At 66.7% G+C, this 224,900-nt stretch carries 209 protein-coding genes, 1 pseudogene and 1 riboswitch (2 of these 211 running past the window's edge); of the genes and pseudogenes, 110 read left to right on the forward strand and 100 right to left on the reverse strand.

The features are described from left to right. Together IB236_RS05705 and IB236_RS05710 are read right to left on the reverse strand one after the other, a co-directional pair. A protein-coding gene (locus tag IB236_RS05705; RefSeq protein ID WP_192419357.1) for a cytochrome c biogenesis CcdA family protein crosses the window boundary here: on the reverse strand, positions 1-574 show its 5' portion. Its footprint begins 149 nt before the window's first position; 574 of the gene's 723 nt are visible here — the first part of the coding sequence; it begins with the start codon at positions 572-574; the stop codon falls past the left edge of the window. After that, a complete protein-coding gene (locus IB236_RS05710; RefSeq protein WP_192419359.1) occupies positions 571-1,083 on the reverse strand; it encodes a DUF2147 domain-containing protein in 513 nt (170 codons plus the stop codon). The genes IB236_RS05705 and IB236_RS05710 overlap by 4 nt, the downstream gene beginning before the upstream one ends. A gap of 179 nt (positions 1,084-1,262) precedes the next feature. Here IB236_RS05710 and IB236_RS05715 point away from each other — a divergent pair, with 179 nt between their 5' ends. The 3 genes from IB236_RS05715 to IB236_RS05725 all read left to right on the forward strand — a co-directional run bounded on the left by IB236_RS05715 (position 1,263) and on the right by IB236_RS05725 (position 4,211). Continuing rightward, complete coding sequence (locus tag IB236_RS05715) at positions 1,263-2,021, forward strand: response regulator (RefSeq protein ID WP_192419366.1); 759 nt, start codon at positions 1,263-1,265, stop codon at positions 2,019-2,021. Next, the gene (locus IB236_RS05720; protein WP_192419367.1) at positions 2,018-3,337 is read left to right on the forward strand and encodes a HAMP domain-containing sensor histidine kinase; all 1,320 of its coding nucleotides are present in this window, start codon (positions 2,018-2,020) and stop codon (positions 3,335-3,337) included. The genes IB236_RS05715 and IB236_RS05720 overlap by 4 nt, the downstream gene beginning before the upstream one ends. Before the next feature lie 61 nt (positions 3,338-3,398). Beyond that, complete coding sequence (locus tag IB236_RS05725) at positions 3,399-4,211, forward strand: DUF72 domain-containing protein (protein WP_370539891.1); 813 nt, start codon at positions 3,399-3,401, stop codon at positions 4,209-4,211. Here the strand turns inward: IB236_RS05725 and IB236_RS05730 are convergent. Continuing rightward, complete coding sequence (locus IB236_RS05730) at positions 4,189-4,491, reverse strand: acylphosphatase (RefSeq protein ID WP_056056841.1); 303 nt, start codon at positions 4,489-4,491, stop codon at positions 4,189-4,191. The two genes, IB236_RS05725 and IB236_RS05730, sit on opposite strands and share 23 nt — an antisense overlap. A 70-nt stretch (positions 4,492-4,561) precedes the next feature. Between IB236_RS05730 and IB236_RS05735 the strand changes: the two genes are divergently transcribed. The 3 genes from IB236_RS05735 (at position 4,562) to IB236_RS05745 (ending at position 6,584) form a co-directional block, all read left to right on the forward strand. Further along, entirely contained in the window at positions 4,562-4,807 is a 246-nt protein-coding gene (locus tag IB236_RS05735; RefSeq protein ID WP_116748437.1) for an ATP-binding protein, read from the forward strand. Between the two features lie 101 nt (positions 4,808-4,908). Beyond that, positions 4,909-5,058, forward strand: a complete 150-nt coding sequence (locus tag IB236_RS05740; RefSeq protein ID WP_156358827.1) for a hypothetical protein — start codon at positions 4,909-4,911, stop codon at positions 5,056-5,058. Between the two features lie 122 nt (positions 5,059-5,180). Continuing rightward, positions 5,181-6,584 (forward strand): homoserine dehydrogenase, encoded by a 1,404-nt coding sequence (locus tag IB236_RS05745; RefSeq protein WP_192419368.1) that lies wholly within the window; start codon positions 5,181-5,183, stop codon positions 6,582-6,584. A gap of 118 nt (positions 6,585-6,702) precedes the next feature. On the opposite strand, the gene IB236_RS05750 is transcribed toward IB236_RS05745, so the two are convergent. Beyond that, positions 6,703-7,338 (reverse strand): FMN-binding negative transcriptional regulator, encoded by a 636-nt coding sequence (locus tag IB236_RS05750; RefSeq protein WP_192419369.1) that lies wholly within the window; start codon positions 7,336-7,338, stop codon positions 6,703-6,705. 1 nt (position 7,339) lies between these two features. Then, positions 7,340-7,819, reverse strand: coding sequence for an OsmC family protein (locus IB236_RS05755; protein ID WP_192419370.1), 480 nt, complete (start codon positions 7,817-7,819; stop codon positions 7,340-7,342). A gap of 97 nt (positions 7,820-7,916) precedes the next feature. Here IB236_RS05755 and IB236_RS05760 point away from each other — a divergent pair, with 97 nt between their 5' ends. Then, entirely contained in the window at positions 7,917-9,368 is a 1,452-nt protein-coding gene (locus IB236_RS05760) for a PLP-dependent aminotransferase family protein (protein ID WP_192419371.1), read from the forward strand. A gap of 16 nt (positions 9,369-9,384) precedes the next feature. Here IB236_RS05760 and IB236_RS05765 read toward each other — a convergent pair whose 3' ends face one another. Beyond that, positions 9,385-10,494 (reverse strand): MBL fold metallo-hydrolase, encoded by a 1,110-nt coding sequence (locus tag IB236_RS05765; RefSeq protein ID WP_192419373.1) that lies wholly within the window; start codon positions 10,492-10,494, stop codon positions 9,385-9,387. Between the two features lie 152 nt (positions 10,495-10,646). On the opposite strand from IB236_RS05765, the pseudogene IB236_RS05770 reads away from it, so the two are divergent. The 4 genes and pseudogenes from IB236_RS05770 to IB236_RS05785 all read left to right on the forward strand — a co-directional run. Further along, positions 10,647-11,261 (forward strand): annotated as a pseudogene (locus IB236_RS05770) (TetR/AcrR family transcriptional regulator); the annotation flags it as partial. A 210-nt stretch (positions 11,262-11,471) separates the two neighbouring features. Then, entirely contained in the window at positions 11,472-12,050 is a 579-nt protein-coding gene (locus IB236_RS05775) for a gamma carbonic anhydrase family protein (RefSeq protein ID WP_056056860.1), read from the forward strand. A gap of 130 nt (positions 12,051-12,180) precedes the next feature. After that, the gene (locus IB236_RS05780) at positions 12,181-14,049 is read left to right on the forward strand and encodes a radical SAM protein (protein ID WP_192419776.1); all 1,869 of its coding nucleotides are present in this window, start codon (positions 12,181-12,183) and stop codon (positions 14,047-14,049) included. 86 nt (positions 14,050-14,135) lie between these two features. Continuing rightward, positions 14,136-14,822, forward strand: coding sequence for an HAD family phosphatase (locus IB236_RS05785; protein WP_192419377.1), 687 nt, complete (start codon positions 14,136-14,138; stop codon positions 14,820-14,822). Between the two features lie 71 nt (positions 14,823-14,893). Here the strand turns inward: IB236_RS05785 and IB236_RS05790 are convergent, their stop codons facing one another. Continuing rightward, entirely contained in the window at positions 14,894-15,193 is a 300-nt protein-coding gene (locus tag IB236_RS05790) for a hypothetical protein (RefSeq protein ID WP_192419379.1), read from the reverse strand. Between the two features lie 163 nt (positions 15,194-15,356). On the opposite strand from IB236_RS05790, the gene dinG reads away from it, so the two are divergent. The 5 genes from dinG to IB236_RS05815 all read left to right on the forward strand — a co-directional run bounded on the left by dinG (position 15,357) and on the right by IB236_RS05815 (position 20,649). Further along, the gene (gene dinG, locus IB236_RS05795) at positions 15,357-17,519 is read left to right on the forward strand and encodes an ATP-dependent DNA helicase DinG (protein ID WP_192419381.1); all 2,163 of its coding nucleotides are present in this window, start codon (positions 15,357-15,359) and stop codon (positions 17,517-17,519) included. A gap of 62 nt (positions 17,520-17,581) precedes the next feature. Then, positions 17,582-17,938, forward strand: a complete 357-nt coding sequence (locus IB236_RS05800; RefSeq protein WP_056743179.1) for a zinc ribbon domain-containing protein YjdM — start codon at positions 17,582-17,584, stop codon at positions 17,936-17,938. Positions 17,939-18,086: 148 nt separating this feature from the next. Further along, complete coding sequence (locus IB236_RS05805; RefSeq protein ID WP_099731664.1) at positions 18,087-18,590, forward strand: pyridoxamine 5'-phosphate oxidase family protein; 504 nt, start codon at positions 18,087-18,089, stop codon at positions 18,588-18,590. 297 nt (positions 18,591-18,887) lie between these two features. Continuing rightward, positions 18,888-19,313: a hypothetical protein gene (locus IB236_RS05810; protein ID WP_056742556.1), complete on the forward strand. Its 426-nt coding sequence runs from the start codon at positions 18,888-18,890 to the stop codon at positions 19,311-19,313. A 58-nt stretch (positions 19,314-19,371) separates the two neighbouring features. Beyond that, positions 19,372-20,649 carry a PHB depolymerase family esterase gene (locus IB236_RS05815; RefSeq protein WP_192419383.1) on the forward strand — a complete coding sequence of 426 codons (1,278 nt, stop codon included), beginning with the start codon at positions 19,372-19,374 and terminating at the stop codon, positions 20,647-20,649. A 33-nt stretch (positions 20,650-20,682) separates the two neighbouring features. Here the strand turns inward: IB236_RS05815 and IB236_RS05820 are convergent, their stop codons facing one another. Both IB236_RS05820 and IB236_RS05825 read right to left on the reverse strand, forming a co-directional pair. Continuing rightward, positions 20,683-21,714, reverse strand: a complete 1,032-nt coding sequence (locus IB236_RS05820) for a M28 family peptidase (RefSeq protein WP_056742552.1) — start codon at positions 21,712-21,714, stop codon at positions 20,683-20,685. Positions 21,715-21,773: 59 nt separating this feature from the next. Further along, entirely contained in the window at positions 21,774-23,195 is a 1,422-nt protein-coding gene (locus tag IB236_RS05825; protein WP_056742550.1) for a serine hydrolase, read from the reverse strand. Positions 23,196-23,352: 157 nt separating this feature from the next. Between IB236_RS05825 and IB236_RS05830 the strand changes: the two genes are divergently transcribed. The 4 genes from IB236_RS05830 to IB236_RS05845 all read left to right on the forward strand — a co-directional run bounded on the left by IB236_RS05830 (position 23,353) and on the right by IB236_RS05845 (position 25,663). Beyond that, positions 23,353-23,964: a PolC-type DNA polymerase III gene (locus IB236_RS05830; RefSeq protein WP_056742547.1), complete on the forward strand. Its 612-nt coding sequence runs from the start codon at positions 23,353-23,355 to the stop codon at positions 23,962-23,964. Positions 23,965-24,245: 281 nt separating this feature from the next. Beyond that, the gene (locus IB236_RS05835; RefSeq protein ID WP_056742546.1) at positions 24,246-24,827 is read left to right on the forward strand and encodes an NnrU family protein; all 582 of its coding nucleotides are present in this window, start codon (positions 24,246-24,248) and stop codon (positions 24,825-24,827) included. Positions 24,828-24,905: 78 nt separating this feature from the next. Then, complete coding sequence (locus IB236_RS05840; RefSeq protein WP_056742544.1) at positions 24,906-25,169, forward strand: DUF3297 family protein; 264 nt, start codon at positions 24,906-24,908, stop codon at positions 25,167-25,169. Further along, the gene (locus tag IB236_RS05845; protein ID WP_082564842.1) at positions 25,166-25,663 is read left to right on the forward strand and encodes a ribonuclease HI family protein; all 498 of its coding nucleotides are present in this window, start codon (positions 25,166-25,168) and stop codon (positions 25,661-25,663) included. The genes IB236_RS05840 and IB236_RS05845 overlap by 4 nt, the downstream gene beginning before the upstream one ends. Positions 25,664-25,685: 22 nt before the next feature. Here the strand turns inward: IB236_RS05845 and IB236_RS05850 are convergent, their stop codons facing one another. The 5 genes from IB236_RS05850 to IB236_RS05870 all read right to left on the reverse strand — a co-directional run bounded on the left by IB236_RS05850 (position 25,686) and on the right by IB236_RS05870 (position 29,063). Then, positions 25,686-26,213, reverse strand: a complete 528-nt coding sequence (locus tag IB236_RS05850; RefSeq protein ID WP_056742542.1) for a GFA family protein — start codon at positions 26,211-26,213, stop codon at positions 25,686-25,688. A 48-nt stretch (positions 26,214-26,261) separates the two neighbouring features. Continuing rightward, positions 26,262-27,554 carry an RNA polymerase sigma factor gene (locus IB236_RS05855; RefSeq protein WP_192419384.1) on the reverse strand — a complete coding sequence of 431 codons (1,293 nt, stop codon included), beginning with the start codon at positions 27,552-27,554 and terminating at the stop codon, positions 26,262-26,264. A gap of 46 nt (positions 27,555-27,600) precedes the next feature. Then, on the reverse strand, positions 27,601-28,008 hold the full coding sequence (locus IB236_RS05860) for a VOC family protein (RefSeq protein ID WP_192419386.1): 408 nt from the start codon (positions 28,006-28,008) through the stop codon (positions 27,601-27,603). Between the two features lie 75 nt (positions 28,009-28,083). Next, entirely contained in the window at positions 28,084-28,620 is a 537-nt protein-coding gene (locus IB236_RS05865) for an SRPBCC family protein (protein WP_192419388.1), read from the reverse strand. A 26-nt stretch (positions 28,621-28,646) separates the two neighbouring features. Beyond that, the gene (locus tag IB236_RS05870; RefSeq protein WP_192419390.1) at positions 28,647-29,063 is read right to left on the reverse strand and encodes a YciI family protein; all 417 of its coding nucleotides are present in this window, start codon (positions 29,061-29,063) and stop codon (positions 28,647-28,649) included. 409 nt (positions 29,064-29,472) lie between these two features. Between IB236_RS05870 and IB236_RS05875 the strand changes: the two genes are divergently transcribed. The 3 genes from IB236_RS05875 to IB236_RS05885 are packed head-to-tail and all read left to right on the forward strand — an operon-like array spanning position 29,473 to position 33,887. Then, positions 29,473-31,425 carry a TonB-dependent siderophore receptor gene (locus IB236_RS05875; protein WP_225580983.1) on the forward strand — a complete coding sequence of 651 codons (1,953 nt, stop codon included), beginning with the start codon at positions 29,473-29,475 and terminating at the stop codon, positions 31,423-31,425. Between the two features lie 3 nt (positions 31,426-31,428). Further along, complete coding sequence (locus IB236_RS05880; protein ID WP_056742536.1) at positions 31,429-31,977, forward strand: YfiR family protein; 549 nt, start codon at positions 31,429-31,431, stop codon at positions 31,975-31,977. Continuing rightward, the gene (locus IB236_RS05885; RefSeq protein WP_192419392.1) at positions 31,974-33,887 is read left to right on the forward strand and encodes an EAL domain-containing protein; all 1,914 of its coding nucleotides are present in this window, start codon (positions 31,974-31,976) and stop codon (positions 33,885-33,887) included. Before IB236_RS05880 ends, IB236_RS05885 begins: the two co-directional genes overlap by 4 nt. Position 33,888: 1 nt before the next feature. Here IB236_RS05885 and IB236_RS05890 read toward each other — a convergent pair whose 3' ends face one another. Then, positions 33,889-34,254: a YciI family protein gene (locus tag IB236_RS05890; RefSeq protein ID WP_056056900.1), complete on the reverse strand. Its 366-nt coding sequence runs from the start codon at positions 34,252-34,254 to the stop codon at positions 33,889-33,891. Between the two features lie 440 nt (positions 34,255-34,694). Here IB236_RS05890 and leuA point away from each other — a divergent pair, with 440 nt between their 5' ends. The 4 genes from leuA (at position 34,695) to IB236_RS05910 (ending at position 38,800) form a co-directional block, all read left to right on the forward strand. After that, entirely contained in the window at positions 34,695-36,395 is a 1,701-nt protein-coding gene (gene leuA, locus IB236_RS05895; protein ID WP_192419394.1) for a 2-isopropylmalate synthase, read from the forward strand. Positions 36,396-36,406: 11 nt separating this feature from the next. Further along, positions 36,407-36,910: a GNAT family N-acetyltransferase gene (locus IB236_RS05900; protein ID WP_192419396.1), complete on the forward strand. Its 504-nt coding sequence runs from the start codon at positions 36,407-36,409 to the stop codon at positions 36,908-36,910. A gap of 122 nt (positions 36,911-37,032) precedes the next feature. Continuing rightward, a complete protein-coding gene (locus tag IB236_RS05905; protein ID WP_192419398.1) occupies positions 37,033-37,539 on the forward strand; it encodes a C40 family peptidase in 507 nt (168 codons plus the stop codon). Positions 37,540-37,699: 160 nt separating this feature from the next. Further along, positions 37,700-38,800: a 3-deoxy-7-phosphoheptulonate synthase gene (locus IB236_RS05910; protein WP_192419400.1), complete on the forward strand. Its 1,101-nt coding sequence runs from the start codon at positions 37,700-37,702 to the stop codon at positions 38,798-38,800. Positions 38,801-38,853: 53 nt separating this feature from the next. Here the strand turns inward: IB236_RS05910 and IB236_RS05915 are convergent, their stop codons facing one another. Beyond that, the gene (locus tag IB236_RS05915; protein ID WP_192419780.1) at positions 38,854-39,285 is read right to left on the reverse strand and encodes a PaaI family thioesterase; all 432 of its coding nucleotides are present in this window, start codon (positions 39,283-39,285) and stop codon (positions 38,854-38,856) included. Positions 39,286-39,390: 105 nt separating this feature from the next. After that, entirely contained in the window at positions 39,391-39,846 is a 456-nt protein-coding gene (locus IB236_RS05920; protein ID WP_192419402.1) for a MerR family DNA-binding transcriptional regulator, read from the reverse strand. Positions 39,847-40,156: 310 nt separating this feature from the next. On the opposite strand from IB236_RS05920, the gene IB236_RS05925 reads away from it, so the two are divergent. Beyond that, complete coding sequence (locus tag IB236_RS05925) at positions 40,157-45,049, forward strand: EAL domain-containing protein (protein ID WP_192419404.1); 4,893 nt, start codon at positions 40,157-40,159, stop codon at positions 45,047-45,049. Positions 45,050-46,285: 1,236 nt separating this feature from the next. On the opposite strand, the gene IB236_RS05930 is transcribed toward IB236_RS05925, so the two are convergent. Further along, positions 46,286-46,858, reverse strand: coding sequence for a Spy/CpxP family protein refolding chaperone (locus tag IB236_RS05930; protein WP_056742512.1), 573 nt, complete (start codon positions 46,856-46,858; stop codon positions 46,286-46,288). 334 nt (positions 46,859-47,192) lie between these two features. On the opposite strand from IB236_RS05930, the gene IB236_RS05935 reads away from it, so the two are divergent. Next, positions 47,193-48,248 (forward strand): recombination-associated protein RdgC, encoded by a 1,056-nt coding sequence (locus IB236_RS05935; RefSeq protein WP_056742511.1) that lies wholly within the window; start codon positions 47,193-47,195, stop codon positions 48,246-48,248. A 71-nt stretch (positions 48,249-48,319) separates the two neighbouring features. Then, positions 48,320-49,327, forward strand: a complete 1,008-nt coding sequence (locus IB236_RS05940) for an acyltransferase (RefSeq protein WP_082564841.1) — start codon at positions 48,320-48,322, stop codon at positions 49,325-49,327. 55 nt (positions 49,328-49,382) lie between these two features. On the opposite strand, the gene IB236_RS05945 is transcribed toward IB236_RS05940, so the two are convergent. From IB236_RS05945 to IB236_RS05990, 10 genes are all read right to left on the reverse strand, one after another. Further along, positions 49,383-51,239, reverse strand: a complete 1,857-nt coding sequence (locus tag IB236_RS05945; RefSeq protein WP_056742506.1) for a beta-galactosidase — start codon at positions 51,237-51,239, stop codon at positions 49,383-49,385. A 187-nt stretch (positions 51,240-51,426) separates the two neighbouring features. Next, positions 51,427-52,170, reverse strand: a complete 744-nt coding sequence (locus tag IB236_RS05950) for a gamma-glutamylcyclotransferase (RefSeq protein WP_146870423.1) — start codon at positions 52,168-52,170, stop codon at positions 51,427-51,429. A gap of 32 nt (positions 52,171-52,202) precedes the next feature. Beyond that, positions 52,203-52,976, reverse strand: coding sequence for a pirin family protein (locus IB236_RS05955; RefSeq protein ID WP_192419406.1), 774 nt, complete (start codon positions 52,974-52,976; stop codon positions 52,203-52,205). 164 nt (positions 52,977-53,140) lie between these two features. Further along, positions 53,141-53,974: an enoyl-CoA hydratase/isomerase family protein gene (locus IB236_RS05960; protein WP_225580984.1), complete on the reverse strand. Its 834-nt coding sequence runs from the start codon at positions 53,972-53,974 to the stop codon at positions 53,141-53,143. A gap of 86 nt (positions 53,975-54,060) precedes the next feature. Beyond that, on the reverse strand, positions 54,061-55,863 hold the full coding sequence (locus IB236_RS05965; protein WP_192419408.1) for a long-chain fatty acid--CoA ligase: 1,803 nt from the start codon (positions 55,861-55,863) through the stop codon (positions 54,061-54,063). Continuing rightward, positions 55,860-56,678, reverse strand: coding sequence for an ABC transporter ATP-binding protein (locus IB236_RS05970; protein WP_056742497.1), 819 nt, complete (start codon positions 56,676-56,678; stop codon positions 55,860-55,862). Before IB236_RS05970 ends, IB236_RS05965 begins: the two co-directional genes overlap by 4 nt. A 13-nt stretch (positions 56,679-56,691) precedes the next feature. Further along, the gene (locus IB236_RS05975; protein WP_192419410.1) at positions 56,692-57,873 is read right to left on the reverse strand and encodes an ABC transporter substrate-binding protein; all 1,182 of its coding nucleotides are present in this window, start codon (positions 57,871-57,873) and stop codon (positions 56,692-56,694) included. Positions 57,874-58,158: 285 nt separating this feature from the next. Continuing rightward, positions 58,159-59,196 carry a branched-chain amino acid ABC transporter permease gene (locus tag IB236_RS05980; protein ID WP_192419412.1) on the reverse strand — a complete coding sequence of 346 codons (1,038 nt, stop codon included), beginning with the start codon at positions 59,194-59,196 and terminating at the stop codon, positions 58,159-58,161. A gap of 176 nt (positions 59,197-59,372) precedes the next feature. After that, a complete protein-coding gene (locus tag IB236_RS05985) occupies positions 59,373-60,263 on the reverse strand; it encodes a branched-chain amino acid ABC transporter permease (protein WP_056056932.1) in 891 nt (296 codons plus the stop codon). Further along, complete coding sequence (locus IB236_RS05990) at positions 60,260-61,102, reverse strand: ABC transporter ATP-binding protein (protein ID WP_108500294.1); 843 nt, start codon at positions 61,100-61,102, stop codon at positions 60,260-60,262. The genes IB236_RS05985 and IB236_RS05990 overlap by 4 nt, the downstream gene beginning before the upstream one ends. Positions 61,103-61,257: 155 nt before the next feature. On the opposite strand from IB236_RS05990, the gene IB236_RS05995 reads away from it, so the two are divergent. Next, positions 61,258-62,115: a TetR/AcrR family transcriptional regulator gene (locus tag IB236_RS05995; RefSeq protein WP_225580985.1), complete on the forward strand. Its 858-nt coding sequence runs from the start codon at positions 61,258-61,260 to the stop codon at positions 62,113-62,115. Between the two features lie 65 nt (positions 62,116-62,180). On the opposite strand, the gene cueR is transcribed toward IB236_RS05995, so the two are convergent. Together cueR and IB236_RS06005 are read right to left on the reverse strand one after the other, a co-directional pair. Continuing rightward, positions 62,181-62,699, reverse strand: coding sequence for a Cu(I)-responsive transcriptional regulator (gene cueR, locus IB236_RS06000; RefSeq protein WP_370539885.1), 519 nt, complete (start codon positions 62,697-62,699; stop codon positions 62,181-62,183). Between the two features lie 36 nt (positions 62,700-62,735). Beyond that, on the reverse strand, positions 62,736-62,942 hold the full coding sequence (locus IB236_RS06005) for a heavy-metal-associated domain-containing protein (RefSeq protein ID WP_192419414.1): 207 nt from the start codon (positions 62,940-62,942) through the stop codon (positions 62,736-62,738). A gap of 436 nt (positions 62,943-63,378) precedes the next feature. Here IB236_RS06005 and IB236_RS06010 point away from each other — a divergent pair, with 436 nt between their 5' ends. The 3 genes from IB236_RS06010 to IB236_RS06020 all read left to right on the forward strand — a co-directional run bounded on the left by IB236_RS06010 (position 63,379) and on the right by IB236_RS06020 (position 68,168). Continuing rightward, positions 63,379-65,640, forward strand: coding sequence for a cation-translocating P-type ATPase (locus IB236_RS06010; RefSeq protein ID WP_192419416.1), 2,262 nt, complete (start codon positions 63,379-63,381; stop codon positions 65,638-65,640). 118 nt (positions 65,641-65,758) lie between these two features. Beyond that, on the forward strand, positions 65,759-67,426 hold the full coding sequence (locus IB236_RS06015) for a methyl-accepting chemotaxis protein (RefSeq protein ID WP_192419418.1): 1,668 nt from the start codon (positions 65,759-65,761) through the stop codon (positions 67,424-67,426). Positions 67,427-67,580: 154 nt separating this feature from the next. Continuing rightward, complete coding sequence (locus tag IB236_RS06020) at positions 67,581-68,168, forward strand: hemerythrin domain-containing protein (RefSeq protein ID WP_056056944.1); 588 nt, start codon at positions 67,581-67,583, stop codon at positions 68,166-68,168. A gap of 104 nt (positions 68,169-68,272) precedes the next feature. Here the strand turns inward: IB236_RS06020 and IB236_RS06025 are convergent, their stop codons facing one another. Next, entirely contained in the window at positions 68,273-69,376 is a 1,104-nt protein-coding gene (locus IB236_RS06025) for an alkene reductase (RefSeq protein ID WP_192419420.1), read from the reverse strand. 439 nt (positions 69,377-69,815) lie between these two features. On the opposite strand from IB236_RS06025, the gene IB236_RS06030 reads away from it, so the two are divergent. Further along, positions 69,816-71,042: a YbfB/YjiJ family MFS transporter gene (locus IB236_RS06030; protein ID WP_146870401.1), complete on the forward strand. Its 1,227-nt coding sequence runs from the start codon at positions 69,816-69,818 to the stop codon at positions 71,040-71,042. Positions 71,043-71,207: 165 nt separating this feature from the next. On the opposite strand, the gene gstA is transcribed toward IB236_RS06030, so the two are convergent. From gstA to IB236_RS06075, 9 genes are all read right to left on the reverse strand, one after another. Continuing rightward, positions 71,208-71,816: a glutathione transferase GstA gene (gstA, locus tag IB236_RS06035; protein WP_056056950.1), complete on the reverse strand. Its 609-nt coding sequence runs from the start codon at positions 71,814-71,816 to the stop codon at positions 71,208-71,210. Positions 71,817-71,932: 116 nt separating this feature from the next. Then, positions 71,933-72,706 carry a class II aldolase/adducin family protein gene (locus tag IB236_RS06040; protein WP_056742476.1) on the reverse strand — a complete coding sequence of 258 codons (774 nt, stop codon included), beginning with the start codon at positions 72,704-72,706 and terminating at the stop codon, positions 71,933-71,935. Positions 72,707-72,876: 170 nt separating this feature from the next. Then, positions 72,877-73,593, reverse strand: coding sequence for an Ig domain-containing protein (locus IB236_RS06045; protein ID WP_225580986.1), 717 nt, complete (start codon positions 73,591-73,593; stop codon positions 72,877-72,879). Continuing rightward, a complete protein-coding gene (locus IB236_RS06050) occupies positions 73,593-75,290 on the reverse strand; it encodes a tail fiber domain-containing protein (protein WP_192419422.1) in 1,698 nt (565 codons plus the stop codon). Before IB236_RS06050 ends, IB236_RS06045 begins: the two co-directional genes overlap by 1 nt. A 14-nt stretch (positions 75,291-75,304) precedes the next feature. Beyond that, entirely contained in the window at positions 75,305-76,885 is a 1,581-nt protein-coding gene (locus tag IB236_RS06055) for a tail fiber domain-containing protein (RefSeq protein WP_146870396.1), read from the reverse strand. Positions 76,886-77,132: 247 nt separating this feature from the next. Then, positions 77,133-77,588, reverse strand: a complete 456-nt coding sequence (locus IB236_RS06060; RefSeq protein ID WP_056742467.1) for a carboxymuconolactone decarboxylase family protein — start codon at positions 77,586-77,588, stop codon at positions 77,133-77,135. 224 nt (positions 77,589-77,812) lie between these two features. Beyond that, positions 77,813-78,691: an RNA polymerase sigma-70 factor gene (locus tag IB236_RS06065; protein WP_146870394.1), complete on the reverse strand. Its 879-nt coding sequence runs from the start codon at positions 78,689-78,691 to the stop codon at positions 77,813-77,815. Between the two features lie 177 nt (positions 78,692-78,868). Continuing rightward, positions 78,869-79,135, reverse strand: coding sequence for a YkgJ family cysteine cluster protein (locus tag IB236_RS06070; protein WP_056742462.1), 267 nt, complete (start codon positions 79,133-79,135; stop codon positions 78,869-78,871). A 12-nt stretch (positions 79,136-79,147) separates the two neighbouring features. Next, positions 79,148-79,744, reverse strand: coding sequence for an NADPH-dependent FMN reductase (locus IB236_RS06075; protein ID WP_056743165.1), 597 nt, complete (start codon positions 79,742-79,744; stop codon positions 79,148-79,150). 327 nt (positions 79,745-80,071) lie between these two features. Between IB236_RS06075 and mnmG the strand changes: the two genes are divergently transcribed. The 15 genes from mnmG (at position 80,072) to IB236_RS06150 (ending at position 93,929) form a co-directional block, all read left to right on the forward strand. Further along, entirely contained in the window at positions 80,072-82,057 is a 1,986-nt protein-coding gene (gene mnmG / locus IB236_RS06080) for a tRNA uridine-5-carboxymethylaminomethyl(34) synthesis enzyme MnmG (RefSeq protein WP_192419424.1), read from the forward strand. 2 nt (positions 82,058-82,059) lie between these two features. Beyond that, positions 82,060-82,737 carry a 16S rRNA (guanine(527)-N(7))-methyltransferase RsmG gene (gene rsmG / locus IB236_RS06085; RefSeq protein WP_370539892.1) on the forward strand — a complete coding sequence of 226 codons (678 nt, stop codon included), beginning with the start codon at positions 82,060-82,062 and terminating at the stop codon, positions 82,735-82,737. A gap of 117 nt (positions 82,738-82,854) precedes the next feature. Beyond that, on the forward strand, positions 82,855-83,469 hold the full coding sequence (locus IB236_RS06090; protein WP_056742455.1) for a LysE family transporter: 615 nt from the start codon (positions 82,855-82,857) through the stop codon (positions 83,467-83,469). Between the two features lie 24 nt (positions 83,470-83,493). Beyond that, positions 83,494-84,306 (forward strand): ParA family protein, encoded by an 813-nt coding sequence (locus IB236_RS06095; protein ID WP_056742454.1) that lies wholly within the window; start codon positions 83,494-83,496, stop codon positions 84,304-84,306. 34 nt (positions 84,307-84,340) lie between these two features. Beyond that, positions 84,341-84,883: an alpha/beta hydrolase gene (locus tag IB236_RS06100; RefSeq protein ID WP_146870387.1), complete on the forward strand. Its 543-nt coding sequence runs from the start codon at positions 84,341-84,343 to the stop codon at positions 84,881-84,883. Positions 84,884-84,948: 65 nt separating this feature from the next. Further along, a complete protein-coding gene (locus IB236_RS06105) occupies positions 84,949-85,155 on the forward strand; it encodes a hypothetical protein (RefSeq protein ID WP_225580987.1) in 207 nt (68 codons plus the stop codon). Between the two features lie 25 nt (positions 85,156-85,180). After that, positions 85,181-85,477, forward strand: a complete 297-nt coding sequence (locus tag IB236_RS06110; RefSeq protein WP_056056978.1) for a cupin domain-containing protein — start codon at positions 85,181-85,183, stop codon at positions 85,475-85,477. A 42-nt stretch (positions 85,478-85,519) separates the two neighbouring features. Next, positions 85,520-86,437: a ParB/RepB/Spo0J family partition protein gene (locus IB236_RS06115; RefSeq protein WP_146870383.1), complete on the forward strand. Its 918-nt coding sequence runs from the start codon at positions 85,520-85,522 to the stop codon at positions 86,435-86,437. Between the two features lie 237 nt (positions 86,438-86,674). Beyond that, the gene (locus tag IB236_RS06120) at positions 86,675-88,030 is read left to right on the forward strand and encodes a hypothetical protein (protein ID WP_146870382.1); all 1,356 of its coding nucleotides are present in this window, start codon (positions 86,675-86,677) and stop codon (positions 88,028-88,030) included. A gap of 10 nt (positions 88,031-88,040) precedes the next feature. Next, positions 88,041-88,784, forward strand: coding sequence for a class I SAM-dependent methyltransferase (locus tag IB236_RS06125; protein WP_192419426.1), 744 nt, complete (start codon positions 88,041-88,043; stop codon positions 88,782-88,784). A gap of 333 nt (positions 88,785-89,117) precedes the next feature. After that, positions 89,118-90,656, forward strand: a complete 1,539-nt coding sequence (locus tag IB236_RS06130) for a COG3014 family protein (protein ID WP_192419428.1) — start codon at positions 89,118-89,120, stop codon at positions 90,654-90,656. Positions 90,657-90,691: 35 nt separating this feature from the next. Then, positions 90,692-91,099, forward strand: coding sequence for a YcfL family protein (locus tag IB236_RS06135; protein WP_192419430.1), 408 nt, complete (start codon positions 90,692-90,694; stop codon positions 91,097-91,099). Between the two features lie 42 nt (positions 91,100-91,141). Beyond that, on the forward strand, positions 91,142-91,759 hold the full coding sequence (gene lpoB, locus IB236_RS06140) for a penicillin-binding protein activator LpoB (protein WP_225580988.1): 618 nt from the start codon (positions 91,142-91,144) through the stop codon (positions 91,757-91,759). A 20-nt stretch (positions 91,760-91,779) separates the two neighbouring features. After that, positions 91,780-92,742: a hypothetical protein gene (locus tag IB236_RS06145; RefSeq protein WP_056056992.1), complete on the forward strand. Its 963-nt coding sequence runs from the start codon at positions 91,780-91,782 to the stop codon at positions 92,740-92,742. Between the two features lie 116 nt (positions 92,743-92,858). Further along, a complete protein-coding gene (locus IB236_RS06150) occupies positions 92,859-93,929 on the forward strand; it encodes an alpha/beta hydrolase (RefSeq protein ID WP_192419432.1) in 1,071 nt (356 codons plus the stop codon). 62 nt (positions 93,930-93,991) lie between these two features. Here the strand turns inward: IB236_RS06150 and IB236_RS06155 are convergent, their stop codons facing one another. The 3 genes from IB236_RS06155 to IB236_RS06165 form a co-directional block, all read right to left on the reverse strand. Next, positions 93,992-95,398 (reverse strand): hypothetical protein, encoded by a 1,407-nt coding sequence (locus tag IB236_RS06155; RefSeq protein WP_056742434.1) that lies wholly within the window; start codon positions 95,396-95,398, stop codon positions 93,992-93,994. Positions 95,399-95,510: 112 nt separating this feature from the next. Next, positions 95,511-96,149: a flavin reductase family protein gene (locus IB236_RS06160; RefSeq protein ID WP_146870376.1), complete on the reverse strand. Its 639-nt coding sequence runs from the start codon at positions 96,147-96,149 to the stop codon at positions 95,511-95,513. A 239-nt stretch (positions 96,150-96,388) separates the two neighbouring features. Then, on the reverse strand, positions 96,389-97,336 hold the full coding sequence (locus tag IB236_RS06165; RefSeq protein WP_192419434.1) for a helix-turn-helix domain-containing protein: 948 nt from the start codon (positions 97,334-97,336) through the stop codon (positions 96,389-96,391). Positions 97,337-97,401: 65 nt separating this feature from the next. On the opposite strand from IB236_RS06165, the gene IB236_RS06170 reads away from it, so the two are divergent. The 3 genes from IB236_RS06170 to IB236_RS06180 all read left to right on the forward strand — a co-directional run bounded on the left by IB236_RS06170 (position 97,402) and on the right by IB236_RS06180 (position 100,906). Further along, positions 97,402-98,679 (forward strand): MFS transporter, encoded by a 1,278-nt coding sequence (locus IB236_RS06170; RefSeq protein WP_146870374.1) that lies wholly within the window; start codon positions 97,402-97,404, stop codon positions 98,677-98,679. Positions 98,680-98,823: 144 nt separating this feature from the next. Continuing rightward, on the forward strand, positions 98,824-99,336 hold the full coding sequence (locus tag IB236_RS06175) for a DUF1993 family protein (protein WP_146870372.1): 513 nt from the start codon (positions 98,824-98,826) through the stop codon (positions 99,334-99,336). A gap of 178 nt (positions 99,337-99,514) precedes the next feature. Further along, positions 99,515-100,906, forward strand: coding sequence for a hypothetical protein (locus tag IB236_RS06180; protein ID WP_192419436.1), 1,392 nt, complete (start codon positions 99,515-99,517; stop codon positions 100,904-100,906). A gap of 108 nt (positions 100,907-101,014) precedes the next feature. On the opposite strand, the gene IB236_RS06185 is transcribed toward IB236_RS06180, so the two are convergent. The 5 genes from IB236_RS06185 to IB236_RS06205 all read right to left on the reverse strand — a co-directional run bounded on the left by IB236_RS06185 (position 101,015) and on the right by IB236_RS06205 (position 109,706). Beyond that, entirely contained in the window at positions 101,015-103,252 is a 2,238-nt protein-coding gene (locus IB236_RS06185; protein ID WP_121941539.1) for an NADP-dependent isocitrate dehydrogenase, read from the reverse strand. Positions 103,253-103,493: 241 nt separating this feature from the next. Continuing rightward, positions 103,494-104,231 (reverse strand): ligase-associated DNA damage response endonuclease PdeM, encoded by a 738-nt coding sequence (gene pdeM / locus IB236_RS06190; RefSeq protein WP_192419445.1) that lies wholly within the window; start codon positions 104,229-104,231, stop codon positions 103,494-103,496. Between the two features lie 5 nt (positions 104,232-104,236). Further along, entirely contained in the window at positions 104,237-106,951 is a 2,715-nt protein-coding gene (locus tag IB236_RS06195) for a ligase-associated DNA damage response DEXH box helicase (protein ID WP_192419447.1), read from the reverse strand. Then, entirely contained in the window at positions 106,948-108,645 is a 1,698-nt protein-coding gene (locus tag IB236_RS06200) for an ATP-dependent DNA ligase (protein WP_192419449.1), read from the reverse strand. The genes IB236_RS06195 and IB236_RS06200 overlap by 4 nt, the downstream gene beginning before the upstream one ends. Continuing rightward, a complete protein-coding gene (locus IB236_RS06205; RefSeq protein ID WP_146870363.1) occupies positions 108,642-109,706 on the reverse strand; it encodes a ligase-associated DNA damage response exonuclease in 1,065 nt (354 codons plus the stop codon). The genes IB236_RS06200 and IB236_RS06205 overlap by 4 nt, the downstream gene beginning before the upstream one ends. Positions 109,707-110,023: 317 nt before the next feature. Between IB236_RS06205 and IB236_RS06210 the strand changes: the two genes are divergently transcribed. Together IB236_RS06210 and IB236_RS06215 are read left to right on the forward strand one after the other, a co-directional pair. After that, on the forward strand, positions 110,024-110,563 hold the full coding sequence (locus IB236_RS06210) for a BON domain-containing protein (RefSeq protein WP_192419451.1): 540 nt from the start codon (positions 110,024-110,026) through the stop codon (positions 110,561-110,563). Between the two features lie 169 nt (positions 110,564-110,732). Beyond that, positions 110,733-112,322, forward strand: coding sequence for an ABC transporter substrate-binding protein (locus IB236_RS06215; RefSeq protein ID WP_192419453.1), 1,590 nt, complete (start codon positions 110,733-110,735; stop codon positions 112,320-112,322). Positions 112,323-112,446: 124 nt separating this feature from the next. Here IB236_RS06215 and IB236_RS06220 read toward each other — a convergent pair whose 3' ends face one another. After that, the gene (locus IB236_RS06220) at positions 112,447-112,770 is read right to left on the reverse strand and encodes a YnfA family protein (protein WP_108497312.1); all 324 of its coding nucleotides are present in this window, start codon (positions 112,768-112,770) and stop codon (positions 112,447-112,449) included. Further along, positions 112,767-113,495 carry a helix-turn-helix transcriptional regulator gene (locus IB236_RS06225; protein WP_192419457.1) on the reverse strand — a complete coding sequence of 243 codons (729 nt, stop codon included), beginning with the start codon at positions 113,493-113,495 and terminating at the stop codon, positions 112,767-112,769. The genes IB236_RS06220 and IB236_RS06225 overlap by 4 nt, the downstream gene beginning before the upstream one ends. Before the next feature lie 79 nt (positions 113,496-113,574). Here IB236_RS06225 and IB236_RS06230 point away from each other — a divergent pair, with 79 nt between their 5' ends. Continuing rightward, entirely contained in the window at positions 113,575-113,901 is a 327-nt protein-coding gene (locus IB236_RS06230; RefSeq protein ID WP_192419458.1) for an NIPSNAP family protein, read from the forward strand. Positions 113,902-114,093: 192 nt separating this feature from the next. On the opposite strand, the gene IB236_RS06235 is transcribed toward IB236_RS06230, so the two are convergent. The 3 genes from IB236_RS06235 to IB236_RS06245 all read right to left on the reverse strand — a co-directional run bounded on the left by IB236_RS06235 (position 114,094) and on the right by IB236_RS06245 (position 117,354). Beyond that, on the reverse strand, positions 114,094-114,630 hold the full coding sequence (locus IB236_RS06235; protein ID WP_192419460.1) for a hypothetical protein: 537 nt from the start codon (positions 114,628-114,630) through the stop codon (positions 114,094-114,096). A gap of 405 nt (positions 114,631-115,035) precedes the next feature. Beyond that, positions 115,036-115,887, reverse strand: a complete 852-nt coding sequence (locus IB236_RS06240; protein WP_225580989.1) for a class I SAM-dependent methyltransferase — start codon at positions 115,885-115,887, stop codon at positions 115,036-115,038. Positions 115,888-115,929: 42 nt separating this feature from the next. Then, positions 115,930-117,354 (reverse strand): FAD-binding oxidoreductase, encoded by a 1,425-nt coding sequence (locus IB236_RS06245; RefSeq protein WP_146870353.1) that lies wholly within the window; start codon positions 117,352-117,354, stop codon positions 115,930-115,932. Between the two features lie 170 nt (positions 117,355-117,524). Here IB236_RS06245 and IB236_RS06250 point away from each other — a divergent pair, with 170 nt between their 5' ends. The 10 genes from IB236_RS06250 to IB236_RS06295 all read left to right on the forward strand — a co-directional run bounded on the left by IB236_RS06250 (position 117,525) and on the right by IB236_RS06295 (position 126,000). Then, positions 117,525-118,217, forward strand: coding sequence for a TetR/AcrR family transcriptional regulator (locus tag IB236_RS06250; protein ID WP_146870352.1), 693 nt, complete (start codon positions 117,525-117,527; stop codon positions 118,215-118,217). Between the two features lie 95 nt (positions 118,218-118,312). After that, positions 118,313-119,311 carry a tripartite tricarboxylate transporter substrate binding protein gene (locus tag IB236_RS06255; RefSeq protein WP_192419462.1) on the forward strand — a complete coding sequence of 333 codons (999 nt, stop codon included), beginning with the start codon at positions 118,313-118,315 and terminating at the stop codon, positions 119,309-119,311. Continuing rightward, positions 119,308-120,816: a carboxylesterase/lipase family protein gene (locus IB236_RS06260; RefSeq protein ID WP_192419464.1), complete on the forward strand. Its 1,509-nt coding sequence runs from the start codon at positions 119,308-119,310 to the stop codon at positions 120,814-120,816. Before IB236_RS06255 ends, IB236_RS06260 begins: the two co-directional genes overlap by 4 nt. A gap of 108 nt (positions 120,817-120,924) precedes the next feature. Continuing rightward, positions 120,925-121,497 carry a hypothetical protein gene (locus IB236_RS06265; RefSeq protein WP_116748512.1) on the forward strand — a complete coding sequence of 191 codons (573 nt, stop codon included), beginning with the start codon at positions 120,925-120,927 and terminating at the stop codon, positions 121,495-121,497. Beyond that, on the forward strand, positions 121,469-121,933 hold the full coding sequence (locus IB236_RS06270) for a DUF2752 domain-containing protein (protein ID WP_146870346.1): 465 nt from the start codon (positions 121,469-121,471) through the stop codon (positions 121,931-121,933). Before IB236_RS06265 ends, IB236_RS06270 begins: the two co-directional genes overlap by 29 nt. A 265-nt stretch (positions 121,934-122,198) precedes the next feature. Next, complete coding sequence (locus IB236_RS06275) at positions 122,199-122,993, forward strand: GntR family transcriptional regulator (RefSeq protein WP_192419466.1); 795 nt, start codon at positions 122,199-122,201, stop codon at positions 122,991-122,993. Beyond that, positions 122,990-123,811: a transporter substrate-binding domain-containing protein gene (locus IB236_RS06280; RefSeq protein WP_056057032.1), complete on the forward strand. Its 822-nt coding sequence runs from the start codon at positions 122,990-122,992 to the stop codon at positions 123,809-123,811. The genes IB236_RS06275 and IB236_RS06280 overlap by 4 nt, the downstream gene beginning before the upstream one ends. 68 nt (positions 123,812-123,879) lie before the next feature. Further along, positions 123,880-124,554, forward strand: a complete 675-nt coding sequence (locus tag IB236_RS06285; protein WP_146870343.1) for an amino acid ABC transporter permease — start codon at positions 123,880-123,882, stop codon at positions 124,552-124,554. A gap of 5 nt (positions 124,555-124,559) precedes the next feature. Beyond that, on the forward strand, positions 124,560-125,213 hold the full coding sequence (locus IB236_RS06290; RefSeq protein ID WP_056057035.1) for an amino acid ABC transporter permease: 654 nt from the start codon (positions 124,560-124,562) through the stop codon (positions 125,211-125,213). Next, positions 125,197-126,000 (forward strand): amino acid ABC transporter ATP-binding protein, encoded by an 804-nt coding sequence (locus IB236_RS06295; protein WP_146870341.1) that lies wholly within the window; start codon positions 125,197-125,199, stop codon positions 125,998-126,000. The genes IB236_RS06290 and IB236_RS06295 overlap by 17 nt, the downstream gene beginning before the upstream one ends. A gap of 135 nt (positions 126,001-126,135) precedes the next feature. On the opposite strand, the gene IB236_RS06300 is transcribed toward IB236_RS06295, so the two are convergent. Then, positions 126,136-126,477 (reverse strand): calcium-binding protein, encoded by a 342-nt coding sequence (locus IB236_RS06300; RefSeq protein ID WP_056743146.1) that lies wholly within the window; start codon positions 126,475-126,477, stop codon positions 126,136-126,138. A gap of 316 nt (positions 126,478-126,793) precedes the next feature. Here IB236_RS06300 and IB236_RS06305 point away from each other — a divergent pair, with 316 nt between their 5' ends. After that, complete coding sequence (locus IB236_RS06305; protein ID WP_056057040.1) at positions 126,794-127,234, forward strand: hypothetical protein; 441 nt, start codon at positions 126,794-126,796, stop codon at positions 127,232-127,234. A gap of 261 nt (positions 127,235-127,495) precedes the next feature. After that, complete coding sequence (locus IB236_RS06310) at positions 127,496-128,065, forward strand: cob(I)yrinic acid a,c-diamide adenosyltransferase (RefSeq protein WP_056742386.1); 570 nt, start codon at positions 127,496-127,498, stop codon at positions 128,063-128,065. Positions 128,066-128,263: 198 nt separating this feature from the next. Here the strand turns inward: IB236_RS06310 and IB236_RS06315 are convergent, their stop codons facing one another. The 4 genes from IB236_RS06315 to IB236_RS06330 form a co-directional block, all read right to left on the reverse strand. Continuing rightward, complete coding sequence (locus tag IB236_RS06315; RefSeq protein WP_015011965.1) at positions 128,264-128,686, reverse strand: hotdog fold thioesterase; 423 nt, start codon at positions 128,684-128,686, stop codon at positions 128,264-128,266. 86 nt (positions 128,687-128,772) lie between these two features. After that, positions 128,773-129,924, reverse strand: coding sequence for an ABC transporter substrate-binding protein (locus IB236_RS06320; RefSeq protein ID WP_192419468.1), 1,152 nt, complete (start codon positions 129,922-129,924; stop codon positions 128,773-128,775). A gap of 202 nt (positions 129,925-130,126) precedes the next feature. Then, entirely contained in the window at positions 130,127-131,668 is a 1,542-nt protein-coding gene (locus IB236_RS06325) for an acetyl-CoA hydrolase/transferase family protein (protein WP_192419470.1), read from the reverse strand. A gap of 142 nt (positions 131,669-131,810) precedes the next feature. Beyond that, a complete protein-coding gene (locus IB236_RS06330) occupies positions 131,811-133,100 on the reverse strand; it encodes a solute carrier family 23 protein (protein WP_056742381.1) in 1,290 nt (429 codons plus the stop codon). Between the two features lie 131 nt (positions 133,101-133,231). On the opposite strand from IB236_RS06330, the gene IB236_RS06335 reads away from it, so the two are divergent. Together IB236_RS06335 and IB236_RS06340 are read left to right on the forward strand one after the other, a co-directional pair. Then, on the forward strand, positions 133,232-133,978 hold the full coding sequence (locus IB236_RS06335; protein WP_192419472.1) for a zf-TFIIB domain-containing protein: 747 nt from the start codon (positions 133,232-133,234) through the stop codon (positions 133,976-133,978). Positions 133,979-134,175: 197 nt separating this feature from the next. Next, a complete protein-coding gene (locus tag IB236_RS06340) occupies positions 134,176-135,090 on the forward strand; it encodes a class I SAM-dependent methyltransferase (RefSeq protein ID WP_370539886.1) in 915 nt (304 codons plus the stop codon). A gap of 100 nt (positions 135,091-135,190) precedes the next feature. On the opposite strand, the gene ubiM is transcribed toward IB236_RS06340, so the two are convergent. The 4 genes from ubiM to IB236_RS06360 all read right to left on the reverse strand — a co-directional run bounded on the left by ubiM (position 135,191) and on the right by IB236_RS06360 (position 139,018). Beyond that, a complete protein-coding gene (gene ubiM / locus IB236_RS06345) occupies positions 135,191-136,477 on the reverse strand; it encodes a 5-demethoxyubiquinol-8 5-hydroxylase UbiM (protein ID WP_192419482.1) in 1,287 nt (428 codons plus the stop codon). 179 nt (positions 136,478-136,656) lie between these two features. Then, positions 136,657-137,094, reverse strand: a complete 438-nt coding sequence (locus tag IB236_RS06350; RefSeq protein WP_192419484.1) for a hypothetical protein — start codon at positions 137,092-137,094, stop codon at positions 136,657-136,659. A 167-nt stretch (positions 137,095-137,261) separates the two neighbouring features. Next, positions 137,262-138,158 (reverse strand): alpha/beta fold hydrolase, encoded by an 897-nt coding sequence (locus IB236_RS06355; protein ID WP_192419486.1) that lies wholly within the window; start codon positions 138,156-138,158, stop codon positions 137,262-137,264. A gap of 248 nt (positions 138,159-138,406) precedes the next feature. Continuing rightward, positions 138,407-139,018: a TetR/AcrR family transcriptional regulator gene (locus IB236_RS06360; RefSeq protein WP_056057057.1), complete on the reverse strand. Its 612-nt coding sequence runs from the start codon at positions 139,016-139,018 to the stop codon at positions 138,407-138,409. 106 nt (positions 139,019-139,124) lie between these two features. On the opposite strand from IB236_RS06360, the gene IB236_RS06365 reads away from it, so the two are divergent. After that, positions 139,125-141,197 carry an acetoacetate--CoA ligase gene (locus IB236_RS06365; protein ID WP_192419488.1) on the forward strand — a complete coding sequence of 691 codons (2,073 nt, stop codon included), beginning with the start codon at positions 139,125-139,127 and terminating at the stop codon, positions 141,195-141,197. A gap of 88 nt (positions 141,198-141,285) precedes the next feature. Here IB236_RS06365 and IB236_RS06370 read toward each other — a convergent pair whose 3' ends face one another. Beyond that, the gene (locus IB236_RS06370) at positions 141,286-142,287 is read right to left on the reverse strand and encodes a tripartite tricarboxylate transporter substrate binding protein (protein WP_056742365.1); all 1,002 of its coding nucleotides are present in this window, start codon (positions 142,285-142,287) and stop codon (positions 141,286-141,288) included. 90 nt (positions 142,288-142,377) lie between these two features. Further along, the gene (locus IB236_RS06375) at positions 142,378-144,330 is read right to left on the reverse strand and encodes an acyl-CoA synthetase (protein ID WP_056743141.1); all 1,953 of its coding nucleotides are present in this window, start codon (positions 144,328-144,330) and stop codon (positions 142,378-142,380) included. 272 nt (positions 144,331-144,602) lie between these two features. On the opposite strand from IB236_RS06375, the gene pssA reads away from it, so the two are divergent. Both pssA and IB236_RS06385 read left to right on the forward strand, forming a co-directional pair. Next, entirely contained in the window at positions 144,603-145,229 is a 627-nt protein-coding gene (pssA, locus tag IB236_RS06380) for a CDP-diacylglycerol--serine O-phosphatidyltransferase (RefSeq protein WP_056057700.1), read from the forward strand. 42 nt (positions 145,230-145,271) lie between these two features. Next, positions 145,272-146,114 (forward strand): PhzF family phenazine biosynthesis protein, encoded by an 843-nt coding sequence (locus IB236_RS06385; RefSeq protein ID WP_192419490.1) that lies wholly within the window; start codon positions 145,272-145,274, stop codon positions 146,112-146,114. A 117-nt stretch (positions 146,115-146,231) separates the two neighbouring features. On the opposite strand, the gene IB236_RS06390 is transcribed toward IB236_RS06385, so the two are convergent. Further along, positions 146,232-147,113, reverse strand: a complete 882-nt coding sequence (locus IB236_RS06390) for a LysR substrate-binding domain-containing protein (RefSeq protein ID WP_192419791.1) — start codon at positions 147,111-147,113, stop codon at positions 146,232-146,234. A gap of 66 nt (positions 147,114-147,179) precedes the next feature. Here IB236_RS06390 and IB236_RS06395 point away from each other — a divergent pair, with 66 nt between their 5' ends. Further along, a complete protein-coding gene (locus IB236_RS06395) occupies positions 147,180-148,322 on the forward strand; it encodes an MFS transporter (protein ID WP_370539893.1) in 1,143 nt (380 codons plus the stop codon). 59 nt (positions 148,323-148,381) lie between these two features. After that, entirely contained in the window at positions 148,382-148,894 is a 513-nt protein-coding gene (locus IB236_RS06400) for a hypothetical protein (protein ID WP_192419494.1), read from the forward strand. A gap of 102 nt (positions 148,895-148,996) precedes the next feature. Here the strand turns inward: IB236_RS06400 and IB236_RS06405 are convergent, their stop codons facing one another. From IB236_RS06405 to IB236_RS24460, 3 genes are all read right to left on the reverse strand, one after another. Then, positions 148,997-149,920, reverse strand: coding sequence for a DMT family transporter (locus IB236_RS06405; protein WP_192419497.1), 924 nt, complete (start codon positions 149,918-149,920; stop codon positions 148,997-148,999). A 26-nt stretch (positions 149,921-149,946) separates the two neighbouring features. Then, a complete protein-coding gene (locus IB236_RS06410) occupies positions 149,947-151,467 on the reverse strand; it encodes a hypothetical protein (RefSeq protein WP_192419499.1) in 1,521 nt (506 codons plus the stop codon). A gap of 197 nt (positions 151,468-151,664) precedes the next feature. Beyond that, a complete protein-coding gene (locus IB236_RS24460; RefSeq protein WP_255505344.1) occupies positions 151,665-151,793 on the reverse strand; it encodes a hypothetical protein in 129 nt (42 codons plus the stop codon). A 245-nt stretch (positions 151,794-152,038) separates the two neighbouring features. On the opposite strand from IB236_RS24460, the gene minC reads away from it, so the two are divergent. The 4 genes from minC (at position 152,039) to yccS (ending at position 156,304) form a co-directional block, all read left to right on the forward strand. Then, the gene (minC, locus tag IB236_RS06415) at positions 152,039-152,803 is read left to right on the forward strand and encodes a septum site-determining protein MinC (protein WP_056057065.1); all 765 of its coding nucleotides are present in this window, start codon (positions 152,039-152,041) and stop codon (positions 152,801-152,803) included. 47 nt (positions 152,804-152,850) lie between these two features. Continuing rightward, complete coding sequence (minD, locus tag IB236_RS06420; RefSeq protein ID WP_056057067.1) at positions 152,851-153,666, forward strand: septum site-determining protein MinD; 816 nt, start codon at positions 152,851-152,853, stop codon at positions 153,664-153,666. A 2-nt stretch (positions 153,667-153,668) separates the two neighbouring features. After that, the gene (minE, locus tag IB236_RS06425; protein ID WP_015011987.1) at positions 153,669-153,935 is read left to right on the forward strand and encodes a cell division topological specificity factor MinE; all 267 of its coding nucleotides are present in this window, start codon (positions 153,669-153,671) and stop codon (positions 153,933-153,935) included. A 170-nt stretch (positions 153,936-154,105) separates the two neighbouring features. Next, entirely contained in the window at positions 154,106-156,304 is a 2,199-nt protein-coding gene (yccS, locus tag IB236_RS06430) for a YccS family putative transporter (RefSeq protein ID WP_192419501.1), read from the forward strand. 40 nt (positions 156,305-156,344) lie between these two features. Here the strand turns inward: yccS and IB236_RS06435 are convergent, their stop codons facing one another. Together IB236_RS06435 and IB236_RS06440 are read right to left on the reverse strand one after the other, a co-directional pair. Further along, on the reverse strand, positions 156,345-156,935 hold the full coding sequence (locus tag IB236_RS06435; protein ID WP_192419502.1) for an MOSC domain-containing protein: 591 nt from the start codon (positions 156,933-156,935) through the stop codon (positions 156,345-156,347). After that, on the reverse strand, positions 156,932-157,453 hold the full coding sequence (locus IB236_RS06440; RefSeq protein WP_015011990.1) for a flavin reductase family protein: 522 nt from the start codon (positions 157,451-157,453) through the stop codon (positions 156,932-156,934). The genes IB236_RS06435 and IB236_RS06440 overlap by 4 nt, the downstream gene beginning before the upstream one ends. Positions 157,454-157,557: 104 nt before the next feature. Here IB236_RS06440 and IB236_RS06445 point away from each other — a divergent pair, with 104 nt between their 5' ends. Together IB236_RS06445 and IB236_RS06450 are read left to right on the forward strand one after the other, a co-directional pair. After that, positions 157,558-158,349: an alpha/beta fold hydrolase gene (locus tag IB236_RS06445; RefSeq protein ID WP_192419504.1), complete on the forward strand. Its 792-nt coding sequence runs from the start codon at positions 157,558-157,560 to the stop codon at positions 158,347-158,349. 61 nt (positions 158,350-158,410) lie between these two features. Further along, on the forward strand, positions 158,411-159,169 hold the full coding sequence (locus IB236_RS06450) for a YdcF family protein (protein ID WP_192419506.1): 759 nt from the start codon (positions 158,411-158,413) through the stop codon (positions 159,167-159,169). Between the two features lie 45 nt (positions 159,170-159,214). Here the strand turns inward: IB236_RS06450 and IB236_RS06455 are convergent, their stop codons facing one another. Together IB236_RS06455 and IB236_RS06460 are read right to left on the reverse strand one after the other, a co-directional pair. Further along, entirely contained in the window at positions 159,215-159,790 is a 576-nt protein-coding gene (locus tag IB236_RS06455) for an NAD(P)H-dependent oxidoreductase (RefSeq protein WP_192419508.1), read from the reverse strand. Positions 159,791-159,838: 48 nt separating this feature from the next. After that, positions 159,839-161,176, reverse strand: a complete 1,338-nt coding sequence (locus IB236_RS06460; RefSeq protein WP_192419510.1) for a D-amino acid dehydrogenase — start codon at positions 161,174-161,176, stop codon at positions 159,839-159,841. A gap of 176 nt (positions 161,177-161,352) precedes the next feature. On the opposite strand from IB236_RS06460, the gene IB236_RS06465 reads away from it, so the two are divergent. Further along, on the forward strand, positions 161,353-162,264 hold the full coding sequence (locus IB236_RS06465; protein ID WP_056057711.1) for a LysR family transcriptional regulator ArgP: 912 nt from the start codon (positions 161,353-161,355) through the stop codon (positions 162,262-162,264). A gap of 116 nt (positions 162,265-162,380) precedes the next feature. Then, positions 162,381-163,004 (forward strand): TetR/AcrR family transcriptional regulator, encoded by a 624-nt coding sequence (locus tag IB236_RS06470; protein ID WP_082564834.1) that lies wholly within the window; start codon positions 162,381-162,383, stop codon positions 163,002-163,004. 101 nt (positions 163,005-163,105) lie between these two features. On the opposite strand, the gene IB236_RS06475 is transcribed toward IB236_RS06470, so the two are convergent. The 5 genes from IB236_RS06475 to IB236_RS06495 all read right to left on the reverse strand — a co-directional run bounded on the left by IB236_RS06475 (position 163,106) and on the right by IB236_RS06495 (position 167,118). Continuing rightward, on the reverse strand, positions 163,106-164,044 hold the full coding sequence (locus tag IB236_RS06475) for a fasciclin domain-containing protein (RefSeq protein WP_056742346.1): 939 nt from the start codon (positions 164,042-164,044) through the stop codon (positions 163,106-163,108). Positions 164,045-164,099: 55 nt separating this feature from the next. After that, positions 164,100-164,555, reverse strand: a complete 456-nt coding sequence (locus tag IB236_RS06480; protein WP_056057084.1) for a fasciclin domain-containing protein — start codon at positions 164,553-164,555, stop codon at positions 164,100-164,102. A 191-nt stretch (positions 164,556-164,746) separates the two neighbouring features. Further along, positions 164,747-165,169, reverse strand: coding sequence for a universal stress protein (locus tag IB236_RS06485; protein ID WP_015011999.1), 423 nt, complete (start codon positions 165,167-165,169; stop codon positions 164,747-164,749). 113 nt (positions 165,170-165,282) lie between these two features. Further along, a complete protein-coding gene (locus IB236_RS06490) occupies positions 165,283-166,128 on the reverse strand; it encodes a metallophosphoesterase (protein WP_056742343.1) in 846 nt (281 codons plus the stop codon). Between the two features lie 12 nt (positions 166,129-166,140). Further along, positions 166,141-167,118 (reverse strand): LysR family transcriptional regulator, encoded by a 978-nt coding sequence (locus tag IB236_RS06495; RefSeq protein WP_056742341.1) that lies wholly within the window; start codon positions 167,116-167,118, stop codon positions 166,141-166,143. Between the two features lie 137 nt (positions 167,119-167,255). Here IB236_RS06495 and IB236_RS06500 point away from each other — a divergent pair, with 137 nt between their 5' ends. Beyond that, on the forward strand, positions 167,256-167,696 hold the full coding sequence (locus IB236_RS06500) for a hypothetical protein (protein WP_056057089.1): 441 nt from the start codon (positions 167,256-167,258) through the stop codon (positions 167,694-167,696). A 186-nt stretch (positions 167,697-167,882) separates the two neighbouring features. On the opposite strand, the gene IB236_RS06505 is transcribed toward IB236_RS06500, so the two are convergent. From IB236_RS06505 to norR, 5 genes are all read right to left on the reverse strand, one after another. Next, on the reverse strand, positions 167,883-169,754 hold the full coding sequence (locus IB236_RS06505) for a phosphoenolpyruvate carboxykinase (GTP) (RefSeq protein WP_192419512.1): 1,872 nt from the start codon (positions 169,752-169,754) through the stop codon (positions 167,883-167,885). Positions 169,755-170,059: 305 nt separating this feature from the next. After that, on the reverse strand, positions 170,060-170,767 hold the full coding sequence (queC, locus tag IB236_RS06510) for a 7-cyano-7-deazaguanine synthase QueC (RefSeq protein WP_116748539.1): 708 nt from the start codon (positions 170,765-170,767) through the stop codon (positions 170,060-170,062). Between the two features lie 92 nt (positions 170,768-170,859). Continuing rightward, complete coding sequence (locus IB236_RS06515) at positions 170,860-171,006, reverse strand: hypothetical protein (protein ID WP_165836532.1); 147 nt, start codon at positions 171,004-171,006, stop codon at positions 170,860-170,862. A 74-nt stretch (positions 171,007-171,080) separates the two neighbouring features. Beyond that, the gene (locus tag IB236_RS06520) at positions 171,081-172,280 is read right to left on the reverse strand and encodes a threonine ammonia-lyase (protein ID WP_192419519.1); all 1,200 of its coding nucleotides are present in this window, start codon (positions 172,278-172,280) and stop codon (positions 171,081-171,083) included. Between the two features lie 121 nt (positions 172,281-172,401). Beyond that, complete coding sequence (gene norR / locus IB236_RS06525; protein WP_192419521.1) at positions 172,402-173,979, reverse strand: nitric oxide reductase transcriptional regulator NorR; 1,578 nt, start codon at positions 173,977-173,979, stop codon at positions 172,402-172,404. 238 nt (positions 173,980-174,217) lie between these two features. Here norR and IB236_RS06530 point away from each other — a divergent pair, with 238 nt between their 5' ends. From IB236_RS06530 to IB236_RS06550, 5 genes are all read left to right on the forward strand, one after another. After that, positions 174,218-176,503, forward strand: a complete 2,286-nt coding sequence (locus IB236_RS06530) for a nitric-oxide reductase large subunit (protein WP_192419523.1) — start codon at positions 174,218-174,220, stop codon at positions 176,501-176,503. 77 nt (positions 176,504-176,580) lie between these two features. Further along, complete coding sequence (locus tag IB236_RS06535) at positions 176,581-177,009, forward strand: hemerythrin domain-containing protein (RefSeq protein WP_192419525.1); 429 nt, start codon at positions 176,581-176,583, stop codon at positions 177,007-177,009. A gap of 295 nt (positions 177,010-177,304) precedes the next feature. Beyond that, positions 177,305-179,323 carry a ribonucleoside triphosphate reductase gene (locus tag IB236_RS06540; RefSeq protein ID WP_192419527.1) on the forward strand — a complete coding sequence of 673 codons (2,019 nt, stop codon included), beginning with the start codon at positions 177,305-177,307 and terminating at the stop codon, positions 179,321-179,323. Positions 179,324-179,510: 187 nt separating this feature from the next. Further along, a complete protein-coding gene (nrdD, locus tag IB236_RS06545; RefSeq protein ID WP_146870292.1) occupies positions 179,511-179,711 on the forward strand; it encodes an anaerobic ribonucleoside-triphosphate reductase in 201 nt (66 codons plus the stop codon). Continuing rightward, positions 179,689-180,354 (forward strand): anaerobic ribonucleoside-triphosphate reductase activating protein, encoded by a 666-nt coding sequence (locus tag IB236_RS06550; protein ID WP_192419535.1) that lies wholly within the window; start codon positions 179,689-179,691, stop codon positions 180,352-180,354. The genes nrdD and IB236_RS06550 overlap by 23 nt, the downstream gene beginning before the upstream one ends. A 32-nt stretch (positions 180,355-180,386) precedes the next feature. Here IB236_RS06550 and IB236_RS06555 read toward each other — a convergent pair whose 3' ends face one another. Both IB236_RS06555 and recQ read right to left on the reverse strand, forming a co-directional pair. Next, the gene (locus IB236_RS06555; protein ID WP_225580990.1) at positions 180,387-180,770 is read right to left on the reverse strand and encodes a DoxX family protein; all 384 of its coding nucleotides are present in this window, start codon (positions 180,768-180,770) and stop codon (positions 180,387-180,389) included. 344 nt (positions 180,771-181,114) lie between these two features. Then, positions 181,115-182,974 carry a DNA helicase RecQ gene (recQ, locus tag IB236_RS06560; protein ID WP_192419793.1) on the reverse strand — a complete coding sequence of 620 codons (1,860 nt, stop codon included), beginning with the start codon at positions 182,972-182,974 and terminating at the stop codon, positions 181,115-181,117. A 185-nt stretch (positions 182,975-183,159) separates the two neighbouring features. Between recQ and IB236_RS06565 the strand changes: the two genes are divergently transcribed. The 5 genes from IB236_RS06565 (at position 183,160) to IB236_RS06585 (ending at position 188,567) form a co-directional block, all read left to right on the forward strand. Beyond that, positions 183,160-184,224: a homocysteine S-methyltransferase family protein gene (locus IB236_RS06565; protein WP_056057104.1), complete on the forward strand. Its 1,065-nt coding sequence runs from the start codon at positions 183,160-183,162 to the stop codon at positions 184,222-184,224. Positions 184,225-184,401: 177 nt separating this feature from the next. Then, positions 184,402-185,352, forward strand: coding sequence for a tRNA 2-thiocytidine(32) synthetase TtcA (ttcA, locus tag IB236_RS06570; protein WP_192419539.1), 951 nt, complete (start codon positions 184,402-184,404; stop codon positions 185,350-185,352). Positions 185,353-185,386: 34 nt separating this feature from the next. Then, positions 185,387-186,826, forward strand: coding sequence for a tRNA 5-hydroxyuridine modification protein YegQ (gene yegQ, locus IB236_RS06575; RefSeq protein ID WP_192419541.1), 1,440 nt, complete (start codon positions 185,387-185,389; stop codon positions 186,824-186,826). A 21-nt stretch (positions 186,827-186,847) separates the two neighbouring features. Further along, complete coding sequence (locus IB236_RS06580; protein WP_225580991.1) at positions 186,848-188,224, forward strand: SH3 domain-containing protein; 1,377 nt, start codon at positions 186,848-186,850, stop codon at positions 188,222-188,224. 43 nt (positions 188,225-188,267) lie between these two features. Further along, positions 188,268-188,567 (forward strand): hypothetical protein, encoded by a 300-nt coding sequence (locus IB236_RS06585; protein ID WP_192419543.1) that lies wholly within the window; start codon positions 188,268-188,270, stop codon positions 188,565-188,567. A 66-nt stretch (positions 188,568-188,633) separates the two neighbouring features. Here the strand turns inward: IB236_RS06585 and IB236_RS06590 are convergent, their stop codons facing one another. Then, on the reverse strand, positions 188,634-189,278 hold the full coding sequence (locus tag IB236_RS06590; RefSeq protein ID WP_192419545.1) for a hypothetical protein: 645 nt from the start codon (positions 189,276-189,278) through the stop codon (positions 188,634-188,636). Positions 189,279-189,485: 207 nt separating this feature from the next. Here IB236_RS06590 and IB236_RS06595 point away from each other — a divergent pair, with 207 nt between their 5' ends. Then, a complete protein-coding gene (locus tag IB236_RS06595; protein ID WP_192419546.1) occupies positions 189,486-190,661 on the forward strand; it encodes a hypothetical protein in 1,176 nt (391 codons plus the stop codon). 19 nt (positions 190,662-190,680) lie between these two features. Here IB236_RS06595 and IB236_RS06600 read toward each other — a convergent pair whose 3' ends face one another. The 3 genes from IB236_RS06600 to IB236_RS06610 all read right to left on the reverse strand — a co-directional run bounded on the left by IB236_RS06600 (position 190,681) and on the right by IB236_RS06610 (position 195,498). Next, the gene (locus IB236_RS06600) at positions 190,681-192,198 is read right to left on the reverse strand and encodes an MFS transporter (RefSeq protein ID WP_192419548.1); all 1,518 of its coding nucleotides are present in this window, start codon (positions 192,196-192,198) and stop codon (positions 190,681-190,683) included. A gap of 8 nt (positions 192,199-192,206) precedes the next feature. Continuing rightward, the gene (locus tag IB236_RS06605; RefSeq protein ID WP_192419550.1) at positions 192,207-193,895 is read right to left on the reverse strand and encodes an AMP-binding protein; all 1,689 of its coding nucleotides are present in this window, start codon (positions 193,893-193,895) and stop codon (positions 192,207-192,209) included. A 295-nt stretch (positions 193,896-194,190) separates the two neighbouring features. Next, on the reverse strand, positions 194,191-195,498 hold the full coding sequence (locus IB236_RS06610) for a Glu/Leu/Phe/Val dehydrogenase (RefSeq protein WP_056057120.1): 1,308 nt from the start codon (positions 195,496-195,498) through the stop codon (positions 194,191-194,193). Between the two features lie 294 nt (positions 195,499-195,792). On the opposite strand from IB236_RS06610, the gene IB236_RS06615 reads away from it, so the two are divergent. After that, positions 195,793-196,545 (forward strand): hypothetical protein, encoded by a 753-nt coding sequence (locus IB236_RS06615; protein ID WP_192419552.1) that lies wholly within the window; start codon positions 195,793-195,795, stop codon positions 196,543-196,545. Positions 196,546-196,602: 57 nt separating this feature from the next. Here IB236_RS06615 and IB236_RS06620 read toward each other — a convergent pair whose 3' ends face one another. After that, entirely contained in the window at positions 196,603-197,514 is a 912-nt protein-coding gene (locus IB236_RS06620) for a PPK2 family polyphosphate kinase (RefSeq protein ID WP_099731571.1), read from the reverse strand. A gap of 315 nt (positions 197,515-197,829) precedes the next feature. Then, positions 197,830-198,819, reverse strand: coding sequence for a GlxA family transcriptional regulator (locus IB236_RS06625; protein ID WP_192419554.1), 990 nt, complete (start codon positions 198,817-198,819; stop codon positions 197,830-197,832). 98 nt (positions 198,820-198,917) lie between these two features. Between IB236_RS06625 and IB236_RS06630 the strand changes: the two genes are divergently transcribed. Then, positions 198,918-199,754 (forward strand): MBL fold metallo-hydrolase, encoded by an 837-nt coding sequence (locus tag IB236_RS06630; protein ID WP_192419556.1) that lies wholly within the window; start codon positions 198,918-198,920, stop codon positions 199,752-199,754. Between the two features lie 33 nt (positions 199,755-199,787). On the opposite strand, the gene IB236_RS06635 is transcribed toward IB236_RS06630, so the two are convergent. Continuing rightward, entirely contained in the window at positions 199,788-200,729 is a 942-nt protein-coding gene (locus IB236_RS06635) for a LysR family transcriptional regulator (protein WP_192419558.1), read from the reverse strand. Positions 200,730-200,803: 74 nt separating this feature from the next. On the opposite strand from IB236_RS06635, the gene IB236_RS06640 reads away from it, so the two are divergent. The 4 genes from IB236_RS06640 to metH all read left to right on the forward strand — a co-directional run bounded on the left by IB236_RS06640 (position 200,804) and on the right by metH (position 206,993). Further along, on the forward strand, positions 200,804-201,259 hold the full coding sequence (locus IB236_RS06640; protein WP_099732264.1) for a PACE efflux transporter: 456 nt from the start codon (positions 200,804-200,806) through the stop codon (positions 201,257-201,259). Between the two features lie 306 nt (positions 201,260-201,565). Then, positions 201,566-202,267 (forward strand): hypothetical protein, encoded by a 702-nt coding sequence (locus IB236_RS06645; protein WP_192419560.1) that lies wholly within the window; start codon positions 201,566-201,568, stop codon positions 202,265-202,267. A gap of 105 nt (positions 202,268-202,372) precedes the next feature. Then, positions 202,373-204,088, forward strand: a complete 1,716-nt coding sequence (locus IB236_RS06650; protein ID WP_192419562.1) for a DUF11 domain-containing protein — start codon at positions 202,373-202,375, stop codon at positions 204,086-204,088. 29 nt (positions 204,089-204,117) lie between these two features. Then, a riboswitch (S-adenosyl-L-homocysteine riboswitch) is annotated at positions 204,118-204,228 on the forward strand. Positions 204,229-204,254: 26 nt separating this feature from the next. Beyond that, the gene (gene metH, locus IB236_RS06655) at positions 204,255-206,993 is read left to right on the forward strand and encodes a methionine synthase (RefSeq protein ID WP_225580992.1); all 2,739 of its coding nucleotides are present in this window, start codon (positions 204,255-204,257) and stop codon (positions 206,991-206,993) included. Positions 206,994-207,065: 72 nt separating this feature from the next. Here metH and IB236_RS06660 read toward each other — a convergent pair whose 3' ends face one another. Then, on the reverse strand, positions 207,066-207,467 hold the full coding sequence (locus tag IB236_RS06660; RefSeq protein ID WP_192419564.1) for a RidA family protein: 402 nt from the start codon (positions 207,465-207,467) through the stop codon (positions 207,066-207,068). A gap of 158 nt (positions 207,468-207,625) precedes the next feature. Between IB236_RS06660 and IB236_RS06665 the strand changes: the two genes are divergently transcribed. Next, positions 207,626-208,573: a LysR family transcriptional regulator gene (locus tag IB236_RS06665; RefSeq protein WP_192419566.1), complete on the forward strand. Its 948-nt coding sequence runs from the start codon at positions 207,626-207,628 to the stop codon at positions 208,571-208,573. Positions 208,574-208,785: 212 nt separating this feature from the next. Continuing rightward, positions 208,786-209,970, forward strand: a complete 1,185-nt coding sequence (locus tag IB236_RS06670; RefSeq protein ID WP_192419802.1) for a GGDEF domain-containing protein — start codon at positions 208,786-208,788, stop codon at positions 209,968-209,970. A 29-nt stretch (positions 209,971-209,999) separates the two neighbouring features. Here IB236_RS06670 and IB236_RS06675 read toward each other — a convergent pair whose 3' ends face one another. The 4 genes from IB236_RS06675 to IB236_RS06690 all read right to left on the reverse strand — a co-directional run bounded on the left by IB236_RS06675 (position 210,000) and on the right by IB236_RS06690 (position 214,639). Next, positions 210,000-210,554, reverse strand: a complete 555-nt coding sequence (locus tag IB236_RS06675; RefSeq protein WP_192419568.1) for a shikimate kinase — start codon at positions 210,552-210,554, stop codon at positions 210,000-210,002. 198 nt (positions 210,555-210,752) lie between these two features. Then, entirely contained in the window at positions 210,753-211,913 is a 1,161-nt protein-coding gene (locus IB236_RS06680) for a serine hydrolase (RefSeq protein WP_192419570.1), read from the reverse strand. A gap of 105 nt (positions 211,914-212,018) precedes the next feature. Beyond that, positions 212,019-213,719 carry a long-chain fatty acid--CoA ligase gene (locus IB236_RS06685; RefSeq protein ID WP_192419572.1) on the reverse strand — a complete coding sequence of 567 codons (1,701 nt, stop codon included), beginning with the start codon at positions 213,717-213,719 and terminating at the stop codon, positions 212,019-212,021. A gap of 146 nt (positions 213,720-213,865) precedes the next feature. After that, on the reverse strand, positions 213,866-214,639 hold the full coding sequence (locus tag IB236_RS06690) for an SDR family oxidoreductase (protein WP_056742279.1): 774 nt from the start codon (positions 214,637-214,639) through the stop codon (positions 213,866-213,868). Positions 214,640-214,939: 300 nt separating this feature from the next. Between IB236_RS06690 and IB236_RS06695 the strand changes: the two genes are divergently transcribed. Together IB236_RS06695 and IB236_RS06700 are read left to right on the forward strand one after the other, a co-directional pair. Continuing rightward, the gene (locus IB236_RS06695) at positions 214,940-215,944 is read left to right on the forward strand and encodes a YihY/virulence factor BrkB family protein (RefSeq protein WP_192419574.1); all 1,005 of its coding nucleotides are present in this window, start codon (positions 214,940-214,942) and stop codon (positions 215,942-215,944) included. 316 nt (positions 215,945-216,260) lie between these two features. Next, a complete protein-coding gene (locus IB236_RS06700; RefSeq protein ID WP_192419581.1) occupies positions 216,261-217,052 on the forward strand; it encodes a glycine zipper 2TM domain-containing protein in 792 nt (263 codons plus the stop codon). Positions 217,053-217,142: 90 nt separating this feature from the next. Here IB236_RS06700 and IB236_RS06705 read toward each other — a convergent pair whose 3' ends face one another. The 4 genes from IB236_RS06705 to fdxA all read right to left on the reverse strand — a co-directional run bounded on the left by IB236_RS06705 (position 217,143) and on the right by fdxA (position 220,338). Next, positions 217,143-218,330: an amidohydrolase family protein gene (locus tag IB236_RS06705; protein ID WP_192419587.1), complete on the reverse strand. Its 1,188-nt coding sequence runs from the start codon at positions 218,328-218,330 to the stop codon at positions 217,143-217,145. 68 nt (positions 218,331-218,398) lie between these two features. Further along, positions 218,399-219,115, reverse strand: a complete 717-nt coding sequence (locus IB236_RS06710; protein WP_056742275.1) for a TetR/AcrR family transcriptional regulator — start codon at positions 219,113-219,115, stop codon at positions 218,399-218,401. Between the two features lie 50 nt (positions 219,116-219,165). Then, a complete protein-coding gene (locus tag IB236_RS06715) occupies positions 219,166-219,942 on the reverse strand; it encodes a ferredoxin--NADP reductase (RefSeq protein ID WP_056742273.1) in 777 nt (258 codons plus the stop codon). Positions 219,943-220,008: 66 nt separating this feature from the next. Next, positions 220,009-220,338: a ferredoxin FdxA gene (gene fdxA / locus IB236_RS06720; RefSeq protein WP_056057161.1), complete on the reverse strand. Its 330-nt coding sequence runs from the start codon at positions 220,336-220,338 to the stop codon at positions 220,009-220,011. Positions 220,339-220,513: 175 nt separating this feature from the next. Between fdxA and IB236_RS06725 the strand changes: the two genes are divergently transcribed. The 5 genes from IB236_RS06725 to IB236_RS06745 all read left to right on the forward strand — a co-directional run. Further along, complete coding sequence (locus IB236_RS06725) at positions 220,514-222,133, forward strand: 6-hydroxynicotinate reductase (protein WP_192419588.1); 1,620 nt, start codon at positions 220,514-220,516, stop codon at positions 222,131-222,133. A gap of 152 nt (positions 222,134-222,285) precedes the next feature. Then, complete coding sequence (locus tag IB236_RS06730; protein ID WP_192419589.1) at positions 222,286-223,206, forward strand: UPF0280 family protein; 921 nt, start codon at positions 222,286-222,288, stop codon at positions 223,204-223,206. Between the two features lie 21 nt (positions 223,207-223,227). Beyond that, positions 223,228-223,869, forward strand: coding sequence for an amino acid synthesis family protein (locus tag IB236_RS06735; protein WP_110960508.1), 642 nt, complete (start codon positions 223,228-223,230; stop codon positions 223,867-223,869). A gap of 55 nt (positions 223,870-223,924) precedes the next feature. Further along, positions 223,925-224,509: an amino acid synthesis family protein gene (locus IB236_RS06740; RefSeq protein ID WP_063461058.1), complete on the forward strand. Its 585-nt coding sequence runs from the start codon at positions 223,925-223,927 to the stop codon at positions 224,507-224,509. Positions 224,510-224,589: 80 nt separating this feature from the next. Next, positions 224,590-224,900, forward strand: partial view of an ABC transporter substrate-binding protein gene (locus tag IB236_RS06745; RefSeq protein WP_015012054.1) — the 5' end (the start) only. 901 nt of this gene lie beyond the right edge of the window; 311 of the gene's 1,212 nt are visible here — the first part of the coding sequence; the start codon lies at positions 224,590-224,592; its stop codon lies beyond the right edge, outside the window.

Raw genomic sequence — 224,900 nt, forward strand, 5'->3', positions numbered from 1 at the left:
CATGGGTGGCCGCGGCCTGGCCGCCGTAGGCAATGGCCAGCATGGGCAGTGCTGCGCCCGTGGAATACGCGAGCAGCAGTACGGCGGTGCCCACCCCCGGTGGCTCGGTAGCGATGAGGGTGAGGATGGAGGCGAGCACCGGCCCGGCGCAGGGTGTCCAGACCGCGCCCAGGCTCAGGCCGAGCAGCAGTCCGCCCCAGTTGCCGCCCCCGCTGCCCATGCCCAGGCTGGCCATGCGGTTGAGCACGCCGCCCGCATGTTGGCTGAGCCACTGGAACGGCCGGGGCCACACCGTGAGCACGCCAAACACCAGCAGCATCACGGCGGCAAACCGGCGCAGGCCTTCCTGAGACACACCCAGCACCTGCGTAAAGCTGCTGAACAGCAGTGCCACGGCCGCGAACGACAGCGCAAAGCCCAGGGCAATGAACAGTGGGCGTGTGCGCCGCGCTGAGTCGGCGCCGCTCACCGAGGCCCCCAGCACCACTGGCAGCATGGGCAACACGCAGGGCGCCCCCACCGTGAGCATGCCGGCGGCCACGGCCAGCCATGGCGAGGTGGTGGCCATGGTCATTGCCCGCTCCCCTGCTCGGCCGCCGGACGGCGCCACACCTGGGTTTTGCCGAACAGCGGAATGCCCACATATGCGTGCACCAGCAGTTGTTCCGGCTCGGCCGGCGTCAGGTTGACGCGGTACGTCTTGGCGTTCTCGCGGTTGTAGATTTCGCCCTGGTACTCGCTGCTGCCGCCCTCCGCCGGGCGCAGGCCCGACAGCAGGGTCATGCCCAGCGCAGGCCGCGCGTCGGCCGCCGCCATGTCGGCGCCCGGCGCGCTCATGGAGCGGTTGGCCAGCACGCGCACCACCTTGCCACACAGGGCGTTGCCGCCAGCGGGGTTGCAAGGGGAGATGTTCACTTCCAGATTGCCGCTCTCGGTGATCCAGCGACCCAGGGGCGCTTTGGGGTGGGCGGTGCCCGGCGCTGGTGCCACAGCGGCTGGCGGCGCTGCCACAGCCTCTTGCGCGCTGACTGCCTGCGCCAGGCACAGGGTCAGCAGGGCGGTCGCCGCGATGGATGGTTTCATGGCAAGGTCCTCGTGAAGTTCAGGAAGACCGCATTGAAGCCAGCGCAGGTATCGGCGATTTGTCTGGCCAGGGGCTTTTGGTATGCGCGCTTGTCGGTGCACCGGGCAGACAAGTTGAGATACATATCTGCCCACCCAGCCCATACCGCTGCACCACCAAAGCCCGGACAATGGCCGCCATGACGACGCCCGCTCCCGACCACATCCTGATCGTCGATGACGACGCCGGCATCCGCGAACTGGCTGCCGAGTACTTGCAGCGCCAGGGCCTGCAGGTGAGCGTGGCCGCCGACGGGCGGCAAATGCGCGAGGTACTGGCAACGCAGCGCATCGACCTGCTGGTGCTGGACCTGATGCTGCCGGGCACCGACGGCATCGCACTGTGCCGTGAGCTGCGCAGCCCTGGCGCGCCGCCGCTGCCCATCATCATGCTCACCGCACGCAGCGACGAGGCGGACCGCATCCTGGGCCTGGAGCTGGGTGCGGACGACTACCTGACCAAACCCTTCGCCGCGCGCGAGCTGCTGGCACGCATCCACGCGGTGCTGCGGCGCACGCGCATGCTGCCGCCCAATCTGGCCAAGGCCGAGCCCGCGCGCCACCTCACGTTTGGCGACTGGCGGCTGGACACCACCGCACGCCACCTGCTCGATGCCACGGGCGCAGTGGCGGCGCTGTCGGGCGCCGAATACCGTCTGCTGCGTGTGCTGCTGGACCACCCGCAGCGCATCCTCACACGCGACCAGCTGCTGCAGCTCACACAGGGGCGCGATGCCGACGTGTTCGACCGCTCCATCGACCTGCTGGTGAGCCGTGTGCGCCAGCGGCTGGGCGATGGCGCGCGCGGCTCGCGCTACATCAAGACGGTGCGCAACGAGGGCTATGTGTTCTGCGCCGATGTGCAAACTGCGGCAGCTGCCGCAGGAGCTGCACCATGACGTCGCGCTGGTGGCCACGCTCTTTGTTCGGGCGCATTCTGCTGGTGATGGCACTGGGCCTGGCGTTGGCGCATGCGCTGACGTTTGTGCTGGCGTTCACCGAGCGCAGCATGACCATGCGGCGGGCCATGGTGTCGTATTTCGCCAGCGACGTGGCCAGCTCGGTCGCCATGCTGGAACGCCTGCCTGCCACCGAGCGCGCACAGTGGGTGGACCGGCTGGCGCGCCGCAACTACCGCTTTGCACTGGCCGAACCCCTGGACGCACCTGCCGACCCGTCCCAGCTGGCCCGCCTCGTTGCCAGCGCTGTGGCGGCCACTCTGCCCACTGACCGCCCGGTGCAGGTGATCGACCCCCATGTGCCGGGCATCGAGCTGCGGCTGCAACTGCGCCTGGCCGACGGTACGCCCCTGGCCGTGGACATGGACGAGCCCCGGCTGCAGATATCGCCCTGGGTGCTGGGCGCGCTGGCACTGCAGCTGGCGCTGCTGGTGGGCCTGTGCGCGTGGGCCGTGCGTGCAGCCACGCGGCCCCTGAGCACGCTGGCCGATGCGGCCGATGCGCTGGGCGCCGACCGCCCCACCGTGCCGCTGGCTGAAGACGGCCCGCGCGAAGTGGTGCGCGCCGCCGTTGCCTTCAACCATATGCAGCAGCGCATCCAGGCGCATCTTCAGGAACGCATGCAAATCCTGGCCGCCGTCTCGCACGACCTGCAAACACCCATCACCCGGCTGCGCCTGCGCGCGGATCTGCTGGACGACACCACGCTGCGCGACAAGCTGCACGTCGACCTGGCCGAGATGCAGTCGCTGGTGGAAGAGGGCATTGCCTACGCGCGCTCATCGCAGGCCGTGCGCGAGCCCGCGCAGCGCGTGGACCTGCGCGCGCTGGTGGAGAGCATTGCGCGCGACTACGCCGATGCCGGCCTGCCGGTACAAGTGCTGCAGGCAGTGGATGTGACCTGCGACACCCGCCCCCAGGCCCTGCGCCGCCTGCTGTGCAACCTGGTGGACAACGCGCTCAAGTTTGCGGGTGCCGCCGAGCTGACGCTGGAGGCAGAAAGGCCAGGCCAGTGCCTGGTGCGCGTCATCGATCATGGGCCTGGCATCCCCCCGGCGGACCTCGCCGCCGTGCTGCAGCCCTATGTGCGGCTGGAAGATTCGCGCAACCGGGGCACCGGTGGCACCGGTCTGGGCCTGGCCATTGCCAGCGAGCTGGCCAAGGCCCTGGGCGGCCGCCTGGTGCTGGGGCCACGCGCGGACGGCGCGCAGGGGCTGGAGGCGCGGGTAGAGCTGCCAGAAGCGCTCCCGGCATAGGCATGCGCACCAGCGCCGCTGCTACAGTGGCCGCTCCGTGGACTCTCAAAAGGGCAACGCCGTGGACACACCTGTCAGCACCCCGCAGAGCGAGATCAGCGCCAGCAACCCACGCATCCGCGTCGGCATCGGCGGCTGGACCTTCGAGCCCTGGCGCGGCAGCTTCTACCCCGCAGGGCTGGCGCACAGCAAGGAGCTGCAATACGCCAGCCGACAGCTCACCGCGATTGAGGTCAACGGCACCTACTACAGCACCTTCAAACCACCCACCTTTGCCAAATGGCGCGATGAAACGCCCGAAGGCTTTGTGTTCTCACTCAAGGCCAACCGCTTTACCACGCACCGGCGCGTGCTGGTCGAGGCGGGCGATTCGATCGCGCGGTTTGTCGACAGTGGCATCTCGGAACTGAAGGACAAGCTCGGGCCCATCGTGTGGCAGTTCATGCCTACCAAGGTCTTTGAGCCGGGCGACTTCGAGGCCTTTCTGGCCCTGCTGCCGCAGCAGGTGGATGGCCTGCAGCTGCGCCACGCGCTGGATGTGCGCCACCCGAGTTTTGCGACGCCAGCGTTTGTGGCGCTGGCGCGCCGGTATGGCTGCGTGCCTGTGTACACCGACTCCGACCGATTTCCGGCCATCGCGGATGCAGAGGCCGACTTTGCCTACCTGCGGCTGATGCGTGGCCAGGCCGATGTGCCCACGGGCTACACCGCCGATGCCATTGCGCAGTGGGCACAGGGCGTGCGCACCTGGACCAGCGGCGACCGGCCACGCGATGTGTTTGTGTACTTCATCAACGGCGCCAAAGAGCGGGCGCCGGCAGGGGCGATGGAGTTGCTCAGGCAGCTGGGCGCTACACCGTCTCGCGCTGCGTGAAGCCCTGCGGGGCCTCGCCGCCATCGGGCACATTGCCTACCACCACGCGGTCCACCCGCGCATGTGCTGGCCCCTGGTGCGCCCAGTCGATCAGCGCCAGCACGGCGGGTTCCGGGCCCCAGGCGCAGGCCTCCACGCGGCCATCCTCGCGGTTGCGCACCCAGCCCGTCACGCCCAGTCGATTGGCGGCCTGCGCCATGGACCAGCGGTAGCCCACGCCCTGCACCTGGCCGGTGATCAACAGATGGCGGGTGATGGTGGAGTGGGGTTCTGCGTTCATGGGGGGCACTGTAGCGCGCTCCTTGTGGGGAGCCCGCTCCAGGGGCACACTGCCAGCACCACCGCACCCCATGACCACCACAACCCCCAAGGCCCTGCCCACCATCGACCCCCAGCGCTGCACCGGCTGCGGCTGGTGCATTGCGGTGTGCCCGCCGCATGTGCTGTCGCTGCAGGTGTTAGGCACGGGGCCCTGGGGCCCCAAGTGCTCCACCCTGCACGATGCGCCCGGCTGCACCGGGTGCGCGCTGTGTGCGGTGCGCTGCCCGTTCGATGCGATCCGCATGGTGCGGGTGGCGGCCACCCAGGCCCGGTGAGGCCGTTGCGCCACAGGCTCACACAAGCGCACACAAATGCGCATAAGCGCGTACAGGCAGGTTGACAGGCCCCGGCCTGCATCCGGTACACTGCGCCCTTCATGTCGTTCACCTCTCTCCCCATCACCACCGCACGCGCCGCTGCCTTCCAAGGCATGGGCATGATGCCGCCCGCACTCACGCGGGCCAATGGTGAACAGCGGGCACTGGGTGCACGAATGATTACCACCATTACCACCGCGGCCACCTGAGCACGCGCAGGTGGCCGTTTCGGCAGCCACCTGGTGATCGCTCTCTTCTCCCCCAAGACGAATGCACGAAACCCAGCTCTGGCAGCTGGGTTTTTTTGTTTGTTCGTTAGCCGGAGAAGTCCATGTACCGCGATCCCGTCCAGTCCCTCGAAGCCCCGTTGTTGCCGTCGTCCGCCACGGCCATGCGCCCCCTGCGCGTGGGCATGATTGGCATTGGCACCGTGGGCGCAGGCACCTTCCGCGTGCTGGCGCGCAACCAGGCGCTGATTGCGGGCCGTGCGGGCCGCGGCATCAAGCTGGTGGTGGTCTGCGCCCGTAGCCTGGCCCGCGCCATGAGCGTGGTGGGCAAGGACGTGGCGCTGACCAACGACCCCATGCAGGTCGCCACCCACCCCGACGTGGATGTGCTGGTGGAGGCCGCGGGCGGCACCGGCCCCGCACGCGACTGGGTGCTGGCCGCCATCCGTGCGGGCAAGCATGTGGTCACGGCCAACAAGGCGCTGCTGGCCGAGCATGGCAACGAGATCTTTGCCGCAGCACGCCAGCACGGCGTGGCCGTGGCGTACGAAGGCGCGGTGGCGGTCAGCATCCCCATCGTGAAGGCGCTGCGAGAGGGCCTCACGGCCAACCGCATCGAGTGGGTGGCGGGCATCATCAACGGCACCACCAACTTCATCCTGAGCAAGATGCGCGACGAGGGTGTGGGCTTTGCCGAAGCGCTTTCGCAAGCCCAGGCGCTGGGCTACGCCGAGGCCGACCCGACGTTCGACATCGAAGGCATGGACGCGGCGCACAAGATCTCGCTGCTGGCGGCCAATGCGTTTGGCATGCCGGTGCGGTTTGCCGATGCGCAGGTGGAGGGCATCACCGCACTGCAGGGCCTGGACGTGGCCTGCGCCGAGCAACTGGGCTTTCGCATCAAGCTGCTGGGCGTGGCCAAGCGGCGCAAGGAGGGTGACTCGGAAGGCAATGTGGAGGGGGTGGAGCTGCGCGTGCAGCCCGCGCTGGTGCCCGCCACGCATTTGCTGGCGCATGTGAACGGGTCGATGAACGTCGTGATGGTCAAGGGCGATGCGTCGGGCGTGACGATGTACTACGGCGCGGGTGCGGGGTCGGAGCAGACCGCGTCGGCCGTGATTGCGGACCTGGTGGATGTGGCGCGGCTCGATGGCACCCATGCGGCGCAGCGCGTGCCGCACCTGGGCTTCCACCCCCAGGCCGTGGACGAGCAACTGGCAGTACTGCCCCGCGCGGCCGTGCACACCCGCCACTACCTCCGCGTGCCGGTGCACAGCGCGCAGCAGATCGAGGCCGTGGGCGCCTGGCTGGCTGCGCAGCACGTGCCCGTGCTGCAGGTGGCACTGGCGCATGACAAGGCCTTGCCCCCCGGCAGCAGCCCCCAGGTGCTGGTGCTGACCGATGCCGTGGCGCAGTCCACGGTGGACCTGGCCGTGTTTGCACTGGCGGCGCACCCTGCGGTGGCGGGGCCGGTGGTCACGCTGCGGGTGGAGACGCTGGAAGGGTGAAGTGCTCCTGAAAACGTGTTATCACGAGGTTTTGGCGCCAAAACGGGCGGTAGCGGTAGCGCTAGTGCATCATGCCTGGGATGCTATCAATTTTGATAGTCCCTTCCGGTCGCAGCCATCACGCCATCAACCGGCCCAGCACCAGCGCGGCCATGTCCTCGGCCGCGCTGGTGCCTTCCGCCATCAGGCCCTGCACCACGCCGGCGCGGTCGGTATCGGTGCGGTTCTGGCTCACCTTCCAGATGCCCTCCCAGCGCTCCACCGCCAGCTCGATGCCCACGATGGCGCGCAGCAGCTTGTCGATGTAGTCGGGCGGCGCGTCGTCGATGCGCCAGGGGTCGGGGCGGTGGGCCTCGTGCTGCTCGCTCAGGGTGTGCAGGATGCCGCGCAGGCGTGTGGGGTCGTCAAACGCGCTCAAAGCGCCGTGGGCGTGCACGGTGGCGTAGTTCCAGGTGGGCACCTGCTTGCCGTCCAGGGCTTTCGATGGATACCACGAGGGCGACACATAGGCCTGCGGGCCGTGGAACACCGCCACCGCCTGCTGGGGCAACAGCGGCCACAGCGCGTTGGCGCGCGCCACATGGCCGATGAGCGTGCCCTGCGGGCCGCGCGCCGGGTCCAGGTACAGCGGGATGTGATTGACGTGTTGCGCGCCTTCGTGCGCAATGACCAGCGTGGCCAAAGGCTGGGCACGTACCAGGGCTTGCTGGGCAGCGGCATCGGCCACCTGAAACTGCCGGTTGGGGTTGGCCATGTCAGCCCCCTTCCACTTCAAGCACCGGGGCGCAGTCGATCTGCGTCTTGACCGAGTTGGCCAGAAAACACGATGTGTGGGCGCGGTGGTGCAGGTCGTCCAGCTGGGCAGCGCTGGGCGCGTGCGCCGCGTCAAAGCGCGTGACGGGCCTCAGCTGCACATGGGTGACCACCAGCTGGCCCTCTGCGTTCTTGGCCATGGTGCCCACGGCCGCGTCGGCATAGTGGTTGAGCCGGTAGCCCGCGCGGCTGGCGAAGTCCATGAACCACAGCATGTGGCAGCTCGACAGCGCGGCGACATAGGCTTCTTCCGGGTCCACCGCCGCCGCGTCGGAGTACGGCAGCGGCACCACATGGGGCGACGACGACGCGGCCACGGTGGCGCCGCCGTCAAACTGCCACGTGTGGGCACGGTGGTAGCGCTTGTCCAGAAAGTCGTCGGTGCCACGGGACCAGGTGATGGTGGCGGTGTGCTCGGCCATGGGGTGCTTTCAAGAGGATCGGACCCGTTAGGGGGCCCGGGTTTCTACAATGGCTCTTCAGTTTATGAGTACATTCCCATATTGAAAGGGCCAATTTGTGCCCAGCCCCGGAGCCAATCGAACCACCGCCACCCTGCGCCAGCAGGTGTATGCGCAACTGCGCCGCGCCATCGAGCAGGGCAGCCTGCGCGCAGGCACCCGCCTGCCGCCCTCGCGCGAGCATGCGGCCAGCCTGGGCGTGTCGCGCAACACCGTGCTGTGGGCCGTGCAGCGCCTGCAGGCCGAGGGTTATGTGGAAGCACGCGTGGGCGACGGCACCTATGTGTCGCAGGCCGTGGCCGCCACATTGCCTGCCCCGCAAGGCCTGGTGGCGCCGCCCCGGGGCCTGTCGCGCCGGGGGCAGCTGATAGCCGACACGGCGGCGCGCTGGCGCCCGCCCCTGGCGGCGGCCAAGGCGTTTCGCATTGGCGCGCCCGAAGTCGCCACCTTTCCGTTTGCGCTGTGGGACCGCCTGATACGCCAGGCCAGTTCAGGCCAGCGCAGCCACCGCGCGCAGTACCTGGACCCGGCTGGCGACCCCGACCTGCGCCAGGCCGTGGCGCAATGGCTGTGGGCTTCGCGCGGCATCCGCTGCGATGCGGCGCAGGTGGTGGTGTGCTCGGGCTCGCAGCAGGGCATTGACCTGATTGCGCGGCTGCTGCTGGACGTGGGCGACGAGGTGCTGGTGGAAGACCCCGGCTACCCCGGCATCCGCGCCAGCCTGCTGGGCCACGGCGCGCTGGCGCGGCCGGTGGACATGGATGGAGACGGCCTGCGCATCGACACCGCTGCGGCGCAATGGCCGAACGCGCGCATGGCCGTCGTCACACCCACGCACCAGTTCCCCACCGGCGTGTGCATGGGCCTGGCGCGACGGCAGGCGCTGCTGAAGTGGGCGCGCACGCACGACGCCTGGGTGGTTGAGGACGACTACGACGGGGAGTTCCAGTACGGCAAGAACGATGGCAAGGCCCAGCGCGTGCCCGCCCTGTGCAGCCTGCCGGGCTCGGAGCGCGTGCTGTACGTGGGCACCTTCAGCAAGACGCTGCACCCCGGCCTGCGCCTGGGCTTTGTGGTGGTGCCGCCCGCGCTGGTGGAGGCCTTTGCCATGGCCCGCGCCATCACCGACCGGCATGCACCGGGCGACACCCAGGCGGTGCTGGCACGTTTCATTGCCGAAGGCCACCTGCTGCGCCACCTGCGGCAGATGCGCGAGCTGTACCTGCAGCGGCAGCACACGCTGCGCACCGCACTGGCCGAGGCCAGCAACGGCGCCTGGCAACTGGCCACCAGCGATCGCGGCATGCAGCTGCTGCACGAGGTGGCACCCGGCACCGACGACGAAACCCTGAGCCGCCAGGCGCTGGCGGCGGGCGTGATGCTGGCGCCGCTGTCGCGCTATGCGATGCAGTCGGCGCGCCGGGGCTGGCTGCTGGGCTATGCGGGGTTTGACGATGCAGAGATCCGCGCGGCCGCTCGCGTGGTGGGCGGCCTCGTGCGTCAGCGGTGATGCGGGCGCTGGTGCTTCACCACGCGCCGGGCTGCGGGGCCAGGGCCGTGCCAAGGCCCTCCGTCTGAACCACAGCCTGCGGCTCCACCTTGCGCCACCAGTGCGTGGACAGCGCGGGCGCGCGGATGTCCAGCCGCTCGCCCATGATGGGCGCCACCAGCGGCACCTGCGCTGCCGCCGCGAGCGCGGTGATGCGCTCGAACGGCTCCACCCACGGGTGCAGCGACAGGTCGAACGTGCCGTTGTGGATGGGGAACAGATGGCGCCCCTTCACGTCCAGATGGGCCTGCAGGCTCTCCTCGGGGTGCATGTGGATGTCGGGCCAGTCGGCGTTGTAGGCGCCCGTTTCGATCAGCGTCAGATCGAACGGTCCGAACCGCTCACCAATGGCCTTGAAGCCGTCGAAGTAGCCCGTGTCGCCACTGAAGAAGACGCGGACTTGGTCAGCGCCTTGACCCGCGATCAGCACCCACGAGGCCCACAGCGTGCTGTTGCCGTCCGATAGGCCCCGGCCCGAGAAATGCTGCGCAGGCGTGGCCACCAGCTGCAGCCCGCCGATGGTGGTGCCCTGCCACCAGTCAAACTGCTGCACCTTGGCCGCAGGCACGCCCCAGCCGATGAGCCGGTCGCCCACGCCCAGCGGCGTGATGAAGTGCTCCACCTTGGGCGCGAGTTTCTGGATGGCAGCGTAGTCCAGGTGGTCGTAGTGGTCGTGCGACAGGATCACGCCGGTGATGGGCGGCAGCTCGTCAATCGTGATGGGCGGCGCGTGAAAGCGCTTGGGGCCCAGGAACTGGAACGGCGAGGCGCGCTCGGAAAACACCGGGTCGGTCAGCCAGAACTGGCCGTTGATCTTGAAGAGCAGGGTGGAGTGCCCCAGCCGCCACAGGCTCAGGTCGGGCGCGGCCAGCAGGTCTGACCGCATCACGGCGTACACCGGCACGGGCTGGCGCGGCACCGAGTCGTAGGGCTTGCCGGTGGCAAAGCGCCACATCACCTGCAGCGTCTTGAGGGCGCCCAGCGCATGGCGGGGTGCCACGTTGCGAAACTTGCCACCCGCAAACTGCGGCGACTGTTCATAGGCGGCCACCGGCTGGGCGGCGCGGGAAAAGAGGCTGTAGGCCATGGCGATCAGTACAACGAAGGCGACACAAAGTGCCGGGAGCAGACGGCGGCGGCGGGCGATGGAGAGTGACACCGGATCTGCGACATAGAAATTACACTGCACAGTGTAGTTCACTTTTTATAAAAGTAAACTACCCGGTGTAAAATTTGCGCATGATCGCCTCTCAGCCCACCCCTCGCCTGACCGACCGCAAGCGCGATGCCATCGTGCAGGCCGCCATCGGCGAGTTCCGCGAACACGGCTTCAACGGCACCAGCATGGACCGCGTGGCCGCAGCGGCGGATGTGTCCAAACGCACGGTGTACAACCACTTCCCAAGCAAGGAAGAACTGTTCGAAGCCATCCTGCTGCTGATGTGGGAGCGCAGCCAGTCACCCGACGAACTGGCCTACACCCCCACGCGCCCGCTGCGCGACCAGCTGCTGGAGCTGCTGGCGCAAAAGATGCGCCTGCTCAACGACGCGAGCTTCATCGACCTGAGCCGCGTGGCCATGGCCGACATGATGCACACCCCCGAGCGCGCGCGCGGCATCACCGCCAAGCTCTCGGCCAAGGAAGAGGGCCTGCCGCGCTGGTTGCGCGCGGCCCAGCAGGATGGCCGCCTGCGCGCCACCATGGATGTGCCCTATGCCGCGCAGCAACTGCAGGGCATGGTCAAGGCATTTGCGTTCTGGCCCCAGCTGGCCATGGGCCAGCCACCCTTGAGCGCCGCACAGCAAGCGCAAGTAGTGGGAGATGCGGTGGACATGTTTCTGGGGTTCTACGCCGCGCCCACCCATGAGGCCAAGGCCCCCGTAAAAAAAACCCAGGCTGGAAGCACGGGCAAGGCAGCGGCAGCCCCTGTTGCCACCTCTGCGAAACCTGCCCCTCGCCGCGCCCCAGCGCGCTGACCCACGCCACCACCCTGGCCAGCAAACCGGCGTGAGGTGCGATTTGCACTACGCTCGCCCGTTCTTTCCACGCAGCCTGACACCAAGATGCCCCTCGCTCCCTACCTCGACACCGCCCCGGTCCTGGACACCGGCGTTTTCATCCACGACTCTGCCCAGGTCATCGGCGACGTCACGCTGGGCCGCGACAGCTCGGTGTGGTGCAACGCCGTGCTGCGCGGCGATGTGAACCGCATCACCGTGGGCGTGTGCAGCAACGTGCAAGACCTGACCATGGGCCATGTGTCGCACCGCAACGCCAGCAAGCCCGAAGGCTCGCCGCTGGTCATCGGCGACTACGTCACGGTGGGCCATTCGGTGATCCTGCACGGCTGCCGCATCGGCAACGAATGCCTCATCGGCATGGGCTCCATCGTGATGGATGACGCCATCATCGAAGACCGCGTGATGCTGGGCGCAGGCAGCCTGGTCTCGCCCGGCAAGGTGCTGGAGAGCGGGTACCTCTACATCGGCCGCCCTGCGGTGCGCCAGCGCGCGCTCACCGATGCAGAGATTGCGTACCTGAAATATTCAGCCGAGCACTATGTGCGGGTGAAGAACAACTATCTGGAGGGCACATACCACGCGGCTGCGGCGCCCCCGGCGCCCCCCGCCCACCAGGGATAAAGCCGGGCCGGGATAATCGGGGGTTCCACGACCCCTGCGGCGGCACCGCATCGCCCCATTGCCTGTTTCCACCATGTCTGCCGTCGCCCCAGCCTCACCCGCCCAGCGCGTCCTCTCCGTCATCCCCCCGATGACGCAGCTGAACACGCCCTACCCCTCCACCGCCTACCTCACGGGCTTTCTGCGTTCGCGGGGGGTGACGGCGTTCCAGGAAGACCTGGCATTGGCGCTGGTGCTGCGCCTGCTCTCGCCCGAAGGGCTGCGCGCGGTGGCGGCCCAGGTGGATGCGCTGCCCGCCAAAAAGCAGAGCCCCGCCGTGCAAAGTTTTGCGGCGCAAAAGGACCGCTACCTCGCCACCATCGGCCCCGCCATTGCCTTCTTGCAAGGCCGCGACAGCACGCTGGCGCACCGCATCGTGGGACGGAACTACCTGCCCGAGGGCCCGCGCTTTGCCACGCTGGATGTGTATGTGGATGACGAAGGCGGCGACCCGCTGGGCTGGGCCTTTGGCGCGCTCGGCCTGACGGACAAGGCCAAGCACCTGGCCACGCTGTACCTGAACGACCTGGCCGATGTGCTGCGCGACGCGGTGGACGAGCGCTTTGAGTTTGTGCGCTATGCCGAATCGCTGGCGGGCAGCCAGCCCACGTTTGACCCGCTGGCCCAAGCACTCGCTGCGCCGCCCACGCTGGTGGACGAGTTGCTGGAGCAGCTCACGCACGAAGCGATTGCCAAGCACCAGCCCAGCGTGGTGCTGCTGTCCGTGCCGTTCCCGGGGTCCGTGTATGCGGCGTTCCGCATTGCCCAGGCCATCAAGGCGCGGCACCCGCACATCGCCACCGTGCTGGGCGGCGGCTTTGTGAACACCGAGCTGCGCGAACTGGCCGACCCGCGTGTGTTCGACTTCTTTGATTACGTAACGCTGGACGCGGGCGAACGCCCATTGCTGGCGCTGCTGGAACACCTGCGCGGCGAGCGCGGCCGCCAGCGCTTGGTGCGCACCTTCGTGCGCGGTGACGATGGAGCGGTGCAGTACATCAACATGATGGAAGCCGACATCGCCTTTGCCGAGGTGGGAACACCCACCTGGGATGGCCTGCCGCTGGACCGGTATCTATCGCTCCTGGACATGCTCAACCCCATGCACCGCCTGTGGAGCGACGGGCGCTGGAACAAGCTCACCGTGGCGCATGGCTGCTACTGGAAGAAGTGCAGCTTTTGCGACGTGAGCCTGGACTACATCAGCCGCTACGAAGGCGCCAGCGCCGCCGTGCTGGCCGACCGCATCGAGCAGATCGTGCGCGAGACGGGGCAAACCGGCTTTCACTTTGTGGACGAGGCGGCGCCGCCCAAGGCGCTCAAGGCCCTGGCTACCGAGCTGATTGCGCGCAACGCAGGCATCAGCTGGTGGGGCAATGTGCGGTTTGAAAAAACCTTCACCCCCGACCTGGCCGAGCTGCTGGCCGACAGCGGCTGCATTGCGATCTCGGGCGGGCTCGAAGTCGCGTCAGACCGGCTGCTCACGCTGATGAAAAAAGGCGTGTCGGTGGACCAGGTGGCGCGCGTGACCCGGGCCTTCACCGACGCGGGCATCCTGGTGCATGCGTACCTGATGTACGGCTTTCCCACCCAGACGGTGCAGGACACGGTGGACGCGCTCGAATACGTGCGCCAGTTGTTCGCCAACGGCTGCATCCAGAGCGGGTTCTTCCACCGCTTTGCCTGCACCGTGCACTCGCCCGTCGGCAAAAACCCCGAGGAATACGGCGTCACGCTGGCACCGCTGCCGCCCGGCGACTTCGCCAAGAACGACGTGGCCTTCATCGACCCCACGGGCGTCGACCACGACGCGCTGGGCGGCGCGCTCAAGAAGGCCATCTACAACTACATGCACGGCATCGGTCTGGAAGAAGACGTACGCACGTGGTTCCCGTTCAAGGTGCCCAAGACGACGGTGCGGCGCGACCGGATCGAGCGCGCGCTGCGCGAGCGGGGGTAAGCGTTGGCGGTGCGAATAACTGAATGAAATTACCTGCTAACGCTTATTTATTAGGCGCTAGAAGCTATCAATAGCAGAGCATTTGCATGCCCCTGACTCTCCGCCAGTTTCGCTTCACAGCCGCCATCTTCGACATGGACGGACTGCTGGTGGATTCCGAGCGTGTGACCCAGCGCGCATGGATCGACGCCGCACAGGCGCGGGGCATCGCGCTGGAAGAGGTCGACTACCTGCAGGTGGTAGGGCGTGCGTCTGCCGACTCTGATGCGATGCTCACGAAGTTACTGGGTGGGCCCGGTGTCTTTGAGCTGGTGCGGGCCGATGTGGCCGCGCGGCTATCGGACGGCGGGCCAGCGCCGCTGTTCCCCCTCAAACCCGGCGCCGCATCGCTGCTGCAGGCGCTGCGGCAAGCGGGAGTGCCCTGTGCGGTGGCCTCGTCCTCGCGGCGCGACGAGATCGAACACCGCCTGGCCAGGGTAGGCGTGCTGCAGCACTTTCACGCCTGGGCCGGTGGTAACGAGGTGCCGCGCGGCAAACCCGACCCGGCCCTGTATCTGCTGGCGGCAGCGCGCCTGGGTGTGGACCCGATCCAGTGCCTTGCGTTTGAAGACAGCGAAAACGGTGCGCGCGCGGCGCAAGCAGCCGGGGTGGCCGTGGTGATCGTGCCAGACCTCAAACGGCCGGGCGCCGAGGTGGTGGAGCGCAGCTACGGCGTGCTGGAGTCGCTGGTGCTGGCACACGACCATCTCCCACACTGGTTTCCAGCCCCGTAGACGGCAGAAAACGAGCCCATCGACCGCCTTGCTCGTCGGCAAATCGCAATCAGCCACCAAATTCAGAGCAATTACTGTTTCTGCTTCTGGTAAGCCTTGTCGGCCGGTGGCCCCCGATCGGTGTCTTGCAACCCACGCTGCACATCACGGTAGGCCTGCTCGATTTGCGCGTCGGGCTTGCCATGGGTCATGTCCACCGACTCGTCACGCTCGTGGGGCAGCTTGGGCTTTTCTTCCTTCGCGGGAGACTGCCCCGCCTTCAGCGGTCCCTGCGTGTCGGGGCCGGGGGCCTGGCGTTTGGTGGTGTCGACGGAAGGTTCTGGGCCGGTGGGGGCGGGGGTGGGTTCGTCGGGGTTGGTGTTGCGGGGCATGGGGTCTCCTGGATGGGGACCGCAACGGGTCCCGTCCTGTGGATCGTAAAAACGCCCCCCTCGTCGCCGTGTAGGCCCAGAGGCCATCTAACCGACGGGCGATGGAGACGGCGCACACACGCCCTTGGCGTGGCGGGCCCCCCAAGCCATGCGACACTACTGTATGTCTCAACAGGTGTGGGCCGCACAGGCCCTTGAATCTTTCGATGCGGTGGTGTCGGCCACCGAGGGTTTTCGCAGCCGCGCTGGCCAGCGGCTGATGGCGCAGCAGGTAGCACGCACGTTCAGCAGCGCCACTCTGGGCAAGGTGGATGAAGAAAGTGGCGAGGCGGCGCCCAAGCGCTCCATTGCCGTCATCCAGGCGGGCACGGGTGTGGGCAAGTCGCTGGCGTACTGCGCACCCGCCATTGCGCTGGCGCTGTCGCGCGGCACGCGGGTGCTGATCTCCACCGCCACGGTGGCGTTGCAAGAACAGCTGGTCAACAAGGACCTGCCCGCGCTGGCCGCACTGCTGCCCCAGCCCTTCAAGTTTGCGCTGGCCAAGGGGCGCGGGCGCTATGTGTGCAAGCTCAAGCTCGACCGCCTGGCGGGCACGGGCGAGGCGGAGGAAGAGGGCGAAGACGACCTGTTTGCCGAGGAGGAAGCGGCCGCCCGCGCCAAGCGCCCCCGGCACGAAACCGAGGCGCGCATCCAGTTCTATTCGACGATGGCGCAAACCTTGTCGAAAGGCGCCTGGGATGGTGACCGCGACAGCCTGGACACGCCGCCCGAGCCCGAGGTGTGGAGCCCCGTGGCAGCCGAGGGCGCATCGTGCACCGGCAAACACTGCCCGGCTTTCAGCCAGTGCACCTACTACGACAAGCGCAAAGAGCTGGTGGGTGCGCAGGTGATCGTGGCCAACCACGATTTGCTGCTTTCATCGCTGGGCGCGCGCGTGTTGCCCGAGCTGGACAACTGCCTCCTGGTGCTGGACGAAGCCCACCACCTGCCCGCCACGGCGCTCGACCAGTTTGCTTGCAGCATGGACCTGTCGCGCATCACCTGGATCGAGCGGCTGTCGAGTCGGGGCCTGCGCATTGGTGCGCTGCTGGAGGTCGAAGAGATTGCCGACATCCCCAAACACTCGGCCCAGCTGCGGCAGACGCTGCAGGACCTGGCGCGCATCGTGATGGATGTGTACGGCGCCCAGCTCAAGAGCCAGCCCAGCGCCTGGGGCCCGGCGCGTGTGCGCGTGCCACGGGGCGAGCTGCCTGAACAGTTGATTGCCCCGCTGGGCCTGCTGGCCGCCAGTGCCGAGGGCTTTCTCGATGCCCTGCGCGCCATCAGCAAAGCCCTGCGCGCCGAGATGCGCGACAAGCCCGACGAGGCCAAACGCCTGTCCACGCTGTACGCTCAGATCGGCATGCTGGCCCCACGCCTGGAAGAGCTGCACGCCACGGCCCAGTTGCTGCTGCAGGACGCGCCCGAAGGCGCGGTGCCGGCAGCCAAATGGTTCACGCTGGAGGTGGATGGCGACTTCATCGTGGTCAAGGCGCATGCCAGCCCCATCCTGCCTGGCACCACGCTGCGCAACCACCTGTGGAGCGCGGTGCGCGGTGCGGTGCTGACATCGGCCACGCTCACCAGCTGCGGGCACTTTGACTTTTTTCTGCGCGAGGCGGGCCTGCATGGCGACGAGGCCACCACCACGCTGGAGGTGCCCAGCCCCTTCAACTACGCTGCGCAAGGCACGCTGATTGCCGCCGAAACCCGCGCCGACCCCAAGAACGCCGCGCAGTTCACCACCGAGATGGTCGATGCGCTGCTGCACGACATTGCCCGCGTGGAATACGGCGCACTGGTGTTGTTCACCTCGCGCGAGCAGATGCGCCAGGCCGTGGATGCATTGCCCACCGCCATGCGCAGCGTGGTGCTGGTGCAGAACGCGCTGCCGCGCACACAGCTGCTGCGCCGCCACCGCGAGCGGGTGGAGAACGGCGAGCCCTCGGTCATCTTCGGCATGCAGTCGTTTGGCGAGGGGCTGGATTTGCCCGGGCGGCTGTGCGAATCGGTCTTCATCACCAAGCTGCCCTTTGCCCCGCCCGACGACCCCGTGGGCGAGGCCCGCGCCGAATGGCTGCGCGCCGTGGGGCGCGACCCCTTCAGCGAGCTGGTGGTGCCCGCCACCGCCATCCGCCTGGCGCAATGGGTGGGCCGCGCGATCCGCACCGAAGAAGACATGGCGCATGTGTACTGCTACGACAAGCGCCTGACGCGCACGAGCTACGGCCAGCGGCTGCTCAAAGGGCTGCCGCCGTTTGCGCTGGAGCAACGCGCGCCGCTGTGAAGCGGCGACACTTTGCGCACCCATTTCACAACCACTACAACAACGACAGAGAGGACCCCACCATGCCCCACACCGTTCCCGCCTGCCCCCAGTGCGGCCAGGAGAACACCTACCCGGATGGCAGCAACTATGTGTGCCCCGACTGCGCCTTTGAATGGCCGCAGGTGGCCGATGCAGCGGACGCCGACGCCGATGCAGGCGACGGCATCGTCCGGGATGCCAACGGCAACCCGCTGGCCGACGGCGACGCGGTGATCCTGGTGAAAGACCTCAAGGTCAAGGGTTCGTCGTCCACGCTCAAGAAGGGCACCAAGATCAAGAGCATCCGCCTGGTGGATGGTGCCGATGGCCACAACGTGGACTGCAAGACGGACCTGGGCAGCATGCTGCTGAAGTCGGAGTTCTTGAAGAAGGCCTGATGGAGGAGGGCGGCGCCCCTGTGTCAGACAACCGCCCACAGGCATCGGCGTTCCCCGCCGACGCCCTGGCCGCCCCATGGTGCCTAGAGTCAATCGATTGCAGTGCCCGCACTCTTCGATTGATTCCCTACCGCCTGCTGGAGGCCCCATGCACCCCAACTCCCCCGCCCACGACACCTTGTGGAAGCTCATCAAGGACATCCGTTTTGGCATGCTCACGCACCGCACGTCCACAGGCATGCTGCACGCGCACCCGCTCACCACGCAAAACCGGCAGCTCGATGAACAGGCCGAGCTCTACTTCTTCATCTCCCAGTCGGGCGAGCTGTACGAACGCCTTTTGACCGATGGCGAGGTGAATGTGTCGTACGCCGACCCGGGCGAGGACCGCTATGTGTCCGTGTCAGGCCAGGCGCGTTTTGTGGACGACCGCGCGCTCAAGGAAGCCCTGTGGTCGCCCATGGCCAAGGCGTGGTTCCCTGGCGGAGCGACCGACCCGGACCTGGCACTGCTGGTGGTGCGCGTTCGCCACGCCGAATACTGGAACGTGGACGAGAGCAAGATGGTGCAACTGTTCCAGATGGCCAAGGCGGCCTTCACTGGCGAGCCGCCGCGCAGCCTGGGTGAACACAAGGAACTCACGCTGTTCTGAGCGCCTGTGGACGATCCCTCGGGATCGGCCTGCAGGGTGTGAGTTCAGCGCCGTTCACCAGGACGGTGCAGCATCTGCACCGCCATCCTGCAGGTCCCCGGGGCAAATTTCAGGCAAAACCAGGCGCTAGCGCTACGGAAACATGGCTTGTTTGCTACTATTTTGGCAGTGAACGCATGCAGTACCTCCTGGGGCCCGTAGGCCCCATTCTTTTTGGGCAGCTCTTGCAAAGCAGCCAAACACCATCCATATTCCATCCATACACCATCTGTCTGGATGTTCTTTGGAGTGTGCTTGATGAGCAACCTGGTTCCCACCGCCCCCGCACGCAGCAAGGTGCCCGAGTCCGAGAAGGTCACCATCAACCTCGGTTTTGTGGACCTGGGCCACATTGACCTGCTGGTGTCCGAAGGCTTTTACGCCAACCGCACCGACTTCATCCGCACCGCCATCCGCAACCAGCTGACCGCCCAGAACGACGCGGTGCGCCAGGTGGTGGCCCGCAAGATGCTTGTGCTGGGACTGCAGCGTTTTGGCCGGGCCGATCTGGAGGCCGTGTTGGCGGCAGGCCAGGCGCTGGAGATCCGTGTGCTGGGCCTGGCCAGCATCGACGACGACGTGCCGCCCGCACTGGCGCAGGCCACGATCGCCTCGGTGACGGTCTTGGGCGCGTTCCACGCCAGTACGGCCGTCAAGGCCGCACTGGCCGGGCGCATGCATTGAATCCGTACACAGACCGCAGCGCGTCGCCCGTGCCCGCACCCACCACCAAGGAGTCCCCATGGACTGGAACCTGAACCTCAAGCGCCTGATGGGCGAAGCCACCCAGCTGGTGCGCAGCGGCCAGCTGGCCGACGCCACGCGGGCCATCCAGCAAACCCTGGGCGAGGCCGTGGCGCGCCATGGCCCCCCTCCCGCACCCGCCATCACAAGCGCCCCCCCGCTGCACGCACCCGAGCCCGAACCCACGGCAGGGAACGCCCCCCGCTGGCGCAGTGCCCACACCGCGCAAGAGGTGGAAGACGCCGTGGTCATCGACCGCAGCACCCACGCTCCGCCCGCAGAGGCACAGCCCACAACCACACCACGCACCGCCGCCAGCCACCACCCGCTGGCGGAGCCCGCCGGCAGCTTCACCCGCGTGGCCTTCACCCACCCGGGCGCTCGGCACAACCCGCACCACTACCACCTGTACGTGCCCCCGGGCGCCACGGCAAGCACCCCCATGCCCCTGGTGCTGATGCTGCACGGCTGCACGCAGAACCCGGTGGACTTTGCGACTGGCACGGGCATGAACGACGCAGCCGCGCCCGCCAACGCCCTGGTGCTGTACCCCGAGCAACCCCACAGCGCCAACCCCAACGGCTGCTGGAACTGGTTTCGCCCCGGCGACCAGCACCGGGGCAGCGGCGAGCCCGCGCTGATCGTGGCCATGCTGCGGGATGTGATGGCGCGCCACCCGGTGGATGCGCAACGCGTCTACGTGGCGGGCCTGTCCGCCGGCGGCGCCATGGCCGCACTGCTGGGCCGCGAATACCCCGACCTGTTTGCGGCCGTGGGCGTGCACTCAGGCCTGCAGGCGGGTGCCGCGCACAACGTGATGGCCGCACTGTCGGCGATGAAGAATGGGGCCAAACCCGGTGCGGCGACCCACCATGCCGCTGACGCCCCAGCCCTGCCACCCCCACCGGTGATCGTGTTCCACGGCGATGCCGACACCACCGTACATGCACACAACGGTGAACAGCTCATCGAGGCAACGCTGTCAACACTGGCCACAGCCCCAGGTGACGGCCAGACGACGGTGGAGACCGTGCACCAGGGCCAGTCCCGTGGTGGCCAAAGCTACACCCGCAAGGTCTACACCGTGGCGGGTGGCGCCCCGTCGGCCAGCGCACTGACTGGCACGGTGGTGGCAGAACACTGGGTACTGCACGGCGCAGGGCACGCGTGGGCTGGTGGGCACGCGGGCGGCAGCCACACCGACCCGTGCGGCGTGGACGCCACGCAGGAGATGCTGCGGTTTTTTCTGGAGCATCCGCGCGCTGCGAGGCATTGACTCTCCACACGCGTCCGCTCGGTCTTCGATGCGCTAAGGCCGGTGTGCAAGATCGCGCACAACACCTTCTAGCCCCTGAACCACGCGAGCCAGGTGGTCGAAATCCAACTGGTCAGGAGTGTCCTGGCCGGTGTGATAGTGGGGATAGCGATAAGGGGCGGTGTCGGTCACCATCAACGCGGGATAGCCCGCGTCGAGATAGGCCGCATGGTCTGAATAGTCCACGCCGGGGATGAAGCGGGGCGCCGCAATGCCCTCGGACGGAAGCGCCGCGTGGGACCGAAAGGACCGCACCACCTTTCGCACCAACCCCAGGTCGCCAGGCGTCGCCACAAAAGCGATGAAATCACCCTGCGTGGGGTAGAACTGGTTCAGGGGCCAGGGGTACTTCTGCGACCCTTCGGCGCTGGAAAAGTACCCCATGGTCTCCAGCGACAGCATCGCAACCACGGGCGCCCCACGAGCCAACAAGGCCTGGGCGTGCACCTGGCTGCCCATCAGCGGGGTCTTGAAAAAGGGCGGCTCTTCGTTGGTGTAGAGCACAAACATCACGTCCGCCTGCGCGGAGGCGCCCAGGTTCTTGAGGCTTTTGGCCAGTGCCAGCACGGCGGCGGTGCCCGTGGCGTTGTCGTTGGCGCCGGGCGTTTCGTGCGCCGAATCGTAGTGGGCGCCAACCACCACCAGCCGCTGCCCCGGTGCGCTCTGGCTGGGCACCGTGACCTCCAGGTTACGCACCGCCACACCGCGCGCCTTGAACTCGTCACGCCGGACTCGGTAACCGTACGACGCCAGTTCCGACTCCAGATAGGTCGCCACGGCCTCCAGGGCGGCAGGGTGCTGGGTGTTGTGTTCCTGCGCTGCAATCACGGCCACATGCTGGCGCAATTGCTGTGCCAGCACCTGCTGCTCTGCGGTGGCGGGCAGGAGCGCGCCGCGGTGCGAACTGCCGGGCATGGTGGTGACTGCCAGGATGGCCGCCAGCAGCAGGCCCAACACGGTGGCGAGGGCCCCGGTGATGCGCAGCAGGCTTTGCCCCAGGCGCAGGGCGATCTGTGAAATTCTCATAGCGTTGTATTCATCGGCACTGCGTGCCTGTTACCAAGCACATGCCCCGAGTGCATCCGTCACTTTGATGGATCACTGCGACGCGGGCGCGCCTTGCGATAGCGACGGGTGGCCTCAGCCACCATGGCGTCCTTGGGCAACAGCTGGGTGCCGCCCACCCACAGCTCGGTGGCGGTGCCGCTGGCATCGCGCACGCGGCGCACCGGCTGGCCGGGGCTGGCATAGGCCGAGGCTTTCTGGACCACGCCGCTGTCGCGCCCGGTGATGGCCAGCTCCGTGGTGGCGGCGTTGAACGGCACGAACATGGCGGGCACCACCTGGCACACCACCTTGCCCATGGGCACCATGTCGCTGGCGCCCCACAGGCTCCACCAGCGCCCCGCCCAGGCGGCTTCCTTTTTGCCCGGCGCACCATGCTGCTGGAACGCAAACAGGATGCTGGCAATGCCTTCCACCCACTCGGTGGACAGGCCGTCCTGCGCGTTGGTGAGCACCGTCACCGTCAAGTCGAGCGCGGGGTAGCGCGCGGTGCGTGACAGGAACCCTTGCAGGCTGCCGGTGTGGCCCATCCATTCACGCGGGCCCGGCGCGCTGAGCATGGTGCCCAGGCCGTAGTGGGACTCGAACAGGTTGCAGGGGTCGCGCCAGCGGCGCTGCGCCATCTCGCGGCGGCTGGCGGGCGACAGGATGCTGCGCTGGCTGTCTGGCGCCAGCTGCGAAAAGAAGCGGGCCACATCCGACGCGGTGGACACAAACCCGGCCGCCGGGGCCATGGCGTCGCAACGGTTGTCGCCCGGCACGATCAGGCGCTGGCCGAACGGAAACTCGCTGCTGTGGCCCACGGCCATCGGGGCGCCCCGGGCCAGGCGCGGCATGTCGGGCACGGTTTCCTGCAGGCCCGCAGCATCGATCACGTGGCGCACCATCCAGCTGGCGTACTCCGTGCCGGTGACCTGCTCCATCATCAGCCCCAGCAGGCCGTAGCCGTGGTTCGAGTACTTGAGCTGCACCCCCGTCTCCAGCGGCGGCTTGTGGCGCAGATCCGCCAGCAGCTCTGCGCGGGAGAGATATGGACGCCGGTCGAGGAACTGGCCGGCATCGGGCCCGTCGCGCGTCACGCCCGCGCTGTGCGAGAGCAGCTCGCCAATGCGCGCCCGGGCCAGGTCCTTGTGCAGGCCATCGACATAGCGGCCAATGGGGTCGTCCAGCCCGACCTTTCCCTGCTCGCGCAGCAGCATGACGCCCGCTGCCGTAAAGCTCTTGGAGTGCGACGCGATGCGCAGGCGGTGCCGGGGCGTGAGGGGTTGGTGGGTGCGCATGTCGGCCACGCCCAGGGCCAGCTCGGCCACGGTCTCGCCGCCGCGTGCAATGGCCACGGAACACCCGGGCTGGCGGTAGCGCTCCAGTTGCAGGTCCAGCCACTGCGGCAGGTAGTCCAGGGCGGCGTGGAGCCAGGCGGGTTGGGTGGTGTGGTTCTTCATGGGTTGCTCGGCTCCATGCATCCAGAAACGGGGTGGGGCAGTGTAGGCCACACGCCTGGATGACACGTGGACACACAGGCCCCAAGGGCGCACAGGATGGCGGGCAGGATGGCGCGCAGGTGCGGCGGCACAATCCTTCCTTTTCGCACGCAAGCCCATGCCCCCCATCGCCGTCATCGACTTTGAAACCACCGGCGTCTCGCCCGGCCAGGGCGCGCGCGCGACCGAGGTGGCCATCGTGCTGCTGGAAGGCGGCCAGGTGGTGGACCGGTTCCAGAGCCTGATGAAAACCGGGGTGTGGATTCCGTCCTTCATCACCCAGCTCACCGGCATCACCAACGCGATGGTGAACGCCGCGCCCGACGCGGCGCAGGTGATGCAGGACGCCGCGCGTTTTGTGGGCGATGCGCCCATGGTGGCGCACAACGCATCGTTCGACAGCAAGTTCTGGCAGGCCGAGCTGGCGCTGGCCGGGCTGCCTGCACCGCAGCCGTTTGCGTGCACGGTGTTGCTGTCGCGGCGCCTGTACCCCGAGGCGCCCAGCCACAAGCTGGGCACGCTGGTGGACCACCACGGCCTGCCGCGCACGGGCCAGGCCCACCGGGCGCTGGCCGATGCCGAGATGGCCGCTGCGCTGCTGGCCCGCATGCAGCACGACCTGCGCACCCGCTGGCGGGTGGCCGAGCCCAGCTACGCCTTGCTGCAAACGCTGCAGCGCTGCGCCAAGCCCAAGGTGGGGGCGCTGCTGGCGCAGCATGCGGGGATCTGACCCCACCTTCCTGCTGGCGATACAGCAGTATGTTTACTATTAAATTGATAGCTATCAGGGCATGATTCACTAGCGCTTGCTGCACTTTTGACTTGAAACCAGAGTTGGCGACCGCTCTTCAGAGCGTGCGGCCGTGGGGGCCGAGCAAGCACTGGCGCGGCAAGTGCAGGGCCTGCTCTGCCGATAATCGACCAGGACCTGCGCGATGGGGCTGTGCCACCGATGGCGCGGCCCCGCCTTCGTCCTCACAACCTGTTCACGACGACATGAAAGGCTTGGCCATGGGGTATCTGGTACTGGGACTGGTGTTGTTTCTGGGCGTGCACTCGGTGCGCATCGTGGCCGATGGCTGGCGCACGCAGACGCGGGCGCGCCTGGGCGAGATGCCGTGGAAAGGGCTGTATTCGCTGGTGTCGGCCGTGGGCCTGGCATTCATCGTCTGGGGCTACGGCCTGGCGCGGCAGCAGCCGGTGGTGCTGTGGGTGCCGCCCATCGGCATGCGGCACGCCGCAGCGCTGCTGACGCTGATCGCCTTTGTGCTGCTCGCCGCCACCTATGTGCCGCGCAATGCCCTCAAGGCCCGGCTGCACCACCCCATGGTGCTGGGCGTGAAGGTGTGGGCGCTGGCGCATTTGCTGTCCAACGGCAACCTGGCCGACGTGCTGCTGTTTGGCAGCTTCTTGCTGTGGGCGGTGCTGAGCTTTCGCGCCGCGCGCCAGCGCGACCGGGCGCAGGGCACCGTGTACGCGGCAGGCAGCGCTGCAGGCACGGCGGCGGCTGTGGTGGTGGGTGCAGTAGCCTGGGCGGGCTTTGCGTTCTGGGGCCATGCGTGGCTGATCGGCGTGGCGCCGCTGGGGCGATGATCGAACGCTGGGAAGGCCAGCACCCCAAATGCCGGAGAATCCGCGCTTTGCGTTTTCTCCTTTCTCGCTGAGACCTCTATGACCGAAGCCACCACCCCCAACACCCCCGCCCAGCCGCCCCTGCCCGACCACCTGTCGGTCAACCCCCGCAGCCCGCACCATGTGGCCGCCGTGTTCGAGCACGACATCGGCATCCGCCTGAACGGCAAGGAGCGTTTTGATGTGGAGGAATACTGCATCAGCGAAGGCTGGGTGAAGGTGCCCGCCGGCAAGACGGTGGACCGCAAGGGCCAGCCGCTGCTCATCAAGATCAAGGGCACGGTCGAAGCTTTTTACAAGTGACCGCTGCACGGGCGGCCGCGCCGCTCGCCCCTGGTGCCTGGGTGATCCACTGCGACGGCAGTGCCTGGCCCAACCCGGGGCGCATGGGCCTGGGGGCCGTGCTGACCGGCCCCGACGGGACCGTGCGGCACCAGATCTCCGAAGCCACCACCTTTACCGGCTGCAACAACGAGGCCGAGTTGCGCGCGCTGATGTTGGCGCTGCAGTGGCTCGCGCAGCAGGGCATTGCCACATCAACCCAAGTGCACGTGTTCAGCGACAACAGCGTGCTGGTGCAGCAGCTGGGCGGCCATCCCACGGCACCGATCGCGCGGCTGGCAACGCTGTTTGAAGAAGCACGCCAGGCACTGCGGCAGTTCCCACAAGCCCAGGTCCAGTGGATTCCCCGCCACCGCAATGGCGCGGCCGATACGCTGGCCCGCGCCGCCCTGGGGCTGGCACCCAAGGCCGCCACGCCGCAAGGCCAGACCATCAAAAAGCGCCGCCGGCGCTGAGCCCCCCGCCCGGCACACGCCGTCAGGCCGGGTCGAGCCCTGCAGCCGCACGGTAGGCCTGGATGCGCGGCAGCACCGCCTGGCGACGGGCGATGCTTTGCGCAGGCCACAACCCTTCGCGTTCGTAATATTCCGCCACGGCGGGTATCCCCGGCGGCAGCACCACCCAGGGCTGTTTGGAGGCCGTGAAGATATGGATGTCGGGCGGCAGGTGATCGGGCGCATCCAGCGTGCCCACGCGCACAAACGCCATGACGGGCCCCGCGCCTGCGTAGTGGCTCCAGACTGCCACCTGGCAGCGCGGGCAACGCGCGATCTGCTGGCCCAGGCCACTTTCTGACGGGGTGTGCACCATCGACGGGGTGCCTGCGAGCAGCTCCACGCGGTCGGCCTCGATCATCGCGTTCAGCGCAAAGGCCGCGCCGCTTTCGCGCTGGCACCAGCGGCAGTGGCAGCAGTGCACAAACAGTGGGGGAGCCAACAGGCGGTAGCGCACATGGCGGCAGGTGCAGCCGCCTTCCAGCGGGTATTCAGGGGCAGGGTGGGGCATGAGGGTGGTGTCCTTGCAGCGGGGTGAGGGTGGGCACAACACCGGCCTTCAGCCGCAGGCGCGGGCCAGCAGCAGCGCCTTTTCCTGCGCGTTGCGGGTGAGGCTGGCCGCGCGCTCGAACTCGGCCCGCGCTTCAGCCCCCCGGCCCAGCTTGGCCAGCAGATCGCCGCGCACGCTGGGCAGCCAGTGGTAGTGGCGCAGCAGGGGGTCGTCGGCCAGGGCATCGACCAGCGCCAGCGCGGCTGCGGGCCCTTCGGCCATGCCCACGGCCACAGCGCGGTTGAGCGCTACGACGGGCGAGGGCGCCACCTGCAGCAATGCGTCGTACAGCGCCACGATGTGGGGCCAGTCCGTGTCTTGCGCCTGCCGGGCGCGTGCGTGGCAGGCCGCGATGGCGCCCTGCAATGCATACGGCCCCCAGGGTTTGCCGGTGCGCGCGAGCTGCTCGGCCTTGTCCAGGGCGGCCAGGCCCCGGCGCACCAGGAGGTGGTCCCAGCGCGCGCGGTCCTGGTCCATGAGCAGCACGGGCTGGCCTTGTGCATCAGTGCGTGCGGGCAGGCGCGAGGCCTGGATTTCGAGCAGGGCCACCAGGCCTTGCACCTCGGGCTCGTCGGGCGCCAGGCTGGCCAGCACCCGCACCAGGCGCTGGGCTTCGCCACACAGCGCGGGGCGCATCCAGTCGTCGCCCGCGGTGGCGGCATAACCTTCGTTGAAGATGAGGTAGATCACCTCCAGCACCGAGGCCAGGCGCGGCGCGCGGTCGGCCGCCCCGGGCACTTCAAACGGCACCTGCGCGGCCGTGAGGCTGCGCTTGGCACGCACGATGCGCTGGGCCACGGTGGGCTCGGGCACCAGGAAGGCGCGCGCGATCTCGGCCGTGGTGAGGCCGCCCAGCAGCCGCAGCGTGAGCGCCACCCGCGCCTCGGTGGGCAGCACGGGGTGGCAGGCGGTGAAGATCAGGCGCAGCAGGTCGTCGCCAATGTCGTCCTGCTCGGCGTGCATCAGGGTGTCCACCACATCGGGCGCGTACTGCGCCTCGAGCGCTTCGAGGTCATGGCCTAGTGCCTCGTGCTCGCGCTGGTGCAGCGCCTGCTGGCGCAGGTGGTCGATGGCGCGGCGCTTGGCGGTCGTCATGAGCCACGCGGCCGGGTTGGCGGGCAGGCCGTCTTTGGGCCAATGCTCCAGCGCGGCCACCAGGGCGTCCTGCGCCAGCTCCTCGGCCCGGCCCACGTCGCGCGTCATGCGCGCCACGCTGGCAATGATGCGCGCGGCCTCGATGCGCCACACCGAGTCGATGCTGCGGTGCAGGGCATCGCGGTCGGGCAGGGCAGAAGGTTTCACGCGATCAAAAGGTGTGAATGAATCCGGCGCATTCATTCACAGGTTCTCAGCCCAGCGCCTTGCTGGCATCCACCATGTGCACAAACTCCCAGGTGTGGCCGTCCAAGTCGTCAAAGCTGCGCGAGTACATGAAGCCCAGGTCTTGCGCCGGGCGCGGTGTGGTGCCGCCTGCAGCCACGGCCCTGTCCACCAGCGCATCGACCTCTTCGCGACTGCTGCACGAGAAGCACACCAGCACCTCCGACGTGGTGCGTGCGTCGGCAATCGTTTTGTCGGTGAAGGTTTGATAGAAGCTCTTGACCAGCAGCATCACGAAGAGGTTCTCGCCCACCACCAGGCAGGCGCCTTGGTCGTTGGTGAACTGGGGGTTGAACTCGTAGCCCAGCGCGCGGAAAAACGCCTGCGAGCGGACCATGTTCTCGATGGGCAGGTTCACAAAAATCTGTTGGTGCATGACGGACTCCTGAAGGGTGAGGACGGTAATGGGAAACGAAGGGTTTGGCAAAGGTGGAGGGGCGGTGGGCGGCGTTCACGTTGCGGGCTTTTGCGCCACTGCCTGCAGGTTGGCCAGGCCGTCCTCGAAGTCCTGCCCCACCATGCGGTCCATGTTGAACACCAGGTGGGCGATCTTGGCCAGGTAGGGCACGGGGCCCTGCATGGCCCAGGTGACGCGGGTGGCCTCTGTGCCTTCGGGCTGCAGGGTGAATTCCACCTGGTTGTGGGCTTCGAAGGGCTTCACAAAGTCGAGCTTCATGCCCACGCGGCGTGGCGCAGTGGCCTCGACGATCTCCATGCTGCCCACGCCCACCTTGTCGCTCTGCCAGGCGTAGCGAGCGCCGGGGCCGCTGGTGGCGGCGCTGTACTGGCCCTGGATGGCCGGGTCTTTGCGTTCATACGGGTTCCAGGTGTTGAACTGGCGCAGGTCGTGGATGAGCCCGTACACCCGCTCGGGCGGTGCCGCAATCACGCGGCTGCGCTCCACGCGAAAGGTGTCGGGGCGGGTGGCGGCAAACGCCAGCAGCAGCGCAAGGGCCGCCAGCAGCACGAAGGCGATGGTCTTGATCATGGGGATGTTGTCCTTCACGCTGGGCATCAGCCGCGCAGGGCTTCGAGGTCGCGGAACTGTTCGACGCCATCCACCCCGGCAAAGTCTTCCATTTCGTAGAGCTGGCGCACTTCGATCTCGGCTTCCAGGCCCTCGCCGCGTGGATTGGGAAAGCGGCGGGTCCATTCCAGCGCCTCGTCGCGGCTGCGCACCTGGATGAGTGTGTAGCCCGCGATCAGCTCCTTGGTCTCGGTGAACGGGCCGTCGGTGACGGTGCGGGTGCCACTGGCGCTGTAGCCCACGCGCCAGCCTTTGGCGGACGGCTGCAGGCCGCTGGCGTCCAGCAGCACGCCGGCCCGCGCGAGTTCTTCGTGGTAGCGGGCCATCGCAGTCATCAGGGCTGCGGTCGGCTGGCAGCCCTGCTCGGATTCGGCGGTGGCCTGGATGATGATCATGAAGCGCATGGGGTTCTCCTCAGGGTAGTAAAAAATGCGGAAGCGCCGACGGTCCTTGCTAGGTGCTTCACAGTGACGACGAATGGGAGCGCCCGAAATCGACATACGGATGTGCAAGCCCGGGCGGAACCAGGGTTAACACCTATCCTGGGCGGTTGGCGCGCGGGGCGGGTGAGGGGCCGCCATAGGGAGACTACTGAGCGCCCGCACTGGGTTTTGCAACCCCTGGTCGATACAATTTGTAAAGACTGATTCATCGATCCTGAGACTTCGCCCCGCATCCTCCCGCCCGCCCGCCAGCGAGGTCCCCACGGGGGGACAACCGCCAGCCACACGCAGTGCCTTTGCCATGAAACGAGGATCGACCTATCGACAGCGGCCACACCGCCCATGGGTGGTATTGGGGCTGTGCGCTGGCATGGCGGCAGCCCACGCGCAGTCCGACATCGCCGCCATGGCCGACCTGCCGCTGGAGCAGCTCATGCAGATGCAGGTCACCACGGCCAGCCGGTATGCACAGACGGCCCTGGAGGCCCCGGCGGCCGTGAGCGTGGTAACCGCCGATGACATCCAGCTGTTTGGCTACCGCACGCTGGCCGATGTGCTGGCCAGCATGCGCGGGCTGTATGTGTCCTACGACCGCAGCTACCACTATCTGGGCACACGGGGTTTTGCCACGCCGGGCGACTACAACACGCGGGTGCTGCTGCTGGTCAACGGCGTGCGCTTCAACGACAACCTCTACGACCAGGCGAGCATCGGCACGGACTTTCCCATCGACCTGGACCTGGTGGAACGGGTGGAATTTGTGCCTGGCCCCGGGTCCGCGGTGTATGGGGCCAATGCTTTTTTTGGCGTGGTCAATGTCATCACCCGCGATGGTCGCCAGCTGGGCGGGCCCCAGGTGAGCACCGAGGCCGGCAGCCATGGCTACGCCAAGCTGCGGTTTTCGGTAGGCGCCGTCGATGCGCAGGGAGGCGACTGGCTGATCGCGGCCACGCGCTCCACCGCACGCGGGGCCGACCAGTACTACCCCGCGTTCGATGCGCCCGCCAGCCACCAGGGCGTGGCGCACGGCCTGGACTATGACCGCAGCACCCAGCTGTTCGCACGCATGCGACGCGATGGGCTGACGCTGACCCTGGCCCACGGCGAGCGCACCAAGGGCATCCCGACTGCAGCGTTCTCGCAGGTTTTCAACGACCCGCGCTCGCGGTACATCGACACCAGCACGCGCGTGGCCGCCGAATACACCGCGCAATGGCAGCCGACGCTGGCCTTCACTGCGCGCCTGCACGCAGGGCGCTATCAGTACGTGGGCGACTACGTGTACGACTACCCGCCCGTGACGGTGAACCGCGACGTCGGCACCGGCCAGTGGTGGGGCACCGAATGGCAATGGGTGAGCACGGCCTTGGCGCGGCACAAGCTGTCGTGGGGGCTGGACTACCGGCGCGACACCCGCATCGCTCAGCGCAATGACGACCTGGACCCGCCCGCGCAGTACCTTGACACACGCCGCAACGGCAATGTGCTGGGCGTCTATGTACAGGATGAGTTTGCACTGCGCCCCGACCTCACGCTGCACGCCGGCCTGCGCTGGGGGCAGCAGTCGGGCAGCGCAGGCGCCCTGCACCCCCGCCTGGGGCTGGTGTACTGGTGGGACGCGGCCACCGCTGTCAAGCTGCTGCACGGCACGGCCTACCGTCCAGCCAACGCCTATGAACGCGACTACCGCGTGAACCTGCCCGGCGGCGTGGTGGACACCACCAGCATCCGGTCCGAGCGTGTGCGCACCACCGAACTGGCCGTGGAGCATGCCCCGACCGGGGCCACGCGCCTGCTGCTGACGGCGTTCCGGTCGGGGGTGAGCGACCTGATCTCGCTGGACAGCCTGGGCCACTCGGACCGGCTCACCTTCAACAACACCCGCACCGTCAAAGTGCATGGCCTGGAGGCCGAGGCCGAACAACGCTGGGCGGGCGGGCGGCGCCTGCGCGTGGCCTATGGGTGGCAAAAGGCACGGGACCCGTCAACGGACGGAGCGCTGACCAACTCGCCCCGGCACCTGCTCAAGCTCCAGTGGTCCGACGTATTGCACACGCCTGCGAACTGGGGCTGGAACCCGGGCCGCTACGCCATCGAGGCCATCGGCATCGGCCCGCGCAACACCGTGCTCAACGCCCGCCTGCCCGGGCATGTGCTGACCCATCTGACCTATTCCACGCGCATCGCGGATGTGGATGTATCGCTGGGGGTGTACAACCTGTTCAACCGCCGCTACGCAGACCCCGCTTCGTTCGAGGTGCGGGAAGATGCGATCCGGCAGGACGGGCGTACCTACCGCATCAAGCTGACGTACGCGTTCTGAGCCATGGCCTATTTCCTGCGATTGCGCACGCTGCTGGCGATCTGCCTGTGGACGGTGTGTGGCGTGGGCACCAGTGCAGCCCGTGCCAACGAGCCCGTGGCAGACCTGGACCTCAAGGCCGCCTACATCTTCAACTTCATCCAGTTCATCGACTGGCCCGACAGCGATGGCGCGCCCGGCAATGACGTCACGGTGTGCGTGTCTGCCTTCAGCCCGCTCAAGCGCGCCCTGACTGCGCTCGATGGCAAACAGGCCACCAAGGGCCGCACCGTGCGCGTGCGGTTGCTGGATCTGCCGGCGATTCGTGGCTGCCGCGTGCTCATCATCCACAACGCCGAAGTGGAGCCTGTTCTGCGACTGCTGCGTACCCTGCCGCCGTCCCACGGCATCCTCACCGTGTCGGATGAAATCACCTTTGTGAATCCCGAAATCGTCATCGCACTGGCCCAACAGGAAGGGCGTGTGGTGTTCGGCATCAGCCCCGACGCCGCCAACAAGGCCGGCCTCATCATCAGCTCACGGCTGCTGCGGCTGGCCAGGGGAGGCCGGTGAAAACACGCCCCGCTGAAGCCGACACCGCAGCGCCCGCAAGCCCGGCGACACATGCCCTGCTGTCATCGCGCCTGGTGGTCACCGGCATCCTGGCCGCAGGCCTGGCGCTGCTGACCGTGGTGCTGGCGCTCACCGGCGTGGACTACTGGAGCACCCGCGCGTCCATGCTGCAAGACAGCCGGGTGGAAGCCGCCATCGTGGCCGACAACATCTCTGCGGCCGTGGTGTTCCGCGACACCAGCACCGCCAACGAAATGCTGGGCGCGCTGCGGTCATCGTCCATGGTGATCAGCGCCACGGTGTACGACAAGGATGGCGTGCTGTTTGCGCATTACGCACGCGACCGCGACCCGGACTTTCCCACCACGCTGCGTGCCACGGGACTGGACGGCGCCGCAGAGCGTGCTGGCTGGCGCATGCTCGAGATCGCCCGGCCCATCGAGGCGTCTGGCACCACCTGGGGCACGCTGTACATCCGCAAGTCGATGGCGGCGGTGTACATGCGGCTGGGCATCCGGTTTGGCACCGCCTTGTTGATCGCCATTTGCGTGATGGCCATGGCCACCGCCATGGTGCTGCGCAGCCGCGCTGCTGTGCGCGAGGCCGAGAACCGCTTGCACGCGCTGGCCCACACCGACGCCGTCACCGGCACGGGCAACCGGCACGCGTTCAACGAGCGGCTGGCCGCCGAGCTGCAGGGCGCACGCGGTGCGGGCTACCGGGTGGCACTGGTGTACATCGACCTGGACAACTTCAAGACACTCAACGACACCTTCGGCCATGCGGCGGGGGACGGCCTGTTGCGCCAGGTGGCCCGGCGCCTGCAATCCGTGGTGCGCAGCACCGACACCATCTCGCGCCTGGGGGGCGACGAGTTTGCGTTGATCCTGCGGCTGGACATGGATGACGCGGCGCTGGAGAAATACGCGCAGCGCATCGTCAGCGTCTTCCAGGCCGCTTACACCGAGGTCGGCCAGCAGGTCAACGTGACCTGCAGCGCAGGCATTGCCACGTTTCCCGACGATGCGATGGACATGGACGCGCTGGTGAGCAACGCCGACACCGCCATGTACCGCGCCAAGGAGATGGGCAAGAACCGCTGCGTGCGGTTTGATGCGTCGATGAACCTGGCCGTGGTGCGGCGCCAGGCCATTGAACAGGCGCTGCGTGCCGAGCTGGAGCAGGGCACCGGTTTGGCGCTGCACTACCAGCCCCTGTTTGCCGCCAGCGACCGGGCCCTGGTCGGCGCCGAGGCCTTGCTGCGGTGGACGCACGCGGAGCTGGGCTCCGTGTCGCCGCTCGAGGCCGTGTCGGTGGCCGAAGACTGCGGACTCATTGCCCCGCTGGGCTACTGGGTGATGCGCACCGCCTGCCGCGACGCCGCGCAGTGGAAAGGGGGCCCGCCCCTGCGTGTGGCCGTGAACATCTCGGCACGGCAACTGGGTGACCCACAGTTTCTGGAACGCGTGATGGACATCCTGCGCGAAGAGGGCCTGCCAGCGCACCTGCTGGAAATCGAGCTGACCGAAACCGTGCTGATGGAAAACATGGAGGCCGGCGCCCACACGCTGCACCGGTTGAGCCAGCTGGGCATTCACCTGGCCATCGATGACTTTGGCACCGGCTACTCGTCACTGGCATATCTGCGCCAGTTGCCCATGCGGCGCCTGAAGATCGACCGCAGCTTTGTCAAAGACCTGCCGGGGCAGGAGCACAGCCGTGCCATCGTCACCGCCATTGTGGCGCTGGCGCACGGTCTGGGGCTGCAGGTGACCGCCGAGGGCGTGGAAACCCAGGAGCAGGCCGACTACCTGGTGCGGCAAGGCTGTGATGTGCTGCAGGGCTATGTGTTTGCACGCCCCATGCCCGCGCCGCAGTTCCTGGCGCTGCAGGCAGGCGCTTCGGCTTGATTCAATCCACCGCGCCGTGGTAGCAGGGCGCCAGTTCGCGCACCTCCACGGTGGCCCACTCGGCGGCCGGGCATTCGCGGGCAATGGCAACGGCCTCGTCGCGCGTGGCGCAGTCGATCAGAAAGAAGCCGCCCACCATTTCCTTGGTCTCGGCAAACGGCCCGTCGGTCAGACGGGTCTGCCCTTCGCGCACCTGCAGCCGCACGGCCTGCTCGGTCGAGGCCAGCGACTCGCTGGCGCGCAACAGGCCCCGGGCCTGCAGACCGGCACCAAAACGCTGCATGCGGGCATAGGCCTCCTGGCCACCGGCCAGGCCCCGCTCAGCACGCTGGCCGTGGGGTTCCATGATGAGCAACAGGTAAGGCATGGGGTCTCCTGAATCGGGGCCAATCGTGCCAGCCGCCATGGGAAGTGGCAGAGCTGGAGACATTCAAGGGCGTCATGCTACCAGCCTCATTTGCTACATATTTGATAGCTAATTAGGCATATACAACAAGCGCCATAGCAGATTTCATGCAAATGGTTGCGCACCGCAGCATCACTGTGCTATCTTTGGCTTCCTATGCAACGCAGCATGTTCCTATCCACCCTATCGCTAGGCCTAGTGCCTGGCCGGGGTCTGCCTGCGTTCGCCACCGTTGCCGTTTCGCGCAACACCTGATCTCCCCCTGACCCCGGCCCGCGAACCAGCCTTTGCACACGCAAAGGGCTGCAGGGGATGTCATTCGTTTTGATTTCTTTCGATTCCGATTGACCCGTGCACCGTGCCTGATTGGCACACCGCACACACCGTTCGTGGAGCCCCTCATGATTGCCAAGCCCGCCACCAAATACCAACCCATCGCCCCCATTGCGCTCGGCGACCGCCAATGGCCCAACCGCAGCATCACCCAGGCGCCCGTGTGGCTCTCCACCGACCTGCGCGATGGCAACCAGGCCTTGTTCGAGCCCATGAACGGCGAGCGCAAGATGAAGCTCTTTCACGAGCTGGTGCGCATCGGCTTCAAGGAGATCGAAGTCGGCTTTCCGGCCGCGTCGCAAATCGATTTCGACTTTGTGCGCCGCCTCATCGACGAAAACCTCATCCCCGACGACGTGACCATCATGGTGATGACCCAGTCGCGCGAGGACCTGATCGCACGCACCGTGGAGGCCGTGAAAGGCGCACCCCGCGCCATCGTCCACTTGTACAACGCCACCGCGCCCGCGTGGCGCCGCATCGTTTTTGGCATGAACGTGACGCAGGTGATGCAGCTCATCGCGCACCATGTGGGCTACCTCAAGCAGCTCACCGACGCCCAGCCCGAAACGCAGTGGACCCTGCAGTACTCGCCAGAAACCTTCAGTGCCACCGAGCTCAGCGTGTCGCTCAAGGCCTGCCAGACGGCGGTTGCCGCATGGAACGCCGGCCCCGGCCGCTCCATCATCATCAACCTGCCCACCACCGTGGAAAACGCCACGCCCAACGTGTTTGCCGACCAGATCGAGTGGATGGATCGCCACTTGTCGCCACGCGAGCACATCGTCTTGTCGGTGCACCCGCACAATGACCGGGGCACGGGCGTGGCGGCAGCAGAACTTGCAATGATGGCCGGTGCCGACCGTGTGGAAGGCTGCCTCTTTGGCAACGGTGAGCGCTGCGGCAACGTGGACATCGTGACCTTGGCGCTCAACATGTACACGCAGGGCGTGCACCCGAACCTTGACTTCTCGGACATCACCTCGGTCGCGCGCATTGCCGAAGAATGCACCTCGCTGCCCGTGCATCCACGCCACCCGTATGCGGGCGACCTGGTGTTCACCGCGTTCTCGGGCTCGCACCAGGACGCGATCAAGAAGGGCTTTGCCGCGCAAGACCCGAACGCCTTGTGGGAGGTGCCCTACCTGCCCATCGACCCGGCCGACCTCGGCCGCACATATGACAGCGTGATCCGGGTGAACAGCCAGTCGGGCAAGGGCGGCATCGCGTTCTTGCTCGAACGTGAACATGGCGTGGTGATGCCGCGCCGCATGCAGGTGGAGTTCAGCGCCGTGGTGCAGCGCCAGACGGACGCGAGCGAAAGCGAGATGACGGGCGATGCGTTGTGGAGCCTGTTCCAGGCCACTTACCTGCAGGCACCCGTACACGCCACAGTACAGGCCGCCATCACCTGCCACAGCCACCGCATTGACGAAGACGGCCAGGGCATCGAGCTGGACGTGACCATCGACGGCACGCGCCAGACCCTGCGCGGCCAGGGCAACGGGCCGATTGCTGCGACGGTGGACGCGCTCGGCCTGCCCCTGCGGGTGGACCACTACGAGGAACGCGCCACCGGCACGGGCGCCAACGCGCAGGCGATGGCCATTGTGGAAGCAGCCATGGACGGCGTGGCAGGTTCCACCTTTGGGGCAGGCGCCAGCCACAACATCGTGACCGCCTCGGTGCAAGCGATTGTGAGCGTGGCCAACCGGTTGATGGCGCGGCGGCCTGCGTTGCATCCAGAAGCAACGTCCCTGGCCGTGTGACCGAAACCCGCATGGAAATCCTTACCGCATCGACCCGGGATGCGCCCGCCATCAGCGCGCTTGCGTTGTCGGTGGCGCACTTCTTCATACTGGACAAAGACGGGCGAGGTGCGGAGGTGTTTTTACAGACCCTGCAGCCGGAGGCGGTGGCGCTACGGCTGCAGAGTCCATCGTTCAAGACCTGGGTGGGGTGGACACGCAACAACACCTTTGCGGGCGTCGTGGTGGTGCGGGAGGACAGCCACCTGTTCCATCTGTTTGTGGCCGAGGCTTTCCAGGGACTTGGCTACGGGCAGCAACTGTGGCAACACGCCCTGTCCCATATCGCTGCCGGCCCTGCACCGGGCATCACAGTCAACGCGACACCCCATGCCCGGGGCTTCTATGAGCGCATGGGTTTTTTGGCAACGGGTCCCAGGGTGGAGACCCGCGGGGTTGCATTCATTCCGATGCGGCGCGCCAGCGATGCATCCAGCATGGCGTACAAACAGGCCGCAGGAGATACCCCGTTCTGACGGGGATCGACAGGGGGTTTTCTCAGGCACTGCCAGCGGCCTGCGCAAGGCTTGGCGCGCAAAGACCTTGGGGAGCCTGGGTAAAGTGCAGGGAGCCGTGCAAGTCCAGTAACCTCGGGCCCATGCGCGCCTTTCACAGCCTGAGCCTTGCCGCCTGCACCGCCGCCCTGCTGGTGCTGGCCGGTTGCAGTACATCGCGGCCTCCATCCCCCTCGTCGCCACCGCAGGCTTCCACACGCACGGCGCCGCCGCTCACGCCCGAGCAGGCACACGACATCGCCATCCACGCGCTGGGCCTGGTGGGCACGCCGTATCGCTACGGCGGCAACACCCCGGACTCGGGCTTTGATTGCAGCGGCCTGATCGGCTACGTGTACCGCAACCAGGTGGGCACACCACCGCCGCGCACGGTGACCCAGCTCAACACCTGGGGCTATCCCATCGACGGCAGCGAGCTGCGTGCAGGTGACCTGGTGGTGTTTGGCACGGGCCGCCAGCCCAGCCACGCGGGCATCTATGTGGGCGAAGGGCGGTTCGTGCATGCGCCGTCCACCGGCGGCACGGTGCGGCTGGACCACCTGCAGTCGCGCCACTGGGCGCGGCAGAATGCGGCGTTCCGCAGGCCCTAGAGGCTCCCCCTGAGTCGCCTTCGGCGCCTTCCCCCTGAGGGGGACGACGCACTCGCTGCGGGGCGGCCCTTGCTCTGCGTCTCGCGCGGGGGCCGCGCCGGTATCCAGCAACGTGCCTCGATTCGGCCTGTGATCGGGCTCCGCGACAATCGGGGCCACCATGACCCACGCACACCGCTCCGCCACCCCCATCTCCACCCACGACACCACCCGCATTGATGACACGCGCATCAAGGCCGTGCGCCCGCTGATCACACCGGCACTGCTGCAGGAATGGCTGCCCACGCCCGATGCGGCACTGACCCTGGTCGAATCCAGCCGCGCTGCCATTTCGCGCATCCTGCATGGGCAGGACGACCGGCTGATCGTGGTGGTGGGGCCTTGCTCCATCCACGACCATGGCCAGGCCATGGACTATGCGCGCCAGCTGAAAGCACAGGCCGATGCATTGCAGGACGACCTGCTCATCGTGATGCGGGTGTACTTTGAAAAGCCGCGCACCACCGTGGGCTGGAAGGGCTACATCAACGATCCGCATCTGGACGGCAGCTTTGCCATCAACGAGGGGCTGGAGCTGGCCCGCCAGCTGCTGCTGGACGTGCTGGCACTGGGCCTGCCCGTGGGCACCGAGTTCCTGGACCTGCTCTCACCGCAGTTCATCAGCGACCTGGTGAGCTGGGGCGCCATCGGCGCGCGCACGACCGAGAGCCAGAGTCACCGGCAGCTGGCCAGTGGCCTGTCGTGCCCCGTGGGTTTCAAGAACGGCACCGATGGTGGCGTGAAGGTGGCGAGCGACGCCATCCTGGCGGCCAGCGCCGCGCACGCCTTCATGGGCATGACCAAGATGGGCCAGGCCGCGATCTTTGAAACGCGCGGCAACCAGGACTGCCACGTGATCCTGCGCGGCGGCAAGCAGCCCAACTACAGCGCCGCGGATGTGGATGCGGCCTGCACCGTGCTCAAGGCCGCCGGCCTGCGCGAGCAGGTGATGATTGACGTGAGCCACGCCAACAGCAGCAAGCAGCACCAGCGCCAAATCACCGTGGCGGCAGAAGTGGCACAGCAGATTGCCGCGGGCGACGCACGCATCACCGGCCTGATGATCGAGAGCCACCTGCAGGAAGGCCGCCAGGACATCGTGCCCGGCCAGCCGTTGGCGCATGGCGTGTCGGTGACGGATGCCTGCATCAGCATGGCGCAAACCGTGCCGGTCCTTGAAGGGCTGGCAGCAGCAGTGCGGGCGCGGCGCCAGAAGGCCTGACACACCCGACACACCTTGTACTCGGCTGGCACGCCCGGCGTGAGGCTGCGCTATCAGCCCTGGGGCGGCCTCGCGGCCCCCATGTCGATGTTGCGTGCCGTGGCCAGCAGCGTAGCGCACAGCCGCTCCTGCCCGGCGGCATCCACTGCCCACACGTCGGCGGCACAGACGGTGAGCAGGCGCCCGGCATCCACCACGCGGCCCCGCGCCCGCAGGCACTCGCCCTGGGCAGGGGCCACAATTTTCAAGGTGGTGTCCACCGTGGCATTGGTCCAGCCAGGTGGCAACACGCTGCCTGCTGCCGCCACCGCCGCAAAGTCGGCCACCGCAAACACCGCCGTGGCCTGCAACTGGCCTGGGCGAAAGCTGAAGGCCTCGCTCACCGGTATCTCCACCTCAACCCGGCCGGGCTCGGCATGGACAAAGCGCAGCCCCAGCGTGCGGGCCATCGGCATGGCCAGCACCACGGCCTGCAGGGTTTCCATGGTGCTGCGGGGTGCGCTGGACAAAGCATCGCGGGGCGCGGGTGTGAGTGGGGCTGTCATGGTGGGGGTCTCCTGGGGATGGGGTGTTTGGGTGCTGCGAGGGGTCTAGGGTTTGCGGGCCGACGGGGCACGCACACGCGGCCAGGGCTTGGTAGATGCAGTGGCTGCGCCCGAGCGTGTTTGCCGACCCTGGGTTTTTGATCGCTGCTTCTTGAGCAACCGGCCACGCAACCAGGCCTGGTGCGCCTGCACGGTGGATTTTTGGGACTGCAGTGCAGCGATCTGCTGGTTGATCGCGTCCACACGCGCCTGCAAGGCCTGCACCATGTCGTCAATGCCGAGGGTGCCGGCGCGGTATTCATCCAGGCGAAGGGCAATCTGCGGCAGGCTGAAGCCCAGCTGGCGGGACATGGCGATGAACACCACCTCGCGCCGCATGCGGGCCGGATAGTCGCGGTAGCCGTTGGCCCGGCGGTCGGGGTGGATGAGCCCCAGCCGCTCGTAGTGGCGCAGCGCGTGGACGGACACCGAGGCCTGTTGCGCGAGTTCGGAAATCTGCATGGGGCCACGTTAGCAAGCCTCGTGCTGCGCGAAGGTTGCCTGGGTGACTGCCCGAGGTCAAAACACTGTGTTTTTTGGGACAAACCCCCATAGGCGCACGTCGCAAGCAAGGTCTGTGCGGTGTAGCATTGACCCTCTTTGCCACAGTGCCTGTGGCGCTGTGGTCCCATGCGCGCGTTGCGGCAGCATTGCACGCACCCACCTATTGCCCGATTGCCTTGCCGAAGTTGCTCCGCCCCACTCCTGATGGCCTGGTCGCACTGACCAGGCTGGATGGGTGCGCGCGCAGCGGTGCCACGGTGGATTGACCATGCCACCAGCGCAAGCCACCGCAGAAGCCGCCCGGCTCCAGGCACTGCAGTCTTACGCGATCCTCGACACCCCGACGGAAGACAGCTTTGACCAGCTGGCCACGCTGGCTGCGCGTGTATGCCAGTGCCCCATGGCGGTGGTCAACTTCGTGGACAGCGACCGGCAATGGTTCAAGGCCGCAGTGGGTGTACCTTTCAAGGAGACCGAACGCGCGATTGCGTTCTGCGCGCATGCACTGAGCGGCAGCCGCGAGCCCATGGTAGTCAACGACACCCACAAGCACCCGGTTTTTGCCCACAACCCGCTGGTCACGCAGGACCCCCATGTGCGCTTTTACGCCTGTGTGCCGCTGGTCACCCCAGAGGGGCAGGCGCTGGGCACGCTGGCGGTGCTGGACTCCATTCCCCGGCACATCGAGGCCGAGCAGCTGGAGGGCCTGCGCATACTGGCCGAGCAGGCCATGGTGCAGCTGGAGCTGCGCCGCCAAAAGCAGGTGCTGGCCGACCTGGTGCAGCAGCGCGACAAGATGCATGCCGAACTGCTGGCCCAGAGCGAGACTCTGCGCGTGGCCGGGCAGATGGCCCGCATTGGCGGCTGGATCGTGGAGCTGCCCAGCCTGCAGCTGAACTGGTCGCAGGAGATCGCCGCCGCCTTCGGCATTGCGGGACGCATGGGCTCGGTGGAACAGATCATGGAGCTGTACCTGCCCCCGCACCGGCAGGCCATGCAGGCAGCGTTTGAGAGTTGCATCCGCCACGGCACACCGTTTGACCTGGAGGCCGAACTTGTCACACCGGCGGGTCGTCACTTCTGGGTGCGCACCACCGGGCAGGCGGTGCGCGACGCCGAGGGCCGCATCGTGCGGATTCAGGGGGCGTTTCAGGACATTTCGGCCCAGCACCAGGCCCGGCAGGCCCGCCGTGAAAGCGAAGAGCGCTTTCACCTGGTCTCGCGCGCCACGGCCGACGCGGTGTGGGACTGGAACCTGCACACCGATGCCATGTGGTGGAACGAAGGCATGCAGACCCTGTTCGGTGTGCCACTCGACCAGTTGCCCCCCGACAGCACCTCGTGGACCTTGCGACTGCACCCCGATGACAGCGAAGAAGTGCTCGACGGCATCCATGCCGCCATCGACGGCACGGCCAACCACTGGTCGGACGAATACCGCTTTCGCCGCCAGGACGGCAGCTATGCCTGGGTGCTGGACCGGGGCTTCCTGATCCGCGACCTGCAGGGCAAGGCCGTGCGCATGGTGGGCGGCATGACCGACATCAGCGCGCAAAAGCTGGCCGACCTGGACGCCCAGCGCGACGCACAGAACCATGCCGAGCTGCTGCAGGTGCAGCAGCGCATTTCGTCGCTGGACATGCCGCTGCCCGAGGTGCTGCAGCTGGTGGCCAGCACCGTGCTGCGCCAGACCGAAGCGCGCGGCGCCATGGTGGAGCTGCTGCAAGGCCGCCAGCTGGTGGCGCAGGCGTCAGCCGGCGACCACGTGCGCCCAGTGGGCAACCCGCTGGCAGTGGACCAGAGCCTGCTCTGGCCCGCACTCAGCAAGGGCCAGACCGTGGTGTGCAACGACACCGAGGCAGAGGGCTGGGACATGGCTTCAATGCCCCACCGCCACGGCGTGCGGTCGGTCATGGCGGTGCCGCTGCGCAGTGGCGACGCCATCGTCGGGTCGCTCAAGGTCACATCGGACAAGGTCAATGCATTTTCGCGCCGCGATGTGGCGCACCTGGAGATCCTGACCGAGTCGCTGGGTGCCATGGTGCAGTTGCGGCATGTGGCGGGGCAGCTGCATGCGTCCGAGCAGCAATACCGCATGCTGTTTGACGAGCACCCGCACCCCATGTGGGTGTACGACCGTGAAACCCTGCAGCTGCAGGCCGTGAACCGGTCGATGGAACGCCACTATGGCTACACCGAGTCCGAGCTGCTGACCATGTCGATGCTGGACCTGTGGCCGGCCGACCGGCGCCCCAACGTCGAGGCCAACATCCGCGCCGTTCCGATGGAACAGCGCAACGCGCCGGTCATCAGCCGCCACATCAAGAAGGATGGCAGCTTCATGGATGTGGAGATCACGGCGGGCAGCATCAGCTTCAACGGGCGCCCGGCCCGCCAGGTGCTGGCCACCGACGTGACCGAACGCCTGCGCACCGAGCGCGAGCTGGCGCGCATGGGCCGTGCCCAGCGCCTGCTGAGCGCATGCAACGAAACCCTGGTGCGCGCCACGTCCGAGGCCACACTGCTGCAGGCCATCTGCCAGATTGCGGTGGACATCGGTGGCTACCGCATGGGCTGGGTGGGGTTTGCGCTGGACGACGAGCGCAAATCCATCCGCCCGGTGGCCCATGCGGGCTACAACCAGAACTACCTGGAAAACCTGCAACTGAGCTGGTCGGCCGACGACCCCTATGGCCGGGGCCCGGCGGGCATTGCGGTGCGCACCGGCCAGCCGGTGATCGTGCAGGACATCCGCACCGAAGGCGACTTTGCCGACTGGACCGAGCGCATGCTGGAGCATGGCTTTCACGGGGTGATATGCCTGCCGCTGCGCGAGCATGCGCGCGACCACGCACAGGACCGCAGTTTTGGCCTGTTGTACCTGTACGCACCCGACGTGTTGCAGATCAGCCCCGAAGAAGCCGCGCTGCTGCAGGAGCTGTCCAACGACCTGGCCATCGGCATCACCAGCCTGCGCGCGCACAAGGCGCAGCAGCGGCTGCAGGCTTCGGTGCTCAAGGTGGCGGCGGCCGTGTCGGCCAGCACCGGCACCGAATTTTTTGTGCAGCTGGTGCGCAACATGGCCGATGCGCTGGATGCCCAGGGCGGCTGCGTGGTGCGGCTGCTGCCGCATTCGCAAGACCAGGCGCCCCGGGTGGTCACGCTGGCGGCTGTGCTTGACGGCCAGATGCTACCCAACGACGAATACAGCCTGACCGGCACGCCCAGCCTGTTGCTGATGTCGCAGCGTACCCATGTGGTGACCGACAAGGTGCAACAGCTGTACCCCGAAGCCCCCGTGCTGCGCGCGGTGGGTGCCCAGGCCTATGTGGGCCAGCAGCTGTGCAATGCCGACGGCGAGGTGGTGGGCATCGTCTTTGTGCTGTTCCGCCACGCGATTGCCGACACGGACTTCATCACCTCCACGCTGCAGATCTTTGCCTCGCGTGCGTCGGCCGAGATCGAGCGGCAGCTGGCCGATATCCGCATCCGCCACCAGGCCTCGCTGCTGGACAAGGCCCAGGACGCCATCCTGGTGCGGGACCTGGACCACCGCATCATCTTCTGGAACAAGAGCGCAGAGCGCCTGTACGGCTGGTCGCAGCTGCAGGCGCTGGGGCAGTCCATCGAGACGCTGCTCTACGAAGACCCCACGCACTTCCGGCACGCCACGCAGACAGTGCTGGAGCAGGGCGAGTGGACCGGCGAGATCGTGCAGTGCCACCGTGATGGCAGCACCATCGAGGTGGAAGGCCGCTGGACGCTGGTGCGTGGCGATGACGGCCAGCCACAGTCCATCCTGGCCATCAACACCGATATCCGCCAGCGCAAGGCCAGCGAGCGCGAGATCCAGCGCCTGGCGTTCTACGATGCGCTCACCGGCCTGCCCAATCGCATGCTGCTCATGGACCGCATGCACCAGGCCCTGGCCACCGCGCAGCGGCGCCAGCAGGGCGGGGCGCTGCTGTTCATCGACCTCGACAACTTCAAGACCCTGAACGACACCCTGGGCCACGACCAGGGCGACCTGCTGCTGCAACAGGTGGCGCAGCGCCTGAACACCTGTGTGCGCAGCGTGGACACGGTGGCCCGGCTGGGGGGTGACGAATTTGTGGTCATGCTGGAAGAACTCAGCCCCAAGCCGCACGAGCTCGCGCTGCACGCCCGGGGCGTGGGTGAAAAGATCCTGGCCATGCTGGCCGTGCCCTATGCGCTGCAGGGCTACCAGTACCGCAGCACGCCCAGCATCGGCATTGCACCGTTCACCGGCGAGCACACCACAGTGGGCGAGCTGCTCAAGCAGGCCGACCTGGCCATGTACCAGGCCAAGACGGCTGGCCGCAACACCTTGCGCTTTTTTGACCCCGACATGCAGGCTGTGGTCACGGCGCGCGCGGGGCTGGAAACCGACCTGCGCTCCGCGCTGATGCAGGAAGAGTTCCTGCTGCACTTTCAGCCGCAAATCCACCAGTCGGGCCGCTGTGTGGGGGTGGAGGCGCTGGTGCGCTGGGCCCACCCGCAGCGCGGCATGGTGTCGCCCGCGCAGTTCATCCCGCTCGCTGAAGAGACGGGCCTCATCCTGCCGCTGGGCCGCTGGGTGTTACACACCGCATGCAAGCTGCTGGCCAGCTGGCAGAGCGACCCGGCCCTGTCGCACCTGACCATGGCCGTCAACGTGAGTTCGCGCCAGTTCCGCCATGCCAGTTTTGTGGACGACGTGGCCCGCGTACTCGCCATCACCGGCGCGCCCTCGGCCCAGCTCAAGCTGGAGCTGACCGAAAGCCTGCTGGTGGAAGACATGGAGACCACCATCGCCACCATGACCGCGCTGCGGTCGTACGGGGTGGGCTTCTCGCTGGACGACTTTGGCACGGGCTACTCCAGCCTGAGCTACTTGAAGCGCATGCCACTCGATCAGCTCAAGATCGACCAGAGCTTTGTGCGCGACCTGCTGACTGACCCCAACGACGCTGCGATCGTGGACACCATCATCGGCTTGTCGCGCAGCCTGGGGCTGGAAGTGATCGCCGAAGGCGTGGAAACCCCCGAGCAATGCGCGCTGCTGGCCCGCGCGGGCTGCCAGCTCTACCAGGGCTACCTGTTCAGCAAGGCGCTGTCGGTGGACGTTCTGGACAGCTTCCTGCGCACCTCGCAGGCATAAGCGGCGCCCGCCAGGTGTTCCTGGCTCTTGTCCACATCCAACGCCCCCTTAACCCCTGACTCCCTCCTGAGGGCCCCAGAAGCTCCGTGAGGAACCTGTGGGTACGTTTCGGCCCCCTGGGCCTGCTTTTGCGCCTAAGGCCCTCCACGGCCTTCTGGACGTCTCCAGATCCCCTCGTTCATCCCGGTTGGGGCGGGTACACCCGGTATGTCGGTGCCCCTCCATTCACCCCCGCCGTGTGCGTGGCCCCAGTTGTTCTCTGTCTTCTTCTTATTTCTTTTATAAATACATAGTCGTAGTAGTAGAGGGCGGCCTGGCGTGTGGACAACTGTATTTTTGCCAGCGCTGGCAAGCACTTAGCCCGCTGCCAACCCTGTGCACCCAGCCCTGCTCCCGTTGTCGCCCGAGCGGGGACAAAAGCGGCGCATCGCACTTTTCTGTGGATAAGCCCCCGGTTGTGCCAAAACTATCCCCAGTTTTACGCACCGGGCGCGTGGGCAGCAAGAAGTTCAATCAAAACGACCCGTAGCGCTACGGCCGTATGCCTTTTTTGCTCTCTAATTGATAGCATTGAGGCAGATGTGACGCTCCGCTTCCGGTGCTGCAGGGGCTTGGGGGGCGCCAGTGAGGCGGTCAGAACCTGCCCAGACGATGGTCGATGTAGCGCACAGGACCTTGGCACAGCACATCCCTCGTACCAGGCCGCAAAGCCGTTTCGTGCAGTCAACGACCGCCTGTGGGTTCCCAAGAGGACCTGAGTGATCCGCAGGGCAGGCTGAGCTGTCGTCACCACGGCCTGGTGGTGATGTCCGTGCAGACAGGCCCCCACAAGCAGAACCGCACGTCGCAGGCGTGTGATGGGTACCCCGGAGTTGGAGTTCTGGTTATTCTTTAATAGCTTTATATATAAATAGCAGTAGTAGTAGAGAACGCCTGTTTGTGTGGACAAGCGTCTTTTCTTCAATGCTGGCGCGTACTTGCGTCGCTGCAAAGTGTGTGGGGCGGCTCGCACAAAGTGCGGGGCTCACCGACAACAACTTTCGGGTGTCGGATTTTTGTGTGGATAACTGCCCGGTTGTGCCAGAACTGTGCCCAGAGTTATCCACAGCTGCGTCGCATGCTGCCATTCGCTGCTCCCCATGGGCTGGCCACCACAACAAAAAAACCCGGCGTTCTGTGAAGAACGCCGGGTTGGCGGGTGTGCGCCTTAGCGCCTGTCAGCCTGGCCGGGGGGCCTTATTTGGCCGGAGCGGGGGCCGGACGGCCTTCGCCCCCGCGCATGCCGCCGTGGTGGTCGCCGTGCCCGTGGCGGCCCTCGCCACCCCGCATGCCACCCATGGGGTGGCCCCGGTGGGCCTGGGCGTCAAAGGTCTTTTGCTGCTCGGGCGTCAGCGTCGCATAGAAGGCCTTGGTGGCCTCGCCACGGCGGTCGGCTTCGGCAGCGTGCTGAGCGCGCAGGGCCCGCATGCGGTCGATGCGTTCCGGCGTGGTCAGCTTGTCCATGTCCTGGCGGTCCAGGCGGGCGGGGCGTTCGCCGGGTTGCATGGCGGTGGTGAAGGTGGTCCAAGCGGATTCCTGTGCAGGCGTCAGCTTGAGCTGGGCCTTGAGGTCTGCCAGCCGCTTGGCATGGCGCTGGGCCATGTCGCCATGGTGGCGTTCATGGCGGCCTTCGGCGGCCTTGGCGGGGGCTGTGGGGGATGCCGCAGGCGCAGCTGGGGGCTGCTGGGCCAGTACAGGCAACGCCATGGCGGCGAGCAGGGCGGTGGCGGCAATGCGGTGAGAGATGTGGTGGGAGAAACGGGATGCCATGGTGGGAGTCCTTTCGCGGTGGTGAGCTCGCTGCAACGACCGTTTCAGCGATTGGAGTCCAGTGTCTGCCGCCCACGTATCGCCACGGTGCGCGTTGGGTGAGGCTGTGTAAAGTTGCAGCGAACGCTTGCAAAGTGGCCTCCGAGATAATTTTGAGCAAATAGTCGGCGATGCGCCAGTGGCATATGCCTTGTTTGCTATTGATTGTGTAGCGTTTTTAGTCCCTCAAGGGATGCCTGTGCCCTAGCGGCCCGGCGCCTGGGTGGCGACCGCCGACAATGGCGGGTTCCGTGTCCGTGTCGTTGTCCGCAGCGACCCCAACCAAAGGTTTTCCGTGTTCAAGAACATGATCGTGTACCGCATTGCTCCGCAATGGCAGGTCGAGCTGACGCAAGTAGAGGACGCCCTGGCCAAGGCCCCGTTCCAGGAATGTGGCGCCACGCAAGAGAAGTCGCTGGGCTGGGTGCCCCCCCGGGGTGAACTACATGGCCCCTTGGTCGAATCGGTGGGCGGGCAGTGGATCCTGCGTTTCATGGTCGAGACCAAGGTGTTGCCCGGCAGCGTGCTGGCGCGCAAGGTCAAGGAAAAGGCCGAACGCATCGAAAAGGAAACCGGCCGCAAGCCCGGCAAGAAGGAGAGCAAGGAGCTGAAAGACGAGGCCAAGCTGGACCTGCTGCCCATGGCCTTCACCAAGCAGGGCTCGATGTGGATCTGGATCGATACAGCCTCGCGCCTGCTGGTGCTGGACACGTCAGCCCAAGGCCGTGCCGATGAAGTGGTGACCTTGCTGGTCGAATCGCTGCCGGGTCTGTCGGTGTCGCTGCTCGACACCCAGACCAGCCCTCAGGCCGCCATGGCCCACTGGCTCAAGGAGCAGGAGCCACCCGTGGGCTTCACGGTGGACCGCGAGTGCGAACTCAAAAGCGCCAACGAGGAAAAAGCCGTGGTGCGCTACGCCCGCCACCCATTGGACATCGAGGAGGTGCAGGCCCACATCGACGCCGGCAAGCTGCCCACCAAGCTCGCCCTCACCTGGGACGACCGCGTGAGCTTCATGCTCACCGAAGGCCTGCAGATCAAGAAGGTGTCGTTCCTGGACACGGTGTTTGAAGGCACCAAGGCGGACGAGGGCGGGTTTGACACTGACGTGGCGATTGCCACGGGCGAGCTGGTCAAGCTGATTCCGGACCTGATCGAGGCGCTGGGGGGGGAGACCGAGAGTGGAGTGGCTGGTGCGGCGCAGGCGGTTGCGTCGGAAGGGGAAGCCGTACATGCGCCTCGGGCAGTTGTGCGAACTGCGGCGTCAACACCGTCACGCAAGGGCGGCGGCGTGATAACTGGGCCGGAACAGGCGCCGGTGGATTCAGATCCAGATGCGGCGCCCTTTTGACAAACATCCAGCTGATCCGCCTATCGTTTAGGCCATTGGCGTAGGTATTAATGCCAGAAGATTAATTAAAAATGGATAATTCTCAATATCAGAAAAATTCTTCCATAGAGACGCTAAGAGCTTTAGCTGTCGCTTTGGTTTTTGTGCACCATCTTCACTCGGGCGCTAACATAACCTTCCTGCCTTTTTTTGCACATCTTGGTGGGTGGCTGGGGGTGCAGATATTTTTTGTCATCAGTGGATATTTAATTATTCTCAGTGCTATCCGGTATTCGGCAAGAGATTATTTTATTCACAGATTTTTTAGAATTTATCCGGCGTATATTTTTTGGTTTTTGGTGTTTTCTTTGGTATTCAATCAGTTGACGCTGGAGGGGCTTGATATCAAAGCGCTGTTGGCGCATCTGAGCTTCCTGCAGCACCTGTTTCCTGATTATTACTACAAATACAATGCGCTGTTTGTTAGCTGGACACTGACCATAGAGTTGGCGTGGTATGTCATCGCCTTCCTATGCGCTGCAAATTTCGCGAAGCACCCTTTGAAAATGACATTCCTGTTCATGGCAATTTCATATGGATGGCTTTTTCTGGGATGGTCCGACCTGTCGATCTACAAAGGGCTGGATTCGAACGCCAGGTTCTTCTTCGTTAACAATAGCTTCATCAGCCAGTTGCCGTTTTTCTTCTTCGGTGCCTATATTGCCATCAAGAAGCCGAAGTTCGACAAGGCAGGATTGTTTGCAGTCTTCTTGATCACCGTGGTTTTGTCATCATCCTGGAAGCAGCATTTTCCGGATCCGGTGTTCATCACTGGTTTTGGGGTAACGGCGCTGTTTCTGATACTTAAGGATACAAATTATCAGAATCCGAAATTTGTCAATGTTCTGTCTGATATTTCCTATTCGTTTTACCTGATTCACTATCCAGTTATAGTCTCTGTAGCGCAGGTGGTCGAAAAGAGATCAATGGTGGTAATTATTTCTGTTGTGATTACCGTTGTGCTTGCTTATCTAAGCCATCGATTTATTGAGCAGCCTTTTATAAGAATGGCAAAGCGGCGCACTGAGAAGGTCGCTTAAAAAGAATGTGCAATCAACCCGATTGCACATCAATTTGACGATATTAGATGTGTATTTACTTTGACGCGGAAGACCCTGATTTCACTGTCTTGTTGATTTCGCGTACAAACAATTTTCTCCAAACATCCCGGGTTTCGTCTTCCACCAACTGTGGCATGAAGCCGAAGGCCAAAGTTCTTTCACCTTTCACCATGATCCCCTGCTCTTTCTGCAGAAGCTCCGTAGCGACCAGCGTGTAGCCAGCGCGCGGAGTAATGGACGCATAGCTGGTGTACAGAGTCTTCGAAGTTTTGAGCCGGTAAACCTTTCCATCGATAAGAAAGATACCCCCCCGCTTTTTCCACTCAACATTGGCAATCCCAAACACCTCATGCATCCAGTCAAAGGTGGGTTTGCCATTTTCGTCAAACTCACCCAGACGCATGTCCTGAATGAGTGCTCCGCCATTTTTCCAGTAAGTGGTGAGTTTGGCCTTGATGCTCTGTGGCATGGCCGCTTGGTGGGGGACCAGGATGGCGTCGAGTTGCTGGATGATGGGGTCGTCCTGCAACAGGTTCTTTTCGCCGATGATGTGAACGTCCATCCCTGGCTCTTGGCTCAGGATTTTGTAGGACGCGAACAGCGCATCGCGGTGGGGGTTTCTGCCAGCGCTTCGTTCTCCGTGCCACACATGGAAGTTGGTGGTGGAGCCGAGGATGCCGATCTTGATTTGCCCGACGGGCTTGCCGGATGTGGCGGGGAGGGGCTTGGGAGTGGAAGCATTGAGCTTGACCATCTCCAGACTGGCCAGCGCGCCGCCATTTGCCTGGTGCTGGAATCCCCCGATCTCATACCCTATCACGTGGGCTTGCGATAGCGACTGGGCAATAGAGCGTCGGATGACGGGCATCAGCTCTTGGGTTTTCTTGGCGGCCTCCCAGCGTTCTGCATAGGCGCCGACCATGACTTTCTTGTAGCCCAGCGAACCCATGTAGTTGGCCAGCGTCGGCAATACGTCGGAATCGGCCACCAGGCCATAGCCATCGTAGAAATTGAAATCGATGACGGCGATGTCGATGCAGGGGGCCAGTTTTTCCACGATGCCGGTGGCGTAGATGGCGTCGTGCGATGTGAAGGTTTCAGCAAAATAGCCGATGGCCTCTGCGCCTTTGCTGCGGATCACGTTGGCATAGGCGCAGGTGGCTTCCTGCAGGCGGGCCTCTCGGAATTCCTTGTGGGCATGCAGCAGTGGCTCTGCCTTCGGCACGCCTGCGGCTATGTTGTTGTTGTAGTTGATGACCGGTTGCTTGGCGTTGTATTTTTTGGCGAACGCTTGCTGTGTGGAGTCTTTGTAGTCTCTCCACTGGTAGCCCATCTGGCCGTACTTGATTTCGTGTTCTTCCTGAAGGCCGATGGCGTAGCCCAGCACCTTGCCTGGGTAGCGTTTGGAAAAATGCTCTACCGTTTGCGCGATGAACGGGTCAGCGTACTTTCTGACCGCAGGATCTGCGAAGTCGGGCTGCCAGCTTGCCTCGCCTGAGAAATTGCGCATGGCCATGTCCGGGTGTGCCGCAACAATCCATCGGGGCACGGTGGACAGGTTGGGGACGATCTGCCCGGTTTCGTCCTTGTAGGGGCGTCCGCCCATGTCTATCACCAGCAGCAGCGACAGTCCGCCCTGGACGATGGCATCCACATAGCGGTGGTAGTGGGCAAAGTCGTACTGTCCCTTGCGGCTCTCGATGTCGGACCAGTTGAGATACACCGTTGCATGGCTCACACCCTGGGCCTTGAGTTCACTGGGCAGGTTCTTGTTCTGGTTCAGGTCCCACGGCATCACGATGATGCTGGACACGGGAGATGCCGGAGCCGCATGGCAGACCGAGGCAACCAGAGAAAACAGGACGGCTGCGGTACGAAGGATTTTTTTCATGGAATCACTGGCGAAAGGACCCGGGCGCTTTGGTGGCCGCGTGGGACCCGGAGAGAGGAGTCCGTCGGTTGAGCCAGGCATTCTGGTCAACCGGGGCGATTTTTCCATTGTTCCATGAACTGCTGGCCGGCCTGGGGCACACACGGCCGCGATGGCTCCCTTGCACAGACCGGTCAGCGGGGGGCTTTCAGTGTGCGGCCCGCACCATGGCGGATAGCCTGTGTACGTAGGGATCGGTGATTCCCAGCACCCCACACTGCCGCACCAGCTGCTCCAGGTAGTCCCGGTTGCTGCCGATGCGCCCGCAGGCGGTGGCAATGATCGCGGCCGTGGCCTGCAGCGACAGATTAGCCCGGTAATGGGTATGGGCCGTGTTGGCGACCAGCACCAGCGCCTGCACCTCGCCCTGGGGCGTTGGCAGGGGCAGCAGTTGCGGGCAGTAGGCGCCGGTGATCATCTCGCGCCGCCACAGCATGCGGGACTCGTCCTCCACCAGAGGCGCCGGGATGCGGAATGCCAGGCCCTCGCAGCCCTGTGGCTCTTCGTCGCCCGTGCGCTGCAAGGTCAGCACCAGGCCCGGGCAATCGGGAGTGCCCCGGCCGATGGTGGTGCTCAGGGCAAAGCGGCGTGCAAAGCCGGGCAGGCAGGCGCGGCGCACTTCGCCAAAGTGAAAGCCTGGGTTCCACATCAGCGAGCCATAGGCAAACACCCACAGATCCTGCTGCTCGGAGGTGATGGTGGAAAGCACCTCGCGGCGGGATTGCTCAACCTCGTTATCTGGCAGGCGCCAGTGGGCGGGCAGGCCCTGGCAGCGCGCCTGGGCGTCCCACTCGGCCAGCACCTCGTCGGTGAGGCGCAGGCCTGAGGCATGGGCGGGGGTCAGCCGGCCTTGCAGCTCAGGCAGGTGAAGGAAGGCTTCGTCGGGGGTCATAGTGCCAGTTCCATGCGCTGGGGTGACGCGTTTCAACGCCGCGCCAGGTCAAACACCAGCACCTCGGCGTGGTGGCCGTCGTGCAGGGTCAGCGTGTTTTCGCCGTCCAGCGAGGCGCCATCGCCACCAGACAGCGCGATGCCGTTGACCTGCACCGCCCCCCGCGCCACGTGCACATAGGCCAGGCGTTCAGGGTTCAGCACTTGGGTGGCGGTTTCGCTGCCATCCAGCAGGCCTGCCCAGATGGAGGCGTCGGCGTTCATGGTCACCGAGCCGTCCTCTCCCCGGCGCGAGGCAATGCGCACCAGGCGGCCCCGGCGGTCTGCGGGCGGGAAGTGTTTTTGTGCGTAGCTGGGGCGGATGCCTGTGAACAGGGGCTTGATCCAGATCTGCAGGAAATGGGTGGGCTGGTCGGGCAGCGCATTGAATTCGCTGTGGCGCACGCCCCAGCCGGCGCTCATGCGCTGTACGTCGCCCGGGTGCAGGATGCCGGTAGGGGCCTCCGCCGAATCAGCCACTGGCGCCCCCGAGGCCGCTGGGCCGCCAGGTTGTTGGCCGGTGCGTTCGTGCAGGTTGTCCTGGTGGGCCAGGGCGCCGTCGAGTACGTAGCTCACGATCTCCATGTCGCGGTGCCCATGCGTGCCAAAGCCTTTGCCGGGCGCCACTGTGTCATCGTTGAGCACCAGCAGGTTGCCATGGCCCTGGTGGCGCAGGTCGAAGTAGTCGCCAAACGAAAAGCTGTGGGCGCTGTGCAGCCAGCCGGTGGAGGACCGGCCCCGTTCGGAGGAGGGGCGGACGGTGATCATGGGGATTTGTCTTTTGCGCACCCAGTGGTGACACTGCGTGAACTGTAGACGGCCTCGGCGCCGGCATAAACCCGGGGCGGGCAAACGGAGTGTTCTGGAATCGTGACCAATGCCTGCGCAGGGCGGCCGTGGCGCAACAGGGGTTGTGGAGAAGGAGTGTCGGACTACCGCCCCACAAACTGCGGGCTCTGGCGCTGGTGAAACGCCTCCACCCCCGCGCGGAAGTCCTCGGTGCCCGCGCAGTGCACAAAGGCGTCTTTTTCAGCGGCCAGTTGCTCGGGCAGCGTGTGGTCCATCGACGCGCGCATCAGGCGCTTCATTGCACCGTAGGCCAGTGTGGGACCGCTGGCCAGGCGCTGGGCGAGGGCGGTGGTGGCACTGTCCAGCTCGGCGCCGGGCACCACGCGGTTGACGAGGCCCAGGCGCAGCGCATCGTCCGCGGTGAAGGCCTCGCCCAGCAGCGCAATCTCCAGCGCTTGGCGCACGCCCACGATGCGCGGAAGCGCCCACGATGCACCCACGTCGCAGCTGGTGCCGAGGTTGATGTAGGCCAAGTTGAAGCGTGTGCCTTCGGCAGCGATCACGTAGTCGGCCATCAGCACCAGGCTCAAGCCCGCGCCGGCGGCCGCACCGTGCACCTGCGCGATGACGGGCGCGTTCATCTGCGCCAGCAGCAGCAGTGCCTGGTTCAGCGGCGTGAGGATGTCGATGGCGCCCTGCACCGGGTCCGCGCGCAGCGTGGCCAGGTCGCCCCCGGCCATGAAGCCCCGGCCGTTGCCACGCAGCACCACGGCCCGCACACCGGGGTCGGCAGCGATGGACTGCACGGCGGCGAGGAAGGCATTGGCCATGGGCACGTCGATGGCGTTGAGTGCCTCGGGCCGGTTGAAGCGCAGCGTGGCGATGGCGCCGTGGCGCTCCAGCAGCAGGGGCGGCTGTGGGGCGGGCGCGGACGGTGCGGTAGCGGCTGCTGCAGGGTCTGTGGCGGTATTTTTCATGTCAAATCCGCTTCAAGCGCTAGTGGATATTGCGCTATCAGCTCCTGTTTTGATAGTAAGTGGGTTCCAATGCGCCGAGCCCTGGGCTATTGGTACAGCGCCTCGATCTCGGCCGCATAGGTTTTGTAGATGCTTGCGCGGCGCACCTTCATCGTCGCGGTCACCTCGCCGTCGTCGTGGTCCAGCTCCTTGGTCAGCAGGTGGAACTTGCGGATCTGCGAGACCTGCGCGAGGCGCTGGTTGCCCTGGTTGATTTCGGCGTCGATGAGGCCACGCACCTCGGGGTGCTCCACCAGCGAGCGAAAGTGCGTGAACGGAATGCGCCGCGCCTCGGCCCATTTGCCCACGGTCTCGTAGTCGATCATCACCAGCGCGCCGACGAACTTGCGCGCCTCGGCCACGATGATGCATTCCTTGATGAAGGGGCTGCCCTTCATCGTGTTCTCGATCTCGGACGGCGTGAGGTTCTTGCCACCCGCCGTGATCATGATGTCCTTGAGGCGGTCCACGATCTGGATCTGGCCTTGCGATTCACGCACCACGTCGCCCGTGTGCAGCCAGCCATCCACGATGCTGCTGGCCGTGGCCTCGGGGTTCTTGTAATAACCCGCAAACACCATGTCGCCTCGCAATTGCAGCTCACCGTTGTCCGCAATGCGGTGCTCCACGCCCTGCGTGGGCACGCCCACGGTGCCCACCACCACATGATCGAGCCGGTGGCCCGTGACCATGCCGGTGGATTCGGTCAGGCCATACACCTCGATGAGCGGCACACCCAGCACGCGAAAGAACCGCACCACGTCGGGCGGAATGGGCGCGGCCCCCGTGAGCGCGACGTGCGCATTGCGCAGGCCGATGAAGTTCTGCAGCGCGCGGAACACCAGCCAGTAGCTGGCGGCAAAAGTCAGCTTGTCGGCAGCGCTCCAGGCACTGCGCGGCTTGTCGGCCAGCGGCTTGCAGGCGTTGTAGGCCTTGTGGAACAGCGCGCGGCGCAAGCCACCGGTCTCTTGCAGCTTGATGTGGATGGCCGCGTGCAGCTTTTCCCAGATGCGCGGCACGCCCAGGAACATGGTGGGCGCGACTTCGCGCAGGTCTTCCTGCACCGTGCGGATGGACTCGCCAAAGTTCACCTGCGAGCCGATGTACACCGGCACAAAGCTGGTCAGCATCTGCTCGGCCACATGGCACAGCGGCAGGTACGACAGGTGGGTGGTGCCTTGCGACAGCTCCAGCCGGTCCACGATGCCCGGCACCACGCCCCGGATGTTGCGGTACGAAATCATCGCGCCCTTGGGCTTGCCGGTGGAGCCTGAGGTGTAGATCATCAGGCCCACATCGTCGAGCCGCTGGCGTGCCAGAGCATCGTCGATGATGGCTTGTTGGCCCGACGCCTCGCCCAGCCGTTCCACCTCGTCAAAGGTGGTAATGAACTGCCGCACCTCGGGCGCAAAGCTGCGCAGGCCCTTGGTCTCCATGACCACGATCTTTTTCAGGCGCGGCAGATCGGGCAGCGCGGCCAGCAGCTTGTCGGTTTGTTCCTGGTCTTCGCAGACCATGATCTCGATGTCAGCATGGCCGACCACATAGGCCACTTCGTTGGTGGGGCTGGTGGGGTACACACCCACGGTCACGGCGCCCACCAGGCCTGCGCCCATCTGTGCCAGCACCCATTCGATGCGGTTCTCGGAGATCACGCCCACATGCCCGCCCGCAGGCAGGCCCAGAGCGCGCAGCCCCAGGCCGAAGTGGCTGGCACGCTGGTGGTACTGCGCCCAGGTGAAGGGCTTCCAGATACCGAAGTCCTTTTGCCGGATGGCAATGCGCTGCGCGTCGGTGCGTGCGCGCTCGCGCAGCATCTGGGGCAGGGTGAGGTCGGGGAGTGTGCTCATGACAGCCAGCGTTTGCGACGCTTGTAGTGCTTGATGTCCTTGAAGCTTTTCGCCTCGCCACCACCGCCCATGCCAAGGTAGAACTCGCGCACGTCCGGGTCGTTGGCCAGGCGCTCGGCCGTGCCGTCGATCACGATCTTGCCGTTCTCCATGATGTAGCCCCGGTGCGCCACGGCCAGGGCCACGGTGGCGTTCTGCTCCACCAGCAGCATGCTGGTGCCGCGCTCGGCATTGATGCGCGCGATGATGGTGAAGATGTCTTCGACGAGCTTGGGAGACAAGCCCAGCGAGGGCTCGTCGAGCAGGATGAGCTGGGGCTGCGCAATCAGCGCGCGGCCAATCGCCAGCATCTGCTGCTCGCCACCCGACAGGTACCCGGCCAGGCCCTTGCGCCGCTCATGCAGGCGCGGAAAGTAGCTGTAGACCAGGTCGAAATCGGGCGTTGCACCGCTGCGCCCCGTGAGCGCATAGGTGGCGGCCACCAGGTTCTCTTCGACCGTCAGGTCTTCAAACACGCGGCGGCCTTCCATCACATGGCTCAGACCGTTGCGCACCAGCTGCTGCGGGGCCACGGCGGCCGTGGGCTGGCCATTGAAGTGGATGCTGCCGCTTTCGACCACACCATCCTCCAGTGCCAGCAGGCCCGAGATGGCCTTGAGCGTGGTGCTTTTGCCCGCCCCATTGCTGCCCAGCAGCGCCACGATCTGCCCGCGCGGCACAGCCAGCGACAGGCCGCGCAGGGCCTGCACTACCTTGTTGTAGATGACCTCGATATTGTTGACTTCGAGGACGTGGGCCGGGGTTGGCTGGGTCATGGCGCAGGCAGTGTCAGAGTTTGATCCAGTCCGATGCCGCGACCATCTTCTGCGCCTTCATGTCGGCGCGGTACACACGGCCCACGGGGATCGAATTCCCGCTGATGGTGATTGGCACGCCGATCAGCCCGCCCGTGTCGAAGTCCTTGATGGAGTTGAGCGCGGCCTTCAGGTTGGGGCCTGTGAGGGGCTTGCCAGCGTCCAGCGTGCGCTTGGCTGCCTCGGTGAACAGCATCGCGGCCAGGAAGCCCTGGATGTAGGCCGTGCTCTGGTACTCGGGCCGCAGGGCGCGAATCTTCTCCAGCATGGGCGCCTTCTCGGTGTCGTAGTAGTAGCGATACGGCATTACACCCATGAAGCCGTCGGCGGCTTCGCCCATCTTCATGACGGTGGAGCTGTCCATGGTCCAGAAGGTGCCCATCCACTTGCTGGTCATGCCCTGCTGCTTGCCCTGGGTGATGAACTCGGGGATGGGCGCGAGGATGTAGCCGTGAAAGATGGTGTAGTCCGGGGCTGCGCGGCGCAGCTTGATGACCTCGGTGGACACGTCCACGCTGCCGGCGGGCGTCATGATCTTGATGGGCACTGACAGGCCCAGCTGCTTGGCCATGGCTTCGCTGGACTCGATGGGGTCGCGGCCGAATTCCGAATCGGAGTACACGAAGGCCACCTTGGCACCAGGCTTTTCCTTGGCGATGTGCTTGAGCAGGATGCCGAACATCTCGGTGTAGTCGGGGCCCACGAGGAACTGGTTGGGGTACTTCTTGGGGTCGTTGAGTTCGGTGGCAAACGACGCGCCGGCCATCAGGATGTTGCCGTTGCGGTCCAGCTCGGGGTTGATGGTTTTGGAGAAGCCCGTGGAGTCGCCGTAGTAGAGGTTGACCTTGTTCTGGCTGGTGATCTTCTTGAACGCAGCCACCGACACATCGACCTTGTAGCCCGTGTCCTCGGGCACGTACTTGACCTTGCGGCCCTTGATGCCGCCCGCGTCATTGAGCATCTTCACGTAGTCGCCCATGCCCGCGTTGATGCCCACGCCCGCAAACGCGAACACGCCGGTGAGCGGGATGGAGCCGCCGATCACGATCTCTTCAGCGCCTTGGGCCAGCACCGACAGCGGGCTGGTGAGGGCTGCGGCGCCAGCGGCTCCGAGCAAGAGTTGGCGGCGCTGGAAGGAAGTGCGTTGTGTGTCCATGGTTGTCTCCTGTGGGTTAGAGCCTATTGATAGCCATTTCATGGGGTACGTTGCCCCGCAGAGGCAGTGGATGCAAGGCGCCCACCGCAAGCTGCACTGATGTGCAGCGAGGATGGGCAACGCTGCAGACGCTACCTCTGCGGGGCAACCCTTCGGGCATGACAGCACACAGCCACGCTCGTCGTTCCCCGCCTTGCCCAGGCCGCCAGCATGCGCTGCGACGGGCGCCTAGATCGTGACTGTGTGTTGTCATGCGTACCCCATGAAATGGCTACCAATAGGCTCTCAGTTTCGGAAAGGCCAGAGATGGAAGAAACGACGGACGCGCCGCCACACTTCGGCCAGGCCATGGGGCTCGAAGGCGAGAAAACCGATGATGAGCAGGCCAAAGATGACCGTGCGCACGGGCGAGAGGAACACGGTGAGTTCGCTGCCGCCGGGCATCAGGTCCACCACGAGCTTGAGCAGCTCGGGCACCATGGTCATGAACACCGCGCCCAGGAAGCCGCCCAGGATGGAGCCCATGCCGCCGACGATGATGGCCGCGAGGAAGAAGATGGACATGAGCAGCGGAAAGCTCTCGGGCGTGACCACGCGAAAGAAGTAGGCCCACAGTCCTCCCGCCACGCCCGCGTAGAACGACGACAGGCCAAACGACAGCAGCTTGTAGCGCAGCAGCGGAATGCCCAGCACCTCGGCCGAGATGTCGCGGTCGCGAATCGCGATGAAGGCACGGCCCACGCGCGTGCGAAACAGGTTGGCCGCGCCCAGCAGCATTAGGAGGGTGACCGGCACGATGAGCCAGTACAGGCGGAACGATGTGTCGAGCGCCATGCCAAACAGCTTGGCGGGCGGCACGCTCAGGCCACCGGTGCCGCCGGTGAACTTCCAGTTGGCAAAGATGAAGTGCGCGATGAACGATGCGGCAATGGTGGCAATCGCCAGGTACAGCCCCTTCACGCGCAGCGAAGGAATGCCCACCACGATGCCGCCCAGCATGGCGACAAAGCCACCTGCCAGCAGGTTGAGCACAAAGGGCGTGCCCACCTTGGTTTCCAGCACGGCCACCGTGTAAGCCCCCAGGCCCATGAAGGCGGCCTGCCCCAGGCTGACCAGCCCCGTGTAGCCCGTGAGGATGTTGAGCCCCGTGGCGCTGGCCACATTGATGCTGACCAGGCAGGCCAGGTAAAGCCAGTAGTCGCTGGCCATGAAGGGGAACAGCACCAGCAGCGCAGCGCCCACGGCCAGCCACACTTTTTGCGTGCGAGAGTCGAACAGCGCCGCGTCGGCGATGTAGGTTTCCTTGAGGGTTCCGATGCGCATGGATCAAGCCTCCAAGGCGCAGATGTGTTTTGGCATCGTCAGCCTGGCCTGTGCCAAGCCGTTGTGCGAAAGGCCGCGGAGCAGGCCATGCGAGTGACCGCCGGGGAACCGGCTTTGCCGGGCCACCGGCGGTGTCCCCCTTGAGGGGGAAGACGCGAAGCGGCGCAGGGGGTGTTTCATAGTCTCTCGATTTCGTGGGTGCCGAACAGGCCGTAAGGCCGCACCAGCAGCACGGCCACCAGCACGATGAACGTGGCCAGCAGCTTGTATTCGCCACCCAGGTAGGCCCCGGCCAGCGCCTCGATCAGGCCGATGAGGATGCCGCCGACGAGCGCGCCCAGCACGCTGTCGAGCCCGCCCACGATGACCACCACCAGCACCGACAGACCGAACACGCCCATGCTGGACGAGATGCCGCCAATCGAGCCAACGATGATCCCGGAGATGGCAGCCAGCATGGCCGAGGCCACCCAGGCCAGCGAGAAAACACGCGGCACGTTGATGCCCACCGAGTACGCGGCGGCCTGGTCGCTGGCCGTGGCACGCAGGGCCACGCCGCCGCGCCAGAAGCGGAACACCACCAGCACTGCCGCGATGAACACGATGGCGATCACGGCGCCCCAGAACACCTTGGGCGCGAGGAAGGCATCCCCCACCATGATGGGCTGCGTGGGCATGAAGTCGGGTAGGCGGCGCTGGTCTGCCGTCCAGATCATTTCCACCAAGCCCACCAGCACTGAGGCCAGGCCCACGGTGACCATGAAGACGGAAATCGGCGGTTCGCCCAGCAGCGGGCGGATCATGGTGCGCTCGATCACCGCGCCCAGCAGGCCCGTGCCCAGCACGGCGGCGGGGATGGCCAGCCACAGCGGCAGCGCAAACATTGATGCAAAGGTGAAGAACAGGTACGCGCCCACCATCAGCAGCTCGCCAATGGCAATGTTGACCACGCGGGTGGCCTTGTAGACCATGACGAAAGCCAGTGCGGCCAGTGCGTAGAGACCGCCACCGGCGATGCCGGTGAGGCTGATCTCAAACAGGTAGGCCCAGTCGAAGTTGCCGGTCATGCGGTGGTCACTCCCTGCAGCTTGGCACGCAGGTCGCCCACGTCGCCCGCGCCCAGGTAGGCGCGGATGACTTCGGGGTCCGCCTGCACCTGTGCGGGCGTGCCTTGTGCGATGACCTGGCCGAAGTTGAGCACTACCACGTGGTCCGACAGGTCCATCACCATGCCCATGTCGTGTTCGACCATGAGCACCGTCACGCCCCACTCCTCGCGCACGTCAAGGATGAAGCGCGCCATGTCTTCGGTCTCTTCACGGTTCATGCCGGCCACGGGTTCGTCCAGCATCAGGATCTGCGGCTGCATGGCGAGCGCGCGGGCCATTTCCACGCGCTTTTGCAGGCCGTAGGGCAGGGCCGAGACGGGTGCGTGGCGGATGTGGTCGATTTCGAGGAAGTCGATGATGCGCTCCTCGATGTCGCGGCGCAGTTCGGCCTCTTCGCGTCGGGCGCGGCCGAAGTACAGCAGCGCGTCGAGCACGTTGGTTTTGAGGTGCGCGTGGCGGCCCAGCTTGATGTTGTCGAGCACCGTCATGCCGCGAAACAGCGCGATGTTCTGAAAGCTGCGGCCCAGGCCCAGCTTGGCGCGCTGCGGCGCGGGCACGCGGGTGATGTCCTGCCCCTGAAAGCGGATCGAGCCCTGGCTGGGCCGGTAAAAGCCCGAAATGGTGTTGAACAGCGAGGTCTTGCCCGCACCGTTGGGGCCAATGACGGCGGTGATGGAGCCGGGCTGCACGTCAAAGCCTACGCCGGTCAGCGCCTTCACGCCACCGAACGCCAGGGTCACGCCCTGCACCTGCAGCAGGGGCGTGGCAGCAGCGGGGCCGGAAGGGGTTGTCTCCATTGGCTTTCTAATACGGGTTGACTGCAGCTTTTGACAGAAATTTCGATGGAACCCAGCAGAAATTTCCTACTTGTGCGTAAACTGTTTACTCGCAAGTAGATTCTGGAAGCCGCGACCCTCATCAGCATCCGTACTTTCCCGAGGAACTGCCATCCATGCCCCACGCCAAAGTGGCACCCCGCCGCCGCAGCGCCACCGCCACCGCCGCAGCCCCGTCTTCGCCACCCGCTGCCAAGCGAGCCACGCCGGTCAAAGCGGCCAAGCAGGCCAAGGACACGCCCGCCCCGACCGCCGCGGCTTCTCCCTGGCCCCCGGTGTCACACCGCGAGCGCCAGCGCGAGGCCAAGCGCAATGCCGTGCTGCAGGCAGCGGCCCAGTTGTTCAATGAGCGGGGCTTTCACGCGACGTCGCTCGACGACATCGCCGCGCGCCTGAACGTGACCAAGCCCACGCTGTACTACTACGTGAAGAACAAGGACGAGATCCTGCTGCAGTGCGTGAGCAAGGGCCTCACGATGATGCTGGAGGGGATTGATGCCTCGCGCGCTGCGGGCGGCAAGGCCATTGACCAGCTCATGACCTGCATGCAGGTGTATGCGCGCATCGTCACCATGGACTTCGGCATGTGCCTGATCCGTGTGGGCGATGAGCAGCTGCCCCCCGAAAGCCGCAAGGAGCTGCGCCGCCTCAAGTCCGCCATCGACCAGGAGTTCCGCCGCCTCGTGGCCGAGGGTGTGGCTGAAGGATCGCTGCAGCCCTGCGATCCGAAGATGACGGCCTTTGTGATTGCCGGAGCGCTCAGCTGGATCGGCCGCTGGTACCAGCCCGATGGCGAATACACGCCCGAGCAGGTGGCGCAGCAGTGCATTGCGACGCTGTGTGATGGGGTGCTGCGGCGGTCTGCGCAGGCCCCGGTTTCAGCCGCGGACACGGGGGCCGCGCCAGCGACCGCACCCCGCCGCAAAACGGCAGTTGGCAAGGTCAAGGCTCCAGCGCGTTTGGGTGGTGCCTGACGGGCCTTCCCATACAGATTTCAAAGAAAAACCGCTCCAAGCGCTAGTCGAACATGTGCGAGTAGCTATTGATTTGGTAGCGTCTTGCGCGGAATCCTGGGCATGTGGTGTTCTGCCTGCCCCGCTGCCAGATCGTCCAGGATGGGGCAGTCCGGCCGGTCGTTGCCCTGGCAGCAGGACACCAGCGTTTGCAGGCTGCGCTGCATGGCCTGCATCTGGGCGATGCGTTCGCTCAGGTCGTCGATATGCTGCTGCGCGATGCGTTTGACCTGGCTGCTGGCGCGGCTGCGGTCGTGCCACAGGCCCAGCAGCTCGGCGATTTCTTCCATCGAAAAGCCGAGGTCACGGCTGCGGCGGATGAAGTGCAGGGCGTGTACGTCGGCCTCGGTGTACTGGCGGTAGCCGCTGTCGGTGCGCGCCACGCCGTTGATGAGGCCCAGCGATTCGTAGTGCCGCACCATGCGCGCCGAGATGCGTGCGCGCTTGGCAGCGACGCCGATGGGCACAGGCCAGGCGATGGGGCGGGGCGCTGTGGCCTTGGCGCGCGTGGTCGGCGCGGCATCGGGGGAATGGGGCATGGTCATGGTGTGGCCCTCGCTGGGTGCGTGGTGGCGTGGCGCTCAGGCCGCGACGGTGTAGCCTTCTTCGGCAATGGCGGCGGCCAGGGCCTCGCGGGGGGCGGTGCTGTCCACGTCCACCTTGCCGCTGGCGCGGTCGATGCGCACCTGGGCGTTGGGATCTATCTGCTGCACGGCCTGGGTGACGGCGCGTTCGCAGTGGCCGCAGGTCATGCCCTGCACTTGGAAAGTCGTGGTGGTGGTTGCCATGGTGTGTCCTTGTTGGGTTAAGAGCCTGTTTACGATCTCCCAGGGGTCGCGCAGTGGTTTTTGCGGGATGGACTGCAAGGCGCGGGGCGCAGTGGATAGCTCGGCTATCCACAAGCGCCGCAACGCCGCAGACCGCCCGCAAAAACCACTGCCCGAAGGGTTGGAGCGAAATCGGGCGATTGGACGCCCCGGTTGCTTGCATGGGCATAGGCCCATGCAGCGCAACCGAAGCATCCACTCATCCCGATTGCGCTCCAACGCGATCCCCTGCGAGATCGTAAACAGGCTCTGAAAAATGGCCGTGGATGCGACCGAAGCGAATGTTGAAGCTTGACATCGTGGCAGAGTCAAACGCCGTTCAAGACACTCATGATGTGAGGGTTGATCAATATCAATGCTTGACCTTGCCATCACGTCAAGGATCAGCATCCCGGCCATGAACACCATCACCACCCCCCCCAACACCGCGCCCGGGTCTGTGCACTCGCTGGACCTGGGCATTTCTGGCATGACCTGCGCAAGCTGCGTGGGCCGTGTGGAGCGCGCGCTGCGCAAGGTGCCGGGCGTGCAGGAGGCCTCGGTCAATCTTGCGACCGAGTCTGCGCGCATTGCCTTTGTCACGCAGGTGGGCGCTGATGCTGCGGCCATGGAGGCGGTGCTGCGCCGCGCGGTGCGCAATGCGGGCTACGAGCCGCGTGCGGCGGGGCAGGAGGATGCTCCGGAGGACTTGTCGCCCTGGGCCGGCTTTTTACCTGTGGGCCTTGGCCTGCTGCTGTCGGCGCCGCTGGTGCTGCCCATGATCGGTGACCTGTTCGGCCAGCACTGGATGCTGCCGGCCTGGGTGCAGTTTGTGCTGGCCACGCCGGTGCAGTTCATCCTGGGGGCACGGTTTTACAAGGCGGGCTGGCATGCGGCCAAGGCGCTGAGCGGCAACATGGACTTGCTGGTGGCGCTGGGCACCAGTGCGGGCTGGGGCCTGTCGATGTGGCTGTGGCTCACGGCGCCCTCAGACCACCCGGGGCATGTGCCGCATCTGTACTTTGAGGCCTCGGCCGTGGTGGTCACGCTGGTGCTGCTGGGCAAGTGGCTGGAGGCGCGCGCCAAGCGCCAGACCACGGCGGCCATCCGTGCGCTGCATGCGCTGCGGCCCGATGTGGTGCATTTGCTGACCAAGCAGGGCGAGGTGGATGTGCCGGTGTCTGAGGTGCTGGTGGGCGACCGGCTGGTGGTGCGGCCGGGTGAACGCATCCCGGTGGATGGCACGGTGCATGAGGGCCACACGCAGGTGGACGAATCGATGTTGACGGGCGAGCCCCTGCCGGTGGCGCGCGATGTGGGTGCAGCGCTCACGGGCGGTTCGATCAACGGCGATGGCCGCATCGTGATGGCGGTGACGGCCGTGGGCGCCGAGACGGTGTTGGCCCAGATCATCCGGCTGGTGGAAGACGCCCAGGCGGCCAAGGCGCCCATCCAGCGGCTGGTGGACCAGGTGTCGGCCATTTTTGTGCCGGTGGTGCTGGTGGTGGCGCTGGTGACCCTGGCGGGCTGGCTGGCCATGGGTGCGGGGCTGGAGGCGGCGCTGATCCACGCCGTGGCCGTGATGGTGATTGCCTGCCCCTGTGCGCTGGGGCTGGCCACGCCCGCGGCCATCATGGCGGGCACGGGCGTGGCGGCCAAACACGGCATCCTGATCAAGGACGTGCAGGCGCTGGAGCTGGCGCACAAGGTGGACACGGTAGCCTTTGACAAGACCGGCACGCTGACCGTGGGCCAGCCCCGGCTCACGGCGTTTGAGGTGGTGCCGGGTCTGGACGATACGGCGGTGATGGCGGCCGTGGCCGCAGTGCAAAGCGGTAGCGAACACCCCCTGGCGCGCGCGGTGGTGGCGGCTGCGGGCGAGCGGCAGATCCACGTGGCCACCGCGCAGGACGTGCGCGCCGTGCCCGGGCGCGGCACCGAGGGCGAGGTGGACGGCCAGAGCTACCTGGTGGGCAGCCTGCGCTGGATGCAGGAGCTGGGGGTGGCACTGGGCCCGTTGTCAGACCGCGCGGAGGCGTTGCAGCGCGAAGGCGCCACGGTGTCCGCCGTGGCCCAGCGGGTCACGGAAGGGTTGGCGCTGCGGGCATTGATGGCCTTTGGCGACGAGCCCAAGCCGGGCGCGCGCGAAGCTTTGGCGGCGCTCAAGGCGCGCGGCATTCGCACCGTGATGGTGTCGGGCGACAACCGGGGCGCGGCCGAGGCCATGGCCCGTCGCCTGGGGCTGGACCCGGCTGCGGGCGAGGTGATGGCCGAGGTGCTGCCGGGCGACAAGGCGGCCAAGGTGGCTGCGTTGCAACAGGGCACCGATGGCAAGCACCATCATGTGGCGATGGTGGGCGACGGCGTTAACGATGCCCCCGCGCTGGCGGCGGCCGATGTGGGCATGGCCATGGGCAATGGCACGGATGTGGCCATGCACGCAGCAGGCATTACGCTGATGCGCGGCGACCCGATGCTGGTGGCGGCGGCGCTGGATATTTCGCACCGCACGGTGATGAAGATCCGCCAGAACCTGTTCTGGGCGTTTGCATACAACGTGGCGGGCATTCCGCTGGCGGCGCTGGGTTACCTGAACCCGGTGGTGGCGGGCGCGGCCATGGCGCTGAGTTCGGTCAGCGTGATGGCGAATGCCCTTCTACTCAAGCGGTGGCGCATGTGATAAATACGTACAGCACGGTCATCGATGTCTGGCAAACTGCAACGATTTGTTGCGAATCCGTCGCCTCGGGGGAGGTGCGGCGACCGCATTGGCATAGCTATATCAAGGACGACAGATCATGAATCTCTTCTCGCTCATGCGGCAGTTCACCATACGTTTGCGCATGTTGGGTGCCATTGGCGTGGTACTGGGCCTGCTGGGGCTGCTGGGGGGCGCGGGCATGCTGGGCATGTTCCGCATCCACAACATGAGCCAGGACTTCATGGACCACTCGTTCGCCGAGGTGGGTTACATGGCCGAGCTGCGGGGCGAGATGGGTGCCATCCGCCAGTTCGAGAAGGACATGATCATTGGCTACGAGAAGCCCGAAGCCGTGAAGGCCGCGTACGCCAAGTGGGTGGAGAGCCAGGACAAGGCCAAGAAGATTGCCAACAAGTTCCTGGAAGGCGAGGAGGACTCTGACAACCCGGTGGTGCGCAACATCGTCAAGCGCCTGGACAGCTACCGCGAGCTGTTTGCGCACGTGGCGCGCCAGCTGGAGGCGGGTGGCTATGACACCGCCACCATTGCCAACCGCATGAGCGGCAAGGCCGTGGCGGAGTTTGCCGAGGCCGACAAGCTGATGGCCGAGCTGGACTCGGTGCTGCGCGCGGAGGTGGCCAAGTCCGTGGCGCAGCAAAGCGAAGTGTCCAACCAGACCAAGTGGCTGTTTGTGCTGGCGGTGCTGATCACCGTGGTGGTGGTGGTGCCCACCACGCTCATGAACATGAACTCCATTTGCAAGCCGCTGGAAGACGCACGCAAGATGGCCCAGGCGATTGCGGGCGGCGACCTGTCGCAGCACATTGCTGCCGAGGGCAAGGACGAAGTGGCCGATTTGCAGCGCGCGCTGCGCGACATGCAGCAGGGCCTGAGTGCGCTAGTGGCGCAAGTGCGGGATGCCAGCGGCAACATCGCCACGGCCAGCCAGGAGATCGCCACGGGCAACCAGGACCTGTCGCAGCGCACCGAGCAGACGGCCAGCAACGCGCAGGAGGCCGTGTCCTCGCTGTCGCAGCTCACGTCCACGGTGCAGCAGACGGCATCGTCGTCGCAGATGGCGAACCAGCTGGCCGCGTCGGCCTCGCAGATGGCGACACAGGGTGGTGGCGTGGTGCAGCAGGCCGTGGCCAGCATGCACGAGATTTCGACATCGAGCCGCAAGATCGGCGACATCATCGGCCTGATCGACTCCATTGCCTTCCAGACCAACATCCTGGCGCTGAACGCTGCGGTGGAAGCCGCCCGTGCGGGCGAGCAGGGCCGGGGCTTTGCCGTGGTGGCCAGCGAGGTGCGCAGCCTGGCGCAGCGCAGCGCAGCGGCGGCCAGCGATATCAAGGGCCTGATCCAGAGCAGCGTGACGGCCGTGGACGGCGGCGTGCGCCATGTGGAAGAAGCCGGCACGGCCATGAAGGACATCGTGAGCAGCGTGCAGCGCGTGGGCGACATCATTGGCGAGATCACGGCGGCTGCGTCCGAGCAGTCGGCTGGCATCGGCCAGGTGAACAGTTCGGTGGGCGAGATCGACCGCATGACGCAGCAGAACGCGGCGCTGGTGGAAGAATCCGCCGCCGCTGCCGAGTCGCTGCGCGAGCAGGCCACGCGCCTGTCGCACGTGGTGCAGCAGTTCCGCCTGGCCGAATCGGCGGCCGGCTACGGCCACGGCGGTGCGGTGGCCGCACCGTATGCAGGGCCGCAAACCCAGGCGCTGGCGACAGGCGCCGCGCAGGCGCGCCTGACGCACTGACCGCACTGGCCTTTTCTTCCGATGAGCCCCGCAGGCCTGGTCTGCGGGGCTTTTTTTGTGGGCAGAGCTGCCCGGCGGTTTATTGACCTGCGTCATGGGCGCACCCGTGCGCGCGTGGCACCCTTGGGGCCTTGTTGAACCTGGGGAGTGCGCCATGCCGTCGATCAGTCTGCGAACCATTCGCGAAGAGCATGCGTCGCTCGCGGCGGTGCTGCACTCGCTGCGCCTGATGCTGGACCAGGGCCCGGGCGACGAGCCCGCTGCGTTCTTTGACGTGATGCGGGCGATGCTGTTCTACATCGACGAGTTTCCCGAGCGCCAGCACCACCCCAAGGAGTCGCAGTGGCTGTTCCCCAGGGTGGCCGAGCGCTCACCCCAGGCGGCCGAGGCCATCGCCCAGCTGGAGCGTGACCATGAGGGCGGCGAGGCCGCCGTGCGCGAACTGCAGCACCTGCTGCTGGGCTGGGAGCTGATGGGTGACGCGCGCCGCGAGGCGTTTGCGCTGGCGCTGGAGCGCTACATCCGCTTTTACCTGGAGCACATGCGCCTGGAAGAAACCGTGGTGCTGCCCGCCGCCCAGGAGACCCTGCAGCCGGGCGACTGGACTGCCATCGACGCGGCCTTTGCCAGCAACACCAACCCGCTGGCCCCGGGCAAGCCGCGCGACGCGGCCTATGACCGGCTCTTCACCCGCATCGTCATGCGGGCGCCCAGTCCGATCGGGCTCGGCTCACCCTCCTGAGCGACTTCGCCGCTTGGTGCTGACTGCGGCAGGCGACTGCTGGCCCGCGCGGCGCCAGCTGCAGCCGGTGCGGCCCCATGGGGCCGTTCCGGCGCGGTGCGGACTCAGGCGCTGAGCGCCGGGTAGTCCGTGTACCCCTCGGCCCCGCCGCCGTACAGCGTGGCGCGGTTCACCTCGTTGAGCGGTGCGTTGGTTTTCAGGCGCGCCACCAGGTCGGGGTTGGCGATGAAGGGGCGGCCAAAGGCCACGATGTCGGCACCCTTGGCCAGGGCGGCATCGGCCAGCTCGCGGGTGTAGGCGTTGTTGACCATCCACGCACCCTTGCCGCCCGCTGCACGGTAGGTGGCCTTGAGCGCGGCGTAGTCGAACGGGCGGCCTTCCACCTCGCGCGGGCCGCCGGTGGCGCCTTCGATGACGTGGATGTAGGCCAGGCCCAGCGGGCCCAGGTGGCGCACCACGTGGTCGAACAGCGGCTGCGGGTCGGCGTCCACGATGTCGTTGGCGGGTGTGACGGGCGACAGGCGGATGCCGGTGCGGCCGCCGCCGATTTCCTCGACGATGGCGCGGGTCACTTCGAGCAGCAGACGGGCGCGGTTGGCGATGCTGCCGCCGTAGTCGTCGGTGCGCAGGTTGGCACCGGTCTTCAGGAACTGGTCGATCAGGTAGCCGTTGGCCGCGTGGATTTCCACACCGTCAAAGCCCGACGCAATGGCGTTGCGCGCGGCGTGGCGGTAGTCCTGCACGATGCCGGGGATCTCTTCGGCGTCGAGTGCGCGGGGCATGGAGGTGGGGGTGAAGGTGGGCACGCCGTCCTTGATGAGCACGGTCTTGGTGTTGGCCTGCACGGCCGAGGGTGCGACGGGTGCGGCGTTGCCGGGTTGCAGGTCGGTGTGCGAGACACGGCCCACATGCCACAGCTGCACCACGATCTTGCCGCCGGCATCGTGCACGGCGCGGGTCACCTTCTTCCAGCCGTCCAGCTGCTCGGTGCCGTACAGGCCGGGCACATCGGCATAGCCCTGGGCTTGCGGGCTGATGGCTGTGGCCTCGGAAATGATGAGACCGGCACTGGCGCGCTGCGCGTAGTAGGTGGCGACCAGGTCGGTGGGGATGGCCTCGGGCGAGCGGTTGCGCGTGAGCGGCGCCATGGCGATGCGGTTGGCCAGCTGTAGGTCGCCCGCGCGGGTGGGTTCAAACAATGAGGTCATGGTGAGTGGTCCTGAAAAGCTCAGTGCAAAAAAAGCAGCAAAGAGCCTGTTGACGATCTCCCAGGGGTCGCGCAGCGGTCTTTGCGGGAGGGGATGCAAGGCGCGGTGCGCAGTGGATAGCCCCGCTATCCACAAGCGCCGCAACGCCGCAGACCGCCCGCAAAGGCCACTGCCCGAAGGGTTGGAGCGAAATCGGGTGATTGGACGCCCCAGCTGCTTGCATGGGCATGAGCCCATGCGGCGCATCCGAAGCATCCACTCATCCCGATTGCGCTCCAACGCGATCCCCTGCGAGATCGCCAACAGGCTCTTGGAGCTTAATGCTGCAGCGCAAAACGTGCAGCGCACTGGCGTCAACAAGGGCACCGGTTTTGTGTTAGCCCCGTGCTGTCCAGGCGGCGCAAGCGGCGCGGGTGCTGTTGCATGAGAATGGACCGCCATGCCTTCGCCACCGCCCTTCGCACCGCTTTCCATCTCCCCGTTGCGCAGCCTGTGGCTCGCCGTGGCCTTGTCGATGGGCGCCGCCATCTCGCTGGGCATCACGCGGTTTGCCTATGCCCTGTTGCTGCCGCCCATGCGCGAAGACCTGGGCTGGTCGTACACGCTGGCCGGGGGCATGAACACGGCGAACGCGCTGGGCTATCTGTTGGGCGCTCTGGCCACGCCCTGGCTGTTGCGGCGCGCGGCCCCGGGCGCAGTGCTGGTGGCAGGTGCGGTGATGGCCACGGTGTTCATGGGTCTGAGCGGCTTTTTCACGCAGGCGGCACCCCTCCTGGTGCAGCGCCTGCTGGCCGGTGGGGCCAGTGCGCTGGTGTTCATTGCCGGGGGGCTGCTGGCGGCGCGGCTGGGTGCCCAGGTGCCGGGGCGCAGCGGTTTGCTGCTGGGCCTGTACTACGGCGGCACGGGCTGGGGCATCAGCCTGTCGGCTTTGCTGGTGCCAGCCGTGCTGGGTGTGGCGCCCGCGCCGCATGGCTGGACCTGGGCCTGGTGGGCCTTGGCGCTGGCCTGTGTGGCGGCCACGGTGGCATTGCTGTGGCCGGCGCGGGTGTTGAACGGGCTGGCTGCACCCGTGGCCGCCGCATCCGGAACCCCACCGGAGGCTGCAGTGCCCGACCGCGTGCGCTGGCGGGCCCTGGCCCCTGCGCTGCTGGGTTACGGCCTGTTTGGCGTGGGCTATATCGGCTACATGACCTTTGTGGTGGCGCTGCTGCGCGAGCAGGGCCGGGGTGCGGGCGAGGTGACGTTGTTCTACGCCTTGCTGGGGCTGGCCGTAGTGCTGTCTTCACGCATCTGGGCCGGGCTACTGGACCGCAGCCGTGGCGGAGAGGCACTGGCGCGGCTCAATGCGCTGCTGGGCGTGGCCACCATCCTGCCCGCCGTCACGGGCGCGTGGCCGGTGGTGCTGGCCTCGGGGCTGCTGTTTGGCGGGGTGTTCCTGTCGGTGGTGGCATCGACCACGGCGCTGGTGCGGCACAACCTGCCGCAGGCGCTGTGGGCCAGCGGCATCAGCGCGTTCACCATCGTGTTTGCGGCGGGGCAGATCGTGGGGCCCACGGTGGTAGGCTGGATTGCCGATGGCCCTGGAGGCCTGGCGCGCGGGCTGGTGTTCTCGGCCTGCGCGCTGTGGGTGGGGGCGCTGGTAGCGTGGCGGCAGAAGCCGCTGTAGCACAACTGGAGTTTTGCCCGCGTGTCGAGCTACGTGCTCCCAATCGATACTGGCGGGGCCTAGGCCAGGAACGCCGAGCAAGGGCCGTCCCGCAGCGAGGGCGTTGTCCCCCTGCCCGCGTAGCGAGAGCGGGGGGAAGGCGCGCAGCGCCTCAGGGGGGTGTCCCTATTTCAGCAGGCCTTCGGCCTTCATCGCGGCCTGCACTGCGGGGCGGGCACCCACGCGTTCACGGTAGGCCGCCAGGTTGGCCAGGCCGGAGATGTCGAGCTTGGTGGGCTGGGTCCAGTTGGTCACGGTGAACAGGTAGCCGTCGGCCACGGTGAACTGGTCGCCCATCAGGTACTGCTTGCCGGCGAGCTGGCCATCCACCCACTGCAGGCGTTGCAGCAGGCGCTCGCGCACCATGGGCTTGTACTCCTCGGGGGTGGCGGGGTTGAACAGGGGGCTGAAGCCCTTGTGCAGCTCGGTGCCGATGAAGGTCAGCCACTCTTGCAGGCGGTAGCGCGCCAGGGTGCCGTTGGCGGGGGCGAGTTGCTTGTCGGGCACCTGGTCGGCGATGTATTGCACGATGGCCGGGCCTTCGCGCAGGCGCTCGCCGTTGTCCAGCTCCAGCACGGGCACGTAGCCCAGCGCATTGATGGTGTAGTAGTCGGTGCCGTCCTGCAGCTTGTGGCTCTTGGTGCTGGCCAGCACGGGGGTGTAGGCCAAGCCGGCCTCTTGCAAGGCGATGTGGGGGGACAGGGAGCAGGCGCCGGGGGAGTAGTAAAGCTTCATGGATCGGTCCTTGAAAACGGTCGGAAACCGCCGATCCTATGCGCTGTGCCGGATTCTTGCAGGCGCCGGGGCGCAACCCCGGCGCCTGCTGCGTGGTGCAGCGGGGAGGGGTCGCGTCAGCTGTCGTATCCAGGCAGGTCGCGCTGCACCTTGCGCAGCAGCGCGGGCCAGGCAAAGGCGCCGCCCAGGCCGCCGGTCTGCACGCGCATGGCCTGGGCCACGCCGCTCACGATCTGCGGGTTCACCTGCGTCAGTTCGCCGCCGGCCTGCGCGTCGATCTGGATGCGGCAGGTGTTCTCGAAGGTGTACATGGACAGGAAGGCGTCGGCAATGGTCTTGCCCACGGTGAGCAGCCCGTGGTTGCGCAGCATGAGGAAGTTGGCTTCGCCCAGGTCGGCCTGCAGGCGCGGCTTTTCTTCGTCGCGGAAGGCCACGCCTTCGTACTCGTGGTACGCCAGCGAGCCCAGCACAAAGGTGCTTTGCTGGCTGATGGGCAGCACGCCGCCCTTTTGCGCGCTCACGGCCACGCCGGCGCGCGTGTGGGTGTGCAGCACGCAGCCCGCCTCGGGCCGGGCCTCGTGCACGGCGCTGTGGATCACGAACCCGGCAGGGTTCACAGGGAAGGGCGAGTCGTGCAGCTTGTTGCACAACATGTCCACCTTGATCAGGCTCGACGCCGTGATCTCGTCGAACATGAGGCCATAGGGGTTGATCAGGAAGTGGTGCTCGCCAGGGCCTGACACCGACTCGGGCAGCTTGGCGCTGATGTGGGTGAAGACCAGGTCGCTCCAGCCGTACAGCGCGACGAGCCGGTAGCACGCGGCCAGGTCGCAGCGCAGCTGCCATTCTTCAGGGCTGACGCTGCCTTGCAGCGAGGGGATGTTGAGCATGGGTGGTGTCTCCGCTTTTTGTAGAGGTGGGAAACGCCACTGTAGGGCGGTCTTGCCCGAGGGTCTGTCAGGCAGGCTACACCTGACGCACAACGGACGGAATGGTCGCCCCTGTGGTCCAGGAGCAGCCACACTGCAGTCTGACCGCCTGTGCGTTCAGCGTCAGCGCGTCAGTACTGCTGACGCTGCCGAAGTTGCCGCCGCCCGAGCCAGCCCAGTCCCAGCGCCGCCAGAGCCAGCATCCAGGGCTCATTGACAGGAATCCCCGTGGCTAGGGCCGTCACATTGATGTTCAGCGTGATGACCGAGGACAGGCCATTGGCATCTGTGACCTGGATGACCAGCACGTAGCTGCCGGGAGCCGTGGGTGTGCCGACCAGCATGCCGCTGGCGCTGAGCGACATGCCTGGTGGCAGCGTGCCCGAGTTGATGGCAAAGGTGTAGGGACCTGTGCCGCCAGTCACCTGTATCTGTCCGCTGTAGGGAATGTTGACAAGGAGTGCGGGGGGCGGGGTGATGACCAGCGTGCTGGTCACGGCGCCCGTGCCTGTCAGGTCCAGTTCGCGGCCCAGGAAGTCGGACACCGTGATGGTGAAGCTGTAGGCCGCTGCGGTAGTAGGGGTTCCCGTGAGGGCGCCACTGGCCGACAGGCTCAGGCCGACGGGTAGCACACCGGTGCTGACCAGGAACTGGTACGGCGCCACACCATTGCTGCCCACGAAGGTCACGCTATAAGGCACACCCTGCACCGGGACGGGAATGGAGGAGGGCGTGACGTTGATGCTCTGGGCTGCGGCGGTAGCGCTCCACAGCAAGAGGCCTGCGGTCCCTGCTCCTGCCAGGAGTTGTCGGCACCAGGTGGCCGCAGCCCGGGCTGCGCGGGCCATCATTGCGCACCTCCGCGCTTGCGTTGGAGCTGCCGTTCCAGGACTGAGAGGCGTTCCGCCAAGGCCAGGAGTTCCTCATCCTTGGCAGCCAGCTTCTGGTGCAAAGCCTGGACTGTCGCGGCGGCCAGACCCGCGACATCGCTGGGTGCAAGCGTCTGCGGGCTAGCGCCCAGCTGGAAGCGGTGGTGCACGTCTTCGGCCATGGGGCCCAGGTGCAGGCTGGCGTTGAGGTCGCTCAGGTAGCGCCAGGCATACAGCGGCAGCTGCGCCACCTCGCCCAGAATGACATGGACCGGCGCCGCTGTGATGTCGTGCTTGAGCGTGCGGCTGGAGCCCTGGCTGAGCGTACCGGCGATCACCAGGCCGCCGCTCGACTGTACCGACAACGCGTTGCTGCCGCTGCCGCTCGGTGCCAGGCTGACACTGGACGTAGTGGTGTGCTGGGTCCAGTACGCTGAGCCCGTGCCATGCGCCAGGCGCGCTGCGATGGAGCCGTTGTTCTGTAACTCCATCTGCACGCGCGTGGCGGGGGCCGCCGCGCTGTTGTCAATCAGCAAGGTGCCGGTGCCGTCGCTTCGGCGCAGGTTCAGCGACGCCACGGGGCGGGGAGTCCCCAGGCCGACGTTGCCGCTGCCGGCGATGTCAAGGCTGGAGTGCGGTGCCCCAGGCCGGATGCGCAGGGGCAGGCGCGAGCCGCCCGTGACGTCGCGCACGAAGAAATTGGCCTCGTTGCCGGCAATGTCCCAGGTCTGGGCTGTGAAGCCGCTGGTGTTGCTTTGCTCGAGCCGTACCCCTGGGGTATCGGTGGTCAGCATGTGCAGGTCCAGCGCGGGCACGGCCGTTCGGATGCCCACGCGCCCCTGTGGGCTCACGTGAAGACTGTGTGCCGGTGCGCCGGCCATCCAGCGTGCGGGAAGTTTGGCGCCCGTGGCATCCTCGATGGCCATGTAGCTGGCCCCACCACTGGAGGTGTCATTGGCGACCAGGGTCCATCTGTTGTTGGGAAATGGCGTGAGCCGGGTGTCCCAGAAACCGATGCGGGTGTTGTTCTCCTTCAGCCGCAGGGTGTCATCGCCAAAAACCTCGTTGTTGACGCAGTCGAGTCCTGTGCAGACGCTGCCCTGGACGATGTGGTCGTCGGCGACCACTTGGTCCTTGGTGGTCATGCGCGTGCTGGCCCGGATGGCGGCAGGTGCCGTGGTGGTGCTGTCGGCCGCACCGACCTCGCCACGCGGCGGTGCCTGAGGCGGCAGCACGAAAGAGCCACCGGCCACGGTCACGTAGCCGCTGAACTGGGCACCTATGGGGCTGGCTGCGGGCGCTGCTGGAGCTACAGCGGCATCGTCACGCCGCACTGCGTTGGTGGCAGGTGCGAGTGTCAGTTCGTAGACGTAGCGCCCGTCGGGCAGAGGGGTGTCCTGCAGGGAGAACACCAGCGGGCTGCGCAGCACGAAGTCCTGGGGCGTGCCGCCGTCGCGCGCGACGCGCAGCACGGCACGGCCATGGGGCGCGGCGGGTGTCCACTCCAGCCGCTGGGCCAGCAGGCGGACTGTGACAGCGGCGGCGCTGGCGGCGGCCTCCGGTTGTTGTGCCTGCACGTTCTGGCACAGCAGCGACGCTGCGAGTGCCGTGGCCATCATCAGCAGGGCGGCAGTGCGCGGTTTTGGCCGGCTCTGCGAGGGGTTGTGGTGGTGCATGGCTAGCGACCCCTTCAGCGTACGGGCTTGGCGGGGACCGCCATCTGGGCTTCGAGCAGGGAGATGCGGGCCCGGATCGCCGCAATGTCGGCCTCGCGCTCTGTCACCTTGCGAGCCAGTTCCTGCACGGCCCCCAGGGTCACGCCCGCGAGGTCGCCGGGCGCCAGGCTCTTGTCATCCTGGCCGAGCTGGAAGATCTTGCGGAAGTCTTCGGCCATGGGGCCGACGTGGCGTTCCTGTGCGGGGCTCGCGGTGTAGCGCCAGTGGTACAGCGGCAGGCTCAGCACTTTGGCCAGCAGGCTGCTGCCGTTGATGGGCTCGATGCCCGTCTTGAGCGAGCGGCTGGAGCCGGTGCTCAACGTTCCGGTGATGGCCAGGTTGCCGTTGGCCGCCAGCGTGAGCTGGGGGGTACCCGCGCCCTGTGTGGCCAGCGTGAGCGTGGTGCCGGCTGTCATGTCCCAACCGGTGGCCGCTGCCGTGGTGAAGCGCAGCGTGGCCGGGCCGTTGTTGGTCAGGTTCAGCAGGGTGCGCTGTGCGGCTGTGCCGCTGGTTTCCTGGACCAGGACTTGGGCCGTGCCGTCGGTGCGCAACACATGCAGTGCAGCGGCTGGCGACGCAGTGCCCAGGCCGACATTGCCCGATGCCGCGATGTCCAGGCTGCTGGTGGGTGCTCCAGGGCGTATGCGCAGCGGTAGGCGTGAGCCACCTGTGACGTCGCGCACGAAGAAATTGGCCTCGTTGGAAGCGATATCCCAGGTCTGCGCCGTGAAGCCGCCCGCTGAGGACTGCTCCAGGCGGACCCCTGGCGTGTCACCCGTCAGGGCATGTACGTCCAGCACCGGTGTGGCGGTGCGCAAGCCCAGGTCGCCGCCGGAGCTGACGTAGAGGCTGTTGGTGGGGGCCCCGGCACTGACGCTGAAAACCTGGTTGCCAGTGGCCGCATCCTCGATGGCGAGGTAGGAGGCGCCGCCCGAGGCGGCGTCGTTGGCCCGAATGCGCCAGTCGTTGGTGGGGAAGGCGCCGGTGCTGGTGTCCTCAAAATGGATGATGGGGTTGGCGCCCTTGAGCCGCACCGTGTCGAAGCCGAAGGACTCGTTGTTCACGCAGTCGAGCCCGGCGCAGAGGCTGCCCTGCACGATCAGGTCGTCGGCAACAACTTGGTCCTTGGTGGAGAACGTGGCTGCCGCCTTGGTGCGTGGCGCCGGCACGCTGTATTCGGTGCCGCCCACCTGCAACTGACCCTGGGCCACGACAAAGGAGCCTGACACGATGCGCTGGGACAGCGTGGCCTGGGCCAGGGCGGGATCCATGAGCGGAGGCGGGTCCAGGCTCAGTTCATAAAAGTAGCGTCCGTCGGCCAGGCCCGCGCTGCGGGGTTCCAGCACGATGGGCGCGCGCGCGAACGCCAGATCGGTGGTACTGCCGTCGGGGCGCGCCAGCCGCAGCTTGGCCGCACCGTGGGCTGTGTTGGGGGTCCAGGTGATGCGATCGGCCTGGCGGGTGGTGGCGATGGAAGGGGCAGCGCTCTGGGCAGCGCAGGTGGTGGCGATCAGGCTCGCCACCAGGGCCATCGAGGCTCGGTGCAGAAGGTTCATGGCGGTGTTCTCGAAAGCGCGGGCGGAGAAGGGCTACCAGGAGCACCGACACGGTCAGGGTGGCATGTTCGCCGCGTGCTTGCCGTTGGTTACTCGTAGAAACAAATTGAGTCTGAATGACCAGTGCTGATGCGTCAATCGAGAAATGCGCGAGGGTGATTGTTGTTTTTGTGATACATCATGCGGGCGGGTTGGCGGGTGCGTTCTCGCCGAGCGCGCCGCCGCTTTGCCGCCCTGCCGAGCGCGGTCAGGCTGCTCCTGGAATCGGTGCGCGCATGCCCGCGTTCAGCAGGTTCCAGGCGTTGATGATGGCGATGGCAAAGCCCAGGTCGGAAATCTCGGCGTCGGTGAACAGGGCCTTCAGCTTGGCGTACTCGTCATCGCTCGCGTCGCTGTGGGGGGTGGCGGTGATGATCTCTGCCCAGCGAAACGCAGCGCGTTCGCGCTCGCTGAAGAACGGTGCCTCGCGCCAGCCAGCCACAGCGTTGAGGTGGCGCGGATCGGCGCCGTCCTTGACGAGCGCGCTCCAGTGCATGTCCATGCAGTAGGCGCAGCCGTTGATCTGCGAGATGCGCAGGAACACCAGCTCGGCCAGCCGGGTGCCCAGTGGGCCTTTCTTGATGGTTTCAGAGACGTTGACCAGGCCCATGAAGGCCTTGGACGACAGTTGGTGGTAGGGCAGGCGGGCGCTGTGTTGCGACATGGAAAACTCCTGGTGTGAAAGGGTGTTGATAACGGCGGTGAAAGACGGCGCTCGTGTGTAGCCTTGTGGCCTTGCTACCGTATGGCCACACTGCCGTCTTCCATACCCTTCAAGACGCTGCACCGTGCCAGGTTGTGACAGGTGGCCTGCGTTTTTTCTGCCCTGGCGCACTCGCCGGAGCTGCCCGCGTGATGGTCTGCGCAGACGGCGCTATGCCCGTGTCTTTACAGCGGCAGCATGGCCGGGATGCCGGCCAGCTTGTCCGGGTTGCGCACGGCGTAGATGGCCACGATGCGCTCGCCATCGGTCACAAACGCCTGGGCCGACTCGATGCGCCCGTCCACATAGCGCAGCAGGCCCGGCTCGCCGTTGATGAGCGCCATGCGATACACCACCTGCGTGCCCAGGCGCCGGAACACCGCCCAGTACAGGTTGGTGATGCGAAACGGCCCCACCAGCGGCTTGGGAAACGAGGGCACGATGCCACCGCCATCGCCGATGAGCTGGGCGTCTTCGCTCAGCAGCGCCTCGATGGCGTGGCGGTCCCCGCTCTGGGCGGCATTCATGAAGCGTTGCAGCAGCTGGTGGTGCACCGCCTGCGGCACCTCAAAGCGGGTGCGCGCCTGCTGCACGCGCTCGCTGGCGCGGTGCACCATCTGGCGGCAGCTGGCCTCGGTCTTGCCCAGCTGGGCGGCGATCTCGGGGTAGTCGTAGTCGAACACCTGGCGCAGCAAAAAGGCCGCGCGCTCCTCGGGCCCCAGCCGCTCCAGCACATACATGAACGCCACCGACAGCTCGCCCGCCAGTTCCGCCGCCGATTCGGGCGTGTAGGTGTCCAGCTCCACCAGCGGCTCGGGCAGCCACCAGCCCACATAGGCCTCGCGCTCGGCCTTGGCCGCCCGCAGCCGGTCGATGGACAGCCGCGTGACGATGGTCACCAGCCAGGCCTCGGCCGACTGCAGAGTGCTGGCGTCGGTGCGGCTCCAGCGCAGCCAGGCGTCCTGCAGCACATCCTCGGCATCGGCCCGCACGCCCAGCATGCGGTAGGCAATGCCAAAGAGGCGAGGGCGCAGGGTGGTGAAGGGGTCGGTGGTGGTGGTCATGGCAATGGCGGCGGTGGAGTGCTTTCAGTGAAGCACAGACGGCGCACACCTGCAGTTTGTGACAGCCTGGCTTGGAACTATCGTTTTTATAGCTGCTAGTGCATGTGGCACTAGCGCTTGAGTTCACTTTGGGGCTTGAAACGCCTGCAGTGTCCCTCCGTGGCCCCGCGAAACAGACTACGGGCGCGCGGCCGGCTGCGTGAGCGATTCCAGCCGGGACAGGTAGTGCATGGCGTGTGCCTGGCTGCTGCCGCACATCTCGGCAGAGGGCGTCAGCCCCGCGCACACCGCTGGGCGTTCGGGTTGGCCAAAGATGCGGCAGCGCGCATCGTCCGCCAGCTGAATGCACCGCACCCCGGCCGGCTTGCCCAGTGGCATGCCGGGGATGGGCGAGCTGATGGAGGGGGCGGTGCAGCAGGCGCCGCAACCGGGGCGGCAGTCCACGGGCGCGCCGCCTTATTGGCCGCCAGCGGGCTGCAGGCGGCTGGCGCCCCACAGCACCTGGTCCACCACGGCACGCACGCGGTCGCGGTGGGCTGGCTGGACGAGGGCGCCGCTGTCGTCAAACGCGCTGCCTGCCGAGCCCAGGGCAAATGCCTTGGGCGCCAGCCAGCATTCGGCATTGATCAGCAGGGGTGCCAGGTGGCTTTGCGAGCGCAGGCCACCCAGGGCGCCTGGCGAGGCACTCAGCATGCCCACGACCTTGCCGCGAAAACTCTTGCCACCGTCCTGCCAGTCGGGGTTGCCCTTGACGGGGCTGGAGGCCCAGTCGATGGTGTTCTTGAGCAGGGCGGTGTAGCTGCCGTTGTACTCGGGCGAGCAGATGATCCAGGCCGGGTGCTGCCAGAGGATTTCCTTCAGCCGGATCACGTCGGCAGGCGTGCCCTGGGCTTCGAGGTCGGCGTTGTACAGCGGGATGTTGAAGTCCGACAGCTCCATCAGCGTGACGCTGGCCCCTGCATCGCGCGCGATGGCAGCGGTGGCGTGGGCCAGTTTGCGGTTGAAGGATTGCTGGCGGGTGCTGCCCGCGAAGATGAGAAGTTGGGTAGTCATGCGGGCCATTGGAGCACAAAGCCGCGGCAGGAATACTGCAAGCTGCCGCCCTCCGGCGTGTGGGGGCGGGCGTTTGTTTCACGTGAAACACCTGCCCAAGGCCGCAGGCGCTGGTAGCGCTGCGGATGGGTGGCGCTACCGCTGTCACCAGGGCTTTGCACAAAAAGCATGCAAAGGTGGGAAAATCGTGGGTTTCCCCTTGCACCCTTGCCGCCCCGATGGGCTGGTGAATGATGCATCCCGCCGCAGTGCGCCCCCCCCGTTGGGCCGTCGCAGGCTGGCGGGCGGTTTTGAATGTCGGGCCCCCCGGGCCCCGGAGCACCCCCCATGTTGTACCCCCAGGAATTTGATGTGATCGTTGTCGGCGGTGGCCATGCAGGCACCGAGGCCGCGCTGGCCGCTGCCCGTATGGGCAGCAAAACGCTGCTGCTGACCCACAACATCGAGACCTTGGGGCAGATGAGCTGCAACCCGAGCATTGGGGGCATCGGCAAGGGCCACCTGGTGAAAGAGGTGGATGCGCTGGGCGGGGCCATGGCGCTGGCCACGGACGAGGGTGGCATCCAGTTCCGCATCCTCAATAGCTCCAAGGGCCCGGCCGTGCGGGCCACGCGCGCCCAGGCCGATCGCATTCTGTACAAGGCCGCCATCCGCCGCATGCTGGAGAACCAGCCCAACCTGTGGCTGTTCCAGCAGGCGGTGGACGACCTGATGGTGGAAGGCGACCGCGTGGTGGGCGCCGTGACGCAGGTGGGCATCCGCTTCCGCAGCCGCACCGTGGTGCTCACGGCGGGCACCTTTCTGGACGGAAAGATCCATGTGGGCCTGAACAACTACGCGGCTGGCCGGGCAGGGGACCCGCCGGCGGTGTCGCTGTCGGCGCGCCTCAAGGAGCTGAAGCTGCCGCAAGGGCGCCTCAAAACCGGCACGCCGCCCCGCATCGACGGGCGCAGCATCGACTTCTCGAAGTGCACCGAACAACCCGGCGACGGCATGCCCGGCGGCGTGAACGAGGGCACGGTGCCTGTGTTCAGCTTCATGGGCAATGCACAAATGCACCCCCAGCAGGTGCCCTGCTGGATCACCCACACCAACGAGCGCACGCACGAGATCATCCGCAGCGGCTTCGACCGCAGCCCCATGTTCACCGGCAAGATTGAGGGCGTGGGCCCGCGCTACTGCCCCAGCGTGGAAGACAAGATCAACCGCTTTGCCGACAAGGACAGCCACCAGATCTTTCTGGAGCCCGAAGGCCTGACCACGCACGAGTTCTACCCCAACGGCATCAGCACCAGCCTGCCGTTCGACATCCAGTACGACCTGGTACGCAGCATGCCGGGGCTGGAGAACGCGCACATCCTGCGCCCCGGCTACGCCATCGAATACGACTACTTCGACCCGCGCTCGCTCAAGAGCAGTTTCGAGACACGCCAGATCCAGGGCCTGTTCTTCGCCGGGCAGATCAACGGCACCACCGGTTATGAAGAGGCGGCGGCCCAGGGGCTGTTCGCAGGCATCAACGCCGCGCTGCAGTGCCGGGGTGACGCGCCCTGGCTGCCTGGCCGCGACGAGGCCTACCTGGGCGTGCTGGTGGACGACCTGATCACCAAGGGCGTGACCGAGCCCTACCGCATGTTCACCAGCCGGGCCGAGTTCCGCCTGCAGCTGCGCGAGGACAATGCGGACATGCGCCTGACGGAAGTGGGGCGCCAGATGGGCCTGGTGGACGATGCGCGCTGGGATGCCTTCAGCCGCAAGCGCGATGCGGTTTCACGTGAAACAGAGCGCTTGAAGGCCACCTGGGTGAACCCGCGCAATCTGCCTGCCGCCGAATCGGAGCGGGTGCTGGGCAAGAGCATCGAGCACGAATACAACCTGTTCGAACTGCTGCGCCGCCCCGATGTGAGCTACGCCAACCTGGTGTCGATGGACGGCGGTAAGTACGTATCGGCCGATGTTTCACGTGAAACCCTGGGTGACCTGAGCGACCCTGTGCTGGAGCAGGTGGAGATTGCCGCCAAGTATGCAGGCTACATCGACCGCCAGAAGGGTGAGGTGGAGCGCGCTGCGCACTTCGAGAAGCTGCGCCTGCCGCCCGATCTGGACTACATGCAGGTCACCGCACTGAGCATCGAGGCGCGTCAGGTGCTCACCCGCCACCGGCCCGAGACCCTGGGCCATGCCTCGCGCATCACGGGCATTACGCCTGCGTCGATCTCGCTGCTGATGGTCCATTTGAAGAAGGGTGGGTTCAAGGAGTTCGCCGTGGCACCCGCCATGCCATCCAAGGCAGAAGGCGAAGTGGCGGCATGACGATGGCGGTGAACAGCAACCACGACAGCCTGCGCCAACAATTGCAAGCCGGGGTCGACGCCCTGGCGCTGGGCCTGAGCGATGCGCAGGTTTCCCTGCTGATGGACTTCCTGGCGCTGCTGCAGAAGTGGAACAAGGTCTACAACCTGACCGCCGTGCGTGACCCGCAGGAGATGATGACGCACCACCTGCTGGACAGCCTGGCCGCCGTGGCGCCGTTGCGGCGGCATGTGGCGGGCCTGCAGCAGGGTGGGGTGGCGGCGGTGAAGCTGCTGGATGTCGGGTCGGGCGGTGGGCTGCCCGGTGTGGTGTTTGCCATCTGCTGCCCGGATGTGGACGTGAGCTGCGTGGACACCGTGGGCAAGAAGGCAGCCTTCATCCAGCAGGCGGCGGTGGCGCTCAAGCTGCGCAACCTGCATGGTGTGCACGCACGGGTCGAGACGCTGAGCACGCCGTTCGATGTCATCAGCTGCCGCGCGTTTGCCTCGTTGCCAGACTTTGTGACCTGGTCGCGCAGCGCACTGGCCGCGCCCCATGGCGTATGGCTGGCCATGAAGGGCAAACATCCCCATGAGGAAATCGCTGCGCTGCCTGGGGATGTGGCAGTGTTTCACGTGGAACAGCTCACGGTGCCGGGTCTGGACGCGGAGCGCTGCATCATTTGGATGAAGCCCGCCTGATGGCTCTGTCCTCAGTGCGCCGACTTTTCGACGGGTGGGGCAGGGGGCTCGCGTAAACTCGGCTCCTCACCCGGGTGCATCTTTCGGTCGCACCCTACCCGCGCACCAGGAGAAACCATGTTCGGCATCGCAGACTACGGCGCCTTTGTCGCCGCCATCGTGTTGTTCCTGCTCATTCCGGGCCCTGGCAATCTGGCGCTCATCACCTCCACCAGCAAGGGCGGTATTCGCGGCGGCATGGCGGCCACCATGGGCGTGATTGCGGGCGACCAGGTGCTGATGTGGGCGGCAGTGGCCGGTGTGGCTGCGTTGCTTGCCACCTACCCCACGGCCTTCCACGCGGTGCAGTGGCTGGGGGCCGCCTATCTGGCGTGGCTGGGTTTCAAGATGGTCACGGCCAAGCCGGGCGCCCAGCCCATCCTGAACATCGAGCCACGCCACTATTTCAAGCAGGCCGGGCTCATCACCTTGCTCAACCCCAAGGCCATCGTTTTCTACATGGCGTTCTTTCCGCTGTTCGTCGATCCTGCGCGCCACCAGGGCATGCTGACCTTTGGCGTGATGGCGGCCACGGTGGCCGCGTTGACGTTTCTCTATGGCCTGACTGCCGTGCTGCTCACGCACCACCTGGCCGAGCGCATGCGCGCCAACCCGCGCATCGGCCGCGTGCTAGAGAAAGTGGCAGGCGTCTTCCTGATCGGCTTTGGCATCAAGCTGGCCATCTCCAAATAACACCACACGAACTGCAGCACCCACATGGCCAAGATCTTTTGCGTTGCCAATCAAAAGGGTGGGGTGGGCAAGACCACCACCACCGTCAACCTCGCCGCCGGCCTGGCCAAGATCGGCCAGCGCGTGCTGATGGTGGACCTGGACCCGCAGGGCAACGCCACCATGGGCTCGGGCGTGGACAAGCGCAGCCTCGACCTCACGGTGTACGACGTGCTGCTCGAATCCGCCTCCGTCAAAGAGGCGGCCGTGCTGTCGGACAAATGTGGCTACTGGGTGCTGGGCGCCAACCGCGAACTGGCCGGGGCCGAGGTGGAACTGGTGGCGCTGGAGCACCGCGAAAAGCGCCTCAAATCTGCGCTGGCCGAGGCCGATGGTGACTATGACTTCGTGCTGATCGACTGCCCTCCGTCGCTGTCGATGCTCACCCTCAACGGCCTGTGCAGTGCCCACGGCGTGATCGTGCCCATGCAGTGCGAATACTTCGCGCTGGAAGGCCTGACCGACCTGGTCAACACCATCAAGCAGGTGCACGCCAACCTCAATGCCGACCTGCAGATCATCGGCCTGCTGCGCGTGATGTTCGACCCGCGCATCACGCTGCAGCAGCAGGTGAGCGACCAGCTCAAGGGCCACTTTGGCGACAAGGTGTTCAACAGCGTGATTCCGCGCAACGTGCGCCTGGCCGAGGCGCCCAGCTATGGCCTGCCCGGTGTGGTGTTTGACCCGGCCGCCAAGGGCAGCCAGGCCTTTGTGGAGTTTGCGCAGGAGATGGTCGAGCGTGTGCAAACCATGCCTCCTGCAGCCTCTTCCATGGCCAAAATGGCCGCAGGCGCTTGAAGATTATGCGGTGGCAGCTATTAATTTGATAGTAATGAAGGCCTCCAACATCCTGCTGCTGCCTGGCTGGCAGAACTCTGGCCCCGACCACTGGCAAAGCCGCTGGGAGGCCGCGCACGGCTACCAGCGCGTGGAGCAGCACGACTGGATGCGCCCGCTGCGCGGCGACTGGTCTGCGCGCCTGGAAGAAACCGTGGCCGATGTGGATGGCCCCGTGGTGCTGGCGGCGCACAGCCTCGGTTGCATCCTCACCGCCTGGTGGGCGGCGCACACCCGCCACGCGGCCAAGGTACGCGGCGCGCTGCTGGTGGCGCCGGGCGATGTGGAGCGGCCCGACCTGGCTGCGCAGATCCACGGCTGGGCGCCCATTGCGCGCCAGCCGCTGCCGTTTCCGGCCGTGCTGGTGGGCAGCCGCAACGACCCGTACTGCAGCTTCGAGCGCGCCGAAGGTCTGGCCCAGGCCTGGGGTGCGCGGTGTGTGGACTATGGCGAGCGCGGGCATATCAATGCCGAATCCGGGCTGGGCGACTGGGATGAGGGGCGCGGCTGGCTGATGCAGCTCGCCACCCCGGCATGAACCGCTGGGCCTTTTGGCGCAAGCGCCCGGATACGGCGGGTGCTGCACAGAGCCAATTACCCACGATGGTGCAGCGTCCTGCGGCGCTCTACTGGCCGCTCGATGCGCTGCAAGTGGTGTTGGCCTGGCTGCTGCCCAGCGGGGCGGTGGTGGTGGGCGCGCTGGGGCAGTTCATGCTGGCCCTGGTGCTGCTGGCCATCGGGTTCGGTGTGTGGCTGCGCCTGTGGCGCAGTCGCAAGCGGCGCCGCGTGGCGAGCCGCTCTGCGCGTTGATGTTTTGAACCCTTGTTGCCGACCCATGACCAAGATCAGCCTGCCCGCCATTGCCGACCAACTGCCCCGCGCCTGGAACTCCACGGTGGTGGGCCAGGCTGCGGGCGCCAACGTCAAGGTGCTGCGCATGGACGACGCGGCCTACCCCGATGAATCGCACGACTTTGACGAAGCCCTGCTGGTGCTGGACGGCTGCATGCGTCTCGCCCTGCAAGGGCAGGTCACCGAGGTGAACGCGGGCGAGGTGTTCATCGTGCCCGCTGGCGTGCCCCACGCCGTGGCGCCCGGCAGCCACGGCACGCTGGTCATCATCGACCGCTGATTCTTTCCCCCTTTCCCTTTTTCCTTTCGCGAGACGCATTTCATGGTCACCAAAAAACCCAAGGGCCTCGGCCGAGGCCTGGAAGCCCTGCTGGGCCCCAAGGTCGAAGACAAAGTGGAGCAGGCCCAGGCCGCCGACGCGGGCCTGCCCAGCAGCCTGCCGCTCTCCGAGCTGGTGCCGGGTGTGTACCAGCCGCGCACGCGCATGGACGAGGGCGCGCTGTACGAGCTGGCCGAGTCCATCAAGGTCCAGGGCGTCATGCAGCCTATCCTGGTGCGGCGCCTCGCGGGGGGTGAACACGCAGGTAAGTACGAAATCATTGCGGGCGAGCGGCGTTTTCGGGCCTCCCGCCTGGCGGGCCTGGCCGAGGTGCCGGTGCTGGTGCGCGATGTGCCGGACGAGTCGGCCGCCGCCATGGCGCTCATCGAAAACATTCAGCGCGAAGACCTCAACCCGCTGGAAGAAGCCCAGGGCCTGCAGCGCCTGGTCAAGGAGTTTGGCCTGACGCATGAGCTGGCAGCCCAGGCCGTGGGCCGCTCGCGCAGCGCCGCCAGCAACCTGCTGCGCCTGTTGAATCTGGCCGAGCCCGTGCAGACCATGCTGATGGCGGGCGACATCGACATGGGCCATGCGCGTGCACTGCTGTCGCTGGATCGCGCCGCGCAGATCACGGCGGGTAACCAGATCGCGGCCAAGAAGCTATCGGTGCGCGAGGCCGAGGCCCTGGTCAAAAAGATCGGCGCCGAGTTCAGCCTGGTGCCGCAAAAGCCCCAGAAGGAAAAGTCGCGCGACCTCAAGCGCGTGGAAGAAGAACTGTCGGACCTGCTCATGGCCGAGGTCGAAGTGCGCGTCAAGAAACGCGTCAAGCGCAACGGCCGGGTGGAGGACATGGGCGAGCTGGCGATCCAGTTCGGGTCGCTGGAGGCTTTGAACGGCCTGATCGACCGCCTGCGCGGCTGACCCTCTCATCGCTCCGGGGTGCGGGGTTGTTGCCGCGCAAGATGGCGTGAAATAGCGCACACAAACGGTTTCCACAAGTAACTTGCAGGGGCAAAATGCGTCCTTGCGGGGCCTACACTGCGCTGCGTTCAACACACCCGGGTTGACCGCAAGGCCTCTTCACAGGGCGGCGACGACGCTGCTTTGCGGCCCATGATGGTTTGCCGGGTGATCCATGTATCTCCTGGAGCAGACCTGATGACAACCCCTTTGCGCTACCTGACCCCCGCCTGCCTGGCCGCTGGCCTGTGCATTGCCAGCCTGGGCGCCCAGGCCCAAAACACCAAGGCTCCCAAGGTGCAGCTGTGGATGGACCTGTCCACCGGCACCATGGCCGGCATGCCCGAGATGGACAGCCTGCCCGGTGGTGGCGGCATGCTCAGCGGCCTCATGGGGGGCATGGGCGGCGGCGCTGCGCCGGGCATGGGGGGCGGCAGCAACACGTCGTATGGCAACGCCCGCGCCATGTCCATCATGCCGCCGCGCGTCATCGATATCGCCTTGCACAACAGCCTGCGCCCCGGCGTTGAGGCCAGCCAGTCCATCCCGCCCGGCATGCGCATGGGCGAGTCCCTGCCGCTGATCCCGCCGCGTGCCCAGCCCACCCAGACCGAGCCGGGCGAAGTGCCGCGTGAGTACCAGCAACAGCAGCTCAAGGGCCGCATCCTGCTGTACTGGGGCTGCGGTAGCGCGGTGCGTGCGGGCCAGCCCCGCGTGATCGATCTGGCACGTGCCAAGCCCTCCGACTACGCCCAGGCCTTCGCGGGCCGTGCCGTGCCGGACCGGGGCCCGCGCGTGGGCCCGGTCTATGCGCTGTACCCCAACGAACGCAACCAGGTCAGCCTGTCGCGGGACAGCTCGGTGGTGGGCGAGCACCAGGTGCGTGGCGATGGCGTGCCTGCCTCCATGAAATTTACCCTGGGCGCGGCGCAGGACCTGATGCCAGCCATCGACCTGCGCACCACCGGCAAGCCGCAGGACAGCATGGGCACCAGCTGGCAGCCCGTGCGCAATGCGCGTGCCTACTACCTGCATGCCATGTCACAGAGCGGGGACGATCTCATCATGTGGTCCAGCGCCGAGACGCCGGACACCGGCATGGGCCTGTTCGACTACCTCTCGCCCGCCACCATCGACCGCTGGCTCAAGGAGCGCGTGCTGCTGCAGCCCGAGACCACCCAATGCGCCATCCCGCAGGGCATCTTTGCGGGTGGCGGGCGCGATGCCACGCCCATGTTACGCATGATGGCCTACGGTGGCGAGAGCCACATCGTGTACCCACCCCGCCCGGCCGACCCCAAGGCTGCGTGGGAGCCTGAATGGTCGGTGCGTGTGCGGGTGAAGTCACACACCATGGCCATGCTGGGTGAAGAGATGCAGGGGCGCCGTGGTGGCATGGGCACGGCACCCGGCGCACCGTCGGGCGGCACAGGCGCTTACTCCAGCGGCATGGGCGGTGCACCCGCAGGCCAGCCACCTGCGGGCGACGGCGGCACGGACGCGGGCAACGTGGTCAACCCCGTCAATCTGCTGCGCGGCATTTTTGGCCGCTGAGAACGGAACCATGCTGGCCCTGCGCATGCCCTGGCCCCTGCCTGCACTGGCGGCGTGGGCGTGCGCGTGGCTAATTTTTGTAGCGCTGCAGCGGGCGGTTCCGCCGGTGGCCGCGTTGCTGGTGGCCTGCCTGCTGGGCACGGCTGCCAGTGTGCTGGGCGACAGCTGGTGGCGGCGCGGGCTGATTGCCGCCGGGTTTCCTTTGTCACTGGCGCTGCTGGGGGCGGCCAGCCTGCCCACGTGGGCGTGGCTGGTGCCGCTGTCGTTGTTGTTGCTGGTCTATCCGCTCAATGCGTGGCGCGATGCGCCCCTGTTCCCCACTCCGCGCCACGCGTTGCAGTCTCTGGCCGTGCAGGCGCCGCTGCCTTTGGGCGCGCGGGTGCTCGACGCAGGCTGTGGCCTGGGCGATGGCCTCAAGGCCCTGCGCCATGCCTACCCTGCCGCCCAGCTCGACGGGCTGGAGTGGAGCTGGCCGCTGCGCCTGCTGTGCGCCCTGCGCTGCCCCTGGGCGCGGGTGCAGCGTGCCGACATGTGGAAGGCCGACTGGAGCGCCTACCAGATGGTGTACCTGTTCCAACGGCCCGAGAGCATGGCCCGCGCGGCCGCCAAGGCCCAGGCTGAGCTGGCGCCTGGCGCGTGGCTGGTGAGCCTGGAGTTTGCGGTGCCCGGCTGGCTGCCCAGCGTCCAGCTGCGTGCGCCCGGCGGGCGGGTGGTGTGGCTGTACCGCATGCCGCGCCTGCAGCAGGAGGGATGACATGCACACCATGCTCCCACTGTGCCGGTCCCTGTGTCCGTCTGTGTCACCGGCCCCACACGGTTACAGAAAAGATACAAGCTTTTGCTACATTGCGCGGCTGGCTACAACCCCATACACAACAACCAAGAAACTCACAGCCAGAGGGGGCCGCACACAGCACGTATCTGCGCCGGGAGGGGGCGCACGGGCTGCCAGCGCCCGCCTTGACCGGACTTCCACCACGCACGCCGTATTCACAGCACCCTCCCTCTGGCGGGGCTGTTGCACGGCTGCGCGTGGTAAGCGCGGGGTGTTTCTGGTGAGCAACCGACCGATCTGCAAGGAGCATCCATGACCGCCCACCCACCCCGTTTCCGTCCGCGCCTGCTATGGGCCCTGGCACTGAGCGCGGCCCTCACCGGCTGCGCCACCATGCAGAGCCATGACAAGCTGGCCACCGACATGCAGACCGCCGGGCGCAGTGGCGGCATCCCCGCCGCGCTGGCCAGCCTGGAAAGCACGGCCAAGACCGAAGAAGAAAAAACGGCGCTGCTCTTCAACATGGAGCGCGGCGAGCTGCTGCGCATGGACCGCCGCTATCCCGACAGCACCAACGCCTTCCTGCTGGCCGACAACAAGGTCAAGGAATGGGAAGAAACCGCCAAGACCAACCCCTCCAAGCTGATGGGCACCGTGGGCGCCGCCCTGGTGAGCGAGCGCCTGAAGGTCTATGAAGGCCAGGATTACGAAAAGGTATGGCTGACCACGCGCCTGGCGCTCAACCGCATGGCCGTGGGTGATTTTGAAAACGCCCGCGTGGACATCAAGCGCACCCACGAGCGCGAAGCCATCATTGCCGAGTTCCGTGCCAAGGAAACGCTGGCCGCTGAAGAAGAAGCCAAGTCCAAGGGCGCCACATCGGGTGGCAAGGAGCTGAATGGCTACCCCGTCGAAACCCTCAACGACCCCGAGGTGCTGGCGCTCAAGAACGGCTACTCCAACGCGCTGAGCCACTACCTGGCCGGCTTTCTCTACGAAATGCTCAACGAGCCCGGCCTGGCAGCACCCGGCTACCGCAAAGCCATCGAGCTCAAGCCCGACACCCCCGTGCTCGAAGAAGGCCTGCGCGGCCTGGACAACCGCACCGGCTTCACCTGGAAGCGCCGCCAGCGCATGACCGATGTGCTCTTCATCGTCGAGGCCGGTGACGCGCCTGCACGCAAGCCCAAGGCCTTCACCATCCCCGTGCCCACCGGCCGGGGCCTGGTCACCGCCAGCATTTCGTACCCCGTGATCGAGCCTTCGAAGGATGCGCCCCTGACGGTGGTGTCGGCCGCTGGCACCGACCTCAAGCTCGAAAAAGTGGTGGACGTGAACGTGATGGCCCGCCGTGCCCTCAAGGACGAAATGCCGGGCATGGTGCTGCGTGGTTTCACCCGCGCCGTGGCCAAGGGCGTGCTGCAGAACGAGCTGCAAAAGCGTGGCGGTCTGATCGGCGGCATCATCGGTGCCGCAGCCTCGGTGGCCACCGAGCAGGCCGACGACCGCCTGTGGCGCATGCTGCCCGGCCGCGTGTATGTGGCCCGTGGCTACCTGCCCCCTGGCGAGCACACCGTCACCATCAATGGCCGCCAGTTGCCTCAGCCGATCAAGATCGACGGCCAGTACGCTCTGGTGCCCCTGCGCATGTACGACAACAGCGTGCTGATCGGCGACGTGGCCATGCTGGGCCAGCTGCCCACGGTGGCGGCCGCACCCCAGCCGGCTCCCGCCGCAGCAGCGGCACCCGCAGCCCCGGTGCGCACCACCAACAACAACCGCGCCCGCACCGTGCCCTCGTCCACCGTCAAGCCCACGGCCGCCCAGCCCGCAGCGGCTGCCAAGAACTGACCCCTGTTTCTGACCCCATTCAAGGAGCCTTTGGCATGAGAACCCGTTTTGTCCCCGCCGCGATCCCTGCAGTGCTGTGCGCGGCCCTGATGACCCTGGCTGGCACCGCCAACGCCCAGTTGCATGACCCCGCCACGCCGCTGGCTGTAGCGGCCAAGGTGGCGCTGCGAGGCGAGGCCAACAGCATCGCCGTGCGCGAGATGCGCATCGTGCGCAAGAACGACATCCTGGTGGTGCAGGCCGACATGGCCAACATGGGCCGCACCGACCGTACCGTGTTCTACCGCTTCAAGTGGCTGGACAACGTGGGCAACCAGGTGGGCGATGGCGAGTCCTGGAAGCAGATGAGCGTGCTGGGCCTGGGCCAGCAGACCGTCAAGAGCGTGGCGCCCACCAGCGCTGCCGTGGACCTGCGTCTGGAAATGAATGTGGAGCCGCGCTGATCGCGCCGCACCAATCCCTGTTTGAGTGAGGAGTAAACCAACATGAACACCAAGAACCGCATCCAGCGCAGCGCGCTGATCCTGGCCTTTGCGGCCAGCACCCTGGCCCTGTCGGCCTGCCAGAACCTGTCGTCGCCCACCGTGCGTTTTGACCGCCAGGTCAACTACGGCGACGCCAAGGCCGTCGAGCTGGTGACCAACGAGTTCGGTTCCACCGACCTGCAGATGATTGCCGAGAAGATGACCGGCGGTTTGCTCGAAACCGGCATCTTCCAGGGCCGCCCCACGGTGACGATCTCCACCGTGAAGAACAAGACCAGCGAGTACATCGACACCACCAACGTGATGAACTCCATCCAGACCGCGCTGGTCAAGTCCGGCAAGGTGCGTTTTGTGCGCTCCATCAACGAGATGCAGGCCGGTGTGGACGAGCTGCAGCGCCAGAACCAGAGCGGCCTGTACAAGCAGGGCACCACCGCCAAGGTCGGTCAGATGACCACCGCCAAGTACAGCATGGAAGGCGAGTTGACCAGCATCGTCAAGCAGAACAACAGCACCAAGGACGTTTACTACAAGTTCACGCTGAAGCTGTTTGATGTGCAGGAAGGCACGATCGAGTGGCAGGACGAAAAGGAAATCCGGAAGACCAGCAAGCGCTGATCTGCCCCAAGGAGCACACCATGCAACGCAGAATCACCCTCCACACGGCCCTGGCCGTGATCGCGGCCACCACGCTGGCCTGGGGCACGGGCGCGCAGGCGCAGCAGCCCGGCGCCGCGCCCAAGATCGCCGTGACCGACCTGGCCTATGCCCAGCGCGTGTCCGAATACTTCATGGCCGGCACCTACCAGCGCAGCAGCCAGATGAGCGCCCAGGGCAGCCAGGGCGGCAGCCACAGCCATGGCATGTACGGCGGCGGGGGCTCGTACTCCGGCCAGCAGTCCATGCAGGCGTCCGAGCAGGCCAGCGGCACCTATGTGGCCGGGCGCTACAGCTACATCGAACAGCGCGAGCTGGGCGGCTACACCAACGACATCAAGGGCGCCATCCTGCAGGGCACGTACTTCCGCCTGGTGCAGGGCAAGGGCTTTGACGCTGGCAAGCCCCAGCCCAGCAAGGCCGAGCAGGTGCTCAACCAGGTGCAGGGTGGCAAGATGGCCACGCCCCAGGCACAGCCCCAGGTCAATGACGTGATCACCCGCATCAAGAAGGGCGAGTTCAACGGCGCCGACTACGTGCTGTTCGGCGTGGTGTCCAGCATCGAGTTCACCGACGCGCTCTCGCCCCTGCAGGGCACCACCAGCGCCACGCGCCAGTACGGCCTGCAACTGTTGGCGGACTTCTCGCTCATCAACACCAAGACCTACGAGATCAAGGCCGCGTTCTCCGCCCAGGGCGAAGGCAACGACACCAAGATCCTGTCGATCCGTGGCGACATTGCGCCCCCCAACCGGGCCAAGGTGATGCGCGAAACCTCGCTGTCGCTGGCGCAGGACGTGTACCAGCAGCTCGCGGTGCAACTGGGCTACACCGACGCCAACCTGGCGCGCGGCGTGCGCCCACCGGTGGTTTACCAGCAAGGCGGCCAGCCCATGCCCGTGCCGCAACCGCAGCAGCCCGAGCAGGTGCTGATCCTCAAGTAGCTGAGATTTTTGACCACCTCTTGAGGATGACGCACTGCTTGGCCCCTGCGCCGCACACTGCTGCGGCAAACAGGGCGCCTCGGTCCGCCCAGGCCAGCCATGTGCTGGCTTTTTTTATGCCTGTGCTTATGGGTATGGCGGGCGTGCTGGCCGGGTGCACGCAACCGCCCCAGACCTTCTATGCGGCTGCGGCCTCTGAATCGCTGGTCCAGGTGTATGGCAACGATCCGTCAGGTGCTGTAGCAGCGCGAACCGTAGCGCCGGACCCTGATGCCATGTCGCCCCCCACTTTCACTTCCCGGCCTCTGCCGGGTGCACAAGGGGCCACGCTGCAGGCACTACAGCGCAACGGGCGCACGCCGCCGCTGCGCTACCGGGTGATCGTGATCCCGGGCTCCGGCTGTGCAGGCATGGGGCCCATTGCGGAGCGCTACTTTGCGGGGTTGCTGCACGCCCAGGTGCTGGTGCTGCACAAGCCCGGCGTAGACCCTCAGACCCTCACGGCATCTGCAGACTGCGGGCCCGACTTTGTGCAGCAAGACCGGTTGTCGGCGTGGGTTGCGCACGCCCGCGTCGCGCTGCAGGCCGATGCCCTGCAGCGCGAACGCGATGGTGCCCCGGCGCTGCCGCAATTGTTGGTGGGCATTTCGGAAGGTGCGGAGCTGTTGATGGCCCTGGCGCCCGAGGTGCCGGGGCTCGCTGGCCTGGTGGTGCTGGCTTCCAGCGGCCTGGACCCGCAGGAAGCGGGCGCGCTGCAGGCGCAACGCCTGGGTGCCCAGGCCGATTGGGATGCGCTGGGACGTTCCCAGCGGGGGCGCATGCCCGACAGCACCGTGCTGCAAGGCCGCAGCCTGGGCTACTGGCGTGACCTGTGGAACTGGCCACTGGCCCTGCCGCTGGTGCAAAGTCCCTGGCCGCTCCTGCAGGTGTGGGGCGGGGACGATGCCCTGGTGCCGCAGGTGGCGTACGAACGCTTTGCGGTGCTGGCATCCGCCCGTACTGAGCCCTATTGTGCGCGGCGCATCGACGGCGCCGACCATGGACTGCAACGCCGCCATGCCAGCGAGGGGACAGAGGATGGTGTGCAGCAGGTGTGGGCCTGGACGGAGCAGTGGGCGCGGGCCCCTACAGCAGGTCTGTGTGCTTCGCTGCTGGGCGCCCAGGGCGTCATCAAGCCTGCGCAGTGACGCCTGCCTCGCCCGGCCAGGTCACCTACCCTGAACGGGCCTGGGACTCTGTCGGCGGTTTCTCAAGGCACGGCGTAGATTTGCCCAAACGTTCCGCGCTCCAGCATCTCGCTGGGTGAGGTGCCATAGCCCGCAAATACCTGCGTGCCGCGCAAGCCCGACACATCGGCAGCTGCCAGGATGGGCACCATGTGGCTGCCCAGCGTGGCGGGGCTGGCTGCGGGCAGGTTCCCGTCCGCTACAGGCACCCAGCCTCCGGGCGACAGCGCAAACAGTCCCGCGCCTGGCACCAGGGCTGCCACGTACAGGCCTCCGGCGCGCCCGGCGTCGGGTGCCGAAACCTGGATCGCCGCCCACAGGTTCAGCTTCTGCAGTGGACCCGATGTGGAGGCTGAAAACACAGGGGTGGCACTGGTGTACGGTACCCGCGCACTGTCGCTGTAAAAGCCGGGTTGGGCCATGACCGGACTGAGGTCCACCGCCTCGAAAGCCGTGTGCGGCACGGACTGGACCTGCGAGATGGTGGCATCGCTCCACAGGCGGCTGGGGTCGCCGGTGATGTACATGTCCGAACCACCATCGGCGATGTACATGCCGTAGGTCTTGAGTGCCTGCAGGATGGCCCGTGCCTGCACGCTGTAGGTCTGAGGCACGGGGTAGTCCGCACGCAGCCGGAACAGCTGGCCCATGGGGGGCTTGCTGGCCGAGGCGTCCCCATTGCGGGTGAGGTGCCGTGCGGGCCAGGTGTAGCTGGTTCGGATCTTGTGACTCTGGATGGTGAAGCGAAGCGCATGGCGGATGTCGCCAGCGCTCGCCTCGTCGGCCTTGAGCAGCAGGGGCAGTATCGGAAACCCGGCCGCGTCTGCTGAAGTCCATCCCGCAGGCCGCAGCGCGTTGGACCGCAAGTCGAAGGCGGCGCTGCCGTAGATGTCCCAGCCCCCATCGGGCCGGGCGTAGCTCAGGTAGCTTTCCCACAGCGTGCAGGTGTCGGTGTCCACGGTCAGGATATGGTGGTCGTTGTAGACCGCCTTGTTGCCGCTGATACCGCCCTCCACCAGGGGCTGCGGCGGAATGGGCAGGCGTGCGGGCTCGCGCAGGCCGGCGCAAGGCCGCGCGAGGCTTCCGTCACCCCGCGCGCAGTCGCTCTCGTCGGGGGCTCCATCGCCATCAAAGTGCACCGTCGGCCACCCGAAGCTGCGGCCTTGGACCACGTTGTACGGGATGCCCCAGTACTCGGGGCTGCGCATGTCCTCGCTCTGGCCCAGGTCCAGGTGCAGGCGTCGTGGGGTACTGCTGATGGTCTGCAGGAAAGCTGCCGACTGAGGGTGCACCGGAAAGTTGTCGATGGGCGTATTGAAGAGGTGGTCTGGCGGTAGCACCGGGCAGTTGCCGATGAGCGGTGGTCCAGCCATGGCCAGCGGCACCAGGGCGGCCGACAGGCAGGCAAGGGTTGCACGTACGAACTTCATAGGGTCTCCGGCCGAGGGGGGAGGGCAACAGCCTCCCGACAGGCGGGTATAGCGCAAACCTCCAGGGGATGCCAGGGCTATCGCGTGACAGCCTGTTACCTGCTGGCCGCAGTCAGGGCCGGGGCCGATACATCCTGAACAGCTGCTCTGGCCCCACAGTGAAATAGTCCGCCGGCCCGCCGCCGCGCAGGATGTGCCCCGCGTTCGCGGTGTCGTACACGCCGTCCTTCAGCAGCGCCTGATCGATGTGCACGGCCACCACCTCGCCCAGCACCAGCCAGGTATCCACCAGGGCCCCGTCCACCCCCTGCAGCTGCAGGATCTGCGTGCTGCGGCATTCAAAGGTGACCGGGCTTTCGGCCACGCGCGGGGGGCGCACGCGGGTGGAGGGCAGGGGGGTCAGACCGGTCAGGTTGAACTCGCTCACTTCAGGTGGCACGGCCGCGCAGCTCTGGTTCATCACCTCGGCCAGGTCGCGGGTGGCGAGGTTCCACACAAACTCGCCCGTGGCCTGCACGTTGCGTACGGTGTCCTTGTAGCCAATGCTGGCAAAGCCCACGATGGGGGGCACGTAGTTGAAGGCGTTGAAAAAGCTGTAGGGCGCGAGGTTGGTCGCTCCCGTGGCGCTTTGCGTGGAGATCCAGCCGATGGGGCGGGGCCCCACGATGGCGTTGAACGGGTCGTGCGGCAGGCCGTGGCCCAGGCGGGGTTCGTAGCTGTGGAAGGTGCGTGGGGGCTGTGGAGTGGTCATGGGGCTCGGCAGGGTGGGGCGAACAAGCGGACACCTTAGCGGCAGACGCGGCGCGCTGCAGTCATCGGGGTATCTGCATGCTCACTTTTTCATAGCTGTCCGGGCATATGGTTCTAGCGCACAGGGGCAACAGGAGGCAGATATCGGCCTACAGAGCTCCCGTATGCCCTGGTTAAGGCTCAGCACGGCGTGGTCATGCCGTAACGCCCGGCAGCCTCGGTAGCACGCACCGCACGGGGCTACGGGACCACGGCTGCCGGCTGCTGCTGCCCCAAAAACCGTCCCGGCGGCTGCCCCACCGACTTGCGCACCATGGCGCTGAAGGCGCTCGCGCTGTAGCCCAGCTCGGCGGCGATCTGGCCCATGGGCATGCGGCCGGCGGCCAGCGACACGGCCTTGGCCAGGATCACCTGCTGGCGCCATTGGGTGAAGGTGCTGCCCAGTTCGGAGCGGAACAGGCGTGCCACCGTGCGGGGGCTGGCGCCCGTGTCCTGCGCCCAGTCGGCCAGGGTGTCGTGGCGCGTGGGGTCGGCCAACACGGCCTCGCACAGGTGGCGCAGGCGCTTGTCCTGGGGCAGGTCCACGCCCAGCTTCACGGCGGCGGCACGGGCCAGTTCGCCGCGCACCAGGGCGCTCAGGTGCTGCTCGCGTCGCAGGTCGGCGGGGCTGATCGCGGCGCCGCCATCGGGTGCGGTGGGCATCTCGCGCACCAGGGCGCGCAGCAGGTCGGACACCTCCAGCACGCGGCACTGGCGCCATGCGTCTTCCTGGTCGCGCGGCACGCCGGGGCCGCAGCGCCCCCGGGGCTGGTGAAAGTACAGCGTGCGCAGGTCGGCGTCTTCCACCATGGTCACGGCATGTTCCACACCGGGCGGAATCCACAGCGCGCGCGAGGGCGGCACGATGTAGGTGCCGTGGTTCACCGTGAGCCTGATCACGCCCGTGGTCGATATTGCCACCTGCGCCCAGGGGTGGCTGTGGGGCATCACCTGCGTGTCGGCGGCCAGCCAGCGCAGCTTGGCGCGCACCGGGCGGGCGGCGGTGGGCACAAACAGCTCGGGCGTGAGCGAGTCCACGTACGACATCCCGCGCGGCTTGCCGGCCTGGGCGCGAGGCACGACCTCGGCGGCGAAGTGTTCCACCACCGGTTCGGTAGGGGTGGGGGGCCTGGTGGGTGGGTTTGGCATGTTTGCGATAGAAATTGGCCGTCTATCGTAAACCTGCCGAGGGCATGCTGCCTAAGATCCAACCCATGACTGCTTCCACCTCCGGCGCTACCGCCACCACTGCCAACCCCGTCCCCCTGCGGCAGGACGCCCGCACCATCGGCCTGATCGGCCTGGCCCACGGCAGCTCGCACTTCTTTCACATGCTGCTGCCGCCGCTGTTTCCGTGGCTGATCGGGGAGTTCGGCTTCAGCTATTCCGAGCTGGGCCTGCTGGTGTCGGTGTTCTTCGTGATCTCGGGCGTGGGCCAGGCGCTGTCGGGTTTCCTGGTGGACCGGGTGGGCGCGCGACCTGTGATGTTTTTTGCGCTGTCCAGCTTTGCCGCGGCGGGGCTGGCGGCGGGCACGGCGCAGGGCTACACGGGCCTGCTGCTCGCGGCGGCTTTGGCGGGGCTGGGCAATGCACCGTTCCACCCGGTGGACTTCACCATCCTCAACAAGCGCGTGTCGCCCCAGCGCCTGGGGCATGGCTTCTCGGTGCACGGCATCAGCGGCAACCTGGGCTGGGCGACGGCCCCGGTGTTCATGGCGGGCATTGCTACCGCTACGGGCTCGTGGCGCACGGCCTGCCTGTGCGGCGCGCTGCTGGCCCTCACGGTGCTGGCCATCATGGTGTGGAACCGCGATGCCATTGATGACCGCCAGGGAGCCTGGGCCCACCAGGCCAAGGGCGGCGCGGCGGCGGCGAAGCCCGAGCACCCCATGGCCTTCCTCAGGCTGCCTTCGGTGTGGCTGTGTTTCTCGTTCTTCTTCTGGAGCACCTGCGCACTCAGCGCCATCCAGAGCTTTGCCAGCCCGGCGCTGCAGTCCATGTACGGCCTGCCGTTGAGCGTGACGGCCATGGTGGTCACGGGCTACATGCTGTGTGGCGCGGCGGGCATGCTGGTGGGCGGCTTTCTGGTGGGGCGTGTGCAGCGGCTGGAGAAGATCATCTCCGTGTGCCTGCTGGGCTCGGCCGCGCTGCTGGTGGTGGTGGCCTCGGGGCTGCTGCCCGGCATGGCGGCGCTGGTGGTGGCCTCGGTGGCGGGGCTGGGCACGGGCCTGGCGGGCCCCTCGCGCGACATGCTGATCAAGCGCGCCGCGCCCCCCGGTGCCACGGGCCGCGTGTATGGCACGGTGTACTCGGGGCTGGACCTGGGCTTTTGCCTGGCGGCACCGGTGTTTGGCGCCATGCTGGACCACGGCATGACGGCGGGCATTTTCTACGGCTCGGCCGTGACGCTGGGCCTGAGCGTGGTGTCGGCCGCGCTCGTGGGGGTGGGCGTGGCAGCGCGGGCGGCACGGCCCGTGCCTGCAGCGGCCTGAAGGGGCCACGGGGCGGGGGCTCTGTACGGCGCCCAGCACGCCGCGCGGGCCTGTGTTGCAATCGCGGTCGGTGGCGCCGGGGCCCTGTTTGGCAGGGTTCGCAACGGCGCCCTTTGTTTTCAACGCACTTCCAGGACACCGCCCATGACGAACCCCATGTACAACGCTAGCATCCCTGTCTTTCGCCAGATGCTGGGCTCGCTCCAGGACATCCTGGCCAAGACCGAGGCCCATGCCATGGCCCGCAAGATCGAGCCGGACGCATTGCTGCAGGCCCGCTTGTTCCCCGACATGTTCCCCATGGCCCGCCAGGTGCTGATCGCCTGCGACTTTGCCAAGGGCGTGGCCGCGCGCCTGGCCGGTGTGGAGGTGCCTTCGCTGCCCGACGCCGAGCGCCCCGGTTTTGCCGACCTGGCCGAGCGCATCCGCACGGTGCTGGCGTTCATCGAAGGCTTACCGCAGGCAGCCTTTGCCGAGGCCGCCACGCGCCAGATCACCATCCAGCCCGGCACGCCGCGCGAAAAGCAGTTTGTGGGTGAACACTACCTGCTGCACTACGGCCTGCCCCAGTTCTTCTTCCACGTGAACGCGACCTACGCCATCGCGCGCCACAACGGCGTGGAACTGGGCAAGCGCGACTACATGGGCAAGTTCTGACCCTGGGCCCTGTCCTGGGGCGCCAAGGTGCCCCGGGTGCTGCCGTGTGGGGCCAGGCATGCAGATATGGGCAAAAAATGGCCCGTAGCGCTAGTGAAACATGCCTGATGCGCTATCAAATTTGTAGTATTGAACACGACGCCTAGTGCGGATAAAAAAGACAACGGAGACCCGACCCATGCCCACCCCCCGTGCCACACCACGCACCCTGCCAGCCCTGGCGCTGGCCGGCGTGACCTGCCTGCTTTCTGCCTGCGCGCCGGGGCCCACACAACCACTAGCTTCGGCGCCGGTGAGTGCCACGGCCGAGGCCGCGCCCACGGCCACCCCGTGCCCCAAGGACCTGGCGCCCATCGCCCGCTGCCTGTCGGGCAAGGACTCGGCCGGTGCGTACTACCTGGTGGCGGTGCCGCAGCAGTGGAACGGCCACCTGGTGCTGCACGCCCACGGTGGCCCGGCACTGGGCGCGCCGAAGATGGAGCGGTCGGTGGAGGACCTGGAGCGCTGGGCCATCATGGTCCGCGCGGGGTACGCCTGGGCGGGCAGCACCTTCCGCCAGGGCGGTGTGGAGGTGCGTGCCGCGGCCGAGGACACCGAGCGGCTGCGCCAGATCTTCGTGCGCCACGTCGCCCAGCCGCAGCGCACCATCCTGCACGGCCAGTCCTGGGGCGCCAGCGTGGCGGCCAAGGGGGCTGAGATGTTCCAGACCACGGCCGATGGCAAGCGCCCCTACGACGCCGTGCTGCTCACCAGCGGCGTGCTGGCGGGCGGAACGCGCTCTTACGACTTTCGCACCGACCTGCGCGTGGTCTACCAGTACCTGTGCAACAACCACCCCCGGCCCACCGAGGTGCAGTACCCGCTGAACATCGGCCTGCCTGCCGATGCGGCGATGACGCAGGCGGACCTGACCGCGCGCGTGAACGAATGCCTGGCGCTGAACAAGCCGGTGGCCGAGCGCACGCCCGAGCAGCAGCGCAAAGTCAAAACCATCGTGGATGTGATCCGCATCCCGGCCAGCTCCATCCAGGGCCACATGAACTGGGCCACCTTCCACTTCCGCGACGTGGTGCAGCACCGCACGGGCGGCGCCAGTCCGTTTGGCAACCGGGGGGTGTCGTACCAGGGCTCGCCCGACGACGCAGCTCTGAACGCCGCCGTGCTGCGCTACCGTGCAGACCCTGCCGCTGTGGCCCGCTTTGCGCAGGACACCGACCTGACCGGCCGCATCCCCGTGCCCGTGCTCACAGTGAAAGGCGTGGACGACCCCACGGCCTTTGTCGAGCTGGACGCAGCCTTCCGGGCCACCATGGCGCAAGGCGGCAGTGCGGCGCGCCTGGTGCAGACCTTTACCCAGCACAACACCCACAGCTACCTGAGCGACCCCACCTATCCCACGCTCATGACCGCGCTGCGGCGTTGGGTGGACGCGGGCGACAAGCCCACGCCCGAGGGCATTGCGCAGCAGTGCGCAGGCATGGAGGCCACGTTCGGCAAGGGCTGCGCCTTCGTGCCTGGCTATGTGCCGGCGGCGCTGAACACCCGCGTGGCCGATCGCGAGCGGCCGTAGATTGTTTTCTCTTGCGGTTCCCGCCGCGCCATAAAAAAAGGCCCCGCAGAGCGGGGCCTTTTTCATTTGCCGCTGCAGCACAGGGCCGCAGCAGCGGTGGGGCCGGACTCAGGCCGCCACGGCCTTGAGGGCTTCATTCAGCGTCTTGCTGGGGCGCATCACGGCGTCCAGCTTGGCCACGTCGGGCAGGTAGTAGCCACCAATGTCGGCGGGTGCACCCTGCACGGCAGCCAGTTCGGCCACGATGGTCTGCTCGTTGTCGGCCAGTTGCTTGGCCAGTGGGGCGAACAGTTGGGCCAGTTCGGCATCGGCCGTTTGCGTGGCCAGCTCTTGCGCCCAGTACAGGGCCAGGTAGAACTGGCTGCCACGGTTGTCCAGCTGGCCGGTCTTGGGCGAGGGGTTCTTGTTGTTGTCCAGCAGCTTGCCTGTGGCGGCGTCCAGCGTCTGGGCCAGGATCTTGGCCTTGCCGTTGCCGGTCTTCAGGCCCAGGTCTTCCAGCGACACGGCCAGCGCCAGGAATTCACCCAGCGAATCCCAGCGCAGGTGGTTTTCTTCCACCAGCTGCTGCACGTGCTTGGGGGCCGAGCCGCCCGCGCCGGTTTCGTACATGCCGCCGCCGGCCATCAAAGGCACGATGGACAGCATCTTGGCCGAGGTGCCCAGTTCCATGATGGGGAACAGGTCGGTCAGGTAATCGCGCAGGATGTTGCCGGTGGCGCTGATGGTGTCCAGGCCACGGATCACGCGCTCCAGCGTGTAGCGCATCGCACGCACCTGGCTCATGATCTGGATGTCCAGGCCGGTGGTGTTGTGCTCGTGCAGGTACATCTTGACCTTGGTGATCAGCTGCGCTTCGTGCGGACGGTACGAGTCGAGCCAGAACACCACGGGCATGCCGGAGTTGCGGGCGCGGTTCACGGCCAGCTTCACCCAGTCGCGGATCGCGGCGTCCTTCACCTGGCACATGCGCCAGATGTCGCCTTGCTCCACGTTCTGGCTCAGCAGCACTTCGCCGGTGGCCAGGTCGGTGATGTTGGCCACGCCGTCTTCGGGGATCTCGAAGGTCTTGTCGTGGCTGCCGTATTCCTCGGCCTGCTGGGCCATCAGGCCCACGTTGGGCACTGTGCCCATGGTCTTGGGGTCGAACGCGCCGTGCCATTTGCAGAAGTTGATGATCTCCTGGTAGATGCGAGCGAAGGTCGATTCAGGCATCACGGCCTTCACGTCCTTCAGGCGGCCGTTGGCGTCCCACATCTTGCCGCCGTTGCGGATCATGGCGGGCATGGAGGCGTCCACAATGATGTCGTTGGGCGAGTGGAAGTTGGTGATGCCCTTGGCCGAGTCGACCATGGCCAGCTCGGGACGGTGCTCGTGGCAGGCGTGCAGGTCGCGCTTGATCTCGTCGCGCTGGCTTTGCGGCAGGGTTTCGATCTTGGTGTACAGGTCCACCATGCCGTTGTTCACGTTCACGCCCAGCTCTTCAAAGGTCTTGGCGTGTTTGGCGAACGCGTCCTTGTAGAAGATGCGCACGCAGTGGCCGAACACGATGGGGTGGGACACCTTCATCATCGTGGCCTTCACGTGCAGCGAGAACATCACGCCGGTCTTGCGCGCGTCTTCGATTTCCTTCTCGTAGAACTCCAGCAGCGCCTTCTTGCTCATGAACATGCTGTCGATCACTTCGCGGTCGAGCAGGCTGACCTTGGGCTTCAGAACGATGGCCTTGCCGCTCTTGGTGATCAGCTCCATCTTCACGTCACGGGCGCGGTCCAGCGTCATGGACTTTTCGCCGTGGTAGAAGTCGCCGGCGTGCATGTGCGACACATGCGAACGCGAGGCCTGGCTCCACTCGGCCATGCTGTGCGGGTTCTTGCGGGCGTATTCCTTCACGGCCTTGGGCGCACGGCGGTCGGAGTTGCCTTCGCGCAGCACGGGGTTCACGGCCGAGCCGGTGCACTTGCTGTAGCGGGCCTTGATTTCTTTCTCTTTGTCGTCCTTGGGCTGGTCCGGGTAGTCGGGCAGGGCGTAGCCCTTGGCCTGCAGCTCGGCGATGGCTGCCTTGAGCTGCGACACGGACGCGGAGATGTTGGGCAGCTTGATGATGTTGGCATCGGGCTGCAGCGTCTTCTTGCCCAGCTCGGCCAGGTTGTTGGGCACGCGCTGTTCTTCGGTCAGGTAGTCGGAGAACTCACCCAGGATGCGCGCTGCCACCGAGATGTCGCTCTCCAGCACGTTGATGCCTGCCGGTGCCGCGAACGTGCGAATGATGGGCAGGAAGGAAGCCGTGGCCAGACGGGGTGCTTCGTCGGTCAGGGTGTAGATGATGGAAGGTTGCTGGGTCGTCATGGCTTGTCTCACGAAACAGAGTAGGTAGATGCCCCCGGCTGCGTCGCAGCGGGGCCAAACGCGGATGCTCTCTGATTCTCCTTGCTCGGGGCTGTCACTGCCCGCTGTTTTTGCAATCGAATCTCACAATGCAAAATTATCATAAGCCCAGGGCACTTTTTTTCACCAAATAGGTGGTAATCACCCTGCGGCCTTCTGCAGTTTGACCCCGTTGGCGCTCGCGCGCCACCCCCCGCAGACCCTAGGAACTCCCCCCAGGAACCGCCACCACGCGGCCAGGCAGGACGGCAAACTGCGTCCAGTGCGCGGGCAGGGTGTCGGGTGCCGTGCCGGTGAAAGCCCCGAAGGCGGGCAGGATCAACTGCCCGTCGCCCCACCCGAAGCAAGGCGCCCGCAGCGCATCGCGCGCCGGGCCGCGCAGCCGCAGCGTGGGGTGCAGATGCCCGGCGAGCACCGTGTGGCCTGCCACAGCCTGAGGGTGGTGGCAGGCCAGCACCGGCGCATCGGCACAGGGCAACCAGGGCTCGTTGACCAGCGCCAGTGCCAGCGTGGCCGGCGGGTCGCCCGCGTGCTGGTCGTGGTTGCCGCGCACCAGGGTCATCGCCACATGCGCATGGCGCTGGCGCCAGGGCAGCAACTGCTGCCACAGCGAATCGGCCGCGCCGCTGCGTGCGTGCAGAAAGTCCCCCAAGAACACCAGATGGTCGGCACCGGTGGCCGCCAGCACTGCATCGAGCCGCCCTAGGTTGTCGGCCGTGGTGCCATGGGGCACCGGCTGGCCCGCGCGGCGGAAGGTGGCCGCCTTGCCGAAATGCACATCCGCCACCAGCACCATGCGCGCGGCGGGCCACCACAACGCGCGCTGGGGCAGTAGTTGTAGGGCGGTGCCGCAGGGCAGGGTGATGGCGTGCGCACCGATGGGGGGCGTAGGGACTGCCGGCGTGCCGAGGGCTGCGGTGTGAAGGGGGAGCGAGGTCATCGTGCTCAGAATCCGTGGCGTCTGCGGGTGCGGCGGGGGGTGTCCCCGCCCGCTGCATGGCGCGCGCGTTGTGTGCGGGCGCCGGAGCTATCGGGCAGGTCCCACGCCATATCTGTGGACTGCACCGCGTGCTGCGCCAGGTGGTTGCCCGTGGTCGCGTCGGCCGCCTGCTCCAGCGCCTGCACCATGCGCGCCAGACGGTCGGCCAGGGTCTCGGTGCTCAGGCGCTCGCGAAAGCGTTCCACCATCAGCGGCAGGGCAAACGGGGTGGGGCGCTCCAGGGCATGAATGGACAGGGTCTGCGCCTGCATGCCGCGCAGCGTGCGGGCCAGTCGCTCCATGTCCAGCTCGTTTGCCAGCAGCTCGGCGCGTGCCTGGGCCAGCAGCAGGTTGTCGGGGTCGTACTGCGCAAACACGTCGTAGTACAGCGACGACGAGGCCTGCAGCTGGCGGCTGCTGCGCTGCTCGCCCGGGTGGCTCTGAAAGATCAGGCCCGCGATGCGCGCGATCTCGCGAAAGCGCCTGCGCGCCATCTCGGTGGCGTTCAGGCTGGCCAGCACTTCGTCTTCGAGCCCGCGACCGATGGTGGTGTGTGTGCCTTCGCCAATCAGCCGCGGAAGCAGCGTGGCCCAGTCCACCGGCTTGGCCGACAGCAGCTCCAGCCCATAGTCGTTGACCGCGATGGAGAAGGTGTTGGGCACCTGCTGCGATGCGCGCCAGCCCAGCAGCCCGGCCAGGCCCAGGTGCACCAGGCGCCCCGCCAGCGGGTACAGGTACAGGTGCCAGCCCTCGCGCGTGTGCAGGGTTTCGGCCACCAGGCGGCCCGGGGTGGGCAGGGCCGACCAGGCCTGCTGCAGCTCCAGCAGTGGCCGGGCACAGCGCATCTCGGGCGTGGTGCACTGGCCGCGCTCCGCCTGCGCCAGCTGTTCCAGCATCGCATCGGCCAGCGTGTTCGACAGCGGCATGCGCCCGCCGCTCCAGCGCGGCAGCGCAGCGCTGCCCCTGGGGGCGATGCGCACATAGGCCGTCATCTGCTGGGTGCGCACCAGCTCCAGCAGCCGGCCTGCAAACATGAACACATCGCCCTTGCGCAGCCGGGCGATAAAACTCTCTTCCACCGACCCCAGGCGCCCGCCGCTCACAAACTGCACCTGCATGCTGGCATCGCTCACGATGGTGCCGATGTTGCTGCGGTGGCGGCGCGCCAGGCGGGCATCGGGCACGCGCCAGATACCTTCGTCGTCGGGCACCACGCGGTGAAAGTCCGGGTAGGTGGCCAGCGATGCGCCGCCCTGGCGCACGAACTGCAGCGCCCACTGCCAGTCGTTGTCAGCCAAGGCGGCGTAGGCGGGTGTGCGGCGCACCTCGGCCAGCAGCGCATCGGGCACAAAGCCGCCGCCCAGCGCCACGGTGACCAGGTGCTGCACCAGCACGTCGAGCGGCGCACGCGGAGTGTGCCGGTCTTCAATACGGCCCTGCGCCAGGGCGTGGCGCGCGGCGGCGGCCTCCACCAGCTCCAGGCTGTGCGTGGGCACCAACGTAATGCTGGAGCTGCGCCCCGGCGCATGGCCCGAGCGGCCCGCACGCTGCACCAGCCGCGCCACGCCCTTGGCCGAACCGATCTGCAGCACCTGCTCCACCGGCAAAAAGTCCACGCCCAGGTCCAGGCTCGATGTGCACACCACGGCCTTGAGCTGCCCGGCTTTGAGGCCTTGCTCCACCCAGTCGCGCACCTCATGCCCCAGCGACCCATGGTGCAGCGCAATGGTGCCGGCCCAGTCGGGCCGTGCCTCCAGCAGCGCCTGGTACCAGCGCTCCGCCTGAGACCGGGTGTTGGTGAACACCAAGGTGGACGCTGCCGCTTCGATCGACTGCACCACCTGCGGCAGCAGGCTCAGCCCCATGTGGCCCGCCCACGCAAAGCGGTCGGCACGCGCAGGCAGCATCACCTGCACCTCCAGCCGCTTGTCGATACGGCCCTGCACCAGCACGGCGGGCGGTGGCTGTGACCCGTCCGGCACGGGCTGCGGCAGCAAGGTGTGCAGCGCCTCATCCAGGTTGCCCAGCGTGGCCGACATGCCCCACACCTGCAGCGCCGGGGTCCAGCCCGACAGGCGCGCCAGCGCCAGCTGCACCTGCACGCCGCGCTTGTTGCCCACCAGCTCGTGCCACTCATCCACCACCACCAGGCGCACGCTGGCCAGGCGCTCACGCGCATCGGCGCGGGCCAGCAGCAGCGACACGCTTTCGGGCGTGGTCACCAGCAGCGTGGGCAGGCGGCGGTCTTGCGCGGCGCGTTCGCCGCTGGCGGTGTCGCCGGTGCGCAGGCCGCTGGTCCAGGTGGGGGCCAGTTCGGGCAGAGGTGTCTGCAGGGCGCGCAGCGAATCGGCAGCGAGTGCACGCATGGGCGTGATCCACAGCACGGTGAGGGGCGGTGCCGCAGCGCGGCGCGTGCGCAGGGCGGTGCGGGCGTTGGATGCTTCTGCAGGCGCAGGTGCAGCATCGGCCTGCGCCAAGTGCTGCAGCGCGCCCAGCCACACCGCATAGGTCTTGCCCGCGCCCGTGGTGGCGTGCAGCAGGCCCGAGCGGCCCTCGCCCATCGCGCGCCACACGTCTTGCTGGAAGCCGAAGGGCTGCCACCCGCGCGCCGCCATCCAGGCGGCTGCGGCACTCGGTGCCACCGGGGGCAGGGGCTTGCGCGGGCGGCGCGTCGTGCTCATGCGGCCGCGTCCTGCCCCGGCAGCAGTGCCATCAGCGTTTGCAAGGTATCGGCCTCGGCCACGGGTTTGTCTTGCCGCCAGCGCAGCATGCGCGGAAAGCGCACCGCAATGCCGCTCTTGTGGCGCGGGCTGCGCGTAATGCCTTCGAAGCCCAGCTCAAACACCAGCGTCGCGTCCACGCTGCGCACGGGCCCGAAGCTCTCGCGCGTGGTCTTGCGGATGATGGCGTCCACCTGCGCAATCTCGGCATCCGTCAGGCCCGAATAGGCCTTGGCAAAAGGCACCAGCTGCCGGTCTGGGTCGTCCTGCGGCCCGGTCCACACGGCAAAGGTGTAGTCGGTGTAGAGGCTTGCGCGGCGGCCATGCCCACGCTGGGCGTAGATGAGCACCGCATCCACGCTCATGGGGTCGATCTTCCACTTCCACCACACGCCCACATCCTTGGTGCGGCCCACACCGTACTGCGCGCTGCGGTGCTTGAGCATGAAACCCTCGGTGCCCATACTGCGCGCGGCCTCGCGCTGGCGTGCCAGGTTGTGCCAGTCGGCGCCATGCAGCAAATCGCTCAGGCGCAGGGCCTGGTGCGGTGCGGGTGCGATGGTGGTTTCATCAGGCTGTTGCAGCGTGGCCTCCAGCAGCGCACGGCGGGCCTGCTGCGGCTCTTGGCGCAGGTCCTGCCCGGCGTGTTCGAGCAGGTCGTAGGCCACCAGCACCACGGGCAGCTCGCGCAGCAGTTTGGGGGTCAGCGTCTTGCGGCCCAGGCGCTTTTGCAGATCGGCAAAGGGGCGGGGTTGGGGCTCGCCCGGCAGCCACACGAGGATCTCGCCATCGACCACCGTGCCATCGGCCAGCTGCGCCATCGCAGCCTCGGCCAGTTCAGGGAAGCGGTCGGTCACCAGTTCCTCGCCGCGCGACCAGATCCACACCGCGCCCGCCCGCCGCACGATCTGCGCGCGGATGCCGTCCCACTTCCACTCCACCAACCAGTCGCCGGGCGTGCCCAGCAGTGCGGGCATTTCGGCCACGGTCTGGTTGAACGGGTGGGCCAGGAAGAACGGGTAGGGCTGGCCCGCATCGGCAGCATCCTGCGTACTGGCATCGTCGTCCACCGGCGCGATCAGCGCCTGGTAGTCGCTGGCCTGCGGCTGCCGGCCGATCTGCGTGTAGCCCATCAGGCGGTGGGCGATGCGCTTGGGGTCCAGCGCGCTCACCGTGGCCAGCGCCTGCGTGACCTGCAGGCGCGACGCCCCCACGCGGAAGTTGCCGGTGATGAGCTTGAAGTACACAAAGCGCTGCTCAGGTGCCAGCCTGTCCCATTGCGTGCGCAGACGGGTATCGGCCTCATCGGGCGGCAGGGCGCGCAGGGGCAGCAGCTGGGCCATCCATTCGGCCAGTGTCAGTTCGGTGGGTTGGGTGGGCGGGGGCAGCAGCAGCGCCAGCGTTTCGGCCAGGTCGCCCACGGCCTGGTAGCTTTCTTCAAACAGCCACTCGGGCAGGCCAGCGGCCTCTTGAGCCAGCGCTTTCAGGCGCTTGGTGGGCACCATCTGGCGGGGTTTGCCGCCTGCGAGAAAGTAGGTGGCCCAGGCCGCATCAGCGGGCGGTGCAGCACGAAGGTACGCCACCAGCGCTGTGAGTTTGGCCGACTGCGCGGTGGTGGCGTCGAGCGCCTGGAACAGCTGGGCAAAGGCCTTCATGCGGCTGCCTCAGGTGTGGGTGTGCCGCCTGGCACCTCAGGCGCTGCTCCTGCATCGTCCTCGTTGTCATCGGCGCCGTATTCGGTGGCGAACACCTGGGCGTCCAGCCCTTGCTCGCACAGCCAGCGCACCATCACGGCCGTGCTGCCGTGCGTCACGATGACGCGCTCCGCGCCCGTGGCGCCAATGGCTTTTTGCAAGCTGGGCCAGTCGGCGTGGTCGCTCATCACAAAGCCCCGGTCCACCCCCCGGCGTCGGCGTGCGCCGCGCACCAGCATCCAGCCGCTGGCAAACGCGTCGGAGTGTTCGCCAAACCGCTTGAGCCAGGGTGTGTCCGCAGCCGAGGGCGGGGCCAGCACGAGCGCGCGTTTCAGGTCGGCCTTGGTGAGGCCAGGGTCCGTCACGCGCAGCGTGGGCGGCAGGTCCACGCCCGCCGCGCGATACACGGCGTTGAGCGGCTCCACCGCCCCATGCACCACGATGGGCCCGATGCTGGCATCCACCCCGTGCAGCAGACGCTGCGCCTTGCCGAAGGCGTAGGCATACAGCACGCTGGCCTTGCCCGCCGCTGCATTGGCAGCCCACCAGGCATTGATGTCGGCAAACAGCGCGGGCTGCGACGGCCAGCGGTAGATGGGCAGGCCGAAGGTGGATTCGGTGATGAAGGTGTGGCAGCGCACCGGCTCGAACGGCGGACAGGTGCCATCGTCTTCCAGTTTGTAGTCGCCCGAGGCCACCCACACCTGGCCACCTTGTTCGACGCGCACCTGGGCCGACCCCAGCACGTGCCCGGCCGGGTGCAGCGAAACGCGCACGCCATGGTGGTCGATGACCTCGCCGTAGGCCAGCGTCTGCAGCGCGATGTCCGCCCCCAGCCGGTTGCGCAGCGTGCCCGCGCTGTCGTGGTGCGCCAGGTAGTGGGCCGAACCCATGCGCGCATGGTCTGAATGGGCGTGCGTGATCACGGCCCGCTCCACCGGCCGCCAGGGGTCGATGTAGAAGTCGCCGGGCGGGCAGTACAGGCCTTCGGGGCGGTGAACGATCAATTCGTTGCAGGACATGCGTGTGGCATCGTAGGCGGCAAGGCAAAGCCGGTGGGGCTGCCCGGGTTTGCCCGGTGGGGTGTTGCAGGCAATTTTGACGTCCAATCTGCCACAAGCGCCGGTGTTTTATGTCTCAATTGCTATCAATAATGAAGCATATTGAGCTGTTGGGCCGTGCCGCTGAAGGCGCGTCCTTGCCCATCATCCCGCCATCGGTTGCGCCGTCTGCAGGACTGCGCCGCGTTCTGCGCGTGGTCGGCTGTCTTTACGGCAGAAAACCACGCCCGTACGATGGCGGTCGCCTGCGGCCCAGACCCGCAGCCAGGGACTCATCCATGCGCTTGTATCCGTCGTATCGGTCGCTTTTTGTCGTGCTCTACGGCCCGGTTTTGGGCCTCGTGGCCGCATCAGCCGCTGCCCAGGCCCCTTCGGGCGCCGCGCCGCGCACCAACGCCTTCAACGACCCCTTCGTCCAGGTCACCCAAGCCATCCCGCAATGCCCCGTTCCCGAAGGGCCCCTGTACACCGAGGCCGAGGTGCGCGAACTGGCGCATGTGCGCTCTCAGCATGGCGGCAGCTGCCACCGCGTGGGGCGCTGTCGCCTGCCCAACTCCTACCTGTACGACGCCGAGATCATCCCGCGCGTGCAGCGCTACATCCAGCAGGACGGCCGCTTTGACGACACCAGCGTGTGGGTGCTGGGCGAGCGGCGGCTGGTGACGCTCAAGGGCTGCGTGCAGTCGCAAGCGCAGTCTGATGCGCTGGAGAAGGCTGTGTGGCTGGTAGACGATGTGATGGGAGTGATCAACCTGCTGCAGGTGGGGACGGATGCGGCGGCGGCGCGGTACCCGTTGGCTGTGCCGCAAAAGCCGTGACATGCTGGGCCAGTTGGCTGTGCCTATCCCAGGTGCAGTGATTACGCAATGGTCCTGGCGTCAACGATGAATCGCCAGCACCACACTAGCTTGCCAAGCGCTTTGGCTGGCGCGCGTCCTGCTGCATATTGCCGGTTCGTCATGCTTCATTCTTCACGAAGGACTTTTCATGCCATTCAAGTTCTCATTGCCGGTGGCAGCCACCCTGGCCCTGGCAGTTGTTGCATCTCCTGCCGTGTTGGCCAAGCCGTTCAAGTGGTCCGGTTCCAGCGACATCCAGACCATGGACATCCATTCGCAGAACAGCGCTCTGGGCAACGGCATCCATGCGGCGGTGTACGAGTCGCTGGTCATGTTCAACAGCCGCACGCTCAGGGTGGAGCCGCTGCTGGCCACGTCGTGGCAGCAGGTCAGCCCCACGCAGATGCGCTTCAAGCTGCGCCAGGGCGTGAAGTTCAGTGACGGCTCTGCCATGACGGCGGACGACGTCGTGTATTCGCTGCAGCGTGCGATGAGCAAGACCTCGACCTACGCCATCTACACCCAGGGCATGGACCGCATTGCCAAGGTGGATGGCGAGACCATCGACATCTTTCTGAAGAACCCCAATCCAGTGCTGCTCAACCAGCTGACCGAGCTGCGCGTGATGAGCAAGGCCTGGGCCGAGAAGAACAACGCGGTGGAGCCCAAGGACATCAAGGCCAAAGACGAGACCTATTCGCACCGCAACGCCATGGGGACAGGCCCGTACGTGCTCAAGGAATGGGTGCCCGACCAGAAGATCGTGTTCGCTGCCAATCCGGGCTGGTGGAACGCAGGCAAGGTAGAGGGCAACGTGACCGAGATCACCTACCTGCCCATCAAGTCCGAGGCCACGCGCGTTGCCGCGTTGCTGTCGGGCGAGGTGGACATGGTGCGCGACACCAGCATCCAGGACCTGGCGCGCATTAAGGCCAACCCCAATCTCAAGGTCATGGAGATGGTGGAGAACCGCACCGTGTACCTGGCCATGGACCAGTTCCGCGATGAATTGGCGGGCAGCAACATCAAGGGCAAGAATCCGCTGAAAGACCTGCGCGTGCGCAGGGCGCTGTACCAGGCCATCGACGGCGCAACACTGCAGCGCGTGACCATGCGCGGCATGTCCAAACCCACCGGTGCCATGGTGTCGCCCCTGGTCAACGGCTGGACCGAGGCGGTCGACAAACGTTTGCCCTACGACCCCAATGCCGCCAAAGAGCTGCTGACGCAAGCTGGCTACAGCGATGGCTTTGAGGTGGACTTTGCCTGCAGCAACAACGCCATCGTGCAGGACGAGCAACTGTGCCAGGCGATCACCGCCATGTGGTCGCGCATCGGCATCAAGGCCAAGCTGCGCACCATGCCCGCCGTGAGCTACTACCCCATGGCCCAGCGGCACGAGGCCAGCATCGCGCTGCTGAGCTGGGGCGTGCCCACGTTTGATGCGCTGTACACGTTGCAATCGCTCACCCGCACCAAGACCACCGGGGGCGATGGCAACTACAACCTGGGCCGCTACAGCAACGAGCGCATGGACTACATCGTGGACCGCGTGAAGACCGAGACCGACCTGCCCGTGCGCAACCGGCTGCTCACCGAAGGCCTGCAGCTGCAGAACGACACCGTGGCCCATATTCCCCTGCACAACCAGATGCTGGCCTGGGCCATGAAGAAAAACGTGGAACTGGTGCAGCGGCCGGACAACCGCATCGACTGGCGGTTGATCAAGGTGAATTGAGCCTTCTGGCGCCACAGCCTTTGAGGCTGCGCGGCCCATGCCGGTGCACCCGTGGAACCGGCTTTGCCGGGCCACCGGTTGCGTCCCCCGGGGGGAAGGCGCCGAAGGCAACTCAGGGCGGCACTCAGTGCTCGGGCTGCAGCATGATGATCGCCATGCCCGCCAGCGCGACCAGAACGCCCGCCACATCCCAAGGCGTGGGGCGGATGCCATCCACCGCCCACAGCCAGGCCAGTGCCACCCCTATATAGACCCCGCCGTAGGCCGCATACACGCGGCCTGCGCCTGCGGTGTCGTGCAGCGTGAGCAGCCAGGCAAACAGGGCCAGGCTAGCGGCAGCGGGCAACAGGATCCACGCGGGCTTGCCGTGCTTGAGCCACAGCCAGGGCAGGTAGCAGCCCACGATTTCTGCGAGCGCGGTGGCAACAAAAAGCAGCAGGGTGTTCAGCATGGTGCGGAGCCTTGTGCGGCACTGGGGTTTGGGGCATCTGGACAGGTGGCCAGCCACTGGCGCAGTGCCAGCTCGCCCTGAGGCGTGAAGTGCACCACGCGTGAGCCCTGCGCGCGGTGTGCCCATCCTCCTTCGAAGAGGCGCTGCAGCAGCGCCGCACCCAATGCGCCGCCCAGGTGGTGGCGTCGCTCGCTCCAGTCCAGGCAGGGGCGGCACACCATGCGCCGCTGCAGCGCCAGTGTGGACGTGTCGATACCCACGTGCGCAAACCACCGCGCGCCAGCGGGCGTGAGGATCGTCCCCTGGGGCGTGGCCTGCAGCATGCCCTGGCGCACCAGCGCTTCATAAAACTGCACGCCCACCTCGCCCGCCAGGTGGTCGTAGCACATGCGCGCGCGGCGCAGCGCAGGCTCTCGCGGGCTGGCGCGCAGCCGCACGGCACCAGCGCGAAACGCCACGTTCATCAGTGATTCCAGCAAGTGCGCCACATCGCGGTCCGCCAGCCGGAAGTAGCGGTGCCGGCCCTGGCTTTCCACCGCGACCAGGCCAGCATCCAGCAGCTTGGCGAGGTGCGCGCTGATGGTCTGCTTGGTCACACCGGCGATGTCGGCCAGCTCGGTGGCCGTGAGCGCGCGGTCCGCCATCAGGGCGGTGAGGACTTCGGCGCGTGCGCTGTCGCCGATGAGCGCGGCAATGCGCGCGATGTGGGGGCCGTCTTTCATGGTTCGATCTTGGGCGAACCATTGATGGCCGTCAACCGCTTATCGTGAAGCCCTTGTCCACCAACCTCTCCTGAACGCCATGATCACATGCTTCATTCGCTACGAAATCGATCCCTTTCAGCGCGAGGCGTTTGCCGAATACGCGCGCCGCTGGGGCCAGATCATTCCCCGCTGCGGCGGCCATCTGCTGGGCTACTTCCTGCCGCATGAAGGCAGCAACTACGAGGCCTGGGGCCTGATCGGCTTTGACTCCCTGGCCGCCTACGAGGCCTACCGTGCGCGGCTGCGCGCAGACCCGGAAGGCCGTGCGAACTTTGCACTGGCGCAGGACGGACACTTCATCCTGAGGGAGGAGCGCACCTTCACCCTGGCCGTGGAAGGCACGCTGGGCCTGCCCGCACGGTGACGCAGCCGCCTGAGCACGGACATGGCGCTCCACCTCCTTGCGGAGGCCGACGGGAGTGAGCGTGAAAATGATCAGAACTGCGAGGCTCTGTCATTTCGCGACGTGGTACGTGCTGGCGGGCATGGATGTGACCACATCTGAAAGATGTTGCCCGCAGGACTCAGGGCCATGGGCAAGTTGGGTGTTCTGAAGTCATCTCAGACCCATCGGGAGGAAGCGATCTGCCGTGCGAGTGATCACCAGATAGCCGGGAATACTCTTGGCACGGGCTAAACGCACCCTCTCCATAAAGGCTGCAGCCCTGTGCCAGCCGTCGTAGAGAACGATATCGCTGAGCTGCAGCGATGGATTGTCCGAAACCAGTGTTGCGGCGCAGAGGAGATATCCCTTGCTCGCCCCCTCCCCTGGGTCATGGATCAGCCGCTGAATATGGGCGGCTGATTCGCTGTCGTCCTGCGCCGTACCGGCTTGCCAGGATTCGACGGATCTCCCGTCTGCAAGAACGAGATTTCCGATATCGACTGCGTTCATTTCAACCTCAAAGACAGCCTGCGGTTCGCGCAACAGTATTCGCGCTATGTAAGGTGATCTGGACAGGAGTGCGAATTCTGTGCACACCATGGGATTTGTGGTGTCAACCTGGATTTTTCCTGCCAGCCGACCTTGGGCCTCGTGCTCTCCCCAACGAGCTAGCGCATTCGTGAGCGTTTGCCGTGACTTGATTTGCATGCATGTCTTCTTATGTCATCACCGACCCCATTGACGGGATGTGTCGGGTGGGTGGATGGCCCTTGAGATCGCGGAATTTGTTTGTTGTAGTGGCGCGAAACTGGCTGAGGCCTGGTGGGTGAACTGCCGACGGTAGTTTGCCTCAGCGTCTGCCAGTGCGATGCAGGCGAGGTGTTCGCACATGCGACGTTGTCCGAACCAAGATACCTGTCTCACGGCCTTCGACTTCACCGCCTCATCGCCTTCAACGGGGAGGGGAAAATCCCGCTCGACGGGACAACAGTCACTGTCCCTATGTTGCCGTCGCTTCAGCTTCAGCTGCTGCTGGCTGCTGGCTGCTGGAGGCCCCAGAGGCTTCGAGCCCGCCAGCACCGTCATGTGTTGGCGGCACTATCGACGGGGAGGCTATGCCTTGACCGCAATCAACTCCATGCAGACGCGGTAGCGCTGACTGATGCCATAGCGCACGGGTTGGAAGCCCGACTCAGTGAGAAGTGCATAGAGTCTGTCACGTTCAAAATTGTGATAGTGCTCAATTTCTCCCCAGTAAGGGTTCGCGTTGTTTGCATCCAGCGCTTTCCAGACCGGCGACCCCATGTTGGGCAACGAAATTAGCAGGACTCCGCCAGGGTGAAGGAGCCGGTGGGCTGCGTGCAGACCGACCTTGGGAAATGGCATGTGTTCCAGCACGTCCGCCATGCTGATCACACTGGCTGGGTGGGACAACTGGAATTCGGCAACGTCCTGGCAGTGTGCGGCTACACCCCATTTGCGCAACTCGTTCACGGATTGCGATCGCAGGTCCAGGCCCACTGGCTCGAAACCATATTCTTGTGCCGTTAACAGCAGCGACGCATTGCCAAAGCCCACATCCAGCCAGGTACCGTGGGTCTGGTAGGCAAGGACCTTTTCGATCATTTGTGCGGACACATAGCGTTGCCGCTCCAAGTCGTAGCCCACCACCTGCGACTCATTCGTGCCACGAAAAACGATATTCAGTGCTGCATCGGAGTAGTAGCCGCTACGGAACACGTGCCGGCAAGCCGCGCACTGACGCCAGTGCATGGTGCGCGAGAGCTCGGGGCTATAACGCGGATGGTGGGAGCAATCAGCACTGCACAGCGGCCCGAACGCTTTGCTTTCGCACAGCGGACAGGCCAGGTAGTCGATCAGTTCACCCGCCATGGCTGCCGGCGGAGGCGTGGCAGGGCGGTATGTGGTCTGCACCGGCACTGCGGGGATGTTGTACTTGATCATCCGGCCATTCTAGGTGCCAGGTGTCGCCATCGCCCAATGCGGCTACAGCGCAAAGATCTTGCCCGGGTTCAGGATGTTCTTCGGGTCCAGCGCGCGTTTGATGGCGCGCATCATGTCCACTGCGCCGGTGCCGGTTTCGTCCAGCAAAAAGCCCATCTTGTGGATGCCCACGCCATGCTCTCCGGTGCAGGTGCCGCCCATGCTGAGGGCGCGGGCAACCAGGGTGTGGTTCATGGCTTCGGCCTTGGTGCGTTCTTCGGCGCTGTTGGGGTCGATGAGGTAGCCAAAGTGGAAGTTGCCGTCGCCCACGTGGCCGACGAGGAAGTAGGGGATGCCGCTGGCTTCGACCTCGTCCACCGATTCGAGCAGGCAATCGGCCAGGCGGCTGATGGGCACACAGGTGTCGGTGCTGATGGCGCGGCAGCCGGGGCGGCTTTGTACGGCCGCGAAGTAGGCGTTGTGCCGCGCGGTCCACAGGCGCGTGCGCTCTTCGGGCGTGCTGGCCCATTCAAAGGCCTGGCCACCGAATTCGCTGGCAATGTCTTGCACCATCTCGGCCTGTTCCTTCACGCTGGCGGGTGAGCCGTGGAACTCCATAAGCAGCATGGGTTCCTCGCGCAGGGTCAGCTTGCTGTGTGCGTTCACCATGCGCACGGTGTGGTGGTCGATGAGTTCCACGCGCGCAATCGGCACACCGATCTGGATGATCTGGATGGTGGTGCGCACGGCCGCTTCGATGCTGGGGAAGGAGCAGATGGCTGCGCTCACGGCTTCGGGCAGCGGGTACAGGCGCACGGTGATCTCGGTCATGATGCCCAGCGTGCCTTCGCTGCCCACCATCAGGCGCGTGAGGTCGTAGCCCGCGCTGCTCTTCTTGGCGCGGGTGCCGGTGTGGATGACCTCGCCGCTGGCAGTGACCACCTCCAGCGCCAGCACGTTTTCGCGCATGGTGCCGTAGCGCACGGCATTGGTGCCGCTGGCGCGCGTGGCGCTCATGCCGCCGATGCTGGCGTCGGCGCCGGGGTCGATGGGGAAGAACAGGCCGGTGTCCTTGATGGCTTCGTTCAGTGCCTTGCGTGTGATACCGGGTTGCACCGTCACAGTGAGGTCTTCGGCGTTGATGCTGAGCACCTGGTTCATGCGGCTCACGTCAATGCTGATGCCGCCCTGCACGGCCAGCAGGTGGCCTTCGAGCGACGAACCCGCGCCGTAGGGGATCATGGGCACTTCGTACTGGCTGGCCAGCTTGACCGCCTCGGCCACGTCCTGCGTGCTTTCGGCAAACACCACGGCGCTGGGCGGCGGGGCCTGCAGCGAACCTTCGTCACGCCCGTGCTGCTCGCGCACAGCCTGGGCCAGCGAGCACTGCGCGCCAAAGCGGGCCTGCAGCGCATCGATGAGGGCCTGGGGCACGTCGCGCAGTTGGATTTCGGGCAGCAGGTGGGCGGCAGCGGTGGGGGCGTTCATGGTGTGTGTCTCCGGTGGGTGCGGTCAGTGAGAAGCATTCTAGGTTCGGCCCCGTGGCTGGGCCCTGGGTGATCCACCTTGGGCCCGGGTGGGGATGCGGGTATTCACGAGCTTGCTGGTCAGCGGTGGCGTAAATACATTACGTTCGAAATGTATATTGTGAAAACGCCATGAACCACCGTGTTTCCCCCAAGGCCGGGGCGCGCCGCACCCATGCGGAGCGCAGCGCCGCCACCCGCCAGCACCTGATCGCCACGGCCATCGACGTGATCCAGCACCGCAGCCTGGAGGAGATGTCCATCCACGAGCTGGCCAAGTCGGCGGGCATGACCTCGGGCGCGGTGCAGCACCACTTCGAGTCGAAGGCGGTGCTGATGATGAACGTGCTGAGCGAGCTGATCGAGTCCACCGTGCGCTCGGGCGAACTCTGGCCCAGCGCGGAACTGCCAGCGCGCGAACGGGCGGCGAAGTTTGTGCAGGCGGTGTGGCGCCTGGTCTATGCGCAGCCGCGCTTCATCGTGGCCTGGAACATCTACCTGGGCTGCCGCAATCAGCCCGAGGTGCTGGGCCACATTGCCGAGCTGCGCCAGAGTGTGCAGATGCGCATGCACGAAGGCTTCTTCACGGCCTTCCCCGAGCTGGCAGCAGAACCCGACCGCGATGGACTGCTGGGCCTAGTGCTGTCGTCGCTGCGCGGGCTGGGGCTGCTGCAGCTGTTTGCGCCCGCCCAGCCCACCGCGCCTGATGCCGCACAGCAGGCGCAACTGGCCTGCCTGGCCGACTGGATTGCCGCCCGGTGCGAAGCGGCTGCGCCATCAACGGCCGCCGCTGTGCCCACCAAGGCACGTACACGCCGTCGCTGACCCCTTTTGTCTGCCTGCTTGTCGTGCGGCATCTCCCGCCTGCACGCCACGTATCGCGGACATCCATCGAAGAAAACATTACCAGGAGACACACCATGACCTCAGCTTTTACGCGCGTTCCAAGCATGGTCGCGCTGGCCGCACTCGCCTGCCTGGCCGGTCGCGCCCAGGCGCAGCAGCCTGCTGCCTACCCGGCCAAACCCATCCAGCTCATCGCCCAGCAGCCGCCCGGCAGTGGCTCGGACGCGATGACCCGCGTGTGGGCCGACTGCGCCGCGCGCGAGTTGGGTCAGCCCGTCGTGGTGCAGAACAAGCCCGGGGCCAACGGCATCCTGGCCGTCAACTACCTCAAGGCCCAGCCTGCAGATGGCTATAACCTGCTGAGCATCGGCATGTCGCAGATGACCATCACGCCCTACGTCTACAAACAGCAGCCCTACGACCCGCTGCGCGACTTTGATGGCGTGGCCGTGCTGGGCACGTCGCCGCTGGTGCTGGCCGTGCCCGCAGGGCAGGGCATTGCCAGCCTGGCGGATCTGCAAAAGCTGGCGCGGTCCACGCCGGGCGGGGTCAACTTCGGGTCGCCGGGCAAGGGCAGCCCAGCGCACCTGCTGACCTCGGCGCTGGTGGAGAAGCTGGGTGTGCCCGGCACCCATGTGCCTTTTGTGGGTGAGGGCGCGGGCCTCACCGCGCTCATGGGCCAGCAGATCCACGCGATGACGCTGGTGATTGGCACGGCAGCAGCGCAGGTCAAGGCGGGCAAGCTGGTGCCGCTGGCGCTGTTTGGTGCGCAGCGCTCGCCGTTGCTGCCCGAAGTGCCCACCATCGCCGAAGCCTTGCCGGCCGCCAGCGACCTGGCGCGGCCCGCGTGGATTGCCGTGGTGGCCAAGGCCGGCACGCCCCCCGAGTTGCTGAACCGGCTCAATGCGGTCACTGAGAAGTGTCGGGGTGGCGATTCGCAGTACAAGACCCGCCTTGAAGCCATGAACGTCACGCTCACTGCCACCGCACCTGCCGATGCGCGCACCTGGGCGGCGCGTGATGCGGCCGTGTGGCGCCCGCTGATCGACAAGCTGGGCCTGGCCACGGAATGACGGCGGGCACTGCAGAGCCTCAGGTCACGCTGGCCCACGGTGGGCAGCTGCACGGCCTGTGGGAGGAGGGCGTGTGTGTGTTCCGTGGCATGCCGTACGCGCAAGCGCCACGCGGCGCGCTGCGGTTTGCGGCGCCGTTGCCTGTTTCGCCGTGGTCCGGCGTGCGCGATGCCACCGCGTTTGCGCCCATGGCACCGCAGCTGGCCCGCAGCGCGCGTGCCGATGCGCCCATGCTGGGGGGCGACGACTGCCTGGCGGTCAATGTGTGGGCGCCAACCGCCGAGCCAGGAGCCCACCTGCCCGTCATGGTCTGGGTGCATGGCGGAGGCTTCTTTCGCGGCGCGGCCAGCGAGCCGCTGTACGACGGGGCGTCGCTGGCGCGACGGGGCGTGGTGCTGGTGTCGGTGCAGTACCGTTTGGGCATTGACGGGTTTTTGCACTTCGAAGGCGAGGAGCACGCTGCGCCCGCCAATCGCGGCCTGCTGGATCTGCTGATGGCACTGCAGTGGGTGCGCGACCATATCCACGCCTGGGGCGGAGATGCAGCGCGCACCACGGTGTTCGGCCAGTCGGCCGGTGCCGGGGCCTTGGCCTGTCTGATGGGCATGCCCGCTTCGCGGGGGTTGTTCCAGCGCGCCATTTTGCAAAGCCCCAGCGTCGCCTGCCAGACCTTGCAGGAGGCCGCTGCGGCCCGCCGCGCCGTGGCCGTGCTGGCCGGTGTGGAGTCCACCCTGGCTGCGCTGGGCGCGGCGCAGCAGGCTGCTGTGCTGCACGCCGTACACCGGCTGGCCTCCGAGCCTGCCCTGCGGCAACAACACGGGCTGGGCGGACGCAACTTCTTTCCCTTGCGGCCCGTGGTGGATGGCCAGGTGCTTACCGCACCGCCGTTGGAGGCGCTTGCGCAGCAGTGGGCGGCCCAGCCGCTCGACCTGCAGGTGCTGGTGGGCAGCAACGCGCAGGAGATGCGCCTGTACCACGTGCCCGGCGGTGCCATTGACCGGGTGACGGAGGCGCAGGTCCATGCCTTTGCGCAGGACGTGGGCTTGAATGCCTCCGCCGCACAGGCCCTAAGAAACATGCTGCCACCCGCGCAGCAAACGCCTGGCGAGTGGCTGTGCGCTCTGCAATCCGACTACTACTACCGTGTACCCGCGCAGCGCATTGTCGCGCTGGCCCACCGCTGGGCCCGCAGCGCCCATGGTTATGAGTTCACCTGGCCCTCGCCGCAGTGGCGTGGGCGCTTGGGCGCAGCGCATGGGGTGGAGCTGCCGTTTGTGTTCGGCAATCTCCACACGCCCACAGGGCAGGAACTCACGGGGCCGACGCCGCCCGCTGCGCTGGCCGAGGCACTTCAGCAGCGCTGGGTGGCGTTTGCGCGGGATGGCAACCCTGGATGGGTGCCGTATGCCGGTGCACAGCCACCGGTCCAGCATGTGGGCGAAACGCTGTTTTGTGCGCCCCACACGCAGCCGGAGCGGTTTGCGCTGTGGGAGGGAGTTCTGTAGCGATCCGCTCTCAGGGCTCACCCGTCAGGGGTACCACAGCGGCCGTTGGCTCGCTACACTGAGCCAGCGCTTGCGCGCGACTGACCAACTACAGAGAGAGGGATTGCCATGGCTTCAGCCAGTGTGGGAGATTGCCTGTCGGGTGCCTGGGGCACCTTCAAGAAAAACGTCCTCACCCATGTGGTGTGCACCTTGCTGGTGATGGTGGTCGCCGGCATCAGCGCCGGCCTGCTGGCCGGGCCCATGGTGGTGGGCTACATGCGCATGATCGAGCGCGAGACGCGCGGCGAAGCGGTGCAGATCGGCGACGTCTTTCGGGGCTTTGATGACTTTGTGCCCGCCTTTGTGGCGGGGCTCATCAGTTCGCTGGTGGTGTCGTTGGGCTTCATGCTGTGTTTCATCCCCGGCTTGCTGGTCATGGCGCTGCCCCCGGTGGCACTGTTCCTCGTAGCGCGCGGCGAGCGCGATGGCGTCGCGGCTTTCAGCCAGGCCTGGACCATCGTGACCAAGAACCTGGGCTCGGCGTTCTTCTGCTCGCTGGTGCTGGGCATCGTGGGCTCGCTGGGTTTCCTGCTGTGCTGGGTGGGCGCGCTGCTGACGCTGCCGCTTTCCACCATCGGCTCCTACTACATGGCACGCCAGCTGGTGGGCGATGAGCCGGTGGCCCTTCCTCCCCTCTGACCCCGGCCCCGCAGTGGTGCCGGTGGGCAGCCCACCCGCCTGGCAGCCGCTGGGCGGGGGCGATCGGCGGCAGCGGCTGGCGTTGGGCCTGGGCTGGCCGCTGGCCATGGCGGCCACGCCCTGGGGGCTGGGTCAGGGCGGGCTGGGTCTGGGTTGCGCGTTTCTTGCGCTGACGGGCATACCCTGCCCGCTGTGCGGCGGCACGCACGCGTGTGCGGCCCTGGTCCAGGGCGATTGGGCGGCCGCCTGGGCGGCCAACCCGGGTGCGCTGGTGTTGCTGCTGTGGCTGTCGCTGCTGGCGGGCCAGGCGGTGGTCGAAGGCGCTCAGGGCCGCCGCCGCGTGGCGCGCTGGCCCTGGTGGCACCCGGCAGTGTTTGTCGTGTTGGGCAGCGGGTTGGTGCTGTCCTGGCTCTCGCGCCTGGCCGGGCTGGTGTAGCCGCTCGTTGGGTCCTTGGGTCCTGGTACTTACCTCTTCGTGAGGCGACCGCCTTCTATGGCCGTCTGAGTGCCCTGCGCAGCCGGTGGCCCGCCAACGCCAGCGCCTGCACCACATCCATGCACCAGCATCCCCTTGGGTCAGGTTAGCGCAGCCCCACGCATCGTTGCGGGGCAGACTGCCCCATGGTGCACAGCCTCCGTGCGCCAGGCTGGTGCATTCAGCTTGTATACCAGTTGGCACGGAACCTGCGATACCGCAGGCAATGACCACCGCCACCGAGATCAGCAACCGCATCATCGAAGCTGTGATGGCGCAAAAGCTCGCGCCCGGCTCCCGCCTGGGCGAGCAGCAGCTGGCCATGCTGTTCGACTGCAGCCGCACCATCGTGCGCGAGGCGCTCACGCGGCTGGCCACGCGGGGCATCGTCACCGTCAGCGCTCGGCGCGGCTGGTATGTGATCGAGCCGTCGCAGGACGAAGCGCGCGAGGCCTTCGAGGCGCGCCGCGTGATCGAGCTGGGCCTGCTGCACCAGCTCAAGGTGGTGGACAAGACGGCGCTGCGCCAGCTCAAGAGCCACCTGCAACGCGAAAAGGCCGCGCTGGCGGGCACCGATGTGGGCATGCGCAGCTTCTTGCTGGGGGACTTCCATGTGTGCCTGGCCGAATGCCTGGGCAACAGCCTGCTGGCCGACACGCTGCGCGACTTCACGGCGCGCACCACGCTCATCGCCATGCTCTACCAGTCATCGCACGATGCGGCGCAGAGCTGTGCCGACCATGTGCGCATCGTCGAGGCGCTGGAGGCAGGCGACATTGCCGGCGCCGAGGCACTCATGTCCGAGCACATCGGCACCGTGCAGTCGGCCCTGCGCCTGCAGGCCAGCAGCGACCCGCTGGCCGGGCTGCGCGACGCGCTGGCACCGGTGCGCAAGAGCCCAGCACAAGCCACCCCACCAGCCCGGGCGCGCAAGCCTCGCGCGGCCAAGAGTTCCCCCTCCCCAGCGTCTGACCCAGACGCACCTGCCGACGCATCCACCTACCTAGGAGCCCTGCTATGACCACCGTCCGCACCGTCACTTCGTCCACCCGCCGCCTGACCCTGGGCGTGCTTGCCGCCACCGGCCTCGCAGCGGCCCTGATGGCACCTGCCGCCCACGCGCAGAACGCGCTGGACAACATCCTCAAGGCCAAGGAAATCAAGATCGCCATTCCCACCGACTACCCGCCCTACGGCTTTGTCGGCACGGACCTCAAACCCCAGGGGCTGGACGTGGAGATGGCCAACTACATCGGCACCAAGCTGGGCGTCAAGGTCGAGCTGATTCCCGTGACCAGCGCCAACCGCATCCCGTACCTGCAAACGCAGAAGGCTGACCTCGTGATCTCCACACTGGGCAAAAACCCCGAGCGCGAGAAAGTGATCGACTTCACTGCGGCCTACGCACCGTTCTTCCAGGCCGTGTTTGCGAGCAAGAGCCTGAACATCAAGAGCTTTGCCGACCTGGCGGGCAAGACGGTGGCCGTGACGCGCGGCGCCATGGAAGACCAGGAGCTGGCCAAAGTCGCGCCCCCCGGCGTGGATGTGAAGCGCTTTGAAGACCACGCCGCCAGCATTGCGGCCTTTGTGTCGGGCCAGACGCAGGCCATTGCGACCAGCGCATCGACGGCGGGCACCATCATGGTCAAGAACCCCAACCTGGCCACCGAATACAAGCTGCTCCTCAAGGACAGCCCGAACTTCATCGGTGTGGCCAAAGGCGAAGACAAGCTGCGCTTGCGCGTGAACGAAATCATTGCCGAGGCCCGCAAGTCGGGCGACATCGACAAGCTGTCCAACAAGTGGCTGGGTCGTCCTGCGGGTGACCTGCCCCTGTGATGCGGCGCACAGGATGAATTGCTGAAACCCAAGGGCCTGCGGCGCGACAAGCGGCGCAGGGCACAAGCATGCTGATTGCGCTCGATTTTTCTGCCGTCTTCGCGTCGTGGCCGTTGCTGGTGCGTGGCGTGGTCTGGACCATAGCCCTCACCATCGTGGGCACCGTGCTGGGCCTGCTGCTGGGCACGGTCTGCGCCTGGGCGCGTGCACGCAATCTGGGCCACCGGCCCACTGCGCTGCGCTGGGCCGTGGCCAGCTATGTGGAGCTGGTGCGCAACACGCCTTTCATCGTGCAGCTGTTCTTCCTGTTCTTCGGGCTGCCCGCGCTGGGGCTCAAGCTCTCGCCCGAGTTCGCGTCGGTGCTGGCCATGGTGATCAACCTGGGCGCGTATTCCGCCGAAATCGTCCGCGCAGGCATCGAGGCCACGCCACGCGGCCAGATCGAAGCCGCGCACAGCCTGGCGCTGACGCCAGGCCAGACCTTCCGCCGTGTGGTGCTGCCGCCGGCGCTGCAAAAGGTATGGCCCGCCATGGTCAGCCAGATCATCATCGTGATGCTGGGGTCGGCCGTGTGCGGGCAGATCTCCACACCCGAGCTGAGCTACGCCGCCAACCTCATCTCCAGCAACACCTTCCGCGCCTTCGAGGCCTTCATCCTGGCCACTGCTGTGTACCTGGTGCTGTCGATGTTGACTCGTCGTCTGCTGGTGTGGGTGGGGACCCGATTCTTGGTGGGGAGGTAATCGAGATGGTTGAATTTTCCCTGTGGGACATCCTGCGCAACCTGCTGCTGGCAGCGCGCTGGACGGTGTCCCTGTCCCTCATCGCCTTCATCGGTGGTGGCCTGGTGGGCCTGGTGCTGCTGGTACTGCGCCTGTCCAAAGTGCGTGGCGTGGATCGCGCCGTGGGCGCTTATGTGCAGGTGTTCCAGGGCACGCCGCTGCTGATGCAGCTGTTCCTGGCCTACTTCGGCATTGCGCTGTTCGGTATCAAGACCTCGCCGTGGACGGCCGCTGCGGTGGCGCTCACGCTCTACACCAGTGCCTACCTCACAGAGATCTGGCGCGGCTGTGTGGCCTCCATCCCCAAGGGGCAGTGGGAGGCGGCGCAGAGCCTGGCGCTCAACTTCGGCGAACAGCTGCGCCATGTGGTGCTGCCGCAGGCGCTGCGCATCGCGGTGCCGCCCACGGTGGGCTTTCTGGTGCAGGTGATCAAGGGCACGGCGCTGGCTTCGGTCATCGGCTTTGTGGAGCTGACCAAGGCGGGCAGCATGATCTCCAACGCCACCTACAAGCCCTTCCTCGTCTACGCCTGCGTAGCGCTGCTGTATTTCGTTTTGTGCTTCCCGGTGAGCCTGGTGGCGCAGTCCCTTGAAAGGAAACTCCATGGCCATCGCCGCTGAAGCCTCTGCAACCAAACCCACCCCTGCGCACGACGGCATCGTGGTGGGTGAGCCACCCATTGTGGACATCACTGCGCTGCGCAAGTCCTACGGCAGCAACGAAGTGCTCAAGGGCATCGACCTGAAAGTGCAGCGCGGCGAGGTCATCGCCATCATCGGCAAGAGTGGCTCGGGCAAGAGCACGTTGCTGCGCTGCGTGAATGGGCTGGAGGAGTTCCAGGAAGGCGCGCTCAGCGTCAACGGCCAGAAGCTGCTGCACGACAGCCCCGCCGCCATGCGCGCGCTGCGCCAGCAGGTGGGCATGATCTTCCAGAGCTTCAATCTGTTTCCGCACCTCTCTGTGGGCCGCAATATCATGCTGGCGCCCACGCTGGTGAAGGCGCGCGATGCCAAAACCGCCGAGGCGCAGGCGCGCCAGCTTTTGGCGCGCGTGGGGTTGGCCGAAAAGTTTGACGCCATGCCCGACCAGCTCTCGGGCGGACAGCAACAGCGCGTGGCCATTGCGCGCGCACTGGCCATGGAGCCGCAGGTGCTCCTGTGCGACGAGATCACCTCGGCGCTGGACCCTGAACTGGTAGGCGAGGTGCTGCGCGTGGTCGAATCGCTGGCGCAAGAAGGCATGACGCTGATGATGGTCACGCACGAAATGGCGTTCGCCCGCAAGGTGAGCGACCGTGTGATCTTCATGCACCAGGGGCGGGTGCATGAGCAGGGCACGCCTGCCCAGCTGTTTGGAAGTCCGCAGACGCCTGAGCTGCAGCAGTTTTTGTCCTCGCTGCACGACTGACCTGACCGACTGCGCAAAAATCCCGCCCGTGGTCTGGAGGCTCCAGTACGGGCGGGCGCGGGAACGATGGGCGGCTATGTCAAACCATGGGGCTGATAGGTTTGAGTACCCAAGCCGCAACCTGGAGGCTGGGTGTCAGGACAGCAAGCCTTTCTCGAACTCGGTGGGCGAGAGGGTGCCGTTGTGGTCAGCGTCCAGTTCCTTGAATCGTTGGCTGATCGCAGGCAATTGGGCGGCTTCCTTCTCGCTGAGCTTGCCGTCCTTGTCAGCGTCTGCGCGCTGGAATGCGGTGGTAGCCGCCTTGGAAGGATTGCCAGTGCCCGGGCCGTACGAATAGGGGACCTCTGTCGGAGAGGCGGTTTTTCCAGGTGAGGCGGTCTGTGCCTGCAAGGCACCCACACCACCCAGAGAGAGGGCGGCGAAGAGCATCACGCTGCGTGTGTCGAACGAGTAGTGGCGTCGTTGCAGTGCTTTCATGGTGAGCCTGGCTCCTTTGAAGTTGAACAGGCTTGCATTGCACCGCAGCAAAGCGTGCCGCGCCAGCACTCTTGCCTGCTGTTGCCTCACTCAACATTTGCCAGCGCGGTGTAACGCGGCACGCCTGTTGTGTGTAGATGTCCGCACAGTTTGTAGCCAGACGCAAGCGTCCCCTGGTGCGCGTTCACACCCCACCTGCTCAGGCGCTTGGCCTGACCTGCAGGCCCGTGAACGTCCTACAAGCGGGGTCGGGGCGCGACAAAACAATGCATCCAAGCATTTCGCTTGATCGTACGTTTTCCTGAAGGAGTTCTCCATGCAAAAGCAAACCGTCTTCGCCGCTCTGGCCGCACTGGCATGCACCGCTGCGCTGGCCCAGGCCCCCGCCAACAGCAATGCGCGCCCTCCGTCCGAGGTGAACCCTTCTGCATCCGGTGGTGCGGCGGCGTCCAAGGCACAAAACAAGGTGGACACGCGCAGCGCCAACAGCAGCGCCATGCCTGCCAACCCCGCAGCTGGCGACGGACGTGCGGCGCCGGTGGCCGAGATCAACCCCAGCGCTTCAGGCGGCAAGGCCGCAGCCAAGGCCGATGCACGCGTCAATGCACGCCTGATGGACACCAACGGCGACGGCATGGTGTCGCGCCAGGAGTGGGACACCTACCACGCACATGCATGGGACACCATGAAGCCCACCAACGCTGGCGTATCCACGGCAGACATCGACAAGCTCAACCGCGCCCCCGCTGCGCATTGATCTCGCCGTACGCAGCGCCTTGATAGCGCTGCGCCGTCGCCCTGTGGCACACCATGTTGTGTGCCACAGGGCGTGGGTTCGCGTAGCGGGCATGCTGCGTGTGGTGGGCGGTCAGTGCTCAGGGCGCAGTGCGTAGGGGGATTGGAGGCGAAACGCTTGCACCCGCGTGGCGGTGGCGGAGAATCCGGGCAGATTCACTGCGGTGGCTTGTGCCGCGCAGAAGCTGGCATCCATCCTCCCGTTTCCTCATCAAGGCTCCCCATGGGCAACCGACTCACAGAAATCGCAACCCGCACCGGCGACGCAGGCACCACCGGCCTGGGCAACAACCAGCGTGTCTCCAAGAACAGCTTGCGCATTCACGCCATGGGGGATGTGGATGAACTCAACTCGCACATCGGCCTGCTGCTGTGCGAGCCGCTGCCCGATGAAGTCCGCACCTTGCTGGTCGAGGTGCAGCACCAGTTGTTCAACCTGGGAGGGGAGCTGTCGATCCCGGGCTTCGAGCTGCTCAAGGCCGACGCCGTCTTGGCATTGGACGAAGCCCTGGCCCACCACAACGCCGCGCTGCCGCGCCTGCAGGAGTTCATTCTGCCCGCGGGCACCCGCGCCGCGTCACAGGCCCACGTGTGCCGGACCGTGGCCCGCCGCGCCGAACGCGCCGTGGTCGCCCTGGGCAACGAAGAGGCCCTGAACGACGCGCCGCGCCAGTACCTCAACCGCCTCTCCGACCTGATGTTCGTGCTCGCCCGCGTGCTCAATCGCATGGATGGCGGTGATGACGTGTACTGGAAAAGCGAGCGCCTGGCACAGCAAACCGCTACAGAATAGATAGCTATCAGCCCATATTTTTCTAGCGCTTGGGGCCGATTTCATCAAAAACACCCCCCAGCCTTTGCCACGGGCGCGTCCCCAGGCCAGGACCGCCGCGCAAGGGCCGCCCCGCCGCGCTGGCGGTGTCCCCCATCCCGGACGCGCTAGCGATGCGAGAGAAGGGGGAAGGCGCGAAGCGCCTCAGGGGGATGCCCACTAGCGGGGGGCGAGGATCGCCATCGTCAGCCGCGACACACAGGTCAGCTCACCGGCTTCGTTGTGCAGATCGATGTGCCACACGTGCGTGGTGCGGCCGATGTGCACCGGCTTGGCCGTGCCGGTCACCCAGCCGCTGGTCGCAGAGCGCAGGTGGTTGGCGTTGATGTCCAGGCCCACGGCGCGGTAGCCCTCCGGCAGGGCGTAATAAGCGCCGGTGGAACCCATGGACTCGGCCAGCACCACGCTGACACCGCCGTGCAGCAGACCAAAAGGCTGGATGGTGCGGTGGTCTACCGGCACGCGGGCGCGCAGAAAGTCGTCACCCACCTCGACAAACTCAATGCCCAGGTGCTCTACGGCGGTGTTGCGGTTGGCGGCCTTCAGCAGGGCCAGGTCGATGGGTTTTTTCCAGATGGGCATGGTGGTCACGGGGCAGGGCCTAGTCAGTGCAAGCCGCTGATTGTGCCAACGCCTGTGGTCCCGCCCTGTGCCGCAGGTGCCTGGCCTCAGCCCACAAACTTTCCGTTGGCGCCCATCACACCCAGGTCCAGAAAACGCGAGCCCACATACGGCGCGCCGCTGGCGTAGTCGATGGACAGGCCACCCAGGTCGTTGCTGCGGATGCCTGCGAGGGCGTTGCGCAGCTTGGCGCGGGTCAGGTCGCGGCCGGCGCGCTCCAGGCCCTCGGCCAGAACGCGGGCGTTCACATAGCCTTCAAAGCTGCGGGCCGAGAACTCCTGGTAGCCCAGTGCGCGCATGGCCTTCTGGTAGTCGCGCACCACGGCAAAGCTGGTGCGGGCCGCGTCGGGCAGCACCATCGACAGCGCAATGCCCGAGGCCTTGCCACCGAGCTGGCGCAGGTTGTCGCCCGACAGCGCCACGCTGGTGGCGGCCAGCGGCGTGCTGGGCGACACTTTCTTGAACTCGTTGACCAGCGTGGCGGTGATGTCGCCCGCCGTGCCCAGCAGCACGGCATTGGGCTTGGCAGCCACGGCCTTGCCCACCACGTCGGCCACCTGGGTGCCTTGGGCGTCGAGCTTGAAGGCTTTGGGTGCGGGCTGCTTGGCGGCGGCCATGGCCTTGGTCACATCGGCCAGAAACTCGCGGCCAAAGGCGGTGTCCTGGTACACGACGGCCAGTTCGGTGATGCCCATGGACACCAGCTTTTGCGCCAGGCGCTGGGCCTCGTCGGTGTAACTGGCGCGCACGTGGAACACCGAGCGGTACTCGGCCTTGCGCAGCGAGGTGGCGCCGCTTTGCGGGGCCACATACGGGATCTGCGCCTCGTCCACCAGCGGCAGGATGCGCTGGTTGTTGGCCGTGCCCATGCAGGAGATCAGCGACACCACGTTGGCATCGGCAATCAGCTTGCGCACGTTGTCTTCAGAGCGCGCAGCGTCATAGCCGTCGTCCATGGCCAGCAGCTTGATCTCGCGGCCGTGGATGCCCTTGGCGTTGGCCTGGGCCAAGCCTGCGTCCAGCCCCTGCTTGAGTTCCTTGCCCAGGCTGGCCAGGGCGCCGGTTGTTCCCAGCGAGCAGCCAATGGTCACGCTCTTGGCGTCCATGGGGTCTTGCACGCCCACGGCGCGCGACGAGGGGGCAAGCAGCAGGCCGGCGCTGGCGGCCACGAGGGATTGGGTGAACTGACGGCGTTGCATGGTCATCAAAAAACTCGCAGACAAAATGCCACCAGCCCCGCATGGGGGCTGGTGGGGGTGGACAGGGGGAGGTCGAAAGACCTAGGGTTAACCCTGATTTTATCTGCGCAGGCTGGCAATTGGCTGTCAAAGGCTCCGGCAGGGCCTGGGGCGCGCGCCGCGTCCCCTTGTGCCGAATTTGCCCTTTGTGGCCCTTGCGCCCTTATGCCGCGCTGGCCGGGCCCGCTGGCGCGCGCATGCTGCCCGTCTCCACATACCGCTGGTGCCACGCCAAGGCCTCGTTCAGCAGGTGCGGCGTGTGCTGGCCCACGGCGCCCCGTTTGGCGCGGGCCACATAGTCGTGCAGGGCGGGGCGGAAGTCCGGATGCGCGCAGCGGTCGATGATGATTTCGGCGCGCTGTGTGGGCGAATGGCCGCGCAGGTCGGCCAGGCCTTGTTCGGTGACGAGGATCTGCACATCGTGCTCGGTGTGGTCCACATGCGAGGCCATGGGCACGATGCACGAGATGCTGCCGTTCTTGGCCAGCGACGGCGTCATGAAGATCGACAGGTAGGCATTGCGCGCAAAGTCGCCCGAGCCGCCGATGCCGTTCATGATGGCCGAGCCCATCACATGCGTGGAGTTCACGTTGCCGTAGATGTCGGCCTCAATCATGCCGTTCATCGCGATCAAGCCCATGCGGCGGATCAGCTCGGGGTGGTTGCTGATCTCCTGCGGGCGCAGCACGATGCGCTGCTTGTAGTAGTCGATGCGGTCGTTGAAGTCCTGCATGGCCGCCGGGCTCAGCGACAGCGCCGTGGCCGAGGCGCTGGCCAGCTTGCCCGAGCGCAGCATGTCCAGCATGCCGTCCTGCAGCACCTCGGTGTAGGCCGTGAGGTTGTCGAACGGGCCGTTGTTCAGCCCTGCCAGCACTGCGTTGGCGATGTTGCCCACGCCCGATTGCAGCGGCAGCAGGTCTTTGGGCAGGCGGCCCTTTTTCACCTCGTGCTGCAGGAAGTCGATGATGTGGCCCGCAATGCGGTTGGAGGTGTCGTCGGGTGCGGCGTACACGCTGTTGCGGTCGGGCTGGTTGGTCATCACCACGGCGATGACCTTGCTCGGGTCGCAGCGCAGGTAGGGCTCGCCAATGCGCTCGTCGGGCCGCGTCATGGGGATGGGCTTGCGGTGCGGCGGCCGGTCGGTGCCGTAGTAGATGTCGTGCATGCCCTCCAGCTGCGGGTTGTGCCAGGCATTCACTTCCAGGATGACCTTGTCGGCCTGGTCCAGCCAGGTCTTGTTGTTGCCCACCGAGGACGAGGGGATCAGGCGCCCGTCGGGCAACACGCCCGCCACCTCGACCACCGCCACATCCAGCTTGCCCAGAAAGCCGAACCACACGAACTGCGCCACGTGCGACAGGTGGATGTCCACGTACTGCATCTGCCCCGCATTGATCTGGCGGCGCACCGTGGGGTCGGACTGGTAGGGCAGGCGCATCTCGATGCCGTCCACCTGGGCCAGCGCGCCGTCCAATTCGGGTGCGGTGCTGGCGCCTGTCCACAGCCCGATCTTGAAGCCATGGCCCTGCGCGTTCAGGCTCTCGATGCGGCGCGCCAGCGCGCCGGGCACGGCCTTGGGGTAGCCCGCGCCGGTGAATCCGCTCATGCCCACATGGGCACCGGCAGGGATCAGGGTGGCCGCCTCGTCGGCGGTCATGGTGCGGGAGAGAAAGTCGGGGTACAGCACCCGATCGGCCAGGGACATGAACAAACTCCGCAAAAAGAAAAAGGCCACCCGCCCGGTGAGCGGATGGCCCTGTGGACAAAACCCAGGATGCTAGCCTTCGTTCCTTACAAATTAAGGGTTAACCCTTACAAATGCGGTTCGGCCCGGCCACATCCACAGATTACGCCGCTTTGCGGTTGAGCAGCGCGTACAGCAGGATCGCCCCGAACGTGGCGGTGCCGATGCCGCCCAGCGCGAACTGGCCGAACTTGAGTGTGAAGTCGCCCGTGCCCAGGATGAGGGTGATGGCCGCCACGATGAGGTTCTTGTTCTGCGAAAAGTCCACCTTGTTGTCCACCCAGATCTTGGCGCCCGCCACCGCGATCAGGCCAAACACCACGATGGACACGCCGCCCATCACCGGCAGCGGAATGGTCTGGATCAGTGCGCCGAACTTGGGGGAAAAGCCCAGCACCAGCGCAAACACACCCGCCAGCAGGAACACGGCGGTGGAATAGATCTTGGTCGCCGCCATCACGCCGATGTTCTCGGCATAGGTGGTCACGCCCGTGCCGCCTGCGCTGCCACTGACCATGGTGGCAATGCCGTCACCGATGAACGCGCGGCCCATGTAGCGGTCCAGGTTCTGGCCGGTCATGGCCGTCACGGCCTTCACGTGGCCCAGGTTCTCGGCCACCAGGATGATGGCCACGGGCGCGATCAGCAGCATGGCATTGCCGCTGAACTGCGGGGCCGCAAAGTTCGGCAGGCCAAACCACGCGGCGTTGGCCAGTGCGGTCAGGTCCATGGGCTTGCCCAGGCCCAGGCCGTTGGTCAGCACTGCATAGATGATGCTGGCCACGATCAGCCCCACCAGGATCAACAGGCGCTGCACCATGCCGCGCGTGAGCACGGCCACCAGGCCCACGCTCACAAAGGTCACCACCTGCATCCAGCTGTCAAAGTTGCTGGCCGCCATGTTCTTGATGGGAATGCCCGCGAGGTTCAGCCCGATCACCGCCACCACCGAGCCCGTGACCACCGGCGGCATGAAGCGCTCGATCCAGCCCGTGCCAATCGCCTGCACCAGCGCTCCGATGAGCGTGTAGACCAGGCCACACGCAATGATGCCGCCCAGCGCCACGCCGATGTTGGCATTGGCCCCTTGGCCCGCATAGCCCGTGGCCGCAATCACCACGCCAATGAACGCAAAGCTCGAGCCCAGGTAGCTGGGCACCTTGCCGCCGGTGACGAGGAAGAAGATCAGCGTGCCGATGCCGCTCATCAGGATGGCCACGTTCGGGTCAAAGCCCATCAGAATGGGCGCCAGCACCGTGGCGCCAAACATCGCAATCACGTGCTGCACGCCCATCACCGCCGTCTGCGGCCAGGGCAGCCGCTCGTCCGGCGCGATCACGCCGCCTTGTTGCAACACATCAGCGCTTTTCACACGCCAGTTCATGAATCCCATGTGGTTGTTCCTTGTGGTTGAGGCGCGAATGCTAGTGGATGCGGCCAGGGTGGGGGACGAGCATCCCGGGCGGGTTACGATGCCCCCGCCCCCGCGAGGCACCCCGCACCGCTGCCCAGACCCTCACTGCCATGTTTCCTGCACCCACTTGCCCCTCGTGCCGCCAACCCATGCAGGCACACCGCTTTGCCAGCAACCTGGGCGATTCGCTGGAGCTGGACATCTGCTTTGCCTGCCAGGGCCTGTGGTTTGACCGGCACGAGAACCTGAAGCTCACGCCCCAGTCCGTGGTCGAGCTGTTTCGGCTGCTGCACGAGCACCGTGTGGACCAGCACCAGGCCCTGGCCGAGAGCATGGCCTGCCCGCGCTGCAACACCAGCCTGGCCAAGGGTTACGACGTGGTGCGCAGCGGCCGCTACATGGTGTACCGCTGCGGGCGACAGCATGGGCGCTTCAGCACCTTCTCGTCCTTCATGGTCGAAAAAGGCTTTGTGCGCCACATGACGCGCCCCGAGATCGACGACCTGGCCAAGCGCGTGGGCGCCATCTATTGCACCAGCTGCGGCGCGCCAGTGGACATCCGCAAAGACCACGCCTGCCCCTATTGCCGTGCCGCGTTCTCCCTCATCGACCCCCAGGCCGTGTTGCGCGCCATGGAGGGCTATGCCGCCGCGAGCGCCAAGGCACCAGCGGCGCCGGCATCGCCCGTGGACATTGGCGACGCCCTGGTGGCCCTGGAGCGCGACCGCACCCGGGCCGAGCGGGAGCGCCAGAAGCGGGCGTTCACCACGGCCAGCAGCGACGCCAATGACAGCTCGTTCACCGGGGATCTGCTGGCCGCTGGGGTGGCGCTGGTGTGGGCGCTGGTGAAGGACTAGGGATTCAGCGTCGCGCTGGCCGCAAGCCCCGCCAGTGCATTGACATACCGCAGCACGCGCTGCGGTCATTCACGACAGACTGGGGCAGACCGTTCAGAATGGTCCAAGAACCTGTTGAAGAGGCTCTAAGGCCCTTGCCCTGGGCCACACCGCATCCCACGCAACCGTGGCGCCCGCAGCCACTGGAGGAGCGCCCCGTGCCGCAGTCCCCCACCAGACGCCCTGCCCGATCGCCGCGCAGCCCTGCGCCACCGGCGCGTGCGCTCCAACGCACCGGCAGCCTGCTGCAGCGCGCGCAGCTGCCCCCCGTGCTCAGCACCTTGCTCATCCCTTTGGCCGCGCGTGCCCACGGCGGGCGCTATTTCCCCTGGCTCGACTGCCACGATGCCGTGGCCCAGGCCTTGCTGACCCAGTTGGGTGCCGATGTGAGCAGCACCCTGGACGACCTGCCCACGGTGCTGCATGTGCTGTGGCGCACCCGCGCCATCAAGGAGGCGGGGCGCGCCTTTTTTGCCGAGCACCCGCAGGCCCTGGGTGTCAACCTGGGGTGTGGCCTCACGCACCACTTTCAGTGGCTGGACACGGGGGCCAACCAGTGGCTTGATGCAGACCTGCCCCCGGTGATGGCGCTGCGCAAGCCCCTGTTGCCGCCGCAGTGCCCGCGCATGCGCCATGCCGATCTGGACCTCTCGCAACCCGGCTGGTGGCAGCGGCTCGGGCTGCCCGCGCAGCGCACCGACCCCCCGGTGCTGCTGGTGTGTGAGGGCGTGTTGATGTACCTGCCACCCGCGCAGGTGCATGCCGTGCTGGCCGAGTTTGCGCAGCACGCGCCGCCGGGCTCGCGCATGGTGTTGGATGTGATGACGCGCCAGGCCGTGGGTTGCGCGGCCCGCCACGCCAGCGTGGGGCCTACGGGCGCGGAGTTTCGGTGGGGGGTCGGCCGCATGGCAGAGCTGGCGGCCGTGCACCCGCGCCTGCAGTTGCTGCGCGAGCAAAGCGTGGCGGAGGGCTACGGCTGGGCCGGTATTGCCATGGACATGTGGTGGCGCCCCTGGCTCGGTGCGCCGCTGTATGGTCTGGCCACGCTGGGGGTAAGGGACGGCCCCCCCTGAGCCGCTTCGCGTCTTCCCCCTGAGGGGGACGCCACCGGTGGCCTTGCAAAGCCAGTTCCACGGTGGCGCTGGCGTGGGTCGCGCCCGTTGCAGAGGTTGGCTACGGCCTGAGCGTCAGTGCGCGCATCCATTGGGGTGGCTGGCCCGTCAGCTGCCCCACGATGGCCGCCTGCAGCGGTGGCAGGCGCCGCGCGCCCTGCAGCACCAGTTGCCGCAGCAGGCGGGGCACCGGGCGGGCGTCGGTGTACAGGCGCACGATGGCGTTGGTGCCCTGGTAGATGGGCCAGGCGTGGCGGTGGTGGCCCTGGGCGTAGGGGGCCAGGGCGTCGGCGCTGCCAATGTCCTGCCCGCGCTGGCGGGCGCTGACCAGCGCGGCCGTGAGCCGCTCCACCCCCGCCAGCCCCAGGTTGTAGCCATGCGCCGTGACCGGGTGCATGCCCACGGCGGCGTCGCCCAGCAGCGCGCAGCGGTGGCCCGCAAAGCGCTGGGCGTACACGGCCACCAGCGGGTAGGCGTGGCGTTCGCCCACCAGCGCCATGGGTCCCAGCCGGTCGTTGAACTGGGCCTGCACCTGGGTGGCAAAAGCCTCGGGGCTTTGGGCCATCAGCGCGGCCGCGTCGGCCGCGCCCGCCGTGACCACCACCGAGCACAGCGCTTGTCCCGTCTGTGGGTCATCGGGCAGGGGCAGCACGGCCAGTGTGCGGTCGTAGCCAAAACATTCGTGCGCAACGTTGCCGTGGGGCAGGGCGTGGCGCATGCGGCAGACGATGACGGTGCGGCCAAAGTCGGTCATGTCTGCGCCAAGGCCCAGTTGGCGGCGCGTGGCCGAGAAGCGGCTGTCGGCGGCCACCAGCAACGGGGCGGTGAGGCGCTGGGGCGTGGCGTGGTCGCCAGGGCCCGTGTGGGAGGGCTCGCAGTCTAGCTCGGCATGGCCGGGCAGCGCGGCCACGCGGGTGACCTGGGTGCCGGTGAGCAGGCGCACGCCCGGGGTGCTCGCAGCCACCGCGTGGGCCGTGCGTCGCAGCGCGTGGTTGGGCACGATGAAGCCCAGGGCGCCGGGAGCTGACACATCGCCGTGGGTGCCGCTGGCCGCGTTCAGTTGCAGCGCGCTGTGGCGGCCCAGCGGGCCGTCGTGCACCTGGGCCTCGGCAATCTGGCCCACCTCGTGGTTGGCCAGGTGCGCCCAGCTGCCCAGCCGCTGCAACGTTGCCCGGCTGGGGTGGGTGAGGGCGATTTCGCGGCCGTCAGGTGCGGGCTGGGCCAGTGCGCGGTCGCCCTGCTGCTCCACCACGGTGGCGGTGAACCCGGCCTGCGCCAGGGAGATGGCCAGCGACAGGCCCGCCGGGCCTGCGCCGACGATGAGCACGTCGCTGTGGTGGGTGGTCATGGCGGGATGAATACAGGGTGACAAGGGGCCCGCCCCGGGTCGGGGAGGCCGCGCGCCATTGTGGGCGGGCGGGTCTGGGCACGCTTTGCCCTGCGTCAAGCCATGGCGTGGTGGTGCTATCTAATTAATAGCTGCTCAGGCATATGGTTCTAGCGCCTGGGGGCTAAAACAATCGAAACTCAGTCTCTGGCTGCCTTGCGCGGGGTTTTGCTGGACTTCTTTTTGGCCGGGCCTGCCTTCTTGCCGCGCAGGTGCAGCATCCAGGTGACCAGCAGCCACAGGTAGCCCGCCGGGATGCTGTACGCCGCAAAAGCCGCCAGCGACAGTGGTGGTGCGGTGATGGAGCGCGGGTTGGCAATGGTCTCCAGCAACTGGCGCGTGCCGGTGCCCAGCGTGGGCGTGGGCGTGGCGTGCTGGCTGCCCGAGCGGGCCATGAGGGCACCCATGAAGGTGAAGAACTCCATCAGCAGCGCGCCGATCAGAAAACAGGCCAGCAGGGCCATCAGCTGTGCAAACGCCCGCCGGTTGCCCTTGGCCAGGAACACGATCGCCGACACCAGCCACAGCGCGGGCAACAACAGGACCAGGGCGGGCCAGGCGGACAGGAGAGTGGACATGGGAGACACGGCAGGTAGCAACAGGCAGCAGGGGCCGCTGGTGCGGGCACCAGCGATTCATCGGCAGGGCGCCTCCAGGAAGGCGGTCGAGTGCGGATGATAGAGGCTGCCTGTTTCCGGCTGATTCCCGCGGGTCGCGCGACCTGTCTGCCACCACCGGCCGACGCTTACGCCGCCACAAAGTCGGCCACGGCCTGCAGCACCTCCGCCTGCTGCAGGATCTTGCGGTGCCCCAGCCCCTCGGTGGCCAGCAGCGCGGCACCCGGAATGTGGTCGCGGTACGCCTCGCCGTCGGTAAAGCGGTTGATGCGGTCGCCCCGGTCGTGCACCACCAGCGTGGGCAGTGCAATGCGCGGGCCCACGGCGGGGGGCTCGAACTGTCGCATCAGGATGCCCTCGCGCGCCTCGATGCGCCGCTGCATGGCGGCGCGGGTGCGCTCGGACAGGCCAAACACCTGCGCGAACAGGCGCGTGTATTCGTGCGGCGAGGCGGGCGGCGCCAGCAGCACCAGCCGCCCGGTGGTCAGGCCCCGGCTGGCCGCATGGGCCGCTGCGTTGGCCGCCAGCGAATGGGCCACCACGGCGTGGGGCGCCGAGTCCTGCGCGTGCAGGCGGGCGGTGGCGTATTCGATGGCACGGGCGAACTGCGGCAGGTTGCTCACGCGGCCCCGGCTGCCGCCGTGTGCGGGCAGGTCCACCAGCACCGGGCGCAGGCCGCGGGCGGCCAGGGCGTCGGCCAGCGGCAGCATCTGGCGCGCATGCCCGCCCCAGCCGTGCAGCAGCAGCACCGTGGGGCCGTGCGGCTGGGCCTGGGGCAGGTACAGCGTGATCTCGGCGTCTTCAAACGCCAGGCGCTCCGTGCGCCAGTGGCCCGGTGGCACCGCGCTGCGGCCCGGTTTGCGCAGGGGCAGGGGCGTGCCAAACAAGCGGTAGGCCGCGCGCACGGCCAAGGTGGGCCACAGGCGTTCGGCCGTGCCCAGCGCCACACGCAGCAGGCGCATGCCGGGGTGCTCGCCGTAGAAGCTGGACGTGGCCTGCAGCGCGGCGGATGGGGAGGTGTTCATGGTGGGACTCCAGGAGGGAGATGGGGGTAGATGGGGGAGGTGGACCGGGCGGACGGTCAGTAAAAGATCCAGTCCCGGTTGCTGCGCGGGAGGCTGGTGAGGGTGCTGCGCAGCGACCGGATGGCGCCCACTGCGGCCGCAATGGCGGCAATGCCCAGGATGATCAACATGGTGGTTCCTTTCTTCGCACGGTTGTGCGAAATTGGGGCATAAAAAAACAAGAGCACTCCCTGGCACACCACCGCGTATCAAGCGGGGGAGGGGAGATAACTCTTGACGAGGCGCGCCCAGGACGCCTCGGTGCGTGCCACTGCCTGCGGATCGCGCAGGAAGCGAACGTCGTGCAACAAGCCCATGATCAGGCCATAGATCTCGCCCACCAGCTGGTCGGGGGATGTGTCGGCCGCCAGGTGCCCGGCCTCGATGGACTGGATCACGGTGCGGCGCAATGCGGCGCGCCAGCGGGTGATTTCAGCGTGCAGCAGGTCGCGCAGCTCGCCCTCGCGGTCGTCCAGCTCGAAGGCGCCTGCGGTGTAGATGCAGCCCGTGAAGGCCTCCACGTCGCGCGTGCGGGCAATCCAGCGGCGCAGGATCTCCTGCAGGCGCGGCAGGCCCTTGGGCTGCTGCATGGCGGGTACGAACACGTCGGCCAGAAAGCGGCGGCCAAACTCCTCGATCACTGCTTTTTGCAGCGCCTCGCGCGAGCCGGCCCGCGAGAACACGCCACTCTTGGACAGGCCCACGCGGTCCGCCACGGCCTGCAGCGTGATCGACTCCAGCCCCTCGGCCGCAGCCAGGTCCAGCGCCGCGCCGACGATGGCGGCGCGGGTGAGTTCGGCTTTCTGGGTTTTGGCGTCCATGGCTGCAATTTAGCACGATTGTGCGAAACAAGGCAATCCCCGCGCTGTCAACCGGGCGACGGGTGTGGCTGGCCTCTGCCGGGCGCCGCTGGTACGCTGCGTCGCCATGGAGACAACACACAACACCCCGCCCTACATTCCCCAGATCCGCCTGTACCAGAACTGGCTGCGCGACCAGCGCGGTCTGCAGTTCGACAGCTACGACGCGCTGTGGCGCTGGTCCACCACCGACCTCGACGCCTTCTGGCAGAGCATCTGGGACTACTTCCAGCTGCAGTCGCCCACGCCCCACACGGCCGTGCTGGCGAAGAACACCATGCCCGGCGCTTTGTGGTTCCCCGGTGCCCAGGTCAACTACGCACGCCAGGCGCTGCGGCATGTGGATGCCGCCCACGCGGCGGGCCTGCCCGCCATCATCAGCCGCAACGAAAAGGGCCAGCACCGCGAGCTGAGCTGGCCCGAGTTGCGCCGCCAGGTAGCGTCGCTGGCGCTGCACCTCCAGGCCCAGGGCATCCAGCCCGGCGACCGCGTGGCTGCCTACCTGCCCAACGTGCCCGAGGCCATGATCGCCTTCCTGGCCACGGTGAGCATCGGCGGCGTGTGGAGCATCTGCGCGCCGGACATGGGCACGCATGCGGTGCTCGACCGCTTCCGCCAGATCGAGCCCAAGGTGCTGATCGGCGTGGACGGCGTGAGCTATGGCGGCCGCGACCACGACCGCCGCCCCGTGCTGGCCGAGCTGCGCGAGGCCCTGCCCAGCGTGCAGCACGCGGTGCTGCTGGGCAATCTGGATGCTTCTGTTTCGATAGCAGGCTGGGCAAGCTGGACTAGCGCTACCGCCCAAAACGATGCAGAAACGGCTGCCTTCGAGCCGATGTGGCTCCCGTTTGACCACCCGCTGTGGATCGTCTACTCCAGCGGCACCACCGGCCTGCCCAAGCCCATCGTGCACGGCCATGGCGGCACGGTGCTGGTGGCGCTGCAGCTCAAGGTGCTGCACAACGACATCGGCTGCAGCTACGAGGCCAACAGCTTTGGCGAGCGCTACCACTGGTACAGCTCCACCGGCTGGGTGATGTGGAATGCGCAGCTCAGCGGCCTGCTGTCAGGCACCACCTGCGTGATCTACGACGGCAACCCGGGCGGCAGCAAGGAGCACCCGGACTGGGGCGTGCTGTGGCGCTTTGCGGCCGAGACGGGCGTGACCTTCTTCGGCGCGGGCGCGGCGTTCTTTGCCAACTGCATGAAGGCGGGCATCACGCTCACCGACTACGGCGACCTCACGCGTGTCCGCGCGCTGGGCACCACGGGCTCGCCGCTGTCGCCCGAGGTGCAGCAGTGGGGCACGGCGCAGTTCGAGGCCATTGGCACGCGCGACATCTGGTGGAACAACATATCCGGGGGCACCGACTTTTGCGGCGCCTTCATCGGCGGCAACCGCGAGATGCCCCAGGTGCCCGGCGAGATGCAATGCCGCATGCTGGGCGCGGCCGTGGAGTCCTGGGACGCCGAGGGCCGCCCCGTGCAGGACGCGGTGGGCGAGCTGGTTTGCGCGCAGCCCATCCCGTCGATGCCTTTGTTTCTGTGGGGCGACAAGGACGGCAGCCGCTACCTGTCGAGCTATTTCGACATGTACCCCGCAGGCCACGGCCGCCAGCCCGGCGGTGGCGATGGCCCCGCGAGCATGGGCGCGGTGTGGCGACATGGCGACTGGCTCAAGATCGGCGCCAACGGCGGTTGCGTGATCTATGGCCGCTCTGACGCCACCATCAACCGCCACGGCCTGCGCATGGGCACGAGCGAGATCTACAGCGCGGTCGAATCGTTGCCCGAAGTGCTCGACAGCCTGGTGGTGGACCTGGAGTACCTGGGCCGCGAGAGCTACATGCCGCTGTTTGTGGTGCTGCGCCCCGGCAGCGTGCTCGATGATGCCCTGCGCGCCCGCATCAACGGCGCGGTGCGCATCGCTTTAAGCCCGCGTTTTGTGCCCGACGACATCTTTGCCGTGGCCGAGGTGCCGCGCACGCTGAGCGGCAAGAAGCAGGAGCTGCCCATCAAGAAACTGCTGCTGGGCCAGCCCATCGAAAAGGTGGTCAACAAGGACGCGATGGCCAACCCGGGGTGTCTGGACTGGTATGTGGCGTTTGCGGCGCAGCGGGCGAGTGCGCTCCAAAAATAATAGCTGCTAGCGCTTATTCAATAAGCGCTAGCGCCTTGTTTGGATACAAGGTTGAGTGCGACACCGAGGCGGGCTGCGCCCCAGGGGGTCAGTCCAGCTTTGCCCCCGATGCCTTGATCAGCCGCTCCCACACCGGGCGCTCCTTGTTCATGGCCGTGGTGAACAAAGCCGGTGAGCTTTTTTGCACGTCAAAGCCCATGGCTGTGATGCGCTGGGCCACATCGGGATGCTCGGTGGCTTTGCGGACCTCGGCCGCAACGCGCTCCAGGATGGCGGGCGGTGTGCCTGCGGGGGCTCCAAACGCCAGCCAGCCCGCCACGCGGTAGGCCTCGTCGTTCAGGCCCTGTTCGCCCAGCGTGGGCACGTTGGGCAGCGTGCCCATGCGGCGCTCGCCGCTCACGCCAATGGCCTTGAGCTTGCCGGCGTCGATGTGTGCCTTGACCTGCAGTGCGCTCGCAAAAGCAATCTGGATCTGCCCACCCAGCAGGTCCTGCACCATGGGCGCCTCGCCCCGGTAGGCCACATGGCTCATGTCGGCGTTCTGCGACTGGCTCATGTACGCGCCGGCCAGGTGCGGGTAGGCACCCGTGCCGTACGAACCATAGGCCACCTTGCCTTTGTTGGCGGCGATGTATTTCAGCAGCTCAGGCCCCGTGGCCACCGGCACGCTGGGGTGGGCCACCAGCACCAGGGGCGCGATGGCGATCTGGTAGATGGGCGCGATGTCCTTCTCGGGGCTGTACGGCAGCTTGGTGTACAGGAACTGGTTGGTGAGCATGGAGTTGCTCAGCGCCAGCAGCAGGGTGTAGCCGTCCGGTGCGGCCTTGGCCACCGCGTCGGTGCCGATGATGCCGGCCGCGCCGGGCTTGTTGTCGATGACCATGGGCTGGCCCAGGCCCACGGCCATCTTCTCGGCCAGCACGCGCGCCAGCACGTCGGTGGCGCCGCCGGGGGCGAAGGGCACCACCACCTTGATGGGCTTGTTGGGATAGGCGGCCTGCGCCCAGGCGGCGGTGCCGGTGCAGGCGGTGGCAGCGGCCAGCGCGGCGGCGCCGAGCCAGGAACGGCGGGTCAGGGCGTGGAAGGGCATGGGTTTGTCTCCTGTCATGGTTATAAAAATCACTCAGCGGGCTCCGCGATGCATGGTGGCGGGCCGGGGCCTGGCTGTCACGCCATGGGCCTATGCGGTCTGGGGGCTCCCTGGGGCGGGGCCGGTGGTGACGTGCACGGTGAGGGGCAGGGGCGCGAGCACTTCGCGCAGGCGGGTCTGCAGCGCGTCGGCGTCGGGGCCCGGGGCCACGGTCACGCGCACGGTGTTGTCGCCCTCGGGCTGTACCTGGGGGCAGGGGCTGCCTGGGGCTTGTCCGCACACGCCATCGACCAGCGCTTGCACCGTGTGGCAGGCCGCGCGCTGGCGCAGCTCGGGCTTGTAGATCTTGCCCACGTTGGTCACGGGCATGGTCTGCAGCACCTGCACCCAGCGCGGGCGGGCCACGGCCTCGTCCACGCGTTCGGCGGTGAAGGCCAGCAGTTCGGCCTCGGTCACCGCCGGTGCACCGGGCACCAGCGTGGCGTAGACCACGGGCAGCTCGCCCGCATAGGCATCGGGGGCGCCCACGGCGGCGCACAGCTGCACGGCGGGGTGGGCGCCCAGCGCGTCCTCGATCACCTTGGGGTCGATGTTGTGGCCGCTGCGGATGATGAGGTCCTTGGAGCGGCCACTCAGGTGCAGGCGGCCTTGCTCGTCCACAAAGCCCAGGTCGCCGGTGGCCAGCCAGCCGTCCTGCGTGAACGCCTTGGCCGTGTCGGCTGCGTCGAGAAAGCCCGAGAACAGGTTGGGCGACTGGAACAGCACCATGCCCGGCTGGCCGGGCGGCAGGTCCTGGTCGGACGCGTTGCCCTGCGCATCGAGCGCTACCACGCGCAGCTGGGTGTACGGCAGCCGCCAGCCCACGCAGCCTGCGGGCGCGTTGACGCCCGGTGGGGTGATGGTGGAGATGCCCGCCATTTCCGTCATGCCCAGGCTTTCGTGGATGTGCAGGCCAAACAGACGCTCAAACCGCGCCGCCAGCTCGGGCGCCAGGATGGCCGCGCCGGTGCGGCAGTAGCGCAGCGTGGCAATGTCGGCCCCATCCAGCGGCACGTTGGCCAGCGCCGCCAGCACCGTGGGCACGGCCGAGAGGTAGGTGCAGCGGTAGCGCTCCACGAGCCGCCAGTAGTTCGCAATCACCTCGCGGTTGCGGAACAGGCCGGTGGTGGGGATGATGGTCTCCACCCCTGCCGACAGCGCCGCCAGCGAGCCGGGCAGCACGCCCGCCACATGGAACAGCGGGTAGCCGTTGATGCCCACGTCCTCGGGCCGTATGCCCTGCATCTGCACGCTGCCCCAGGCGGTGAACACCTGTGCGCCGTGGCTGTGGCGCGCCAGCTTGGGCGCACCCGTGGTGCCGCCGGTGTGAAAGTACGCGGCGATGTCAGTGGCCACAATGCGGCGGCCGCTTACCAGGTGGTCGCCCGGTTGCTGGTGGCGCGCGGCCAGGTCGAGCACGCCTGGGGGCAGGGCGGGCGTGGTACCCGTTGCCTCATCGTGCGGAGCAACGCGCAGCACCGTGGTCAGGGTGGGTACCAGGGCGCGCAGGCGCAGGGCCTTGCTCCAGTAGCCCAGGTCGCCCTCGCCGCCGTAGGCAATCAGCACCTTGGCCCGGGCCAAGGTCATCATGGCCGCGATCTTCTCGTCGGTGAGCATGGGGTTGAGCGGCTGCACGATGCCCGCCGCCTCGCCGCCCCACAGGGCCAGGTGGTATTCGAGGCAGCCGGGCAGCAGCACGGCCACGGCGTCCTGCGGGCCCACGCCCAGGTGGTGCAGCAGGTTGGCCGTCTGGTGGATGCCGGTGAGCAGCTGCGCATACGACCAGCGGATGGGCTCGGCAGCCGGGTCGGCGGTGGGCAAAAAGGCCAGCGCCGTCTTGTCGCCAAACGCCGCCGCCGAATTCACAAAAATTTCGTAGGTGCTTTGCACCGGTAGCGCCTCGGCCAGGGGGCGGGCTTCGAGCCGTTCCACATCCTGCAGGCTGCGCACCGGGGCGCCCGGGGCAAAAGGACTGTGCAGGGGGGGCAACGAGGGGTGGCGCATGGGGTTGTCTCGGGTCTTGTGGGGAATCAGGTCGGTCACCGACGGTGCACATATGCGGCGTCGTCCTACCTGGCGGCGACCGCCGCTTGCCCACAGTCTGTCCGTGTGCCAGCGCAAAAGCAGTCACGCAGATGTCAGGGCAGGTTTTCAGGGCATACAGGCGATCCGCTGCGCGATGGACAACAGGCTCTTGACGCGCTGGTGGCGCTGCAGCACACCCATAATGGACCTTGTTGATTTCCACTGCGCGCCCCGCTGCGCGCCTTTACTTCATGAACACACCGCAGCCGCCCAAACGTTTTTCGATGATCCGTGAGTTCCACCTGGCCGACTGGTTCACGCTGGGCAACGCGGTCTGCGGCGTGGGCGCGCTGTTCTCGGTCATGTCGTACCTGGAGACCAGCAATGTGGTGCATGTGTACTTTGCATGTGCCCTGGTGCTGGCCGCGCTGATCTTTGATGTGCTGGACGGCCGCATCGCCCGCTGGCGCCAGAAAAGCTCGGCCATGGGCCGCGAGCTGGACTCGCTGGCGGATGTGATCTCGTTCGGCGTGGCCCCGGCCATCATTGCCTATGGCTGCGGCATGCAAGGCCTGTACGACCGCATCGTGCTGGCCTACTTTGTGGCCTGCGGCGTGTCGCGCCTGGCACGCTACAACGTCACGGCCGAAACGCTGTCGGGCGACGATGGCAAGGTCAAATACTTCGAGGGCACCCCCATCCCCACCTCCATCGTGCTGGTGGGCCTGCTGGCCCTGGCCGCCTGGCTGGGCGCAGTGCGCGAGAACCTGTGGTTTGGCAAGCTGCTGATCGGCGGCTTCACGCTGCACCCGCTGGTGCTGCTGTTTGCGGTGTCGGGGTCGCTGATGATCAGCCGGATTCGCATTCCGAAGCTCTGAGCCGCTGGCTAGCGCGTCCTTTCTTTGTGGATGTTGAACACCATGGCACTCCAAAAAATCGCAGCGTTCTCCGACGGCACCCAGGGCGGCAACCCCGCCGGTGTATGGATCGGTGACGCGTTGCCCAGCCCCGCAGACATGCAGCGCATCGCCGCTGAGGTCGGTTTTTCTGAAACCGCGTTCGCCGCCCCGCTGGGCGATGGCCGCTGGCGGGTGCGCTACTTTGCGCCCGAGAGCGAGGTGCCCTTTTGTGGCCACGCCACGATTGCCCTGGGCGCCGCGCTCGCGCAGCGCGAGGGCGACGGCGTGTTTGCGCTGTCGCTGAGCCAGGCCGAGATCACGGTCGAAGGCCGCCGCGCGGGCGATCTGGTGCAGGCGGCGCTGCAGTCGCCCCCCACGCGCAGCGGGCCTGTGCCTGCGGCGCTGCTGGCCGATGCGCTGGCCCTGTTTGGCCTCAGTGCGGTCGATCTGGACCCGCGCATTCCGCCCGCGCTCATCCACGGCGGTGCGGACCACCTGGTGCTGGCGCTGCGCAGTCGCGAGGCACTGGCGGCCATGCACTACGCGCTGGACGTTGGCCGCACGCTGATGGTGAACGCCAAGCTGGTCACCTTTGTGCTGGTGTGGGTGGAGTCCGACCGGCTGCTGCACACCCGCAATGCCTTTGCGTCGGGCGGCGTGCTGGAAGACCCGGCCACGGGTGCTGCCACGGCCGCGCTGGCGGGCTATCTGCGCGACCTGGGCTGGCCGCACGGCGGTGCCATTGACGTGGTGCAGGGCGAAGACATGGGTATGCGCTCGCGCCTGCGGGCCGAGATCGGGCCGGTGGCTGGCAGCTCCATCCGCGTGTCGGGAACGGCACGGTGGATGGGCGATGGTGAATGATTTCGCTATTGAAAATATAGCTGCTGGCACATGATTCACTAGCGCTACCGCCCGATTTGTGCAGAAATCGGGCAAGCCGAGCACGTGGGGCTCTGTGCGCCCTGCCCGGCCTCCCGCTCAGGCGCTGATCTCTTCCTGGAGCCACTGCACAAAACGCAGCGTCTCCGGTGACGGGTCCGGCGCCATGCCCAGGTAGTGCCGCGTCAGCGGCAGCCGCAAGGTGGGGAGGGGCGACACCAGCCGCCCCGAGGCCAGGTCGTGGGTGATCAACGACACCGGGGCCACCGCAAAGCCCAGTCCATCCACGGCGGCCTGCAGCACAAAGTGCAGGTGGTCAAACTGCAGGCAGCTGGCGGGCTGGAGCCTTGGCGCGTTCACCAGCTTCTTCCAGCTCTCCCAGTCCTTGCTGCGCGACTTGGACAGCAGCAGCACATGGGCCGACAGCGCCTCGGGCTGCGCCACCGGGCGCTGGGCGAACAGGGCAGGAGCGCCCACCACCAGCGCCTCGTCCTCCAGAAACGGCTGCACCTGCATGCCCGGCGGCCAACCGCGTGGGCCGCGCCGCAGGGCCAGGTCGAAGGTCTCGGTGGCATGGTCCGGCGCCAGCGTGCTGGTGATGACCTGGGGCTCAATGTCCGGATGCTGGGCCACAAAACCCGGCAGCCGGGGGATCAGCCACCGCACCGCAAAGCTGGGCCGCACATTGATCTTCACGCTGCGCAGCCCGGCATCGCCCCGCAGCGACTGGGCGGCAGCGCCGATCTGCGCGAGCGCAGGCCCGACCTGTGCGTGGAACTGGTGGCCCGCCGCGGTGAGGAGCACCTGCCGGGTCTTGCGCTCGAACAGCTCCACGCCCAGGTGGGATTCCAGCGCCTTGATCTGGCGGCTGATGGCGCTGTGGGTGACGTGCAGCTCCAGCGCGGCGCGGGTAAAGCTCTGGTGGCGCGCCGCTGCTGCAAAGGCGCGGACGGCATTCAGCGGGGGCAGGCGGGGTGGCATGCGTGCAATTTTGTCACGCATGGCGCGCAGCAATATCGTTTGTCGCCCCCGGCACTGCCGCGCACCATGCGGGCCATGCCACAGCCTTCGGACAACACCTTGGCCTCAGCCCACCACTCGCGCTGCGCCGCCTTGGCGCTGGGCCTTGCACTGCCTGGGGACACGGTGCTCTACCTGCTGCTGCCGATGTTTGCCCCGGCGTTTGGCGTCTCCCTGTTCGAGGCGGGCATTCTGCTGGCCGCAAACCGCCTTGTGCGCATTGCGGGCTACGGGGCGGTGGCGCGGTTCTATGCCCGCCATGGCGAGCGCCTCACCTGCTCGCTGGCCGTGCTGGCCGCCGCCGCGTGTGCGCTGGGGTACGCCACCCTCAGGGGCTTCATCGCCCTGTTGGGCCTGCGGCTGCTGTGGGGCCTGGCCTTTGCGGCGCTGAACCTCGCGACGCAGGCGCTGGCCACGGGCGAGCCTGTGGGCGCAGCGCGACGCGCCGGGCAGTCGCGCGCCTTTGCAGCGCTGGGGCCCATGCTGGCCCTGCCTGCGGGGGGTGTCTGCGCGCTGTGGTGGGAGCCCCGGGCGATCTTCTGGGTGTTTGCCGCCGTCGCGTTGTGCGCCTTGCTGGCCACGCGGCATTTGCCCGCCCAGCCGCATGCTCTGCCGCCATCGCCAAAGCGCTGGGACAGGTTGTCGGGTCGCCTGGACCGCTTTTCGTTCGTTGAGGGGTTGGTGCTGGACGGCCTGTTCATCATCGGCCTGTCGTACCTGGGCCGCGATGTGCTGCCAGGCCATCCGGTGGTTGTGGCGGGGATGCTGCTGTCGGTCCGCTATCTGGCCGAGATCGCGCTGAGTGTGGTGGGTGGCGACCTGGCCGAGCGCTATGGCGCCGAAGTGCTGCTCGTGGGTTTTGCGGTGCTCACGTCGCTGGCCCTGGTGGGTTTTGGCCTGGGGTGGCTGTGGACCAGCGCCCTGGCCATCGTGATTTTGCGGGCCCTGCTGCTACCGCTGTTGCCGCCGCTGGTCGCGCGCCGCACACCGGGGCCGGAGCGCATCCAGGCGCTGGCGACGCGGTCGGTGTGGCGGGACCTGGGCGCCGGTGCGGGCCCGGTGCTGGCGGGTGTGCTGCTGCCCATTGCGCCGTCCGCCTGGGTGTATGGCGTCGCAGCCTTGCTGCTGTCGGCCACGGCCATCGCCTGCTGGGCGCCGCGCGGCGATTGATCGTCTGCGCATCGACCATCGCTTTTTCTCACAAATCCTCTTTTTTTGGAGAACTCCCCTTGGACATCCACACCACATTGATCCGCTGTGCCGGTGGCACGGTCGACCTGCCCGCGCGGCCCATGAACCACCGCAGCGATGGCGGGCATGTGCTGGTGCACCCGCCGCGCCCCGTCTGGGAACGCAGCGAGCTGACGCCCGAAGAGCTGGCACATTGGTCATGCCTGGTGGCCGCAACGGGCCGGGCCATGCTCGACACCTTGCCGCAGCTCGCCGGAGGCTGCCTGAACTACTGGGAGGCGGGCAACAACGCGCTGAACCCGCTGGCCCATCCCCAGGGGCCGAAAACCCCCGCACTGCACCGCAAGATGCACCTGCACGTGTTCGGCCGAAGCCCCCGGGCCACCCACCCGGACTGGCTGTGGGGCGAACCGCCCCGGTTCCCGAATTTTGCGCAATCTGAGGCTTGGACCCAGCAGTTCACACGGCTGGAGGACGATGAAGGCGCCGCGCTGGGTGTGCGCATTCAGGTGTTGCTGGATACACGGTATGCACTGAGTCAGGTTGGCTGACGATACCCGCCAGCACACGAGTTGCTATCAAAATTGCAGCTGCTAGTGCTTTTTGATCAGGCGTTAGGGGATGTTTTTATGCAATCTCTTTTGCTACGGGTACTACGCGACCACAGGCCGCCGATTCACCAGCACGATGCCCGCTGCGACCAGCACCAGCGCCGCCACCAGCCCGGGCGTCACGGGCTCACCCAGCCACAGCGCGCCAAATAGCAGCGCAAACACCGGCGTGAGGAACACAAACACCGAGATCTTGGTCGCCGGGTAGTGCGCCAGCATCCACATCCAGGCCAGATAGCTCACAAACGCACCCACCAGCGCCTGCACCAGCAGCGATCCCCAGGCAAAGCCGCTGAACTGCCAGACCCAGGCCTCGCCCAGGCCCAGCGACAGCACTGGCAGCACGGCCGTGCTCACCGCCACTTGATAGAAAAGCTGCTTGGCGGGGGCCACACGCGCCAGCGGCGTGGTGCGGATCACCACCGTGGTCAGTGCCCACATCAGGCCTGCGGCTAGTCCTAGCAAATCTCCCAGCCAGCCTTTGGGCAGCGCCGCGCTGGCATGGCCCAGCAGCCCGTCGCCCAGCGCGAGCCCCACGCCCACAAATGCCGCCGCCAAGCCCAGCCACTGCCAGCCCTGCAGGCGCTCACCGGGGATGAAACGCGGCAGCAGCAGTGCCACCCAGAAGGGCGATGCATACAAGAACACCGTGAGCCGCGAGGCGGTGGTGTACTGCAGCCCCAGGTAGATGCACGCAAACTCGCCGGCAAACAACGCCCCCGCCAGCAGTCCGGCACGCGTGGCCCCGGCGGGCTCGCCCGCGCCGGAAATGCCTACACCACGCCACAAGCACCAGGCCGCTACCGCGACCGTGGCCAGCGCAAAGCGCACAAAGGCCTGGAACACGGGCGCCACCTCAGCCACTGTGGCCTTGACCAGCACCTGCTGGAAGCCCCAGAACATGCAGCAGGCGAGCAGCAGGGAAATGGCGATGGCGTCGAGATGGGGCTTGCGGTCACGGTGCATCGTGCGGTGTTTCGAGGATCACGCGGTTAAGGGCAGGTCCAGGTACCGCCGCTGCGGGTGAATTGCGCGTTGCCGTAGAACAGGGCGTTGCCGTCGCGAGCCAGTGCCCAGGTGCCGCTCAGGCCGCGGGACACGGCGGTCTGTCGCTGCCAGGCACCACCGCTGCGGGAGTACAGCCCGATGTACCAGCCGTCCGCAGCCAGGCCCGGGCAGGTCAAATCGGACGGCTTGAGGTCGAGCTCGGTGGTGGAATGTCCCGGCACGTTGCTCGCGTGCACGGCCAGGGTGCTGCCATCGCTGGACAGCGCGAGGTTGCTGTACACCAGGCCCGTGATATCAGTGCTGCTCACGATACCGGCCGTCAGGCGCGCCTGCTGGGTCCAGGTGCCATTGCTCTGCTGGGCAAACACCCGCACCGCCGGAGTGCTGGCGGTTCTCAGGTCGCCGAGACGCCACCCGTCTTCGTTCATGGCCAGGGTACTGCCGTCGCTCGACAGGGCCATGGACGACACGAACTTGCCTCCCGACTCCACCAAGGCCTGGGGCGTCCAGGCACCTGCATTGCGGGTGTAGGTGGCCACGCCTGACGCCGTGCTGAAGCTCACAGATGCGGCCAGCAGGTTACCGTCTGCTGACAGGGCCAAGAGGCTGGCAAAACTGCTGCTGCAGGGCTGCGCGCAGGCCGCCGGGGCGCTGGGAGCTTCGACCTGGGCCTGAAGGTTCCAGGTGCTGCCGCTGCGCTGGTAGAGGTACACGACCGCTTTGGTGGCGCTGCTGCCGCTGCCCGTCGGCCCGCTGACCTGCACTGCCAGTGTGCCGCCATCGGCCGACAACGCGATCTGGCCCCCAAAATTGGGTTGGTCGTTGCGCAAGACAGCGTGCTGCTGCCACGGCTGCGCACTGCTGCCGCGCGTGAACACGTACACCACGGAATCTGCGGCGTTAATGCTCGGGGAGCTGATGGCGAGCGTGAGCGCATCCTGGGATAGTCTGGGGACAAAATCGGCGCCCAGCGACGACCTCAAAGGCACCCGTCCAGAGGCGAATTCGTGGCTGACGCCGTTGACGATGTCCAGCGACTGGGGCGTGGAAAAGGCGCCACATCCATTGGCGTCGCAGGCGCGCAGCCGGTAGCTCGCGTTGAGGCGCGCCGTCAGGCTGAGCACATCGCGGCCGTAGATGGTGCCCTGCACTTCGGAAGCTCCGACGGCAACGTATTGAAAGCCGGTTCCCGTGGCAGGGTTGTAGTCGGCCAGCTTGGCTTCGGTCAGCGGCCCCGAGCCGTCGGGGTCTGCATGCAGTTCGTAGCGGGTGGCGCCGGGCGTGGCGTCCCAGCGCAGGTATTCGAGGCTGCTGAGCCTGACTTCGAAGTTTGTCGGGGCGGCCAGGGGGGTTGGGGGAGGCGCGTCGGATGACGACCCGCCTCCACAGCCTGTCAAGGCCAGTGCTGCACCGCCTAGCGCCAATGCGGTGCGCACGGTGCGCATGGTTCGAGCGCCCCGTCGGTAGGCGCCTTCCCGGGCAAGGGTCAAGGTGTTGTCATGCATACATGCTCCTTTTTGGAAGTGTGAAGTCGTGTTCTCGTATTCGTAGCGGGAGATTGCAACCTTTGTGAAGGTCTTTCCCCGCTTGCGGGTGCCAGATAGTTTTGGACCTCTGACTATCAAAAGGATAGCTGTGAGTGCCGAACAAATAAGCGCTGCAGTACAGTTTGATACAAATATCGGCCCGTCGTGTCGGTGGATCAGCCCGATCTCCCTGCCTTCAGCGACTGTCCCAGCAGCGCGCCCCGGGCAAAGTCGCTGAACTGCCAGCTCCAGGCTTCACCCAAGCCCAGCGATGGCACCGGCAGCAGCTGCGTGCTTTCGCCCACTTGGCCGGGCAGTGTTTTGGCGAGGCTCAGCAGCTAGCCAACCAGGAAACGACGAGGAAGTCGCTGTGTGTTTTCGGGTGGAGGGCGTTGAAACCATCCAAGGGACGCTGCGTGCGTGCGTGCGGTCCCGGTGCGGTGCCGCCAGGCCACTGCCGGAGGAGGTTGAACAGGCGCTTACACCTACCCACGGTACACTTTGCGCCTTCTGAAACAGGTTACCGCGCTCCTTTTTCCTATCCCCCCTCATGGCCCTTACGACGGCGGCGCAGTCCCGCTCCAGCTTTGACCTCAAGAGCGCCTCGCTGCCAGTGGTGGCGGTGTTGCTCAAGACCACCGACGCCGCCCAGTTCGTAGCCGATCTGGCCGAGCGCGTGGCCGACGCCCCGGGATTTTTTGACAACGACCCCGTATTGATCGACCTGGCGCCCGTGCGTGAGGCCGAAGCACCCATCGACTTTGCCGCCATCGCAGCCGCGCTGCGCCAGCACAACACCCTGCCCGTGGCCGTGCGCGGCGGCAGCACTGCCCAGATGGAGGCCGCGCGCGCCGCGGGGCTGGCCGCAGCACCCGACGCGCCTCCCGCGCGTGCCGAGGCGCCAGCGCCGGTGCAGGAGGTGGTGCGTGAGGTGATCCGCGAAGTCGAGGTGGAAGTGGTACGCGAAGTGCCCATGCCCGGCCCCGGCACGGTGGTGGTGGACAAGCCCTTGCGTTCTGGCCAGCAGGTCTATGCGCGCGGCGCCGATCTGGTGGTGATGGCCGTGGTGAGCTTTGGCGCCGAGGTGATTGCCGATGGCAACATCCACGTTTATGCCCCGCTGCGTGGCCGCGCAATTGCCGGTGCGCGGGGCAACACGGAAGCCCGCATCTTTTCGACCTGCCTGGAGCCGCAACTGGTCTCCATCGCAGGCATCTACCGCACCACCGAGACCGAGCTGCCTGCCGATGTGCGCGGCAAGCCGGCCCAGGTGCGGCTGGAAGGCGAGAAGCTCCTCATTGAGCCGCTGGCCTGACCCCTTCATTCCCCATTCGTACCAACCCCACAGAGAATCAGCAACACATGGCCAAAATCGTCGTCGTGACCTCCGGCAAAGGTGGCGTGGGCAAGACCACCACCAGCGCCAGCTTTGCCACCGGCCTCGCCCTGCGCGGCCACAAGACCGCCGTGATCGACTTTGACGTCGGCCTGCGCAACCTGGACCTCATCATGGGCTGCGAACGCCGCGTGGTGTACGACCTCATCAACGTCATCCATGGCGAGGCCAACCTGAACCAGGCGCTCATCAAGGACAAGCAGTGCGACAACCTGTTTGTGCTGGCCGCCAGCCAGACACGCGACAAGGATGCGCTCACGCAAGATGGCGTCGAGAAGGTCCTCAAGGACCTGGCCGCGATGGACTTTGAATACATCGTCTGCGACTCGCCTGCCGGCATCGAAAGCGGCGCCCTGATGGCCATGCACTTCGCCGACGAGGCGCTGCTGGTGACCAACCCCGAGGTGTCTTCGGTGCGCGACTCCGACCGTATCCTGGGCATGCTGGGCAGCAAGACCAAGCGTGCGATTGACGGCGGCGAGCCCATCAAGGAACACCTGCTCATCACGCGCTACAACCCCAGCCGCGTGCAGGACGGCCAGATGCTGAGCCTGGAAGACATCCAGGACATCCTGCGCATCAAACTGATCGGCGTGATTCCCGAGTCGGAAGTGGTGTTGCAGTCGTCCAATCAGGGCACTCCCGCCATCCACGCGCAGGGCAGCGATGTGAGCGAGGCATACAAGGACGTGATCGACCGCTTCCTGGGGCAGGACAAGCCGCTGCGTTTCATTGACGCCGAAAAGCCCGGCTTCTTCAAACGCCTGTTCGGGAGCAAATAGCCATGGCTTCTTTTCTGTCCTTCCTGCTCGGCGAGAAGAAAAAAACCGCCAGCGTTGCCAAGGAGCGGCTGCAGATCATCCTGGCGCACGAGCGCAACGGCCGCAATGCGTCCGAGCCCGACTACCTGCCCGCGCTGCAGCGCGAGCTGGTGGCGGTGATCTCCAAGTACGTCAAGATCAACCCCGACGACCTCAAGGTGCACCTGGAACGCCAGGACAACCTGGAAGTGCTGGAAGTCAAGATCGAGCTGCCCGATACCGTGCGATAGGCAGCCACTGCCACCGGGCCACGCACTCCCATCGTGCCCCGGTATCGCCCCAGACCCTGCCCCGCAACCCTGCGCGGCAGGGTTTCTTTTTGGGCCGGCGTGACCTGATTTGGCCTGACAATTGCTAGATGTACTAGGGTAATCCCTAATTTTTCGGCAACAAGGCTCCTGTGGACACAACCTGGAAACTCAGCTGGCAGCGTGCACGCAACCACGAAGGCGTCACGCGCGGCGCGCGTGCCTTGGTGGCCCTGGCCGCCGTTCTGGCCTATGGCTGGTGGGCCGACTGGCAGGCCGAGCTGATGCCGGTGCTGCTGGGCGTGATCGCCAGCGCGCTCACCGAAACCGACGACAGCTGGCGCGGACGCCTGCGGGCGCAGTGCCTGGCGCTGGCGTGTTTTGGCCTTATGGCGGGGGCAGTCTGGGCGGCGGTGTCCTGGCCCTGGGTGCTGATGGGGGTGATGGCGCTGCTGGCCTTCGGCATCACCATGCTGGGGGCGCTGAGCGAGCGCTACCGCGCCATTGCCTTTGGTTCGCTCATCCTGTTCATCTATGCGGGGCTGGCCGCCCACAGCAGCCGTGCGGGTGCGGGTGACGCCATCCCCCGCATGCTGGCGGGTGCGGTCTGGTACGGCGTGGTGTCGGTGCTGTGGCATGCCGTGCTGCCGCGTGCACCGGTGCGCTACCGCCTGGCCAAGCTCTACGCCATGCTGGGCGAATACCTGCGCCTGAAGGCGCTGTTGCTGGAGCCGGTGCGGGATGTGGACCTGGAGCGCCGCCGCATGGCGCTGGCACTGCACAACGGCCGCGTGGTGGACGCCCTCAACGCCACCAAGGAGAGCCTGATCAGCCGCATGGGTGCGGGCGCACCCCCGCTGTGGCTGCAAACGGCCATGCACCAGTACCTGGCTGCGCAGGACGTGCACGAGCGCGTGAGTTCGTCCCACGAGCATTACGACCTGCTTGCCCAGTCGTTCTTTCACAGCGACGTGCTGTACCGCTGCCAGCGCGTGCTCACGCTGCTGGGCGAACAGGCGCTCAAGCTGTCGGTGGCCATCGAGGCGCAGTCGGTGCCCCAGCACTGGGGCGTGACGGCCCGTGCCATCGAGGACATGCAGGCCGCCGTGGCGCACCTGGAGTCCCAGTCGCAGGCCGCCGGTGCCGCGTCCCTTCCCGCCCAGTCCCGGGCGTTGCGGTCACTGCATGCGTTGGCCGACAACCTGACCGCGCTGGCCGGGGTGTTTGCCGGTGCGCTGGCGCTGCCAGCTGGCAACGCCGAAGTGGCGGTGGACCACGCACTGTTTGACCGCGAGCCCCGGAGCCTGCGCGATGCCTGGACACGCCTGCGATCGCATTGGCAGCTGCAGTCTCCCTGGCTGCGCCACAGCCTGCGGCTGAGCCTGTCCCTCATGGTGGGCTTTGCCCTGATGCAGGCCACGGCCGATCCGCACGGGTACTGGATCTTGCTGACCATCGTGTTCGTGAGCCAGCCGCAGTACGCGGCCACGCAGACGCGGCTGATGGAGCGCGCCAAGGGCACCGCCATGGGGCTTGCGCTGGGGTGGGCGGTGATCCAGCTGTTTCCGGGCGAGCTGGTGCAGGCCGCCTTGCTGGTGCTGGGGGGCGCGGTATTTTTTGGGGCGCGGCACACCCGGTATACCCTGGCTACTGCGGCTGTCACCACCTTGTTGCTGCTCAGCTTTCACCAGATGGGCGCGGCCAGCGGCGTGATCTCCGCGCGCCTGCTCGATACCGTGGTCGGCTGCGTGATCGCCGCCGTCGCTTCATGGCTGGTGCTGCCGTCGTGGCAGTCGCGCCACTGGCCCCGGCTGGCCGCCCAGGTGCTGCAGACCCAGGCGTTGTACCTGCGGGAGATTCTGGCGCAGTACCAGGGTGGCAAGTGCGACCACCTGGCCTACCGCCTGGCCCGGCGCAATGCCCACAATGCGGATGCCGCACTGTCCAACTCGTACAGCGCCATGCTCAAGGAGCCCTTGCATGTACGTGGCAACGCCGAGGTGGTGGGGCATTTTCTGTGCCTGTCGCACACCCAGCTCAACTACCTGTCGGCCCTGGGGGCCCAGCGCGGTGGTGCGGCGGCCCAGCCCATGGACGAGGCCACGCGCGAACTGGCGCAAAGCCTGCTGGCGTCCCTGCAGCAACTGGCGCTGGAGCTGGAGCGCGCGCAGCAGTCAGGCCGGGTGCGCAAGTCCCACAGCGCCCCGGCAGTGGCCCAGGTGCTGCGCGAGTGGGGCACGGTACCGGCAGCGCCCAGCGCGCACAGCCTCATGGCGGCGCAGCTGCAGCTGGTGGGCAAGGTGTTCCCACAGCTGCAGGCGCAGGCGCGCCAGCTGGTGATCACGGAATAACCTGGGTGGAGTGCGGCGCGCGAATGCTGCCGCAGCCGGGTCAGCGTGCGTGCTTGGCGAACTTGCCCGCAAATGCCTGGGCAATGCTCAGCCCGCGTTGCCCCGCGACCAGCGTGGCGGTCTGCCCGGCGGCGATGGTGCCAGGCCGGTCCACCGCCAGGTAGTAGCCGCAGCAGCCCGCCAGCGCCATGGCGCGGCCGGCCTGGGCATAACCCATCACGGCATTGAACTTGAAGCAGGGCTCGCGGGGGGCCGTCACGCGCAGCACGCAGTCCGGGAAATGCCACTCGTCGCCCACAAACACCTCATGCTCCAGCGGTCCGTCAATGGTGAGGTTCTCGCCCATGAAGCCTGGTGGCAGCGCCTCGTCGAACAGGCTCACGCCCCGCTCGCGGCGTTGGGCCTGCCAGAACGCATAGTGCGCAGCGGGGTAGGCATACACCGCCTTGGCCAGACCGCCGTGCACGCTCAGGTCGGCCTGCTCGTCGCCCGCCAGCCCCAGTGGGCCCACAGACACGGGGTCGGTGACGGATGTTTTGCCGATGGCGGTGAGCACCGACCGCTCGCCCACCTTCAGGCGGCGGGCGGAGCCGACGTTCACGTGGCGTACGACGATGACGGGCGCCGTCACAGCGGGTGCTCGGTGTAGAACTTGCCGCCGTGGTACAGCAGGGGCGACGCGCCCTCGCGGTGCTCGCAGCGCTCCACCTCGCCCACGAAGATGGTGTGGTCACCCTCCTTGTACTGGCTGCGGTTGAAGCACTCGAACGTGGCGGCGGCACCGGCCAGCAGCGGCGCGCCGCTGATACCGGGGCGGTGCTCCAGGCCGGCCCAGCGGTCGATGCCGCGGGTGGCGAACCGTTCGGCCAGGTCTTTCTGGTCCGCTGCCAGCACATGGATGGCGTAGTGTGAGCCGTTGGCAAACGCCGGCATGGTGCTGGCGCCATGCGACAGGCTCCACAGCACCAGCGGGGGCTCCAGCGACACCGAATTGAACGAGCTGGCCGTGAGCCCCACCAGTTCACCCGCGGCATTGCGGGCGGTCACGATGGTCACACCCGTGGCGAACATGCCCAGCGCATTGCGGAATTCGCGGGTCGAAAAGCTCGGCGGCAGGGCGAGGGCGGGGCGGGGGAGCGATGGGTTCACAAAAGCGGCGCCAGCGGTGGCGGCGTGGGGGCAAGCAACAGGACCTATTATCAGGCGCCACCCTCCGCTGCGCTGTTGCGGGGTTTACTTCTGCTTTTCACCGCATGGCTGCACTGCTCCCTACCTTCACCACCCTCGGCTCCGGCCCCACCGTGCTCATGCTGCACGATGCCGACGGCGACCACCTCACCTTTGCGCCCCAGGTGGAGACCCTGGCCACCGCTGGCTATCGGGCTGTGGCCTGGGACATGCCCGGTTATGGCCGCAGTGCGCCCGTGGAGCCCTACACCTTCAAGGCGCTGGCACAAAGCTGCCTGGCGCTGATCGACGGGCTGCGCTGCGGTCCCGTCACCCTGGTCGGCCACGGCATGGGCGCCATGGTAGCGCTGGAGGCCGCCGTGCGCGATGCGTCCAAGGTGCGCCGCATGGTGCTGTGCGCAGGCGGCCCGGCGCTGGATGCCCAGGCCGTGCAAGACTGGGTGGCACCGCGCGAGCAGGCCCTCAAGGCCCTGGATGCGGGTGGCAGCATGGAACAACTGGCCCAGACCCTGGTGCCGCAGTGCATCGGCACCGGCGCCTTGCCTGAAGGTGTGCGGCTGGCGGGCCATGCGCTGGGCCAGGTGTTCCCGGGCGCTTACCGCCGCGCCCTGGAGGCCCTGCCCACGTTTGACCGGGGTGTCGCCGCGCTGGCGCACTTGGCCATGCCGGTGCTGCTGGTGGGCGGTGATCAGGACCGGTGCACACCCCCCGCAGCCTTGCAGGCGCTGGCCCAGGTGTTGCCCGATGCGCAGACGGTGCTGCTGCCGCATGTGGGGCATTGGCCCCAGCTGGAAGACCCCGAGGGGTTTGACGCTGCGCTGCTCGATTTTCTGGCCCACCGGCGCACGCTGCACTGACCCATTTGATCTTGGCTCGCCCGGCCGCCGCGCCCGGGCATGAACGCTGCCTTCTTTCTCCATGTTGTTTGCCCTCAAGAAAATTCTGTCTGCGCTGCTGTTGCCGCCGGTGTCCAGCATCGTGCTGGCGCTGTTTGGTCTGTGGCTGGCGCGCTACCACCGCCGCACTGGCAACACGCTGGTGGTGCTGTCGCTGTTGTCGGTGCTGGTGTTGTCCTGGCCGCCGGTGTCGGACGCGCTGGTAAGCAGCCTCGAGCGTTACCCCGCCGTCACGCCGCGCCAGTTGCCCGAGGCGAAGGTGCAGGCCATCGTGGTGCTGGGCGGCGGCGCCGACACCGTGGCGCCCGAATACGGGGTGGACGTGCTCAGCCGGGGCGCACGCGAGCGGGTGCGCTATGCCGCCTACCTGCAGCAGCAAACGGGTTTGCCCATACTGGCCACGGGGGGCTCGACGGGCAGCACACGGGCCGAGGCCCTGGTGATGAAGGACGTGGTGGAGCGGGAGTTCAAGGGCCGCGTGCGCTGGACCGAAGTGGAGTCCCTCGACACCCGCAACAACGCCGAAAAATCGGCTGTCCTGCTCAAGGCCTCGGGCATCGAGCGCATTGCGCTCGTCACCCACGGCTGGCACATGGTTCGGGCGGCGAAGGACTTTGAACACGCCGGGCTGCAGGTGCTGCCTGCGCCCATGGGCTTCAAAGGGGGGCAGTCACGCAAGCTCTATCGCGTGCTGCCCCGCGCCTCGGCCCTGTCCGACAGCAGCCTGGCGCTGCACGAGTGGCTGGGCATAGTGGCCCAGCGTGCTTCGCTGGACCGCTGAGAGCTCGTTGACGATCCCCTGCGAGATCGTCCACAGGCTCTGAGATCAGCCTGCAGCGGGTGTGACCAGGAAGCGGCTGGCGGCTTCCACCGCCTGCGCATCGGCCTGCACGGCGCCCGGAGGGCCGCCCTTGCCCCACAGGGCGCCGCCCCAGGTCATGAACAGGAACTGCGCACACAGCGCCACCGAATCGATCATGGGCTGGGCCTTGGTGCGGTCGCCGCTGGTGGTGATGAGCGACAGCGTCTTGCGGCCCATGGCGTCCTTGAAGTCCAGGCCCGGCACGCGCATCCAGGCGCTCCAGTGGTCAAGGTAGGTCTTGAGCGGCGAGGGGATGCTGTACCAGTACACCGGCGCCACCCACACGATGTGGCTGGCGGCCAGCGTGGCGTCCAGCAGGGTTTTCAAGTCGCCCTCAGGCGGTGCGTAGGTGCCGGTGGTGTGGCGCTGGTCCACAAAGGGCGGCAACTGCATGCGCGCCAGGTGGTGCCAGGTTTGCTCGGTGCCCGCAGGCAGGGCGGCGGCGGCCTGCCGCGCCAGCCATTCGGTGTTGCCGAGGTGGCCGGGTTCGCGGGTGGAGGTGGTGAGGAAGAGGTAATGGGGTGCAGACATGGCCGGCATCGTAGCGGCACCGGCCCGTGTCTGCAGGCGCAGGGTGGGCGCCGTCCCTCAGGCCGGGACCACAGCGCGCGGCGCGCGCACGGCTTCGGCACCCAGAAAACCAAAGTTCATCGCAGGCTGCTCGCCGCTGATCAGCTCGGCCAGGGCCTTGCCCGAGCCCGCACCGTGCGTCCAGCCCAGCGTGCCGTGGCCCGCGTTGACCCAGAGCTTGCCCACGCGGGTGCGGCCGATGAACGGGATGTTGGTGGGCGTGGCGGGGCGCAGGCCGGTCCAGTACTGCGGGTTGCCGCCTTCCTCGGGCGTGCGGGTGTCGCACACGCCGGGCAGGATGGCCTCGATGCGGCGCGAGAGCATGTGGCAGCGCGCGCGGGCCAGGGAGCTGTCGAGTGTCAGGTCCCAGCCGTTGAGCTCGATGGTGCCCGCCACGCGCAGGTGGTTGCCCAGGCGGCTCATGGCGATCTTCTTGCCGTCGTCGATGGTGGAGACCATGGGGGCGCCCTCGGGCTTGAGCAGCGGGAAGGTCGCGCTGTAGCCCTTGCCAGGGTAGATCGGCAGGTCCACGCCCACGCTGCGCAGCAGCGGTGCGCTGTACGAGCCGCAGGCCACCACGATGGCGTCCGCCTTCAATATGAAGTCTTTTTTGCCGCTTGCGCTAGTGGAATTTGGCATGACTGCTACTGAATCAATAGCATTGCCAATCTTGTTCAGCCGCAGCACATCGTGGCCGTACAGGAGCTGCACGCCGCGCGCTGCGCAGCGGCGGGCCAGTTCCTGGGTGAAGACCCGTGCATCGCCGCTCTCGTCAGTGCTGGTGTAGGTGCCGCCGGTGATCTTGTCGCCATAGGCCTTGAAGGCCGGTTCGATCTGCAGCAGCTCGTCGCGGCTCACCAGGCGGCGCTGTACGCCGTGCTTGCGCATCAGTTCGACCGCATGGCCTGCGGCGTCGAAGGATTTCTGGTCGGTGTAGAAGTGGGCAATGCCGCGTTCGAGCCGGTTGTATTCGATGCCCGTGGTTTTCACCAGGTCCTTCAGCGCCGCATGGCTGTAGGCGCCCAGCGCCACAATCTGCTGCACATTGCGCTCGAACGCCGCGTCGTTGCACTGTGCCAGGAACTGCAGGCCCCAGCGCCATTGCTGCCAGTCCATCTGCGGGCGAAACAGCAGCGGCGCTTCTTTGTCGAACATCCACTTGAGCGCCTTGAGCGGCGCCTCGCGGTTGGCCCAGGGCTCGCAGTAGCTCACCGAGATCTGTGCCGCATTGGCAAAGCTGGTTTCGAGCGCGGCATCGGGCTGGCGGTCGATCACGATGACTTCGTGACCGCGTTCCAGCAGGTGCCACGCCGTGCTGATGCCGATGATGCCGGCGCCGAGAACAATGGTTTTCATATGCGGAATGCCTTGTGAGCCTTTGCGTGCCACACGCCTCAGTGCGGGACACGATGGGGCGCAGTGTGCGCGACATTGCATTCAACTAAAAGCAAAATTAAACTTACTCCAAAAACATCAGCGCACCTAATGAATAGCGCTGCGGAGACAACCCTCTTTTGTTCGAGCCCGAGACCATGAGCACCTACGATCCCGCCGCCCTGGAATGCCTTGCCGCCATCGTTGAAGAGGGCGGCTTCGAGCGCGCCGCGCAGCGCCTGAACGTCACGCAGTCGGCCGTCTCGCAGCGCCTGCGCGCGCTGGAGGCGCAGGTGGGCTCGGTGCTCATCGTGCGCAGCCGCCCGCTGCGGCCCACGTCGGCCGGGCAGCTGCTGCTCAAGCACACCAAGCAAATGCGCCTGTTGCGCGCCGACCTGGAGCGCGACCTGCAGGAGCTGGCGCCCAGCGCGCCGGGGGGCTCTCGCGAAGACGAGCGCATCTCGATCGCCATCAACGCCGACAGCATCGCCACCTGGGCCATGGGTGCGCTGCACGATCTGGTGCGCCAGCGCCTGCCGCTCGAAATCATCGTGGACGACCAGGATTTCACGCAGGAATGGCTGCGCTCGGGCCAGGTGCTGGGCTGTGTGACCACGCTCAAGCAGGCGCTGCGCGGTTGCAAGATGGTGCCGCTCGGGGCCATGCCCTATGTCGCGGTGGCGTCGGCCAGTTACGCGCAGCAGTACCTGCCGCAGGGGCTGACGCCCCACAACTTCCGCGACGTGTCGTTTCTGTCGTTCAACCGCAAGGACGACATGGCGGCCGAGTTTGTGGCCCGTGCGTTCGGGCTCAAGCGCGTGGCGCTCAACCACCTGTTTGTGCCGGGCTCTGAGGCGCAGATGCGTGCGGTGGCCGCTGGCTGGGCCGTGGGGGTGATGCCCGAGCTGATGGCGCGGCAGGCGCTGGCCGACGGCAGCATGGTGGACCTGGCCCCAGGCCGCTCACTGCCGATCCAGCTCTATTGGCATTGCTGGAACCTGGAGTCCGAGCTGCTGGATGCATTGTCGGCAGCGCTGACGGGCGCCGCTGCCCAAGCGCTGGTGTCCTGACACGGCCTTGCTGTTCGCCACATGCGGGGCGCAAGGCACGGTTTGTGCTGTCAAAAACGTGAACGACGTAGTTGCATTGCAACTTAGTCATTTATTTTTTTACTGCAATGTATAAAATGGACGCCATGCAAACGCCGCAACCCAAAGTCTCTTTCAAGGAGCAGATGCATCAGGCCCGCGAGGATGCCATCCTCCAGTCCGCCTGCCGCCTGCTGGGTGAAAAAGCCTTCGACGCCATGACCATGGACGACGTGGCCAACGCCGTCGGTATCGCCAAGGCCAGCCTGTACAAGCATTTCTGCAGCAAGGAAGAGCTGTGCAGCGCCGCCATGGTGCAGATCCTGGGGCGCGTACAGGCTTATCTGGCAGGGTTGCCGGCCGACATGCCCCCGCTGGAAAAGCTGCATGCGCTGGTGCGCTGGTCGCTGGAGCGCCTGCTGACCAACGAGATGCCCCTGCTGCCCAGCCGCAACTCCACGCTGCGTGCGGTGCTCATGGCCAACAAGGACTACCTGAACGGACTGGTGGCCGTGAGCGACCAGATCGGTGAATGGATCACCGAGGCCCAGGCCCAGGGGGTGATCAGCCCCACGCTGCCACCGCTGGTGGTGCTGTACACCCTGTATGCGCGTGCGTGCGACCCGGTGGTGAGCTTCCTCAAGGAAGGCGGGCAGTACTCGGACGCCGAAATCGTGGACCTGGTGGTGCGCACCTGTTTTGACGGCCTGGCGGCGCGTTGAGCCGGGCGGCTTCATAGGCCACACAGCAAAAAGCCCGGCACGCCGGGCTTTTTGCTGTGTGGGTGCTGCGCCGGTGGGGCCGCGCAGCACCTGGGGCCCTGTCACTTCGGCAGGATCACCTTGTCCACCACGTGGATCACTCCATTGCTGGTGAACACGTCGGTGGCCACAATGCTGCTGGTGCGCATGTTCTGGTCGGTGATCACCAAGCTGGAGTTGATGGTGAAGGTCTGGCCCTGGACGGTGGTGATGGCGGTGTTCACAGGCACTTCGGCCTTGAGCACGCGCGCGGGCACCACGTGGTAGGTCAGCACCTGGGTCAGCAGGGTCTTGCTGGCCAGCAGCGCGTCCTTGGTCACGCCCAGCTCGGTCAGCAGCGCCGCAAACGCCGCGTTGGTGGGGGCAAACACGGTGAAGGGGCCAGCGCCTTGCAATGTGCTCACCAGCCCGGCGGCCACCACGGCCTCGACGAGGATGCTGAAGTCAGGCAGGGCCGAGGCCGTGGCCACGATGTCCTTGTCGGCAGGCAGCAGCACCTTGTCCACCAGATGCACCACGCCGTTGCTGGCCTGGATGTCGGTGCTGGTGATGGTGCTCACGCGGTTGCGGCCGTCGGTGATCTTCAGGCCGTTGTTCGACTCGATCTTGAAGAAGCCGCCCGACACCGGCGTGATCGCCTTGCCCAGAGGCACATCAGCCCGCATCACCTTGCTGCCCAGCACGTGGTAGGTCAGCACGGCGGTCAGCAGGGGCTTGTTGGCCAGCAGCGCTTCCTTGGTCACGCCCAGTTCGGTCAGCAGCGCCGCAAACGCCGCGTTGGTGGGCGCGAACACGGTGAGCGTGCCTGTGCTCAGCGTGGGCGCCAGGCCGGCTGCGACCACGGCTTCGACCAGGATGCTCAGCTCGGGGGTGTTTTGCGCCAGTTCGACGATGTTGCGCTGGGGTTCGTCGTCGCTGCCCCCGCAGGCCTGCAACAGGGTGGTGCTGGCGCCCAGGGCGGCGGCCATCAGGACGGTGCGGCGATTGAATACGGTGTTCATGGCGGCTTCTCCTCGTGAATGGATGGTGGGTGAAAAGAGCGGTGGTGCCAGTGGCTTACTTGGGCATCAGCACCGTGTCGATCGCATGGATCACGCCGTTGCTGGCGGCCACGTCGGCGGCGATGACCTTGGACTGGTCCACCATCACGCCCATGTTGGTGGTGACGGTGAGTTCCTGGCCTTGCACGGTCTTGACCTTGCCCGCCTTCACATCCTTGGCCATGACCTTGCCGGGCACCACGTGGTAGGTCAGCACCTTGGTCAGTGCGGCCTTGTCAGCCAGCAGGCCGTCCAGCGTGGCCTTGGGGATCTTGGCGAACGCTTCGTCGGTGGGGGCAAACACTGTGAACGGGCCGGGGCCCTTGAGGGTGTCCACCAGACCGGCGGCCTGCACGGCGGCTACCAGGGTCTTGAAGTTGCCCGCCTTCACGGCGGTATCGACGATGTCTTGCGCCATGGCGCTGAAGGTGGCGCCAGCGGTCAAAGCGAGTGCAATCAGGGTCTTCTTCATGGGTCGTTCCTCTCGGTTTCGATGGAAATGACACGCCAAGATGGGCGTGGCGCGAATGTATAACCATTTGGTACGAAAGTAAACTAATTGGTTATTCAATAACCATTCAGTCGTAACGAGATGAAAAAAAGCCCTGCACGGCAGGGCTTTGGGGTGGGCGTTGCGCCGTTGCGCGCTGTGGACCTGTGCGTTCAGCGAACGATCAGCAGCGGCACCTTGCTGTGGGCCAGCACCTGGGTGGTCACCGAACCCATCACCAGCGTGGCGATGGCGCCATGGCCGTGCGAGCCCATGACCAGCAGGTCGAACTTGCCGGTGTCTGCCACCTTGGCAATGGTCTCGCCCACCGCGCCGACCTTGACGCTGCGCTTGGCATCCACCCCGTGGCGGCCCAGGAACTTGCACACCGGGGCGAGGATTTTTTCGGCTTCTTCAGCGTGGTAGTTGTCGACCACTTCCTTGCCCAGCGCGGCGCGTGCACGGGGAGGCAGCGGGGCCTGCACCGTCAGCACGGTGTAGGTGTGGGTGCCGCCCAGCAGTTCTTCGTGGGTGGCCAAGTAGGCCAGCATTTTCTTGGTGTAGGCGCTGCCATCGACAGCAAGCAGGATGTTCATGGTGTTCTCCGAAAAAGGATGAAGCAGACTACTCTGCGCGGGTGCCTGTTGTCTTGACCTGGGTCATGTTGTTCTGTTCGGCGCGTGGCGGATTCGTACGAACCGCGCACCGATCATACGGTGACCATGCAGCGCGGCTGAAACGCTATCTGCTCGCCCTTGCGCGCATAACCCAGCGGGTTGGCCACCACCCGGCACTGCCAGGCGGAGCCATCGCTGTGCGTGCCCTGGGCGGTGTAGTCGCTGGGCGCATGCAGGTGGCCGTGCAGCCACAGCGGGGTGTACATCAGCAGGTCGTCCAGCGCGTTGCAAAACCCCGCCGTGCCAGGCACCAGGCCGTAGCGGGGGTCGGCGCTGCGCAGGCTGGGCGCAAAGTGGGTGACAACCACGGTGGCACCGTCAAATGGCTGCTGCAGCGCATCGCGCAGCCACTGCTGGCAGACCAGCGCCTGATCGCGCATGGGTTCGGCCAGAAACGGCTCCGCGTGGCGCGTGCCGCCGGTCTTGCGCAGGTAGAAGTTGGCCGCGCGAAAGGCCTTGTCGCGCAGCTTGAGCCGGCGCGTGAGGTCGGTGGTGCCCTCATGGTCGGCCAGCGCGTCGAAATCGCTCCAGAGCGTCGTGCCGACAAAGCGCACGCCTTGCAGCACCAGGGTTTCACGTTCGAGCCACGCAATGCCCAGGCGGTCGCAGGTCCGGCGCAGCCGCAGGTGCGCGGCATCGAAGTCCTGGGCGTCGTACTCATGGTTGCCGGGCACAAACAGCACGGGGGTCGGCCAACCTGCATATTGGGACAATGGCGAAAACCGGGCCAGGCCGAAGTCGTCGTCGTCCAGTTGAGAGCCCTGCTGGTAGGAGCCCACGTCCCCCGCCAGCACCAGCACATCCGCGCCAAGGGCGGGCTCGGGCACAAAGTGGGGGTGTGCCTCCAGATGGAGGTCGGACAAAAGCTGGATATTCATCAGCCGTGCAGTCTAAGGCGTGCCGTGCAGGTCCTGCCCCGGAAAGGTGCGCCGTGCTGACCGTGCAAGCGCCTGCAGCAGCCAGGTCATTGCAGCCTGCTGGGGGCCGCGCCGGCGCCACAGGGCATCCACGTGCACGGCGGGCACGTCCAGCGGCAAAGCCCGTTGCACCAAGGCGTCGGCGATGCCGGTCACTGGCACAAAGTGGCGCGGCAGCACGGTCAGCAGGTCCGAGCCCGACACCACCCGACCGGCCGTGAAGAATTGGTTGACCGTGATCACCACCTTGCGCTCGCGGCCCAGCGACGCCAGGGCTTCGTCGATGAAACCAAAGGGCCGGCCCGAAAAACTCACCAGCATGTGCCGCGCAGCGCAGTAGGTGTCCAGTGTCAGGGGCGCGTCGGCCAGAGGGTGGCCCTGGCGCATCACGCACACGTATTCGCCGTCGTACAGCCGGCGGCTTTCAAAGGCGACCACGCCGCCTGATTGCGCCCGCGCGGTGAGGTCGGCCAGTGCCGCTGGAAAGTAACCCACAGCCATGTCGGCCGCCTCTTCTTCGAGCAGACGCCGGGGGTCGCGCGTGGTCAGCGGCAGCACGCGGATGGAGATGCCGGGGGCTTCGCGCTCGATGATCTCCACCAGGGCCGGCACCAGCGTCGCCGCCGTGGCATCGGCCATCGCCAGCACAAAGGTGGACTCCGCCGTTGCCGGGTCAAAGTGCCCCGGCGCCAGGGACTCCTGCAAATGGGCCAGCGCCTCGCGCACGGGCGGCCACAGGGCCAGCGCACGTGGTGTGGGCTCCACCCCCTGGCCGCTGCGCACCACCAGTTCATCGCCCACCACATCGCGCAGGCGCCGCATGGCATTGCTGACGGCCGGCTGGGTGATAGACAGCTTGTGCGCAGCCCGGGTGAGGCTGCGCTCTGCCATCACCTCGTCAAAGACGCGCAGCAGGTTCAGGTCCAGGGAGCGGAAGTTCAAGGGAATCATGGTCACCCGAGAGCATATTCATCACTGATATGAATATCAATGATTCAAAATATAAACTTGAACATGCAAAGGGTAAACCCTAATATCACCCCATCGCCCGGCAATCTCGCCACAAGCGTTAGAAAAGGGAAACCGAAATGACCGCCTTTGCACACGTTGAGTACCCCACCGAACACCCCGGCGTTGTCCGCGCCGAAAACGCAGCCGCCGCTCTGAAGAGCGCTGCCGCCCATTTTGACGGCGCGCGTGGCGCAGCCTCCCTGCTGTTGGCCGCCGTGGTCTCCGCGCTGCTGGTGGTGGCCAACCAAGTCATCGACACCTGGACCGAAGGCCACCTGCTGGCTGCCTGGATGGTGCTGTGGCTCGTGGCCTTTGCGGCCCTGGCGCTCCTGACCAGCCCCGCCCGCCGCGCCGGTGTTGCGCTGCGCGGCACTGCGCTGGCATGGGCTGAAAGCCGCCGCCGCGCTGCTGAAGATCAGCGCACCTGGCAAGTCGCCCTGAAGGACCCACGGATCATGGCTGAACTGAACCATGCCATGGGCATTCCCACGGTGAACAGCATCCGCAAGTACTACTGAAGCATTTGCGCGGCGCACGCTGCGCAGAGACTCCCATTCAAAGCCGTGGCCAACGCCACGGCTTTTTTTATGCCCCGTTGCGCCCCGCGTGCAGTCTGTTCTTGCAGTGTCCGCACGAAAAAAAAGCCGCCCCGCAAGGGCGGGACGGCTTTGAATGGTCAGCTTCCTTGACTGAACGTCGCAGCGTCAGGCTGCCAAACGCTTTTGCAGTTGCGCCTTGGTATCGAGCAGCGCCTTTGGCAGGTGGTAAGCCAGCTGTTCGAAGTGCGCATCGTGCAGCTTGAACTCTTCGGCCCAGGCCGCCTTGTCGATGCTGGTCACGGCGTCAAACTTCTGGGCGCTGAAGTCCAGGCCCGTCCAGTTGATCTCTGCGTACTGCGGGGCCACGCCGAACATGGTTTCCTGGCCTTGGGCCTGGCCTTCGATGCGGTCAATCATCCACTTGAGCACGCGCATGTTGTCGCCATAACCGGGCCAGACGAACTTGCCAGCCTCGTCCTTGCGGAACCAGTTCACGCAGAACACCTTGGGCAGCGCCTTGCCGGTGGCGGCAATCTTGCCTTCCATGTTGAGCCAGTGCTGGAAGTAGTCGCTCATGTTGTAGCCGCAGAACGGCAGCATGGCGAACGGGTCGCGGCGCACCACGCCCTGGGCGCCAAACGCGGCGGCAGTGGTCTCGGAGCCCATGGTTGCAGCCATGTACACACCTTCGGTCCAGCTACGGGCTTCGGTCACCAGAGGCACCGTGGTCGAGCGACGGCCGCCGAAGATGAAGGCATCGATGGCCACGCCATTGGCGTCATCCCACTGGGCGTCCAGTGCGGGGTTGTTGGTGGCAGCCACCGTGAAGCGCGAGTTGGGGTGGGCGGCCTTGGCGCCGGTTTCCTTGGCGATCTGGGGCGTCCAGTCCTTGCCTTGCCAGTCGATCAGGTGGTCGGGCAGCTTGCCCGTGTCCTTTTCCATGCCTTCCCACCACACGTCGCCGTCGTCCGTCAGGGCCACGTTGGTGAAGATCACGTCCTTGTCCAGGCTGCGCATGCAGTTGGGGTTGGTGTGCATGTTGGTGCCGGGAGCCACGCCGAAGTAGCCAGCCTCGGGGTTGATGGCGTACATCTTGCCATCGGCATGGGGCTTGATCCAGGCGATGTCATCACCGATGGTGGTGACCTTCCAGCCGGCAAAGCCCGCCTCGGGAGGCACCAGCATCGAGAAGTTGGTCTTGCCGCAGGCGCTGGGGAAGGCCGCTGCCACGTGGTACTTCTTGCCGGTGGGGTTGGTCACACCCAGGATGAGCATGTGCTCGGCCAGCCAGCCCTGGTCGCGGCCCATGGTGGATGCGATGCGCAGGGCCAGGCACTTCTTGCCCAGCAGCGCGTTGCCGCCGTAGCCCGAGCCATAGGACCAGATCTCGCGCGTTTCGGGGTAGTGCACGATGTACTTGACCTTGGGGTTGCAAGGCCAGCTGGTCGTGTCCTTCTCGCCTTCGGCCAGGGGCGCGCCCACGGTGTGCATGCAAGGCACGAACTCGCCTTCCACACCCAGCACGTCGTACACGGCCTTGCCCATGCGGGTCATCAGGCGCTGGTTCACGGCCACGTAGGCGCTGTCGGTCAGCTCCACGCCGATGTGGGCGATGTGGCTGCCCAGTGGGCCCATGCTGAACGGCACCACGTACATGGTGCGGCCCTTCATGCAGCCGTCAAACAGTGGCTGCAGCGTGGCGCGCATTTCAGCGGGAGCCATCCAGTTGTTGGTGGGGCCGGCGTCTTCCTTGGCGGCCGAGCAAATGTAAGTGCGGTCTTCCACACGGGCCACGTCCGATGGATCGGACCAGGCCAGGAAGCTGCCGGGGCGCTTGGCGGGGTTCAGCTTCTTGAAGGTGCCGGCATCGACCAGCTGCTGGCACAGGCGGTCGTACTCTTCCTTGGAGCCATCGCACCAGTAGATGATGTCTGGTTTGCACAGGGCGACCATGTCGGCCACCCAGGCGAGCAGCCGGGCGTTTTTGACGTAAGCGGGGGCGTTGAGATTCAGGCCCTGCATCGTGGGTGCGTTCATCGGGGAGCTTCCTAAGTTGAAAAAACGTTTTTTCAAAGGAAGCGGACCGGGCGGGTCACGGCGAGGCCTGGCGCAGTTGCGGTGCTGAGCGCTGCCTTTGAAAAAACGGCTTTCGTGCTCAGTCGGCGGGCGGGAGCGTGTGTCAGCCCCACGGGTGGAGGCTAGTTCCACGGATTCCGCGGGTCGGCTGGGATGTCAATTTTATGAATCTGCCGCCGGTTTGTCTGTCAGACAGGGGTCAAAACCATGCAAAAATAACATAGGTTTATGCATGGTTCTTGCCCCCATCTTCGTGGACTTTGAGGCTAGGCGGTCGTGGCACCGCTCCAGCGCTCATAGCCGCTTTTGCGCAGCGCGCAGGCCGGGCAGGTGCCGCAGCCGTAGCCCCACGCATGCAGCGTGTCGCGCACGCCGTGGTAGCAGGTGTGCGAGTCGTTCACAATCAGATCGACCAGTGCCTGCCCACCGAGGGCCCGGGCCAGTTCCCAGGTCTCGGCCTTGTCCAGCCACATCAGCGGGGTATCGAAGGTGAAACGCTGTCCCATGCCCAGCGACACGGCCACCTGCAGCGCCTTGAGCGTGTCGTCACGGCAGTCGGGGTAGCCCGAAAAGTCGGTCTCGCACATGCCGCCCACCAGGGTGTGCAGGCCACGCCGGTAGCCCACGGCGGCCGCCAGCTGGAAGAACAGCAGGTTGCGCCCGGGCACAAAAGTGTTGGGCAGGCCGGCGGCGGTCATCTGGATCTCGGTGTCGCTCGTCAGCGCCGTGTCGCTGATGTGGCCCAGGACCGCCAGGTCCAGCATGTGGTCATCGCCCAGCCGGGCGTTCCACTGTGGAAACTGTGCGCGCAGCGATGACAGCACGGTCTGCCGCGCCTGCAGTTCGATATGGTGGCGTTGGCCATAGTCAAAGCCGATGGTTTCGACATGGGCAAAGTTCTCCAGGGCCCAGGCCAGGCAGGTGGTGGAGTCTTGGCCTCCGGAAAAGAGGACGAGTGCGTGTCCGGGTCTCATGGGGGTTCTCCAGGTCAAACGAGGATGAGAGTGGGGGCTGGACGAAAAAAAGCCCCGCACTGCGGGGCTGTGGGTTATGCCTGCCGGAGCGGTCAGGCCATCATCACGGCGATGAACGCCAGCAGGAACATCATGATGCCGCCCACCACCGGCAGCACCACGGGGACCACGTGAACGACGTTTTCCACAGGGTCGTTCGATGGTGTTGCGGGGGCGTGCGAGGTGTTGTGGTCAGACATGGTGGGCTCCAGATGCTTAAAACTTGCGCAATTCTAGCCGCGAGAACCTGCGTGGGGCGCAAAACCCTGTGGTCTCAGATCAGGTCGGCCTGCATGCCCGCCGTGCGGAGCTGTCCCAGCACCTCATCCACATGGGGCTTGCCCCGGGTTTGCAGCACCAGTTCAATCTCCACGTTCTGCGCGGCCAGCATGGTGAAGGCGCGCTGGTGGTGCACTTCCTCGATATTGGCGCCCGCGTCGGCCACGGTGGCGGTGATGCGCGCCAGCACGCCGGGCACATCGCGTGCGCTGACCTTGATGCGTGCCAAGCGCCCCGAGCGCACCATGCCGCGCTCGATGATGGCCGCCAGCAGCAGCGGGTCGATGTTGCCGCCACACAGCACCAGGCCCACGCGCTTGCCCTGGAAGCGTTCGGGGTAGCGCACCAGCGCCGCCAGGCCGGCGGCGCCTGCGCCTTCGACCAGGGTCTTTTCGATCTCCAGCAGCATCAGCACCGCCTGCTCGATGTCGCCCTCGTCCACCAGCACCAGGTCGTCTACCAGGCGCTTGACGATCTCCTGCGTGATCTTGCCCGGCGTGCCCACGGCAATGCCCTCGGCGATGGTTGATGTGCCCTGCGGGTGGTGCGTGCCCTTGACCGCGTTGACCATGGCCGGGAAGCGCATGGTCTGCACGCCAATGACCTCGATGCCGGGCTTGATCGCCTTGGCCGCCGTCGCCACACCCGAGATCAGCCCGCCGCCGCCCACGGCAATCACCAGGGTGTCCAGGTCGGGCACGGCCTGCAGCATCTCCAGGCCCAGCGTGCCCTGGCCCGCAGCCACTCCCTCGTCGTCGTAGGGGTGGACAAACGTCAGGCCTTGCGCATCGGCCAGCGCGTAGGCGTGTGCGCGGGCTTCTTCCAGCGTGTCGCCATGCAACACCACCTCGGCACCAAACCCGCGCGTGCGCTCCACCTTCACGCCGGGCGTGAAGCGCGGCATCACGATGACTGCGCGCAGGCCCAGGCGCTGCGCGTGGTAGGCCACGCCCTGGGCATGGTTGCCGGCGCTCATGGCCACCACACCCCGCGCACGCTCCTCGTCCGGCAGCAGCGTGAGCCGGTTGCAGGCGCCGCGCTCCTTGAAGGACGCGGTGAACTGCAGGTTCTCGAACTTGAGGAAGACCTGCGCGCCCACGATCTGCGAGAGCGTCTTGGATTCCACACAGGGGGTGTCCAGCACCTGGCCTTGCAGGCGGGTGGCGGCGTCGCGGATGTCTTGGAGGGTCAGCATGGGCCGATTGTGGCGCAACGCGGGCCGGTGGAGCACCGTGGCGGGTGCCGGGCAAGAAATTGGATGAAAAGTGCCGCAAGCGCTAGAAATTCATGCGCTGGTTGCTATCAATTTTGATTCTCTATTTGAGGCCCAGCCTGCGCGCCAGTTTGTGCAGGTTGCTCGCGTCCACCTCCAGCGCACGCGCGGCCTGGGCCCAGTTGCCCTGGTGGCGCGCCAGGGCCTGCGTGATGGCGTGCCGTTGGCAGGCATCCACGGCATCGCGCAGCGGGCTGTCGGCGGTGTTTGGGGTGGTGGCGGTCGCGGGCAGCTCTGCCGCCGGGGTGGAGGCGCTGGTGTTCAGCGGGGCATGGGCCGCGCTGGCCGCGTCGGCGTCCAGGTCGAGCAGCGCGGGCTCCAGCGTCACGATGTCGGCCCGGTTCACGCCCCGGCTCAGGGCCTTGAGGGCGGCGCGGCTGATCACATGCTCCAGCTCGCGGATGTTGCCGGGCCAGGGGTAGCGGCGCAGTGCCGCCTGTGCCGAGGTGGACAGCCGCAGGCTGCGCAGGCCCAGGCGCGCGCGGTTGAGTTCCAGAAAACGGCCCGCGATCAGCAGCACGTCGTTGCCCCGTTCGCGCAGCGGCGGGATGGGCACCGGGTACACCGACAGCCGGTGGTACAGGTCGGCGCGAAACGCGCCGTCGCGCACCTGGTCGCGCAGGTTGCGGTTGGTGGCGGCGATCACGCGCACGTCCACCCGGCGCGGTCGGTCGGCGCCCAGGCGCTGGATCTCGCCGTTCTGCAGCGTGCGCAGCAGCTTCGCCTGCACGGCGAGCGGCAACTCGCCCACCTCGTCGAGGAACAGCGTGCCGCCCTCGGCCGCCTCGAAGCGTCCGGGCCGGTCGGCCACCGCGCCGGAGAACGCGCCGCGCACGTGGCCGAAGAGCTCGCTCTCGGCCAGCGATTCGGGCAGCGCCGCGCAGTTCACGTGCACCAGGGGCTTGGTGCGGCGCGTGGACTGGCGGTGCAGCAGGCGCGCGAACAGCTCCTTGCCCACGCCGGTTTCACCCAGCAGCAACACGGGCAGGTCCGAGCCCGCCACCACCTCCAGCTCGTGCAGCAGGCGCAGCAGGGGCTCGCTCTGGCCGACGATCTCCATGTCGCCATCGCCCGCGCGGGTGGTGCGCTCGTCGTCGGCGCTGCGGGTGTGGGGGGCGCTGCGCAGCGCCTGCACCTCGCGCTCCAGCCGCGAGATGCGCACGGCCGCCTCCATCAGCACCTTGCAGTCGGACAGCGCGGCGCGTGCGGCCTCGCCGAAGGTGCCGGTCTGCAGTGCGTCGAGCGTCAGCACGCCCCAGGGCTGGCCGTCCACCCACAGGCTCACGCCCATGCAGTCGTGCACGGGCAGGGGCTCGCCCACCAGGGTGTCGAGCAGTCCGTCGTAGGGGTCGGGCAGGGTGCTGTCGTGGTCAAAGCAGGTCACCTCGCGCCGCGCCAGGATGGCCGCGAGCCGGGGGTGCTGGCTGACCACAAAGCGCCGGCCCAGCGCCTCGCGCACCAGGCCTTCCACGGCCACGGGGCGCAGGTGGTCTTCTTCCAGCTGCAGCAGGGCCACGGCGCCGCAGTGAAAGCGGGTGCGCAGGTGGTCCACCAGCCGCTGCAGGCGCACAGCCTGGGGCAGGTCGGTGGCCAGGTCGGCCAGCAGGGGGCTATGGTCCATGGTGATATTTACCTTCAATGGGTGAATTAAACCCCATTTGAGAAGGGTCAAAAAAACCATGACCGGTGTAAGTGGTTGATTTGCTGGGCCTGCAGCCCTGGCCCGGCGCTTGCGATGTGGGCAGTGACACCGATTCACTCGTTCAGAAAAGCCATGACCACAAGACCCCGACCCCATGCCGCCAGCGCACGCTGGCGCCGCCCCTTCGTTGTTGTTCTGTTGAAGCAGGAGGCCCGCCATGGGTAACTACCGCAAGCTCTGGTTCACGCTGATCGGCGTGCTCATCGTCACCTTCAGCCTGCTGGGCTACTACGGCGCCGAGGTCTACCGCACCGCGCCGCCCATCCCCGACAAGATCGCCACCGCCGGAGGCGAAGTTCTCTACACCCACGACAGCATCCTCGACGGACAGACCGCCTGGCAGTCGGTGGGCGGCATGCAGCTGGGTTCCATCTGGGGCCACGGCGCCTACCAAGCCCCCGACTGGACGGCCGACTGGCTGCACCGCGAACTGCTCAACTGGCTTGACGTCGCCGCCGAGCGTGCGCACGGCAAGCCCTTTGCCGAGCTCGACGCCGCCGCCCAGGCCGTGCTGCGCGACCGCATGAAGACCGAGTACCGCACCAACACCTACAGCCCCGAGACGGGCGTGGCCACGGTGTCCTCGGTGCGGGCCGACGCGATCGCGATGACCGCGCTGTACTACGACCAGCTTTTCAGCGACGTGCCTGCGCTGCACAAGACCCGCGAGCACTTCGCCATGAAGGAGAACACCCTGCCCAGCGCCGAGCGGCGCGCGCAGATGACGGGTTTCTTCTTCTGGACGGCCTGGGCCGCCGCCACCGAGCGTCCCGGCACCACGGCCACGTACACCAACAACTGGCCGCACGAGCCACTCATAGGCAACAAGCCCACGGCCGAGAACATGGTCTGGTCGGTGATGAGCGTGGTCGTGATGATGGCGGGCGTGGGCTTCCTCGTGTGGGGCTGGTCCTTCCTGCGCAAGCACGACGAGGTGGAACCCACGCCACCCCAGCACGACCCGCTCTCGCGTGTGCCGCTCACACCGTCGCAGCGCGGGCTGGGCAAGTATTTGTTCCTCATCGTTGCGCTGTTCAGCTTCCAGGTGCTGCTGGGCGGCTTCACGGCCCACTACACGGTGGAAGGCCAGCAGTTCTACGGCATCAACGTGTCGCAGTGGTTCCCCTATTCGCTGGTGCGCACCTGGCACATCCAGAGCGCGCTGTTCTGGATCGCCACGGGCTTCCTGGCGGCGGGGCTGTTCCTCGCGCCGCTGATCAACGGTGGCAAGGACCCGGCCTGGCAGAAGCTGGGCGTGGACATCCTGTTCTGGGCGCTGGTCGTGGTGGTCGTGGGCTCGTTTGTCGGCAACTACCTGGCCATCGCGCAGATCATGCCGCCCGAGTGGAACTTCTGGCTGGGCCACCAGGGCTATGAATACGTGGACCTGGGCCGCCTGTGGCAGATCGGCAAGTTCACCGGTATCGCCTTCTGGCTGGTGCTCATGCTGCGCGGCATCGTGCCGGCGCTGCGCACCCCCGGCGGCGACAAGAACCTGCTGGCGCTGCTGACGGCGTCGGTGGTAGCCATCGGCCTGTTCTACGGCGCGGGTTTCTTCTACGGCGAACGCACCCACCTGTCAGTGATGGAGTACTGGCGCTGGTGGGTGGTGCACCTGTGGGTGGAGGGCTTCTTCGAAGTCTTCGCCACCACGGCGCTCGCCTTCATCTTCTCGACGCTGGGGCTCGTGTCGGTGCGCATGGCCACCACTGCCAGCCTGGCCTCTGCCTCGCTGTTCATGCTGGGTGGTGTGCCCGGCACCTTCCACCACCTGTACTTTGCAGGCACTACCACCCCGGTGATGGCCGTGGGCGCAGCCTTCAGCGCGCTCGAAGTGGTGCCGCTGGTCGTGCTCGGCCACGAGGCCTGGGAACACTGGCGCCTGCAGCACCGCACGCCCTGGATGGCCCGCCTGCGCTGGCCGCTGATGTGTTTCGTGGCCGTGGCCTTCTGGAACATGCTGGGCGCGGGTGTCTTCGGCTTCATGATCAACCCGCCCATCTCGCTGTACTACGTGCAGGGCCTGAACACCACGCCGGTGCATGCCCACGCCGCGCTGTTCGGGGTGTATGGCTTCCTGGCGCTGGGCTTCACGCTGCTGGTGCTGCGCTACATCCGGCCGCAGTTGGTGTTCAGTGAGCGGCTCATGACGACGGGCTTCTGGTGGCTCAATGCCGGCCTGGTGCTGATGATCGCCACCAGCCTGCTGCCCATCGGCTTGTTCCAGTTCCACGCCAGCGTGAGCGAAGGCCTGTGGTACGCCCGGGGTGAGGCCTTCATGCAGCAGCCTTTCATCCAGACGCTGCGCTGGGTGCGCACCTTCGGCGACGTGGTCTTCATTGTCGGCGCGCTGGCCATGGCCTGGCAGGTGGTGAGCGGCGTGTTTGGCTCGCGGGCCCCTGTTGCCAACGCTGGCGCCTACCTCGCGGAGACCCGCCGCTGATACGCCACCGACCTGCGCCGCGCGCCATCCCCCTCGGCGGCAGCGCAGGCCCTTCATTCATCCCACAAGGAGTGAGCATGAACCTCGAAAAATTCAAGCACCAGCACACCGACATCCTGCGCAGCATCGCCACCTTGCGCGCCCTGGCCCAGGCGGGCGTGGAAGGCAATGCCCGCGCCATCGCGCAGGGCATCGTGGCCATGAGCGGCACCATCAAGCTGCACCTGGCCGTGGAAGACCAGGTGCTCTACCCCGCACTGCAGCGCGGTGGCAACCCCGAACTGGCGCGCCTGGGCCGCCAGTACCAGAGCGAGATGGCCTCGATTGCCAGCGCCTATGACGCCTTCGCGCGCCGCTGGAACACGGCCGAGAACGTGCGCCGCGATGCGCAGGACTTCCGCAATGAGGCCAACGTGGTGCTGCGCCGGGTGTTCGAGCGCATGCAGCGCGAAGACCATGACTTCTATCCCCGCATCGAGGAGGAAGAAACCGCCGCCTGCCATTGAGCGCCAACGAGCGCGCAGCCCGGCCGCAGCGGTGTGGCCCCCACGGCCCACAACCCCCCAAGAGAAACAACCCACCCTTTTCTTACGCACCCCTGGTGCGCCAGCGTGCCTCCGCACGCACCCCCATCCATCGGTAGGGCCTGACGGCACCTTCCTTTTGCCGGCCTTTGTGCCGGCATTTTTTTACCCCTGCTTACCGCCTCGATTGTGTTGGGTCAAACTACCTATAGTGTTTGATGGGTATCGTGGACACCATAGGTAGTGTTTTAACCCGTTCCATAGATTGGTCGAACCCATGGCGCCCACCCTTGTCACCCTGCCCCGCGATGTTGTGTTGCGCAGCGGCCAGCGCGTTCCTTTTGATGCCGAACGCATCCGCGCTGCGCTGGCCAGTGCGGGCCAGGCCTCGGGCGAATATGGCGCCGAAGAAGCGGCGTTGCTCACCGCGCAGGTCACCAAGGTGCTGATCCACCGCTTCCATGGCGAGGCGCCCACGGTCGAACAGATCCAGGACGTGGCCGAGCAGACCCTCATCGCCGCCAACCACCTGGCCACGGCACGGGCCTACATCGTCTACCGCGAGCAACACGCCACACTGCGCGCCGACAAACAGACGCTTGTCGATGTGAAAAGCTCCATCAACGAATACCTCACGCGCGCCGACTGGCGCGTGAACGCCAACGCCAACCAGGGCTACTCGCTGGGCGGGCTGATCCTGAACGTGGCAGGGAAGGTCACGGCCAACTACTGGCTGTCGCACGTCTACACGCCCGAGATCGGCGAGGCGCACAGGAGCGGCGACCTGCACATCCACGACCTCGACATGCTCAGCGGCTACTGCGCGGGCTGGTCGCTGCGCACGCTGCTGCACGAGGGGCTCAACGGCGTGCCGGGCAAGGTGGAGGCGGGGCCGTCCAAACACATGAGTTCCGCCGTGGGGCAGATCGTGAACTTTCTGGGCACGCTGCAGAACGAGTGGGCGGGCGCGCAGGCGTTCTCGTCGTTCGACACCTACATGGCGCCGTTTGTGCGCATCGATGCCATGGACTACGCCGCCGTGCGCCAGTGCATCCAGGAGCTGGTCTACAACCTCAACGTGCCCTCGCGCTGGGGCACGCAGACGCCGTTCACCAACCTCACCTTTGACTGGACCTGCCCCGAAGACCTGCGCGAGCAGGTGCCCGTGATCGCTGGCAAAGAGACGCCGTTTTGCTATGGCGACCTGCAGACTGAGATGGATCTCATCAACCGCGCCTACATCGACGTGATGACCACGGGCGATGCCAAGGGCCGGGTGTTCACCTTCCCCATCCCCACGTACAACATCACCAAGGACTTCCCCTGGGAGAGCGAGAACGCGCAGCTGCTGTTCGACATGACGGCCAAGTACGGTCTGCCGTACTTCCAGAACTTCATCAACTCCGAGCTGGAGCCCAACATGGTGCGCTCCATGTGCTGCCGCCTGCAGCTCGATTTGCGCGAGCTCTTAAAACGCGGCAACGGCCTGTTCGGCAGCGCCGAGCAGACGGGCAGCCTGGGCGTGGTCACCATCAACTGCGCGCGGCTGGGCTACCAGCATGCCGGCGATGAAGCGGGCTTGCTCGCCGCGCTAGACCGCCTGCTGGAACTGGGCAAACAAAGCCTGGAGACCAAGCGCAAGCTGATCCAGCGCCTGATGGACCAGGGCCTCTTCCCCTACACCAAGCGGTATCTGGGCACGCTGCGCAACCACTTTTCCACGCTGGGCGTGAACGGCATCAACGAGATGATCCGCAACTTCACAGCGGACCAGCACGACATCACCAGCGACTGGGGCCACGCCTTCGCGGTGCGCCTGCTCGACCATGTGCGCGAGCGCATGACGCAGTTTCAGGAAGAAACCGGCCACCTCTACAACCTGGAGGCCACACCCGCCGAAGGCACCACCTACCGCTTCGCCAAGGAAGACAAAAAGCGCTGGCCCGGCATCCTGCAGGCGGGCACGGCCGAGCAGCCGTACTACACCAACTCGTCGCAGCTGCCCGTGGGCTTCACGGACGACCCGTTCGAGGCCCTGACGCGCCAGGAGGCGCTGCAAGCCAAATACACCGGCGGCACCGTGCTGCATCTGTACATGGGCGAGCGCTTGTCCAGCGGGGCGGCCTGCCGCGACCTGGTGCGGCGCGCGCTCACACGGTTTCGCCTGCCCTACATCACCGTCACGCCGACGTTCTCCATCTGCCCCAGCCACGGCTATCTGGCGGGCGAGCACCCGTTTTGCCCGCGCTGCGATGAAGAACGCCTGGCCGCCAAGCGTGCGGCACGGGCGGCCTGAACGCAGGGTTGCCGCGCATTGACGTCAAACAGCCCGTTGGTGCCGATTTTATAAGCACAGACAGCTATTGATTTCATAGTGAATCAATGGGGCAGGCAGAACCGCGTTCAACCTTTGCCCCGTTGCCTTCGGCGGCGCAGCACCCGCTGCGGCACGCCCGTTTATTGACCCCAAGGAGCACACACCCATGAGCCACTTTTCCGCCACCGAACACACCGCCGTTGCTGACATCCAGCTCACCGACACCGAGCGCCAGCCCTGCGAGGTCTGGACCCGCGTGATGGGCTACCACCGTCCGGTGGCGAGCTTCAACGTCGGCAAGCAGGGCGAGCACCACGAGCGCCGTTTTTTCTCTGAGCAGTCGCGTGGTTGCAGCAACATCCGCTGAGGCGCTGCGCGTGGGCGGCCTCACGCCGCTCACCACCATCGACTTCCCGGGCCGGCTCGCGGCGGTGGTGTATTGCCAGGGCTGTCCCTGGCGCTGCAGCTACTGCCACAACCCCGAACTGCTGGACGCCACGGCACCCGCCGCGATGCCGTGGCCGCAGGTGCGGGTGTTTCTCGAAAGCCGCCGGGGCCTGCTCGACGGTGTGGTGTTTTCCGGCGGCGAGCCCACCTTGCAGGCCGCGCTGCCCGCAGCCCTGGCGGAAGTTCGCGCCATGGGTTTTGCTACCGGTCTGCACACCGGGGGCATGTACCCCGAACGACTGGCCGGTTTGCTGCCGTTGCTGGATTGGGTGGGGCTGGACATCAAGGGGCCCCAACATCGGTACGACGCCATCACGGGTGTGCCGGGCAGCGGGGGCCGTGCATGGGAGTCGCTGGGTCTTCTGGTGGCCAGTGGCGTGGCGCACGAGTGCCGCACCACCTGGCATGCCGGGCTGTTCCCGACCGAGGAACTGCAGGTGCTGGGCAACACGCTGGCCAACGCGGGGGCCGTGCGGTGGAAGGTGCAGCCCTGCAACGTTGCGGGTGATCCTACGGCGGCGCGCCCGCAGAAAAGCGAACAGGGCAGCCACGTCGTGTCGTAGGCCGCCCTGGTCGCGTGGGTTCAGCGCTGGTTTCAGCTGCGGCCGGGCACCCAGCCGAGCAGGCCCGGTTCCTTGCGCCATGCATCGGCAAAAACCACCAGGGAGGCCACGGCCCAGAACACCAGGTATTCCACCCCGGACTTGTTCCAGTACCAGCCCACACCGTTGACGATCATGATCGCGCCCGCAGCCACCACCATCAGGCCGGCGGACAGGAGCGCCGCGTACTTGGTGAACACGCCCACAAGCAGCGCCACCCCCACCGCGAGTTCCATGCAACCGGACAACACCACAAACACCTCTGGCGGCTGGAAGCCGGCCTTGCCGAAGAACACCACGGTGCCTGCAAAGCCGACGATCTTGGACAGCACATGGGGCAGGTAGAAAAAGCCCACAAGCATGCGCAGGACGCGCATCAGGGGATCGTTCGCCTCACGGGAGGCGAACGAGGAAGCAGTGAGTGGGAGCGATGACATGATGACCTACCTCGACAACGGTGCACCTTCCACGTGCGAGGCGGCGAAACCTTTTGGGCCTTTGCCTGGCAACCCCGTTCGTACAGAAGGTGAGGTCAGTGTATTGGTCGAGAATTTGTTAATAAATCAGGCAATACAGAACACACTGGTGCGCCATTGGTGCTGATATTGCGCCTAATGATTGATGCATATCAAGCACGGCGGGCGCGTGTTGCGCTGGTGTTTTGGGGCCTCCACGGCAAGGCATAAAAACTCCTCTCCCCCGGCTACCCCACCCAGCCGGGCTAGGTGCTTGTGCACACCCTCAACACCTCCGCCCCATACGCCTCCAGCTTCTTCGCTCCCATGCCGCTGATGCCTTGCAAGTCATCCAGCGACCCTGGGTTGCGCTCGGCAATCGCCGCCAGGGTGGCGTCGTGAAAGATCACATACGCGGGCAGGTTGTGCTCGCGTGCCACTTCGGCGCGCCAGGCCTTGAGGTTGATGAAGCGCACCTGCGCATCGGGGCCCAGGTTGGCGGCGGCGGCCGGGGGCGCGCTGCCCTTGCGCGTGCGCTTGGCGGGGGCGGACGACACCGATTCGCGCAGCTGCACCGGCACCTCGCCCTTGAGCACGGCGCGCGAGCCTTCGGTGAGGCACAGGGTGTCAAAGCTGTGGCCGCTGTCCAGCATCACCTTCTGCAGGCCCAAAGCGCCCGTGGCGATCAGCTGGCGCAGCACGCCGCGCAGCTGGGGCTCGGTCAGGTCCGCGCCAATGCCGAAGGTGGAGATTTTCTCGTGCCCGAACTGCGCGACCTTCTCGGTCTTCTTGCCGCGCAGGATGTCCATGATGTGCCCCGTGCCAAAGCTGATGCCGCTGGCCTGCTGCACCCGGTAGATGGTGGACAGCAGCTTGCGCGCCGCGTCGGTCGCGTCCCACACGGCGGGTGGATGCAGGCAGTTGTCGCAGTTGCCGCAGGGCGTGGACTTTTCGCCGAAGTAGGCCAGCAGCCGCACGCGGCGGCAGTCGGTGGCCTCGGCCAGCGCCAGCAGCGCATCGAGCTTGCCGCGCAGCGCCTGCTTGAATTCTTCGCCCGCCGGGCTTTCGTCGATCATGCGGCGCTGGTTGACCACGTCGTTCAGGCCATAGGCCATCCAGGCGTCGGCGTTCAGGCCGTCGCGGCCCGCGCGGCCGGTCTCCTGGTAGTAGCCCTCGATGTTCTTGGGCATGTCCACATGCGCCACAAAACGCACATCGGGCTTGTCGATGCCCATGCCGAACGCGATGGTGGCCACCATCACGATGCCCTCTTCGCGCAGAAAGCGGTCCTGGTTCTTCTGGCGCACCTTGGTGTCCAGCCCCGCGTGGTAGGGCAGGGCGGTGATGCCCGCGTCGCTCAGGGTGGAAGCCAGCTCCTCCACGCGCTTGCGCGACTGGCAATACACCACGCCTGCCTCGCCCGCGTGCTCGCGCTCGATGAAGCGCAGCAGCTGGGTGGTGGCGTCCTTCTTTTCGACGATGGTGTAGCGGATGTTGGGCCGGTCAAAGCTGCTGATGAACAGGCGTGCGTCTTCGAGCTGCAGGCGCTCGATGATGTCCGCCCGGGTGAGCGCATCCGCCGTGGCCGTGAGCGCAATGCGTGGCACGCCCGCATAGCGCTCGTGCAGCACCGTGAGCGCGCGGTATTCGGGGCGGAAGTCGTGGCCCCACTGGCTCACGCAGTGCGCCTCGTCGATGGCAAACAGCGAGAGGTGGCCGCCTTCGTACAGGCTATCGAGCAGGCCCAGAAAACGCGGCGTATTCAGCCGCTCGGGCGCGGCGTACAGCAGGGTGATGTCGCCAGTCTGCAGGCGCAGCTCCACATCCTGTGCCTCATCAAAACTCAGCGTGGAGTTCAAAAAGGCCGCATCCACCCCCGCCTCGTGCAGTGCCCCCACCTGGTCGTGCATCAGCGCGATCAGCGGAGAGACCACGATGCTCACCCCGCGCCCCTGCTGCTGGCGCACGATGGCGGGCACCTGGTAGCACAGGCTCTTGCCGCCGCCGGTGGGCATGAGCACCAGCGCATCGCCACCGGCGATCACGTGCTCAACAATGGCCTGCTGCGGGCCGCGAAACTGCTCGTAGCCAAAAACGTCCTGCAAAACGGCATGGGCAGGGGACAGCGCGGGAGACGGGCGAGAGGACAAGCGGATACTCTGAAATGGATAGCTGCAAGCGCATATAAATCAAGCGCTTGGTGCCGATAAGGCCAGTATTTTCTGGCGCGCCAGGGCTTGGCCCTGAGCGCGGCAGGCGCATATTGTGCGCTGCAAGGGCGCAGGGGCCGCACTTTCTACAATAGGGGCCTATGCAAGCCCTCCACTACACGCGCGCTGCGCAACTGCCCGACATCCTCGCCCAACGCATCGTCATCCTCGACGGCGCCATGGGCACCATGATCCAGCGCTTCAAGCTGGGCGAGGCGCAGTACCGGGGCGAGGGCTACACCGGGCCAGATGGCGCGGGGGACCGGTTCAAGGACTTTGCCTACGACGTGAAGGGCAACAACGAGCTGCTCAGCATCACCCGGCCCGACGTGATTCGCGATATCCACGAGCGGTATCTGGCCGCTGGCGCCGACCTCATCGAGACCAACACCTTCGGCGCAACCACCGTGGCGCAGGAGGACTACCACATGGCCGAGCTGGCGCGCGAGATGAACCTGCGCTCGGCCCAGCTGGCGCGCGCCGCTTGCGACAAATACAGCACGCCCGACAAGCCCCGCTTCGTGGCCGGCGCCCTGGGCCCCACGCCCAAGACGGCCAGCATCAGCCCCGATGTGAACGACCCCGGTGCGCGCAACATCGACTTTGAAACCCTGCGCGCTGCCTACTACGAGCAGACCGAGGCGCTGGTCGAAGGCGGCGCCGACGTGCTGCTGGTCGAGACCATCTTCGACACCCTGAACGCCAAGGCGGCGCTGTTCGCGATTGACGAGTTCTTTGAAAAGAGCGGCGAGCGCCTGCCGCTCATCATCAGCGGTACCGTGACCGACGCCTCGGGCCGCATCCTCTCCGGCCAGACCGTCACCGCCTTCTGGCACAGCGTGCGCCACTCGCGCCCGCTGGCCATTGGTCTGAACTGTGCCCTGGGCGCCACGCTGATGCGCCCCTACATCCAGGAGCTGAACCGGGTGGCCGAGGACACCTTCATCAGCTGCTACCCCAACGCCGGCCTGCCCAACCCCATGAGCGACACCGGCTTTGACGAAACGCCTGAGATCACCAGCCGCCTGGTGCACGAGTTTGCGGCCGAGGGGCTGGTCAACATCCTGGGCGGCTGCTGCGGCACCACGCCAGACCACATTGGCGCCATTGCCAAGGCGGTGGCCGATGTGCCCACTCGCAAGATGTTCTACCCCGCAGAAGCCTGAATTTGAGTCGAATTGGCTGCTAGCGTCTGTTCCATATGCGCTGGTAGCTATAAAAATAGTAGTCAATGCCGTACCAGCGCAGTGCGGCAGCCCATTGCAAGGCGCCGCTGGGTGCGGCAACCTTGCAATCCCCCCTTCATTGCGCCTTCCCGTTTCGCCGTCTGGTCCGTCCATTCCATGCTTGATACCGCCACCCCGCCCGCCTCTTCCTTTGTGGAGGGCGACGACGACGCTGCCGCAGCGGCTGCCAAGGCTGCCGCCCACGCCGCGCTCAAGCTCGAAAAGCGCCTGGTGCGCCAGGTGGCCCAGGCCATCACCGACTTTGGTCTGATCGAAGACGGCGACAAGGTCATGGTCTGCGTCTCGGGCGGCAAGGACAGCTACGCCATGCTCGACGTGCTGCGCATGCTGCAGCAGCGCAACGGCCACAAGTTCGAGCTGATCGCCGTCAACCTCGACCAGAAGCAGCCCGGCTTTCCGGCCCACGTGCTGCCGGAGTATCTGACGCAGGTCGGCGTGCCCTTTCACATCGAAACGCAGGACACCTACAGCGTCGTCAAGGAGCACATCCCCGAAGGCAAGACCATGTGCAGCCTGTGCAGCCGACTGCGCCGGGGCATCCTGTACCGCGTGGCCGACGAGCTGGGGTGCACCAAGATCGCGTTGGGCCACCACCGCGACGACATGCTGCAGACGTTCTTCCTCAACATGTTCTTCGGCGGCAAGCTCAAGGGCATGCCGCCCAAGGTGCAGAGCGACCGGGGCGACCACCTCATCATTCGCCCCCTGGCCTATGTGGCCGAAGACGACCTCACGCGCTGGGCCGAACACCGCCAGTTCCCCATCATCCCCTGCACCCTGTGCGGCAGCCAGGAGAACCTGCAGCGCAAGCAGATCGGCCAGATGCTGCGCGACTGGCAGCAGCTCTACCCCGGCCGCATCGAGAACATGGCCGTGGCGCTGCGCAACCTCGTGCCCTCGCACTTCATGGACCCGCGACAGTTCGACTTCAAGGGCCTGGTGCCCAACGGCGTGCAGGATGCCGATGGTGACAAGGCGTTTGATGCCGAAGCGTTTCCAGCGCAGGCCGTGGGCATGCTCGCGGGCCTGCCACTGATGCCGCGCTGACCTGATACCGACGATTTTTAGATTGGGCCACCCCATGACCACGCTCAAAGCCCCCGAACTGCTCCTGCCCGCCGGCTCGCTCGACAAGATGCGCGCCGCCTATGACTTTGGCGCCGACGCCGTGTACGCAGGCCAGCCGCGCTATTCCTTGCGCGCGCGTAACAACGAGTTCAAGCTCGAGCAGATCCGCCAAGGCATCACCGAGGCCCATGCGCGCGGCAAGAAGTTCTTCGTGACCAGCAACCTGATCGCGCACAACGACAAGATCCGCACCTACCTGCGCGACATCGAGCCCGTGATCGACTGCCAACCCGACGCCCTCATCATGGCCGACGCGGGCCTGATCATGATGGTCAAGGAAAAGTGGCCCGAGCAGGTGGTGCACCTCTCGGTGCAGGCCAACACCACCAACTGGGCGGCGGTGAAGTTCTGGCAGAAGATGGGCGTGGAGCGCGTCATCCTCTCGCGCGAACTGAGCCTGGACGAGATCGAGAAAATCCGCCAGGAATGCCCCGACATGGAGCTGGAAGTGTTCGTGCACGGCGCGCTGTGCATCGCGTACTCGGGCCGCTGCCTGCTCAGCGGCTACTTCAACCACCGCGACCCCAACCAGGGCACCTGCACCAACGCCTGCCGCTGGAACTACGCCACGCACGACGCCGACATCGACCCCACCACGGGCGAAGCCATTGCGCAAAAAATGGAAGGTGACTTCAACTTCGAGGCCGCGCAGCAGAAGGCGGAACAATCGTTTGCCTCCACCACCGGCAACGGCGAGCGCCACCCCAAGGCCGACAAGGTCTACCTGATCGAAGAAGCGGGCCGCCCTGGGCAAATGATGCCCATCATGGAAGACGAGCACGGCACGTACATCATGAACAGCAAGGACCTGCGTGCGGTGGAGCATGTGGCGCGCCTGGCGCAGATTGGCGTCGATTCGCTCAAGATCGAAGGCCGCACCAAGAGCCTGTACTACGTGGCCCGCACCGCCCAGGTCTACCGCCGCGCGATTGACGATGCCGTGGCGGGCCGCCCCTTCAACCCCGAGCTGCTGATCGAGCTGGAAGGCCTGTCCAACCGAGGCTACACCGGCGGCCTGCTGGAGCGCCGCCCCAGCAACGACTACCAGAACTACCTCAACGGCCACTCGGCCACGCAGCGCAGCCAGTATGTGGGCGAGGTGCTGGGTGCCGAAGGACTGGCCGATGTGGGCTTGCAGGGAGATTGGGTTCAGGTCGAAACCAAGAACCACTTTGCCGTGGGTGACCTGATTGAAGTGGTGCACCCCAGCGGCAACACTACGGTGCGCCTGCAAGAGATGCGCAATGTGGAAGGCCAGCCCGTGCAGGTCGCCCAGGGCAGCCCGGTGCGCGTGTGGTTCCCGCTGCCCGCGCGCTACAGCGGCGCGCTGCTGGCGCGGGTGATTGAATCGCAACCGCCTGCTGCAGCGGCAGAGCCTGCATTGGCGGTGTAACTCTCTCGCAGGGGCTGGAGCATGAAGACCTTGGTGCACGCCACACGGCCTCGCCACTGGACCATGGCTGCTTTGCTGGGCGCAGTTCTCATAGGCCCGGTCAATGCCCAGACGCCGGCTGTGGCGCCCGCCAAGCAGCGTTATGTGCAGGGCTCCTGGGTCAACCTGCGCGATGCTGCCCAGTCGCAGGCGCGCATCGTGGCCCAGGTACCCGCCAACACCGTGCTGCAGCAGATCACCGAGCGCGACGGCTGGTGCGCCGTGCTCTACACGGGCGATGCGCGCCTGGGCCCGCCGTTGCCTGAGCCCCTGCAAGCCCATGTGGCCTGCAACCTGCTGGCCGACCAGCCCCTCACCCTGGCCCAGGCGGGCAAGGACGCCGCCCGCGCCTTCTGGGTGGCGCCGTCCGCCAACCGCATGCGAGCCTATGGCAACGCCCTGCCGCGCCCCGCTGCATTGCAGTTGCCCGCGTTGGCTCAAAGCCACACGCCCCGGATGCCCGTGCAGTACCCCCTGCGCCCCGAATGGGAGGCTGCCAAAAAGCTCATGCGCGGCGGCGTGTTGCTGCGGCCCGAGCAGGAGATCGATCGGGGCCGCCCCGTCAACCCGCTGGACAACTTGAAGCTGGCCACCCGCGCCGCGGACCATAGCCCGGCCGTGGCGCCCCTGGCATCCGCCCCCACGCTGCCTGCCATTGCTCCGTCGTACTTCCGCAGCCACACCAGCGTGGCCCTGCTGCACGAGACCGAGGCCGACGGCATCGCGGCCGTGGCGGGCAGCCGTATTGCCGTGGAGCCCACCGCTGTGCCCTATGGCAACTTCAACCGCCACAGCGGGCCCGAGATCGAGTTCGTGACCGGCTTCTGGGACGTGGGCGGTGCCGATCTGGCCTTTGCACCGGCGCTCACGCTGTACGCGATCACGCACCAGGGCCTGGTGGGCGCCCGCACCATGGGGCGGCGGTATTGGGACATCAGCAATGCAGACCACTATTGCGGCGGCCACTACCCGGGCAAGGGCTTTGACGACCCGCGCAACGACGAGACCACTGCCGTGCGCGGCTATGCCAAAGTGTCAGAGTCGGCCGACGTGCTGGTGCGCCTGGTGGTGCCCGGCAGGCTGCCGCCCGATGCGGTGAAGGTGCGCTCCAGGCGCTATGCCACCAGCTGGATGATGCCCGCCGATCCGCCCTACCGGCCCCAGCCCGAGCGCAAGAAAACGGCGGTGACGGTGCACGAGATTGACCTCGACCGCGACGGCGTGGCGGACATTCTGCGCATCGACACCCCCTCGCCGGGCGGCATGAGCTTTGAGCCCATCTTTGAATGGCGCTGGTACCTCAATATCAACGGCCAGTGGTTTCCGGCGGGGTATTGGGTGGATCAGGAGTGCACGTGAGGGGAGGCTGCTGGACAGCTTTCGGCCAGGAGCTGACATTGAATTGAAGAGTCTCGAAGAAAATCGCCTCAAAAATTCCACCCCGTGCACTTTGATGGTGACAGGCTGGAATGACTCGTCCGCATGGCTTCCGGGCCTCGAAGGCCGATATACAGAGAAGATGTTCATGCGCCTTCTCATGATGAGCACCCCAATGTCACGAATGGAGGCGAAGACGGTAGTTAAAAAAATCGCCGCCCGCCAGCCACTACAGGTACTACTTTCCGACGATCGTTATGCAGATGCAATGTGTTTTTCGTTGCAGCGCATTGGTGCAGAAGTTCAGCTTCACAGGGACCTTTGACCTTCGGGCTAATGTCTGCTTTGGGCCCACAGCCGTCTGCCAGCGGGTCTTTATGGCGTCTCCCTCTTATCGCTGCCCTGGCTGACGCAACAACGCCCCCAACACCAGCGCCTCGGCCAGCACTTCCAGCCCTTCTTCCAGCGTGGCCAGCAGCGATGGCAGATCGGGCAGGCGGGGCCAGCGCGCTTGCACTTCGGGCCATTGGTCCACACCAATCGCCAGCCAGCCCACCGCCAGGCCCGCCCACAGCAGGGCGCGCGTGCCGGGGTGCCACAAGGCGCGGTGCAGCCAGGCCATGGTGAGCAGGCCCACCACCGCCACGGCGAGCATGGGGGCTTCGCGCACGGGGGCCCAGCGGCAGGCGTCCGTCCATTCATGGCAGCGAAACTTCCACAGCTCGTGCAGCATGAACTGTTCGTCCAGCGCCAGCACAAAAAACGCAAGCGCCAGCCAGGCACCCAGCCGCTGGGGCAGGGCGCGGTCCCCCACCATCCGCAGGGCCGTGATGCTGAGCGCCAGCAGCAGCGCGCTCGACAGCCACGACACCGGCGAGCCGTCCGAGCGGAAGGCGCGCTCCCACTGCGGCGCATACATCCATCCACTGAACAGCAGGAAGCCCAGCACGGCCATCAGCAGTGCGAGCGCTACACCGGTATGGGGCGTGGGGTGGCGATCAACAAGGCGCGAGCGGGCGGTGGTGTGCGGGTGCATGGCGGAGAGGTGGCTGCGCGCTGAGAGGCAACGCGGCGGGCGGTGGAACCGGATTGTGGGCAAAAAGTGCCGGTAGCGCTCGACTTTATTTCACCTTTTGCTATGTAGTTGATAGCTGATGCGCGCGGCAGGCCTGCCCGCACCATGGCCTGTTCACGCTGGACGAATCGCTACAGAATCGGACATCCATTCCCCAGGCAACCCGGCATGACCCTCCCGATCGATCCGTCCCGCACGGCACTGCCGCCCGTGGCCCAGTTCCTGGCCGAGGCGGCGCTGCAGCGGCAGACGGCGTTGCTGGGGCTGGACAAGCCCAAAGCCGCCACACCCCCGGTACCCGCCGCACCCTCGCCGTTGCCCATTGCAGACCCCAGCGCCCCGCCGCCCTCGGTCACCTCACCCAGCCCGCCCGGCGGACCGTTGCCTGCACCGGCGGACCAGGCCAGCATCTCGCCCCAGGCGCGCGAGCAGTTGGCGGCGGGCTTCGACCCGCGCCGGGCGGGCGGGGCCGATGGCCGATTGCAGGGCGCAAGGGGTGAGGGGGCTGCGCGGGCCTCGCCAACGGGGGCATCGGCGCTGCCCCGTGGCGCAACCATGGCGGCGCAGGCCAATGCGGCAACCTCCGCTGCCTCCGCCACAAGTGGCACGGCCTGGCCCGCGTCGGGCCTCAGCGCACCGTTGCTGCGGATGGTGAGTGCCCTGGTCGCACAGGTCACCGCCCAGGCCGGGGTGCCGCAGCGCGTGGTGGCCGCGCAGCCCTGGCCCATCGGCATGGCGCAGGCGCTGGAGAGCGGCGCGCTGGATGCCGACCAGCCGCCGCTGCAAACCTGGCTGGTGCGCCAGGGCGTGGTGGCGACCCCCGAGGGGCCGCGCGGGCTGGCGCTCACCTTGCGTGCCCCGGTGCCGTGGCTGGCGGCCCAGGCGTCACCTGCCGCTGCGGGCGCGGCGGCGGCGCAAGGCAGCGCAAGCCTGGGCGCAGGCGCCACCGCAGCGAGCGGCGCGCTGCAAGTGCCTTTTGCGGGCGGCGGCCAGGCGTTGCAATCGGGGGTGATGGCCCTGGTGTTGCAGGGCATGGATGCTGCCGCGCCGCGCACCAGCGCGCTGCTGGTGCTGGACCTGCAGCCGCAACTGGCTGCCACCGTGTATGGCCGCGACATGCTGCAGCAGGCCACTGGGCGCCTGGACCCCTGGACCCAGATGGCCGTGCTGCAAGCCAGCGGCCAGGTGCCGCGAGAAGAGGAGAAGGCGCGTAATGGCGCGTCAGGCCTGTGCGAGACCGTGGGCTGCCCGTATGCAGCGCGCGCTGAGTGTGCGCAGCCCTTCTGTCTGGCGCTGCGCGGCGTGTTGCCGCCCGAACCCGTCGGGCCAGCGCCGTCTGCCTGAGGGCGCTCCCGGATGTTCTCTAACGACTGTGTGCGAAGTCGTGCCCACCACCGGGCAGGGTGCGTGAGGGCTCCCACGCAGGGCGGGTGGTGTGTTCGCTCTGGCGTACAGGGGTTGCGGCCACTGCTGCCGCACTGGCCGTCTCCGCCGGGGCGGCAGCGCCCACGCTGCGCACCAGGTCTGCATGGCGGGCGCGGGTGATGGGGTAGGCCATCAGCAGCGGGATGGCCAGCACCAGGCACAGCGCCGGCAGCAGGCCCGTCATGGCCGCGATGCCTTGCAGCGCCTGGGCAGACTGGGCCACGTTGGGCACATACCCGGTCAGCTCCAGCATGCCGGCCACCAGCACCGTGGCCAGGGTGCGAGCCAGCTTGTCGACCAGGCCATACAGGCCGTAGTACATGCCGGTCTGCCGCTCGCCCGCCTGCATGTGGCCGTGGTCGATGGTGTCGGGCACCATGGCAAACGGCACGATCCAGTGCGCACCCATGCCGATACCCACCACCACCAGGATGCCCGTCACCAGGGCCTGCTGGCCCGGGCCCACCCAGTACAGCGCCACCAGCCCTGCGCAGCAGAACACCAGGCCAAGGATGTAGGCCCGGTTTTTCTCCCACCGGTCCACCACGCGCTTCCACACGAACAGCGAGATGCCCACCACCGCGAGCAGGATGCCCATGAAGCGTGGCAGATCGCCCTTGTCGCCCTGCAGCTGGTAGATGACGAAATAAGCGAGCGAGGCCTGCACCAGCGTGAGGCCCAGCCGCACCAGCCCGGCAGCACTCACCAGCATCACAAAAGGGCGGTTGCGCAGCGTGGCCAGCAGGGTGCTGCGTACCGACGCCCAGCCGGGTGTGGCTGCTGGAGGGTTTGGGGCCGCAGGCGATAAGTCGCCGGTGGTGGCGGGCTCGCGCACGCGCCAGGCCACCACGGCCACAGCGACCCCGGCGGCCAGCCCGAAACAGGCGCCTGCCAGTGCGTAGCCCGTGCGCGCATCGGGCGCGGCCCGCACCAGCAGGGGCATGAACACGCTGCCCGCAAAAAACCCCAGCAGGGCACCCATGGATGCAAAAGCCGTGAGGCTGGTGCGCTCGTCGTAGTCCTGCGTCATGTTGGCGGCCATGGCCTGGTAGGGCAGCTGCACCAGCGTCATCACGGTGTCGAACAAGGTGTAGGTGACGGCGATCCACACAAACGCTGCCCAGGGGCTCAGGCCTGGCGGCACCATCCACACGGCGGCAGCCACCACCGCCAGGGGCAGGGCGCCGTAGATCAGGTACACGCGGTGGCGGCCGTGGCGCGAGCGCGTGCGGTCGGTCAGCCAGCCAAACAGCGGGTCGTTGATGGTGTCCCACACCTTGCCCACCAGCAGCGCCGCACCGGCCACGGCCGGAGGCACCAGGGCCACATCGGTGTAGAAGATCATGAGCAGGAAGCTCATGGCCGCAATCAGCATCTGCAGGCCGACGTTGCCCACGGCGTAGCCGAGCTTGGTGCCCAGGCTCAGCCGGATGTGTGGGGTGTGCTGCATGTTCATGGGGGCTGTCATGGGTGTGCGGATGCCATTGCTTCGGCCCGGGCAGCCATCGCCATCGAGCCCGCCACAGGCTCTGCGCGTGCAGTGTGCGCCGCACCGCTGCGCGGCGGCATGGCCTCCAGCATCAGGCGCACCTCGCGCCGCAGCATCTTGTTGAGGAAGCTGCGCGGAATTTCGGTGACCAGGCGCACATCGTCGGGCCGCATCTCGGGCGGCAGGTGTTGCACCAGAAACTCTGCCAGATCGTGCTCCAGGGCCTGGGTGCCCCGGTCGTTGCGCCAGCTCTGCCGCAGGCTGGCCACCAGCACGGCGGCGGTGCCATGCTGCACCAGGCAGGCTTCCTTGACGGCCGGGTGGCAGTGCGCCACTTCCTCGATCTCGCGCGGGTTGAGTGCCTGGCCGTGGCGCACCACGCGGTCGGCGCTGCGGCCCAGCACGTGCAGATAGCCCGCAGCATCGAAATAGCCCAGGTCCCCCATCACCACCCAGCCGTCGCGCAGGGTCTCGCTGGTCTTTTCCGGGTCCAGCCAGTAGCCATCAAACCGCACCGGCGTCTGCACGGTGATCAGGCCCATCTGGCCCAGCGGCAGCGGCGCAAACTGCTCGTCGCGGATGACCACGTCCACGCCCGGCATCACGCGGCCCACGGTGGAGAGGATGTCGTTGCCCAGCGGGTTGCCTTGCGCGTCCACATGCTCGTGGGGCAGCAGCCAGGTGATGGGGGGCAGGGCCTCCAGGCAGCCGTAGCCCTGCTGGAAGATGGGCCCGAAGCGGCGGATGGCCTCGGCGATCTTTGGCGCGGGCATCATCTCCGAGCCGTAGGGCACATGGATCAGCGACGACAGGTCGTACTGGCCCAGCGTGGGCTCGTCCAGCAGGTCGATGATGGCCGAGGGCGACAGGAAAGCGCGCGACACGCGGTGCTTCTGGATCAGCCCAGCCAGCGTGGTGGCACGAAAGTCCTCGGGCATCACCAGCGCCGCACCCGCCAGCAGCGTGGGCAGCACCAGGCCCGAGCCCGGGCCGGTGAGCGGCAGGCCCAGCATGTTCACGTCCGGCCCGTTGGCGGGCGGCTTGAAGTCGATGGCGCGCGAGATCAGGCGCACGCTGTCCAGGTACTTGCGGTTGCTGTAGCCAATGGACTTGGGCAGGCCCGTGGTGCCTGAGGTCATGTGCAGCGCGAACACATCGTCCTCGTGCACGTCGGCCGTTCCCGCAGAGGGGGTCTGCTGCGCCAGGGCGCGCTCGTATTCATCCCCCAGCGCCAGCACGCGCAAGCCGGGCAACTGCTCACGCACGGCCTGCAGGATGGGCGCGCTCAGCAGCGGGTCGTGGATGAACACCGTGGGCTTGACGCGGCCCATGGTGGTCAGCGCCGCATCGGCCGGCAGGTGTTTGTGAAAGCTGGCAAAGATGGTGCCGTTCTCGAACGTGGCCAGGCGGGTTTCGTACTGCTCACCGGTCTCGGGCAGCCAGGTGAAGACCACATCGCCTTTCTTCACGCCCTGGGCCTGCATCCAGGCCTGCAGGCGGTACACGCGATCCTGCAACTGCGCGTAGGTGAGGGTGCCGCGCCGGTCGATGAGCGCGGGTTTGTGGGGATTCAGGCGGTACGCCAGACGGGCCACAGAGCGCGCGGTGCGCAGGCGGCTGAGCAGAAAGCGCGCCAGCAGGCTGCGCAGGGATGGAAGGGCCACCAGAATCTCCCGAAGACGGCGTGAGTGCGAAGTCCAGGCAGTTTTTCACGCAATGTCCGGGGGAAAGATCACCATTTGTATGCGTGCGTATCTTTTGGTTTCTGCGGCGGCTGCGCGGTCGTTCTGGGGCCTTGAACGGCCGTTGCGCGCGCTTGCTGCGTCGCCACGGCGCAACAGCCACGGTGGCTGCGCAAGGCCTGGGCAAAGAAAAACCGCCAGGGCTGGATCGCAGCGGCTGGCGGTGGTGTGACGGCCTGCCCCGGGTAAGGGGCGGGCCGGTGGGGCGGGCGTGGGCTTATGGATACAGGCCGCGCATTTCGCGGGCGTGCAGGATGCGCTGGCAGGCCACGATGAAGGTGGCAGTGCGCAGGCTCACCTTGTGCTCTTGCGCCACTTGCCAGATGCCCGCAAAGGCCTCTTGCATGATGCGCACCAGGCGGGCGTTGATCTCGTCCTCGCTCCAGAAGAAGCTGGAAAAATCCTGCACCCACTCAAAGTAGCTCACTGTCACGCCGCCGGCGTTGGCGATCACATCGGGCAGCACCAGCACGCCCTTGTCGTGCAGGATGTCGTCGGCCTCGGTGGTCGTGGGGCCGTTGGCGCCTTCGATCACGAGCTTGGCCTTGATCTGGCCCGCGTTGTCCTTGGTGATCTGGCCTTCCAGCGCGGCAGGGATCAGGATCTCGCAATCCACGCCCCAGAACTCTTCGGCCTTCATCACATCGGCGCCGGCAAAGCCGCCCACGCCACCACGGGTCTTCACATGCGCCAGCAGGGCGGGCACATCCACGCCCTTGCTGTTGAAGATGGTGCCGGTGTGGTCTTGCACCGCCACCACCTTGGCACCCGCTTCGGCAAACAGCTTGGCGGCAATGCCGCCCACATTGCCAAAGCCCTGCACGGCCACGCGGGCACCGTCGAGCGCCAAGCCGGTCAGCTTGGCGGCTTCCACGCCCACGGTGAACACGCCACGGCCGGTGGCTTCGACACGGCCCAGCGAGCCACCCAGGTCCACGGGCTTGCCGGTGACCACGCCGGTGGCGGTGGCGCCCACGTTCATGGAATAGGTGTCCATCATCCAGGCCATGATCTGGCCGTTGGTGTTCACGTCGGGTGCGGGGATGTCTTTGGAAGGGCCGATCAGCAGGCCGATTTCGCTGGTGTAGCGGCGCGTCAGGCGCTCCAGCTCACCCATCGACAGCTTCTTGGGGTCCACGCGGATACCGCCCTTGGCACCGCCGTAGGGCACGTTCACCGCGGCGTTCTTCACCGACATCCAGGCCGACAGGGCCATCACTTCCGACAGCGTCACATCCTGGTGAAAACGCACGCCACCCTTGCCGGGGCCGCGGCTCAGGTTGTGCTGCACGCGGTAGCCTTCGTAGTGGGCGATGGTGCCGTTGTCCAGCTCGATCGGCACGTCCACGATCAGGATGCGCTTGGGGCGCTTGAGCGTTTCCACCCAACGCGCCAGGCTGCCCAGGTAAGGAGTGACGCGGTCCACCTGCTGCAGGTAGTTGCCCCAGGGGCCGAGGTGGTCGGCCTGCAGGTACGAGGGCAGGGGGTGGGATTGTGCGGCGGGGGCGCCGACGGGGTTTGACATGGTGAATTTCCTTGTGGGATCAGTTCAGACTGCGAAGCTTATGCCTCGGCCCGGGCACTGTCCAAGGCCGGTGTGTTTGTGGGTTATGCATTCGATGCATAGTTTGGCGCAACCCCATCCCATGCTGCAGCGCGGCAATCTACCGGCGGGGCAGCGGCCCGTGGGCCCGGACCTTGCCGGGCGGCCCGTTGCGCCTAGACTCGGCCAGCCTGGCGCAGAACCAGGCGCAGAACCAGGCGCTGCACCGGGCACACACCGGACCGCCGAGGCCATGAAAAAAGAGAGGGAAATCCTATGAGCGTGACCCACACCGCCTGCCCGCAGTGCCAGGCGCCCAACCACCCTACGGCGCGTTGGTGCGTGAAGTGCGCCCACCCCCTGGCGGCAGAGGCCAACCTCGCCACCCCCGCTGCACCGGCGCCGATGGAGTTTGTGTTCGATGACGACGAGCACCCTGCTGCGGGCCCGGCGCGCCAGCGACCGGCCATGGCCTACGCAGGCGCCGCAGTGGCCCTGCTGGTGGTGGCGGGCGCCGCGGCCTGGTACCTGCTGGGCCGGCCCGATGCCGTGCCGCCCCCGCAGCAGGCCCTGGCCGTCGCAGCCCCTGCCGCCGTGCCCGGCACCGCAGGCACTGCGGAGCGTGCACCTGCCCGCCCCGAGCCGGTGGAGGAAATCATTGAATCCGGACGCGCACGCCCGGCAGCCGCTGCGTCCGCACCAGACAGTGCCGCTGCTGCACCGTCGTCTGCATCTGCGGCCTCTGCGCCGCCTTTCACGCCTGTCACCGCGCCCCGCGTGGCCGATGCGGCATCGCTGCCTGCCACCGGCAAGCCACGCACAGTGGCACCGGCCGACAACGCGCCGTGGCCGCCGCCCGCAGCGCCCGCGCCTTCGCCCGTCGACAGCCTGGCCCGCTTGCGCGGTGCGCTGGCCCAGTGCGCGGCCATGAGCAACGAGCTGTCGCGCGCGAGCTGCCTCACCCGCACACGGCAGAACTTCTGCGGCGACGCCTGGGGCCGCATCCCCGAATGCCCGCCGGGCCAGTGATGGCATGCGCAGCCTGTCTCCGCGCCGCTCGCTGCCGTGTCCGCAGCGGTGCGGGGCCTATTCGATGCGGATCTTCTGCAGCGCCGGGTCGCCCGGGGGGTAGCGCAGGTCCAGGCCGGTGAGCACTTCGCGCACCAGCGTGGCGATCATCAGGTTGCGGTGGGTCTTGGAGTTGGCAGGCACGATGGTCCACGGCGCCCAGGGCGTGTGCGTGGCGGCCAGCAGCATTTCGTAGGCCTTCTGGTACTGGCTCCACTGCTTGCGTGCCTCGATGTCGCTCATCGAGAACTTCCAGTGCTTGGCCGGGTCGTCCAGGCGCTCCTGCAGACGTTCACGCTGCTCGTCTGCGCTGATGTGCAGCATGAACTTGAGCACGATGGTGCCGGTGTGCGTGAGCATGCGCTCGAAGTCGTTGATGTGGCCAAAGCGCTGGTGGTGCTGCTCGGGGGTGATCCATCCGTTCACGGCGGGCACCAGCACGTCCTCGTAGTGGCTGCGGTTGAACACCGTGATCTCGCCCGCGCCGGGCACCTTCTGGTGGATGCGCCACAGGTAGTCGTGGGCACGTTCGGCCTCGGTGGGGGCGCTCCAGCCCACGGCGTGCACGCCCAGCGCGCTCATGCGGCCAAACACACCCCGGATGGTGCCGTCCTTGCCGGCTGTGTCCGTGCCCTGCAGGATCACCAGCAGTTTGTAGCGCTTGTCGGCATAGAACAGGTTCTGCAGCGTGTCCAGCTCCTGCGCAATCGACTCGGTGGCGGCCTTGTCCTTGAGCTTGTCGCCCAGCGAAAACGGTTTGGCCGACGGATCAAAGTCCTTGAGCGCCACCGTGCGGCGGTGTTTGCCGGCCTTGCGCCGCTCGGGCTGGCCGTCGGGCCGCTTCTCGTCGTCGTGCTGCGGCGCGTCCGGCTGCCACTGCGACCAGCGCTGGGCCACGTCTTTGTTGCTGCTGTGAAACGGGTGGTTCATGCGGGCTCCTCGATGGGCCATCGTACGTCAGCAGTGGGGGCGCGGTCTCCTCTTCTACGAAAACATGATGCTATCAAGTTGATAGCTGATTGCGCATGATTCACTAGCGCTTGGAGCAGATTGGGCTTGAAAATTGCCGCGGGAGCCGTTGAGGGACCCTCTGCACAAATCACAGCGCCGTGTGCCGCTGCGGTCTCGGGCGGTCTGCGGCGTTGCAAATACTCGCAATAGCTGCGGCTATTGCTGCGTTTTGCGCCTTGCAGCCCATCCCGATCCGCAGCGCCCACTTGCCGCTCGATTCGTGCAGAGGACCCCTTAGCGCACGCCATGTGCCATGCGGTAGGCCAGCGGCGTCTGCCCCGTGGCCTGGCGGAACGTGCGGTGCAGCCCGGCCTCGCTGGCAAAGCCCAGGTCTTCGGCAATGCGCTTGAGCGGCAGCGGCGTGTCGCACAGCGCCTCGCTGGCCTGGCGCAGCTTGATGCGGCGCATCCACAAGGCCGCCGTCAGGCCCGTGTGGGCCTGCACCCGCCGCGCGAGCGTGCGGGGCGAAAGCCCCAGCGCCTGGGCCAGCGCAGGCAGCCGCAGATCGGCGGCGGGGCTGCGCTGCACCCACAGCATGGCGCGGCGCAGGTCGGCGTCGGCCAGCGTCATCAGGTCATGCCCGGCAAATGCGGGGTGCGCCGTGCGGGGGCGGGGCAGCATCAGCAGCTCCTGCAGGTCGGTCAATGCCTGGGGCGGCAGGCGGGCGGACAGCGCGTGCAGCATCAGCGGCAGATAGCCGTTGGCCCCGGCGGCCGTGGTGGCAGTGGGGCCGGCCACCAGCGGCTCGTCAAAGCGCCAGTCCACCGGCGCAAACTGCTGCTCCAGCGCCGCACGCAACCACCAGGTGGCTGTGGCGCCCTGGCCGCGTAGCCGCCCGCTGGCAGCCGCCAGCACCACGCCCGCGCAGTAGCTCCACAGCTGGGTGCGCCGGGGCAGCGCGCGCAAGGCCTGTACCACCGGGGCCAGCTGCAGCAGCGGCCCCCGCAGCTGGTCGGGCGACGAGAGCCACAGGCCCGGCACCAGCACCACATCGGCCTCGGCATGCTGCAGCGCCACGGTGGGGGCCAGCGCGGGGCCTTGCCAGGTGGGCACCGGCAGCAGGTCCACCCCCACCCAGCAGATGTCCATCACGCTGGCCTGCGCGCGCAGGTTGGCGGCGCGTGCCATGTCCGCCGCCGCAAACAGGCCGGCGGGCATGCAGCCCGGGTAGAGCAGCAGCGCCACGCGCAAAGGCAGCTGGGGTGCAGAGGACGGAGAAACCATGGGTGGCACAAAAGCGCAAGAAATTGTCAATTTGCGCCATTTTCAGGGGAGGCCTGCTTTTCAACAATGGCAACACCCCTTCCCACTGAAAGCCCCCCATGCTCATCACCCAACTACGCAACGCCACCGTTCTGCTCGAGTTTCAGCACGCGGGCCGCCCGGTCGGCCTGCTGGTGGACCCCATGCTCGCGCCCCGGGGCAGCCTGCCCGCGCTGCGCTACCTGGGCACCCGGCGCCAGCGCAACCCCCTGGTGGATTTGCCCGCCGAGGCCGACACGGCGCTGCAGCGCGTGACCCACACGCTCATCACCCATTGCCAGCGTGGGCACTTTGACCACCTGGACCGCGCGGGCAAGCAGTTTTTGCGCGAGCGCCAGATTCCCGTCCTGTGCATGCCACACGACGCCGCCTACCTGGCGCAGCGCGGCCTGCAGGTGCTGCCGCTGGCGGGCGAGGGCCGCCAGCCCTTTGCGCTGGGCGGGCAGGTCACGCCCGTGGCTTGCACCCACGGCCGGGGCTGGGTGGCGCGCTTCATGGAGCACGGCCACGGCTACCTGCTGGAGCTGCCGGGCGAGCCCAGCGTGTACCTGGCGGGCGACACGGTGCTGACGCCCCCGGTGCGCGACTGCCTGCAGCATCTGCAGCCCGGTGTGGCCGTGCTGCCCGCCGGTGGCGCCCGGTTTGACCTGGGCGCGGACATCCTGATGGACGCCGCCGAGGTCGCACAGGCTGCCGCACTGACGACGGGCGCCGTGGTCGTCAACCACCTGGAGGCGCTGGACCACTGCCCCACCACCCGTGCCCAGGTGCGCGCCCTGGCGCAGCGCGGCGGGTGGGCGCACCGCCTGTGGGTGCCCGAGGACGGCGAGTGCCGTGAATACCCCGGACCCATTGTCCAAAGAAACGCTATGAATTTGGTAGCTGCGACGGCATGATCGACTAGCGCTACCGCCCAAAAGGGCCGTAAATCACGCCAGCTCGGCTTCCAGCGCCCGCTGGTCCCGCATCAGCGCCACAAACCGCGCAGCGCCCAGGCCCAGCGGCCGCTCCTTGGACCACACCACGTCCACCCACAGCGCGGTGCCGTTGCTCAGGTTCTCGAACGGCATTTCCACCAGCCGCCCTGCCTCGATGCGCGACTGCACAAGCGCGCGCGGCTGCCAGCCCCAGCCCAAGCCGGCTTCGATGAGGCCCAGCGCGGCCAGGTGGTTGTCGGTGCGCCAGTGGTGGCGGGCAAATACAAAGCGCGGGTCGGTCTGTGCCAGGTCGCGGCTGGCCACCACGATCTGGCGCGTGGTGGTCAGGTGCTCTTCGCGCAGCATGGCATCCTCCGTTGGGGCACCCCGTGCCTGGGCGGCGGCGCGGGCGGCCACCAGCACCGGGTGCTGCGGCGCCATCACCGCCACCAGGGTTTCGGTGCCCACCTCCTGAAAGCCCTCGCGCCCGTCGATGCTGGGCCGCTCGAACACCAGCGCCAGCTGCGCGCGGCCGCTGTGCAGCAGCGCCAGCGCATCCACCTGCGGCGCGGCCAGCACCTCGATCTGCAGCAGCGGGTGTTCTTGCGCCAATGCCGCCAGCGCCTCCGTCCAGCGCGAGGCCAGCAGCTCGGGTGCAATGGCCAGCGTGAGCCGCTCCTCCAGCCCTTGGGTGAGCGCCAGCGCCTGGGCGTTGAGCTGCTGCAGCTGTCCCGCCAGCAGCCGCGCCTGCGGCTCCAGCGCGCGGGCGGCGGCGGTGGGCCGGGGCTCGCGCCCGCTGCGGTCAAACAGCTGCACATCCAACTCGGCCTCCAGGTGCGCAATGGTCATGCTCACGGCCGACGGCACACGCGACAAGGCCCGCGCGGCGGCCGAGAACGAGCCGTGGTCGAGCACGGTTAGAAACACCTGCACGCTGTCAGAGTTGAAGGCCATGGCGGTTTCATCTATCAGTAAAACTGAAATAAGCTGACTTTATATGTCAGTACGATGAATATAAAGTACCGCCCATGGACAAGACACCCACTCTTTTTGGCTTGCAAGGCGTCAAGCGCCGCGTGATCTACGTGACCCTGTACGAGCTGATCGCCATCGGCGCCGCCACGGTGGGCCTGGCGCTGCTCACGGGCCAGGGCGCGGGGCATTCGAGCGTGGTGGCGGTGGCAGCCTCGGTGATCGCCATCGTCTGGAACATCGTCTTCAACTGGGCGTTCGAGCGCTGGGAGGCACGCCAGCCCGTGCGCGGGCGCAGCGTGGCGCGGCGCGTGGCGCACGCCATCGGGTTTGAGGGCGGCCTGGTGTTCACGCTGGTGCCGCTGTTTGCCTGGTGGTTTGGCGTGAGCCTGTGGCACGCTTTCGTGATGGACCTGGGGCTCATCGTGTTCTTCCTTTGCTACACCTTTGTCTTCAACTGGGTGTTTGACCACCTGTTCGGCCTGCCCGCGTCGGCCATGGCGGCTGCGTAACAGGGGCCCAAGAGTCTGCGCGACAGAGGGGGCATCGGCTGCAACGCGCGATAAACCGGTCTCGCGCGGCACTACCTCCTGCGCCCAGGGACCCCCCTGGGCTTCTCGGTAGCACCACGCGATCCTCAGTTTTCGCACGTTTCGCTTCGATGCCCTCTGCCGCGCAGACTCTCTGGGCGCGCTTCTTCAAACAATGTCAACCGCCGTGCAGCGGCCCTCATAGGCGCTCAGTCGCCACCCATAATCGGCCCCATGAGAGGGCCGTTTTTATTGCTGCTGCGGGGTTTGCGGGGTCGGTGGGCTGGCATGGCAGCCTGCTGCGTGCTGGCAGGCTGTGCCAGCAATGCTCCTACCCCGCGTGGCGAGGTGAAGGGTGCACCCACCCATGCCGCCGAACTGGCCCAGTCCGATGCCAACCGCATGGCCACCCTGGCCATGCAGGAGAACCTGGACGGCCTGCTGCGCCTGGCCGACAAGCTGTACCGCCGCAACCCCGCCGAATTGCGCAAGGGCACCGCCACCAGCCGTGAGCAGGCGCTGGAGCAGCTGCGCACCGCTGTGCTGCAGCGCCAGCCCTGGGCCCCGCTGCAGGGGCGCCGCGACATCGCCGCCATGGCGCTGGCCCTGGCGCCCGAGTTCGCAGGCGACCGCGTGGCGGCCTTCATTTACGCCACGGCCGACATGATCATCACGGCCCACGGCGGCAAGACCGAGTTCTTCTTGCTCGACGGCATGGATGCCCAGCACCTCTACAACGCCGCGCGCAACGTCGAGACCGCCGTGTGGCTGCTGGCGCAGCGCCGCAACGCCCAGGGCCAGCCGCTGCTGCTGGCCGACGAGATCGGCGCCCAGGGCCGCAACCTGAGCTTCGAGCGCGAGTTCGGCAAGATCATCGCGCGGCTGGACCTGCTGGCCGCGTTCACCACCGAAAAGTACCGCCGCGCTGCCATCAGTTACGTGCAGGGCATTGTGGGCGGCACCTTTTTGCAGTTTCTGCCCGTGCGCTGAGCCGATACCGGGCCCCGCTGCTGGCCCGCCACGGGGTGTAGGCGAATGCGCAACGTCCCGTTACACTGCGGCGCTATACCTATTCAAACCTGAGGGGATCTCGCCATGCTGCAACGTGCTGTGTCCTGGGTGACTGTGGTCTTTTTCATGATGATGATGGGGGCCACGGCCGCTCATGCGCAGTCTTCCGACTTGGCCATCACCAAGACGGACGGCGTGACCACCGCCGTGCCGGGTGGGTCGGTCACCTACACCATCACTGCGAGCAACGCGGGGCCGGATCCTGTGACTGGCGCGACGGTGGCCGACACCTTCCCGGCATCGCTCACCGGTACATGGACCTGCGTGGGGGCCGGTGGCGGCACCTGCACGGCTGCGGGCAGCGGCAACATCAACGACACAGTCAACCTGCCCGTGGGCGGTTCGGTGACCTATACAGTGAGCGCCACGGTGAGCGCGGCTGCGACAGGTACGCTGAGCAACACGGCGACGGTGGCGCCGCCGGGCGGCGTAACAGACCCTAGTCCGGGCAATGAAAGCGCCACGGATACAGACACGCTCACGCCGCAGGCCGACCTGGCCATCACCAAGACCGATGGTGTCACCACCGCAGTCCCAGGTGGTTCTGTCACCTACACCATCGTCGCCAGCAATGCCGGGCCGTCCGACGCCCCGGGCGCCACGGTGGCCGACACCTTCCCGGCATCGCTCACTGGCACCTGGACCTGCGTGGGGGCCGGTGGCGGCACCTGCACGGCCTCGGGCAGCGGCAACATCAGCGACACGGTCAACCTGCCTGCGGGTGGCTCGGTGACCTACACGGTGAGCGCTACGGTGAGCGCGGCCGCGACAGGTACGCTGAGCAACACGGCGACGGTGGCGGCACCGGCAGGCGTGACCGACCCCACCCCAGGCAACAGCAGCGCCACGGACTCCGACACCCTCACGCCCCAGGCCGACTTGGCCATTACCAAGACCGACGGCGTGACCACCGTCACGGCAGGCGGCTCGGTCACCTACACCATCGTCGCCAGCAATGCCGGGCCGTCCAACGCCCCGGGCGCCACGGTGGCCGACACCTTCCCGGCATCGCTCACCGGCACCTGGACCTGCGTGGGGGCCGGTGGCGGCACCTGCACGGCCTCGGGCAGTGGCAACATCAATGACACGGTCAACCTGCCTGCGGGCGGCTCGGTGACCTACACGGTGAGCGCCACGGTGAGCGCGGCCGCAACAGGCACGCTGAGCAACACAGCGACGGTGTCGGCACCTGCGGGCGTGACCGACCCCACCCCGGGCAACAACAGCGCCACGGACACCGACACCATCACGCCGGTTGCCGATCTGGCGATCACCAAGACCGATGGAGTGACCACCGTGACGGCCGGCGGGACCGTGACCTACACCATCACCGCGAGCAACGCCGGCCCCTCCGGTGTGGCGGGCGCGACGGTTTCGGACACCCTGCCCGCTGCGCTCACCGGCGGCACATGGACCTGCGTGGGCGCGGGCGGTGGCACCTGCACGGCCTCCGGCAGCGGCAATATCAGTGACTCGGTCAATCTGCCCGTCGGCGGCTCGGTGACCTACACCGTCACCGCCACGGTCAGCGCTTCGGCCACAGGCACGCTGAGCAATACAGCCACGGTGTCGGTCCCTGGCGGCGTGTCGGACCCCACGCCGGGCAACAACAGCGCCACCGACACGGACACCATCACAGCGGCGCCCAGCGCCATCCCGACATTGTCCGAATGGGCGCTGCTGATGCTCGCGGGCCTGGTGCTGCTGGCAGCGGCACGCAGCCGTCGCATGCTGCGCTGATCCCCGGGCTGGCAACTACAATCGCTCCTTGGTCCAAGGAGCGTTGCAGCGGCCCGCCGTGCCTTTCATGGGGTAGGGCGGCCCGTCAGGCTTGGGCCGCGCATGCCCCCGCCTTCCATCGACAACGACGCTCACCTGAACCCCTTGTGCCGCGCAGGTGAGCCTTATGTCCGATTTGTCCCTCCCCCCCATGAAGCTGTCCGGCCTGGAGCCCGTCTCCATCGGTGAGGGCACGCTGTTCGTCAACATCGGCGAACGCACCAACGTCACAGGCTCCAAGGCGTTTGCGCGCATGATCCTGAATGGCCAGTACGAAGAGGCACTGGCCGTGGCGCGCCAGCAGGTAGAGAACGGCGCGCAGGTCATCGACATCAACATGGACGAGGCCATGCTCGACAGCAAGGCGGCCATGGTGCGCTTTCTGCAGCTCATCGCGTCCGAGCCCGACATCGCCCGTGTGCCCATCATGGTGGACTCCTCCAAGTGGGAGGTGATCGAAGCCGGTCTGCGCTGCATCCAGGGCAAGGGCATCGTCAACTCCATCAGCATGAAAGAGGGCGTGGAGAAGTTCAAGCACGAGGCGCGCCTGGTAAAGCGCTATGGCGCTGCGGCCGTGGTGATGGCGTTTGACGAAGTGGGCCAGGCCGACACTTACGCGCGCAAGATCGAGATCTGCGAACGTGCCTACCGCGTGCTGGTGGATGAGGTGGGCTTTCCGCCCGAGGACATCATCTTCGACCCCAACATCTTTGCGGTGGCCACCGGCATCGAGGAGCACAACAACTACGCGGTCGACTTCATCGAGGCCGTGCGCTGGATCAAGCAGAACCTGCCGGGCGCCAAGGTGTCGGGCGGTGTGTCGAATGTGTCGTTCAGCTTCCGCGGCAACGACCCGGTGCGCGAGGCCATCCACACCGTGTTCCTGTACCACGCCATCCAGGCGGGCATGGACATGGGCATCGTCAACGCGGGCATGGTGGGCGTGTACGACGACCTGGAGCCCGTGCTGCGTGAGCGTGTGGAAGACGTGGTGCTCAACCGCCGCCCCGACGCGGGTGAGCGCCTGGTGGAGATCGCCGAAACCGCCAAGAGCGGCGCCAAGGACGAGAGCAAGAAGCTCGAATGGCGCGGAACGCCCGAGCACCCCAAGACCGTGGGCGAACGCCTGTCGCACGCGCTGGTGCATGGCATCACCGACTTCATCACCGAAGATACTGAAGAGGCCTACCGCGCCATCCTGGCCAAGGGCGGCCGCCCGCTGCACGTGATCGAAGGCCCGCTCATGGACGGCATGAACGTGGTGGGCGATCTGTTCGGCGCGGGCAAGATGTTCCTGCCCCAGGTGGTGAAAAGCGCGCGCGTGATGAAGCAGGCCGTGGCCCACCTGATCCCCTACATCGAAGAAGAAAAGCGCCAGGACGAACTGGCTGGGCGCGATGTGCGCAGCAAGGGCAAGATCATCATCGCCACCGTCAAGGGCGACGTGCACGATATCGGCAAGAACATCGTCACCGTGGTCCTGCAGTGCAACAACTTTGAGGTGGTGAACATGGGCGTGATGGTGCCCTGCCACGAAATTTTGGCGCGCGCCAAGGTCGAGGGGGCCGACATCGTGGGCCTGTCGGGCCTGATCACCCCCAGCCTCGAAGAGATGCAGTACGTGGCCGGCGAGATGCAGAAGGACGACCACTTCCGCATCAAGAAGATCCCGCTGCTCATCGGTGGCGCCACCACCAGCCGCGTGCACACCGCCGTCAAGATCGCTCCGCATTACGAAGGCCCTGTGGTCTACGTGCCCGATGCGTCCCGCAGCGTCAGCGTGGCGCAAAGCCTGCTGGGCGACGGCGTGCAGAGCTACGTGGATGAGCTGAACGCCGACTACGACAAGGTGCGCACCCAGCACGCCAACAAAAAGGCCACACCCCTGTGGCCCTTGGCCAAGATCCGCGCCAACAAGACGCCCGTGGACTGGTCGGCCTACCAGCCCGCTGTGCCCCGCGCGCTGGGCCGCCGTGTGTTCAAGAACTTTGACCTGGCCGAGCTGGCCAAGTACATCGACTGGGGCCCGTTCTTCCAGACCTGGGACCTGGCCGGCCCGTACCCCGCCATCCTCACCGACGAGATCGTGGGCGTGGAAGCCACGCGTGTGTTTGCCGATGGGCAGGCCATGCTTAAGAAGATCATCGAAGGCCGGTGGCTCACGGCCAGCGGCGTGATGGCGCTGCTGCCCGCCAACAGCGTGAACGATGACGACATCGAGTTCTATACCGACGACACCCGCACCGAGGTCGCCATGACCTGGTACGGCCTGCGCCAGCAAGCCGAGAAACACACCATCGACGGCGTGACCCGCCCCAGCCGCTGCCTGGCCGACTTTGTGGCGCCCAAGGAGAGCGGCATTGCCGACTACGCCGGTATGTTTGCGGTGACGGCAGGCCTGGGCATCGAGAAGAAGGAAAAGGCTTTCATCGACGCGCTGGACGACTACTCCGCCATCATGTTCAAGAGCCTGGCAGACCGCCTGGCCGAAGCCTTTGCCGAAGCCCTGCACCACCGCGTGCGCACCGACCTGTGGGGCTACGCTGCCGGTGAAGCGCTGAACAACGACGACATGATTGCCGAGAAGTACCAGGGCATCCGCCCCGCGCCCGGCTACCCCGCCTGCCCCGACCACAGCGCCAAGACCGATCTGTTCCGCGTGCTGCAGGCTGGCGAGATCGGCATGTCACTCACCGAGAGCCTGGCCATGATGCCCGCCGCCAGCGTGAGCGGCTTCTACATCGGCCACCCCGACAGCGTGTACTTCAACGTCGGCAAGATTGGCGAAGACCAACTGCACGACATGGCCCAGCGCCGGGGCATGGACGAGAAGGTGCTGGAGCGGCTGCTGGCGCCGAACCTGTGATGCTATGAATGAAATAGCTGCTAGCGCTTGATCAATAAGCGCTAGCGGCCTATTTGATTCAAAAATCGACCATCAACCCGCGCTTTCCGGCAGCTTCGCAATCACCTTGATCTCGAACTGAAAGCCGTACAGCCAGGTCACCCCGATGCCCGTCAGCGTGGGGTAGGGCGCCTCGCCCCAGAACTCGGGCACGACGCCCCAGACGGTCTCGAAGTTCGCCTCCGGGTTGACCACGAACAGCGTCACGTCCACCACGTCATCAAACGTGCAGCCTGCAGCGTGCAGCACGGCGTTGAGGTTGCTGAACGCCAGGCGCACCTGGGCTTTCAGGTCGGGCTCGGGCGAGCCGTCCTCGCGGCTGCCCACCTGGCCCGAGACAAACAAAAAACCGTTGGCGCGCACGGCGGGCGAATAGCGGTTGCGCTCGTACAGCGCCTGGCGGCCTGCAGGGAAGACAACATCACGGTGGGGCATGGGATTCCTTTCGTTCTGCAGGGCAGATGATTGCGATGAAGGCACTGTAGAAGCGCGCGTTGTTCCGATAAACAGGCTAATCTGCGCACCACTGTTCCTGATCGCCAAACAATGGCGGGCTTGCCGTCCCTTCTGCATGCCTCAACTACCTGTACGCCATGGACCGTTTTGACGCCCTGCAGGCCTTTGCCCGCGTTGTGGAATCCGGCAGCTTCACCAAGGCTGCCCTCACCCTGCACCAGAGCCGCACCACCGTCACGCAGCTGGTGCAGCAGCTCGAAGCGCGCCTGCGCGTGAAGCTCCTGCACCGCACCACCCGGCGCGTGCAGGTCACGCCCGATGGTGCTGCCTACTACGAGCGCGTGGTGCGCCTGCTGGCCGACCTGGACGATGCCGATGCCAGCGTTTCCACCGCCGCCGCCGCGCCCCGGGGCCGCCTGCGGGTGGACGTGCCCAGCCCCTTGGCGCGCCTGGTCCTCATCCCCGCGCTGCCCGCGTTCCACGCGCAATACCCCGACATCCTCCTGCACATGGGCGTGAGCGACCGCCCCGTGGACATGGTGGGCGACAACGTGGACTGCGTGGTGCGCGGCGGTGCCCTCACCAACCCGGCGCTCGTCGCACGCCATGTGGGCGACCTGCAACTGCGCGTGTATGCCGCCCCCAGCTACCTGCAGCGCGCGGGCACGCCCGAGCACCCGCAGGCGCTGGAAGGACCTCACCATCGCACCGTGGGTTTTCTGTGGGCGCGCACCGGCCAGCCTCTGCCTTTCGAGATGCGCCGCGGCACCGAACACGTGCGCGCCCAGGGCCACGACATCTGCGCTGTGGACGACGGCAACGCCTACCTGGCCGCAGGCCTGGCGGGCCTGGGCGTGCTCTGGCTGCCCGACTACATGGCCCGCCCCCACGTGGCCACAGGCGAGCTGGTGCCCCTGCTGCAGGACTGGACGTTGGAGCCGATGCCGCTGTACGTGGCCTACCCACCCCAACGGCATGTGAGCGCCAAGGTGCGGGTGTTCATTGAATGGGTGGCGGGGTTGATGGCGCTGCACGCGCCGATTCAGCAAACGCGGCGGGTGCCTCGGGTAGACCCCTTGCCTTGACCGGTGTGTGACGCGCACTTACCATCGACTGCCAACTCTCTTCCGCGCCCTGCTAACCCTGCATGCGTCGTGCAGCCCACGCTGCATTTGCCATCGTTGCGGTGATTCGAGATTCGTACCCTGGGCGCGTTCACCTGGGTTCCTCGCTGGGTTGTTTCATTCCCTTCTACGGCTCCGCAGCCGTTGTCGCTGCTTTTCATTCGCGCTCAGCCATGGTTGCCACCGTTGTCCTCAGCATGCTTTGTGTGCACCTTCTCTGCTTCAGCGGGATGTTCCTGCTGATCAGCACGCGGCTGCATGGCAAGAAGATGGGCACCGATGTCTTTGCCCTCGGAAGTCTCTTGCTGGGCTTCGCCTATCTGTTGCAGCTTCGGGGTGGTCCTGCCGGCTGGAGCGCGATGAGTGTGCTCAACCATACCTTGACGCTCTGCGCCCCAGCGGCGTACGCGCTGGGGGCCGCAAGGTTCTTTGATCGCCCCGTCCCTGTGGCCTTGCCCCTGCTGGTGCTTGCCGGGGGCTATACCGTCGCACAGTGGTTGGTGCAGGTGCTGCTGGGGTCTGAAGCCCGCTATGCATTGCTGGCGGCAGCGTGCGCTGCGCTGTTTCTGGCCATGGCAGCGGTATTGATATACGGGACCCGTACCTTTGCCCGGCATCTGCGTGCCGAGATGGCCGTGTTTGCCGTCTTGATCGGTGGCCTGGGAGCCATGAATGCTGCGAAGCTGGCCCTGATTCTTTCAGGAGGCCTGGATAACTTGGACATGGGCAGCGACTTCCAGACGGCGTTCTACATTTACATGTCGTTCCTGGGCACGCTGCTCCCACCCGCAGTGGTATGGCTGGTTTTGCATCGGCTGACGGACGACCTGCATGTGATGGCTGTGCATGACCCGCTCACGGGCCTGCTCAATCGCCGCGGCCTGATGGGTGCGCTGGAATCGCAGTTTCGCGCCAACCCGGTCGCAGTCGCGCATTTGCTGATCGTGGACATCGATCACTTCAAGTGCATCAACGACACCTACGGACACAAGGTGGGTGACCTCGTGTTGTGCAGCGTGGCCCAAGTTCTTCAACACACCGCCCGCCAGGGTGATCTGGTCTGCCGGTTGGGCGGTGAGGAGTTTGTGGTCATCGCTTTCGATACGGACAGCGCTGGCGCCCTGCGGGTGGCGGAGCGCGTGCGCGAAGCGATTGAACAAAGCCGGGTGGGTACGGACACAGCGCACAGGGCCATCCGTTGCACGGCCACTGTCGGCATTTCGAAGCCGTTTGCCGGTGCAGAGGCGCTGGATGAGAACCTGCAACTTGCCGATGCGGCCCTGTACCGGGGCAAGGTGTTGGGCCGTAATCGGGTGGAGTGCGCGCAGGGACCGCAAGCCCCGGGGTTGCCTGCCTGACGGGCTGGGCCAGTCCCCGGGAGCCGCCTTCAGGTCGGTTGGTGGGGCCCGTCGGAGACCCCCGCACTCTCCGCCATCTCCAGCTGCATCATCACCATGTTGACCAGCGTGTGCACCGATGGCCGCCCGGTCTCGATCACGTAGTGGGCGGTTTCGCGGTACAGGTGGTCGCGCTGGGCGTAGAGGTCGCGCAGCTTGTCCATGGGGTTACCGCCTTGCAGCAGGGGGCGGGTCTTGTCGTGTTTGACGCGCTTGAAGATTTCTTCGGGCGAGGCGCGCAGGTACAGCACGTTGCCGAACTGGCGCAGCACCTCGCGGTTCTCGGGGCGCAGCACGGCGCCGCCGCCGGTGGAGAGGACCATGCCGCCGGGCTGCTGGGCCACGTCGGCCAGCACCTGGGATTCGATGTCACGGAAGCGGGCCTCACCCTCGGCCTCGAAGAAGCTGCGAATGGTGGAGCCCAGGGTCTGCTCCAGCCGGTGGTCCAGGTCGATGAAGGGCACACCCGCCCGGTGGGCCAGTTGCCGGCCAACGGTGGATTTGCCCGAGCCGGGCATGCCGACCAGTGCGCAGCGAATCTGCATAGGTTCAAAAAAGAGGTCTGGGGGAGGGCCAGCGTACTGCGGATGGGGCTGTGTTGCGTGCCGTAACTGGACGCTGAGTGTAAGCCTGCCCCTCTGGCGCCGGGCGTAGAGCGTAGCCTTTGCAACTGGCGCCGCCCCCCCCGCCCGCGCGCAGCGCGCGAGCGGGGGGAAGCGGCAAAGCCGCTCAGGGGGGGCTAATCACAGTGCCGCATACACCAGCGCCGGGTACAGCTCGCACAGATACCGCAGCTGGCCGGGCGCCTGCGTGAGCAGGATGGCGAACAGGTCTTCCGCGGGGTCCACAAAAAAGAAGGTGCCGCCCAGGCCGCTCCAGCTGTAGTGCCCTGCTGACCCCGGGCGGGTGGCCTGGCCGGTGGCGGTGCGCACCGCCACGCCCAGGCCAAAACCGTAGCCGGTGGGCAGGATGTCGCCTGCCACAGGCAGGCTGCCCAGGTGGTCTGCGGTCATGAAGTCCACCGTGGCGCGGCCCAGCAGGCGAACGGGGGCGCCGAGGCCGTCGGGCCCGGGGGCGGTGCCCCGGCCCAGCATGAGCTGCAGGAAGCGCGCGTAGTCTCTGGCGGTAGACACCAGCCCGCCACCGGCCGACTCGAACACGGGCGGCACGGTCACGTCGATCAGTGGCATGCCGATGCCGGTCTGCGGGTCGCGCTCAAAGGCCTCGGCCAAGCGGTGCTGCTGCGCGGCGGGCACCGAAAAGCCCGTGTCGTGCATGCCCAGCGGGCCAAACACGCGGCGTTGCAGGAGGGCGCCCAGGCTTTCGCCCTCAATCACCTCCAGCACTGCGCCCAGCACGTCGGTGGCGCGGCTGTACTCCCAACGGGTGCCGGGCTGGTAGACCAGGGGCAAGGGGCCCAGCGCGGCGGCCAACTCGGCATTGCTGTGGCGGCGCGAGCCGATGCGCGCCGCGCGGTAGGCGTCGGGCACCGTGCCCGCCTCCCACGCGTAGCTCAGGCCGGCGGTGTGGCGCAGCAGGTCGTGCACCGTGGCCTCGCGTTGCACCGGGGCGGTGGTGCCGGTGGCTTCGTCGTACACACGTTGGCCTGCAAACGCGGGCAGGTAGTGCGACACGGGGTGCGACAGCAGCAGGCGGCCTTCTTCCATGAGCATCATCGCCACCAGCGAGGCGATGGGCTTGGTCATGGAGTAGATGCGGAACACCGTGTCGGGCTCCATGGCGGGCACCGCCGACTCGGCGCTGGGCGGGCGCTGGTGGCCCACCGCCGTGTGCAGCACGGTGTGGCCCTGGTGGTGGATGAGGGCCACGGCACCGGGCAGCAGGCCCTGGTCCACATGGGTTTGCAGCACGGAGCGCAGGCGGGCGAGGGCAGAGGGGTTCATGGCGGCTGGAGGAGGGATTTGAGGCAATTTGGGCCGGTAGCGCTAGTGCATATTGCGCTGGAAGCTATCAAAAAGAGAGCGCACGGGGTAGGCCTTTAATGGGGCTCAGGACGCCGTGCCAGCGGCATGGCTGCGTTCTTGCTCCTGCAGCTCGCGCCACTGCACCTTGCCCGTGCCGGACTTGGGCAGGTTGTCCACCAGCTGCACGATGCGCGGGCTTTTGTAGGCGGCCATGTGTTCGTGGCTCCAGTCGATGATGGACTGCTCGCCCACCTGGCCCTTGAAGGCGTCGCGCAGCACGACCAGGGCCTTTACCGTCTCGCCCCGGCGCTCGTCATGCGCGGCGATCACGCACACCTCCTGGATCGCAGGGTGGGCGTACATCATGGCCTCGACCTCGGCGGGCCAGACTTTGAAGCCCGAGGCATTGATCATGCGCTTGAGCCGGTCCACCATGAAGAAGTAGCCATCTTCATCCACCTGCGCCAGGTCGCCCGTGCGCAAGAAGCGCTTGCCGTCCAGCGTGATAAAGCTGTCGGCCGAGGCCTGCGGGTTGTTCCAGTAGCCCAGCATGACCTGCGGGCCATGCACCACGATCTCGCCAATCTCGCCCGGTGGCAGTTCGGCGAAGGTGGCCGGGTCCACCACGCGCGCATCCACGTCAAACACCGGGATGCCCAGGCACTGCGGCTTGGGGCGGTGGGGCGGGTTGATGTGGGTAGCGGCCATGGTTTCAGACATGCCGTAGCCCTCCACGTAGTCGAGCCCGGTCAGGTCCTTCAGGCGCTGCGCCACGGCCTTGGGCATGGACGCGCCGCCGCCGCGTATGGCCTGGATGCTGCTGATGTCGTAGTCGGCAATGCGCGGGTTGGCCAGAAAGTCCACCACCATGGTCGAGATGGCCTGCCAGATGGTGACCCGGTAGCGCTGGATGAGCTGGGCGGCCGCGTCACGGTCCCAGCGCGGCAGCACGACCACGGTGGCGCCCACAAACAGCGGTCCGTTCATGCTGCCCGACAGGCCGGTGACGTGGAACAGCGGCAGCACCGCGAGGTAGGTCGAATCCTGCGTGCGCGCAAACCACTGCACGCCGCCCACCAGCGTGCTCATCGCACTGCGGTGCGTGTGCATGCAGCCCTTGGGGTGGCCCGTAGTGCCCGAGGTGTAGGGCATCACGCACAGGTCGTCCGGCCCGGTGGTGATGGGGCCGGGGGCGCGCTGCTGCGCGAGCATGTCGCTCCACAGCGTGACGCCCGGGGCATCAATGGCTTGGCGCGGTGCCGACACGAAAGCGGGCACGGACAGGTCGGTGGGCACCTGCAGGTAGTCGCTGTACGCGGCCACGATGAGGTGCTGGAGCTTGCCCTCACCAGACTTCTCGCCCGCCACATCCACCAGCGGCTGGGCCTGTGCATGCAGGTCCTGCGGCACAAAGGCCACGGTCGCGCCGCTGTCGTGCACATAGTGGCGCAGTTCGTCGGTGAGGTTCATGGGGTTCACCGGCACCACCACCGCGTTGGCGCGCAGGATGCCGTAGAACGCCAGGATCCACTGCGGGCTGTTCTGCATGTACAGCAGCACCCGGTCGCCCGCCTTCACGCCACACACCTGCTGCAAGAAGCCCGCAATGTGCTCCGCCTGCTGCTGGAACTGCCGGAAGGTCACCAGCGTGTCGTAGAACACCAGAAAGGGCTTGTCCGGGTAGCGCGCGGCCGACACCTCGGCGTTGTGGAACAGATGGGTCTGCGGCAGCGTGAGGTGGCGCGACAGGCCGGGCGGCCAATGGGCGAGGTGGCGGTCGGACATGGGTTACGGAACTCTGGGTTGGTTCGTGCAGGGTACAGGCCGGGCAAAACAGGGCGCAACCCAGGCGAGGGACGGCCAGCAAGGGCCGCCCCGCAGCAAAGGCCGCCGTCGCCCGGAGGGGGAAGGCGCGCAGCGCCTCAGGGGGCTCAAATCAAGCTAGCACCACCGTCCACCACGATGCTTTCACCCGTGATGTGCCGCGAGGCGTTGGACGCCAAGAACACCACCGCGCCCTTGAGGTCCTCTTCGCCGCCAATGCGGCGCAGGGGCGTGCGCTCGATCATCGCAGGGCCCAGCTTTTCGATCAGGCCGCTGGCCATCTTGCTCGGGAAGAAGCCGGGGCAGATCGCATTGACGCGAACGCCGTAGTGCCCCCATTCGGACGCCAGCGTGCGCGCAAAGTGCAGCGCGGCGGCTTTGGAGGTGTTGTAGGCAATGGTGTTCATGCCCGGGGGCGTGCCCTTGAGCGCGGCCACCGAGGCCGTGACGATGATCGAGCCCTTGCCGCGCGGAATCATGCAGCGCTTGCCCACTTCGCGCGACAGGAAGAACGGCGCGCTCACGTTCAGGTCCATCACCTTGTGCCAGGCGGCGTCGGGGTAGTCCTCGGCCTTGGCACCCCAGGTGGCGCCCGCGTTGTTGACCAGGATGTCAATGGTGCCAAAGCGCTCGACCACCTGGTCCACCAGGCCGGGGATGTCCTCGGTCTTTTGCAGGTCGTTCACCACGGTCAGCACCTCGTAGCCCTGCGCCTCCAGATGCTTTTTGGCCTCGGCCAGCTCATCGGCCTTGCGCGCGGTGATGGCGAGTTTGGCGCCCATTTCGCCCAGGGCCTCGGCCATCTGCAGGCCCAGGCCGCGCGAGCCGCCGGTGACCAGGGCGACCTGGCCGGTGAGATCGAAGAGTTGCTTGACGCTCATGGAAAAAACGCTTTCGTGCAGAGAGAGGGATGAAGGTGAATGAATGCCCGACCCGTGTTCCGGTGGCTCGTGGCCCGCCGGGTGGGGTGAAGGGGGGCGGAGAAGGCGGCGGTGACCGCCGTGCAAGCTGGTCGGTCAGCGCTTCATGCTAGCCCTGCACCCGCCCGGTGTAAAACCTCCGCTGTCACCTTTGAAACTCTGCGCGCTGCCGCCTTCCCCGCCGCGTGTGGGATGGCGCCTACCCGCACTTGCGGCCACGGCGGATGGACTGATGCGCGCCCCGGCCCTAGGCTCGCGAGGATGAACGAGTCTTCCCCGCCCCTGGCGACAACCCCCCCCTGGCTTGCCCGCATCGCCCAGCCCCTGTTGCCCCTGTGGCGCCTGGTGCAGCCGTTCTGGCGCGCCGCGCAGATGTGGCTGGACGCCGATGGGCTGCGCATGAGCGCGGCCATGTCGTTCTACGGCATGCTCAGCCTGGCGCCCTTGCTGCTGCTGTTGGTGGGCGTGCTGGGCTGGTGGGTGGACCGCAGCTACCTGGAGAGCAGCCTGGTCGCCCAGGTGCAGTCGGTGATGGGCCAGCAGGTGGCCGATGTGGTGCGCCAGGCCATGGCCAGCGCCCAGGCCCCGTCCGAGGGGCGGCTGGCATCGGCCATCGGGTTTGTGGTGCTGGTCTCGGGCGCCACCGGCGTGTTTGTGGAGCTGCAGTCGGCGCTGGAGCGGCTGTGGCGCCGGGATGGCTACACCCCGCCCCAGCGGGCCGCGTGGTGGCGCATGGCGTCGCTGCGGCTGCGGGGGCTGGCCTATGTTCTGGCGCTGGGCTTTTTGCTCATGGTGTCGCTGGCGCTGTCCACGCTGATCCACCTGTTGGCGGGCTGGGCGGGAGAGCGGCTGACCGTGGCACACCTGCCCACCTTGGCGCCCCTGGCACCGTTGCTGCAGGTCGTCAACGAAGCCATTGCCTTCGGGTTTGCCGTGGCCCTGTTTGTGGGGCTCATGCGCATCGGCGCGGGCCCCAAGCCGTCGCTGCGCTACCTGGTGATGGGCGCCGTGGTGGGGGCCACGCTGTTCACGGTGGGCAAGCAGCTGCTGGCGTGGTACCTGTCCACAGCAGCCGTGGTGTCGGCCTACGGTGCGGCGGGCTCGCTGGTGGTGCTGCTCATGTGGATCTATTTTTCATCGGCCATCCTGCTGTTTTCTGCCAGCTGCGCCCAGGCGCTGGAGCAGGCCTTGCACCCCGGGCCGCGCCGACCGGTGGGCTGGGCCCGGTGGACGGCCGCGGCCCGCGCGCGGGTGCAGGAGCTGTAAATGTTGGCAACAGCGCACAACAAGCGGGGGCCAGCGCGGCGCCCGGATCGTTCGGGCCGCTGCGATGGTGCCCGTTGCGCCGCCGGGCCGTGCGGGCAGGGGTCATACGCGGGGCCTGGCGCCGCAAGTGCTGGCCAAGGTGGTTTACCGCTGCTTACTGCCGCTTACAAACCGGCCACACCGCAGCGCCCCCCGCTGTGTACCTTTGCACCATCCAGGCCGTTGAAACACCACGGCCCCATTCCGTAGCGGACATGCAGCGCACATCTACCTGCCGCCCCCTGCGGATTTCTCCGACATGAACAAGGACATGACCATGAACCTGACAGTTTCTTCTCCTGCCTCGCCCGTACCCGCTGCAGCCCCCGCCGGACCGGCCCTGAAATGGATGTGGGCGGCCATTGGCGCGCTGGGCGTGAGCGTGCTGGCCTTGGGCGCCACCCTGGTGATGCAAAACCGCACGCCCTCGGCAGCCGATGCGACAGCCCCCGCCGCCCTGGCGGCGGCCCCCCGCACGCCCGAATCCGAGATCATTGAAGAAAAACGGGCCCAAGCGCCGGTTGTACCTGCCCAGAATGATATGAATAGCGGAGCAAATTACCATCCGCAGACCGGCGGCAGCGCAGGCCGGTCCGGTGATATGGCGGGTGGCAGCGCCCCCGGGGGCGCTGCCCAGCCCGTGCGTGCTGCAGCCCCTGTGTGCCGCAGCTGCGGCCGTGTCGAATCGGTGCAGGCGGTTCAACAAGCTGCCCCCGCCACGGGCGTGGGCGCCGTGGCCGGCGGTGTGCTGGGCGCCGTGGTGGGCAACCAGATCGGCAAGGGCAGCGGCCGCACCGCTGCCACCGTGCTGGGCGCCGTGGGCGGTGGTTATGTGGGCCACAAGGTCGAAGAGCGCACCCGCACCCACACGGTGTACCAGGTGGCGGTGCGCATGGAAGACGGCTCGCTGCGCCACTTCCAGCGCGCTGAACCCACTGCTGTGGGCACGCCCGTGGTGCTGCAAGGCAAGGGCTTCCGCGTGGACCAGGGCGGCTCGGCCCGTGCTGCAGACCCCTATGCGCAGCCGCAGCCCCAGCCGGGTGCGGTGCGGGTGTCGGACACCTACTGAGCCCGGCAGTCGCTTCCCCCAAAACAAAAGCCCGCAGACGCGGGCTTTTGTTTTGTTCATCCGTTGGCTGATTGCCGCTTGGTGGGCGGGTTAGAGCACCACCGGGATCTCGGTCGCAGGCGGGGTGTTGCGGCTGCGTCCACAGCGCACCAGGCCGTCGATCATCACCATGCCAATGCCCGGGATGTCGCCCAGCTGCACGCTCTCCAGCAGCGTGGCGCCGGCGGTGTGCTGGGCGCGGTCCATGAACACGAAGTCGGCTGCGCGGCCCACCTCGATCAGGCCGCAGTTCAGGTTGCGGATGCGCGCCGTGTTGCCCGTGGCAAAGCAGAACACCAGTTCGGCGGGGATGTCGGCAAAGCTCGATATCAGCGCAATCATGCGCAGCATGCCCAGCGGCTGCACGCCCGAGCCGGCCGGGCCGTCGGTGCCCAAAATCACGCGGTGCGGGCACTTGAGTTCGATGGCCGCGCGCGCGGCCTGGATGGCGATCTTCTCGTTGCCGTTGTGCACCAGCTCGATCGCGCGGGACGACTTCTCGCACAGCTCGCACACATGCTTCCAGGGCAGCGAGGTGTGGCCGCCGTTGATGTGGCCGATCACGTCGGCATCGGCCTCCAGCACCACGTCCTTGTCGATCAGGCCCGAGCCCGGGATGGACGGGCCGCCCGTATGGATGGTGCTCTGGATGCCGTGCTTGCGCGCCCAGGCCACCATCTGCTGGGCCTCGTAGCCCGCCTTGACGGAGCCCAGGCCCACTTCGCCCAGCAGCGTCACGCCGGCGTCGGCCAGGTCCTTGAAGTCCTGCTCGGTCATGCCTTTCTCGATGACCGGGGCGCCTGCAATCACCTTCACGCCGCCGGGGCGGAAGTTGTCGAACGAGCGCTGCGCGGTGATGGCCAGCGCCTTCAGGCCCACGATGTCTTTGGGCCGGCCGGGCAGGTGCACTTCACCGGCCGAGACCATGGTGGTCACGCCGCCGTTCATGGTCGAGTCGATCCAGCCGACCTGGTTCTGGCGCGGCGTCCAGTCGCCAAACACGGGGTGCACGTGGCTGTCGATCAGGCCCGGGGCCACGCAGGTCTGGCGTGCGTCGATCACGGTGTTGGCGTGGTCGGTGTCGCAGTCCTTGTAGCGGCCCACGGCCACGATGAGGCCGTCATTCACCACGATGGTGTCGGCGTCGAGGATGGGGCGGTCCAGGTCGCCCGACAACAAAAGACCGATGTTCTGGATGACGACCTTGCCCGATTTGCCGCCTGCTGCTGCTTCTGCCATGGATTCTCCTCGTGGGGTGGTGGGCGGGGCACCACGCGGCACCCCGCAGGGAAAAATCTCTTGTTGATTCAGGCCGCTGCCCTGCCCTTGGGCAGGCTGGGGCCGGGTGCCACGGTGCGCAGCACGCTGTCGATGACGAACGACTCCCAGTGCGCCAGCGCATCGGGCGTCTCCAGGTCTTCGCCCAGAAAGGCCGACAGCGTGTGCCGGTTGGACATGTAGAAGTAGCCCGTGGCGGCGATCAGCAGGTACACATCGCGCGCCGACACGTCCTTGCGAAACAGCCCCTGCGCCTGGCCGCTTTCGAGCACGCGGCGGATCACCTCGATGGCGGGTGACGAGTATTCGCGGGCGCGCATCGACTTGGAGATGTGCTTGCCCTTGTGCAGGTTCTCGGTGTTGAGCAGCGTGATGAACTCGGGGTTCTTGCGGTAGTAACCCACCACAAAGCGGATCACCGCCTGCAGCGCCTCCACCGGCTTGGCGGTGTCCAGGTCGAGCTTGGACTCCGCATCGTTCATGCGCCGGTAGGTTTCCTCCAGCACCTCGATGAACAGGCCTTCCTTGCTGCCGAAGTAGTAATAGATCATCCGGTCGAAGGACTTGGCCGCCTTGGAGATTTTCTCCACGCTGCCGCCTTCGTAGCCGTAGCGGGCGAACACCTTGGTCGCCGCCTTCAGGATGTTGTCGCGCGTGGTCTGTGCGGCCTGCTCGCGCACGCCCGTCTTGCGGGCAGAGGCTGCGCGGGGGGACGCGGTCCGGGTCTTGGTGGGAGTGGCAGACATGGCGGGTCCTGGTGGATGAGGCGGGCCCCGGTAAGGGGGCCGCCGGGGGATCACTGCTCTGCGAACGCGCGCTCGATCACGAAGTCGCCGGGCTTCGTGGTGTTGCCTTCCTTGAAGCCACGCTCTTCCATCATGTGCTTGAGGTCGCGCAGCATTTCGGGGCTGCCGCAGATCATCACGCGATCTTCGGTGGGGTTGAGTGCGGGCAGGCCCAGGTCGCGGGCCATCTGGCCGTTTTCGATCACGGTGGTCACACGGCCTTGGTGCTTGAAAGGCTCGCGCGTCACGGTGGGGTAGTACTTGAGCTGCTTGGTGACCATCTCGCCCAGGAACTCGTGTTGTGGCAGCTCCTGTGTGATGTAGTCGTGGTAGGCCAGCTCCTTCACCTCGCGCACGCCGTGCACCAGGATGACTTCCTCGAACTTCTCATAAGTCTCGGGGTCGCGGATCAAGCTCAGGAACGGGGCCACGCCCGTGCCGGTGGAGAGCATGTACAGGCGCTTGGCGGGCAGTAGGTAGTCGATCAGCAGGGTGCCCGTGGGCTTCTTGCCGACCACGATGGTGTCGCCCACCTTGATGTGCTGTAGGCGCGAGGTCAGCGGGCCATCGGGCACCTTGATGGAGAGGAACTCCAGGTGCTCTTCATAGTTGGGGCTCACGATGCTGTAGGCGCGCAGCAGGGGTTTGCCGTTTTCGCCGCGCAGGCCAATCATCGTGAAATGGCCGTTGGAGAAGCGCAGCGCGGTGTCGCGCGTGGTGGTGAAGGAGAAAAGGCGGTCCGTCCAGTGGTGGACCGTCAGGACGCGTTCGTCAAGAAAGGCGCTCATGGTGCGTTAGATGGAAAAGTTGGAAGCAAATAAGGAATTTGGCTGAAGAGCAGGGCCCCATGCGCTCTACAGCGCAATGTTCAGGCCTGAAAGCTTGTGGCTCACAACCCTCCATTGTTCCGCATCTGGCAAAGCCGCTTTTCTTTTGGTGATTGTGGGGAGCGTGGGCGCCAGCTTTTTGTTGAACTGCAGGAAGATTTCCATGCCCTCGGGCAGATCGTCTTCGGCATAGATGGCGTTGGCCGGGCACTCCGGAATGCACACCGCGCAGTCGATGCATTCGTCCGGGTCAATGACCAGGTATTCCGGCCCTTCCTTGAAGCAATCGACAGGGCACACATCGACGCAGTCGGTGTACTTGCACCGAATGCAGGCGTCTGTCACAACGTGCGTCATTTTGGGGCTCCTCATGCACCATTTTTGGGGGCGCAAAAACACCATTGCAGAGTCTGGTTGATTCCGCTACATTGACATCGAATGTAGTGTTCACAACATTTAAGTTAAGTGAATGCTACACAAAATGCAATGCGCGTACAAGCACTTGCCACAATGCAATGAATGGGCCGCCACGATGACTGAACACACCAAGACCGACGGGCTACCTGGCATGGATGCGCCGGATCTGCCGCAGGTGCTCGAGCGCGCCCGGCCCCGCAACGAGCGCATGAACGCTGCCAAGGTCGAGTGCAATGCGTGTCCGGTGCTCTGCCAGATTTCCGAAGGCCGCGCAGGGGCCTGCGACCGTTATGCCAACCACGCGGGCGTGCTCGTGCGGCTGGACCCGGTGGTGCTGCTGCGCAAGACCCTGGAGGCGGGCGAGGCCACGCTGGTGCCGTTTGCGGGCCGCGCCCCGGCTGCACAAGACGCTGAGACCGCAGTGGCTTCAGAACCCGCATGGAACGGCAACCTGCTGCTGTCTGAAGAGGTGTTCGTGACGGGCGTGGGCTCGTCCACCACCTACCCCGACTACAAGCCGGCGCCCTTCATCGTGGGTTCCCAGACCGATGGCGTGGACATGGTCACCGTGGTCACCGAGGGCATCTTCAGCTACTGCAGCTTCAAGGTGAAGATCGACACCGACCGCTTCCTCGGCTCGGAGCAGGCCAACGTGCGCTGCAAGGGCGAGGTGGTGGGCCATGTGACCACGGCCGAATACGGCTCGCAGATGCTGTCGCTGGGTGGCGTGCACCATCTCACGGGTGGCACCAAGAAGGAAGGCCGCATCACCGCCGAGATGATGCAGGCCCTGGGCAACAAGCAGGCGGTGGAGTTCACCATCGACGGAGGCTCTCAGCTCATCATCCAGGCCGGCCGCGCGCCCATCGTCAACGGTGTGGCCGAGCAGCGCATGCGCGTGGGCTGCGGCTCTGCGGCCATTGGCATCTTTGCGCGCCAGTTCTTCGGCCATGCCGACGAGGTGGTGGTGGTGGACGACCACATCACCGGCGTGCTCACCGAGCACCAGGCGGGCCGTTGCCTCGACATGAAGCCTTCGGGCATCCAGATGCGCGGGCGCAAGTCCACACCGGGCCGTTACTTTCAGGTGGCCAACCCGGGCATCGGCTGGGGCGGCACCGACATTGCCGAGCCGCTGTCCATCATCGAGAGCTGGGACGAATCGGTGGCCTGGCCGGGGCTGCGCTTGTTGATGACCTCCACCACCGGGGAGCATGCCTCCTGGTACGTGCTGGACGAGCAACTCCATCCGGTCGAGGCCGAAATGCCGGCCGAGGTGCGCCGCATCGTGGACCGTATCGGCGAAAACTGCGAGCCCTCGCTGGCGTCTGTGCTGTTCCTTGGCGGAGCCGGCGGTAGTCTGCGCGCAGGGGTTACCGAGAACCCGGTGCTGCTCACCCGCTCCATCAAGAACGCGCTGGTCAACGTGACCTGTGGCGGTGCCCCTGCTTATGTATGGCCGGGCGGCGGTATCACCGTGATGGCCGACGTGCTGCGCATGCCGGACAACAGCTTTGGCACCGTGCCCACCCCCGCCATCGTGGCGCCCATCGAGTTCAGCATGCGCCGTGCGGACTATGAAGCGCTGGGTGGGCACACCGAACAGATTCGCAGCCTGCGCGAAGTGCTGGAGCGCGGTGCGTGGCACAACGATGGTGCACCGCAGGCGCGCGTGTGGCAGACCTTGCCTGCCGCCAACCCGTGGCCGCTGGGCCGACCGCCTCTGCTGGGCTGATATGAAACACCCCCTGAGTCGCTTCGCGCCTTCCCCCTCCAGGGGGACGACACCCTCGCTGCGGGGCGGCCCTTGCTCGGCGTCTCTGGCGGGGGCCGCGCCGGTGTTTACGGCTGCCGGCGGTGCGCCCTGCGGTGAGTACTGAAACGCACATGCAAGCCGCTCGCAAGCTCCTGTCCGATGGCCGCTGGCATTTCCAGCATGGTCCGATGGACCTCATCCTCCAGGCCGAAGGGGTGCGCGACGCCGTGGCCCAGGCGCACGAACGCGCGTGGCAACGTTTTGAAGGGCTGCTGCAGGAGCTGGTGAATGAACTTCCCGGCCTGCGCGCGCCGGTGGGTGCGCACTGCACGTTGCAGGGCGTGGTGGCGCGCCGCATGTGGGCCGCCTGCAGTCCCTACCGCGCAGGCTTCATCACATCGATGGCGGCGGTGGCGGGTGCAGTGGCGCAGGAGATTCTGGCCTGCTACGACCAGCAGGGCATAGACCGCGCCTGGGTCAACAACGGCGGCGACATTGCGCTGCACCTAGCGCCCGGCCAGTCGGTCACGGTGGGGGTGTACGCTGACATCGCCGCACTGAATGCGGCACAGTTGCGCAACGGTTTGGTGCTGGATGGGCAGATCCGCATCGACAGCGCCATGCCAGTGCGCGGTGTGGCCACCAGCGGCTGGAGGGGGCGCAGCCAGTCGCTGGGCATTGCGGACAGCGTGACGGTGCTGGCGCGTTCGGCGGCGCAGGCCGATGCGGCGGCCACCATCGTGGCCAACGCGGTGGATGTGGCCGATGCGCGGATTGTGCGCAGGCCCGCGTGGCAGGTGCGGGACGACAGTGACCTGGGGGCCATTCCAGTCACCGTGGATGTCCCTGCCTTGCCCAGGGAGCTGGTGGCCCGGGCATTGCACCGGGGGCTGCAAAAAGCGCAAGAATTGCAGTCCAGCGGCCTGCTGTGGTTTGCGCTGCTGGCGTGCCAGGGGCAGTTGGTGGCGACCTCGGCGCCCCAGGCGCTGGCGGATGCGGTATGGCCCCGGGATCCGGCGGTGGAATCGGAAGTTGGTTCAGTATTTGCTTAACGAAATGCACAGGTCTCCAGAATGATCCAGATACGACGCGTTTTCACCCATCTTGAGGAAATCCGGCACGAATTCGGGCCAGTGGCCGACGTGCCGCTGCTGCGTGGTGCCATCGGCGCGGTGCTGACCAACCCCTTTGCGGGACGGTACGAGCCCGACATCCTCCCCATGATGGACGCGCTGCAGGACGTGGGGCTGGACATGGCCCAGCGCCTCCTGAAGGCCATGGGCGTGCCCGCCGAGCGCATCGAGACCTACGGCAAAGGCGCCATCGTGGGCGCGGCGGGTGAGCTGGAACACGGTGCGCTGTGGCATGTGCCCGGCGGCTACGCCATGCGCGAACTGCTGGGCTGGAAGGGCGACCGCAACGCCTACGCCAAGGGCCAGGCCGAAGAGAAGACGGGGCAGCCCGCGAATGCGCTGTCCATCGTGCCCTCCACCAAAAAAGTGGGCGGCCCCGGTGCAGCGCTGGATGTGCCGCTGACCCATATCAACGCCAGCTACGTACGCAGCCATTTCGACGCGATCGAAGTGCGTGTTCCGGGCGCGCCATCCGCTGATGAGATCGTGTTCATACTTGCCATGACCACAGGCCCGCGCATCCACGCCCGCGTCGGAGGGCTCAAGGCGGCAGACATCAGCCAGTGGAACGGCCTGCGCTGATCCGCCCGCCGACCCGCACACCATCGAACAAGACAAGATCCCAAGGAGCCAAAAAATGCCAGCCAAGATTCGAAAGATCATCGTCCAGACCGACGAGGTCCGCGTGGAAATGGGGCGTGACGTTCAGCCCCCGGTGCGCAAGGCGCTGGCCATGGCCGTGATCGAGAACCCCTTTGCCGGACGTTATGTGGAAAACCTGGACGAACTCATCGCCATCGGTGAGGAGCTGGGAGGCCTTCTGGGCGCCCGCTGCGTGCAGGCCCTGGGCATTGCCCCGGGCGATGCGCACAGCTACGGCAAGGCCGCCATCGTGGGCGAGGCGGGCGAGCTGGAGCACGCCGCCGCCATCCTCCACCCCAAGCTGGGCGCACCACTGCGTGTGGCTGTCGAGAAGGGTGCCGCGTTGGTCCCATCCAGCAAGAAGATGGGCGGCCTCGGCACGGCCATTGACGTGCCCCTGGGCCACAAGGATGCAGCTTACGTGCGCAGCCATTTCGACGCCATGGAAGCCCGTGTAGCCGATGCCCCGCGAGCCAATGAAATCGTGGTGGCCGTTGTCGTGACCGACAGCGGGCGGCCGTTGCCACGTGTCGGCGGCCTCACGGCCTCTGAAATAAAAGGCGTTGACGGCCTGCGCTGAGCCCGGCGCGCGTACAACACACACCTGTCCTGTCTCACCCCCGTTCGATCTCTCTCCAACCATCCTTCAGGAGTCTCCCCATGACGATGCGACGAAACCTCATGCGTGCCACGGCTGCGGCTGCATTGGCCCTTACCCTGGCCCCTGTTTTTGCCCAGGGCGTGATCAAGATTGGCGAGGTCAACAGCTACAAGGCGCAGCCCGCTTTCCTGGAGCCCTACAAGAAAGGCATGGAGCTGGCGGTCGATGAGATCAACGCTGCGGGCGGCGTCAATGGCAAGAAGATCGAACTGATCACGCGCGACGACAACGCCAACCCCGGCGACGCTGTTCGCGTGGCCGAAGAGCTGGTGTCGCGCGAGAAGGTCGATGTGCTGGCTGGCACCTTCCT

This window comes from Acidovorax sp. ACV02 (assembly GCF_014851475.1).
Lineage (GTDB): Bacteria > Pseudomonadota > Gammaproteobacteria > Burkholderiales > Burkholderiaceae_C > Acidovorax > Acidovorax delafieldii.

What these genes read in the sequence shown, in the direction of transcription:
- IB236_RS05710 (WP_192419359.1), bottom strand. Translation starts at nt 1,083, where the DNA reads ATGAAACCATCCATCGCGGCGACCGCCCTGCTGACCCTGTGCCTGGCG.
- IB236_RS05715 (WP_192419366.1), top strand. Translation starts at nt 1,263, where the DNA reads ATGACGACGCCCGCTCCCGACCACATCCTGATCGTCGATGACGACGCC.
- IB236_RS05720 (WP_192419367.1), top strand. Translation starts at nt 2,018, where the DNA reads ATGACGTCGCGCTGGTGGCCACGCTCTTTGTTCGGGCGCATTCTGCTG.
- IB236_RS05730 (WP_056056841.1), bottom strand. Translation starts at nt 4,491, where the DNA reads ATGAACGCAGAACCCCACTCCACCATCACCCGCCATCTGTTGATCACC.
- IB236_RS05735 (WP_116748437.1), top strand. Translation starts at nt 4,562, where the DNA reads ATGACCACCACAACCCCCAAGGCCCTGCCCACCATCGACCCCCAGCGC.
- IB236_RS05740 (WP_156358827.1), top strand. Translation starts at nt 4,909, where the DNA reads ATGTCGTTCACCTCTCTCCCCATCACCACCGCACGCGCCGCTGCCTTC.
- IB236_RS05745 (WP_192419368.1), top strand. Translation starts at nt 5,181, where the DNA reads ATGTACCGCGATCCCGTCCAGTCCCTCGAAGCCCCGTTGTTGCCGTCG.
- IB236_RS05750 (WP_192419369.1), bottom strand. Translation starts at nt 7,338, where the DNA reads ATGGCCAACCCCAACCGGCAGTTTCAGGTGGCCGATGCCGCTGCCCAG.
- IB236_RS05755 (WP_192419370.1), bottom strand. Translation starts at nt 7,819, where the DNA reads ATGGCCGAGCACACCGCCACCATCACCTGGTCCCGTGGCACCGACGAC.
- IB236_RS05765 (WP_192419373.1), bottom strand. Translation starts at nt 10,494, where the DNA reads ATGGCCTACAGCCTCTTTTCCCGCGCCGCCCAGCCGGTGGCCGCCTAT.
- IB236_RS05775 (WP_056056860.1), top strand. Translation starts at nt 11,472, where the DNA reads ATGCCCCTCGCTCCCTACCTCGACACCGCCCCGGTCCTGGACACCGGC.
- IB236_RS05780 (WP_192419776.1), top strand. Translation starts at nt 12,181, where the DNA reads ATGACGCAGCTGAACACGCCCTACCCCTCCACCGCCTACCTCACGGGC.
- IB236_RS05785 (WP_192419377.1), top strand. Translation starts at nt 14,136, where the DNA reads ATGCCCCTGACTCTCCGCCAGTTTCGCTTCACAGCCGCCATCTTCGAC.
- IB236_RS05790 (WP_192419379.1), bottom strand. Translation starts at nt 15,193, where the DNA reads ATGCCCCGCAACACCAACCCCGACGAACCCACCCCCGCCCCCACCGGC.
- dinG (WP_192419381.1), top strand. Translation starts at nt 15,357, where the DNA reads ATGTCTCAACAGGTGTGGGCCGCACAGGCCCTTGAATCTTTCGATGCG.
- IB236_RS05800 (WP_056743179.1), top strand. Translation starts at nt 17,582, where the DNA reads ATGCCCCACACCGTTCCCGCCTGCCCCCAGTGCGGCCAGGAGAACACC.
- IB236_RS05805 (WP_099731664.1), top strand. Translation starts at nt 18,087, where the DNA reads ATGCACCCCAACTCCCCCGCCCACGACACCTTGTGGAAGCTCATCAAG.
- IB236_RS05810 (WP_056742556.1), top strand. Translation starts at nt 18,888, where the DNA reads ATGAGCAACCTGGTTCCCACCGCCCCCGCACGCAGCAAGGTGCCCGAG.
- IB236_RS05815 (WP_192419383.1), top strand. Translation starts at nt 19,372, where the DNA reads ATGGACTGGAACCTGAACCTCAAGCGCCTGATGGGCGAAGCCACCCAG.
- IB236_RS05820 (WP_056742552.1), bottom strand. Translation starts at nt 21,714, where the DNA reads ATGAGAATTTCACAGATCGCCCTGCGCCTGGGGCAAAGCCTGCTGCGC.
- IB236_RS05825 (WP_056742550.1), bottom strand. Translation starts at nt 23,195, where the DNA reads ATGAAGAACCACACCACCCAACCCGCCTGGCTCCACGCCGCCCTGGAC.
- IB236_RS05830 (WP_056742547.1), top strand. Translation starts at nt 23,353, where the DNA reads ATGCCCCCCATCGCCGTCATCGACTTTGAAACCACCGGCGTCTCGCCC.
- IB236_RS05835 (WP_056742546.1), top strand. Translation starts at nt 24,246, where the DNA reads ATGGGGTATCTGGTACTGGGACTGGTGTTGTTTCTGGGCGTGCACTCG.
- IB236_RS05840 (WP_056742544.1), top strand. Translation starts at nt 24,906, where the DNA reads ATGACCGAAGCCACCACCCCCAACACCCCCGCCCAGCCGCCCCTGCCC.
- IB236_RS05850 (WP_056742542.1), bottom strand. Translation starts at nt 26,213, where the DNA reads ATGCCCCACCCTGCCCCTGAATACCCGCTGGAAGGCGGCTGCACCTGC.
- IB236_RS05860 (WP_192419386.1), bottom strand. Translation starts at nt 28,008, where the DNA reads ATGCACCAACAGATTTTTGTGAACCTGCCCATCGAGAACATGGTCCGC.
- IB236_RS05865 (WP_192419388.1), bottom strand. Translation starts at nt 28,620, where the DNA reads ATGATCAAGACCATCGCCTTCGTGCTGCTGGCGGCCCTTGCGCTGCTG.
- IB236_RS05870 (WP_192419390.1), bottom strand. Translation starts at nt 29,063, where the DNA reads ATGCGCTTCATGATCATCATCCAGGCCACCGCCGAATCCGAGCAGGGC.
- IB236_RS05875 (WP_225580983.1), top strand. Translation starts at nt 29,473, where the DNA reads ATGGCGGCAGCCCACGCGCAGTCCGACATCGCCGCCATGGCCGACCTG.
- IB236_RS05880 (WP_056742536.1), top strand. Translation starts at nt 31,429, where the DNA reads ATGGCCTATTTCCTGCGATTGCGCACGCTGCTGGCGATCTGCCTGTGG.
- IB236_RS05890 (WP_056056900.1), bottom strand. Translation starts at nt 34,254, where the DNA reads ATGCCTTACCTGTTGCTCATCATGGAACCCCACGGCCAGCGTGCTGAG.
- leuA (WP_192419394.1), top strand. Translation starts at nt 34,695, where the DNA reads ATGATTGCCAAGCCCGCCACCAAATACCAACCCATCGCCCCCATTGCG.
- IB236_RS05900 (WP_192419396.1), top strand. Translation starts at nt 36,407, where the DNA reads ATGGAAATCCTTACCGCATCGACCCGGGATGCGCCCGCCATCAGCGCG.
- IB236_RS05905 (WP_192419398.1), top strand. Translation starts at nt 37,033, where the DNA reads ATGCGCGCCTTTCACAGCCTGAGCCTTGCCGCCTGCACCGCCGCCCTG.
- IB236_RS05910 (WP_192419400.1), top strand. Translation starts at nt 37,700, where the DNA reads ATGACCCACGCACACCGCTCCGCCACCCCCATCTCCACCCACGACACC.
- IB236_RS05915 (WP_192419780.1), bottom strand. Translation starts at nt 39,285, where the DNA reads ATGGAAACCCTGCAGGCCGTGGTGCTGGCCATGCCGATGGCCCGCACG.
- IB236_RS05920 (WP_192419402.1), bottom strand. Translation starts at nt 39,846, where the DNA reads ATGCAGATTTCCGAACTCGCGCAACAGGCCTCGGTGTCCGTCCACGCG.
- IB236_RS05925 (WP_192419404.1), top strand. Translation starts at nt 40,157, where the DNA reads ATGCCACCAGCGCAAGCCACCGCAGAAGCCGCCCGGCTCCAGGCACTG.
- IB236_RS05930 (WP_056742512.1), bottom strand. Translation starts at nt 46,858, where the DNA reads ATGGCATCCCGTTTCTCCCACCACATCTCTCACCGCATTGCCGCCACC.
- IB236_RS05940 (WP_082564841.1), top strand. Translation starts at nt 48,320, where the DNA reads ATGGATAATTCTCAATATCAGAAAAATTCTTCCATAGAGACGCTAAGA.
- IB236_RS05945 (WP_056742506.1), bottom strand. Translation starts at nt 51,239, where the DNA reads ATGAAAAAAATCCTTCGTACCGCAGCCGTCCTGTTTTCTCTGGTTGCC.
- IB236_RS05950 (WP_146870423.1), bottom strand. Translation starts at nt 52,170, where the DNA reads ATGACCCCCGACGAAGCCTTCCTTCACCTGCCTGAGCTGCAAGGCCGG.
- IB236_RS05955 (WP_192419406.1), bottom strand. Translation starts at nt 52,976, where the DNA reads ATGATCACCGTCCGCCCCTCCTCCGAACGGGGCCGGTCCTCCACCGGC.
- IB236_RS05960 (WP_225580984.1), bottom strand. Translation starts at nt 53,974, where the DNA reads ATGAAAAATACCGCCACAGACCCTGCAGCAGCCGCTACCGCACCGTCC.
- IB236_RS05965 (WP_192419408.1), bottom strand. Translation starts at nt 55,863, where the DNA reads ATGAGCACACTCCCCGACCTCACCCTGCCCCAGATGCTGCGCGAGCGC.
- IB236_RS05970 (WP_056742497.1), bottom strand. Translation starts at nt 56,678, where the DNA reads ATGACCCAGCCAACCCCGGCCCACGTCCTCGAAGTCAACAATATCGAG.
- IB236_RS05975 (WP_192419410.1), bottom strand. Translation starts at nt 57,873, where the DNA reads ATGGACACACAACGCACTTCCTTCCAGCGCCGCCAACTCTTGCTCGGA.
- IB236_RS05980 (WP_192419412.1), bottom strand. Translation starts at nt 59,196, where the DNA reads ATGCGCATCGGAACCCTCAAGGAAACCTACATCGCCGACGCGGCGCTG.
- IB236_RS05985 (WP_056056932.1), bottom strand. Translation starts at nt 60,263, where the DNA reads ATGACCGGCAACTTCGACTGGGCCTACCTGTTTGAGATCAGCCTCACC.
- IB236_RS05990 (WP_108500294.1), bottom strand. Translation starts at nt 61,102, where the DNA reads ATGGAGACAACCCCTTCCGGCCCCGCTGCTGCCACGCCCCTGCTGCAG.
- IB236_RS05995 (WP_225580985.1), top strand. Translation starts at nt 61,258, where the DNA reads ATGCCCCACGCCAAAGTGGCACCCCGCCGCCGCAGCGCCACCGCCACC.
- cueR (WP_370539885.1), bottom strand. Translation starts at nt 62,699, where the DNA reads ATGACCATGCCCCATTCCCCCGATGCCGCGCCGACCACGCGCGCCAAG.
- IB236_RS06005 (WP_192419414.1), bottom strand. Translation starts at nt 62,942, where the DNA reads ATGGCAACCACCACCACGACTTTCCAAGTGCAGGGCATGACCTGCGGC.
- IB236_RS06010 (WP_192419416.1), top strand. Translation starts at nt 63,379, where the DNA reads ATGAACACCATCACCACCCCCCCCAACACCGCGCCCGGGTCTGTGCAC.
- IB236_RS06015 (WP_192419418.1), top strand. Translation starts at nt 65,759, where the DNA reads ATGAATCTCTTCTCGCTCATGCGGCAGTTCACCATACGTTTGCGCATG.
- IB236_RS06020 (WP_056056944.1), top strand. Translation starts at nt 67,581, where the DNA reads ATGCCGTCGATCAGTCTGCGAACCATTCGCGAAGAGCATGCGTCGCTC.
- IB236_RS06025 (WP_192419420.1), bottom strand. Translation starts at nt 69,376, where the DNA reads ATGACCTCATTGTTTGAACCCACCCGCGCGGGCGACCTACAGCTGGCC.
- IB236_RS06030 (WP_146870401.1), top strand. Translation starts at nt 69,816, where the DNA reads ATGCCTTCGCCACCGCCCTTCGCACCGCTTTCCATCTCCCCGTTGCGC.
- gstA (WP_056056950.1), bottom strand. Translation starts at nt 71,816, where the DNA reads ATGAAGCTTTACTACTCCCCCGGCGCCTGCTCCCTGTCCCCCCACATC.
- IB236_RS06040 (WP_056742476.1), bottom strand. Translation starts at nt 72,706, where the DNA reads ATGCTCAACATCCCCTCGCTGCAAGGCAGCGTCAGCCCTGAAGAATGG.
- IB236_RS06045 (WP_225580986.1), bottom strand. Translation starts at nt 73,593, where the DNA reads ATGGCCCGCGCAGCCCGGGCTGCGGCCACCTGGTGCCGACAACTCCTG.
- IB236_RS06050 (WP_192419422.1), bottom strand. Translation starts at nt 75,290, where the DNA reads ATGCACCACCACAACCCCTCGCAGAGCCGGCCAAAACCGCGCACTGCC.
- IB236_RS06055 (WP_146870396.1), bottom strand. Translation starts at nt 76,885, where the DNA reads ATGAACCTTCTGCACCGAGCCTCGATGGCCCTGGTGGCGAGCCTGATC.
- IB236_RS06060 (WP_056742467.1), bottom strand. Translation starts at nt 77,588, where the DNA reads ATGTCGCAACACAGCGCCCGCCTGCCCTACCACCAACTGTCGTCCAAG.
- IB236_RS06065 (WP_146870394.1), bottom strand. Translation starts at nt 78,691, where the DNA reads ATGACCACCACCACCGACCCCTTCACCACCCTGCGCCCTCGCCTCTTT.
- IB236_RS06075 (WP_056743165.1), bottom strand. Translation starts at nt 79,744, where the DNA reads ATGACTACCCAACTTCTCATCTTCGCGGGCAGCACCCGCCAGCAATCC.
- mnmG (WP_192419424.1), top strand. Translation starts at nt 80,072, where the DNA reads ATGTTGTACCCCCAGGAATTTGATGTGATCGTTGTCGGCGGTGGCCAT.
- rsmG (WP_370539892.1), top strand. Translation starts at nt 82,060, where the DNA reads ATGGCGGTGAACAGCAACCACGACAGCCTGCGCCAACAATTGCAAGCC.
- IB236_RS06090 (WP_056742455.1), top strand. Translation starts at nt 82,855, where the DNA reads ATGTTCGGCATCGCAGACTACGGCGCCTTTGTCGCCGCCATCGTGTTG.
- IB236_RS06095 (WP_056742454.1), top strand. Translation starts at nt 83,494, where the DNA reads ATGGCCAAGATCTTTTGCGTTGCCAATCAAAAGGGTGGGGTGGGCAAG.
- IB236_RS06100 (WP_146870387.1), top strand. Translation starts at nt 84,341, where the DNA reads ATGAAGGCCTCCAACATCCTGCTGCTGCCTGGCTGGCAGAACTCTGGC.
- IB236_RS06105 (WP_225580987.1), top strand. Translation starts at nt 84,949, where the DNA reads ATGGTGCAGCGTCCTGCGGCGCTCTACTGGCCGCTCGATGCGCTGCAA.
- IB236_RS06110 (WP_056056978.1), top strand. Translation starts at nt 85,181, where the DNA reads ATGACCAAGATCAGCCTGCCCGCCATTGCCGACCAACTGCCCCGCGCC.
- IB236_RS06115 (WP_146870383.1), top strand. Translation starts at nt 85,520, where the DNA reads ATGGTCACCAAAAAACCCAAGGGCCTCGGCCGAGGCCTGGAAGCCCTG.
- IB236_RS06120 (WP_146870382.1), top strand. Translation starts at nt 86,675, where the DNA reads ATGACAACCCCTTTGCGCTACCTGACCCCCGCCTGCCTGGCCGCTGGC.
- IB236_RS06125 (WP_192419426.1), top strand. Translation starts at nt 88,041, where the DNA reads ATGCTGGCCCTGCGCATGCCCTGGCCCCTGCCTGCACTGGCGGCGTGG.
- IB236_RS06130 (WP_192419428.1), top strand. Translation starts at nt 89,118, where the DNA reads ATGACCGCCCACCCACCCCGTTTCCGTCCGCGCCTGCTATGGGCCCTG.
- IB236_RS06135 (WP_192419430.1), top strand. Translation starts at nt 90,692, where the DNA reads ATGAGAACCCGTTTTGTCCCCGCCGCGATCCCTGCAGTGCTGTGCGCG.
- lpoB (WP_225580988.1), top strand. Translation starts at nt 91,142, where the DNA reads ATGAACACCAAGAACCGCATCCAGCGCAGCGCGCTGATCCTGGCCTTT.
- IB236_RS06145 (WP_056056992.1), top strand. Translation starts at nt 91,780, where the DNA reads ATGCAACGCAGAATCACCCTCCACACGGCCCTGGCCGTGATCGCGGCC.
- IB236_RS06150 (WP_192419432.1), top strand. Translation starts at nt 92,859, where the DNA reads ATGCCTGTGCTTATGGGTATGGCGGGCGTGCTGGCCGGGTGCACGCAA.
- IB236_RS06155 (WP_056742434.1), bottom strand. Translation starts at nt 95,398, where the DNA reads ATGAAGTTCGTACGTGCAACCCTTGCCTGCCTGTCGGCCGCCCTGGTG.
- IB236_RS06160 (WP_146870376.1), bottom strand. Translation starts at nt 96,149, where the DNA reads ATGACCACTCCACAGCCCCCACGCACCTTCCACAGCTACGAACCCCGC.
- IB236_RS06165 (WP_192419434.1), bottom strand. Translation starts at nt 97,336, where the DNA reads ATGCCAAACCCACCCACCAGGCCCCCCACCCCTACCGAACCGGTGGTG.
- IB236_RS06170 (WP_146870374.1), top strand. Translation starts at nt 97,402, where the DNA reads ATGACTGCTTCCACCTCCGGCGCTACCGCCACCACTGCCAACCCCGTC.
- IB236_RS06175 (WP_146870372.1), top strand. Translation starts at nt 98,824, where the DNA reads ATGACGAACCCCATGTACAACGCTAGCATCCCTGTCTTTCGCCAGATG.
- IB236_RS06180 (WP_192419436.1), top strand. Translation starts at nt 99,515, where the DNA reads ATGCCCACCCCCCGTGCCACACCACGCACCCTGCCAGCCCTGGCGCTG.
- IB236_RS06185 (WP_121941539.1), bottom strand. Translation starts at nt 103,252, where the DNA reads ATGACGACCCAGCAACCTTCCATCATCTACACCCTGACCGACGAAGCA.
- pdeM (WP_192419445.1), bottom strand. Translation starts at nt 104,231, where the DNA reads ATGACCTCGCTCCCCCTTCACACCGCAGCCCTCGGCACGCCGGCAGTC.
- IB236_RS06195 (WP_192419447.1), bottom strand. Translation starts at nt 106,951, where the DNA reads ATGAGCACGACGCGCCGCCCGCGCAAGCCCCTGCCCCCGGTGGCACCG.
- IB236_RS06200 (WP_192419449.1), bottom strand. Translation starts at nt 108,645, where the DNA reads ATGAAGGCCTTTGCCCAGCTGTTCCAGGCGCTCGACGCCACCACCGCG.
- IB236_RS06205 (WP_146870363.1), bottom strand. Translation starts at nt 109,706, where the DNA reads ATGTCCTGCAACGAATTGATCGTTCACCGCCCCGAAGGCCTGTACTGC.
- IB236_RS06210 (WP_192419451.1), top strand. Translation starts at nt 110,024, where the DNA reads ATGCGCTTGTATCCGTCGTATCGGTCGCTTTTTGTCGTGCTCTACGGC.
- IB236_RS06215 (WP_192419453.1), top strand. Translation starts at nt 110,733, where the DNA reads ATGCCATTCAAGTTCTCATTGCCGGTGGCAGCCACCCTGGCCCTGGCA.
- IB236_RS06225 (WP_192419457.1), bottom strand. Translation starts at nt 113,495, where the DNA reads ATGAAAGACGGCCCCCACATCGCGCGCATTGCCGCGCTCATCGGCGAC.
- IB236_RS06230 (WP_192419458.1), top strand. Translation starts at nt 113,575, where the DNA reads ATGATCACATGCTTCATTCGCTACGAAATCGATCCCTTTCAGCGCGAG.
- IB236_RS06235 (WP_192419460.1), bottom strand. Translation starts at nt 114,630, where the DNA reads ATGCAAATCAAGTCACGGCAAACGCTCACGAATGCGCTAGCTCGTTGG.
- IB236_RS06240 (WP_225580989.1), bottom strand. Translation starts at nt 115,887, where the DNA reads ATGATCAAGTACAACATCCCCGCAGTGCCGGTGCAGACCACATACCGC.
- IB236_RS06245 (WP_146870353.1), bottom strand. Translation starts at nt 117,354, where the DNA reads ATGAACGCCCCCACCGCTGCCGCCCACCTGCTGCCCGAAATCCAACTG.
- IB236_RS06250 (WP_146870352.1), top strand. Translation starts at nt 117,525, where the DNA reads ATGAACCACCGTGTTTCCCCCAAGGCCGGGGCGCGCCGCACCCATGCG.
- IB236_RS06255 (WP_192419462.1), top strand. Translation starts at nt 118,313, where the DNA reads ATGACCTCAGCTTTTACGCGCGTTCCAAGCATGGTCGCGCTGGCCGCA.
- IB236_RS06260 (WP_192419464.1), top strand. Translation starts at nt 119,308, where the DNA reads ATGACGGCGGGCACTGCAGAGCCTCAGGTCACGCTGGCCCACGGTGGG.
- IB236_RS06265 (WP_116748512.1), top strand. Translation starts at nt 120,925, where the DNA reads ATGGCTTCAGCCAGTGTGGGAGATTGCCTGTCGGGTGCCTGGGGCACC.
- IB236_RS06270 (WP_146870346.1), top strand. Translation starts at nt 121,469, where the DNA reads ATGAGCCGGTGGCCCTTCCTCCCCTCTGACCCCGGCCCCGCAGTGGTG.
- IB236_RS06275 (WP_192419466.1), top strand. Translation starts at nt 122,199, where the DNA reads ATGACCACCGCCACCGAGATCAGCAACCGCATCATCGAAGCTGTGATG.
- IB236_RS06280 (WP_056057032.1), top strand. Translation starts at nt 122,990, where the DNA reads ATGACCACCGTCCGCACCGTCACTTCGTCCACCCGCCGCCTGACCCTG.
- IB236_RS06285 (WP_146870343.1), top strand. Translation starts at nt 123,880, where the DNA reads ATGCTGATTGCGCTCGATTTTTCTGCCGTCTTCGCGTCGTGGCCGTTG.
- IB236_RS06290 (WP_056057035.1), top strand. Translation starts at nt 124,560, where the DNA reads ATGGTTGAATTTTCCCTGTGGGACATCCTGCGCAACCTGCTGCTGGCA.
- IB236_RS06295 (WP_146870341.1), top strand. Translation starts at nt 125,197, where the DNA reads ATGGCCATCGCCGCTGAAGCCTCTGCAACCAAACCCACCCCTGCGCAC.
- IB236_RS06300 (WP_056743146.1), bottom strand. Translation starts at nt 126,477, where the DNA reads ATGAAAGCACTGCAACGACGCCACTACTCGTTCGACACACGCAGCGTG.
- IB236_RS06305 (WP_056057040.1), top strand. Translation starts at nt 126,794, where the DNA reads ATGCAAAAGCAAACCGTCTTCGCCGCTCTGGCCGCACTGGCATGCACC.
- IB236_RS06310 (WP_056742386.1), top strand. Translation starts at nt 127,496, where the DNA reads ATGGGCAACCGACTCACAGAAATCGCAACCCGCACCGGCGACGCAGGC.
- IB236_RS06315 (WP_015011965.1), bottom strand. Translation starts at nt 128,686, where the DNA reads ATGCCCATCTGGAAAAAACCCATCGACCTGGCCCTGCTGAAGGCCGCC.
- IB236_RS06320 (WP_192419468.1), bottom strand. Translation starts at nt 129,924, where the DNA reads ATGCAACGCCGTCAGTTCACCCAATCCCTCGTGGCCGCCAGCGCCGGC.
- IB236_RS06325 (WP_192419470.1), bottom strand. Translation starts at nt 131,668, where the DNA reads ATGTCCCTGGCCGATCGGGTGCTGTACCCCGACTTTCTCTCCCGCACC.
- IB236_RS06330 (WP_056742381.1), bottom strand. Translation starts at nt 133,100, where the DNA reads ATGGGATTCATGAACTGGCGTGTGAAAAGCGCTGATGTGTTGCAACAA.
- IB236_RS06335 (WP_192419472.1), top strand. Translation starts at nt 133,232, where the DNA reads ATGTTTCCTGCACCCACTTGCCCCTCGTGCCGCCAACCCATGCAGGCA.
- ubiM (WP_192419482.1), bottom strand. Translation starts at nt 136,477, where the DNA reads ATGACCACCCACCACAGCGACGTGCTCATCGTCGGCGCAGGCCCGGCG.
- IB236_RS06350 (WP_192419484.1), bottom strand. Translation starts at nt 137,094, where the DNA reads ATGTCCACTCTCCTGTCCGCCTGGCCCGCCCTGGTCCTGTTGTTGCCC.
- IB236_RS06355 (WP_192419486.1), bottom strand. Translation starts at nt 138,158, where the DNA reads ATGAACACCTCCCCATCCGCCGCGCTGCAGGCCACGTCCAGCTTCTAC.
- IB236_RS06360 (WP_056057057.1), bottom strand. Translation starts at nt 139,018, where the DNA reads ATGGACGCCAAAACCCAGAAAGCCGAACTCACCCGCGCCGCCATCGTC.
- IB236_RS06365 (WP_192419488.1), top strand. Translation starts at nt 139,125, where the DNA reads ATGGAGACAACACACAACACCCCGCCCTACATTCCCCAGATCCGCCTG.
- IB236_RS06370 (WP_056742365.1), bottom strand. Translation starts at nt 142,287, where the DNA reads ATGCCCTTCCACGCCCTGACCCGCCGTTCCTGGCTCGGCGCCGCCGCG.
- IB236_RS06375 (WP_056743141.1), bottom strand. Translation starts at nt 144,330, where the DNA reads ATGCGCCACCCCTCGTTGCCCCCCCTGCACAGTCCTTTTGCCCCGGGC.
- pssA (WP_056057700.1), top strand. Translation starts at nt 144,603, where the DNA reads ATGAACACACCGCAGCCGCCCAAACGTTTTTCGATGATCCGTGAGTTC.
- IB236_RS06385 (WP_192419490.1), top strand. Translation starts at nt 145,272, where the DNA reads ATGGCACTCCAAAAAATCGCAGCGTTCTCCGACGGCACCCAGGGCGGC.
- IB236_RS06390 (WP_192419791.1), bottom strand. Translation starts at nt 147,113, where the DNA reads ATGCCACCCCGCCTGCCCCCGCTGAATGCCGTCCGCGCCTTTGCAGCA.
- IB236_RS06395 (WP_370539893.1), top strand. Translation starts at nt 147,180, where the DNA reads ATGCGGGCCATGCCACAGCCTTCGGACAACACCTTGGCCTCAGCCCAC.
- IB236_RS06405 (WP_192419497.1), bottom strand. Translation starts at nt 149,920, where the DNA reads ATGCACCGTGACCGCAAGCCCCATCTCGACGCCATCGCCATTTCCCTG.
- IB236_RS06410 (WP_192419499.1), bottom strand. Translation starts at nt 151,467, where the DNA reads ATGCATGACAACACCTTGACCCTTGCCCGGGAAGGCGCCTACCGACGG.
- minC (WP_056057065.1), top strand. Translation starts at nt 152,039, where the DNA reads ATGGCCCTTACGACGGCGGCGCAGTCCCGCTCCAGCTTTGACCTCAAG.
- minD (WP_056057067.1), top strand. Translation starts at nt 152,851, where the DNA reads ATGGCCAAAATCGTCGTCGTGACCTCCGGCAAAGGTGGCGTGGGCAAG.
- minE (WP_015011987.1), top strand. Translation starts at nt 153,669, where the DNA reads ATGGCTTCTTTTCTGTCCTTCCTGCTCGGCGAGAAGAAAAAAACCGCC.
- IB236_RS06445 (WP_192419504.1), top strand. Translation starts at nt 157,558, where the DNA reads ATGGCTGCACTGCTCCCTACCTTCACCACCCTCGGCTCCGGCCCCACC.
- IB236_RS06450 (WP_192419506.1), top strand. Translation starts at nt 158,411, where the DNA reads ATGTTGTTTGCCCTCAAGAAAATTCTGTCTGCGCTGCTGTTGCCGCCG.
- IB236_RS06455 (WP_192419508.1), bottom strand. Translation starts at nt 159,790, where the DNA reads ATGCCGGCCATGTCTGCACCCCATTACCTCTTCCTCACCACCTCCACC.
- IB236_RS06460 (WP_192419510.1), bottom strand. Translation starts at nt 161,176, where the DNA reads ATGAAAACCATTGTTCTCGGCGCCGGCATCATCGGCATCAGCACGGCG.
- IB236_RS06465 (WP_056057711.1), top strand. Translation starts at nt 161,353, where the DNA reads ATGAGCACCTACGATCCCGCCGCCCTGGAATGCCTTGCCGCCATCGTT.
- IB236_RS06470 (WP_082564834.1), top strand. Translation starts at nt 162,381, where the DNA reads ATGGACGCCATGCAAACGCCGCAACCCAAAGTCTCTTTCAAGGAGCAG.
- IB236_RS06475 (WP_056742346.1), bottom strand. Translation starts at nt 164,044, where the DNA reads ATGAACACCGTATTCAATCGCCGCACCGTCCTGATGGCCGCCGCCCTG.
- IB236_RS06480 (WP_056057084.1), bottom strand. Translation starts at nt 164,555, where the DNA reads ATGAAGAAGACCCTGATTGCACTCGCTTTGACCGCTGGCGCCACCTTC.
- IB236_RS06485 (WP_015011999.1), bottom strand. Translation starts at nt 165,169, where the DNA reads ATGAACATCCTGCTTGCTGTCGATGGCAGCGCCTACACCAAGAAAATG.
- IB236_RS06490 (WP_056742343.1), bottom strand. Translation starts at nt 166,128, where the DNA reads ATGAATATCCAGCTTTTGTCCGACCTCCATCTGGAGGCACACCCCCAC.
- IB236_RS06495 (WP_056742341.1), bottom strand. Translation starts at nt 167,118, where the DNA reads ATGATTCCCTTGAACTTCCGCTCCCTGGACCTGAACCTGCTGCGCGTC.
- IB236_RS06500 (WP_056057089.1), top strand. Translation starts at nt 167,256, where the DNA reads ATGACCGCCTTTGCACACGTTGAGTACCCCACCGAACACCCCGGCGTT.
- IB236_RS06505 (WP_192419512.1), bottom strand. Translation starts at nt 169,754, where the DNA reads ATGAACGCACCCACGATGCAGGGCCTGAATCTCAACGCCCCCGCTTAC.
- queC (WP_116748539.1), bottom strand. Translation starts at nt 170,767, where the DNA reads ATGAGACCCGGACACGCACTCGTCCTCTTTTCCGGAGGCCAAGACTCC.
- IB236_RS06515 (WP_165836532.1), bottom strand. Translation starts at nt 171,006, where the DNA reads ATGTCTGACCACAACACCTCGCACGCCCCCGCAACACCATCGAACGAC.
- IB236_RS06520 (WP_192419519.1), bottom strand. Translation starts at nt 172,280, where the DNA reads ATGCTGACCCTCCAAGACATCCGCGACGCCGCCACCCGCCTGCAAGGC.
- norR (WP_192419521.1), bottom strand. Translation starts at nt 173,979, where the DNA reads ATGGACCATAGCCCCCTGCTGGCCGACCTGGCCACCGACCTGCCCCAG.
- IB236_RS06530 (WP_192419523.1), top strand. Translation starts at nt 174,218, where the DNA reads ATGGGTAACTACCGCAAGCTCTGGTTCACGCTGATCGGCGTGCTCATC.
- IB236_RS06535 (WP_192419525.1), top strand. Translation starts at nt 176,581, where the DNA reads ATGAACCTCGAAAAATTCAAGCACCAGCACACCGACATCCTGCGCAGC.
- IB236_RS06540 (WP_192419527.1), top strand. Translation starts at nt 177,305, where the DNA reads ATGGCGCCCACCCTTGTCACCCTGCCCCGCGATGTTGTGTTGCGCAGC.
- nrdD (WP_146870292.1), top strand. Translation starts at nt 179,511, where the DNA reads ATGAGCCACTTTTCCGCCACCGAACACACCGCCGTTGCTGACATCCAG.
- IB236_RS06555 (WP_225580990.1), bottom strand. Translation starts at nt 180,770, where the DNA reads ATGCGCGTCCTGCGCATGCTTGTGGGCTTTTTCTACCTGCCCCATGTG.
- IB236_RS06565 (WP_056057104.1), top strand. Translation starts at nt 183,160, where the DNA reads ATGCAAGCCCTCCACTACACGCGCGCTGCGCAACTGCCCGACATCCTC.
- ttcA (WP_192419539.1), top strand. Translation starts at nt 184,402, where the DNA reads ATGCTTGATACCGCCACCCCGCCCGCCTCTTCCTTTGTGGAGGGCGAC.
- yegQ (WP_192419541.1), top strand. Translation starts at nt 185,387, where the DNA reads ATGACCACGCTCAAAGCCCCCGAACTGCTCCTGCCCGCCGGCTCGCTC.
- IB236_RS06580 (WP_225580991.1), top strand. Translation starts at nt 186,848, where the DNA reads ATGAAGACCTTGGTGCACGCCACACGGCCTCGCCACTGGACCATGGCT.
- IB236_RS06590 (WP_192419545.1), bottom strand. Translation starts at nt 189,278, where the DNA reads ATGCACCCGCACACCACCGCCCGCTCGCGCCTTGTTGATCGCCACCCC.
- IB236_RS06595 (WP_192419546.1), top strand. Translation starts at nt 189,486, where the DNA reads ATGACCCTCCCGATCGATCCGTCCCGCACGGCACTGCCGCCCGTGGCC.
- IB236_RS06600 (WP_192419548.1), bottom strand. Translation starts at nt 192,198, where the DNA reads ATGAACATGCAGCACACCCCACACATCCGGCTGAGCCTGGGCACCAAG.
- IB236_RS06610 (WP_056057120.1), bottom strand. Translation starts at nt 195,498, where the DNA reads ATGTCAAACCCCGTCGGCGCCCCCGCCGCACAATCCCACCCCCTGCCC.
- IB236_RS06615 (WP_192419552.1), top strand. Translation starts at nt 195,793, where the DNA reads ATGAGCGTGACCCACACCGCCTGCCCGCAGTGCCAGGCGCCCAACCAC.
- IB236_RS06620 (WP_099731571.1), bottom strand. Translation starts at nt 197,514, where the DNA reads ATGAACCACCCGTTTCACAGCAGCAACAAAGACGTGGCCCAGCGCTGG.
- IB236_RS06625 (WP_192419554.1), bottom strand. Translation starts at nt 198,819, where the DNA reads ATGGTTTCTCCGTCCTCTGCACCCCAGCTGCCTTTGCGCGTGGCGCTG.
- IB236_RS06630 (WP_192419556.1), top strand. Translation starts at nt 198,918, where the DNA reads ATGCTCATCACCCAACTACGCAACGCCACCGTTCTGCTCGAGTTTCAG.
- IB236_RS06635 (WP_192419558.1), bottom strand. Translation starts at nt 200,729, where the DNA reads ATGGCCTTCAACTCTGACAGCGTGCAGGTGTTTCTAACCGTGCTCGAC.
- IB236_RS06640 (WP_099732264.1), top strand. Translation starts at nt 200,804, where the DNA reads ATGGACAAGACACCCACTCTTTTTGGCTTGCAAGGCGTCAAGCGCCGC.
- IB236_RS06645 (WP_192419560.1), top strand. Translation starts at nt 201,566, where the DNA reads ATGGCAGCCTGCTGCGTGCTGGCAGGCTGTGCCAGCAATGCTCCTACC.
- IB236_RS06650 (WP_192419562.1), top strand. Translation starts at nt 202,373, where the DNA reads ATGCTGCAACGTGCTGTGTCCTGGGTGACTGTGGTCTTTTTCATGATG.
- metH (WP_225580992.1), top strand. Translation starts at nt 204,255, where the DNA reads ATGTCCGATTTGTCCCTCCCCCCCATGAAGCTGTCCGGCCTGGAGCCC.
- IB236_RS06660 (WP_192419564.1), bottom strand. Translation starts at nt 207,467, where the DNA reads ATGCCCCACCGTGATGTTGTCTTCCCTGCAGGCCGCCAGGCGCTGTAC.
- IB236_RS06665 (WP_192419566.1), top strand. Translation starts at nt 207,626, where the DNA reads ATGGACCGTTTTGACGCCCTGCAGGCCTTTGCCCGCGTTGTGGAATCC.
- IB236_RS06670 (WP_192419802.1), top strand. Translation starts at nt 208,786, where the DNA reads ATGGTTGCCACCGTTGTCCTCAGCATGCTTTGTGTGCACCTTCTCTGC.
- IB236_RS06675 (WP_192419568.1), bottom strand. Translation starts at nt 210,554, where the DNA reads ATGCAGATTCGCTGCGCACTGGTCGGCATGCCCGGCTCGGGCAAATCC.
- IB236_RS06680 (WP_192419570.1), bottom strand. Translation starts at nt 211,913, where the DNA reads ATGAACCCCTCTGCCCTCGCCCGCCTGCGCTCCGTGCTGCAAACCCAT.
- IB236_RS06685 (WP_192419572.1), bottom strand. Translation starts at nt 213,719, where the DNA reads ATGTCCGACCGCCACCTCGCCCATTGGCCGCCCGGCCTGTCGCGCCAC.
- IB236_RS06690 (WP_056742279.1), bottom strand. Translation starts at nt 214,639, where the DNA reads ATGAGCGTCAAGCAACTCTTCGATCTCACCGGCCAGGTCGCCCTGGTC.
- IB236_RS06695 (WP_192419574.1), top strand. Translation starts at nt 214,940, where the DNA reads ATGAACGAGTCTTCCCCGCCCCTGGCGACAACCCCCCCCTGGCTTGCC.
- IB236_RS06700 (WP_192419581.1), top strand. Translation starts at nt 216,261, where the DNA reads ATGAACCTGACAGTTTCTTCTCCTGCCTCGCCCGTACCCGCTGCAGCC.
- IB236_RS06705 (WP_192419587.1), bottom strand. Translation starts at nt 218,330, where the DNA reads ATGGCAGAAGCAGCAGCAGGCGGCAAATCGGGCAAGGTCGTCATCCAG.
- IB236_RS06710 (WP_056742275.1), bottom strand. Translation starts at nt 219,115, where the DNA reads ATGTCTGCCACTCCCACCAAGACCCGGACCGCGTCCCCCCGCGCAGCC.
- IB236_RS06715 (WP_056742273.1), bottom strand. Translation starts at nt 219,942, where the DNA reads ATGAGCGCCTTTCTTGACGAACGCGTCCTGACGGTCCACCACTGGACG.
- fdxA (WP_056057161.1), bottom strand. Translation starts at nt 220,338, where the DNA reads ATGACGCACGTTGTGACAGACGCCTGCATTCGGTGCAAGTACACCGAC.
- IB236_RS06725 (WP_192419588.1), top strand. Translation starts at nt 220,514, where the DNA reads ATGACTGAACACACCAAGACCGACGGGCTACCTGGCATGGATGCGCCG.
- IB236_RS06730 (WP_192419589.1), top strand. Translation starts at nt 222,286, where the DNA reads ATGCAAGCCGCTCGCAAGCTCCTGTCCGATGGCCGCTGGCATTTCCAG.
- IB236_RS06735 (WP_110960508.1), top strand. Translation starts at nt 223,228, where the DNA reads ATGATCCAGATACGACGCGTTTTCACCCATCTTGAGGAAATCCGGCAC.
- IB236_RS06740 (WP_063461058.1), top strand. Translation starts at nt 223,925, where the DNA reads ATGCCAGCCAAGATTCGAAAGATCATCGTCCAGACCGACGAGGTCCGC.